Source organism: Nitrosomonadales bacterium, assembly GCA_016716325.1.
Lineage (GTDB): Bacteria > Pseudomonadota > Gammaproteobacteria > Burkholderiales > Gallionellaceae > Gallionella.
In genome coordinates this window covers 1206165-1431209 of the sequence record JADJWO010000001.1, presented here as the reverse complement: position 1 = coordinate 1431209, position 225045 = coordinate 1206165, and the positions used below count along the sequence as shown (strand labels likewise).

Sequence of the window (225045 nt, the reverse complement as noted above, 5' to 3'; positions counted from 1 at the left end):
ATGCGTCGCTACAAGCAAAAATGGTACACGGGCGATACCGTATCGGTGGGCATCGGGCAGGGCTACAGTCTGGTGACGCCGATGCAGCTGGCCTATGCCACCGCGACGCTGGCGAACAACGGGATCGCTTATCGTCCGCACCTGGTCAGGGAGGTGCGCAGATCGTCCGATGGCCAGAGCCGCCTGATCGTAAGCAAGCCGGAAACAGACCTGAAACTCAATCCGGCGCATCTTGATCTGGTCAAGCGCGCCATGGCGGCGGTCACGCAGCCGGGCGGTACAGCCGCACAAGCTGCCGCCGGCGCACCGTATCATATTGCCGGCAAGACCGGCACGGCACAGGTGGTCGGCATGAAACAGGGCGAGAAGTACGACGCCAGCAAGCTCGACGAACGGCACCGCGACCACGCATGGTTCATCGCGTTCGCGCCGGCCGAGCAGCCGAAGATCGCGCTGGTGGTGCTGGCCGAGAACGGCGGGCACGGCGGCGGCACGGCGGCGCCGATCGCGCGCAAGGTGATGGACTATTACCTGCTCGGCAAGGAGCCCGAGCCGTTGCCGGACAATGCCGGCGAGGAGGGCGAGAATGACTAGGCGACAGCTATGGCAGCGTTTCATCGCTCACATCGACCCGCCGCTGATGCTCGGCCTTGCGCTGTTGTTGATGGTCAGCCTGCTGGTGCTGTACAGCGCGGACAATGCCGGTTGGGGCAAGCCGCTGAGCCAGTTGTTCAACATCACGGTGGCGCTGGTTTGCATGTGGCTGGTCGCAAACCTGCCCTTGCACTACCTGATGCGTACCGCCGTGCCGATCTATATGCTCGGCATGGCGTTGCTGATCGGCGTGGCGCTGTTCGGCGAGATCAGCCACGGCGCGCGGCGCTGGCTGAACCTCGGCATCGGCACGATCCAGCCGTCCGAACTGATGAAGATCGGCGTGCCGCTGATGATGGCCTGGTATTTCGAGAAGCACGAAGCCACGCTGACGCTGAAGAATTACTTCGTCGCCGCGTTGCTGCTGCTGGTGCCGGTGGCCCTGATCGCGCGTCAGCCCGACCTGGGCACCGCGATCCTGATCTCTGCCAGCGGGTTCTACGTATTGTTCCTCGCCGGACTCAGCTGGAAGGTGATCGGCGGCCTGTTTGTCTCGGCGCTCGCCAGCGCGCCGGTGCTGTGGTCGATGCTGCACGATTACCAGAGGCATCGCATCCTGATGCTGTTCGACCCCTCGCAGGACGCGCTGGGCAAGGGTTACCACACCATCCAGGCGACCATCGCGGTCGGGTCGGGCGGCATACTCGGCAAGGGCTACCTGCAAGGCACGCAGACCCATCTCGACTTCCTGCCGGAGCGCACCACCGATTTCATCTTCGCCGTGTACTCGGAAGAGTTCGGCCTGGTGGGCAACCTGATCCTGCTGGCGATGTATTTCTTCGTGATCGGGCGTGGCTTCATCATCACCGCCAATGCCTCCACCTATTTCACGCGCCTGATGGCCGGCTCCATCACGCTGACCTTCGCCACCTACGCGTTCGTCAACATGGGCATGGTCAGCGGCATCCTGCCGGTGGTCGGCGTTCCCTTGCCATTGGTGAGTTACGGCGGCACGTCGATGCTGACCCTGCTGCTGGGTTTTGGTATGCTGATGAGCATCGAGACGCACAAGAAACTGGTAAAGACCTAGGAGATACGCATGATCAAGCAAACCGCAATCCTGACATTGGCAACTCTGGTGCTGGCTGCCTGCGGCAGTGTGCCGCAACGCGAGGCGGCCACGCGCAGCACCCCCGCGCCGGTCGAGTCGCGCACGGTGGGCGCTGCTCCATCGCCTGCCGCCCCGCCCGGGGGCGGTTATCTTGCCGGCGACGGCCCCGGTGCCGATATACCGGCCAACCTCGACGATATCCCCGATGCCGTGCCGCGCAACGAGCCGCTGCACCGTTATGCCAACCGTCCCTACGTCGCGCTGGGCAAGACCTACACGCCGAAGACCGTGGTCGGGAATTTCAGGGAACGTGGCATCGCCTCCTGGTATGGCAAGAAATTCCACGGCCAGCGCACCTCCAGCGGCGAGGTGTATGACATGTACGGCATGACGGCCGCCCATCCCATCCTGCCGATCCCCAGCTATGCGCGCGTGACCAACGTGGCGAACGGGAAATCGGTGGTGGTGCGTGTCAACGACCGTGGCCCGTTCCTGCATGAGCGCGTGATAGACCTTTCCTATACAGCCGCGCACAAGCTCGGTATCGTCGGCAACGGCAGCGCGGAAGTCGAAGTCGAAAGCCTGGGGCCGAACGCGATCGTCAATCACGTCGCCAGGGTGGATGCGGTCCAGACCCGGCCGCTGGAAAAGGCTGCGCCCGTCGGCAACACCTATCTGCAGCTCGGTGCATTCAAGTCGGAAGACGCGGCGGAGAGCTTCATGGCAAAGATGCGTGCCGAACTCGGCGACCTCGGCAATAAGCTTGGACTGTTCTCAAAGGGCGGTCTGGTGCGCGTGCATCTCGGTCCGTATGCCAGTGAGAGCGAGGCGCGCAGCAGTGCGGAGAGTCTGAAGGACAAACTGGGCTTCAAGCCGATACTGAGCTTGCGCTGACACCGCCCGATCGCCAGATCCGGCAGGCGCCTTCGTCGGATACCATGCAGGGACCGACCGGCGTGCGAGGCGTGCAGGCCTTGTCGTACAGCCTGCATTCGTTCGGATAGATCCTGCCCAGTACCACGCGCGCGCAGTCGCAGCCCGGCGGCATTTCGCCGACCCGCTTGCGTCCTTCCTTTTCGAGCGCGCCGAACAGTTTGCGCGCATCGTACTGTTCGAAACGCGGCGCAAGCGCATATCCAGACGCCGGAATGATGCCGATGCCGCGCCAGTTGGCATCGACCACTTGCAACGCCTGCGCCAGCAGCGCTTGCGCCGCAGGATTGCCGCCGGGACGTACCGCTTCCGGGTAACAGTTGTCCAGGAACCGCTTGCCCTCGATCAGCTGGCGCAGCACCGAATAGATCGCCGCCAGCAGCGATAGCGGTGTGAAGCCGGCGACCGCAGCGGGGAGGCCGTGTTTGTCCACCACGAACGACCATTCCTCCGGCCCCATCACGGTGGCAACGTGACCGGGCGCGATCAGCGCGTTGAACCCGGGCGTGCCGGAATCCAGCAGCATCGCCACGGCAGGCCAGGTCAGGCGGCACGACAGCAGCAACAGCAGATTGTCCGGTATGCCTTCGAGCAGCATCGCCGCGACCGGCGCAGTGGTGGTCTCGAATCCCGCCGCGAAGAACACCACCTGCCGTCCGGGATTCTCACGGGCGATCCTTACCGCTTCCTGCGGGCTGGAGATCGGGCGCACGTCGGCGCCGGCGGCCTTGGCCTGTTCCAGGGAACGGGGTTCCGATTTCGGCACGTTCACCGGCACGCGCAGCATGTCGCCGAACGCGACCAGGATCACGCCCGCCCGCAACGCCATCTGCATCGCCAGGTACACATCCTCCTCGGGGCACACGCACACCGGGCAACCGGGGCCGGGGATCAGTTCCACATTCTGCGGCAGCGCGCCGCGCAGGCCCGCCATCGTGATCGAGCGCTCATGCCCGCCGCACACGTTCATGATGCGTACGCGCCGGTCGAGCGGCAGCGCGCGTATCCTTTCCAGCCAGTCACGCGCGCCCGTCATCAGGATGCGGCCCCGGCGGCCAGCAGTTCGTCGAGCAATTCCCAGGTCGAATGCGCTTCCTGTTCGGTCAATTTCTGGATCGCGTAGCCGACATGCACGATGACGTAGTCGCCCACCGCCAGCGGCTCGTCCTGCAACAGGAACAGGCTGACTTCGCGCGTCACGCCCCGTGCTTCGCAGCGGGCGTTATAACCGTCGATGCTGGTGATCTGCATGGGGATGCCGAGGCACATGAAATAATCCCAAAGGTTGATTGAAGTGTTCACATTCTAATGCTAGATTGAACACGTCGCCTGCTCGCCATTCTTGACATCATGAGTGAACGCCGCAAGACACTGATTCTCGGCATCGGCAATTCCCTGTTGCAAGACGAGGGTGCGGGTGTCCATGCGGTACGGATGCTGGCCGAACGGATGGCGGGACGCGATGACATCGAACTGATGGACGGTGGCACGTTGAGCTTCACACTGGCCGGCGCGATCGAGGATGCCGCGCAACTGATCGTGATCGACGCCGCGCGATTCGACGGTGAACCCGGCGCGACCCGGGTGTTCGAGGGCGAGGAGATGGACGCGTTCATCGGCGGCAACCGCAGGTGCAGCGTGCACGAGGTCAGCCTGATCGACCTGCTGTCCATCGCCCGGCTCGCCGACCGACTGCCGTCGCGGCGCGCGCTGATCGGCATCCAGCCGCAGGACATCGAGTGGGGCGAGACACCGTCGCCCGCCGTTGCCACCGCGCTCCCCCGCGCATGCTCCCATGCGTTGCAACTGGTCGAGGCGTGGCAGACATGACCATTCCCATCCGGCCCGACGAAGACCATTCCATCGGCAACCTGCGCGCATTGCTGGCCGAGATCGCCGCGCATCTGGAGAGACTGGCGCACGACGGGACGACTGGCATCATCGACCTGAACAGCCTGCCGCTGGCTCCCGGCGAATACGAACAGTTGCGCCAGTGGCTGGGACAGGGCGAGGTGTCGATCCGCATCGAGGCGATCGGGCCGAGCGAGGTCGTCGAGACCGGCTATCCCGGCGTGTGGTGGGTGACGCATTACAACGTCGAGGGCGACATCGTCGCCGATACGCTGGAGGTCGCTGCCGTTCCGGAGATCGTCCGGAGCCAGCAGGAAGACATCGATGCCGGGCTGGAACGGTTGCGCGCCCGACTCAACGACGAGCAGCAGCCATGAACCTGAAAAACCCTGCTGTCCACGAAAGACACGAACAGCTCGAACAGATTCATGGCGAATACAACGGCCGGCATCCATCATCCGATTGGATGAGTCGCACCAACATGTGCGGCCAACTGGCTTGTTTGCGAGCTTTCGCCTGGCCCCATTTCGTGACTTTCGTGTTTTTCGTGGATGAAAAGAGGTTTTAAGATGAACGAACGTGAAACCTTGGGAGAACGACTCGCGCAGCAGGGCATCAGCCGCCGCGCCTTCCTGAAATTCTGCGCCGCGATGGCGACGATGATGGCCCTGCCGCCCGGCAGTGTGAGCGCCATCGCCGCCGCGCTGGCCAGCGCGAAGCGGCCGTCGGTGATCTGGCTGTCGTTCCAGGAATGCACCGGCTGCACCGAATCGCTGACGCGCTCACATTCGCCGACACTGGAGAGTCTGATCTTCGACATGATCTCGCTCGACTACCACCATACGCTGCAGGCCGCTTCCGGTCATGGCGCGGAAAAATCGCGAGAGGATGCGATGCGCGAATTCTTCGGCAGCTACCTGTTGCTGGTGGACGGCTCGATCCCGCTCAAGGACGGCGGCATCTATTCCACCATCGCCGGGCGCACCAACCTCGACCTGCTGGAAGAGGCGGCGAAAGGCGCGGCGGCCATCGTCGCGGTCGGCAGTTGCGCGGCGTTCGGCGGCCTGCCCAACGCGCAGCCGAATCCCACCGGCGCGGTCGCGGTGTCCGACATCATCAGGGATAAACCCATCGTCAACATCTCCGGCTGCCCGCCCATCCCCGCCGTCATCACCGGCGTGCTGGCGCATTACCTGACCTTCGGCGAGCTGCCCGTGCTCGACGATCTGGGACGGCCCAAGGCGTTCTACGGCGAGACCATCCACGACCGCTGTTATCGCCGCCCGTTCTATGAACAGGGCAAGTTCGCCAAGACGTTCGACGACGAGGGCGCGCGCAACGGCTGGTGCCTGTACGAACTCGGCTGCAAGGGGCCGACCACGCACAACGCCTGCGCGACGACCAAATGGAACGGCGGGGCGGGCTTCCCGATCGAAGCCGGCCACGGCTGCCTGGGTTGTTCCGAGCCGAAATTCTGGGATGCGGGCAGCTTCTATGCGCCGCTGCCATCGCCCACTGCCGATGTCGCCTCGGTCGCGCAGGCCGCAGCGGTCGTTGGTGCGGGCGCCGCCGTGGCATTGAGCGCGCTGGATCGCAACAAGCGAAAACGGGTGCAGCAGGCGCGCGAGAAGCTGACCGTCAAAGACCTGACCTGAGGAGCGCGAGAACATGGATCCGGAACTGTTGCTTTGGGTACGCGGGACCGGCTTGCAGATAGCCGCCGCCGTGTTCGTGCTGGGCATGAGCTACCGCATGCTGCACCTGCTGATGCTCGGCCGCAAAAGATCGCTGGCCGCCCCGCGCGGCTCCGAATGGTCGGGCGGTCTGCGCACCATGTGGAAGCGGACTTTCGTGTCCACCAAACTGAGCGCGCGCGGCAACTTCACCGTCGTCGCCGGCCTCGTCTTCCATATCGGCTTCTTGATGACCTTCTTCTTCCTCAGCCAGCACATCGACTTGATCCGCGCGGTACTCGGGTTGGGCTGGCCCGCGCTGCCGCGCGGCGTGATCGACATCGCCGCCGTGCTTTCCATCGGCGCGATGATCGCGCTGTTGGCGCACCGTTTCATCGACCCGGTGAAGCGCATGCTGTCCGACTTCCAGGACTACCTGACCTGGACGCTTTCCTTCCTGCCGCTGCTCACCGGTTTCATGCTGCTGCGCGAGATCGGCTTCGAATACATCACCTTGCTGACGCTGCATATCGCCAGCGTCGAACTGCTGCTGGTGATCGCGCCGTTCACCAAGCTGGCCCACATGTTCTCGACCTTCATCGCGCGCTGGTACAACGGCGCGGTGAACGGGTTCAAGGGCATCAATATATGAACAAAAATCTCTTTCATCCACGAAAGACACGAAAATCACGAACCTGAAGTATGGAGTTAAACGAAATAGGCTACCCACCCATCGGATGACAAGATTCACAGGGACATGCATTTGAACTTGTTCGTGTTTTTTTGTGTATTTCGTGGACGATTGCTTTTTCGATGAGAAAGGGAGGAACGAGATGAGCACATCACTCCAGCGCGGCATCGACACCCTGATCGGGCAGATCGACGCACCGATCGCCAGCTTCTTCACCTCCTGCGTGCATTGCGGGCTGTGCGCCGATGCCTGCCTGTTCTACACCGAGACCAACGACCCGAAGTACACGCCGATCCACAAGCTGGAGCCGATGCGCCGCCTGTGGCAGCAGGAATACACCTTCTGGGGCAAGCTGATGAAGCAGGTCGGCCTGTCCAAGCCCGTCACCGACGAAGAGCTGGCCGAGTGGGAGCCGCTGGTGTACGACAGCTGCACGCTGTGCGGTCGCTGTTCGCTGGTCTGTCCGGTCGGCAACGACATCGTCTACATGGTGCGCAAGATGCGCGAGGGCATGGTGGCGTCCGGCCATGCGCCGGAAGGATTGAAGGGCGCGACGCAGCGCGCCGTCGAGCTCGGCAGCCCGATGGGCGTGACCCTGAACACGCTGATGGCGCACATCCGGCACACCGAAAAGGAGACCGGCCTGACGGTGCCGCTGGACAAGGAGGGCGCGGACTACATGCTGGTGCTCTCTTCCGCCGAGGTCGCCGATTACAGCGAGATCGTGACCGCGGTGACGCGCATCTTCCATCAGGCCGGGGTGTCGTGGACCTTCGCCTCGGACGGTTTCGAGGGCACCAACAGCGGCATCCAGATCGGCTCTTCCGACCTCGCGGCCGAGCTGGTCGGGCGCATCGTGCGCGCCGCCGAACGGCTCAGGGTGAAATACGTCATCAGCCCGGAATGTGGCCATGCCTATACCGCATTGCGCTGGGAAGGTCCCAACCTGATCGGTCGCGCCTATCCGTTCGAGGTCATCCACATCATCGAGCTGCTCGACCAGTTGCGCAGCGAAGGACGCTTGCGCACGGACAGCGTGGACGAGACGCGCATGACCTTCCACGACCCGTGCCAGATGGTGCGGCGCGGTGGCGTGATCGAACAGCCGCGCAATCTGCTGAAGCAGGTCGCGCCCAACTTCGTCGAGATGCCGGAGGCGGGCGTGCAGAACTGGTGCTGCGGCGGGGGGGGCGGTGTGGCCGCGAACCCGCGCGCCGAACCGCTGCGCCTGCAGGTGTTCAGCCGCAAGAAGGCGCAGCTCGATGCGGTGAACGTGAAGACCATGGTCACCTCCTGCTCCAATTGCCGCACCATGCTGCTGGACGGGCTGGAACACAACCGCATGGATGTCGAGGTCATCGGACTGACCGAACTCGTCGCCGAGCATCTGGCCCCTGAGGAGAAGTCAAATGCGGATTGATGCGTTCTCATCTTCTCTGTTCCTTCCCCCTTGCAGGGGGAAGGCCAGGATGGGGGTAGAACAGTTGAATGCCAACATTTCTACCCTCACCCCAACCCTCTCCCTGCAAGGGAGAGGGCGCATTCCCTCAGCGCACACAAAATTAGCCATGGAAGGAAAGCAAACATGAGCAGAAGAGTCGTCGTCGACCCCATCACCCGCATCGAGGGCCACCTGCGAATCGAAGCCGAGACCGATGCCGAAGGGCGCATCACGCAGGCCTCCAGCGCCGGCACCATGGTGCGCGGCATCGAGATCATCCTGCGCGGCCGCGACCCGCGCGACGCATGGGCGTTCGCGCAGCGCATCTGCGGCGTGTGCACGCTGGTGCACGGCATCGCCTCGGTGCGCGCGGTCGAGGACGCGCTGAAATACGAGATCCCCGCCAACGCGCAACTGATCCGCAACCTGATGATAGGCGCGCAATACATCCACGACCACGTGATGCATTTCTACCACCTGCACGCGCTGGACTGGGTGGACGTGGTGTCCGCGCTGAAGGCCGATCCCGCCGCCACCTCGCGGCTGGCGCAGACGGTCAGTCCGTCCTATCCGCGTTCCTCGCCCGGCTATTTCGCCGACGTGCAGAAAAAGGTGAAGGGCTTTGTCGAAGGCGGCCAGCTCGGCATCTTCGCCAACGGTTACTGGGGACATCCGGCCTACAAGCTGCCGCCCGAGGCCAACCTGATGGCGGTCGCGCATTACCTCGATGCGCTCGCCTGGCAGCGCGACGTGGCCAAGTTGCACACCATCTTCGGCGGCAAGAACCCGCACCCCAACTTCCTCGTCGGCGGCGTGCCCTGCGCGATCAGCGTGCATCCGCAACACAAGGGTCACGGCAAGGGCCCGCACCATCGCGGCGGCGAGGGCGCCACCTCGCTCAACATGGTGGGGCTGGCCAACGTGCAGAACATCATCAACCAGATGCGCGAGTTCGTGGAACAGGTCTATGTGCCGGATACGCTGGCCATTGCAGGTTTCTACAAGGACTGGGGCGCGCAGGGTGAAGGCGTCGGCAACTTCCTCACTTATGGCGATTTCCCCGCCAAAGGCATCAACGACCCGGCCAGCAACCTGATCCCCGCCGGCGTCATCCTCAACCGCGACCTGTCCACCATCCATCCTGTCGACCTGCACGCCGAGAACGAGATCGAGGAATTCGTCGCGCATTCCTGGTACGACTACCGCGCAGGCAAGGACAAGGGGCTGCACCCGTACAACGGCGAGACCGCGCTGCACTACACCGGCCCCAAGCCGCCCTACGAGAACCTCGACACCGCCAAGGATTATTCCTGGCTCAAATCACCGCGCTGGAAAGGCAAGGCGATGGAGGTCGGCCCGCTGGCGCGTGTGCTGATGCTGTATGCCAGCGGCCACGAGCAGACCAGGGAACTGGTGAACATGACGCTGCGCACGCTCGACGTGCCGGTGGCCGCGCTCTATTCCACGCTGGGCCGCACTGCCGCGCGCACGCTGGAGACCAAGATCATCGCCGACGCGATGCAGGGCTGGTACGACCAGCTCATCGCCAACATCAAGTCGGGCGACGTGCGCACCTTCAACGAACAGAAATGGGACCCGTCCAACTGGCCTGCCACCGCAAAAGGTGCAGGCTTCACCGAAGCGCCGCGCGGCGCACTGGCGCACTGGGTGGTCATCAAGGATGGCAAGATAGACAACTACCAGGCGGTCGTCCCATCCACCTGGAACGCCGGACCGCGCGATGCGAACGGACAGGAAGGCCCTTACGAGGCCGCGCTGAAAGGCCACAAACTGCACGACCCCAAACAGCCCATCGAGATATTGCGCACCATCCACAGCTTCGACCCCTGCATCGCCTGCGCAGTGCACGTGACCGACCCGGACGGCGCAGAACTGGTCGAGGTCAAGGTCAGATGATGCCGGTTCTGTTTGCTTACTGCGCCAAAAAGGAATCGACTCCGGTACGTTTGGCCGTTGACTGGCTCAAGCCGGAATGCGCCCGAGCATGAATGGCAGGAAGACGGCGTACGACAATGCGGTGGCGGAGAGCTTCTTCTCCAACCTGAAGAACGAGTGGACTCATCATCATGACTTCATGACTCGGGAAGATGCGAAGCTGGCGATCTTCGATTACATCGAGTGTTTTTATAATCGCAACCGCATTCATCAGTCACTCGGCTACCGCACCCCGGATGAGGTGGAGAGGTTGTACTATGGTGCTTAATTTAACTGTCCGTGAAACAGGGGTTAGCTCAGAGTTGAATTGTTTTCGGCGCATGAGCCAAGGAGCACAGGATGCCGCGTCGTCCCCGCATCAACCTGACCGGTTGCCCGAATGAAACCCGTCGATAGACCGGCACTTCAGGCGCGCCGCTGGCTGATGGGCGGGATGGGGAATTTTTACAGAGCGTGGGTCTTGAGCCAATCCTGCAACGCGGCATCCATGCGGGTCTGCCAGCCGGTCCCCGTGGCGCGGAAAGTCGCCACCACCGTGGGCGAAAGCCGGATCGTGATGCGCTCCTTCGTGGGTGCAAGCTGTGCCCCGCGCGCGCGCCGCGCGAGTTTGGCCTGCAATGTTTTGGGCAACGCCGAAAAAGATTTGGCCTTGCGCGCCTCCACCGCCGTCCATTCCGGGTTGTCTGCGTCAATCAACTCGGGATCAAGTTTGCGTTTCATAAATGTTCACCTCTCGTTTATTCGCCTTGCGAAAACTGACTACCCGGATACCCTCGTGCGTTTCCACAAATACCAAAGCGTGCAACCGTCCATCCAGCCAGCCCAAGGCGCGAATGCGCGCCTCGCCATAGTCCCTCCGACGGTCTGGAGAAAAGAGCGCCGTTTCAAATTCGAAATCCCTCGCCCGCTCAAACGGCAAACCGCGCAACTCGATATTTCGGGTATTTTTGGCGGGGTCAAAGGTGATTTCCATGCATCAGATTGTACGCACAAAATAATTGACGGTCAAAACCGAAATTTATTTGCTTGCACGACGCGCTGTCGGGCGGTGAACGATGTGCGCTACGAAGGCGAAAGGCAGGTGGCGTGATGGGCTTCGTCATCATGGTGGTGATAGGAACTAAAGCAACTAAAGGGGTCAGCATCGCAATTAATTTCCAACCGCCGCGCCGTCCCCGCCTCAACCTGATTGGTTGCCCGAATGAAACCCGCCGATAGACCGGCACTTCAGGCGCGCCGCTGGCTGATGGGCGGGCGGGTGCAGGGCGTGGGGTATCGCGCCTTCGTGTTCAACCTGGCGGAACGTCATGGGTTGAGCGGCGTGGTGCAGAACCTCACCGGCGAGGTGCTGGTGGAGGCGCAGGGCGAACCGGCCGCGCTGGATGCCTTCGCCGCCGCGCTGGTTGCCGATGCGCCGCCGCTGGCGCGGCCCCGTGTGGTTTCCTGCCAGTCCATCCCGCTACGCGAGTCGAGCGGTTTTGCGATCCTCGCCAGCGCCGCATCCGCGCAGCACGACATCCGCATCCCGCCCGACCTGTACCTGTGCGACGACTGCCGTCGTGAGCTGCTCGATGCGGGTGATGCGCGTTACCGCTATCCGTTCATCAATTGCACGCAATGCGGGCCGCGCTACACGCTGATCACCGCGATGCCCTACGACCGGCCGCACACCACGATGGCGGATTTCCCGTTGTGTCCGCGCTGCCGCGCCGAATACGAAGACCCGCATAACCGCCGCTTCCACGCGCAGCCGCTGGCCTGTCCGGTGTGCGGGCCGCAGTTGAGTTTCGTCGCACCCCGCGAACGCGCCGCAGGCGAAGCGGCGCTGGCTGCCTGCATCGCGGCGTTGCGACGCGGCGAGACCGTCGCGGTGAAGGGCATCGGCGGCTATCACCTGATGTGTGATGCGCTCGATGCGACGGCCATCGCGCGGCTGCGCGCCAGCAAACACAGGCCGCACAAGCCGCTGGCGCTGATGTTCCCGTGGCAGGGCGGGGACGGCCTGCAGCGCGTGCGCGCGGAGTTGCAACTCGACGCGGCAACACAGGCCGCGCTGTGCGATGTCGCGCGCCCCATCGTGTTGATCCCGAAGCGGTCGGATTCGACGTTGCCGGATGCCATCGCGCCGGGGCTGCGCGAGGTCGGCGCGATGCTGCCCTACAGTCCGTTGCACCACTTGCTGCTGGAAAGTTTCGGCGGCCCGCTGGTCGCCACTTCCGGCAATGTCAGCGGCGAGCCGGTGTTGACCGACAACGCCGAGGCCGAGGCGCGGCTGGGCAAGGTGGCGCAGGCCTTCCTGCACCACGACCGTCCCATCGCGCGCCCGGCGGATGACAGCGTGCTGCGCGTCATCGCGGACGAACCGCGCCTGCTGCGTGCCGGTCGCGGCATCGCACCCTTGGAATTCGACCTGCCGTTTGCATTGCCGCAACCGCTGCTGGCGGTGGGTGGCCACATGAAGAACGCCATTGCGCTGGGATGGGGCAGGCGCGCGGTGTTGTCGCCGCACATCGGCGACCTCGATGCGCCGCGCAGCCTGGAGATATTCGAGCAGGTGATAGCGGACTTGCAGAATCTGTATGGTGTGGAAGCGCAAGCCATCGTCTGCGACGCGCATCCGGGTTATGCCAGCAGCCGTTGGGCGGCCAGGCAGGCGCTGCCGTTACGGCGCGTGCAGCACCACCACGCGCATGCTTCGGCGCTGGCTTTCGAGGGCGGCCTGATCCTGGAGAATCTTCTGAACAGTATGACCCCTCCCCCTTGCAGGGGGAGGGTCAGGGAGGGGGTAGAAACCTGGCCCTCATCTTTTTCTACCCCCATCCCATCCTTCCTCCTGCAAGGGGGAAGGAGCGAGGATGCCTCAAACGAATGGCTGGTTTTCACCTGGGATGGGGTGGGCTTGGGCGAGGACGGCACACTGTGGGGCGGCGAGGCGCTGCTCGGCAGACCGGGCGCATGGCGGCGCGTCGCCAGCCTCAAGCCGTTCCGCCTGCCCGGTGGCGAGCGAGCCGGACGCGAGCCGTGGCGCTCGGCGGCGGCGCTGTGCTGGGAAAGCGGCCTGGGCTGGCAGTCGGCTACGCACGATGCGGTGCTGCTCAAGAGCGCGTGGCAGCACGGCCTGAATACCCCGTCCACCACGGCGGCGGGGCGCTTGTTCGATGCGGCGGCCAGCCTGCTCGGGCTGTGCGATTCGGCAAGTTTCGAGGGACAGGGTCCGATGCTGCTGGAGGCAGTCGCGATGGATGAGGGGGCGACGGGCGAAGCCGGGACGATCGAGCTGCCGTTATACGAGGATGCTGCCGGTCTGCTGGTCGTCGACTGGACGCCATTGCTGCATGCGTTGCGCTGCGAAGGCGTGCCGGTGGCACAGCGCGCGATGCAGTTCCACCTGAGCCTGGCACGCTGCATCGTGGCGCAGGCGCAGCGCATCCATGCGCGCACGCCGTTCGACGCGGTGGGTTTGACCGGCGGCGTGTTCCAGAACAAACTGCTGGCCGAACTGGCGATGCAACAACTGGGCGCTGCCGGATTCGCGGCGTACCTGCCGCAGCAGGTCCCGTGCAACGATGGCGGGCTGGCGCTCGGTCAATTGATGGAGGCAAGCATCGGTCAGTAATGTCGTCATTCCGGGCTCGACCCGGAATCCAGTGTTCTTTTTGACTGGATTCCCGCTTTTGCGGGAATGACAAAGGCTGGTTTCTTTTTTGCAAAATCATGATGAATCAAAACGCATGGACATGGATGACACACATATAAGTCTGGCTCACGGCAACGGCGGGCGTTACATGCGCGAACTGATCGAGACGCTGTTCGCGCGCCATCTGGCCAATCCGCTGCTCGACGTGCAGTCGGACGCGGCGCGGCTGCCGGAGATGGACGGCGAACTGATGATGACCACCGACGGTTTCACCGTGCAGCCGCTGGAGTTTCCCGGCGGCACCATCGGCTCGCTGGCGGTGCACGGCACGGTCAACGACCTCGCGGTGTCGGGTGCGGTGCCGCATTGCCTGACGCTGAGCGCCTTCATCGAGGAAGGCTTCGAGGTCGCGCAACTGGAGCGCATCGTCGCCAGTCTGGCCGAAGCCGCGCGCGAGGCGAACGTCGCGGTGGTGGCGGGCGACACCAAGGTGGTGCGCCGGGGCGAGGGGGGCGGGCTGTATCTTGCCGTTGCCGGCATCGGCGTGCGCCGCAAGGGGCTGCGGCTCGGGCTGGACCAGATTCGGGAAGGCGACGCACTGCTGGTCAGCGGGCCGGTCGGCGACCACGGCATCGCGGTGATGCTGGCACGCGAACAGTTCGGCCTGAGCGGTGAGCTGCTGTCGGATGCGGCCAGCGTGCTGCCACTCACCCAGGCGTTGCTCGGACTCGACGGATTGCGTTTCATGCGCGACCCGACGCGCGGCGGACTGGCCACGGTGATGCATGAGATCGCGCGCGCCACCGGGTTGACGGTGCGCCTGCGCGAGCCGCATATCCCGGTGCGCGATCCGGTGCGCGCGGTGTGCGAGATGCTCGGTTACGACCCGCTGTTCCTCGCCTGCGAGGGGCGGGTGGTCGCGGTGGTGGATGCGGCACAGGCCGGCGCCGCGCTGGCACGCTGGCAGGCGCTGCCGCAGGGACGCGACGCCGCACTCATCGGCCATGCGGAATCCGGCCGCGCGCATGTGGTGCTGGAGACCGAACTCGGCGGCCAACGCCTGCTGGAGGAACTGGAAGACGAGCCGCTGCCGAGGATCTGCTGAACGCCCCGATCAGGGCTTCTTCTTTGCGCGCGGATGCGCCGCGTCGTAGATCTTGCTGAGGTACTGGAAATCGAGGTGGGTATAGACCTGCGTGGTGGAGATGCTGGCGTGTCCGAGCATCTCCTGCACCGCGCGCAGATCGCCGGAAGATTGCAGCACATGGGTGGCGAACGAGTGGCGCAACAAATGCGGATGCACGTTGCTGGCGATACCCTGTTTGATGCCCCATTGCTTCATGCGCAACTGCACCACGCGTGGCGTGATGCGTTTGCCGCGCGTGCCGACGAACAGCGCGGTCTCATCGGGGCTGGCGAGCTGGCTGCGCACCGCCAGCCAGGCCTGCAATGCGTCGATGGCATATTGGCCGAGCGGCACGATGCGCGTCTTGCTGCCCTTGCCGGTGACGCGCACTTCGCCCGCGGCCAGATCGGCACGCATGGCCTCGAGGTCGAGGCCGACCAGTTCCGCCAAGCGCAGGCCGGAAGAATAGAACAGCTCGAAGATCGCCTTGTCGCGCAATATCTCCGGCGTGTCGCCGGGCAGCTCGACCATGCGCGCCGCCTCGTCGGGCGACAGCGCCTGCGGCAGTGTCTTGGGTGACTTGGGCGCGCGCAACCCGGCGCAGGGATTGTCGGCAAAGCCATGGTCGCGCATCAGGTAGGCGTAGAAGCCGCGCCACGCCGACAGCATGCGCGCCAGCGAACGCCCGCCCAGCCCTTTGCCGTGCAGTTGCGCGATGAAGCGGCGGATATGGTGGACCTTCAGGTCGGCGAGCGGCGTATCGCCGGCCAGCGCGAACAGGTGCGCGAGGTCGCGCGCGTAATTCTCGGCGGTCAGCGCGGAATAGCGCTTCTCGTTGCGCAGCCACGCCAGATAGCCTTGCAGGTAGAGCAGGTTGGGCGTGGCGGTATCGGTCATCGCCTATGGTTAGGCATTCAGATGCGGGTGCAGCGCGCTACCCACCGCATCGGCGATGCGTTGCAGGAACACCGTGCCCATCTCGGGGTAGAAGCGCTGCCGGTCTTCGCTGGCCAGCACCAGCATGCCGATGGTCTCGCTGCCGGCATGCAGCGGCAAGTAGGCGTAGGAATGCAGTTGACCGGCCTGCTCGCCGAACCATGCGGAGGTATCCGGTGCGGCGTGATGCAGGCAGACCGGCTGCGCCTGCGCTTCGGCGAACGCCAGCGTTTCCGCGCTGGGCGGGGTGAGCTGCCACAGGCGCATAGCGACATGCGGTACCGCGAAGACGTCCCGCAGCAGGTGCGGGATCATTTCCTGCAGCGTTCCCAGGTCTTGCGCGGCGAACAGCGCCACGGTGAACTCGTGCACCTTGTGCTGCAGGGCCTCGTTCTCCTGCGCGAACGCGATCATTTCCTGCAGCTTCTTTTCCAGTTCCTTGTTCTTCTCGCGCAGCGCGAGCAGTTGCCGCTCGCTCAGCGAAACGGTGCGCCCGCCATGCGGGTGCGGCAGGGTGATCTGCACCAGCGTCTCGAGATGTTCCTCGAAGAATTGCGGATTGTCCTGCAGGAATTGTGCGACGTCTTCCGATCTCATTGCTGCTCCTATATGTTGATTTCGCCTTCGAAAACCGTGATGGCCGGGCCGGTCATCAGTACCGGGGTGCCGTCGCCGCCCCATGCGATGGACAGTGTGCCGCCGCGTGTCACCACGTTCACCGGGCTGTCCAGCAGGCCGCGCCGGATGCCGGCCACGACCGCCGCACAGGCGCCGGTGCCGCAGGACAAGGTCTCCCCGGAGCCGCGTTCGTACACGCGCAGTCGGATATGGTGGCGGTCGATCACCTGCATGAAGCCGGCATTGACGCGTCTGGGGAAGCGCGGATGCTGCTCGATGAGCGGCCCGAGCCGGGCCACGGGCGCGCTTTCGACATCCGCCACCACCTGGACCGCGTGCGGATTGCCCATCGATACCGCGCTTATTTGCAGTGTTTCGCCCGCCACCTCCAGCGCTTCGCTGGCCGCGCCGCTGCCGCCGTGGAACGGGATGAGCGCCGCCTCGAATACCGGCGCGCCCATGTTCACGGTGACGCGCCCGTCCTCTTCCAGACGCGGCGAGATCAGGCCGCTGTGCGTTTCCACCACGATCTCGCGCTTCGGGCTCAGCTTGCGGTCATGCACGAAGCGCACGAAGCAGCGCGCGCCGTTGCCGCACTGCTCCACTTCGCCGCCGTCGGCGTTGAAGATGCGGTAGCGGAAATCGGCTTCCTTGTGCTGCGCGGCTTTCTCGACCAGCAGGATCTGGTCGCAGCCCACGCCGAAATGCCGGTCGGCCAGCAGGCGCAACTGCTCCGGCGCCAGTTCGATGTGCTGGCGTATGCCGTCCAGCACGATGAAGTCGTTGCCTGCTCCGTGCATCTTGGTAAACTTCAAAAGCATCCTTATCCTTTGCTGCCGAGCAACTCGGCATGCCTGAAACAATTCGTCGTATGGTCGTTGACCATGCCGGTCGCCTGCATGAACGCGTAACAGATCGTCGAGCCGACGAACTTGAAACCGTGGTGCTTCAATTCCTTGCTCATCGCGTCCGACTCGATGGTGCTGGCGGGCACTTCGCCCATGCCGCGCCAATGGTTCTGCAAGGGTTTGCCGCCCACGAACTGCCAGACGAACGCATCGAAACTGCCATAGCTGTCCTGCACTTCCAGGAACTTCTGTGCGTTGGTCACGGCGGCCTGCACCTTCAACCGGTTGCGTACGATGCCGGGATCCTGCAACAACGATTCTATTTTATCCGCGTCGTAGCGGGCAATGCGCGTCGCGTCGAAACCGTCGAAGGCGGCGCGATAATTCTCGCGCTTGCGCAGGATGGTGATCCAGCTCAGCCCGGCCTGCGCGCCTTCCAGTATCAGCAGTTCGAACAGGCGCCGGTCGTCGTGCTGCGGCACGCCCCATTCGTGGTCGTGATAGTCGCGGTACAGCGCATCGTCGCCCGCCCAGGCGCAGCGGATCAGATCGGGTGCGGTCATGATTCTTCGCTCCCGCACAACTGTATGCAGTCGCGCCATATGCAGCGGTCCATCACCACGGTGATGCCCGCATCCCGGGCGCGCTGCGCGGCCTCCTCGTGGATGACGCCCTGCTGCAGCCACAGGTGGCGGATGCCGAGCCGGATGCAACTGTCCACGATGGCGGGCACATACTGCGGCGCGCGGAACACGTCCACGATGTCCGGCAGTTCCGGCAGGCTCTCCAGGTCGGGATAGGCCTTTTCGCCCAGCACCTCGCCGACCAGCGGCCGCACCGGGATGATGCGATAGCCCAGCGACTGCAATCCACGCGCGACCCCGAAGCTCGGACGCGCCTTGTTCGGCGACAGGCCGACCACTGCGACCGTGCGTACCCGGTGCAGCAATTGGCGGATTCCTTCGGTGTCGGGATTGGAGAAAACCATGAGCAGACCAGTCTATATTGGGCACCTGCCCGGCAAGATAGCACTTTTGCCGCCCGTGCGACACACCACAGGTGCCCGCGCCGCATTTCCGGCGAGGCGGGCGATGCGCACGAAAAAACGCTATACTGCGCGCCGTTCAAAGCGCTCGTAGCTCAGATGGATAGAGTATCGGTTTCCGAAGCCGAGGGTCGTGGGTTCGACTCCCGCCGAGCGCACCAGCTTCCTGTTTTATCCCGTCTAATGCAGTACACGAAACCCGCTTAAATCAATGGATTTGGCGGGTTTTTTGTTTCATGCCGTCTTTTCCTGTCTATTGCAATCAGGGGGTATGTGGGGGTATATTTTGGCACCAGATACCCCCAGAGCGAAATTTATACCCCCAGAGGTGCGCCATGAAGCTGACAGCAACAGCCATCGTAAAAGCCAAGCCTGAAGCAAAACCCTACAAGCTGGGGGATGGCGGCGGTTTGTTCCTGTTAGTACAGCCCAACGGCTCGAAGTATTGGCGGCTCAAATATCGCCATGCAGGCAAGGAGAAATTGCTTGCCTTGGGGGTATATCCAGACGTGAGCCTGAAAGATGCACGCGCCCGCCGTGATGATGCGCGCAAGCTTTTAGCCAATGGCAGTGATCCCAGCGCAGTTAAGCAGACGCAAAAGCGGCAAGCCCAAATAGCAGCGGCAAATTCATTCGAGGTCATTGCCCGCGAGTATCACGCGCTCAAAAAACCAATGTGGTCTGACCATCACGCAACGGACTGGATCAACACACTTGAGCGCGAAGTGTTCCCGAAGTTTGGGCATCGCTCACTGGCTGAGATTGAAACACCGGATGTGCTGGACATACTGCGCGCACTTGAAGCGCGGGGTACGTTTGAAATTCGGGCGCGGGTATTGCAGCGGGTGCGTGCCGTGTTTTCCTTTGCTATCGGCAGCGGGCGCGCACGACTCAACCCAGCGGCAGGCATCGGGCGCGAGGTATTAGCCCCCACCCCGAAGGTTAAACACATGCCCGCATTGGAAGCGAAGGAAATGCCCCAATTCCTGCGCGCCCTTGCTGAGTATCAGGAGCGCGCAAAATCCAGCCCTATCGTGTTTGCTGCCACACGTTTACTATTGTTGACCTTTGTCCGCACGGGTGAAGTTCGCGGTGCGCAGTGGTGCGAGTTTGATTTAGATGCAGCCCTTTGGACTATCCCCGCCGAGCGCATGAAAGCCCGCCAGCCGCACACCGTGCCATTGTCGCGGCAGGCGGTAGAGGTGATAAGGGCATTGCAGCCGCTTACAGGCCACCAGCCCGCGTTATTTCCAAACCGGAATGGTAACGGTGCGGTAATCAGCGAAAACACCGTGCTGAAGGTCATAGAGAATATCGGCTACAAAGGCCGCATGACCGGGCACGGCTTCCGCACGGTTGCTTCAACCTATCTCAACAATCTGGGCACGATCCGCCCCGACATGATCGAGGCGCAACTGGCACACGGTGACAAAGACCAAGTGCGCGCCGCGTACAATCGGGCGGACTACATGGAGTATCGCAAGGCCATGATGCAGTTCTGGGCGGACACGCTCGACAAAATGCAGCTCTTGGCGGACACGCCGGACAAGATGCAGCAGGGCGGCAAGCTGCCCAAGTGGGCGGACTATGAGCCACATACCGAAGGCTATCGGGCGGCGCAGGTAATCGCGCTGCGCGCATAATTTAACTTGATGATTTTTTCCAATAGGAGGCTGGCATGAAAAGGGTTATTGCGATTTTGGCGATTCTGTCCTTGGTGTTGTCTGGTTGTGGGCTGCAACGCATCAAAGAACAAAAGGCAAGATTTACGGAAGTAAATAATCAGCTTGTCGGTAAAACATACGATGATTTGATAAAGGAAAAAGGAGTACCAACTGGCGAGGCTAAACTATCCAATGGTGGCAGGGTCGTTGAGTATTTCAATTCCAGTACAGAGACATCGGGCGGCGGATCATATTCAACTCCGACCACAACGTATGTTCCTAATCCCAATGGCGGCGCAGGTGCATGGGTGCAAGGCCAGCAACAGCAACATATTCCAGTCAGATCAACAAATATGGTCTGCAAGCTGAACTTTGTTATTTCCCCGCAAAACATCATTGAAAGCTGGAAGGCTGTCGGCAATAAATGTTATTAGGCCAGCTAAACATCCTGCAATAGTGAGTTTCCACGCCTAGCCCGACGGGGCGAAAACGGACACCCTTATCCGCTGGCGTGGGTTTTATTTGAGGGGCGTGAAAGGGGCGTGTGATGGAAAAAGACGATCTCTCACCGAAGGCGTGGGAAAGGCTAAAACGTGAACAGGGTTATTTAATGCAAGCTCGTACCTTGTTTAAGCAAGCCGATGATGATTCATTACTCCAAATGGCCTTTGCTGAAAATACTGATCCTAACGATGCAGTAGATGTAATTAGGCAATTCTCGCTGTTGGTCAAAAAGGGCATTACCCCGCCCCCGCATATTCTGGCTGCCGTTGCGCAAGGTTTTGGAAAATACATTTCCGCATCGGGCGAACTTTCGCTTGATGAGGCATTCGGGCGGCGGAATGTTCAAGGAGTTAAACACCCGCTAAAACAACGCCTCAAAAAAGAAGAGCGTGTGCGCGTATATTGGTTTATCTGGTATCAGCGCAAACAAGCAGAAAATGAGGGCAGCGAGGTTTCAATTTATGCAGCCGCTGCAAAGGCAATTGAGGAATTTAATCTGTCTATATTAAATGGCACTTTGGAAAAAGAATATAGCGCTGCCAAAGTAGAGGCGATTTTTGAGCAGGCATATGAGGTTATGCAAGATCATGGATTTTGAAGGTAGAAAAAATCCCTCTTTATTTTCTACCATCCTATTGCTGATTTTAAAAAAGTAATCTCTATAGTGGGAACCAATGACGCGCTAGCACGGTGCTAGATGCGCATAAACCTCTATGGAGATTTACGTCATGGGCAACGCATCGCAACAAACCGCACCACACCCCGCGCAGTTCTACCGACTGCCACAATTGAAAGCCAAGCTGGAAGTGTCCGGTTCAAGTATCTGGGCATGGGTCAAGGCTGGTAAATTCCCGAAGCCGATCAAGCTCTCCGAAAACTGCACCGCATGGAGCGCAGCGGACGTTGAGGCGTGGGCGCAATCTCGCATCGCTGCTAGCAAGTAAGGGAGCGATCATGGACACCACAAATGACAAGGGCGCACCTCGAACGGTACGCCCTCAAAAACACCACGCGGCAATTCTAACAGCGCCCATGCGCAGCGGCAAAGGTTGCTGAAGTGGTTACAGGAACACGGGAACATAGACACCCTAACGGCTCGCAGCGAGTTGGATATTCTCTGCCCAGCGGCTCGCGTATTGGAATTGCGGCGGCGTGGCTATCCAATAGATACCGTCTGGATCGAGCGCCCAACCGATTGCGGAAAGCTGCATCGTGTCGCGCTGTATGTGTTGCAGTCGGGGAGCGTGTCCGATGAATAACCTAGACTGGCTGGAACGGCTGCAAAGCCTCTCTGTGCGGTTTTCGCATCTCGGTATAGGGGCTGATATTGCCGCACTGTCTGTAATCGAGGCATGGGGCGTGTATCGCTTCCTGTCGCGTTTGGCGGATGGCTAGGCGATGGCAAAAAGCCGATACAAAAATGCGGCAGATAAACGGGATGGCGGCGGGCATGTTGCCATTCCGTTTGCTGTGCTGAACGGTGCGGCCTATATCGGCTTGAGTGCCCATGCGCGCATGTTGCTGTTTGATCTTGCCGCGCAGTATCGCGGCGACAATAACGGCGATCTGTGCATGGCGTTCAAGCTGATGAAGCCGCGAGGCTGGAAGTCTGAGCCGACACTGAACAAGGCCAAGCGTGAATTGCTGGAAGCTGGCCTGATCGTGGAAGCGCGAAGAGGTGCGCGCCCGAACAAGTGCGCCCTGATTGCTTTGACGTGGTACGCGCTGGACGATTGCGGCGGCAAGCTGGACATAACCGCACGATCATTTCCGCGTGGCGCGTACAAGCTGAAAGACCGCCCGCCTGTGATGGTATCGAGTGGCAGAAAAAACGCATCACTTACTTCAGCAGGTGAAGTAGAGCGCGCAGGATAGCTACAGCAGGTGAAGTAAGGGAACCGAAAAAGCGGCCTTACTACTTCACTAGGTGAAGCTATGCGGGCAAGTTTTCTGCCCTCTCTACTACAGCAGGTGAAGTGCTCTATAGAATTACCATCTATCCCGGAGCATCTTGAGAGGTTGAACATGGCAGCAAGGAAATTGAAGGGCGCACCGAAAGAGGATAGTCCGCTAAACAAGTCTGTCCCGGTTATCAAGGGCGCAACCGAAAATGAAACCAACCGCAATTTTGCACGGCTGGCAACCTCGCCGGAGCTTGCGGCGTATCGTGCAATTAACGGGGTGGAAAATAAATCAGGCATTGGCGAGCATATTGACGTGCCCACTTTGCTGGATGAATTGCGCGGGCAAGCGGCAGCGGTCAATCGTGGCGAGTTGAATCATGTTGAGGCTATGCTGATGAATCAGGCAACGGCACTGCAAAGCCTGTTTTCGCGGCTTGCCGAGCGTGGCATGGGTTGCGAACATGCGCCAGCATTTGAGGCGAATATGCGCATTGCACTACGGGCACAATCGCAATGCAGGGCAACCCTCGAAACGCTGGCAGCGATCAAGAACCCGCCCGTGGTATTTGCCAAGCAAGCGAATATCAACCACGGCAGCGGCAACCAGCAAGTGAACAATGGCACACCTGCCCCTGATAATCGGAGCAGTACGCGCACAGGCGCGCACGCGGAGAGAAACCTAATTCAGCCAAACGAACTATTAGAGGTGCAGCATGGCGGCAAGACATTGGACAGTCGAACAACGGGCAGAGCAGGCGGCAAAAATCAGGCAATGGCAGCCGTGGGCTAGATCAACTGGCGCGCGGACACCTGAGGGCAAGGCCGCATCATCGCGCAATGCTTACAAGGGCGGGGTGCGTGCTATGCTGCGCGAAATGTCTGCGCTGTTGCGGGAGCAAAGGGAAGTTTTGAAGCTGATTTAGAGGTGATCCAAAGCCCCTACCCCTTACGTCTGGGGGTATAAATGGGGGTATATTCATAACTCACATTGCGCAAACCAAGCATTAGCGCGCCTTTCAACCGTAAATGTGACTCACGCCGAGCGCGCCATTCCAGGTTGAAAATGGGCACTTGATCATTCAAGCTGCCCATTTTTATTTCCTGCATCGTTTCCGCCAATGCCGCATGACTGCCCCGGATGATGGCGGTCTTGACCTGTACCACGATCTCGTCTGCGAGAAATTATTTAAGGATGCGCTGGGCAAGACGTCATTCCCGCGAAAGCGGGAATCCAGCTTGTTGATTTAACCGGGTTCCCGCTTCTGCGGGAACGACAAAACCATACTTGTTCAGCGCATCCTTAATGTGGAACTCAATGGCTGTGCAACTTTTCTTGTAGCCATACCTTGATCAGTGATTGATAAGGTACATCACGAGAATTTGCAGCTGCCTTAATCGAATCAAGAAGGTGCTGAGGCAGTCGCAAAGAAATTGTTTTTGTAGTCGGTTTCAAATTTGGAAAAACAACACGCTGAGCTTTGGTCCACTCGATATATTCTGTCGAATCATGTTTTTCCCAGAAAGCCTGTTCTGCGGCTTCGTTTGGGAATTTTGGAATTTTTTTAAGTGGCTTGTTCATAAATCGTGCGCTCCTTTCTGTGCATGTCCCTGGCGGAAATTACGCGAATCATTTCTCCGGCATTGCGAAGGGTGAAAGTTATATGCAGCTTTCGCCCATCATCTGTCTTGCCTAGTGCGTGAAATCGGGGCTCGCTTCCACTATGTTTCATATCGGCAATTAGCAGAAGCGGTTCGTTAAAAAAGACTTGTTCCGATTCAGCCATGGAAACGCCGTGTTTATCGTTCTTGCGGGCGTTCCCGTCGTCCCAATCGAATTCCGCAATCTTGGTTAAGTCAATCATGGCTTGTATATTATGATGGTATACATTGGAAAGCAACGTTGAGCTCAATGTGGCAAGCATGCCCGCATGCCCGTCTGCGCGGCGCGCGCGGGTTGCTCGGGGCGGCCTATATACTTCGGCATATGGTTATTTTCCGGATTTGGTGCTAGGTTTCGGGCTGATGTATTTGGGGCCCCCGTGTTATTTGGACGGGGGATAAAGAGCTGGGGCGAAATGAATGGGGCTCCGTCCCTATGTCACTCCCCGGACCTGCGCGAAAAGCCGCGCAGGCCTGTGATTTTGAACGTTAGGGCAATGAAAGTATGCACGTAGTATTCAAAGAGTTCATTGAATCATTGGAGCCCTCCTTCCAGAGACTAATGCGAATGGAGCCTGCCTCTGTTGCAGCGTTGCCACAAGAAATGCCAAATGCGGGAATCTACCTGTTCTCAGAAGGCAAAGAACACTTGTATGTTGGGCGCACTAACACAATCAGAAAGAGGCTTCAAAATCATTGTCGCCCCAGTTCAGGGCACAATTCAGCAACATTCGCATTCAGGCTTGCTCGTCAAATCACAGGCATGACTCAAGCAACATACGCTACTGAAGGTTCGCGGCTTCACTTGGAGTGCGACCCGAAATTCTCAGTAGTTTTCACCGCACAGAAACAACGTGTCAGAAACATGAATGTGCGGTTTGTGTCTGAGCCAGACCCAATGCGCCAAGCTCTCCTAGAAATGTACGTAGCAGTTAGTCTTGGGACACCACACAATGACTTTGATAACCACTAATTGCCCTAATGGACGACTGGGGGCGGAGCCCAATTAATGAATCACCTGGGTGTCGTAGATGCAGTTTGATCTAATTACATAGCCCGGTGAGTCTGGAAAGCAGCGCCATCCGGGTTATTCACTGTCCTTCCCGGATATGCTACAACGCACTGCCGGACTGTCGCGCATGGATTTTCTTGCGGTCGGGTATCCGGGCTGGAGAGAGTGCGCCGCATGTCCGATACATCCAAAATCATTCCTGTCCATTCCGCGAGGGCGCGAGCCGTGTCGGCTTGGCGTGCGCCGGCCATGCCGGGCGTTCATGGGGGAGCCATCGTCGACCGCATGCAGCGTCCGCTGCGTGACCTGCGCATCTCGGTCACCGACCGCTGCAATCTGCGCTGCACCTATTGCATGCCGCGCGAGGTATTCGGTGAACGCTATGCCTTCCTGCCGCGTGCCGAGTTGCTCAGCTTCGAGGAGATCGAGCGGCTGGCCCGGCCGTTCATCCGGCTGGGGGTGAAAAAGATACGCCTGACCGGCGGCGAGCCGCTGTTGCGGCGCGGCATCGAAAAACTGGTCGGGAAGCTTGCGTCATTGCGCGATCCGGAGGGGGTGCCCGTGGAGGTCGCGCTGACCACCAATGGGCTGCTGCTGTCGCAGAAAGCGCGATCGCTGAAGGATGCGGGACTGGCCCGCCTTACCGTCAGCCTGGACGGGCTGAGCGAGGCGACTTACAGGCGCATGAGCGATTCGGAGGTTCCGGTCGCTACCGTGCTGGAGGGGATAGAGGCCGCGCAACGGGCGGGATTTGACTTCATCAAGGTCAACATGGTGGTCCGGCGCGGTGCGAACGACCACGAGATCGTGCCGATGGCCGGGCATTTTCGCAACAGCGGCATCGTGCTGCGCTTCATCGAATACATGGACGTGGGTTCCACCAATGGCTGGCGCATGGACGATGTGGTCCCGGCGCGGGAGATGCTGGAGCGGGTCGCCGACCGATACCCGGTCCATCCGGTCGGCCCCAACTACCACGGAGAGGTGGCGGAGCGCTGGCGTTATCTGGATGGCGGGGGCGAGATCGGGTTGATCGCGTCGGTCACCCAGGCGTTCTGCGACGGGTGCACACGCGCCAGGTTGTCGACGGACGGCAGGCTCTATACCTGTCTGTTCGCGGTGGACGGGCTGGACCTGCGCGAACCGTTGCGCCACGGGGCGGCTGACCGGGCGCTGGACGACATGGTCGCCGGGTGCTGGGAACGGCGGGCGGACCGTTATTCGCAGTTGCGCCATACAGCGACGGCCGCGCAGGGAAAGAAGATCGAGATGTCATATATCGGCGGTTGAGTTATCGTGAACGGCAACGGTATTTACGGATGAAACAGTTGAACCATTTTTCGGATAGCGGCAGGGCGCGCATGGTGGATGTGTCCGGCAAGGAGGCCACGGTGCGCGTCGCCATCGCCAGCGGCATCATCCGCATGCAGCCGGACACCCTGCAGCGCATCCGCGACGGCAAGATAGGCAAGGGCGATGTGCTGGCGGTCGCGGACGTCGGCGCGGTGATGGCCGCCAAGCGCACGCCGGATATCATTCCCATGTGCCATGCCATCGCGCTCTCCGGGGTGCAGGTGGAATTCAGCGAAGTGACCGAAGCGGACGCGCAGGGCTGCGTCGGCCTGCAGGCCGTGGTCACCGCGAGTTGCGTCGGTCAGACCGGTGTCGAGATGGAGGCGCTGACCGCAGTCAACGTCGCGCTGCTCACTGTCTACGACATGTGCAAGGCCATCGACCGCGGCATGCGCATCGAGAACGTGCAGCTCGATGAGAAGCGCGGCGGGAAGAGTGGCGTGTGGAAACGAGAGGAAAGTTCGTGAAAAATTCTGCTGCGCTTGTCATCTCGGGGTTGCGCGGTGCTCGCCGTCCTCATGTACTGGCTGTACATTCCGGTGGCTGCGCGCCGGGCGTCCCCGACCTGTCGGCGCTCGCGACGAATTTTTTCACAAACTTGGGGGAGAAATGATCAATATCCTGTTCTTCGGCCCGGTCGCTGACCGCGTGCAGATGCGCGAGATGGAGATCGAATACACCGACGGCATGACCCTGCACGACGTTACCCGCAAGGTCGGCATGCAACACCCCGGCGCACTCAGCATCGTCAGCTTCATCGCCGTCAATCAGGAGCAGGTGCACGACAAGCAGACGGCACTGAAAGACAACGACGAGATCGCCTTTATGGCGAAATTTTCGGGGGGCTGAAATGCAGAAGATATTCCTGTCATCCCGTCATTCCCGCGAACGCGGGAATCCAGATGGTCAAACCAATCCCTGCGTAGCAGGCCGACTTCCGGGCTTGTCTGCTATGCAGGGCTTTAATACTTGCTGGATTCCCGCCTGCGCGGGAATGACAAAGGAGGGGGGATGAACGAATCTGTCCGCATCCAGCAAGAAGACTTCTCGCAAGACGCAGAGATCGCCGCGCTCAAGGCATCCTCCAGGCGCATCGGCGGCATTGCCACCTTCCTCGGCTGTGCGCGCGACTTCTCGGAAGGGCATGACGTCAGTCAGATCAGCTTCGAGGCCTACGGCAGCATGGCGCTGGCCGAGATGCGCAAATTGCGCGAAGTGGCCATCAGCAAGTTCAACCTGATCGACGCCCGTATCGTGCACCGCGTCACCACCGTCAAGGCGGGCGACAACATCGTGTTCATCGCCGCCGCCGCCGCCCATCGCGCCGCCGCCTTCGACGCCTGCCGCTGGATGATCGACGAACTCAAACAGCGCGTGCCGATCTGGAAGAAGGAGACCACGTTGGAAGGGGAAGCATGGGTCACGCCCCACCCGTGATCATTTTCTCGGGCCATTCCGGTTCGGGAAAAACCACCCTGGTCGAGAAGTTGATTCGCGAACTGGCGCAACGCGGCTTGCGCGTCGCCACGATCAAGCATGCGCATCACAGGGTGGAACTGGATACGCCGGGAAAGGACAGTTACCGCTACAAGGATGCCGGTGCGGTCATGAGCATGCTGCTCACCCGCGATGCGTTGCAACTTGTCGCGGACGCCAGGGAGCAGCGCGAACCGCAGCAACTGGCCGAACGCTTTCTGGGCGAGGCCGACCTTGTGCTGGCGGAAGGTTTCTCGCATGCGCCGGGCGCGAAGATCGAGGTGTTGCGGCGTGCATGTTCGGCGGTCCCGCGCTGTGCCGTCGAGGATGGCCTGATCGCGATGGTCACCGATGTCGCCGGGGCGCACCCGCAGTTGCCGCATTTCGCGCTGGACGACGTGGACGGCATCATCGACTTCATTCTGCAGCGGACCTGAGCATGATCGAAGACTGCACCGCGCTGATCCTCGCCGGTGGTGATTCCAGCCGCATGGGGCAGGACAAGGCGGCACTGGTGCTGGATGGTGCGACCTTGCTGGAGCGCGTGACGGACACGATGCGCGGATTGTTCCCCGGGGTGCTGGTCAGCGTGCGGCAGCCGCGCGCGGAAGTGGCGTTGCCGCAGGTGTGCGATGCCGAAGCGGATGGTGGCCCGCTGGCGGGGCTGGTAGCGGGTTTGGCGGAAGTGGATACCCCGTGGATGTTCGTGCTGGCGTGCGACATGCCGTTCATTCAGCCAGCCATCGTTGCGCGCATGGCTGAATTGCGCGGCGAACATCAGGCCGTGGTGCCACGGGTGGGCGGGCATCCGCAACCGCTGGCGGCGTTCTATGCGGTGCGCGCGCTGGAGACGATGCGCGCGCGTCTGGCGGGCGAAGATAGGAGCTTGCGCGGTGTGTTGCGGGAGCTGGATGTGCGCTATGTGGAAGAAGCGGAATTGCGCGAGTGGGATCCGCAACTGCGCGGTTTTTTCGATCTGGATACGCCGCAGGATTATCAAGCGGCACAGAAATGATTCGTCATTCCCGCGAAAGCGGGAATCCAGTTTCTGAAATGACTGGGTTCCCGCTTTCGCGGGAACGACAAGAATGGTGAGAATGTGATGGCAGATTTGACCGTAGCAGCGGCGCAGCGATGCGTCATCGAAGCGATGAAGAGATCGGGCACGGAGTCGGTGCCGTTGCAGCAGGCGCTGGGTCGTGTGCTGGCGGCCGACATCAAGGCCAATCGCGACCAGCCGCCGTATGACTTGTCGGCGATGGATGGTTACGCATTGCGCAGTGCCGATGTGGTGAGTGCCCCGGTGGTGCTTGAGATCATCGAGGACATCAAGGCCGGCGACATGCCGGGCAAGACCGTACAGGCCGGGCAGTGCGCGCGCATCATGACCGGTGCACCGGTGCCGCAGGGTGCCGATGCGGTGATCCGTGTGGAGGATACGCAGGCTGTGGCGGATGGCGGCCCTCTCCTCGATCCTCTCCCGCAAGCGGGCGAGGAGGCAATCGAGAAAAGCAATTTACGAAATTGGGTGCGCATCAACGTCGCGGTGAAGCCGCGCAACGATATCCGCGACCGTGGCGAGAACATGCGAACGGGCGAGGTGGTGCTGACGGCTGGTACGACGATCACGCCGGGCGTGGTCGGCATGCTGGCGATGGTGAAGGCGGTGAGTGTCGAAGTGTGGCGTTTGCCGCGCGTGGCGATCCTGTCCACCGGCGATGAACTGGAAGGGCTGGACGAGCCGTTCGATGCGAACAAGATCCCGGATGCGAACAGCTATGCGCTGATGGCGCAGGTGCAGGCGTTGGGTATACAGCCCGTGTTGCTCGGCATCGCGCGCGACGAGCCGCAACACTTGAATGAGATGCTGCAACGCGGCTTGCAGTTCGATGTGCTGCTGGTCTCCGGCGGCACCTCGGTCGGCGTGCACGACTACGTGCGTCCCACACTGGAAGCGCTCGGCGTGCAGATGAAGTTCTGGCGCGTGGCGATGAAGCCGGGACATCCGATGGCTTTCGGTGTCGCACCGCTGACCTGGGTGTTCGGGCTGCCGGGCAATCCGGTCTCCGGCATGGTCTGCTTCGAGGAGTTCGTCGGGCCCGCGCTGCGCTGCATCATGGGCCACTCCAGATTGTTCCGCAGTACAGTGACGGCCAGACTGACACGCGATGTGAAGCACAGGCACAGCCGCACCGAGTTCGTGCGCGTGATGCTGGGCAGGGAGGGCGGTGGTTTCATGGCGACGCCGACCGGCGACCAGGGCAGCGGCATCCTGCGTTCGATGGCGATGGCCGAGGGCTTGATGGTGGTGCCGGCAGAGAGCAAGGGCATCGCGGCAGGCGAACAGGTGACGGTACAACTGCTGGATGGCACGGGGTATCTGGATGAAGCTGGTGGAGCGTGGTGACGGGCCTGGAAAAGGCAGTTGTCCAGGAAATACACGAATGATCACGAACAAGAAACAAGAACTTTTGCAGCATGAAATGTAACCAGAAGGGAGTGGCACCAAGTGAATGTGATGCGTTATTTTTCGTGCCTTTCGTGTGTTTCGTGGACGAATTGAGGGTTGCAGAATGAAAGCACGCATCGGTTTCGTGACGGTATCCGACCGCGCCAGCCGCGGTGAATACGAGGACAAGGGCGGCCCGGCGATGCAGGCGTGGTTCACGCGCGTACTGAGCAGCGAATGGGAAGCCGTGGCGCGCGTGATCCCGGACGAGCAAGCATTCATCGAGCAGACGCTGATCGAGCTGTCCGACGGGGAAGGGTGCAGCCTGATCGTCACCACCGGAGGCACCGGCCCGGCACTGCGCGATGTGACGCCGGAAGCGACCGAGGCCGTGTGCGAGAAGATGATGCCGGGCTTCGGCGAACTGATGCGTGCCGAGTCGCTCAAGTTCGTGCCTACCGCAATATTGTCGCGCCAGACCGCCGGGATACGCGGCAAGAGCCTGATCGTGAACCTGCCGGGCAAACCATCTGCGATTGACGATTGTCTGAACGCGGTTTTCCCCGCCGTTCCCTACTGCATCGATCTCATCGGTGGTGCGTATCTGGAGGCCGATCCCGCGCAATGCAGGGTGTTCCGGCCCGCGCACGCGAAGAAGTAAGCCGCACGACTTTTCCGCAACAGCGGCCGGATCGGGAGATGTCAGGGGGACGGCTTGTCTGCGGTGTTCCGGTGCGTGCCGCGCGCGGCCAATATCAGCGCCGAAGAGATCAGCACCACCAGGATCACCGCCCCGTTGAAATGATCCGGCAGGGAGAAGTGTTCGCGTGTCTGCAGGAACAGCAGCACGGTGATCAGCCCGCGCGGGGCGATCCAGACCAGCGGTTTGGCCTCGGCGGGCGGCAGCAGCAGTCGCAATATGGCATGGCGGCTTGCGTAGATGACGGCCAGCATCAGCAGTGCGATCAGCCAGGCGTGGGGCGAGAACACGTCCGACAGATTGGTCCAGTAACCCAGCAGCACGAAGAAGAAACCGCGCACGACGAAGGTCAGTTCCGTGACCAGGATCTTGAATTGCGCAAGGGTCGTGGGATAGTCCTCGTTGATCCAGTGCTGGAAGGGTTTGTGGCGGGTGACGAGAGAAGGTTTGTTGAGCAGTATGCCGAGGAACAGCACCATGATGAGGGGCGACAGGCGCAGCAGCTCGCCGATGGAGTAGAGGGCGAACAGCCCGGCCAGCAGGGGTACGAAGCGGATATGCCCGTCCACGCGCATGAGCACGATCATCAGCGCCAGCGCGCACAGCAGGGAAAGCAGCAGGGACAGCAGGCCGCCGCCCAGCAGGGACAGCAGGGCGTTGGTGACGCTGCCTTCCGCGCCGAACAGCGAAAAGAACACCAGCACGCCGATGATGTCGGACATGGAGCTTTCATAGACCACGAAATTGCGCCCGTCGGGCGGCAGGAAGCCGCTGCTGGGGATCGCCACCGCGCTGCTGATGACGGCGAAGGGGGTGGCCAGCAACAGCGCATGCACCGGGTTGAGGTCCAGCACCAGATGCGCGGCGACAGCGAAGATCAGCAGGCATACGGCGAACCCGGACAGGGCGAGCGAGAAGGTCGAGCTGATGAGGTGGAGGCGCTCGCGTTTCAGTTCGATGTCCAGCGCGCCTTCCAGCACGATGAGTACAAGGCCGACCGTGCCGACGATGGGAACCAGCATGTCGGCCCAGTTCAGCCGTACGCCGATGGAGTCGAGGACGGGTTTTGCGATCAGGCCGCTCGCCACCAGGACAATGACGGAAGGCACGCCCCAGCGACGGCATACGCGCTCGACCGTAAAGACGACGAGCAGGAACAGCGATGCGCTGAGGATGGCCGAGTAGGTCATATTTCAAATTGTGCGAAAGGCATGGGGGGATGATAACAGCGAACCGCTTCCGGCCGCGCAATGCATACCGCCGGCCCTGGATGAAAAAGGCCTCCGGCTTTGCAACCGGAGGCCTGTCTGTTTCAGGTAACGGGTTACTTCAGCTTCTCGATGCCCAGCATTTTCATGATGCTGCCTTCGTAGAACGGCTCGGACGAACCTTTCTTCATCTTGCGGATGAAATATTTCTCGAACCCGACCTTGGCAAGATGCACCCACTTGCCTTCGGAGAACCAGTTGACGTTGCGCGGCGGGATCTGCGGGATCGCCACGAAGGCCACGCCGCTCTCGCCGAAATCGGCCAGGCATACCGCGTTCCAGGTGGCTTCGTGATCGGCCGGTTCACCGTTCAGATCGGCCTTGATGTTGCGCACGGTGGCGGTCACCATGGATTCGATCATGTAGCCGGTCTTGGGGGTGCCGACCGGGATGGGGGTCGCTTCTACCGGGGGAATGGCGACACAGACGCCGACCGCGAAGATGTTCCTGTATTTCGCGTTGCGCTGGTGCTTGTCCACGGTGATGAAGCCGCGCGGATTGGTCAGACCCTCGATGCCGAATACGGCATCGATGCCCTTGAAGGCGGGCAGCATCATGCTGTAGCTGAAAGGCAGTTCGTGCTTCTTTTTTTCCGCGCCCATGTCGTCGTGTTCGGTGACGTACATCTTGCCCGCTTCGACCTTGGTGACCTTGGCGTTGCAGATCCACTTGATGTGCTTGTCGCGCATGCCGGATTCGAGGATGCCCTTGGAATCGCCGACACCGCCCAGGCCGAGGTGGCCGATGTAGGGTTCGGACGTGACGAAGGTCATCGGGACCTTGTTGCGTATCTTGCGCTTGCGCAGATCGGTCTCCATGATGAAGGCGTATTCGTAGGCGGGGCCGAAACAGGATGCGCCCTGTACCGCGCCGACCACGATGGGGCCGGGGTTCTTGCAGAAGTTCTCCCATTCGTCATGCGATGTCATCGCGTGATCGACATGGCAGATGGAGTAGGTGTGTCCGCCGTGCGGACCCAGCCCTTCGACTTCTTCAAAGGCCAGCTTGGGCCCGGTGGCGATCACCAGGTAATCGTAGTCGAGCAGCTTGCCATCGTTGAGTTCGAGCTGGTTCTGTTCGGGATGCACGCGCTTGACGCCGGTGGAGAAGAAATCGATGCCCTTGCGCTCCAGATAGGCGCGCACCGGGAATTCGATCTGCTTGCGGGAACGCCATTTGACCGCCACCCAAGGGTTGGAAGGCGTGAAGTGGAAGTTTTCGCTGTCCGAGACGACGGTCACCTTGTGCTTCTTTTCAAGCACCTCCCTCATTTCATAAGCAGTCGGCATGCCGCCGATGCCCGCTCCCATGATGACGATGTGCGCCATGTTGTCTCCTCCCTGGATAAATGAAGTGTGCAGATGCTGCGCATGCCAGCATTCGGTGTCCTATTAGGCGCAATCCTCGCTCGGGGTGTCTATAGCCATATCGGGGTGGGGGGGATATAACCCCTTCGGGTTGTCTGGGGCGCATCCTGAAATGGGATGTCATGCCCGGGAGGAGGCTGCACGTTCAGCAGCTACGTGACGAATCGTCGTCGGCGGAACCCTGTTCTTTGGCAAACAAGACCGCCGCCTTGACCCTGGACGACAGGTTGAGCTTGTTCAGGATGTGGCGGACATGCTGCTTCACGGTGTCGTAACTGATCGACAGTGTCTGCGCGATCGCCTTGTTGCTTTCGCCGCGCGCCAGCAATTGCAGGATCTCGCGTTCGCGTTCGGTGAGTGACTTGATGGAATGTTTCTGTTCCTGTGCGGGCTGGTCGTTGCGCAGCATCTCGATCATCTTGACGGTCATGCTGGGGGCGACGACCAGTTCTCCCGCCGCGACCCGCCGGATGGCGTCGACCACATCTTCGGGCGCCATGTCCTTGAGCAGGTATCCCCTTACTCCGGCGCGGATCGCCTTGCCCAGATCCACTTCGGAGTCGCTCATGGTCAGCATGACGACCGGCGTCTCGCACCCCTCGTTGCGCAGCTGCTCCAGCATCGACAGGCCATCCATGGGCTTCATGCGCAGGTCGATGACCAGCAGATCGGGTTGTTGTTCCAGCAATGTGCGCAGACTTTCGATGGTGCCGACCGCACCGAGGACATTGAAACCGTAACAGTTCGAAAGCAGTTCGCTCAGGCCGTTCCGGCACAGACTCTGGTCGTCCACCAGCGCGATCTTCAGGGCATCAGTCATCGTTCGTTCTCCAGTTCGCTCCGGGTTCCGGGAAGAACAATTGTACGCATGTTCCCAGCCCCTTGATGCTTTCCACCTTTATTTCCCCACCGATGCGCTGGGCACGCTCCTGCATGATGATGATCCCGTAATGCCCTTCTATCGGAGAGAAAGTGCCGACGCCATTATCTTCCATCGTGAAGACGTAATAACCGAATAGCTGTTCGACGATCAGTCTGGCATGGCTTGCGCCGGAATGTTTGGCGATATTGGCGAGCGCTTCCTGCACGATATGGAATGCCTGTATCTCGTGTTCAAGCGGCAGGTCGAGGTCGGCGAGGCGGATCGAACAATCGAGCACGATGTCGTGCTGTTTGCGGAACTGTTCGCACAATGTGTGCAAGGCCTGCAGCAAGCCGGCCGGATCCATCTCGCAACGGAAATCGGTGATCAGTTCGCGCACCGCTTTCTGGCCCATTTCCAGGGCTTCATCGATGTCGCGGACGTATTTTGCCGTCATCATTTCATTCTTGTTGCGCACGGTCGAGTCCAGCAGGGCGGTGGTCATGCGCGCGTAGTTCACGGTCTGCGCCAATGAGTCATGGATCTCGTTGGCGATCGACTGGCGCTCCATCAGCAACTCGGCCCGTTTTGCCTCGCGGCTGGATTTGACATATTCGATCAGGGTGGCCAGCAGGTCGGCATAACTGGCCGCCATGGTTGCCGATTTTCCCGATGAGGATCGCGGGGTGTCGAAGAACAGGGTGAAGACGCCGAGCAGGACGCCGGGAGAGTTTCGGCTTTCCAGCGGGATGGAGATGACGGCGTTGAAATGTTTGTGCGACCAGGCATCGCGCCGGGTTTCACAGGTGTCGATGTCCGTCGCGCACATCCCGCGCCGGAAGGAGTCCTTGCCGCATTCCTCGCAGGTCAGTCCCGCAAGGTTCTCGGCACAGAGTGCTTCGCCATCCATCCCGAACGCGCTGATGACATTCAGGGTCTGGGCGTCGGGCAGCAGGACGCGCACCACGCCAGCCCGCGCATTAACGAAGCCGATCGCTGTTTCCAGGAAGGCGTTCAGCAAAGTCTTGAGGTCATTGGCCCGTGAACCGGCAAATTCCTGCGTGACGCACGCGTCCACGCCGCCATCCACGGCGGGAATCACGAATTCGGGATCGCGCGTCCAGCAGAACGCAGTGTCATCCTGTTCTTTTGCCAGTTTCATTTTCCATTCGCGGCATGCAATCAAAAATATTCCTTGGATCGGGCGGTCTATCTTTAGGCGATCACCCCCATCGACCTCCGAGCATGCGATCCGGAGGATGTCCGCTTTTGGTTAATATCAGCAAATCATGTTTTTATCAACCGCATCCTGGCCGGTTATTTCGCCAACCACCCATCAGGGCTACAGGATGACCTACCCGATGTGGGTATAGACGCGCATGGTGTGAATTTTGCCTAATGACGAGTATGGGTTTCTGTAAACGCGGATTTTTAGGGTCATGAAGATATGCATCGTTTCGGATAGCCATGACCGTTCCGCCTCTCTGTTTGCCGCAATCATGGCGGCAAACGCATTGGGGGCGCAAGCCATCATTCACTGCGGCGACCTGATCGGTGCCAATACCCTGCGCGCTTCGCTGGATCTCGGCATACCCATCCACGCAGTCCACGGCAATAACATCGGCGACGTTGCGGCGCTCCATCGCATGATGGCGAAAACGGATCGGCTGTTCACATATCATGGTGAAGAAGCGGTACTGGAGCTGGCTGGCAGAAGGATATTCGTTACCCACATGCCGCACCACGGCCAAGCCTTTGCCTGCACCGGGGATTACGACCTGGTCTGCCACGGCCACAGCCACACTGCGCATGTCGGCAAGCAGAGGCACGTCAAGGGTGGCGCGTGCTGGCTGGTCAATCCCGGCTCCGTGGCGGGTATCAATGCCCCAGGCGTGAAAGCCGTTCCAACATGGATACTGGGCGACCTTGCAACCATGGTTTTTGAAATCCGCAGACTTCCCGGGGTTTGATGAACGCTCCCATCCCAACCAATCAATCCCCCTCTGCGGTGCCGGGCGGGCAGGTTTGGAGGGGTATGTTTTCCAGCCGAAAAAACTGCTGGATATCGCCACAAGTGATGGCGCTATAATCTGTCCCTCGATAACGATCCACAGGGGGAGACCATGCAGCATCTGACACCCAAGGAAGCCTACGACTTCCTGCAAGCCAACCCGGAAGCGGTATTCATCGATGTGCGTAGCGAGATGGAATACATGTTTGTCGGCCATCCGCGCGGATCCATTCTCATCCCCTGGGTGGACGGACCGGACTGGGATGTCAACCCGATGTTCGTCGCCCATGTGCGCAAAGCCGCCAGCGTCAATCGTCCCGTCGTTCTCATCTGCCGTTCTGGCCGCCGCTCGGCGGATGCCGGTCTGGCCCTTGAGAATGCCGGGATAAAGGAAGTCTACAATGTCTCACATGGCTTTGAAGGCGACCTTGACGAAAGTCATCACCGCAATTCGCACAACGGCTGGCGCTTTGACGGGCTGCCCTGGGCACAGACCTGACGGATATCGCGGACTTTTCCGATAGCGAATAAACCTCGCTTCGACCATGCTGGAGCATGGCGATTTCGGGAATGCCGATCCGATAAAAAACAGCCGCGCGACCGTTCAGGCTCGCGCGGCTGTTCATTCTTTGCTGATCGAATCAGGGTGCCTTGGGAGTGGTGTAAGGCACTTCCTTCTGGTGCGGTTCCCAAGTGGTTTCATAACCAACAAAGAACTGTCCCGGTACGATCTCTTTCTGGCGGGTGGTTACGTGGAATGCGTGACCATCTGGAACCTTGGGGCGGCAAAAGGGCTTCTTTTCATCACTCATGATCCTATCTCCTTTGGTTGTAGAAAACGGGTGGCCGAAAGTGGAAGGAGTGGCATGCCGATCTCTCCCACTTTGCTCGTGAAATTATACTGGTTGTCAACGCGTGTAATGCCCCCTCTTTGGGATTACATGCCGTACTCCTCCCTGGGGATTCTCAACGTCCCCTTTGTAGCGGGGGATGATGTGGATATGCACATGGAAGATGCTTTGTCCGGCCGCCGGTCCCACGTTGACGCCGATGTTGTAACCGTCCGGATGGAACGCTTCATCCAGCAGTTTCTTTTCCTGCTGGATGAGTCCCATGCAGGCCGCGACTTCTTCCGGCGTCAGCTCGAAGAAGCTGGCGACATGCCGGCGCGGGATGACCAGTGTGTGTCCCGGACTCGTGGGGTAGGTGTCGCGTGCACTGTAAGCGAGTTCGTGTTGTAGCGACACGCCTCGCGGATCCTTGCAGAACAGGCAGGGATCGTTGGGATCGCGTTTCATTTCTTGTGTGGCCTCAGACGACAACTGAACACCTCTTTCGGTACGTTATACTCGGACGAATAAAATCATCGGCGAGGAAAATATCGTGGCATCGAACAAAGGACGGGCTTACTTTGCATTGCTTGGTTACCATTTCAACCCCGACGACATCACACGTTTACTCGGGATAGAGCCCACTACGGTCAATGCCGCGGGCGCATACAGCGGGCTGGATAAACCCGTGATCAGTTCCTGGGAGTTGTCCACGGAGACCGCTGCCGGAGAGGTGGATGTGTTCGCTTTGACCGACAGTCTCGTCAAGCAGTTGGACCCCCTCAAGGAAAAGATCGTTGCAGTCTGCAAGAGCCACAATCTGTCACCGCGCCTGGGCGTGGCGCTGACCTTGTCCATCGACAAGGGGGAGACTAGCCCTGAAGTCGGCTTCGGTGCGCGCACGATCCGCTTCCTTGCCGATACCGGCTCATTCATCGAGGTGGAGAACAGACTTTCCGAGCGGGTTTGAGCCATTCTTCACCCCGCGACCTGACTGCCTGAAGCGGTCTTCGCCAGCTTCATCTGTTCCTGACAATGCCGCAAGCACAGCGGCTGCAGCGCATGAGAGAAGCATTCGATGATCACTTCGAATTCATCCGCGATCTCTTCCGCGAGTGCGGCGTCGTTGGTCATCTGTGCCAGTACGTTCTGTGCGGTCGCCTTGTTCACGCGGCAGATGACGGATACATGGATGGGCAACTGCTGTTCCATGCCGACCGTCAATGCCTTCTCGTATGAATTGATCGCTTCTTTCACGCGGTCGGGGTTCGCTTCCGATTCGCCGAGATGATGCAAGGTGATGCCCCGGTTGTTATGGGCGGCAGTCAGTTCCAGTGCATGATCGTCCGCGTTGAGTGCAGCCAGTGCATTCTTGTAGGCGACCACGGACTTTTGCAGTTGACGGTTGCCTTTGAGCTGGATGCCGTGGGTGTACAAGGTCGCGCCGAGCTGGTGCATGGTCTGCATCCATTCTTCCGGATGCGCTTCCCGTGTCCAGACCAGCAAGGCGTTGGTATAGGCATCCACCGCGAGCTTCAGCGGGCTGGTCTCCTCTAGCAAGCGGCCCAGCGCCTGATTGGCGGTGCCGAGGTTGTATTGCGTGGCCGCCCATGCCAGCGGCGAGTCTTCCTGAGAAATTCCTTCCAATGCCCGGCTGAAGCACTGGATGGCTTGCTCGAATAAGGTCGCATCCCGGCGCTGCTGACCCAGTGCGGCGAGGATGTTGCCGAGCTTGTTCAGTGTCTCCGCGCGTGGAGAGGCAGCCAGCGATGCCTCCAGCGCTTCGCGCAGGCGCTCCAAGATGCGGGTGCTGTAGCGGTGCTGCTCATAATTTCCGCGCGTGTAGCGGAAGTTGTCCGCGACGGCGACTTGCGTATCCGGCATGGCCGCTGCGGCATCTTGCTCACTCAGCAGACAAAGTCCATCCGCAATGGCGCGTTCCAGTGCCTTGTTCGCGGGGTAGAGGAGGTACAGGGTTGATCGCTTCATTGTGCCCGTTCGAGTATCTCGTTCAATTCCGGATCGGCACCGACCGCTCCGCCCAGCTCGATCTCTTCCTCGGTGGCATCACGGATGGACAGCACTTCCAGCATGAAAGTGACCTCTCTGCCGCAAAGGGGGTTGTTGCCGTCCACGGTCAATGTCTTGTCGTCGAACCGGGTGACGATGAAGTCCTTCGGCTCACCCCTTTCGTTCTCCATGGTGATGGTCATGCCGATCTCGCGGTATTCCTCCGGGACGTTCTCGATGAGATCGGTGAATACCAGTGACTCGTCCCGCTCGCCATAGAGCAGACTGGTGTCGATCGGTACTTCGATGATGTCGCCGACCTTCTTGCCATACAGGGCCTTGGTCACTTCTTCAGACATCACGTCATTCACGCCGTGAACATAACCCAGCGGATAGTCCACGGTGACCAGGATGTCGCCGGTTTTGTTGTCGATGACCTTGTAATTCAGCTCAACGAATTTTTCGTCTTCAATGGTATCTGACATGTCGATTCTTTATATAAACCCAGTCTTAAAAAATGGTTGCGCCAAAGATCCTGACCTTGTCTTTTTCGAAACCCAGCACCAGCCTGCCCAGCCATTCGCCGGGTTTCGCCGTGCTGCGCTGCTTGTATAGCACGGTGACGTATTCGCCGCGACGGATGATGCCCAGATACTCGTAGTCCGGTGACAGGTTCTTTGCCAGTTCGCTTCTTGCAAACTGCCTGCCCATCTCGACCTCATTGGCACCCGCAATAAAGGTGCTGGAAAAGTTGCGCGTGAAAGCGCCGTAGTTACCCTCATTCGAGTATTTGACCAGATCCGCCCACATGGGATGTGCGATCTCCAGTATCTCTTCATCCGTCTTATCAATGATATTCATCAACCCAACTCCATTTTTGCGAAAGGGATAAAAAGAGGACCAACATAAAAATATGCCGGTCCTCTTTAATGTACTACCAAGTTATCGCAAATATCCTTGCGTAAGCCTGATTCTACAAAGCCGGTAAATCAAGCCCGCACTTGCCTAGTGGTGATCGACTGGCGGTGCTTTCTCCACATCGCCTACCAGATGGTAGAGCGGTGCCTTTTCCATCGTGTATTCACCCGTCTTGGGATCGCGACGCGACACGGTCAGTACATGCCAGTTCTGGTCATCCAGCTTCATTGCATCGCCGCGGTAGTAGTAGCCCGGCCAACGTGTCTCCTTGCGGAACAGCGTATGGTGGAATACGCTTTCGGATGTCAGGTAGCGGTGTTTCAGCTCCCATGCGCGTAGCAGTTCGTGGATGTCTGACGCAGCGACCTTTTCCAGGTCTTCACCCAGGATGGCCATCTTCTTCAGACCGATGTTCAGGAGTTTGTCGTTGGTCATGTAGTTGACGCCGAAACCGCCGCAATACTCATCCATCAGCTTCTGCAAACGATCCTGCCCCTGCTTGGGATTGATGAAGTTGGGATTGACGGTACCCGCGACCACTTCGTTGCTATAGACACGATACGTTTCCAGTGGCTTGAAGATCTGCTCCTTGCGACGCTCGATCTGTGCGGAAGAGACGCGGATGCCTTCGGCTTTGCCATCATCGATGTATTTGCAGGCAGCCTTGGCAGCCAGACGACCTTCGGTGAAAGAGCCGGAGGAGAAGGCGTGCGGCGTACCGCCGACCGCATCACCGGCACCGAACAGGCCTTCGATGGTCGTCATGCGGTTGTAGCCCCAGAAATACTCTGGCGGAGACAGGTCTGACGGACCCGAGCACCATGCGCCGCAACCGGTGGCATGCGAGCCCATCACATAAGGCTCGGAGGTGGTCAGTTCGGGGTTCTCGTACTTGGGGTCCACGTCGGTGGCGGCCCACAGCACGGCTTGGCCGACGGTCATGCCGAGGAAGTTGTGCCACCCGATCTCTTCCAGGTGAGGATCCTGGAAGGCTTCCATGGTGACCATGTGGATCGGACCGCGACCGGCATTCACCTCGGAGATGATCGCGTGGTTACGCAGGCAGGTCGGGATGGGGCGGTGCGTGCGGTGAGACACTTCCGGATCCAGGTATTCCTTGCCCACCATCTGCTGCAGGGCGGGGAACCACTTGGATTCGTACTCTTCACCATAGGCGTTCTGGGTGTAGGTCTTGAGGTGCAGGAAGTAGGCGCCGACCGGACCGTAGCCGTCCTTGAAGCGGGCCAGCACGATACGGTTCTCCATCTGGGTCATCTTGGCACCGGCTTCGATCATCAGCCCGTAGGCTGAACCCGAGGACCACGGTGCATACCAGACACGTCCCGCACCTTCACCGACGGAACGCGGCTTGAAGATGTTGGAAGCGCCACCAGCACCGCAGATCACGGTCTTGGACTTGAATACGTGGTAGTTGCCCGTGCGTACATTGAAACCCACTGCGCCGGCGACACGGTTCTCCTTGGATTCATCCATCAGCAGGTGAGTCAGACAGACACGGTTGAACACCTTGTCCGCAGACTTCTTGGCCGCTTCGGCGACGATAGGCTTGTAGGACTCTCCGTGGATCATGATCTGCCAGCGGCCTTCACGCAGGAACGAACCCTTCTTCTCGTTGCGCATGATGGGCAGGCCCCATTCCTCGAAGTTGTGCACGGTGGAGTCGACGTGACGTGCCATGTCGAACGCGAGGTCTTCGCGCACCATGCCCATCAGGTCGATACGTGCATAGCGCACATGGTCTTCGGGATTGTTCTCGCCGAAACGGGTGCCCATGTAGCAGTTGATCGCATACAGGCCCTGGGCGACCGCACCGGAGCGCATGATGTTGGCCTTTTCGGCGATGACGATCTTCTTGTTCTGGCCCCAATATCTCGCTTCGAACGCCGCGCCCGTGCCACCCAGGCCCGCGCCTGCGACCAGGATGTCGATATCGTCTTCAATGATAGTCTGGTAGCTCATCAGTATTGCACTCCCTCTTTGATTTCCAGGCCGTTGGATTCCAGTGTATGCAGCCCACCTTCATCCATGCGGATATATTTCGGCTCGTTGAACAGCAACTCGCTGTCGCGCATCTCCTTGCTGGGGGCCGGCACCTTGGCGAGATCCGGTGTTGCCGAGCCCCAGGGCTTGGTGGTGATGGGGGCCAGCAGTTCCATGTCCTTCTTGCCGTTGCGGAACTTGATGCGCCACGCGATGGTGCCTTTGTCTTCGTCACGGATCACGCGGACGCTGTGACCCAGCGGTGCAAAGTCGGCGTAGCCGCGCACGTCGATGGCATGGTGAGGGCAGGCTTTCACGCAGGAATAACATTCCCAGCACATGTTGGGTTCGATGTTGTAGGCACGTCGCAGTTTCTTGTCGATGTGCATGATGTCGGACGGGCAGATGTCAACGCATTCTCCACAACCATCACAACGCGTCATATATACAAAGGTTGGCATAATAAATCCCTCTATTTCTATAGAAAATTGTCTGGTCGGTATCAGTAGTGTTTTGCTCTTTCAGCCTTGATGCAAAGTCCCATTTTGGGCGGGTTCTTGCCCATGTACATCGGGATATCGGGAAACTTGCGCTGTACTTCAGGATCGGTCAGATCATAGTCAGGGGGCAGATTCTCCCGAGAACCATCAGCCTCGGTGATCTTCTTCTGGTGGGCCGCTGCAGGCTTGAAGAACATGTGGGCGAACTTGGACCAGTACACGCCGCCGAAGAGAACGGTGCTGGACAGGATGAACAAGGCGAAGGGGATGCCCAATCCGCCGCCGGTGAACGACCAGACCAACGCGAAAGTCGAGGTGGCGAGCAGCGAGACGATGAACAGGTCGGCACGCTCGAAGCGGAACCAGGGCAGACCTTCCGCAGCCACGTCAACACGGATGAAAAGCCAGAACCAGTATCCGCCTGCGGCCAGCATCAGTGCGCCGACATGCCAGAGTTGCGGCACCAGGGTGGAAGTGGACTCCGGTGAGAAGATCATGATCGCGGTGGTTACGACGAAGACGATGAAGCCGTACATCATCAGCAGGTGGGAAATCCTGCGTTGCGGATTGTTGAATTCGCCGGCAGCCATCACTTCGTTCGTCAGCACGGAAACAGCAAGCGCCACTTTTTCCCCGCCGCTCACGGACCGTTTTGCGCCCTTCTTCGCTTTCTTCGCATTCTCGAAAAAGTACTGCGCGCTTTTCTTGTGAATCATGTCAAGTATCGTCCCGCCCATGACCAGCAGAACCATAAGGACGATATACCCCTGCATCATTGCAGGCGAAATAACGTCAGAAAGCGTGACAAAAGGGTTGCTCGTGAACATCAGGTTCTCCTTAAAAAAATTAGTCACAAGTTATCAGTCAATCGACTGGTCGTCGAGTAAGGAAAATTCCAAATATCCCTCATGCCGCCAACCCGCCACCATTACCTTACTCAAGGGGTGTCTAACGCCCCGAATGTCCGCTCAGTTTCACTTCCACTTTTTCATGCTCGGCCAGTCCGGCATAGTATTCGCGCAAGATCGCCAGCACTTCCGGGCGGCTGAATTCAGCAGGGACTTCCGACCCTTCGGAGAGCATCTTGCGCAACTTGGTCCCGGATAGCAGCAGACGGTCTCCATCGCCGTGCGGGCAGGTGCGAGCCGAGGCCATGCCGCCGCATTTGTAGCACCAGAACGTCCAGTCGATCTTCAGCGCCTGGGTCTCCAGCGCGTCTTTCGGAATCTTGTCGAAGATGTGGTGCGCGTCGAACGGGCCGTAATAGTTGCCGACGCCGGCATGGTCGCGCCCCACGATCAGGTGCGAGCAACCGTAGTTCTGGCGGAACAGGGCATGCAGCAAGGCCTCGCGCGGTCCTGCGTAGCGCATGTCCAGTGGGTAGCCGGCCTGGGCGATGGTCTTGGGTACGAAGTAGTTCCTGGTCAGTTCGATGATGGCATGGGTGCGCACCTCGGCCGGGATGTCGCCCGGTTTGAGATTGCCGAGCAGGGAATGGATCAGCACGCCGTCGCATACCTCGATGGCGATCTTGGCCAGATATTCGTGCGAGCGATGCATCGGGTTGCGCGTCTGGAAAGCAGCGACCTTGCTCCAGCCCAGCTCGGTGAACAGTGCCCGGGTCTCTTTCGGCGTCATGAACAGCGGGCCGTATTTCTGCGGGAAGCCGCCTTGCGACAATACCTTCACCGGTCCGGCCAGATTCACTTCACCCTGCTCCATCACCATCTTCACGCCCGGGTGTTCAAGGTCGGTGGTGCCGAACACGGTGGCGCATTCGTGCGCCTTGTCTATGGAATACTTTTCGGTGACGCGCATCGTGGCGACAACACTGCCGTCGTCCGGATCGGTCAGCGCGATGTTGCTGCCGGTGGAGAGGGTATCGGCCATCTCCCTGGCGACGGAAAGTGTGATCGGGATCGGCCAGAACAGGCCATTGGTCAGGGTCATGCCATCGCAGACGCCTTGCCAGTCGGCGTGCGTCATGAAGCCGTCGAGCGGGGTGAAGCCGCCGATACCGAGCATGATCAGATCGCCCTTCTCGCGCGAGCTCACGGCTACTTTCGGGTAGGCATGAGCGCGTTGCATTTCGGCGATAAGGTCGTCTCCCTCCAGCAGCAGCGGGTTGAGGTTGCCGCCGCCATGCGGGTTCACCAGAGCCATCTTCTACTCCAATATCAAATTAGCGTACGCTGACTGCCGGGTTGTTCGATACCCGGTTCGAATGTCGGGCAATCCTAAGACTTTTGCCGAAAGACCACGATACCCCTAATGGGTTATATCCTGATAGCTCATCACGGTTATGGAGGCGAGGCCATCCATTGCGCATACTGACCCACCCTTTCGGAGAAGGTTGATTGCTCAATTCCGGGCGACCGGGATCGAAGCGTTAGACCGCAAAAGATATCGCATGAAAACCCGACATTTTGGTGACTCGTCCAGCACGATCTCCCCATTGCATGACCCGCTGGCGTCTCCGGCGCCGGGCGCGACGACCGAGGTGCGCAATACCACCTGCTACATGTGCGCGTGCCGCTGCGGTATCCGTGTGCATATCCGCAACGGCGAGGTACGTTACATCGATGGCAATCCGGATCATCCGCTGAACGGTGGTGTGATCTGTGCCAAGGGTTCTTCCGGCATCATGAAGCAGTATTCGCCGGCACGCCTGACCAAGCCGCTACGCCGCAAGCCGGGCAGTGAACGCGGGGCCGGGGAGTTCGAGGAGATCAGTTGGGAGGAGACTTTCTCCATCCTGGCCGAACGGTTGGGCAAGCTGCGTGCCACCGATCCGAAGAAGTTCGCGCTGTTCACCGGTCGCGACCAGATGCAGGCGCTGACCGGCATGTTCGCGCGCCAGTTCGGCACGCCCAATTACGCGGCGCATGGCGGTTTCTGCTCGGTCAACATGGCGGCCGGCATGATCTACACCATCGGCGGTTCGTTCTGGGAATTCGGCGGTCCCGATCTGGAACGCTCCAAGCTGTTCATCATGATCGGCACGGCCGAGGACCACCATTCCAACCCACTCAAGGTCGCGCTGTCCAAGTTCAAGCGCGAGGGCGGCCGCTTCATCTCGATCAATCCGGTGCGCACCGGCTACTCGGCCATCGCCGATGAGTGGGTGCCCATCCGTCCGGGTACCGACGGTGCGCTGCTCCTCGCCATCATTCACGAGATCATCGAGCTGGGACTGTATGACCGTGAGTTCCTGGTGCGCTATACCAACTCTGGGCAACTGGTGAACCTCGACGATAAACACGACGAGTTCGGCATGTTCGTGCGTACCGAGGTGCCCGAGGAAGAGGGTTGCTACGACCCGCAGAACAAGCTTTGGTGGGACCGGAATACCAACAAGCCGGTGGTGACGCACGCTGAAGGAGCCGATCCTTTCCTGCGCGGCGAGTTCAAGCTGAAGGATGGCGTACCGGTCAAACCGGCATTCCAGTTGTTGAAGGATCGTGTCGCAGATTACACGCCGGAATGGGCCGAGGGCATCACCGGCATACCGGCGGCGACCATCAAGCGTCTGGCGCACGAGATGGGCATCACCGCGCGCGACCAGAAGATCGAACTGCCCATCGCCTGGACCGACAGTTGGGGCAAGGAGCACCAGACCGTGGTCGGCAATCCGGTGTCCTTTCACGCCATGCGTGGTTTGGCCGCACACTCCAATGGCTTCCAGACCATACGTGCATTATCCATCCTGATGACGCTGCTGGGCACCATCGACCGTCCCGGCGGGTTCCGCCACAAGCCGCCGTTCCCGCGTCCCATCCCGCCCTGCGCGCGCACGCCGAACGATCCGCGTGCGGTGCAGCCGAACACGCCGCTGGATGGCATGCCGCTGGGCTGGCCGTCCGACCCGGACGACCTGTTCGTAGACGCCGAAGGCAAGCCGGTGCGCATCGACAAGGGCTTCTCCTGGGAATATCCGTTGTCGGCGCACGGCCTGATGCATAACGTCATCACCAACGCCTGGCGCGGCGACCCCTACAAGATCGATACCTTGCTGTTGTTCATGGCCAATATGGCATGGAACTCCAGCATGAACACCAGCGAAGTGCGCAAGATGCTCACCGACAAGGACGAGAACGGCGAGTACAAGATACCCAACATCGTGGTGTGCGACGCCTTCCATTCCGAGACCACTGCCTTTGCCGACCTCGTCCTGCCGGATACGACCTATCTGGAACGTCACGATGTGATGTCCATGCTGGACCGTCCGATCTCCGAGTTCGACGGCCCGGTGGATTCGGTGCGCATCCCGGTGATGCCGCCGACCGGCGAGTGCAAGCCGTTCCAGGAGGTGCTGATCGAACTGGGAACGCGACTGAAGCTGCCGGCCTTCGTCACACAGGACGGCGCACGCAAGTATCGCGACTATCCCGACTTCATCGTCAACTGGGAGACCGCACCGGGTTCCGGCATCGGCTTCCTGTCCGGCTGGCGCGGCAAGGGCGGCGAGAAGAGCATGCGCGGCGAGCCGAACCCGAACCAGTGGGAGATGTATGCCAAGAACGATTGTGTACACCACGAGGTGCTGCCGCGTTCCTACCAGTTCATGCGCAACTGGAACCAGGGTTATCTGGAGTGGTCGCAGCGCAACGGTATCACGCGCTATTCCGAGCCTATCCTCATCCACCTGTATTCCGAGGTGTTGCAGAAGTTCCGCCTGGCTGCACAGGGCAGGAGCATCTCGCGCCAGCCGCCGCAACACCTGCGCAAACGTGTGGAGACCTATTTCGATCCGCTGCCTTTCTATTACGAGCCGCTGGAGACGCAGGCCAGCGACAAGCAGAAATATCCGCTGTCCGCCGTGACGCAACGCCCGATGGCGATGTATCACTCGTGGGATTCGCAGAACGCCTGGTTGCGCCAGATCCATGCGCACAACTATCTGTATGTGAACGCGCTGACCGCGAAGAACGCCGGCATCGGCGACGGCGACTGGATATGGTGCGAATCGCAATGGGGCAAGGTGCGCTGCATGGCGCGCTACAGCGAATCGGTGGAGCCGGGCACGGTGTGGACCTGGAACGCCATCGGCAAGGCCGCCGGCGCCTGGAACCTGACCCCGCAGGCGAACGAATCGCAGCAGGGCTTCCTGCTGAACCATCTGATCTCGGAAGAATTGCCGAAGCAGCCGGACGGTCCGCGCTACTCCAACTCCGATCCGATCACCGGACAGGCGGCGTGGTATGACGTGCGCGTGCGCATCTACAAGGCGGAAGAGGGTGAACCGGAACAGACCTTCCCGCAGTTCGAACCCATGAAACGATATCCAGGCATGAAGGAAGCGCCGAACTGGCTGGCTTACTTCGGTGGTGGCAAGAAGAAGGGCGGTGTCAAATGACCTTGAAAAAGACCTCTGTCCACGAAAGACACGAAAAAACACGAACAAAAACCAATAAACCTGTTTCCATGACATTTGGCTTGATGGGCAGAACACCAACTTCACACGTTTGCGCCGAGCGATTCAATGTCTGCCCCACCCATTTCGTGCTTTTCATGGAAAATGGGTCGGAGGTTCCGTTATGACCCAACTCGCCCTTGTCATCGACCTGAACGTCTGCGTGGGCTGCAGCGCCTGCGTGACCAGTTGCAAGGAGTGGAACACGTCCGGTTCGGCCGGCCCGTTGGTGGATGAACGTCCGTACGGCGAGAACCCGACCGGCACGTTCTTCAACCGTGTACAGACCTACGAGATGGGCACGTTCCCGAACAGCGAGACGCTGCACTTCCCCAAATCATGCCTGCATTGCGAGGATCCGCCGTGCGTGCCGGTGTGTCCGACCGGCGCTTCGTACAAGCGCAAGGAAGACGGCATCGTGCTGGTGGACTACGACAAGTGCATCGGCTGCAAGTATTGCTCCTGGGCTTGTCCGTACGGCGTGCGCGAGTTCGACGAGCAGCAGAAGGTGATGAAGAAGTGCACCCTGTGCGTGGACCGCATCTACGACATGACCATGCCGGAAGCGGACCGCAAACCATCCTGTGTAAAGGCATGCCCGACCAGCGCACGGCTGTTCGGCGACATCCACGATCCGGAGTCGGAAGTGTCGCTGGCGATCCGTGAGGAGGGCGGTTATGCGCTGATGCCGGAATGGGGCACCCATCCCTCCAATCACTATCTGCCGCGCCGCAAGACCAAGATGAAGATCCATGCCGACGAACTGGAGCGCGCCGACAATCCGCTCAAGCTGGATCACCAGTTGCCCATGCCGGACAAGGATCAGTCCACGATGGATGATGCCTCCGCTTGGTAATTTGAAAGAAGCGTAAGAATATGAAACCAGCATTCTCTGTGATCTTTTTGACCACCCTGATCGGTGCGGGGCAGGGGCTGTTCCTGGCGCTGTTCACCCACCAGTCCTATGCCCTGTTCGGCCAGTTGCCGATGCAGTCCGATGCCTTCTATGGCTATGGCAGCGTCATCGTGCTGGTCTTGCTGGCGGCTGGGCTGGTCGCTTCGTTCTTCCATCTCGGTCGCCCGGAGCGCGCATGGCGTGCCGCCACGCAATGGCGCACTTCGTGGCTGTCGCGCGAGGTCATCGTGCTGCCCATCTTCATGGGGGTCGCCTTCCTGTTCGGCGTGTCGCATCTGGCCGGATTCCGCCCGGAGGTCGTGACGCTGCCCAGCGGTCTGGTGATCGATCTTTCCGTGTTGCTGGGGATGCTCGGGACGCTGCTGGCCTTTGCGCTGTTCGTCTGCACGGCGATGGTCTATGCCTGCCTGCGCTTCCTGCGTGAATGGAATTCGCCGCTGACGGTCATCAACTACATCCTGATGGGTGGTTCGTCCGGCTTCATACTGGCCGCCTTCTATGCCGCCTCGGCCTCCCCCGATCAGGCTGATTTCTTTGCAGGCTGGGCCATCATCATTACCGTGCTGGCGTTGTTGGGGCGTGTCGCTTCGCTGGTCAGGAATGCTCGCCTGAAACCGATATCGACCATCCAGACCGCCATCGGCGTCAAGCACCCCCACATCACCCAGCGCAACTACGGCGCGATGGGGGGGGCGTTCAATACGCGCGAGTTCTTCCACGGCAAGAGCGCGGCCTTCCTGCGCATGATCAAGCCCGCGTTCATGTTGCTAGCCTTTATCCTGCCGCTGGTGTTGCTGGCTGCGGGGCTGGTATCACCCGGTTTGCTCGCTCTTGCGTTTATACTGCAATACGTCGGGCTGCTGGCGGAGCGCTGGTTCTTCTTCGCGCAGGCCAACCACCCGCAGAACCTTTATTACCAGACCATAGGCTGATGCAAACCTGATGTCGCTCCGCCCTTGCAAAGACTGGCTGTGCCGGATGCTTCCATTCATGCAATGGAGGCATCTGGTAGACAAGCAATCCACCCGTGACGACCTGATCGCCGGTCTGACCGGCGCGATGATCGTGCTGCCGCAGGGCGTGGCATTCGCCACTATCGCCGGCATGCCGCCGGAATACGGCCTGTATGCCGCCATGGTGCCGGCCATCATCGCGGCCCTGTTCGGTTCGAGCTGGCATCTGGTCTCGGGCCCGACCACGGCCATCTCCATCGCGGTGTTCGCGGCCATCAGCCCTTTTGCCGAGCCGGGTTCGCCCGAGTTCATCAGCATGGTACTGACGCTGACCTTTATGGTCGGCGTGTTCCAGCTCATTCTTGGCCTGGCGCGCATGGGCGTGCTGGTCAACTTCATCTCGCATACCGTGGTGATCGGCTTCACGGCCGGGGCGGCATTGCTGATCGCCTTCAGTCAGGTGAAGCACTTCTTCGGCATCGACATTCCACGGGGCGCGCATTTCCATGTGGTGGTCGAACAACTGATCCTGCAAATAGACCACATCAATCTCTATGTGACCTTCGTCGGGGTGATGACGCTGGCTTCCGGGATATGGGCGAAGCGCTTCATTCCCAAGATGCCGTACATGATCGTCGCCATGGTGGTCGGCAGCGTCGTGGCTTGGCTGATGAATCTGGAGATCGGTGCCGAACATACGGCGATCAAGACCGTGGGCGCCCTGTCCGCGCAGCTGCCGCCATTCGTGCTCCCGGATTTCTCCTATTCCACGCTGCATCAGGTGATGTTCCCGGCACTGGTGGTGACCATGCTGGCGCTGACCGAGGCGGTCTCCATCTCGCGTTCCATCGCGGTGAAATCGGAACAGCGCATCGACGGCAACCAGGAATTCATCGGCCAGGGCTTGTCCAATCTGGTCGGCAGTTTCTTCTCCAGCTACGCATCCTGCGGTTCGTTCAACCGTAGCGGGGTGAACTATGCGGCAGGTGCGAGAACGCCGCTGGCCACGGTGTATGCCTCGATCTTTCTGGTGCTGATCCTGTTGCTGGTGGCACCGCTGGCGGCTTATCTGCCGACGGCAGCGATGGCGGGTATCCTGTTTCTGGTGGCGTGGGGGCTGATCGATTTCCACCATATCTCCGGCATCATGAAGACCAGCCGGGGTGAGACCGTCATCCTGTGGGTGACACTGATCGGCACCCTGATCGATCTGGAGAAGGGCATCTTCTTCGGCATCCTGCTGTCGCTGGCGATCTACCTGTACCGCGTTTCCAAGCCGGGCATGCTGCCGGTCGTGCCGGCCAAAGAAGAGGGCGCCTACCATTTTGTCGGCGCGGAAGATCACCCGCAATGTCCGCAGCTATCGATCATGCGGATCAACGGTGCGCTGTTTTTCGGTGCGGTTGATAATGTGCGCGACCGGCTGCAGCAGGTGGACATGGATAATCCGCAGCAGAAGTCGTTGCTGCTCACGGTGCGGGGATTGACCTTCGTGGACGTGGCCGGTGCCGATATGCTGGCGCAGGAGGCCCGCCGCCGCAAAAAGATGGGCGGCAGCCTGTACTTTTATTCGTGCAAGGAGCCGACCATCGATTTTCTGAGAAAATCCGGAGCGATGAAAGACATCGGCGAAGAGAACTTTTTCCCGGTGATGTCGAACTGGGTCGAGCCCATCTACCGCAACCTTGATCCGGATATCTGCCGGAACTGTACGGCACGTATCTTCGCGGAATGCCAGAATGAACTGCCAAATGGCGAATCGCGCCGGTAATTAAAAGGCCGCGGCAGGCATCCAAAAAACAAACCAAGGAGGTGTGGCATGTCCGATTCAAAAAGCGGATGGAGTAAGACGCTGCTGTGGGGAGGGGTCACAGGGGTGTGTTATGTGATCTTGTTCGAGTATGCAGAGGCATTGATCGAGCTGGCGCACACCACGGTCGATACCTGTGCGGCAACGGCAGGCGACAAGACCGTATATTTCAGGAAGCCGGAAGCGGCCCAGTGTGTGACCAAAGGCGGTGAAATGATTGAAGGGAATCCATGGCATGCGCTGGTGCCTATCGTCATCGCATTCATTTTTTCGTATTTCCACGGCGCATTCACCGGACATTTCTGGGAAACGCTGGGGCTGACAGCAGCCAAAAAGAAATAAGGGGTCCGAGAAATGGAAGTCATCGAATTCATCGACCTCAACCTGACCAATTCCATTCTGCTCATCCTGACCGGTTTTGTGGGGGGGATGGTGTCCGGCTTCATCGGCTCCGGCGGCGCTTTCGTATTGACTCCCGCCATGATGACCATGGGCGCGCCCGGTATTGTGGCGGTGGCCTCCAATATCTGCCACAAATTCCCCAAGGCTCTGGTGGGAGCCATCAAGCGCAATAAATACGGCCAGGTGGATGTCAAGCTGGGACTCGTGCTGGGCGCCTTTGCCGAGGGCGGCATGCTGTACGGCAAGCACATCATGACCGGCATCAAGAACACTTACGGAGCGACAGGCACCGACCTTTATGTATCGGCGATATTTGTCGTGGTGCTGGCCATCGTCGGCGGTTTTGTGTTGCGCGACTATTTCAAACTCAAGGCAGCGGGACAGGCAGCCGAACATAAGCTTACGCCTATCGCCAGGTGGATACATTCCGTGAACATCCCCGGCACCATGGTCTATTCACGAGGGGCCAATGCGAGCATTTCCGTTCTGTTCCTGGCGCCGGTCGGATTTGCGACCGGTATGCTGGCTGCAACCATCGCGGTAGGCGGATTCATCGGGGTACCTGCCATGATCTACCTGTTCGGCATTCCCGCCATCATGGCTTCGGCGACCGAACTGGTGATCGCTTTTGTCATGGGGCTAGGTGGCACCCTGTTCTATGGTTTGGAGGGTATGGTCGACATCCGTCTGGCGATGCTGATTCTGTTCGGCTCGCTATTCGGCATCCAGATCGGCGCCATCGGTACGACCTATGTCAAGGATCAGCAGGTCAAGCTGGTGATGGCGGTCATCATGCTGACCGTACTGCTCTCTCGGTTCTTTTATATTCCGGGATATTTGGGCAAGCTGGGCATGATCACCCCATTATCCGGGGAAACGCTCAAGGTACTTAAGGTGTTGGGCGATGGGGTGTTGGTGCTGGCATTGCTGCTGGGCGGATTCATCGTCCTCGCTTCTCTGTTCAAGGGCATGCGTGAACATCGCAGGCAGCACGAGATACTGTCCGATAAGGATGGATATGCGGATTGAGTATCATCGCTGGCAACGGAAAAGGTCACCGATCGGTCTCAACAATCGGGCGCGCCTTTCAGGTGCAGGACAACCCTCTATGACGACAGCCTTAATTCCCCCGGCCATCGACGGGATATGCCGGGGTATGGACGGAAGAAACGGCAAGCGACCGGACTCATGGGGTTGTCGTCGCAATTGAACATCTCGCAATATTTCCGCCCGCGCCTGATCGACGCGCTGCATGGTTACGACAGGTCGCGCCTGGGTACCGACATCACCGCCGGCATCACCGTCGGCATCGTCGCCCTTCCCCTCGCCATTGCCTTTGCAATCGCTTCCGGCGCGAAGCCCGAGGCCGGTATCTTTACCGCCATCATCGCCGGCTTCATCATCTCCGCGCTGGGCGGTTCGCGCGTCCAGATCGGCGGACCGACCGGCGCCTTCATCGTCATCGTGTATGGCATCGTCGCGCAATACGGCTACGCCAACCTGCTCATCTGCACCCTCATGGCGGGCGTGATGCTCATCCTGATGGGGGCCTTCAAGTTGGGCAGCCTGCTCAAGTATTTTCCGCGCCCGCTCATCATCGGCTTCACCAACGGCATCGCGGTGCTGATCGCGCTGTCCGAGATCAAGGATTTCCTCGGGTTGAAGATAGATGCCCTGCCTGCAGAGTTCTTCCACAAGATCGCCACGCTGGCGCAGGCGCTGCCCACCTTCGATCCGATCACCCTCCTGCTGGCCGCGCTCAGCGCGCTGTTCATCTGGTTCTACCCCAAACAGTGGGCACAACGCATGCCCTCACCCATCGTCGCGCTCGTGCTCGGCACCGCCGTCATAGCGCTATTCCATCTGCCGGTCGAGACCATAGGCTCGCGCTTTGGCGGAATCCCGCAGGGGCTGCCCGAGTTCATCGTCCCCGAGGTCACACTGGGCGATCTGCGCCATCTCATCATGCCTGCCTTCACCATCGCCCTGCTCGGCGCGATCGAATCGGTGTTGTCTGCCGCTGTTGCGGACGGGATGATCAACGACCGGCACGATCCGAACCAGGAACTGATGGCGCAGGGCATCGCCAACATCGTGGTGCCGTTCTTCGGTGGCATCCCTGCCACCGGCGCCATCGCGCGCACCGCCACCAACGTGCGCTCCGGCGCGACCAGCCCGGTCTCGGGTATGGTGCATGCGCTCACCTTGCTGCTCATCGTGCTGGTCGCCGCACCGCTGGCGCAATACATCCCGCTCGCATCACTGGCCGCGATCCTGATGATCGTGGCGATCAACATGGGCGAGTGGGACGTGTTCAAGCGGTTGAAGGGCTATCCGCGACAGGATGCGGCGGTGCTGCTGGTGACGTTTTCGTTCACAGTAGTCTTCGGCCTGACGGTGGCGGTGGAGGTCGGGCTGCTGCTTGCTGCCGTGTTCTTCATCCGTAACATGACCGAACTCTCGCATGTCCGACTCTCGGAAGAACATACGGCGATGCCGGACGACGGCGAGGCTACGCTGGCGCGCAAGATGGCGCCGCCGGGCGTGCTGATCTACCGGCTGTACGGCGCGTTGTTCTTCGGCATCGCCGACAAGCTGGAGGATGTGCTGCACCAGCAGCACACCGAGCCGGAGGTGTTGATACTGAACATGACCGAGGTCATCAGCATGGATGCCAGCGCGCTGCATGTGCTGGAGGATATGCATGCCAAGCTCAGGAAACGCGGCAAAAACCTCATCCTGTGCGGCCCCCATACCCAGCCGTTTGTGCTGATGAAGCAAGCAGGATTCATCGAGGCGGCGGGAAAGGCAAACGTGGTGGCGAACCTGGACGACGCGATATTGAGGGCGCGGGAGTTGCTCGCATCGCCATAGGAGGCGGAGCCGGCCCGGCCGTGTTCGCACTGACGTGCCGCACTGGCGCCCCCTCGTTCCTTATGCGTGTTGGCCGGTGGCATGAGCCTGCGGCTCAACGCGGGGCTGATGAGCCTGACCAGCCTGATCTATTGACCGGGCCGAGATGTTTCCGCTTGTGTTCGGCGGGTCGAGTAGTGCATGATTGCCGCATAACCCAAAAGGGTTATGGACTATCTGGCATCAAGTAATATCCAATCGCACGAGCTTTGATCCATTCATGGGAGGGGGCTGGATGCACGCAAGTTCAGAGATGGCGGATCTGCAGCGACGCAGTCTGTTGAAGACTGCGGGCGGTCTCGGCCTCGTTGGCCTGTTTGCGACACTGGGGTTGTTCCCCGCATCCGCCTCGGCCGAAGAGCTCAAGCGTACCGTGTTCGACACCAAGAATCTGGATGAAGCGCTGGATGCGCTTGGGGGGTTCCTCGCCGAGCAAAGCTCTCTGGTCGGTCTGACCGCGCCCGATGTGGCAGAGAATGGCGCGCTGGTTCCCGTCACCATCGAAACCTCGCTTGCCGGCGTCTCACAGATATCCATTCTGGTAGACAAGAATCCCACCATGCTGGTGGCGAATTTCACCATACCGTCTGGTACACCCGCCTTCCTGACCACCCGCATCCGCATGGCGCAGACTTCCAGCGTGATCGTTCTGGTCAAGGCAGGGGGCAAGTTCTACCGTGCCGGCAAGGAAGTCAAAGTGAATCAGGGGGGGTGCTGATGTCCAACCCGACCCGGATACGTGCCACCGCGAAGGACGGCCTTACCGAGGTCCGTTTGATGATGCAACACGAGATGGAGAATGGCCGTCGCAAGGACGAAGCCGGCAATCTCGTGCCCGCCTGGTATATCACCGACATGCAGGTCAAGCATCAGGGACGCACTGTCCTGTCTGGCCAGTTCGGCACGTCGGTCTCCAAGAATCCCTACCTGATCTTCCGCTTCCAGGGCGGAAACAAAGGGGAGAGGGTGTCTGTTGCCTGGACCGACAATCGGGGTGACAGTCGCGAGGATCAAACGGTCATCGACTGACCGTGGCAGGGCAATGCCGCCGAAAGGCGGAGGGGTGACGTGTATTCCATCATTATTAAAAGGGAGGGTCGCACAATGAAGTTATTTCGATTGCTGATTCTTGTCATCGGTCTGTCGCTGGGCGCGATGGCCCATGCCGATGCGGACAAACACTCGCGCAACATCGCCGCTTCCTGTTCCGCCTGTCATGGCACCGATGGATACAGCGAAGGGGGGATGCCGGTTCTGGCCGGCATGGACAAGGCGCTCTTCGTTGCGCAGATGAAGGATTTCAAATCCGGTGCACGTCCCGCCACGGTGATGCACCAGCACGCGAAGGGCTATTCGGATGAGGAGATCGGCATACTCGCCGATTTCTTCGCAGCCCAGAAGCGCCGCTAACCCATAACTAATCAGAGGAGCACATCATGACATTCAGTCGTCGGGATTTCATCAAGGCCAGCGCGGCAGGGATCGTGATCGGCGCATTCCCCGGGTTGGCGTTCGCATCGAGCGAACTTGTCAGAAAGAAGGGATTGCGCGTGGTCGTGGTCGGTGGCGGTTTCGGTGGTGCCACAGCCGCCAAGTACATCCGCAAGTGGAGCAACAACAAGATCGAAGTGGTGCTGGTCGAGCGCAATCCGCTGTTCATCTCCTGTCCAATGAGCAATACGGTACTGGGGGGTAGTCGCAAGATCGAGGATCTGACCCTGAGCTACGACACCTTGGAGAAGAAGTACGGCGTCAAGCTCATCAAGGGCGAAGTCAACGCCATCGATGTCGAGAAGCAGACGGTCATGCTGGAGAGGGGGCACCTGAAATATGACCGCCTTGTCATCGCTCCGGGCGTGGATTTCATGTTCGACAAGATCGAGGGGCTCGATGCCAAAGTGGCGGAAGAGAGTATCCCGCATGCATGGAAGGCCGGGGCGCAGACCGTCATGTTGCGCAAGCAACTGGAATCGATGCAGGACGGTGGCGTCGTGGCGATTTCCATTCCAAAAGGCCCCTATCGCTGCCCGCCGGGCCCTTATGAGCGTGCTTGCCAGATCGCTCACTACCTGAAGCAGAACAAGCCCAAGTCCAAGGTGCTGGTTCTGGACGCGAATCCGGATATCACCTCGAAGAAGGGCTTGTTCATGGCAGCCTGGAACGAGCTCTATCCGGGCATGGTGGAATATCGTCCGAACGCCATGGTCCTTGGCGTCGATGCGGCGACCAAAACAGCCAGGACCGAGTTCGAGGATGTGAAGGCGGATGTGCTGAACGTGATCCCGCCGATGCGTTCCGGCGTGCTGGCCGATATGGCCGGCGTAGCCAACGTGGATGCGCGCTGGTGCGGGGTGGACTTCCTGAGCTACACCTCCAGGGTGCATGGCAACATCCACGTCATTGGCGACGCGGTCTCTGCCGCGCTGCCCAAGTCGGGACATATGGCGACCTCGCAGGCCAAGATCTGCGCGGCGGCCATCATCGAACTGATGCAGGGCAAGCAGCCGGATCAACATCCGATCATCGCCAACACCTGCTACAGCATGGTGAGCGACATCGAAGCGATGCACGTGGCGAACGTCTATCACTTCAATGCCGAGAAGCAGGCTATGGTCTCTGCAGAAGGCGGTGGCGTGTCAGCCAAGCGGTCTGAATTGGAGGGGGCATTCGCCGCCTACTGGTTGAAGAACATCCTGAACGACGTTCTGCTGTGATCCACTACCAAGGCATCCCCCGGCAACGGGCGGATGCCTTGTTCATTTCTGACATGTGAGAAAAATCGACATGACACGCTTCCAGTTCCTCCTGTCCGTACTACTGCTTGTCTTTTCTTCCTGGGTATCCGCTCAGGACAAACTCTCCATCTCCACCATGAAAGTGCAGATCGCACGTATCCAGATACAGGATGCCGTCAGCTTCGAAGATGCGACCGAGTCGCTCAAGCTCAGGGCGAACCAGCACAACATCAAGTTCGTCGGGGCCAGCCCGCTCTACAAGGAGATCGAGGCGTTGACCGGAAAGCCGGCAAAACGCATGGAGATTTTCAGTTTCTGCGATGCCACGACTGCCTTGAAGATGATCGAGGCGGATCCGTCCACCATCGCCTTCATGCCTTGCCGCATCGCCCTGCTAGAAGACATGCAGGGAAAGCGCTGGGTGATCTCCATGTTCATGGATCCGGCGATGTTCAAGAGGCTGCCCGTCGCAACCCGCAAGGAAGCGGAACGCATCATGTCCCACCTCAAGGATATGATGCTGGCGGCCAGCAACGGTGATCTTTGAACGAGTGGATAGTGGATAACCCTAATGGGTTATTCAGGCACCCCTTCATGGTTATGGACGCTGATTGGCAGATTGTTCTTATAATGGCGGCAATTATGTTCGATTGCGCTTGACGAACCGTCGAGTGCGGTCTTTATGTTTTACCTAAAGGAGGCAACATGAATTTCGATAAAGAATATGACGCCAGCGGCCTGTCGTGCCCGCTGCCCATCCTGAAGACGAAAAAGGCGCTTGCCGAGATGACCTCGGGTCAAGTGCTCAAGATGATCTCCACCGATTGCGGCTCGATCAAGGACATGCAGGCGTTCGCCGACCAGACCGGCAACCCCCTGCTCGAACAGGCAGAAGAGGGCGGCAAGTATATTTTCTTCATGCAGAAGAAATGACCTGCATTTTTTGACCGGAACGACAACTCGCACGGAGATCTGATATGACAACCAAAAGAATGGCGATCATCGCCACCAAGGGCACGCTGGACATGGCGTATCCGCCGTTCATCCTGGCTTCGACCGCAGCGGCACTCGGTTACGAAGTGCAGGTGTTCTTCACTTTCTACGGCCTGCAGTTGCTGCGCAAGGATCTGTCCGACGTGAAGATCAGCCCGCTGGCAAACCCGGCCATGCCGATGCCGGTACCGATGCCGGTGATGGTGCAGATGCTGCCCGGCATGGAGTCCATGGCCACCATGATGATGAAGCAGAAACTGGCCAAACATGGCGTCGCATCGCTGGAGGAACTGCGCGACCTGTGCCTGGAGGCGGATGTGAAGTTCATCGCCTGCCAGATGACAGTCGATCTGTTCGAGTTCGACAAGAGCGAATTCATCGACAACGTGGAATACGGCGGCGCGACAACCTTCATGGGCTTTGCGGGCGAGACTGACATCTGCCTGTTTGTCTGACGCATTGTCTGTGACGCAAATTATTCCGATCGTGCAGTACAATGCCAAGTCTTAGCATCATTGGCCTTGTTTTTTTAAGTTGTTCATACAAACACCCAGGGAGAATCACATGAGAGTGAACAAGATTGTCGTTTCGCTGTTTGCTGCCGGCATAATGGCGTCGCCGTTGGCGAATGCGACCAACGGTATGTTTATGGAAGGTTATGGTCCTATTGCCACGGGCATGGGCGGCGCATCCATGGCGTACGACAACGGTAATGCGGCGATGGCGAACAACCCGGCAACACTGGGGTTGATGAAGGACGGCACCAACCGTCTGGATGTCGCATTGGGCGGCCTGCATCCGAGCATCACCTCAAAGATGCCAACCATGCCGGACGCCAAGTCCGGCGGTACTGGCTACTACATGCCGGCAGTCGGCTGGAGCAAGAAAGAAGGTGCGCTGGCCTATGGCGTGGGCATGTTCGCGGTGGGCGGCATGGGGACGGAATACACGGCCAACGACTGGGTGGGCGCCGGTTCCGGCAAACCGAGCCGTTCCGAAGTGAGCGTGGGCAATGTGATCGTGCCCCTTTCCTACGATGTGACTCCTGACCTGACTATTGCCGGGTCGCTGGATCTTGTCTGGGGCGGAATGGACCTGCAGATGGCGATGACTACCGCACAAATGGGCGCGCTGGCAGCCGGCGGCAACCTGACGGCAACGGGCGCTGCTGCAGCGGCACTGCCCCCATTCCTCGGCGGCGCGACCAACATCGGGTATTTCAACTTCACGGATGGCAGCGCGTTCACCGGCAAGGCCAACTCGACCGGCTGGGCGGGTAAGCTGGGCATGACCTACAAGGTCAGCGACCAGTTGACATTGGGTGCCACGTATCATTCCAAGACCAGCATCGGCGATATGACGACCGGTGGCGCGCAGATGCAGCTGATAGACAATGCGGGCTCCATCGGACCGGCCGGCACGACCTATACGCTGAACGGCAATATCAGTGTCGTCAATTTCCAGTTCCCGGAAAATTATGGTTTCGGGATGGCCTTGCAGGCGACCGATGATCTGTTGATCGCAGTCGATTACAAGCGGATCGGCTGGGCCAAGGTCATGAAGGACTTCCACATGACTTTCAGCAGCGCGGACATGGGCGGCATCAATATGGACATGAAGATGCCGCAGAACTGGAAGGATCAGGACGTGTTCAACATCGGCGTTGCATACAGGACTTCCGATGCGCTGATTTTGCGTGCCGGCACGAATCTGTCCAGCAATCCGGTGCCGGACAATACCGTCAACCCGTTGTTCCCAGCCACCATCAAGAACCACTATACCGTTGGTGCCGGCTATGCTTTCGACAAGGTGTCCGACCTGAACGTGTCGCTTTCCTATGCACCCAAGGTGACCGTGACAGCCCCGGCGGCAGCGGGCGGCTACACCATCGACCACAGCCAGCTGAACTGGCAGTTGATGTATAGCCATCGCTTCTAGGATCCACTTCACGGAAGAACCAAAACGGCCAGCTAGTCTGGCCGTTTTTATTTGTTGTGCACGCCGCGTTTACGGAGTGGCGATGCGATCGTAATAGCGGGCGCGGTACAGCAGGCGTGGATGGGCGGAATCGTCGCTGAACGCGGCACGGTCGTGCAGTACGTTGTTGCACAGCAGACCCATGCCGGGTCCGAGCCGGGCATGGAAGACATGCGGATTTTCCTCCGCCGCCAGCAGGCTTTCCAGTGCCGCGACGGCCGCCAGGGTTGCGGCATCCTGTTTCCATTCGATGCTGCGGGTGCGGGCGGTGTAGCGCATGTGCAGATTGCCGGAGCCATCCAGCGAGAACACCGGGCCGCTCTGCGCGGCGCGCACGCCGTCGGTCTCGTCCACCCGTTCCGGGATGGTCATCGCGTCCGCCTGCATCAGGGCGCGGACATGCGCGGGGTCTGCATCGCGCAACAGCAGGTAGGCCATCTCGTGGTCCATCAGGCGGTTGTCGCCGCCGTTCGCTGCGTCGTGTATGCAGTGCAGCACCATCGCGCGTATCGTGCGTTCCGGCGGATTGTAATAGCCGTCGGTGTGCCATTTGATCGGCTTGTCGGTATACGGGATGTAGTGCTTGCGCGTGCCGCCATCGAACACGCGTATCTCGGAAATGCCGTCCTCGCCGGCCAGCCAGTTGGCGTCGAGGCGTTCCAGGCCGAACTGCCTTCCAAGCAGGCGCGGTATCTGCGTGTCCGCATCATGCATCGGACTGGCGTAGATGGCCATGTTGCAGCGCCGGATGCGTTCCATCAGTGCGCCATGTTCGGACGGCAGGAGCGCGCGCGGGTCGCGCACTTCGACGATGAGTTCGTCAAGGGAGCGCGGCGCGACGACAAGCTTCCGTTCACGCCAGCGCAGATAGCTTTCGGTTTCGTGCAGGTCGAAGGCGTCGGGCATCTCAATCCCTGCCGGTAGCACGCCGGTGTCCCGGACGCGGTTCGGCGTCGGTCAGGTCGCGCAAGGTCTTTTCCACCATGCGCACCGCTTCCGGTGCCTCGATGCTGATCATCTGATCAGTAATCCAGATACGATCCGCATCGTTCATGGTCTCGCCGATGCACCAGGCGAGATAGCGGTAGAAGGCATAATCCGGGCCGTCCTCGTCATAGCCGAAACCGGAGTATTCATCGGCACGCAGGTTGAGCAGGTCGATGAAACGCTGTTTGCAGTGCTTCAGGTCGTCATCCAGCAGGCGGCTGCGGTTCTCGGCATAGATCTCGCCCACGCGGTTCGCAAGGTTGCCGGTGAAGGCGGTGCGATCCTCTGCGGAAAGTTCACGATACGCGATGCGATCCGCGACCAGGACCAAGAACAACAGGAACTCGGCAAGGAAGTCGAGATACTGCGCGCCGACCTCGATCTCGAAATCCGCCTTGCGGGTGTTCTTCAGTGCGTTGTCGGCGATGCGTGACACGACGAAGGCCAGTGCATCCGAGATCTCGCGCGGGGAACGTTCGCGACCGTCCTTGAACCAGTGGCTCTTGATGCGCATGACGGGGAAGCTCAGCCCTTTTGCAGGTAGAACTCGTATTCGCCTGCAGACACTTCGGTGGTTTCGAGGATCTTCACGCCAGTCATGCTGGCCCAGCCGGCGATGTCGGAATGGATGCCGGGACAATTGCTGATCAGCTTGAGCACCTCGCCCGAATGCATGCCGTTCAGCAGTTTCTTGGCTTCGACGATGGGCCCTGGGCAGGTCACGCCGCGGATGTCGAGCACCACGTTGGCCGTCCTCGTTTCGTCCTTGCCCCTGGTGATGTAATAGCCCGTGCCGCCGTCCGGCATCGATACGGTCTTCGATATCTGGTTGTGTGTCTGTTCAGCCCAGGCAAAAAGGTCGTCCTGGGTACCGGGGCAATCGGAAAGCAGCAGCATGACCTGCCCGTTCTTCAGGTCGTTTATCACGCGCTTGGCGCCCAGCAACGGTGCCGGGCAACTCAGGCCGCGCATATCCAGTGTCACGTTGGCGTGAAGATCTTGGTGGCTCATATTTTTGGACTCCCTGTTGTTTTCTGGCGCGCGGTTCTATCGTGCGCGCAACGGTTTCAATATCCGCCCTTGCCGTACGGCTGCGGCAGGCCGGCCACTTTTGCCCCTTGTTTCGCCGGGCCGGTCGGGAATAAATCATACAGCGCTTTGCTGTCAGCTTCCGGCCAGAATTCATTGATCCCCTTCAGCATGTTGCGAAAGTTCGGGGTGTGGCCGTGTTCGCGGTATTCGTTGCGCAGATAGTTGATGACCTCCCAGTGCTTGGGCGTCAGTTCGATGCCCTCGGCGGCGGCGATCACATGGACTGACTCCTCGCTATAGTCCGGTTCCAGCAGATAGCCGTCGCCATCGGTTTCAAGTTCATTGCCGGCAATCAGGTGTCCCATTGCATATCCTCCTCGCTAAAGATTGAAAGAACCATCCCCATCGTCATTCCAGATCCGAAATGACCTTGTGGGGCACGAAAAATCCGCAGCCGAAGCGGCGTGCCTCGCCCATGCCGGCAGACTGCACCCGCAACGAAGCATCCGGAGACAGGTCGTGCAGCACCAGGCTGTAGCCCTGTATCGTCTGTTGCAAGCCGGCAAGGGTGCGCCGCCTGCCGCAGATCATCTTTCCGGCGACGCCCATCCCGGCCAGTTGTGCCTGGATGCTGTCCATGAAGACTATTTCGTCGTCCGCGCATGCGACCAGTTGCGCATGCAGTGTCGGGTGTGGCTGGATCGCGCGCGCCTTGCAGTCGCCCAGCCGCAGGGTGGCTCCGGGGATGTCGAGTTGCTGCCCCGATAAGGCGCGCGCCACATCTGTCAGCGCTGTCGGCAATCTCAGCGACAGCCGGGACCGCCCGGTGAGCAACATCCCCTCGCTGCTTGCCGAAAGGTGCAGGGGCAGCACGCCGACATGTTCGTCTTCCGCCAGAGCGGGAAGTCGTGCAGCCAGTGCTGCCCACAGCGCGAAGGGGTAATCGCCGGAAAGCATCCCGCCTTCCAGCCCAAAAACCATGTCGATCATGTCGGGCGCGCTATGGGCCATCGTTCGTCCGTTCACGGGGGGTGGCCCAATGCTGCATCATGTCCGCCCATTGCTGTGCCGTGGCCGGATCGATATCGAAGATGGTGAAGCGCTTGCCTTCGCGGATGCGGATGCGCAGCAGACTCATACCGCCCTCGACGTGGTCGATCTGCTGCAGGTCGATCTCCTGTCCGCCCAGGGGAACCCTGATCTTTCCCAATGCAGTGATTTGCGCCATCATGCTCTCCAGTCGTTCGGGCAAAACGCACCATCCTGTCAGGCATCCTGACTTGATGATGCGGGACGCCAGTCTATCGCCAATGGCGAGTGAATTGGAATACTGCCAGTGGCAGCCGAGCCCCCACCCATAAGGGTTATTGAAGATAGCCGCTAAGGGTGATGGAATCGTCAGGGGATGCACCGTACCATGCGTCACCAATTTGAATAATCGGTGAGGTCGTTCTCCGGGTACGTTCTGGAGTCGGAACCGCTCACTACCGCCCGCTTCTGCCGGGCCATTGAATCGTTTGCCTGCAGTCTGAACCAGGGCGACGTGACTGAAAGGAAAATTATGGCTAAGAAAATGCATGATACCCCGAACCTCGACAAGCTCGAGGATGGCCCGTGGCCCAGTTTCGTGACCGGCCTGAAGGATCTGGCCAAGGATAAGGATTATGTGGTCGACCTGCTGGGGCAGCTGGAAGAATCCTACAAGACCAAAAAAGGGTACTGGAAGGGCGGCACGGTCGGCGTGTTCGGTTACGGCGGTGGTGTGATCCCGCGCTTCACCGAGCTGAAGAACGAGGACGGCACGCCCAAGTTCAAGGATGCCGCAGAATTCCACACGCTGCGCGTGATGCCGCCGCCCGGCATGCACTACGATACTGACACCCTGCGCAAGTTCTGCGACATCTGGGAAAAATACGGCTCGGGCCTGATCGCTTTCCACGGACAGTCCGGCGACATCATGTTCCAGGGCGCGACCACCGACAATGTGCAGAAGGCATTCGACGAGATCAACGAGATGGGTTTCGACCTCGGCGGAGCCGGTCCGGCAGTACGCACCTCGATGTCCTGCGTGGGCGCCGCACGTTGCGAACAGTCCTGCTACAACGAAGCCAAGGCGCACCGCGCGGTGCTGAACACCTTTCTTGACGACATCCACCGCCCTTCGCTGCCGTACAAGTTCAAGTTCAAGTTCTCCGGTTGCCCGAACGACTGCATGAATTCGGTGCAGCGCGCCGACATGGCCGTGATCGGCACCTGGCGCGACAACATCCGCACCGACGAGGGGCTGGCGAAGAAATGGTTCGCCAAGCACGGCATGGACGAACTGGTGAACGACGTGGTGGCGCGCTGCCCGACCAAGACCTTCCAGCTCAAGGAGATCGGCAAGGTCAGGAAGGGCGAGCACATCTCCAGCGTGGCGGTGAGCGACACCCATGCGGTCGAGATCGACAACCAGGATTGCGTGCGCTGCATGCACTGCATCAACGTGATGACCGGCGCGCTGGCGCCCGGCAAGGACAAGGGCGCGACCATCCTCGTCGGCGGCAAGAGCCACCTGAAGATCGGCGGTCTGATGGGCACCGTGCTGATCCCGTTCATGAAGCTGGATAGCGACGAGGATGTGGAGAAGCTGGTCGATTTCGCGCAGCGCACCATCGATTTCTTCGCCGAGAACGCGCTGGAGCACGAACGCACCGGCGAGATGATCGAGCGCATCGGTCTGGCCACTTTCCTCGATGCGATGGAGATCGACGCCGATCCCGCGATGATCAGTTCGCCGCGCATGAATCCCTATGTCCGCACCGACGGATGGGACGATGAGGTCGCCAAGATCAAAGCCAAGAAGCAAGCCGCCTAACGAGCAATAAATAGAATTATCTGACAATGAATCTCGCGATTGCTCGTTTCCCCCTCCTCAATCCTCCCCCGCAAGCGGGAGAGGAGGCAAACGAATCGCTATGCGAATTTTCTAACTCTGGAGAGAGAGAATGAATCAAGCCGTTCAAGCCGAGAAACCCGCCGCAAAGCGCAAGCCCAAAGAGACCGGCGTGCCGGAGAACACGCAGTACCTGCACCCTGCGTTGCTGAAGAACTATGGCAACTGGCGCTACCATGACCGTCCGCGTCCCGGTGTGCTGCACCATGTATCGCACAGTGGCGACGAAGTGTGGTCGGTGCGTGCCGGTACCCAGCGCCAGATGGATGTGTACACCATCCGCAAGCTGTGCGACATCGCCGACCAGTTCGCCGAAGGCCGCGTGCGTTTCACCATCCGTTCCAACATCGAGTACATCGTCTCGGACGAGAAGAAGGTCGATCCGCTGATCGCCGAACTGGAGAAGAGCGGCTTCCCGGTCGGCGGCACCGGCAATTCCGTGACCATGATCGCGCATACTCAGGGATGGCTGCATTGCGACATTCCCGGCACCGATGCCTCGGGCGTGGTGAAGGCGCTGATGGACGAGCTGTACGAGGAGTTCAAGCGCGAAGAGATGCCCAACCGCGTGCACCTGTCCACTTCCTGCTGCGAGATCAACTGCGGCGGACAGGCCGACCTGGCCATCATCGTGCAGCATACCAAGCCGCCGAAGATCAACCATGAACTGGTTGCCAACGTGTGCGAACGCCCTGCGGTGGTGGCGCGCTGCCCGGTCGCGGCGATCCGCCCCGCGATGGTCAATGGCAAGCCTTCACTGGAGATCGACGAGTCCAAATGTATGTGCTGCGGCGCTTGTTATCCCCCGTGCCCGCCGATGCAGATCAACGATCCGGAATATTCCAAGCTGGCGATCTGGGTGGGCGGCAAGAACTCCAATGCGCGCGGCAAGCCGACCTTCATGAAGATGGTCGCGTCCGGCCTGCCGAACAACGCGCCGCGCTGGCCCGAAGTGGCCGAGGTGGTGAAGAACATCCTGCACGTCTACAAGGAGGACGCCCGTCCATGGGAGCGCATGGCGGACTGGATCGACCGTATCGGTTGGCCGCGCTTCTTCGAGAAGACCGGACTGCCGTTCACCAAGTACCTGATCGACGATTGGCGCGGTTCGCGTGCCAACCTGAACGCTTCGACGCACATTCGTTTCTGAGCGAGGTGGCCGCATGAAATTCGGAATTGTCGTCAACGAGGGGCCGTACCAGCACCAAGCCAGCGATTCGGCCTATCTGTTCGCCAAGGCTGCCATCGCCGGGGGGCACGAGGTATGGCGCGTATTCTTCTATCACGACGGCGTCAACAACGCCTCCAAACTGACCGAGCCGCCGCAGGACGACCGCCATATCGTCAATCGCTGGGCCAAGCTGGCGGAAGAGCACAAAGTCGACCTGGTGGTGTGCGTGGCGGCTGCGCTGCGCCGCGGCATCAAGGAAGAGAATCTGGCTCAGGGTTTCCGCATCTCCGGTCTGGGCCAGCTGGTGGAAGCGGGCATCAAGTGTGACCGTCTGGTCACCTTCGGCGATTGAGGAGAACGGGATGAGTGAAATGAAAAAATTCATGTTCGTGAACCGCAAGGCGCCCTATGGCACGATCTACGCGCTGGAATCCCTGGAGGTGGTGCTGATCACTGCCGCGTTCGACCAGGATGTCTCGCTGGCTTTTCTGGACGATGGCGTGTACCAGTTGAAGAAGGGCCAGCAGACCAAGGGTATCGAGACCAAGAACTTCTCGCCGGCGTACCGTGCGCTGGAGGGCTACGACATCGAGAAGCTGTATGTCGAGAAGGAATCGCTCGAAGCGCGCGGGATCGTCGAGGAAGACCTGCTGGTGGATGTCACCGTGCTCACCCGGGCCGAGATGGGCGCGCTGATGGACGAACAGGACGTGGTCCTGAGTTTCTGAAGGGGAATGCCAATGCTACATATCGTCAACAAATCCCCGCTATCCAGCAATGCGCTGGACAGTTGCCTGCGGGTCGCACAATCGGGCGAGATATTGCTGATCGAGGACGCGGTCTATGGCGCGACGGGCGGCAGCGCGTACGAAGAAAAACTGCGCGAAGCGATGGGGAGATTCAAGGTTTATGTGCTGCAACCCGACCTGGAGGCGCGCGGCCTGGCCGACCGCCTGATGGACGGGGTGTCGCCGGTGGATTACAGCGGTTTCGTCGAGCTCGCCGCGAACAATAAGAGCTGCCAGTCCTGGCTGTAGGTCAGGGGCGCGCGGCGCGTATTTTGCACCCTTGTCCGTTTGCGGGCCGGGGGCGGGGAGCAGGGAAGACTTCCCTTAAGCAAGAAAGCAGTAGTTGTGTAACCAATTTTATAAGGAGAAATTACGATGGCTATCGAAGTGGGCGGCAAATCTTACGAAACCGATGAAGAAGGTTACCTGATCAATCTGGCCGACTGGAACAAGGAAGTGGCGGAATACATCGCGCAGACCGAGAGCATCGAGATGACCGACCAGCACTGGGAAGTGATCGACTTCCTGCGCGAATATTTCGAGGAATACCAGATCGCGCCGGCAGTGCGCGTGCTGACCAAGGCGATCGGCAAGAAGCTGGGTGCCGACAAGGGCAACAGCGAATATCTGTACGGTCTGTTCCCTTATGGTCCGGGCAAGCAGGCGTGCAAGATCGCCGGATTGCCGAAGCCGACCGGTTGCGTCTGATAAGGCAGGATCTGGGATCTGGGATTGAGGATTTTGCAGAGCCCGAATCCCAGAACCCGGATCCAAACCCCTGAATCCTAATCGTCCCGGTTCCTGAGCTATGAGCATCGTCTTCGCGATCCTGTTCTACCTTGCGACCCTGCTGTTCGTCGTCGGGCTGGCGCATCGCATCCGTATCTACATCGGCACGCCCGCGCCGTTGAAGATTCCCACGACACCCGCACCGATCTCGACCGGCGGCGTGGTGTTGCGGATGACGCGCGAAGTGGTGTTCTTCGAGAGCCTGTTCAAGGCGAACCTGTGGACGTGGGGACTGGGCTGGTTGTTCCATGCCAGCCTGGCGCTGGTTACGTTGCGCCACCTGCGCTATTTCACCGAACCGGTGTGGGGCTGGGTGGCGTTCATCCAGCCGTTCGGCATTTACGCGGGGATCACCATGCTGCTCGGACTGTGCGGGTTGTGGGGGCGGCGGTTGTTCGTCGAACGCATCCGCTATATCTCCACACCGTCCGATCATTTGATGTTGCTGTTGCTCATTGCGATCGCAGTGTCCGGCCTGCTGATGCAGTTCGTCGTGCATACCGATGTGGTCGCGGTGAAAGGCTTCTTCCGGGGATTGATGCATTTCAGCGTCCAGCCCCTGCCGACGGACGCGTTACTGCTCCTGCACCTGTTGTTGGTTGTGGCGCTCCTGGCGATCTTCCCCATCAGCAAACTGTTGCATGCGCCAGGAGTGTTTTTTTCGCCGACTCGCAACCAGAAAGACGATCCGCGCGAAAAGCGCCACATCTCGTCCTGGGCGAAGCAAATGGAATCGGAGAGCTAGAGCGTGCCAATACTGATTTCACATCTGCGTTGTTACGAGAAGGCTGTGGATGCAAGGCACAGACCGCAGCGAATGGTCGTTCCATTCGCAAGGTTTGAAACACCGCAGACGCGGTCTTCTCGCATCAACCCTTCGGGACGGGGGCGATTTGGGCGTCCTCCTTTGTCGCAAGCCGCTTGTAGTGGCTTGCACTACGTCACATCTTGCTTCGCGGATGGCATCCCAACACACCTCCGTCGCAGTTGTGTCATTAGCATGGGTACGCTCTAAATGGCGGACGTCACCGCACCCCCGTTCCGTGTCATCCCCATTGTTCCGGCATTGAAACCGGGTTCGATGGAAGGCAAGGGCCCGTACCTCGCCAACGAGAAGATGCAGGAGGCACTGGGCTATCCCGGCAAGCTGGTGGACGACTGGCACGACAAGGCCATCGCCAAGATGGGCGAACTGCTCGGCAAGTTCCGTTCGTTGCAGGTCTATATGGATGCCTGCGTCCATTGCGGAGCCTGTTCGGACAAGTGCCACTACTTCATCGGCACCCAGGATCCCAAGAACATGCCGGTCGCGCGCCAGGATCTGATGCGCAGCGTGTATCGCCGCTATTTCACTTTCGCCGGCAAATACTTCCCCAAACTGGTCGGCGCGCGCGACCTGACGCGCGAAGTGCTGGACGAGTGGTACAACTACTACCACCAGTGTTCCGAGTGCCGGCGTTGCTCGGTGTTCTGCCCGTATGGCATCGACACCGCCGAAATCACCATGGCGGCACGCGAGATACTCGCCACGGTCGGCATGGGACAGAAGTATTCCAACGAGATCATCGCCAAGGTCCACAAGATCGGCAACAACCTCGGCCTGCCCGAGCCGGCATTGCGCGACACGCTGGAAGGACTGGAAGAGGATGTCAAGGACGATACCGGCATCGACGTGCGCTTTCCGCTGGATGTGAAGGGTGCGGAAGTATTGCTCATCACGCCGTCAGCCGATTTCTTTGCCGAACCGCACATCGACAGCCTGATCGGTTATGCCAAGGTGTTCCATGCCTCGGGCACCAGCTGGACGCTTTCATCCATGGCATCGGAAGGCGCCAACTTCGGCATGTTCATCGGCAGCTACGAACAATTGCGCCAGGTCGCGTTGCGCATCCGCCAAGCTGCGCTGGAACTGGGGGTGAAACGTATCGTCGTCGGCGAGTGCGGCCACGCATGGCGCGTCGCCTACAGCTTCTGGAACACTTTGTCTGGTGTCGGCAGCGGTGCGGACGAAACCGACCGCTTTGCCCAGATGTTGCAGAAACAACTCGACCATCGTTACAGACAGCCGACCCACATCTGCGAATTCACCCTCGATCTGGTGGAGCGCAACGCGATCACGCTGGACAGGGAAGCGAACGACAAGCACATCATCACCTTCCACGATTCCTGCAACGTGGCACGCGGTTCCCGCATGGGAGATTTCGCGGGCGGCCAGTTCGAGATCCCGCGCAATCTGATCAAGGCGGCCGCGCACAACTTCGTCGAGATGGATCCGAACACCACGCGCGAGCGCACCTACTGTTGCGGTGGTGGCGGCGGTCTGCTGACGGACGACCTGATGGACCTGAGGGTGAAGGGCGCGCTGCCGCGTATGGAAGCCCTGAAACAGGTCGTCGATGATGAACAAGTGAATTTCCTGGCACTGATCTGTGCCATCTGCAAGACGCAATTTAGCAAAGTGGCTCCCGCTTATGGTTTCGACCGCAAAATGGTGGGGGGGATACATCAGCTGGTCAGCAACGCGATCAGACTGGGTGACAAATAGGAACTTACTGGAGGCAGGACGATATGTCAGCAATAACCGATACCCCGCAGAAGCTCACCTTCCGCCGCTACAAGGATGGCGACAGCAAGGTGCGCCGCCTGAACGAGAAGATCTTTCAGGCCAGCTATTCCTACAAATGCCCGACCTATATCCAGTCCACGCCGCCCTGCCAGGGCAGTTGTCCGGCGGGTGAGGACATCCGCGGTTACCTGGCTATCGTGCGCGGGACCGAGAAGGTACCCAATGGTGCGGACGGCAAACCCGTCATGCCGTGGCAGGAATACGCCTGGCGCCGGCTGACCGAGGCCAACCCGTTCCCGTCCGTGATGGGCCGCGTGTGCCCGGCCCCGTGCGAGACGGGTTGTAACCGCAACGAAGTGGAAGACCACGTCGGCATCAACTCGGTGGAACATTTCCTCGGCGAGTACGCCATCGCCAACAACCTGAAATATAACCAGGCTGCGCCGGCGACCGGCAAGAAGGTCGCCATCCTCGGCGGCGGTCCGGCGGGCCTGTCCTGCGCCTATCAACTGGCCATGAAGGGCCACGAAGTCACCATCTTCGACGAACATGAGCACCTGGGCGGCATGATGCGCTATGGCATCCCCGGTTTCCGTACCCCGCGTGACGTGCTGGACGCGGAGATCCGGCGCATCCTTGATCTGGGTGTGAAGACTCGTTTGAAGTGTCACGTCGGCAAGGACATCACCATGGAACAGATCCGCAAGGAGTTCGATGCGGTGTTCTTGGGCATGGGCGCACAGGCGGGCCGCGCGTTGCCGATCGCCGATGCCGAAGCGCCCAATGTCGTGACGGCGACGGCTTTCCTGAAGGCATTCAACGACGGACGCCTGCAGCATGTCGGCAAGCGCGTGGTGGTGGTCGGCGGCGGCGACACCTCCATCGACGTGGCGACCGTGGCGCGCCGTCTCGGCCATATCGAACACGCCAAACCGACCGATGCGGAACTGGCCATTGCCGGGCGCATGGCACACGACGTGGCGGATATCTCGGCCAAACAGGGCGCGGAAGTGACGCTGACCTCGGTATTCGACATCGACAAGATGCAGGCCAACAAGCACGAGATCGAGCAGGCGCTGGCGGAAGGCATCCACATCCGCGGCAGCCTCGTGCCGGTCGGCATCGTTCGCGACGCCGGAGGCCGTGCCACTGCGCTGCGCGTGATGCAGTGCGAGGCCAAATTCGCCGGCGGTCGCTTGGAGATCAAGAACGTCGAAGGCAGCGAGCAGGACATCGAGGCCGACCTGATCGTTTCGGCGATCGGCCAGGCGGTGGATTTCACCGGGCTGGAGGAGTTCAACAACGGCAAGGGCGCCGTATCGACAGACCGCAACTATGTGGTGGCGGGACAGCCGGGCGTGTTCGCCGGCGGCGACGTGATCCGTCCGCACCTGCTGACCACCGCCATCGGCCACGGCTCCATCGCTGCCGACGGCATCCACAACTTCCTGCTCGGCAGGGACCTGGAGAAGCGCCCGAAGATCGATGCGCACCAGTTCGACCTGATGCGCAAGATGATCGAGAAGGGCCTCAAGATCGAGGATGCCAAGGAGCCCCTGCGCGGCACCTGCGATACCAACGTCGCGGTGCACAATTTCGACAACCGTTCCGACCGTTACATCATTCCGCACGACAAGCTGTTCCTCGGGCATTTCGGCTACACGTCGCGCAACCAGCGCGAGATCGTCACGCTGGACAAGGAAAGCGCACTGGGCAATTTCGAGGAGCGTCTGGTTCCGCTCAACCAGGAACAGGCCGTCGCGGAAGCCAAGCGCTGCATGAGCTGCGGCATGTGTTTCGAGTGCGACAACTGCGTGGTGTATTGCCCTCAGACCGCCGTGTACCGCGTCAAGAAGAACGAGGCGACGCTCGGGCGCTACGTCGCGACCAACTATGACAGGTGCATCGGGTGCCATATTTGCGCCGATGTGTGTCCGACGGGATACATCCAGATGGGACTGGGCGAGTGATGAAACCTTGTGAAAGTGTCTGCGACGGCGCATCGCTGCGTTGTGCGATGCTCGCTTCCTCGACTACCTTCATGGTATGTCTCGGTCGCTGTGCGTCGTACGCCTTGCGCTGCATCCGTCTCGCCGACTTTTTCAAGGCTTCATCCAGATTGTTTTTTATCCTGCTGACGCTCTTTTTCTTTTCTCCTGCGCAGGCAGCTGAAACCACGCCGAAGCTGGACATCGGCAAGGGTGGGCAGTGCGTGAAAGAGACGCAGTGGATGCGCAAGAACCACATGCACCTGCTCAAGCACCAGCGCGATGAGACGTTGCGCAAGGGTGTGCGCGACGACAAGGTCAGCCTGAAGAACTGCATCGAGTGCCATGCCAGTCTCAAGGACGACAGCGTGATCGCGCGCGATGACAGCTTCTGTGTCGGTTGCCACAAATACGAGGCGGTGAAGCTCGATTGCTTCGAGTGCCACTCCGGCAAGCGCAAGAGTGCATGGCTGGCGCAAAGGAAGGCGAAATGAGCGATATCGATATCCAGCGCCGCAATTTCCTGAAGACCTCGGTCGGCGCGGCGGCGGTTGCGATCGCGCCGGGCATGTTGCTGTTCCAGGTGGCGCAGGGCAACACGGAAGGCGCGTCGGGCAAGGTGCGCTGGGGCATGCTGATCGACGTCAACCAGTGCAAGCCGGGTTGCAACGACTGCGTCACGGCCTGCAACCGCGAGAACGGCCTGTCCGGCGAGACCAAACCGACCGATTCGCAATGGATCCGCAAGATCGAGATCAAGGACGTCAGCACCGGGCGCGAGCTGTCGCTACCCATGATGTGCCAGCACTGCGCGAACCCTCCCTGCGTGGACGTGTGCCCGACCAATGCCTCGATGAAACGTGCCGACGGCATCGTGCTGGTGGACAAACACCGCTGCATCGGTTGCCGCTATTGCATGATGGCCTGCCCGTACAAGGCGCGTTCCTTCGTGCATGAGCCGCTGCACGACCAGAACCCGGATGTGCCGCGCGGCAAGGGTACGGTGGAGAGCTGCACGTTGTGTGTGCACCGCATCGACCAGGGGCAACAACCGGCCTGTGTCGAGGCTTGCACGAACAAGGCCATCCTGTTCGGTGATCTGAACGACGCAAACAGCGAAATTGCGCAGAAACTGCGCGGCGTCTCCACCACGCAGGTGCGTGCCGATCTGAATCTGAATACCGGCGTTCGTTACCAGGGGCTATAAATGTCCAGCTACACTTTGCCAAAACTGAGAAGCCCGCTTTATTACATCCTGCTCGCACTGGGTGCGCTGGTGGTCATGGTGGGGCTGTATGCCGTTTATCAGATGGAGCATCACGGCCACATCATCACCGGCATGAACAACCAGATCGTCTGGGGCATGCCGCATGTATTCGCCATCTTCCTGATCATCGCCGCATCCGGCGTACTCAACGTGTCCTCCGTCGGCTCGGTGTTCAACAAGCCTGCCTACAAGGCGCGCGCGCCGCTGGCCGGGCTGCTCTCCATCGCCATGCTGGCCGGCGGGCTGACGGTGCTGATGCTCGATCTGGGCAGGCCGGACCGCATCATCATTGCCGCGACGAACTACAACCTGAAATCGGTGTTCGCGTGGAATGTGCTGTTGTATTCCGGCATGTTTGCGGCGGTGGCGGTGTATCTGTGGGTCATGATGGAAAAACGCATGAACCCGTGGTCGAAACCGGCGGGACTGGCCGTGTTCGTCTGGCGTTTCGTGCTGACCACCGGTACCGGCCTGATCTTCTCCTTTCTTGTTGCGCGTCAGGCTTACGGTACCGCGATCCTGCCGCCGATGTTCATCGTCATCTCCTTTGCCTGGGGCATGGCGGTGTTCCACATCGTGCAATCTGCGATCTATTCGTGGAACGATCTCAGCCTGGATGAGTATGTGCAGAAACGCATGCGCAACCTGATGGGCGTATTCGTCTTCGCCTCGCTGTATTTTGTGGCGACCTATCATTTGACCAACCTCTATTTTGCACGCCAGATGGAGTTCGAGCGCTTCATCCTGCTGGACGGCGGCATCTATACGATGCTGTTCTGGGTCGGCTACGTCCTCATCGGCAATATCGTCCCGCTGGCGCTGATCTTCCTGCCGGCATTTGAGAGGTCCAAGCGCGTGCCTGTCGCATCGCTGCTCATTATCATCGGCGGGTTCTGCCTTCTGTACGTCTTCATCATCGGCGGACAGGCATTCCCTCTATCCATCTTCCCCGGTTTCGAGGTCAGCAGCACCTTTGGTGACGGCGAGATCGGCACCTATCATCCGTCGTGGCCCGAGATCCTGCTCGGCATGGGCGGCGTCGGGATCGCCTTCCTGATCACGGCCATCGGCATCCGCGTGCTGGATTTCGTACCGCACGAGACCCCGAAGAAATAGTTTTCCCTGTTTAACCACCAGTGAGGTTGCAACCATGGGCAACCGTTTCCTGATTTCGGCGGCGCACAAGTCGTCGGGCAAAACCACCGTCAGCATCGGGCTCTGTGCTGCGCTTGCCGCGCGCGGCCATGCCGTGCAGCCGTTCAAGAAAGGCCCGGACTACATCGACCCGATGTGGCTCAGCCTCGCCGCCGGACATCCCTGCCGCAATCTCGACCTGTACCTGATGGAAAACGACGACGTGATCGCGACCTTCGCGCGCCATGCGTCGGAAGTGAATCTGGTCGAGGGCAACAAGGGGCTGTACGACGGCCTCGCGCTGGACGGCAGCAACAGCAATGCCGCGCTGGCCAGGCTGCTCGACCTGCCGGTGGTGCTGGTGATCGACGCGCGCGGCATGACGCGCGGCATCGCGCCGCTGATCCTCGGTTACCAGGCGTTCGACAAGGACATCCGCATCGCCGGGGTGATCCTCAACAATCTGGGTGGCAAACGTCACGAATCGAAACTGCGCCAGGTGATCGAACATTACACCGACGTGCCGGTGGTCGGCGCGATCCAGCATGACGAACGCCTGTCCATCGTCGAACGTCATCTGGGCCTGATGCCTTCCAACGAATCCATCGCCGCCAACGCCAAGGTCAGGCAGATCGGCGAGATCGTCGCCGGGCAGGTCGATCTGGACAGACTGCTCGTCCTGTCGCGCAAGGAACCGCTGCCCATTCCCCACTCAAACCCTCTCCTCAATCCTCTCCCGCAAGCGGGCGAGGAGACGAACGCGAAAAACGTTCTTCAATTTCCTGCGATGGTGAGTCCGTTGCCCTGCGGCAACAAGGTGCGCATCGCCGTCGCGCGCGACCGATCCTTCGGCTTCTATTACGCGGACGATCTGGATGCGCTGGAGGCGGCGGGTGCGGAACTGGTGCCTTTCGATACGCTGAACGACACCCATCTGCCGCAGGTGGATGGCTTGTACATCGGCGGCGGCTTTCCCGAGGCATGCGCCGTCGAACTCGAAGCCAATGCCTCCCTGCGCAACGAGATCCGGCAGGCCATCGCCGGCGGCATGCCGGCCTACGCCGAATGCGGCGGCCTGATGTACCTGTCGCGCAGCCTTACCCATGAAGGCCGCACCTTCGAGATGGTCGGCGCCATCCCCGGCGAGGTGACCATGCATGCCAGGCCGATCGGCCGCGGTTATGTCCACCTGAAAGAAGACGCGGAACATCCGTGGCCGCGACCGAGAACGAACCCTCTCCCCAACCCTCTCCCGGAAATGCCCTCTCCTCAATCCTCTCCCGCAAGCGGGAGAGGGGGCAAACGAGAAGAGCAATTTTCAATTCCGGCGGGCGAGGGCGCGAACGTGAGAAACAATTGTTTGATTCGTGCGCACGAGTTCCATTACTCGAAGCTGGAGAACCTTCCGGCGGACAGCCGCTTCGCTTACCATGTCGAGCGCGGCTATGGCATCGACGGTGAACGCGACGGGCTGGTCGTCAACAATCTGCTCGCGTCATACACCCATCTTCGCACCATCGGCAGCTGCTACTGGGCGACCCGCTTCGTCGGATTCATCCGGCGCTGCAAGGGGGAAGTCCCGGACTCAACTTCACTGAAAGAGAAAACGCTATGAACTCCAGTCTGTACCAGGCCGCCATTGCGGCCTTTGACCAAGCCAATTCAGAAGACCCGAACAAGGAGGTCTTTGAGGGCAGGGAGTATCCCAAGGAGCTGCTCTACGCGCAGCGCATGACCGATATGCAGGAACGTTTTGCACCGGAAGCCTCCGAGGCGGTCAAGCTGGCCTGCCGTGCGCAGCATATCCAGCGCTGGAAGATCCCGCGCAGCGACTATCCGATGGACAAGAAGGGCTACATGCTGTGGCGCACCACGCTGTACAAGTTCCACGCCGAGACCGCAGGCAGGCTGATGCAGGAGGCGGGCTACGACGACAGGATGATCGCGCGCGTGAAGACCGTCGTCGGCAAAAAAGAACTCAAGAGCAATCCGGAGACGCAGATGATGGAAGATGTCGTCGACCTGGTGTTTCTCGAACACTACATGACCGGTTTTGCGGCGCAGCACCCGGAATACGACGAGGCGAAATGGATACTCATCATCCGCAAGACCTGGGACAAGATGTCGAAATATGCGCATGAGTTTGCGCTGTCCAGCAGGATCAAGCTGCCCGAGGCGCTGGTGCCGCTGATCCTGAAGGCGGTGAAGGAATAAATGTCCGTCCACGAAAAGCACGAAAGGCACGAAAGAATCACGCTTCCCCTTTCGCGCTTTTCGAGGGCAAGAGGGTTTCATTGGGTTGAAGCCAGACGAACGATCAATGCAACGGGTTGAATGAAGAATGGATTTTTTGCCGATTTTCGCAAACATTAAAAACAAACTCTGTCTGGTCGTGGGCGGCGGCAGCGTCGGTGCGCGCAAGGCAGGCGTGCTGCTCGAGGCCGGCGCCCGGGTGCGCGTGGTCGCTCCCGAGATCGGCGAAGAGCTGAAAGTACAGGACAACGTCGAGGCGATCCTTGCCCGTTTCGAAGCGCAACATCTGGAGGGCGTGACGCTGGTCATCGCCGCGACCGACGACCGTGCGGTGAACAGGCAGGTGTCCGAACTGGCGCAGGCGCGCAACATCCCGGTCAACGTGGTGGACGATCCCGAGCTGTGCAGCTTCATCATGCCGGCCATCCTCGACCGTTCGCCGCTGATGGTGGCGTTCTCCAGCGGTGGCGCCTCGCCGGTGCTGACGCGCATGATGCGCGGCAAACTGGAGACGGTCATCCCGCAGAACACCAGCAAACTTGCCGCGTTCGCCGAGCGCTTCCGCGAAGCGGTGAAGCAGTCGGTCACCAATCCCGCCAAGCGCCGCATCTTCTGGGAGAACGTGTTCGACGGCGTGGTCGCCGAAAAAGTGCTGACCGGCGACGAGGCTGCTGCCGAAGCCATGCTCCAACAGATGCTGGCCGACGAGGACAACATCGTGCGCGGAGAGGTGTATCTGGTCGGCGCCGGTCCCGGCGATCCGGACCTGCTCACTTTCCGCGCGCTGCGCCTGATGCAGAAGGCCGACGTGGTGGTGTACGACAACCTCGTGTCCAAGCCGATCGTGGACATGACGCGCCGTGATGCCGAGCGCATCTTCGTCGGCAAGAAGCGCAACGACCATACCCTGCAACAGGAAGAGATCAACGAGCTGCTGGTGCGGCTGGCCAAGCAAGGCAAGCGCGTGCTGCGCCTCAAGGGCGGCGACCCGTTCATCTTCGGGCGCGGCGGCGAGGAGATCGAGACCCTGGCGGCGGAAGGCATCCCGTTCCAGGTGGTGCCCGGCATCACGGCCGCCTCCGGCGTGGCGTCCTACGCTGGCATCCCGCTCACGCACCGCGACCATGCGCAGGCCTGCGTGTTCGTCACCGGCCACCTCAAGGACGGCACCATGAACCTCGACTGGGAGCAACTCGCCCGTCCGCGCCAGACCGTGGTGGTGTACATGGGCCTGCACGGGCTGGATATCCTGTGCGCCAAACTCATCGAACACGGCCTGCCGGAAACGACACCCATCGCCATCGTGCAGCATGGCACGCAGCCGACCCAGCGCGTCATCACCGGTACGCTGGCGACCCTGCCGGCCATCGCGGAAAAAGAGAAACCGCAGGCGCCGACGCTGATCATCGTCGGCGGCGTGGTCACGCTGCGCGACAAACTCGCGTGGTTCCATCCGCAACAAGATTGATCTGCTTCACTTCGCAGTCCAACTAAAAACAGGGAGAGACAAGATGGTGCAAGTCATGAATAAGATGTTGCTGTCCGCGATGTTGCTGTTTGCCGCAACGGGGGCGCAGGCCGCCGACGCATTGCTCAAGCCGTTCGTGCTGGCGTCGAAGGGCGCGGGAACGGTCGCCGAGAAATCCGCGCAGGTCAAGGCGGCGCTCACCGCCGCCGGCTTCACGGTGGCCGGCGAATATGCGCCGTATCCCGATGCCGACATCATCATCGTGACCAGTGACGCATTGAAGAAGAACGCGGCCGCTTCGGAACACGGCGGTTACGGCGCGGTGCAGCGCGTGTCGGTGACCGCTGCCGGCAAGGATGTCCAGGTCAGCTATACCAACCCGGTCTACATGTCCCATGTGTATCGCATGGAGGGCGACCTGTCCGGCGTGTCGGCGGATCTGGGGAAGGCACTGGGCCGGGTGGAGGAGTTCGGCGCGCGCGGCATGACCGCGAAGCAGGCGCGCAAGTACCACTACATGATCGGCATGGAATATTTCGACGAGCCGAGCAAGCTGGCCGAATACGGCAGTTATGAAGAAGCGGTGCAGGCGGTGGACGCGAAACTGTCCGCCAACCAGAACGGCGTCAGCAAGATCTATCGCGTCGATGTGCCCGGCAAGCAGGAGAGCGTGTTCGGCGTGGGCATGAAAGGCAGCGGCGACGGCAAGTACATGGACGACCAGTTCATCATGAAGGAGATCGATTTCCGCGACGTGAAATCCACCGCGCACCTGCCTTACGAAGTGCTGGTTTCCGGCAGCAAGGTGTATGCGCTGTATGCGCGCTTCCGCATCGCGATCAACTTCCCCGACCTGAGCATGATGGGCAGCAACAGCTTCATGAACATCATGAAGACACCCGAGGCGATCCGGGGAGCGTTGCAGAAGACCGTGCAGAAATAGGCAACGGGAAGGAGGAAACATGTCGGCAGGATTATTCGAGGCGGTACAGGCGGGTGACGCGGCGGCAGTGCGGCAGTCGCTCGCATCCGGCGCGGACGCCAACGCGCGCGACGAACAGGGCTGGCCGCCGCTGGCGCATGCCGTGTACAACCATGAACGCAAGTGCGGCTCCGCCGACGTGGTGCGGGCGCTGGTCGAGGCCGGCGCCGACGTCGAGGCGCCCATCGGCTACGGCGTGCGGCCGCTGATGCTGGCGGCCGGTTACGGCGAGGCCGACGTGGTTGCCGTGCTGTTGTGGGCGGGTGCGGACGTGCTGGCGCGCAACGAAGGCGGCTATACCGCGCTGATGATGGCGAAGCAGAAGCATTATGTGGACGTCATCAACCTGCTGCACGAGGCCGAACAGCTCGCCGGGGTCGGGGAGGGCAGTTGCGCCAGCAAGAATGCGCCCGGCTCCAACGTCATCACCTTCCTGAAGCACACGGAATAAGGCGGAGTCGCCATGCCCTATTACATCTATCGCATCACCGAGCGTCCGATCCGCATGCTGGAAAAGCTGGAACAGCACGAGGTCTACAAGGAAGCTTCCGCACGTGCCAAGGAACTGCGCAAGGCGGAAGCGTGGGGCGAGAACGGACAGATCAGGATGATCCACGCCGAGAACGAACTGCAGGCCGAAGACCTGCTGAACGAAGTGCGCGACCCGGCGCCGCAGCTGGGGGACGACTGAACTTGACGTCGTCAATCCACCATGCGACCGGATGACTTTGTTGCGCGGCGCCCGGAACCCCCATGTGCTTACAAGAACATGAGGGTCCCCGCGCCCCGTGCGCCTTGTCCTCCAGCCGCTCGTCAGGATCTCTGTCGTCATGGATGAGACCGCTTACCGGCAGAAATTCGCCGAGGTGGTGCAGCGTCCCTGCGTGTTCGAGAAAGCGCTGCTGTCGCGTTGCATCCCCTGCGCGCAGGAGCGGCGCATCCAGATCGCCGAACGGGAGGCAATCGCCTGCCGCGATGCGGCGAGCCATGCAAGATGCCGCGCGGCACACGGACAGTTGCGGCACGCTTTCTCGTTCGCGCTGGGCACGGCGCACGATGATACGGTGCTGCCGCACGCGCAGGAGCTACGCGTGCAGTGCGGTGGCCTGACGGGTTTGCGGCAGGCGCTGGACGGCGATGCGGCGGCAGGCGTGGACGAATTGACGGTAATGGCCTTGCGCCGGTGGAATGATTGGGACGGCGTGCCGTGGTCGGAAGTCGTGCATGCGGCGGCGCAATGCTATCAGGGCAGGCACACCTGAAGGTTGCCGTTCGCGAAGGGTGTCCAGCCGTTACAATGTCGACTGTTCAAGTGCGGGATATCATCCCGCAAGAATTTCAATCAGGAGTGAATGATGAGTTTTACCGAAGCAGATGTGCAGAATGCGTTGAAGAACCTGACCGACCCGAACACCAGAAAGGATTTCGTCAGCGGCAAATCCGTCAAGAACATCAAGGTCAGCGGCACTGACGTGACGCTGGACATATTGCTGGGCTACCCGGCGAAGAGCGTGTGGGAAGAGATCCGCGCGATGGTCGAGGCGCAGCTCCGCTCCGCGTTGCCGGGCGTCGGCAAGATAGTCGTCAACGTGTCCAGCAAGGTCGTGCCGCATGCCGTGCAGCGCGGCGTGAAGCTGGTGGACGGCGTGAAGAACATCGTCGCGGTCGCGAGCGGCAAGGGCGGCGTGGGCAAATCCACCACCGCGGTGAACCTGGCGCTGGCGCTGGCCGCCGAAGGCGCGCGCGTCGGCATCCTGGACGCGGACATCTACGGTCCCTCGCAACCGACGATGTTGGGAATCAGCGGGCAGCCGAGTTCGGAGGACGGCAAGATTCTGCAACCGATGACGAATCACGGCCTTCAAGCCATGTCGATCGGCTTTCTGGTGGAGGCGACCGACACGCCGATGATCTGGCGCGGCCCGATGGTGACCCAGGCGCTCGACCAGTTACTCCATCAAACCCGGTGGGACAGCCTCGATTATCTGATCATGGATCTGCCGCCCGGCACCGGCGACATCCAGCTCACGCTGGCGCAGAAAGTCCCGGTCACCGGCGCGGTGATCGTCACCACGCCGCAGGACATCGCGCTGCTGGACGCACGCAAGGGACTCAAGATGTTCGAGAAGGTCGGCATCAAGATCGTCGGCATCGTCGAGAACATGAGCACGCACATCTGCTCGAAGTGCGGCCATGAAGAGCACATCTTCGGCGCGGGTGGCGCTGAGAAGATGTGTGCCGACTACGATACCGAATTGCTCGGCGAACTGCCGCTGGACATCCGCATCCGCGAGCAGACCGACTCCGGCAACCCGACCGTCATCGCCGACCCGGATGGCGAGATCGCGCGCGTGTACCGGCAGATCGCGCGCCGTGTCGCGGTCAAGATCGCGGAGATGGCGCAGGATCACAGCGCGGTGTTTCCGAAGATCGTGGTGCAGAACACCTGAATTCAAAACTCATCAAGGATGCGCTGATCGAGTCGTCATTCCCGTAAAAGCGGGAATCCGGCTTGTTGATTTATCCGGGTTCCCGCTTTGCGAGCCGCCGCTACGCGGCTTGCCTGCTCACCCCCTTGCGCGGGAACGACAAAACCATACTTATTCAGCGCATCCTTGAGTTCGACCCCGCTCTCCCTTGCAGGGGGAAATCCAGCAGGCAAAGACATCCCCTCCCCCTTGCAGGGGGAGGGTTAGGGAGAGGGTAGAACCTTAACCTTCAGGCAGCTTGCCGCCGCTCACCCGCTCCAGTCCCGCCAGGTCGCGCGCCGAGAACGCCTCGCCAAAACCCGCTGCGCCGAGCAGATCGCGCACCCGCGCGGCCTGGTCGTAACCGTGCTCGAACAACAGCCAGCCGCCCGCATTGAGATGGTCTTTCGCCTGCGCGACGATGCGGCGGATGTCATCCAGACCATCCGCACCGGAGGCCAGCGCGCTGCGCGGTTCGAAACGCAGGTCGCCCTGCACCAGGTGCGCGTCGCCGTCGGCGACATAGGGCGGGTTCGAGACGATCAGATCGAAGCGCTCACCGGACAATGCAGAGAACCAGTCGCTGCGCAGCAAGCGCGCGTTGGCGATGTTCAAGCGTCGCGCATTCCCCCGTGCCACTTCCAAAGCCTCCGGCGACGCATCCACCGCCGTCACCACGACATCCGGCCGCGCATGCGCGATGGACAGCGCGATCGCACCGCTGCCGGTGCCGAGATCGAGCACACGGAATCCATACCCTCTCCCTCCGCTTCGCTCCTCCCTCTCCCGCAAGCGGGAGAGGGGTAGGGGAGAGGGCAATCTTTGCAACGCCAGCTCCACCAGCAACTCGGTATCCGGGCGCGGGATCAGCGTCGCCGGTGTGACCTTGAACATCAGCCCGAAGAACTCGCGCTCGCCAATCAGATAGGCAAGCGGCTCGCCACGCAGCCGCCGTTCCAGCAGCGCGGCGTAACGCGCCTGCTGCTCGCTATCCAGTGACTGTTCGGGATGGCTCAACAGGTACGCGCGGCTCACCTGCAACGCGGCCTGTAACAACATCTGCGCCTCGATGCGCGCGCCGCCAGCTTCCAGCCCGAGCGCGGCTTCCAGCGCGGCCTTGTCGCGGGTCAGCAGGGTCTGGATAGTGTGTGGCATGTGGTGGCGCAGGGAAGGCAGGAAGACGGGGGGATTTTACAAGTATTGTGATGCTGAGACCTTTAATTCGGCGGTGGGAGGCCGGCTAGATGATTTTCAGCATCGCAATATGCTTTCTCATCTCACTTATTCCTCTGATCGGGAAGCGCCAGAGTCGTCAAGTTTCCGGCTGCACCGCCTGCGCCCCCAGTTAAAAACCAACAGAGCGTTTCTGCATCCTTTTCTGCTGTGACACGTCTTCGCTGCCCTGTTCGGCGGCCTTGCCGATCCACTTCACCGCCTGCAGGTAATCGTAGTTCACGCCCTGCCCCTTGAGGTACATCATGCCGAGGTTGTATTGCGCCTTGACGTGGCCCTGTTCCGCGGCCTTGCGGTACCAGGACGCGGCCTCGGTGTAGTCCTGCGGCACGCCTTCGGCATTGGCATACATCAGCCCCAGGTTGTATTGCGCGTTGGCGTCGCCGCGACCAGCCGCCTTGCGGTATTGGGTGGCGGCTTCGCGGTAGTCCTGCGCCACGTCATGACGTTCTTCGCCCGCAGTGACGTGGGTCTGTTGCGCGGCTTCGCGCTTTGCCTTCAGCTTGGCCGCCTCGGCCCTGGCTAGTGCGGCTTCCTGTTCGGCCCTGCGTTGCGCTTCCTGCCGTTCCTGGCGGGCCCTGGCTTCTGCGCGCGCTTTTTCTTCGGCTTCGGCCCGGGCCTGTCTTTCGGCGGCGGCCTTTATTGCGGCCGCTTCACGTTCGGCGGTCGCGCGGGCTTCGCGTTCCGCCTTCAATGCGGCCTCGCGTTCCGCCCTTGTCTTTGCCGCTTCCGCGTCAGCCCTGGCTTGTGCCGCCGCGCGTTCTGCCTTGCGCTGTGCTTCCAGCGCTGCTGCTGCCTCGGCCCTGGCCTTTTGTTCCGCTTCGGCTTTCTTGAGGGCGTCGTCCCGTTCGGCAGCGATGCGGGCTGATTCCTCGATGCGCGCGGCCTTTGCGTCGGCTTCCGATCTCGGTGTGCCGTGCCCCGACTCGTTGAACGCTTCCGCAAGCTTGCGGCGCGCATCCATGGCTTCCTGTTCGGCGGCCCTGCGGTACCACGTCGCCGCTTCCTTGTAGTCCTGCGGCACGCCCTGGCCGATCTCGTGCATCGCGCCGAGATGGTATTGCGCCTTGGCGTATCCCTGTTCCGCCGCCTTGCGGTACCAGACGGCGGCTTCCTTGTAGTCCTGCGGCAGGCCCTGCCCGTTGGCGTACATCACGCCCAAGGTGAACTGCGCTTCCGCGTCGCCCTGATCGGCCGCCTTGCGGTACCACATCGCCGCTTCCGCGTAGTCCAGCGGCACGCCGCGTCCGTTGGCGTACATGAAGCCGAGGCTGGTCTGTGCGGCGATGTTGCCGCCGGAGGCGAGTTGGCGGAACTGCTTCAGCAGGACCTGATAATTGTCTTTTTCGCGGACGGAGGATTTTTGCTGCGCAGCGGCCTGCGCCGTTGCACCCGCCGCGAGGAACAACGCGGTCAGCGCCAGCGCGATGAGGTTTTTGATTGCCGTCCTGTTCATAAGCCTGTCCCCGGGAAAACCGAAACGGATGCGCGATGATGTCCGGCAGCCGCGTTCCATGGGCGGAAACTACCCCAGCCTTGCGGCAGGGTCAATAGACCGGAATATCTAGATATTTTCGTTCGCCATCGCGGCGAGCTGTTCGGCCTGGTGCTCGGCCATCAGCGCGCCGGTCAGTTCGGCGATGTCGCCGTCCATGATGGAGTCCATCTTGTACAGCGTGAGGTTGATGCGGTGATCGGTGACGCGGCCCTGCGGGAAGTTGTAGGTGCGGATGCGCTCGGAGCGGTCGCCGCTGCCGACCAGCGATTTGCGTTCGGCGGCGATCTTGGCGTTCTGTTCGCGCACTTGCGCGTCCATGATGCGTGCCGCCAGCACGCGCATCGCCTGCGCCTTGTTCTGGTGCTGCGAACGGCCGTCCTGGCATTCGACCACCACGCCGGTCGGCAGGTGGGTGATGCGCACCGCCGAGTCGGTCTTGTTGATGTGCTGGCCGCCCGCGCCGGAAGCGCGGAAGGTGTCGATGCGCAGGTCGGCGGGGTTCAGCGTGACTTCGTCGACATCGTCCACTTCCGGCAGGATCGCGACGGTGCAGGCCGAGGTATGCACCCGGCCCTGCGTTTCGGTGGCGGGCACGCGCTGCACGCGGTGTGCGCCGGATTCGAACTTGAGCACCGAGTACGCGCCCTGGCCGACGATGCGCGCGATGATCTCCTTGTAGCCGCCGACCTCGCCGGGACTTTCGGAGATGATCTCGACCTGCCAGCGCCTGCGTTCGGCGAAGCGCGCATACATGCGGAACAGGTCGCCGGCGAACAGGGCCGCCTCGTCGCCGCCAGTGCCGGCGCGCACTTCGAGGAACACGTTGCGTTCGTCGTTGGGGTCTTTCGGCAGCAGTTGCAGTTCCAGTTCGCGGTCGAGTTGCGCCAGGCGCTGTTCGCCCTGTTCGATCTCGGCTGCCGCGAATTCCTTCATCTCGGGGTCGGACGCCATCTCGCGCGCGGCCGCGATGTCCGCCTCGCAACTCTTGTAGGCATGGTACAGCGACACCACCGGCTCCAGTTCGGCGCGCTCGCGGCCGAGCTTGCGGAACGCGTCCATGTCCCGCGTGGCTTCCTCGCTGCTCAGCAGCTGGTCGACTTCATGCAGGCGGTCGCCCAACTGGGCGAGCCGGGTGGAGATGTTTGGTTTCATCGGGGATAATCCGTTAAGCGCACCGCCACGTCATTCCCGCGCAGGCGGGAATCCAGCAAAAAATACAGCTCGCGTAGCGGCCAGCATGGTGTTGTCCTGCTGCGCAGGAAATTATTGAATTATCTGGATTCCCGCCTGCGCGGGAATGACGGCCTGACAAACTAATAGGAATCATTCGTCGCTGTGGAGGTGATACAGGCGATGGATCACGTCGAGGAAATTGTCGCGCTCGTCGCCGTGCACATGGTTCAGCGTGTGCGTCGGCGCGTGCAGGAACTTGTTGGTCAGGCCGCTGCTCATCATTTCCAGCACTTTTTCCGGGTCCTCGCCCTTGGCCAGCAGGCGGACGGCCTTTTCCAGTTCGAGGCGGCGGTTGCGCTCGGCATGTTCGCGCAGCGCGCGGATGGTCGGCACCACTTCGCGCGACTCCATCCAGTGGACGAAATCGGATACGCCGGAATCGATGATCACCTCGGCTTCCTTCACCGCGCTCTGGCGCGCGTCGAGGCCGTCCTTCACCACTTCGGCGATGTCGTCCACGGTGTACAGGAACACGTCGTCCAGTTCGGCCACTTCCGCTTCCACGTCGCGCGGCACGGCCAGGTCGACGATGAACATCGGGCGGTGCTTGCGCGCCTTGAGCGCGCGTTCCACCATGCCCTTGCCGAGGATCGGCAACTGGCTGGCGGTACAGGTGACGATGATGTCGTGCTGCGCCAGCTGTTCGGGCAGGTCGGTCAGCGTGATGGCGTGGCCGTTGATGCGCCGCGCCAGCGTCTGCGCGCGTTCCAGCGTGCGGTTGGCGACGGTGATCTGTCTGGGGGTGCGCGCGGCGAAATGCACCGCGTTGAGCTCGATCATCTCGCCCGCGCCGATGAACAGCACCTTCTGTTCGGCGATGCTCGGGAAGATGCGCTCGGCGAGCTTGACCGCGGCGGCGGCCATCGACACCAGGTTCGCGCCGATCTCGGTCTGGGTGCGCACGTCCTTGGCGACCGAGAAGGTGCGCTGGAACAGCTTGTGCAGCAGGAAGCCGAGCGTGCCGGCCTGTTCGGCCTGGCGCACCGCCTGCTTCATCTGGCCGAGGATCTGCGGTTCGCCCAGCACCATCGAGTCCAGCCCGCTGGCGACGCGGAACGAATGCTTCACCGCCTGTTCGCGCGGCAGGGTGTACAGATAGGGGTCGATGTCCTTGCGCGGCAGCTGGTGGTATTGCGCCATCCAGTCGATGGCGTGGTCCGGTTTGGCGGCGTTGCAGTACAGTTCGGTGCGGTTGCAGGTGGACAGGATCGCGGCTTCCTTGGCCGCACCGTTCTCCACCAGGTCGCGCAGGGCGTTCTCCATCCCGTCGGCGTTGAACGCGACTTGTTCGCGCACGGCGAGCGGCGCGGTTTGATGGTTGATGCCAAAGGCGAATAGATGCATACGGTACCGGGTGGACGGCGAAGCCGGAAAAGTGGCTGCGGATTATAGTCGGAACGGCCTGTTAATGCCATCCGGCGGGAGCCGTGCTGTTAGAATGCGCGCCTTTACGAACCCGCGCCCGCGACACCCCCATGGCCATCAAATCGACCGTCTTCAAAGCCACGCTCCAGATCGCCGATATGGACCGCTATTACTATGCCGACCATGCGCTGACGCTGGCGCGCCACCCCTCGGAGACCGACGAACGCATGATGGTGCGCCTGCTGGCCTTCGCGCTGTATGCGGACGAGTCGCTGGCCTTCGGGCGCGGCCTCAGCAGCGACGACGAGCCCGACCTGTGGCGCAAGGATCTCACCGGTTCGGTCGAGCGCTGGATCGAGATCGGCCTGCCCGACGAGCGTGTCGTGCGCAAGGCTTGCGGACGCGCCGCCGAGGTCGTGGTGGTCAGTTACGGACGCGCCGCCGATATCTGGTGGAACGAGAACCGCGGCAAGCTGCAACAGCTGGACAAGCTCACCGTGCTGAAACTGCCGCCCGAACCCACCCAGGCGCTGGCGCAACTGGCCAGCCGCACCATGCAGTTGCAATGCACGATACAAGAGGGGCACGTGATGGTGACCTGCGATGCCGGCGTCGTGGAGATCGAGCCGGAAGTGCTGCACGGCGACTTCCGTCCGGCGCACGCATGAGCGACAAGCCGTCCCCATGCCCCTGCGGCGGCGCGGAGTACGCGGCCTGTTGCGGGCGCTACCACGGCGGCCTGCCCGCGCCGGATGCTGAAGCGCTGATGCGCTCGCGCTACAGTGCCTACGTGCTCCGGCGGGAAGATTACCTGCTGGCCACCTGGCACCCCGATACGCGTCCCGCGTCGCTTGATCTGGCGACGGAGAATACCAAGTGGCTGGGGCTGGAAGTGAAGGGACACTCACGCGAATCGCCCGAGCGCGCCACGGTCGAGTTCGTTGCGCGCTACCGGGTCGGCGGGCGCGGTCACCGCCTGCACGAGATCAGCCGCTTCGTGCACGAGGCGGGCGGGTGGTTCTACGTGGACGGCAGGTTCGTCGAATAGCTTCAACCGGCGCTGGCGTGCCAGTGCCGTTCCGGCAGGCCCCGCTCCAGGAACAATGGCTTGGCAGCCCGCACCTGTTCCGCCGTGCCGGACACATAGACATCGAAGCGGCCCAGGTCGGGATGGGCGCCGACGATGCCGGACAGGTCGGCTTCGATATCCCCGCTTTGCGCGTGCGGGAAGTAACGGAAGTTGTCCAGCGCGTCGGCCCACGAACGGCACAGGTTGTCCTGGTAATGCCCGGTCCCGTCCGCCAGCCAGTGCAGGTCGATGGACTCGGCGTGGTCCAGCGACAGGACATGCTGGATCAGGCTCTTCACCGGCGCGAACCCGGTGCCGAATGCGACGAACAGGACGGGACGCTCCGACTCGTCGTCCAGCACGAACTCGCCATAAGGTCCTTGCAGTTCGACGCTGTCGCCCGCCTTCAGTCCGTCGAACAGCAGCTCCGAGAACGCGTCGTCCGCGTTGCGCGCGACCTGTATCTCGATATGCCGTTCCTCGCACGGGCAGCTGGCCAGCGCATAGTGACCGCTCGCGCCGTGCGCCGACACCCTGATCGTCTGTCCCGCGAGATAACGCAGGCGCTGGCTGCGCGGCGCCAGCAGGTGCAGCGAGGCCGCGCCGGGATGGAACACCTCCACCGACTTGACCCTGGCCGACAACTGCTGCTCCACGATGTCCTTCGCGTCGGCGACGCCGGCTTCGATCACCACGTCATCCACCGCCGCGCAGGAGCACAGCAGGATCATGCCCGCGTCCTTGTCGGCCTGGCTCAGCACATAGTCGTGCGGGCGCACCTTGCGGACCGTGCCCGAAACCAGCCGCGCCTTGCAGTCGCCGCAATTGCCGTTGCTGCAACCGTATTCCAGCGAGATCCCGGCACGCAGCGCCGCCTCCAGCAGGGTGTCGTTGCCTTCGTTGAAGAATTCGTGGCCGCTGGGCCGTATCGTGACTTGTGCCGACATGATCCTGAGCATCCTTTCCTGTGCGATCAGCGCCTGTACCTTTTCGGCATTGGGCGGCACCTCTTCCAGATTGCGCGCCACAAAGGCACGCAATGCGCGCAATGCCTGCCGCGTCTCGTCGCTGCTGTCTTCCCCGAGTTCGCCGATCTTGCTGTCCAGCCAGGACAGCACGTTGCCGTAATGCATCAGCAGCGCCTTGGTGGCGGCGTATTCCTTCCCCAGTTCGGCCAGTCGCGCCGCCAGCACCTCCTTGTCGGGCAGCGCGCGCTCGAACACGCGCTTGCCAAAGGCCTTCTCCTTGATCTCGGTGATGCGGCGGTATTCCCCGTCGTCCTCCCATTGCGTATCGGGAAAGGCGCGCAACAGCTCGTTCAGCTCGACCATGCCGTCGAAGGTGTCCAGTCCGCCGTCGCGCATCATCTCCTGCAGCGTGTGGCGCGACACGCCGGCCAGCTTGGCGACGCGGAACAGTGGGAGGAAATGGCTCATGGCCGCATCTTAGGCGCGCACTACTTTTGTACGCAAGCGTTCATCACGCTGAACACGGCTTGCCCTTCTGTTAAAGTCAGCGCATGGGAAAACTGACTCTGGACCGTATCCTGCAATCGCAGGGCTTCGGCACACGCAAATGGTGTGCCGGACTGGTCGCCGATGGCGAGGTGGGCGTCAATGGCGCAACCGTCACCGACAGCCGCGCCGTCTTCGAGACCGGCGGACTGGCATTCACCGTCCATGGCGAAAGCTGGCTCTACCGCGAGCATGTCTACCTCGCGCTGAACAAGCCCGCCAATTTCGAATGCTCGCGCAAGGCCAGTCACCATCCCGGCGTGCTGACCCTGTTGCCGGAACAGTTCGACCGGCGCGACGTTCAGCCGGTCGGGCGGCTCGACCACGACACCACCGGGCTGTTGCTGATGTCCGACGACGGGCCGTTCATCCACCGGCAATCCTCGCCGAAACATCACGTTCCCAAGGTCTACGTCGCCACCACGCACGACCCGGTCACGCCGGAATTGGTGGAATTGCTGCTAAATGGCGTCAAGTTGCACGATGAACCTGCGCCGCTGGCCGCTACGCGTTGCGTGAAGATCGGCGAAAATCAGGTGGAGATCGTGCTGGAACAGGGAAAATACCATCAGGTTAAGCGCATGCTGGCAGCCGCGGGCAACCATTGTGTCGCGCTGTGCCGCTCGCAGATCGGCAGGTTGAGGCTCGACGGGCTGGAATTGGCGGAAGGCGAGTGGTGTTATCTGGACGAACGGCACCTGGAGATGCTGGTGCCGGACTGAAGCGGATCGGGATCAGGCTTTTCTATATGCCAACCGCGCCAGCCATAACCGTCCCCAGCGATGCAATGACAAACCGAGCAGGATGCACGCCGCCCCCAGCCAGACATTGAGCGATACCGGTTCATTATTCAGGATGTGCCCCAGCAGCAAGGCGGTGACAGGTGTGATCAGGTTGATCAACGCGACTCGCCCGGTCTCCATGTGCTTGATCATGTAGTAGTACAACAGGAATCCGACCACCGAACCCAGTACGCCCAGATAGACGATCGCCATCGCAGCGCGGCTTGGGATGGCCTGCGGCCAGGTGCCGTCGAACAGCCACCATGCCAGCAAGAACAGCGGCAGCGCCACACTCAGCGAGCCGAAGGTTGTCGCCAGCGGTGGACTGTCATCGCCGACTTTCTTGATCCACACCAGACCGAGCGATTGCATCACCACGGCGGCGAACAGCGCGAGGAATCCCAGCGCTGCACCCGCACCCAGTGACAAACCGCCCTTGAACACCAGTGCCAATCCGATCAATCCCAGCGACATGCCCGCCAGCTTGTTGGCTGTGAGCGACTCTTCCTTGAGCCATAGCGCCGCGCCCAGACTGGTGATGAGCGGAGACAGGCCGAACAGCACCGCGATCATTCCGGAGCTGATGTACTGCGAACACCAGTAAACCAGCACCATGGTGCCGAACATGCTCAGGCCGCTCGCCAGATAGCTGTGGATCGCTTTGGGGTGCAGCGGCGGGCGGATGCGCAACACGGCCAGCAACAGCACGCATACCGCCACGCTGATCGCCATGCGCGATAACACCGCAAAGCTGAATCCCGCGTCCAGCGCACTCCACTTGATCGCGAGCGGGGTGGTGGACCATATCAGGATGACCGAGATGAAGGCGGCCGAGAGAGGCATCGGGATTCTCCGAAACAGGCGCGAATGCGGCAGAGGATTGTGGTGCGGGCGCATGGAGGCGTCAACACACATTTTGTCCGTTCTGTGACTTGCCGGTGGGCAACGGTTAGAATCCGTCCTCGTTCAACAAGCATGGTCTTGCACTATGTCCATACAGTGGTTCCCCGGACACATGACCTCGGCGCGTCGCAAGGCGGCGGAGACCATGGAATTCATCGATGTCGTCATCGAGGTGCTGGACGCGCGCGCGCCGGAGGCGAGCTGCAACCCGATGATCCGCGAGCTGCGCGAACATCGCCAGCGTCCCTGCCTGAAGCTGCTCAACAAGGCCGACCTGGCCGACCCCGCCGTCACACAACAATGGCTGGATCATTACAACAGCCAGCCGGGCGTCAGGGCGGTCGCGCTGAGCTGCAAGGATGCCGCCGACGCCGCAAGGGTGCCGAAGCTGTGCCGGCCGCTGGCGCCGCACCGCGACAGCACGCACAAGCCGCTGCGCATGATGATCATGGGCATCCCCAACGTCGGCAAGTCCACGCTGATGAACATGCTGCTCAAGCGCCGCGTCGCGAACGTCGGCGACGAACCCGCTGTGACCAAGTCGCAGCAGTGCCACAAGCTCGACGAGCGCATGACGCTGACCGATTCGCCGGGGCTGATGTGGCCGAAGATCGCGCACGAATCGGACGGCTACATGCTGGCCGCGATCCACGCGATCGGACGCAACGCGGTGTATGAAGACGAGATCGCGATCTTCCTCGCATCCCTGCTGCTGGAACGCTACCCGGAACTGCTCGCCGCGCGTTTCGGACTGTCGCTGGACGGCATGGACGGCACGGCCGTGCTGGAAGCGGTCGCGAAGAAGCGCGGCTGCCTGCTGAAGGGGCGCGGCGCGGAACTCGACCTGGACAAGGCGGCGATGATCCTGCTGACCGAATATCGCGCCGGCAAGATCGGGCGCATCAGCCTGGAAAGCCCGGCATCGCGCGCGGCGATGCTGGAGCGATCGGTGCGGGATCCCGGCTGAGCCGGCCCGGCGCGCGCCGCCGGTCAGCCTGCCTTGTTGACGAAAAGCGTCTGCGACGGATAGGCGAACTCGATCTTTTCCTTTTCAAATGCATCGAAGATCGACAGGTTGATCGCCTGCTGGATATCCATGTACTTGTTGTAGTCCGCGCCGGTGACGTAATAGACGAACTCGAAGTTCAGGCTGAAGTCGCCATAGGATGAGAAATGTCCGCGATCATAGGTCGTATCATCCTGTGCCTCGATGGCGCGCTTCACGATCCCCGGGATGGCCTTCAATTTTTCGACCGATGTCTGGTAGATCACGCCCAGGTTGAAGACCACCCGGCGACGTTCCATCTTCTTGAAATTGTGGATGCGCGAATTCGTCAGGTCGGTATTGGAGAAGACCAGTTGTTCGCCGCTCAGCGCGCGTATCCGTGTGGTCTTGATGCCGACGTGTTCCACCACGCCCATCTTGTCGCCGATGACGATGAAGTCGCCCACCTGGAACGGCTTGTCGAAGAAGATGACGAAATAGCTGAACAGGTCGCCCAGCACGGCCTGCGCAGCCAGTGCGACGGCGATGCCGCCGATGCCCAGCCCGGCCACGACGGCCGATATCTTGACGCCGAGGTTGTCCAGCAGGAACACCAGCGCGATCGCCCAGATCAGGAAACTGATCAGGCCGCGTATCCCCCTGAGCTGCTTCTCGCTGCCGGTGGCATCCCCGGAATCGGACAGGTAAGAACGAAGCCCGTGGTTGGCCGCGGCCGTCACCATCCTGACGAAGAGGAACGTGAACAGGACGATCGCAGCGATCTTCACGCCGTGCGCAAAACGCTCGGAAAGCGTCAGCGTCTGCAGTGAGAAGTAAAAGACGCCGAAATAAAAGATCGGCAGCAGTGATTTTTCGACTGCGCCGACCAGCAGGTCGTCGATCGCGGTGTGCGTCGAGTCGGCCCATTTTTTCAATCGGGCCAGAACGTAGCGCTTGAACGCATGGACGACCGCCATGCCGACGACGAAGATGCCGAACGATGCCAGATAGTCGAGGATGGTATTGCCGAAAACGGCATGGTCAAAAATTTCCTGCATATTGCCTCCTTGGTTGAGTCAGCTTCGATGCGACCGCGACGGCAATGCCGCGCACATCCGCGTCGCATGATGGATGGATGACAGGTCGCAGATCGACCTGCATGTGGTTGCCGGCTTGTTGGTTCGTACCGAAGCTGCTTCGACTTCGCGATGATGAAAAAAACCGAAACGGCACTCGCGGTGTGCCGTCAGGGCTCAAGGATAAAGGTCTTCGCGCTACGGGGCAAGCTCGATGACGGTCTCCGCGGTCGCCTTGTCGATATCCAGTTGCACTTCACAGTACTCGTTGAGCTCGCTGGCGGGGGTGGGATCGTCCGCGCAACTGCACCCGGCGATCACGCTCTGGAAGAATATCCCGACGCGGATGCGCAGGCTGCCATCGCGTTCGGAGATGTTGTTGACCATCACGGTGACCGGCGTATCGAGCACATGGCTGCCGACCGACAGGCCGCGCTGCAACGGCAACTGCGCGACGCCGAGTTGCGCGACCTCGCGCTGGAGGACGGTTGCGAAATCCGCCGTTCCCCAGGCGTTCAACGCGTTTTCGAGTCGAATCATGAAACTTTACTCCCTTCGGGATCACCCATCATTTCCGGTTCATAATTCACGCGACAGTCAGTTTTCAGGAGATACATGCTCCGATACCCGAAATCATCGTTCAAACGAAGCGCCGTTGCAGGAGCCCGATTTATCGGGCGATCCCAAGATTGGCTATCGCCCGATAAATCGGGCTCCTGCACATGAGCATCGATCTTTTGCGGCTTTAATTTCTGACTGCCGAATGCGTCATTTCGCTTCCAACCGGTATAAACTTGGCGCATCGTTCCCGTGACTCCCAACTTACTTGCAGGAGGCCGACATGCCCAACACCCCCCTTAACCAGACTGCGCTCGACCTGTTGTTCCTCGAAGCGCATACGCATAACGCATGGCTGGACAAACCGGTGTCCGATGAACTGCTGCACCGGCTCTACGACACCTTGCGCATGGGGCCGACTGCGGCGAATTCCTGCCCGGTGCGCATCGTGTTCGTCAAATCGAAGGAGGCGAAAGAGCGGCTCGCGCCCGCGCTGATGGAAGGCAATCGCGCCAAGACGCTGGCTGCGCCCGTCACCGCCATTATCGGCCATGACCTGCGCTTCTACGAACAACTTGGCAAACTTTTTCCCAATGCGCCGGGCGCACGCAGCTGGTTCGACCAGGACGAACAGGTCGCCTACACCAACGCGTTCCGCGGCGGCACGCTGCAAGGTGCCTACCTGATCATCGCGGCGCGCGCACTCGGACTCGATTGCGGGCCGATGGGCGGCTTCGACAACGCAAAAGTGGACGAGCTGTTCTTCGCCGGCACCAGCGTGAAGTCGAACTTCCTGTGCAACCTCGGCTACGGCGACGCCAAAGGCGTCTATCCGCGCAACCCGAGACTGGATTTCGACGAGGCGTGCCGGATCGCCTAGGCGTCCGCCAGTTCCCGCAGGATCCCCTTCAGCAACGTCCAGCAGCGCGCGACGGATTCGATCTCGACGCGCTCCCCCGGCGCATGCGCGCCACGTATGTCCGGCCCGAACGAGATCATCTCCAGATGCGGATGGCTGGCGGCGAGCAGGCCGCATTCCAGCCCGGCGTGGATCACCTGCAATCCGGCGGCCTCGCCGAACTGTGCGGCGTACACGCGCCGGCACAGGTCGAGCAGGGGCGAGGCGGGGTCCGGCGTCCAGCCCGGATACGCGCCGCCCTTCCAGGCGCGCAGCCCGAAATTGTCCGCGCGCGCCACCAGCTTGTCGGCCAGCGCATCGGCGCGCGCATCCTGCAGCGAACGCACCTTGAACGTCGCATGGAACGCGCCGTTCTGCAGCGCGAACACGCCGAGGTTGCTCGATGTGTCGGTCACGCCGGGGAAATCGTCGCTGACGCGCTCGACGCCGTTCGCCGCGATGTCGAGGAACGCGAGCAGCCGGTCCTGGTCCGCGCGCGAAATGATCCGGGTGGGTACCGTGTCGTAATGCTCGCATGCGAACGACACGCCGGCATCCATATCCGCAAAGCGCGCCCGCCAGGAATCGATCCGGTGCTGCACCCACGCGTCGATGTTCGCCGCATGGGCGGCGGGCAACGCGCAGGTCGCGTACGCCTCGCGCGGGATCGCATTGCGCGCCGTGCCGCCTTTCAGCTCGACCAGGCGCAGGTCGGTGTGCGCCGACAGGTCGCGCAGCGCCTCCGCCAGCAGCTTGACCGCATTGCCGCGCCCGAGGTGGATGTCGATGCCGGAATGGCCGCCGCGCAACCCGGACACCCCGAACTGCACCAGCGCGAAATCCGGCGGCGCTGCACCCTGCGTGCAATCGTGGCGCACCTCCACGTCCACGCCGCCGGCGCAGCCGAGATAGAAATGCCCCCATTCCTCGGTATCGAGATTGATCAGCCGCCTGCCGTCCAGCGTGCCGGGCGCGAGTTCGCGCGCGCCGTCCATGCCGGACTCCTCGTTCACGGTGAGCAACACCTCCAGCGGCGGATGCCTCAGCCCCGGCTCTTCCAGCGCGGCCAGCGCCAGCGCCACGCCGATGCCGTTGTCCGCGCCCAGCGTGGTGTCGTCCGCCACCACCCAGCCGTCGCGCACCGACGTGCGGATCGCATCGCGTTCGAAGTCGTGCGTCGTCCCGGAATTGGCCTGGCACACCATATCGAGATGACCTTGCAGGATCACGCCCGGCGCGGATCCACAGCCGGGACTGGCCGGTTTTTTCAGGATCAGGTTGCCCGCCTTGTCGACGAAAGACTCGATGCCGCGCGCTTCGGCCCATCCGGCCAGATGGTCGCGCAGCGCCGCCTCCTGCAGAGACGGGCGCGGGATCGCGCACAGCGTGGCGAAATGCGACCATACGGCGCGCGGTTGCAGGGTGTCGAGATCGTCCGTCATCGGGGCAGGCAGGAAAGGGGGGTGGCGCGATCCTGTGCGGACTGGCGCAGTTGCCGCAACTCGGACAGGCTCAGGTGGATGAACGCCAGGCCGACATAGATGGGCGAGAAGAAATTGAGCAGCGGCACGAACTGCAACAGCCCGACCAGCGCGCCGAGCAGATAGAGCTTCACCGTGGCGCGTTCGACCACCTGCTCGTATTCCTCCCCGCTGGCGTGTTCGGCCAGCGCGTCATAGCGGAACAGGCGCTGGTTCAGGTAGGCCATCAGGATGATCGGCAACACCAGCGCGAACGGAGAGAACAGCCACAGCGGCAGGGTCAGCAGCCAGCCGATGCAATACACGACGATGGCGACCACCGCGTTGACGACGTTGCCGGTAACGGTACCGCCATGCCTTAATTCCAGTTCCGGATAGGATCGCTGCGCGACGTGGCCGACCATCATCGGCATCGCGAACACCGCGGTGAACATCAGCGCGGTCACGTAGATCGCCGGCAGCAACAGCATCACCAGGATGATGCCGATCAGGTAATGCGACACGACGGCCATGAAACCCTGCGCCACCCATTGTTCCAGCGGTGTCGCCTGTATCATGCCGGTCAGACTGGCAACCCAGCTCCCCCAGAAGAACAGCGCCGCACCCACCCACAACACCATCGCCGCCAGCATCGGCCACAGTATCAGTGCCAGCATCTTCGGATGGAGGAGAGTCTTGAATGCGGCGGTCAGCGCGGAGAGGACATCGTTCATGCGCGTCAGCTTACTGCCATCCCCGGCAACCGGCAATCCTCTGCCGCCTTACTCGGGTTCGCCCTGCCACAGCATGTCGTAACCGAGTTCCTTGCTGTCGGTGCACAGTGTGGCAAGCGCGTCGAATTTGTCCTTGAATGTCTGGTCTGCGTGTGATTTCTCGTGTTCTTCGAACGAGCGCCAGTAAGTGACGATCGCTATATGCGCTTCCGCATCCTTGGCGCTGTTCAGCGAACCCTCGTCCGAAACGAACCCCGAAAACTGGAAGACCTGCCCGGCGATGAATCCACCCTTGTCGCCGCCGTAAGTTTCCTTCACCACATTGCACATCTCGCCCAGCGCCAGTTCGACATCCTCCATGTTGACGCCGGGCCGGAGACTGAGCGTATTGAAAAGCATCTTCGAACCGAAAGGGATCGTGACAGGTGCGTACATGATTTGGCCCTCCATTTCATTGCTCGCTCTGCGGGAGCGAAGAGTGGAAACCATGCTCTCTGACAGAGCGGTTTTATTCTGACACGATTAGTCGGGTATTGCCAGAGTCCGGTCAGGGGGTGTACGGGATCACTTGAACAGGACGTCGAGCGGGTTCGCGCTTGCGGTCGCTTTGCCGGAGACGCGCTTCGCAGTGAACTCCTCCTCGATGTTGTCGCGGTAGTAGCTCCATGCCGAGCCGGAAGTACTCAGGCGGCGCCAGGCTTCCTCGCCGACGCCGCTGTATTGCAGCATGCTGTCGTCGTCGAGCTGCACCTGCAGCAGGTGGGCGCGCTTGTCGTAGCCGATGGCGCGTAATTTTCCCGAATTGATCTTCTTCATTTCCATGTTGTCATCCCGTCACTATTTCGAAATTGAACCTGCCGGCTCGCCCAATCCTTTTTCCAGCACCTCGAACACCAGTCCCTCCACCTTCGGCAGGCCGAAGCGCGGGTCGCCGTAGGGGAACGGCTTGCGCTCGCCGATGCGCCGGTAACCGCGCCGCCCGTACCAGGCGATCAGCTCGTGGCGCAGCATGATCACCTGCATCCGCACCCGCGCGGCGCCCCATTCATCGCGCACGAACCGTTCCGCCTCCGCCATCAGCAGACCGCCCAGCCCCTTGCCCTGCAACACCGGCCGGACCACCAGCATGCCCATATACGCCGTTGCCGCATCCTCGCGCGCCACATGCACCGAGCCGACGATCCCGTCCCCGCGCATGTACAGCAACATCGCCGAACCGTCCTGCGCGATCAGTCGCGCGATCTCATCCGTATCGGTGCGCTGCCCGCCGAGGAGATCCGCTTCGGTCGTCCATCCGGCGCGGCTCGAATCGCCGCGATAGGCCGAATTGACCAGCGCGACGATGTCCGCCGCATCGGCGGGTGCGGCGCGGCGGAAGGCGGTTCCGCAGAAGTCATCTTTGAACGGATCGGAAAGCGGCATGGAAAAACCGGAAAAACAAAATGTCATTCATGTGCGGGTGCCATGATAAGTCATGCGGCGATACAATATCGCATCGCTGGAGCCACACCATTATTCTGTTGCGCCAACCCGCCAACCCGCCAGCCCGTCAATACAACAAGAACCGAAAAGGACACAGCATGCACCGTACATATGTCAGATTACCGGCCCATTTCTATCGTGTCAGTCTGCATACCGACACCGATAGCATGACCATCGCGCTGGTTCCCGACGAGGAACATGCGAACATGATCGCGCATCTGCTGCAGGAACATTACGGCCTGCGCAAAGGGGAGAGCATCCGCGTCACCCCGACCGTGGTCCGGCTGGAAGAAGAACAATTCGACCTCCTGCCGCCCGCTACTCCCTGACCCGTCTGTCTGAACCCGCTTCCAGCGCCTGTAGCTCCCGTTCGCTGAATCCCGCCGCGCGGCGCGCTTCCAGGTTGAACGGCCCGCGCGGTTGCGGCGCGTCGTGCTCGGCCGCCAGCCGTGCATAGGTGGCGACCGGCTCCAGCCCGCGCTGACCGCACAGCCAGTTGAACCAGCGGTTGCCGATCGCGACATGGCCGATCTCGTCGCGCAGGATGATGTCCATGATCGGCCCCACCGCCGCGTCGCCCGCCTGCACCAGCTTCGCGCGCATCGCCGGCGTCACGTCCAGCCCGCGCGCCTCCATCGTGCGCGGCAACAGCGCCATGCGCGCCAGCACATCGTGCCGCGTCTTCTGCGCCATCTCCCACAGGCCGTTGTGCGCGGGGAAGTCGCCGTAGGCAAAACCCAGCGTGTCCAGATGGTCGGACAGCAGCGTGAAATGCAGCGCCTCCTCGTCCGCCACCCGCAGCCAGTCGGCGTAATACTCGCGCGGCATGTCCGCAAAGCGCCACAGCGCATCCAGCGCCAGGTTGATCGCGTTGAACTCGATATGCACCATCGCATGGACCATCGCCGCGCGGCCTTCCGGCGTGTTCATCGCACGGCGCGGCACGGAAAGAGGGGAGACCAGTCCGGGCCTGTCGGGATGGCCGGGGATGGGCAGCGTCGCACCCGGCACCGCGCCGGTATCGAGCACGATGCGCCCCGCTTGCCAGTCTGCGGACAGTCTCCGCACCCCCGCAGCTTTCTGCGACGCATCGCGCACGACCAGCCAGTGCAGCGCCGCGTGTCTCAGCTCGTCGGGGAAGGTCGGATCGAATGGCATCATGTCGGAACGTCCGGGTTGCGATGAAGGGAGCGGCTATGTCCGGCCGGCCAGTCGCGCGTGCTGGCGGAACAGCACGTAGCCGCCCCACACCAGCGCCGGCAGCATGACCAGCCCGCCGATGGCATGCACGAAAGCGCCCAGCGTCTGCGCGGACCCCAGGTGGCCCGTCATGCCCAGCAGGTAGATCCAGTCGTGCGGCCCGTTCTCCGCGCCGGTCGAACCGCCGATCAGCACCAGTTGCGGCTCCCACGCATCGTAGATGTAAGGTGACAGGTCGACCAGACTCGCCCCCGCCCACCACAGCAGGACGGACGCGCCGAAATTGTCGCGGTTCTTCACGATGAACGCGACGCCGATCGCCAGCGGCAACAATATCTGGAACAGGCTGCCGCCGAACATCGTCATGAACTCGCCGAACGGGCGGAACAGCACATGGCCCGCCTCGTGTATCGGCAGGATGATGTTGTGCATGAACGAACCGTTGATCTCGCCGTAGCGATAGTCATAGCCGAACAGGAACGGGCTCCATGCCGCCAGCAACAGCAGCGCGGCGCAACGGCCGTAGAACGACGCCTCGTTCATCGCATCCAGCGGCTCTAACAGGCGTGCGGCCCAGCCGGGCTCGCGTTCCGGCAGATCATCCTGCCCGGGCGCCTCATCCGTCGGTTGCGCCCCGCGCCCCGCAGCTTGCGCCCACTTGAACAGATAGATGCCGCATGCGGGACAGGCCTCGCTGTCCGGCAACGGCTGCGGGAAAGGGTGGCTGCATTTCGGGCATTGTGTATAAGTCTCGGGCAAGTCGATCGCTCCGAATGTAGATCCGGACGGCATCACCTCCCGGCGGCCGTCCGGCAAAACAAACCCCGGCGTGCTTGATTACATCAACGCCGGATCACTTCCCCGCCGGTACCGGCTTGGGTTGCGGTTTCTTGCCCTTGGATTCTTTCCGTTTGTCCTTGCTTCCCATGATGGCTTCCCCTTGTGATGGATGGATTGTGATTCACTGCAAACAACTGAACTGAGGTGCGTAGCTGCTCTATTTTGTGAAAAGAATGGGGCCGTCCCTATATCATTACGCAATGTCTTTGATATTCGATAGCGGGCTCATGCTGCGATCCTCCATACATTGCGGGTTGCATCATTTGCAGCGAATTCATGGGGACGAAAAATTCAAAAGGGTCAGCTTCGATTTTGCTTTCGTCTGCCACAATCAGCGAAAAATAATTCGAAGCTGACCCCTTTGATTCCAAACCGACCTCACACACAGAATTTCGGATACGCCCGTGGTCTGTCCCTTATTGTTCACCATTAGCTCTTAGAAAACTATTGCGATGCTGACCCCTTTAATTCTTCTTAATTCTTCTTTAATAACGTGTGGCTTATGTATCGGCTTATCTCCAATCAAAATTAATATTCTGTCACCTTGAGGGTCATCTTGATTATTATTTCGGTTGTTTTGAATATCTAGGAGTGGTGCAGTCGTAGCATAAAACCCCACATCATTTAACGCCTTCGTTACAACTTTTGCTGCTTTAATGCTTTTTTCATGAGGTGTAGACATAACAAGAATGCCGTCTGGAACAAAATGTGAGTTAGCATCATCCCCGCTTCTCATTTGTACTTTCCATCCACTCAAAGAAAATGGTGAAGCTAGATGTCTCATTAACCATTCATTTTCATTTGTGGATGGGTTTACATAAAAAGAGACTATATGGTTTTTATACCCTGAAATTTTTTCTTGTAATAAATTCTGTATTTCTTGAGTTACTTTTCTAGGCTCAGTTTCTTTCCTGAGTTTTTCTAATTCCAACATAGATTCTGCTGCACGTGCTTCAGCTGTTGCTGCGCGTTCATTGGTAGCAGCAATTTCTTTATTAGAATAATCCTCCTTAATTTTCCCCATCCAAACTATGACGCAAGTCGATAACACACCAACGACTAAACTAAGGATTAACAATGTGTTTGCAATATCGTACAGTCTGTTAGCGCTGCTTAACGTTATTGGTGTTCCCATCATTTCTCCGTTTTGAACTAATCGTGGATAAACCGCGCCTTTATTTCCTCGATTACTCTAAATTTATCGACTAATCGGCTTATACCGAATCCGCTTAGGCTTAGCGAGCATACAACGCTCGCTAAGTTCACCCGCAAGGGGCACGCCGTGGTTGTAAGGGGCTAAAGCCCCAACAACACACGCAGGCTGGTTATCACCCAGCCGCTTCTTCTTGTCCGCCTCACAACAGCATGGGGACGGAGTGAGCCTCATTCTTTTAAATCAATTGGGCTCCGTCCCCATATCATTCTGTTTTTTGACCCTATCGATTTCTTTACATCTTTGGTTTTTGCCTTAGTGCTGCTCTTTGAGCTTGATTTTCTCTGGCGATTTTTATCAAACCACCTACCGTTTCTTTAAATCTATTTGATGTCAGTGCTGCCGTAATCGTCTTCATATAGACTTCTTGATTCTCCAACTCCAGGGATCTTTCATCAGAAAAATTCGCCTTAGCCACACCCAACTCTTCACCAATATCATCTTCAAATATTATCTCTACCGGATATAGTGTAACTCCATAACCAAATCTAAATACTTCGAAAGAATACCCACTGAGTTCATCGCTAACTAAGACCAGTTTAAATTGAAACTCGCACGATATATGGCTTGTCATTTTGCTTACGCCATCTAACCGCACGAGTCTTAAGCTAGCCAGATTCTCAGCAACATCCTCAAAGGAAGAAATTAGATTTGCAAGCAACTTATGAGGAAATTCCACCTCTGGCTCTTTGAATTTTTCAGTCCAAATGTTCATGTTCGCTCCCTATAGTCCTATTTCACATGCTATTGGCAAATGGTCTGACAGTGATGGCTTTCCATTCCGGTTTGCAAATGAATAGTTTGTGGTATTTGAAATTAATTTTAATGCGTTGAAATCGAATTTATCTATCAACGAGGGCCTGATAATAACTTGATCGAGAAAATGCCAACTTATTACATCTTCACCAAGCCTTCTGTATTTGTGACTGCCCGGTCTTTCTGCATGTAAAGAGTAGAGAGACCACATCGGGTTATAAAACAGTCGTTTTGACTCATCTGCTCTAGTTACAACATCCTTACTAAAGCAATCCCTTGAATTAGTGGCGCTCAATCCAGAAAAGGAGATCATTGGCATTTCAAATGGATCTACATTGAAATCACCAATAATTAGGCTATCTATAACGCCATGTGTTCTCTCCTCCTCCTGTAATTGCATATGTAGCAACTCAGAAGCCCGCCTCACCTCATCCAACGAATGAGAATATTTGGATGGAAAATGTACGAAGCCAACAATCAACTCCTTTCCCGCACTACACAGCTTCATTAGTGAGAAATATTTGTGTTGATTAAGAAGAGAGACGACTTCGAACCCATCTTTTAGTACAACTCTAATCCTCTCACAGCCTGGAGTCGCTTGAAATAAATACGCTTTGTTATGTTGCGCCCCAAGAGCACTAACCGTAGCAAGCACAGTAGCATCAGTCGTCTCGCAGAATGCAGCAACATCGCAGTCTTCTTCAAGTATCAATTCAGTTAGTTCACTGACGAGAGGCTTATTCTGTGTATTCCAAAATAGAATTTTCACTTACTTAAACCTCGTAACATGTCCCTGTCGAGCTAAATATTGCAATGAGGGAAATCAGTACCGCAATATCCTCGATTGGCATTTAACGGCTAATCGGCTTATACCGAATCCGCTTAGGCTTTGCTCCTTCCTCGCCAAGACGTTTACGTTTATCAGCCTCATATTCCTGATAGTTGCCATCAAAGAACGTCCACTTCGAATCGCCTTCGCAGGCGAGGATGTGGGTGGCGATGCGGTCTAGGAACCAGCGGTCGTGGGAGATGACCGCGACGCAGCCGGCGAATTCGAGCAGTGCATCTTCGAGCGCGCGCAGGGTTTCCACGTCGAGGTCGTTGGAGGGTTCGTCGAGCAGCAGCACGTTGCCGCCGGAGATGAGGGTCTGCGCCAGGTGCAGGCGGCCGCGTTCGCCGCCGGAGAGCTGGCCGACGATCTTGCCCTGATCCGAACCCTTGAAGTTGAAGCGGCCGATGTAGGCGCGCGCCGGGGTTTCGTATTTGCCCACAGTCAAAATCTCGTTGCCGCCGGAGATGGCGTCGAACACGGTCTTGTCGTTCTCCAGCCCTTCGCGTGATTGGTCGACGAAGGCGATCTTGACGGTCTGGCCGATCTTCACTTCGCCGCTGTCCGGTTGTTCTTTGCCGGTGATCATGCGGAACAGGGTGGATTTACCCGCACCGTTGGGGCCGATGATGCCGACGATGGCGCCGGGCGGGATCTTGAAGCTGAGGTTGTCGATCAGCAGGCGGTCGCCATAGGCTTTGCTCACGCCGTCGAACTCGATGACTTCGTTACCCAGACGTTCGCCGACAGGGATGAAGATCTCCTGCGTTTCATTGCGGGCCTGGTGTTCCTGCGAATTGAGTTCTTCAAAGCGGGCGATACGCGCTTTGGATTTGGCCTGGCGCGCTTTGGGGTTCTGGCGTACCCATTCCAGTTCCTGCTTCATCGCTTTTGAATGCGCGTCGAGTTGCTTCTGCTCCTGCGCCAGACGTTCGCCCTTTTGCTCCAGCCAGCTTGAGTAGTTGCCCTTCCAAGGGATGCCGTGTCCACGGTCGAGCTCCAAGATCCATTCGGCGGCGTTGTCGAGGAAGTATCGATCGTGGGTGACAGCGACCACCGTGCCGGGGAAGCGCACGAGGAATTGCTCCAGCCATTCCACCGATTCGGCATCCAGGTGGTTGGTGGGTTCGTCCAGCAGCAGCATGTCGGGCTTTTCCAGCAGCAGCTTGCACAGCGCCACGCGGCGCTTCTCGCCGCCGGAAAGGTTCTTGATCACGGCATCCCATTCCGGCAGACGCAGCGCATCGGCGGCGATCTCCATCTGGTGCGAGGCATCGCTGCCGCTGGCGGCGATGATGTTTTCCAGACGGGCCTGCTCGGCGGCAAGCGCGTCGAAGTCGGCATCCGGCTCGGCATAGGCGGCGTACACCGCATCGAGCTTGGATTGCGCTTTCATCACTTCGCCCAGCGCGGACTCCACTTCCTGGCGCACGGTCTTGGTGGGGTCGAGCACGGGCTCCTGCGGCAGGTAGCCGATCTTCATGTTGGGCAGGTGCTGCACCTCGCCGTCGTATTCCTTGTCCTGCAACGCCATGATGCGCAGCACGGTGGATTTGCCCGAGCCGTTCAGACCCAGCAGGCCGATCTTGGCGCCGGGGAAGAAGCTGAGGGAGATATCCTTGATGATCTGACGCTTGGGGGGAACGATCTTGCTCACGCGGAGCATGGACATTACATATTGACCTTGTGCCATTTTGCGGGTTCTCTATTTGGGTCAGGAAACCACTGGTCAAGTCCGTTCGTGGTGAGTGTTCTCCGTTCGCTCTTTTTCTACTACGCGCTTCCCTCGATACACCGCTGCGCGGCACTCGGGACGAACGGTAGATGGGGCTCAAAGTGAACGAAATATGTATCGAACCATGCTGTCGGACTTGACCGGTGGTTTCCGGGTTGTTGTTCGGAGGTGCGTAGCTTACCGCAAAGCGGGCGCGACTTGAATCGCGTGTATGGCGGGATATCGACGAACCGCCTCCATTCGACTTCTCCACGGACGCATAGTACGCTACGGCGCCGCCACCGATATGGCGCGGCGCATCATTTTCAACCGGGACATTCCAGATTTGATCGCCTTCACGTTGACCAGACGCTTCACCCGTCGCGTACTGATTGCAGTTGCGCTGGGACTGGCGCTGTTCTTCGCCGCCATGGTGCTGTTGCCGCGAATACTGCCCAAACAGCCGCTGCTGGCCAGCACTCCTTCCTCCGTCGCGGTGTACGATGCGGACCGGAACCTGTTGCGCCTTACGCTTGCCAGCGACGAGCAGTACCGTCTGCTGTTGCCGCTTACCAAAGTGAGCCCGGAACTGGTTGAGGCGGTCTTGCTTTACGAGGATCGCGGATTCCGCTGGCATCCCGGCTTCAATCCTTGGTCGCTGTCACGCGCCGCATTTGCCACCGCTACCGGACAGCGCCGCATGGGCGGCTCGACCTTGACGATGCAACTGGCGCGCCGCATCTACCATCTGGATACGCATACCGTGCCGGGCAAGCTGCTGCAAATCCTGCGCGCCGTGCAACTGGAATTGCTTTACACCAAGGACGAAATACTCGAGGCCTACCTCAGCCTGGCGCCGTACGGCGGCAACGTGGAAGGCGTTGCCGCTGCCAGCCTGATTTATTTCGCCAAGCCCGCAGACAAGCTCACCCTGCCGGAAGCGCTAACTTTGGCGGTGATTCCGCAGAACCCGCTGCATCGCGCGCCCGACCAGCCCGGATTGTTGGCTGCCCGCGACCGCCTGTTTGCGCTGTGGTGCGCGCGTCATCCGGAAGCGGAACGTTTGGCCGACCTGCTGCATCTGCCGATCCAGGTGCGCAGCACGCGCAGCCTGCCGTTCCTAGTGCCGCATTTCGTCAGGGAGCGGCTCGCCGCGCGGCATGCCGAGCATGAGCTGATGACCACGATCGACCCACGCCTGCAACGCCTGCTGGAGCGCCGCCTACATGCCTATGTCGAACGGCAGAAGCGCCTCGGCGTGAATAACGCGTCGGCAATGCTGGTGGATATGCGAGACATGGGCGTGAAGGCGGCCGTCGGCTCGGCGGATTTTTTTGACGACGCCATCAGCGGGCAGGTGAGTGCGCTGACCGCCAGGCGTTCCCCGGGCTCCACCCTCAAACCGTTCATCTACGCATTGGCCATGGACCAGGGGCTGATCCATCCGATGACGGTGCTCAAGGACAGCGCGCAATCCTTCGGTGGCTATACGCCGGAAAATTTCGATGGCCGTTTCATCGGTCCGCTGACCGCGACGGATGCGCTTAACCACAGTCGCAATTTGCCCGCAATCGCACTGGCATCGCGGCTGGATAAACCCAGCCTGTACGAATTCCTGCAGGCGGCGGGCATCAGCCGCATGGCATCGGAAAGGCATTACGGGCTGGCGCTGGTGCTTGGCGGCGGAGAGATCAGCATGGAAGAACTGGTGCAGCTGTATGCCATGCTCGCCAACAAAGGGAAGTTGCGTCCGCTGCGCATGCTCGAACAGGACAGGCCGGTCGGGGGAACAAGCCTGCTGTCCGAGGAAGCTTCGTTCATGGTGCTCGATATGCTGCGCCAGAACCCGCGCCCCGATATGGCAGTTTCCAGCGGCATTCCTGCCGGGCTTCCGGTGCACTGGAAGACCGGCACCTCCAACGGTTTCCGCGATGCATGGACGGTCGGCATCTTCGGTCCCTACGTGCTTGCGGTCTGGCTCGGCAATTTCGACAACACGCCCAACCCGGCGCTGATCGGCATCCACATGGCGGCGCCGCTGTTCTTCGAATTGGTCGATTCCATCAATGCCGCACAGCCCGGCCTGTATTCGATGCTGCTGCAACAGCCGCCCAATCTCAGCCGGGTCGAAGTCTGCACCGCCTCCGGCGACCTGCCCAACGCGGATTGCCCGCAACGCTCGCAGACCTGGTTCATCCCGGGCAAGTCGCCGATCCGCGTCAGCACGCTGCACCGCAAACTGGTGATCGACAACGCCAGCGGTCTGGTCGCCTGCCCGCCCAACAAACCGGGACGTACCCGAAGCGAGGTGTTCGAATTCTGGACTTCCGACATGCTGGATATTTTCCGCCAGGCAGGACTGCCGCGCCGCCTACCGCCCGCACACGATCCACGCTGTGCGGACAACGGCGGCGGTACGCCGCCACAGATCACTTCACCGATGCGCGGGGTGACCTACACGATGCGCCTGTCCAAAGACGACGAGCAAACCATCTTGCTGCAGGCCACAATGGACGCAAGCGTCAGCGAAATCTACTGGTTCGCCGGGGAACAATACCTGGGCAAGGCAGCGCGTAACCGCCCCCTGACATGGCAACCCCGGGGCCCCGGCTACTATGTGCTGCGCGCGGTGGACGATGTCGGACGTTCGGATACGCGCGAGGTGACGGTCAGCATCGCGCAGTAAGCCTCACTTCGCTTCTACCGTGATCTTCCCGCCCAGCGCGCGCGCATGGATCCCACGGTCGTACATTCCTTCGGCATAGGTAGGCGGCACGAGGTACTGCCCGATGTTGGTCGCCTTGATCTTGTACACGAACAGATGGGCCGCGTTCTCCACGGTGCCGTACAACACCAGGCGATCCTCCCGCACATCGGCATAGCTGGGCCGCCAGTTCGATTTGTCGCTTCCGACTGGCGATACCCAGTCGCTGTACGAGGAGGTGTAATCACCGTCTCCTTCTTCGTCGTACGACTGGACGGTCTGCGGTTCGGCGCGTGATTCCGGAACGATCTCGAAGCCGCCGGGCAGCAGGTCGACAATGGCCACGTTCTGCAGGGTGCCATTGCCGATGGCGCGGATGCGCAGGCGCACTTCCACTTCATCGCCGAGCTTGATCTTGCTTGCCGGCTTGCCGTTGGCATCCGTGTATTCGCGGAACACTTCAATGCCCTGTTTGATTTCCTGCGCGGGCAACGCGCGGTCGAAGCCGGACTGATTGAGCAGCGTATAGGCGATGTAGTCGCTGTCCGACCCGAAGCGCAGCGCGGTGGCGGCAGTCGAATATTCAGTCTTGGGCATGAGTCCCGCCGGCAGTTTCAATTGCTGCTTGCTGCCATTGGCCAGCACTTCGGCGATGCTGAACTTGCCTGCCGCATCGTTGCCGATGGCCGTGGCATAGGCATCCAGCGCCAGCAGCGTGTATGCGGAAGACAGCGTGTTGTAGCGGTTCTCCCGGATCGGCTTGGCAATGGATTCCAGTGCGTCGGCGTCGAGCCGCTTCAGTTCATCCGGGAAATGCCGCGCCAGCAGGGAAACCAGTTGCGAGTTGCGGCTGAGGCCGTCGTAGTAGTCCTCCCATTTTCCGGCATCGTGCGTGAGCCTGATCCCGTGGATCAGGCCACTGGCCATTCTGCTCTGATGCATGAGCTGGTAGGCCGCCGCAAGATAGGCTGCCGTAATATCCTGCGGCCACACTTTGGCGTGATGTTCTTCCAGCCTGCGTTGCACGGCGGCAGCGTGCTGACCGACCACGATACCCTGCCGCGCCAGCAGGTAAATTGCATAAGCGCGTACCCGTTCGTCTGCAAGCGTGCTGCCCTCGCTCGAAGCCAACTGTTGCAGCCAGCTGTTCGCCGAAATCAGCATGTCCGCCGGAACGGCATGGCCGCGATCCCTCGCTTCCAGCAGGAAGTGCATCGCGTAGACGGACGTCCACGGCACGACATGGTGATTCGCCGCCCAAAGTCCGAACCCGCCTTCCGAGTTTTGGCGGCTGCGCAGGATGCCTATGATGCGGTCGAGGCTGGCTTCGGAGACGTTGCGCGTGACGCCGAATTCCGGGCGAGACTGCAGGATCACGGCGGGTAGCACCTGACTGACCAGTTGCTCGGTGCAACCGTAGGGGTTCTTGTCGAGGTAGGCGACCAGTCCGCGCCCCATGATCAGCGGCAGGTGCGAAATGCCCGCGCTGCGCGTGGCGAATTCGTCATACATCTTGCGGGTCACCGGTTGTTCCAGTGTTCCGTCTTTCAGGTTGCCGAAAGTCAGCTCGACCCGATACGGCACCGGCGGCCGTACGCTGGTATCGACGCTGGATTTCGCGCTATGGCCGTCGTGGGTTGCGGTGAAATGCAGGTTGCCGGAGCCCAGTTTGTCCATTGCGCGCACCCGGAAGGTCGCCACCTTCTCGTGCATCGCATCGATCTTCATGTCCTGCGTTCCGTTGCCGCCAAGCACCGCCAGATGCGGCGAGGTCTTGAGTTCGATATGCACCGGCGCACCTTTGCCGGAGGCGGGCAGGTTGTTGGACACGCCCAGGCTGACCTCGAATTCGTCGCCCGGCGCCACTTGTGTGGGTACGTTGGGCGTGAGCACAAAATCGCCGCGTACCAGTACGTTACTTTCGGTTACGCCGATGGATTCCGGCGAAACGGCTACCGCCATGATGCGCAGTGTGCCGTTGAAGTAATCAGGCACCGTATATGTCAGTTCGCGTTCCACGGGGCCGACATCGACAATGCCGGACCAATAGGCTACCGGCTTGTCGCGCTTGCGCTTGAACGGGTTGAGGTGCTTGCCCAGTGCGCTGTCGGCATCGCCGCCGGGTGCGGCGGATTCCATCAGGCGTTTGAACTCGGGCAGGATCAGGTCGAGAATCTGCGATGTCCTGGTTTCCAGTGCGCGCTTCTGGAAGAAATATCCCAGCGGGTCGGGCGTCTTGTATGCGGCGACCTGCAGGATGCCTTCATCAACGGCGAAGAGCACCAGTTTTGCGGATTTCGCCGCGCGGACTTTCATGCGCAGCGGCTCGCCCGGTTTGACCAGTTCCGGCGTGTTCACGCTAATCTTGTTCTTGCGCCGCTCCAGGCTGATTGAGAACGGTGCCACACCGTGCGACATCGGGCTCATGAAAATTTCCGGCGAATTGAAATCGCGCACGAAAGTGACGGCTACATATCCGTTTCCTTCCATGGCGGCAGGCACGCGGATCTTCTGCACGCTGTTGGTCGTGGTGACTTTGAACCATTGCCATGCATAGACCTTGTCGCGTTCGATGGTGATGAGGCCGTTACCGGTATACGGCGCGCGTATTTCCAGTTCGATATCCTGCCCCGGCGCCACGTCGGTTTTGGCGAGCTTGATCTGCAGTTCGGCGTTCTTTTCCAGTGAACGTGTCAGGTTGGCATGCCCTGCCACCGAATATTCGATCCGGTTCAGCTCCAGTCCCTGCGCATCACGGATCACCATCATGTAATCGCCGGGGTCTTTTGTCGGCAGGTCCAGTCGGGTGCCGCCCGCTGCAATCGCAAAGGATTTTTCTTCGAGCACGACATCCTTGCGCTTGGATTCGTATTTGAAGACGCCCGAATCCTGCTTGGTCAGCACCGACACATACTTGCGTTCGATGCGGATCAGCTTCAGGCCCGAAATCGCGGTCTGTTTCTCGCCGGGATTGATTGCGATCAGGCCGACGGAACGTCTGGCGTCCTTGTTGATGTAGCGCAGATTGCCGTCGGCCTTGAAGCCGACGAGGTAAGGCATGCTGGAAACCAGCACCGCACGCTCGGCAGAAACGCTGCGGCCCCCTGCGGCCTCGAAACCCTGGGCCACGAACAATACGCGATAAGTCGCGCGCGCAAACCGTTGCAGTCGCAAATCGAACTCGGCCTCGCCATTGTCATCGGTGATGCTGTCGGTGAGCCGGTCCTCGAAGCTTTGTTTCGCGCGCAGAGGATCGTAGAAACTGTAATCGCGGTATGACGGAAACGATGGGAAGGACGGATACAGTGTGATGGCCGCGCGCACCTTGCGCTGGGTTGCGGGTGTGCCGAACAGGTTCTGCAAGTTGATGCGCGCCTTCAGGTTCTCAGGCGATATCCAGCCTTCCGCTGCTTCGTCGGAGAAGCGTGCTTCCATTTTCATCCGGTCGGGCTGGAACTCCTGCACCTTGATCTCGGTTGAGCCGATCAGTCCGGCAGCATGGTCATCCTTGACGATATACAAACTGGCGTTCCATGTGCCTGTCGGTGAAGTGTCGAGCGTGGCATAGGCATTTTCCAGGAATCCAGATGCCGGCAATTTGACACGCTCCCGCTTCACGGTCAGCCCGCGCGCATCAGTGATGACCATTTCGAGCGGGATGCCGGCAAGATTGGTGGACCAGTCTGAAGCGCGCACGATCATGCCCAGTTTGAACGCTTGGCCGGGGCGGTAGATGCCCCGATCCGAAAACAGGTAGGCCTGCAACCTGTCGGACTGGATGCCATTGGATACGCCGCCGACATCGAAGCGCGACATGTCGAGCATGCGGTCGTTGCGGTCGTACGGCATGAAAGAGAGGTCGCTGCCTTTCCTGGCCAGATACAGTACCGGTGAACGTTCGCGGGTGAAGTCCTTAAGCGAGGGGAAACTTGCATGACCGTTGTTGTCCGTCTCCTGTGACAGTACCGGCAGCCCGTTCTTGCCGATCACCTGCACGCTGACGCCGCTCACTGGCTCTCCGCTATGGATGGATTGGACAAAGACTTCCTGGCTACCATCCATTCCTTTCTTGACCAGCAGTCCGAGGTCGGTGAGCACGATCAGGCGCGAATCCGGATTGCCTGCGGGCCGGTTGTTTTCCTGGTCGTAAGCCTGCACCTTGACCATGAACAGACCGCGTTTGCCTTCGCTCAGGTATTGGCTGAGGTCGAGCGACGTATATTGCGCCTTGCCTGGCGACAGTCCGGGAAGGTCGGATATCTCTTGGTAACGCTCGGTCAGGTTGTCGAAGTTAAAGTTGTAGTTGCTGAAACCGGGGGTGCCGAAATTACCATAGGTTTGGCTGACCAGATGCTGAATCTGGCCCGGCAACAGGCGGCCGATTTCATACTGCAACGCTTCCACGTCACGCGCCAGCACCGGAACCCTGTGCTCGCCCGACAGCGGCAACAGCGAGCCGGAATGCAGTATGCGCACTTCTTTCGGAAAAGGCTGGACGCGGATGATTCGGTCGAACGTGCCATCCATTTCATAACCGCCAAAGGACTTGAGGCCTTTGTTGACGCGAATATAAATGAATCTCTCTACGTCGGCCTCGAATTTGAAATTGTGTACGTCGGTGTATTCACGCTCGGCGGGGATTGCGGTAAGCGCAAGCCGGTCGGACTGGCCCAGTAGCGCATCGCCGATTTGCGCAAGATTGCCCCAGTAGTAGGGCCGTTTGCGCTGTTCCACCGGCGTTTCCGGATTAAAGACCGGCAATACCCACGCCTGGATCCGGTTTTTCATGTCGTTCTCGTGCACTGCCGCAGACGTTGTCAGTGTCAGTACCTGTTCCGGCTCATAGCGCTCATTGTTTACCAGTTGCATGTCGGCGGAATAAATGCCGAGACTGAATAACCCGGGCACAGGAACTTCCTGTTCAAGCGCGTCGGCGCCAGCGCCTTCTCCGTCTTGCGCGGTCGTACCCGCATCGACTTTTACTGTGAGCGTGGTGTCCTTCGGGGGAATCGGCAGTGGCGCTGAATGGATGAATGCGGCCAGTTTTTTCTTGTCGTAGGTCACGGTGAACGGCGTTGTTTCGCCACCCATACCCAGTACGCCGCTGCTCTGTCCCCGCATGCGCAGGGTGATGCGTTTCTCGAATGACTCCGGTGCAACGGGATGTGAGAAGCCGATGGAGACGATGGCTTTCTTCAGTTCGGAAATGGTTGGATCCTGGTAGAACTCGGAAGACTTGATTGTCATCTCGAAGGGGGCCGTTGCAAACTCAAACGCGTATCGTTCCACTCGTACCGATTGTGTCAGCAGATTGCGCTTGAAACTGACCTTTAATGTCTGTCCGACGGGCCAGTCTTTTGCCGGTTCGAATATCAGTGTCTGGTCGTCGCGCCAACTCCAGCGTCCTTCCAGTTCCGGGCTGATATGCAGCCCGCTTGCTTCCTTGCCTACCATATCCAGCGGTGCCGCCGAGGCCGAGAACTGGATGACCAGCGGTTCGGTCTTGGCATCGTCATTCTCCAACTGCGTGCGTGGTGGATCGATGACTTGCAGGGTGATGAGTTCTGGTTTTGGGATCAGGCTGTAGCCATACCAGGCTCCCCAGCCAGCCGCCAGCACGGAAATCGCTATGACGCTGAATTTTGCAAAGCGGCGGGGATTCAGTTTTATCCACTGTAGCGCCGCAAGCACACCCCGGTAGCAGAACTTGCCCCAGGACGGGCTTTGCCACTGCCAATGACCGAATAGCGCTACCAGCAACAGCTTGCATACCTTCCAGATCCAAAGTGCAAACTTGGAGATCACGCTTAACCCTCGAACCAGCGAAGAATGCATGGATTGCCCCTTAAAATTTTCTCAGCCATATCGAGTGGCAGCAATTTGAAAGATGACCGTAAAAATGAATTTCACTTAGCCCTGGCTATTCGCCGTCGGCGTCGCTCAACACAATTACTCCATGTTCATTCATTTACTGCGCCTCCGGGGAAGGCACGTTTGTTTGCGTGGAGCGGTTGTACCAAGCCATTCGTACTTTCCTGATTGTGTGCTGTTCCAAAAAAGTGCCGTAGCTTACCGCAAAGCGGACGCGACTTGAATCGCGTGTATGGCGGGATGTCCCCGGGCAGGGATCAGGACAGTTGCTGGCCGTGCTCGCGCGTCGCGTGGAATTGCACCTTGGGCCAGCGTTCCTGCGCGAGGCGCAGGTTGACGCCGGTGTCGGCGAGGTAGGCGTAGTTGCCGTCCACGTCCTTCGCCAGACGGCCCTGGTTGGCCTTGACGAATTCGTTGAGGTGGTTGGCGTCGGCGCAGGTGACCCAGCGCGCGGTGTGGATGCCGGCGCGCTCGAATACCGCGTCCACCCCGTATTCGGCCTTGAGGCGGTGTTCGACGACCTCGAACTGCAACTGGCCGACCGCGCCGATCAGCGGGGCGTTGTCCACCAGCGGCGAGAACACCTGCACCGCGCCTTCTTCGCCGAGCTGGCGCAATCCCTTTTCCAGTTGCTTGGCCTTCATCGGGTCGCGCAGGCGCGCGCGGCTGAACAGTTCCGGCGCGAAGTAGGGGATGCCCTTGAAGGTGAGCGCCTCGCCTTCGGTGAGCACGTCGCCGATCTGCAACTGGCCGTGGTTGTGCACGCCGATGATGTCGCCCGCGTAGGCTTCTTCCATGCGCGAGCGTTCGTTGGCCATGAAGGTGACCGCGTTGGCGATCTTCATGTCCTTGGCGGTGCGGCGATGTTTGACCTTCATGCCGGGGCTGTAGCGGCCGGAGCACACGCGCATGAACGCGATGCGGTCGCGGTGGTTCGGGTCCATGTTGGCCTGGATCTTGAACACGAAGCCGGTGAACGGCGTTTCGTCGGGCTGCACCATGCGCTTGTCGGTCTCGCGCGGCAGCGGGGAGGGCGCCCAGTCCACCAGCGCGCGCAGCACTTCGCGCACGCCGAAGTTGTTGATGCCGGAACCGAAGAACACCGGGGTCTGCTTGCCGCCGAGGAATTCGTGCAGGTCGAACGACGCGCCCGCGCCCATCACCAGTTCGGTCTCGTCGCGCATGGTCTGCATCTCGCTGGGGCATAGCTCCGCGAGCTTGGCTATCTGCGCGCCCTTGAGCACTTCGACGTCGCCGCCGGCCTTTTCCTCGCCGGGCGTGAAGCGCATCACCTCATCGTTCAGCAGGTGGTACACGCCCTGGAAGCGCTTGCCCATGCCGATCGGCCAGGTCACCGGCGCGCAGTGGATCTTCAGCACCGATTCGATCTCGTCCAGCACTTCCAGCGGCTCGCGCACCTCGCGGTCCATCTTGTTGATGAAGGTGATGATGGGCGTGTTGCGCAGGCGGCACACTTCGAGCAGCTTGATGGTCTGCGCTTCCACGCCCTTGGCGGCGTCCACGACCATCACGGCGGCGTCCACCGCGGTCAGCACGCGGTAGGTGTCCTCGGAGAAGTCCTGGTGGCCCGGCGTGTCGAGCAGGTTGATCACGCAGTCGTCGTAGGTGAATTGCATCACCGAACTGGCGACCGAGATGCCGCGTTGTTTTTCGATCTCCAGCCAGTCCGAGGTCGCGTGGCGGCCGCTCTTGCGCGCCTTGACCGTGCCGGCCATCTGGATCGCGCCGCCGAACAACAGCAGTTTTTCGGTCAGCGTGGTCTTGCCCGCGTCGGGGTGCGAGATGATCGCGAAGGTGCGGCGGCGCTTGACTTCGCGCGCAATGCCCCGATCGACAGCGGAGGTGCCCGATGCGATGTCTGGGGATGCGTTGTCGGATTGTTGTGTCATTGCCTGTTGCCGCCGTAAAAGACAAATGCCCGAACGGGTCGGGCATTTTCCTGCTGATATCTGGTGGTGGAACAAGTCCGCCACGAAAACCGAGATTCTAAGGCAAAAAGTGCGTTTTGGGAAGGGCTTGCAGCCAGTTCGGACTACAGAGGAAGCATATCCAACTCCTCCCAAGCGCTCTCAATCACCCCGCTCAAATAGCTTGAGTTTGGTTCCCGCAATCCACTCTCGAACTCCTGCCCCAAAAGTTACAAACAGATCGAGAGATTGATTTCGCCCCGAACTCGCTGGATTTGGATTCTCGCCAGCCGGTTGCCACCGTGTTTTTTTGGATTGGTGGATCTGCCCTCAACTTCTGCGCCATAGGCTGCCCGGAATCCTTGATTCATTGTGCGCACTTCTTCGTCGATGCGCGCCTGGTCACCCGTGATGTCTATTGAAATTAGCTGGCTCTCGATACCGAACGGTTCATCGTCCTGCGGTTCCTCATCAATTGGACTGTCAGGAATCTGCATGGCTGTTCCGACCCTTTCCTCCAAGGTGTCTTCATCGCCATCGGTCGAACCGCATTCTCGATTGCTTTCACACTCATCCACTGCAGCCCAATATTCCTCCAGCAATTCGGCGCTAACTTCGTCATCCTCATCCGAGAGCTTAGAGGGAGGGCAGCAATCCCAACACGAGCCGCAGTCTGCCGATTCAAGCTTCCGTTGGTAGCTCGCGATAGCTTCGTCGGCAATCTTGTGCGACTCAACCCAGTTGGCGGTGTCGGCTAATTTTCTGGCACCCAGGAAGATTTCAGGGTCGAATTGGGCGACATACCTTTTGGCTGCAATGTAGCCATCCCAGTAGCCTGCGCCCGAAGCTGGCTTGAATAGAACGATTCGGCCCAGCTTTGGAACGTCCCACATTTGCAGCTGAAATCCGTTCTGCTCAACCCAGTCTTGTCCGGTGATAGTTGCCATCGTGACCTCCACTAGAACGGAATCGTGTCGTCGACGACATATCGCGACGGCGTGAGTGATGGCATCTCTCGTGGCAAATCGCTGGGCACGGTCCCCTGATCCGATTTCTTGCCGAGCATCTTCATTTCATCGGCCTCGATTTCAGTCGTATATCGCTCGGCCCCATTCTTGTCGGTCCACTTGCGAGTACGCAGCCGACCCTCAACGTAGATGTGCGATCCCTTTTGCAGGTACTGGCCTGCGATTTCAGCCAGGCGCCGATATAGGACGACACGATGCCACTCGGTCGCTTCTTTCATGTCGCCAGTGTCTCTATCTCGCCATTTATCAGTAGTGGCCAGCCGGATGTTGCACACCGCCGTGCCGTCAGGGAAAGCGCGCGATTCTGGGTCAGCACCCAGGTTTCCAATAAGCATGACGCGGTTTAAAGATGACATGATGCCCTCCGTTACGCATTTGATGCGAATATATGATTGCATGATGTTACTGCAAACTTCCATCATGTCAACATATCGCATGCATCATGTCGTATAATCTGAACATGATGCGGGAGGAGCTATGGAACTTGTGATCACGTCGGAAGACTTTCGTCGGCTATCGCCGGCGACCCAAAAGGAACTCTTGGCGGTTCTGATGGGGGGCGATGGAGACGGCGATGCCATGCTTGGCCTAGATGACTACGACTCCATGCCGGCCAGTGGCTCACAGGTCGGAAGCGCCAGCACGGGCAAGCGCGTATTCCCGATAAATCCAGCGCAGGCCACGGAGCTACTCTCCAATCTCGCTGAGAAAAGCCAGCAGACGCTGCGCTTGTTCGCCGTGGGAGAGCGAGTCGCCGTTGACGATTTAGTTGGCGAGGACCGCCCGTACAAGGACATGAACGATCTCAAGCGAAGTTTTGTTGGCGCGGTCAATCGGCGCCTGCGAACGGTCGTCGGCAATCGATCTGCCGTACTTTTCAGTTCCGATCGCGATCGCCAGAAAATTCGCGTATTGCCAACAGCGGCGTCTGCACTCCGACAAGCGATGGGAATTCCCGAACCTGAAGGAATTGATTCATACGACGGTGCTGATTTCGATGGCGCGCTCGATGAAGAACAGGAAGTCTGACCCGGAAATCGGGCTTCAATCAATCCAACTAGCTAGGTTTTGCCTGGCTAGATGAGCAAAAAAACGCCCGGCATCCTGCGTTGGATGCGAGCCGTCTTCACGTGTAGTCCCGTTATCACGGCGCATCAATACTTCCATTCCGGTGCATTCTCGGATTGCTTCAACGATTCTCTTCCCAATGCCGCACCTCGTGTAACCAGGCACTTTGTCGAGATAAATGTTGGTTAGTAACGCCCCGTATTCGTCCTCACCGCCATGGCCGAGTATTGTGGGGTACTCGTTCCAGTCCATGTGCCCGATTAGTTTCCCGTTGTGCCAGGCCTCTGCATGACTAGCATCCTCATCGAGTCGAATATCAATGCACCTCCCTTGCTTGTCACGAAAATCAAATCTAATCATCAAAGCACTCATTCATCACAGAACCCCTCGGCCAGTTTCAGACTTCAGGAGTGCAGCCAACTGGGATCCCGACTTCAGTTTCTCGATGAAGGTGCAACCAGCGTTATGGGGCTGCCAGTAAGGACAAGCCAAGAAGTAGGCATCCAGTAGCCCAGTCGCGTTCTGTTTGCGTCGAAGCACCATGTTCTCGCCATGGACCGGGCACGTCGCCAATTCAACTCCGCGATGGCCTTTTGCAAGATCCGACTTCAGATCGCGCAGGCGCGTATCGATGACTTCTTCAGTCCCCTTGTCGGTCAGGATGATGCCGAACTCCTCAGCCGTCACTGAAAACTCCGGTGCGGTGGTATCCGTCATCAGTCCATAGTCATTGCGCTGAAGCTTCTCGGTATGGGTGCAGGCCTTCTTATCACCCTGCTGGATGTACCAACCTGTACAACCCCAATAGAAATCCTTTGGCCCAGCAACGGCAAGATCACGCTTCCACTGAAGTTTCATTGGTCGGTTGCAGATGCGACAGATTTTGCCAAGCGTGTCGGCGAAGGCGTTGTACTGAAGAACGTGCGTGGTTTCGAGATCGATCTCAACCTTGTCGATCACGCTCTCGGATTCGATAATCTTTTCAGCGGCGCGGACCTCCTTGCCTTGGTCGAGCTCGGAAAGAAGTTGTTCGCGCTCGGCTCGTAGATCGTCCCACCGCCGTCGCGCACGGTCGTTGAGACCACCACTGGACATGCGCTGGTTCCGCAGATGCATGATCTCGTCGTTAACTGAACGCAACCGGTCTTTCTTGCGGGTGAGTTCATTGACCACGCTCTCGCCAGTGGCCCCGCCCTGTCGCTTGTAGGCTTCGTAGCCACGCTTGATACCGGCAATAACCTGTACGGTGGTGTCGACGAGAACTCCGAGCAGCGTGCCCAGGCCATTGGCCAGTCGGTCAAGAAAACTCATAACACTTCCCCAGGAAGGAGTCGGCTTTGCTGCGCCAGCCGCATCGATAGCAATCGGTCCGTATCGGCGCGATAGGAGCTGAGGATGGCCTCATGGTTCCAGTAGTGGTCGAACAGCAGTCCGCCCGCGAACGCAGCAGGTATCGCGAACAAACCACCGCCGACCGCATAGACGGCCGCCCCGGCGAGTTTGGCCGCTACGATGCGCTGTCCCCGGCGAGCGATCGCCAGTTTGAACTGATCAAGTGACTGCTGACCCACCGACACTTTGTAACCTTCCCAGCCGGCGATTGCGACCAGCGGGAAGAGCGGACTGAAATAGTCGAGAAAACGGTCGGTCACGGAGTCGTCCATGACATCAATCGCCGACGATACATGATCGCGCAGGTCATCCTCGGTGATGCCGCTATCGAGCACAAGCCCGGAGTAAGCCACTTCGTGCGTCGCCAAAATCTCAATGTCGGGATACCGGTGCAACGCTTCCTTGATGTATCCAGCGCTGTCAGTCGCCTTTAGCTGAAGATAGTCGGCGGTGGCGCCGTCGGGCCCAACGATCCGCATATCCCATCCAGGCTGATTCAACGTGTCCGCCAACACGGCGTGGTAACCATCCGGTAAAAGCACTGGACCAACCTGCTCACCCGCATTTAAGCGATCGGCCACTAAATATTCGAAGTATTTACCTTTCGCCGTATTGATCGCGCCACGCAGTTCATCGTCACTCAGACCGAGGAAATGCTCATCAGTGAGTGAGGGATTTGTGACACGGATGGCCTCCACCAGTCGGGGATCCAAGTCGGATATGTCGTGGCCGAGAAACGCTTCTGCGGATGCAGCGGTCAAGGTCAGGTCAAACAACGATTCACGATTGGCCTTCAGATAGCGCTGAAACGCATCGTAGAACTGCTCGCCCCCGGGCCGATCACCAACCTGGCCATATTGCCGACTGAGCAAACTCAATTTGGAGTTTGGGACGAGGTTCATGGCTATTTGACCAAACTACGAATGGAGGCCACTTCCGCCTTGACCCGTTGCAAATCAGCAACCCAGCCGGAGGCGGAAATTCCCTCGGGTTCCAGCCCCAACCCCTCCTCGATTCGCGAAACTCGCTTCTCAAGTTGCTGGATGAAGGAGTCCATACCACCCAGAACCTCTTCCACCATCAGGAGGTGTTGCTCAATCTGCGAGCGCAAGTCGCTCTTTGTCAGCTCTTCGAACATATCGGCATGGCTCCCTGACTGCGTTTCTTGGTATGTATTTGGCAATTAGACGCCATAATCGTAATGCCGTACAGGCTCACCTGGTGCGCCCATGACGATAAACAATGGTGCCTCCTCGTCGAATTGAACAGGCACCATGGGCAGACTCCTGTCACCGCAAACGAATCGAAGCAACCAAGCGCATCCCCTCGGCATTCTTCTGTTGCCCGCATTTCCGTGTCATGATGCACCCTCTCGGGCTCATGGACTAAGCCCGTCTTTCTTCGCGATACCCTCGGAGATCGGCATGAGTGGGATGGAGCGCATCTATCAGATAGATCAGATTCTGGCCGGACGGAAGTTCGTCCCGCGCATGGAATTGCAAGAGCGTCTGGGCGTTTCTTGGGCGACATTGAAGCGGGATTTGGCCTACCTCAAGGATCGGCTCAACGCGCCAATCATCTTCGATCGCGATCTCGGTGGCTACCGATTCGAGACGGAAGGCAAACGCATTGGTCAGCAATATGAGTTGCCCGGGCTCTGGTTCTCGGCGGAGGAAATCCACGCCTTGCTGACCATGCAACACCTGCTGTCCAATCTTGACACAGGCGGCTTGCTCGGCCCGCAAATCAAACCACTGTTGGCCCGGCTAACTGGACTGCTTGGGACAGCTGACAACCCAGCGGAAGAAGTTCAGCGGCGAATTCGTATTGAGACCGTCGGCGCCCGGCAGTTCCATCTCGACCATTTCCAGGCCGTAGGTTCCGCGCTACTACGGCGCAAGCGGCTGGTGATCCGCTACCACGCCCGGGGCACAGATGAGGAGACTGAACGGGAGGTTTCCCCGCAGCGCCTAGTGCATTACCGAGACAACTGGTATCTGGACGGGTGGTGCCACCTGCGCGATGGGCTGCGTGCATTCTCAGTGGACGCCATCAAGCATGCTGAAATTCTCGACAAGCGTGCCAAGGATGTCGCAGACAAACGCCTAGACGAGGTCTTGGGGTCGGGATACGGGATTTTTTCCGGGGAAAACATCTCTTGGGCCACCTTGCGCTTTTCGCCGGAGCGTTCCCGCTGGGTATCCTCAGAGCGCTGGCACCCGAACCAACGCGCCAAAATCAGCAAGGATGGCTCATTTGAGCTCAAGGTTCCCTACGCCGACGATCGGGAATTGATTATGGACATCCTCAAGTACGGCGGGGACTGTCAGGTCGTTGAGCCCAAGGCGCTACGCGATCGCGTCGTCACCGAATTCAAGCGCGGACTATCGCAGTACGCGTAGGCGGTTACGTAGGCAGACTGAGCCCAGGATTTAAAATATCACGGCGTTGATGTTTGGGCGCATTCTGTGAGCCTCACCCCCCGTAGCATGGCACCTGTCATAACTGCCACCAGGGGACGAACCATGCTACCGATCACTCACCATGCTCAGACGCGCCTCCAGCAGCGAGGCATTCCGGCGGTCGTCGTTGAGCGCTTGCTCGACTTCGGACGTCAGACCCATGACCACCGGGGCGGGACGATTGTCTTTTTTGATCACCGGGCGCGCAACACGCTACGGCGTCAGATAGCCAGCGACTCCTACAAGCAGATCGAATCGCATCTCGACACCTATGCCGTGCTCGGCGCGGACGGCGTAGTGGTGACGGTGGGGCATCGGACGCAGCGGATCAACCGGCACTGACTTTACATAACTATCGGTTTTTTGATCCTAGAGAACCGTACCCTGAGTGATTTTCATCAGCGAAGGAATTCAATGACCACGACACAACTCCTCGATCGCAAGCCCCCCTTCGTGATCACCTGCCCGGAGTGCGGCAACCAAGACGTGAAGTTGCTTCGACACTGGAACGATCGACCGAGCAAGGCACCGGCCCCCACCTTCGACCCGACGCATCAGTGCGAGCGCTGTGGCTTTCGCTGGATCTACCGGTCTCCAAAGGACAAGATTCGCTCATTCCTGCTGGACAACTGAGGAGCAGACCATGATGCAGCCCAAAATCGTCAACGCTGAACGACTCGCTGTCTTTCACTTGCCTGCTGGCTATGCTGCCACGCTCCTGGGCAATGTGGAATCCGCCGGCATCATCGAGTACCACTACGTAATGGTTGTGTTTGGCCCGGACCAGCAGATCTGTATGTTCACCGGCTCGGAGTGGAGCAACCAAGATCCCTCCTACAAGAACGAACCGGTCTTCGGAATATTCGGCGAGGACGGCCATGCGGGGTGTGGAGGATCACCTGACTGGCTCGATCCTGCGCTTTTCGTGTTGCGATCGGTGGACGCGGTGAAGGAGCGCTTCTCGATCACAGACCCGGAGTTGTCCGAAGCTGAGGCTTGGGGATTGACCCAGATACTGAAGCGGATTCAGGAGTTACCCGGCGATCCCGACGCACCACAGAAGGCCCCACTGTGGGCTGCGCTCAGCAAGAACGACGCAAGACTAGTGGAGTACATGAAAAAGGGCATGGGCGACCCTTCCACCGAAGGCGCTGCTTTGGATGTACGACACTGAAAGGAAGAGTGAATGACAGCACAGATTGGAGAAAGGCTGATTTTCGAGGGTCGGGAAGTGTCCATGTGCTCCGAGCCGCTTGGCGACTATTTCGCATACGGTGGTAACAAGCCAGAATTTGATTTCAACTGTACCGCGCTATGGCGTGGCTATGTCGGCACATGGGAGTTCATCAATGATCGACTGTATGTGGTCGGCCTGACTGGCACACTCAAGGACGGCACGGAAGCGACGCTCGAAACTGTTTTCCCCGGCTACCCCGATCGGGTGTTCGCACATTGGTACTCGGGAACCCTGCGAATTCCAGAAGGGAAAATGCTCGAGTACATCCATATGGGCTATGGCAGCACCTACGAGCGTGACCGTATTCTCAAGATCGAAAAGGGTGTCGTGGTTGGCTGTCACGTTCGCCAAAACGGCGTGGCGGAGGAAAGCGATGGGCCAGAAGGGTACGGCATCGGTGCAATGACGGTATTTCCCCGGCGAACCGGCGATGAGGATGACAATCGATGACCTACTTGTACGGGTACCTCGGAATCGGCGCCGTTTTCCTGGCAGTCATCTTCATTTCCCACCAACTGACCAAATCAGCCGCCGATGACCGGATCGCTGATCTGTTGCTCGCTGCTGACCCGAGTAGTAATAAGTGGTGGTGGAAGCCACTCAATAAGGTCATCGTACCGATACTCGCTGCCATCATGATTCTGGCGGTATGGCCAGTCGCCATCTATTGGAAAGCCAAGGAGATGATCGATGCACGAAACGTGAAGGAAGCAGAGCCCCCCAAGGAGTTCGCCGTCACCCGGGACCATCTCTTGAAACGCTGGTCGGTGGCCGAGATCGAGATAGCCGAGATCGTCAGCGATCCATTGGGAGCGGCACCTCGACTACCATTTGGCCACCTCAACCCGGCATGGGAGACTTTCAAGCAATCGATCGGAGATGGGGATTTGCTGTGGTCGTTTTCCGCTCCGTGGACATCGGACTGGGGACGCAACGAGGTCCGCGATGGGTATGTCGTCTTGCGCGGTGAAGCTATCGGGCCACACTTCCTTACCCGCTGGGTAATTCTCGACAGAGAAAACGAAGAAGGGGAAAACTGATGCTGGGTGCGATCATCGGAGACATCGTCGGCTCCGTTTATGAATTCAACAACTATCGAGCCAAGGATTTTCAGCCATTCTTTCACCCGAAAGCATTCTTCACCGACGACACCGTGTGCACGGTCGCAGTCGCCGATGCACTGGTCAATGGTAAAGACCCCGCCGGCACGCTGCGCGAATGGGGACGTCGATATTGGGACAATGGCGGCTGGGGGCAACGATTCGCCCTGTGGATCGCCACCGACGATATGGGGCCCTACAACAGCTTCGGCAATGGTGCAGCGATGCGCGTCTCTGCCGCCGGACTCCTGGCCGACAGTGTCGAAGACGCCATTACGCTCTCCAACCGTGTCACTGAAGTCACCCACAATCATCCCGAAGGCCTGCGGGGCGGTGCTGCCACGGCGGTTGCGATTCACCTCGCCCGAACCGGCCAGACTGCCAGCGAAATTCGTCAGGCAATCACTCTGCAATTTGAATACGACCTGACGCAGACAGTCGACGGGATCCGCCCGACCTACCGTTACAACGAGCGTAGCCAGGACACTGTGCCGCAAGCTCTGATCTGCGCATTGGAAGCGACGAACTTTGAGGACGCCATTCGGAACGCGATCTCTATTGGTGGCGACAGCGATACGATTGCGGCGATTGCAGGCCCCGTTGCCGAAGCGCTTTTCGGAATTGATGATGAAATTGCCGCACGAGCCTGGGCCTATCTACCGAACGAAATGCGCGGCATTGTTCAGGCCTTGTACGCATCCGCCGGACAAAAAGACAGATTCTGAACGCGGTAGGATTAGCATGTCATGACCGACTGAAACTGAGGACCCACCCAATTGGTAAAAGCAAAAGTAAAACCCAAAGCCGTGCCTGCAGGTCTTGTATGGTGCACAGAATGCGCGACTCGGCTCCGCAAAGACAAGGCGGAAATCCGTGCGCACTACCTTAAGGACCACCGTATCGACCCAGGGTACAAGTTGTATCAGACGGTTCTCAATAACCACGAATGCATCAATGGGGAGATTCGGACTGGCGTTGTCCGAGCATCACCGACAGATGGCGTCGATGACTATGACCGCAAGCACTCGGGCAAGCTTCCCGGTCAGGTCTCTGCTGGCGCGTTCGGCATGAAGAGATAAATTTAGGCACCAATTTTGTCGGGCGCATTCCATGAGCCCCTGACCCCGTATCTTGTCATCCATGCGCCGGCAATTGTGCCGGACGAACAGGAGATGAGATGCAAAACAACAATACACCGCAAGTCCTGATCACCCCGCTCAAGCCTGCCCTGATTATGGGTATGGCCCAAAAACTCCCTGTGCTGGTGCGAGTGCAGGCACCTGACCCTGATCCGGCGCAAAAGAAGGACCGCAAACCTTACCACCTGTCCCTGGTCATTGATCGTTCCGGGTCTATGTCAGGCGAACCGCTGATGGAGGCCGTTCGCTGCGCCAAACACATTGTCGATCGCCTCGAATCAACCGATGTGGCTTCGTTGATCGTTTTCGATGATCGCGTCAAAACCCTGACTCCGGCCAAACCTGTCGGTGACCGCAAAGCCATCTATGCCGCCTTGGCCCACGTCCACTCGGGCGGATCGACCAATCTAAATGGTGGCTGGCAGGCGGGTGCGGCATCCATTCTCGATGACGCCAAGCAAGCCGCGTTGGCCAGGGTCATCCTGCTTTCCGACGGCAATGCCAATGTTGGCGACACCACGGATACCAACGAAATTGCCGCCTTCTGCGCAGATGCTGCCGAGAAGGGTGTCACGACATCAACCTACGGTCTCGGCCGAGACTTCAACGAGGAGTTGATGGTCGAGATGGGCAAGCGCGGTGGTGGCAATCACTACTATGGTGACACTGCCGCTGACCTCTTCGAGCCGTTCGCTGAGGAATTCGACTTCATCTCCAACTTGTACGCGCGGCAGGTTCGCCTGTCGTTGGCCGCACCGGAGGGCGTCAAAATCACTCTGCTCAATGACTACCAGGTTGAGCAGCGCGAAGGCTTTCCGTTGATTCGGCTGCCCGACATTCCCCTTGGCGCAGAAGCATGGGCGCTGGTCGAACTCGAGATTCCAGCAGGGATGGCCCTTGAGTCCGGTAACCAGCTCTTGCAGGCGGGGGTGACGGCGGTCAATCCCGATGGCGCCCCGCTTGCGTTCCCGGACGCAACATTGGCCCTGAAAGCTATGTCGCCCCAGGCATGGGAGGCCCTACTGCAAGATCCCTTGGTCGTGGCCAGGCAAACTGAACTGGAGGCCGGGAAATTCCTGGATCAAGCTCGTGCCGCCGCCGAGCATGGTGACTGGGACACGATTCAAAAAATGATCGTGGAAGGCCGCAAGCGCTTTGCTGACCATCCCTGGGTGATGGAAGTATTGGAAGGCATGGCTGAGATCGCCAAGGAAATGGACGGTGCCCGTTTCCGCAAGGAGGCCATGTATTCGAGCCGCAAGATGTCCTCGCGTGTTTCCGCCAAGGAAGAAATGCTCATGAGCATGGCGGCAGAGTCCGTTTCGCCCAGTTTCCTGCGGCGCAAGAAATCGCAGGGCAAGGCTCAATTCGAGCAACGGCCCGACGACACCAACAAGTAACTGAAGTGCTGGCGGGAGGCAATTTGCCTCCCGTTTTCGGCCATTTTGTTACGCGCCTGCCAAAAGCATCTCGAACGCGTTGTCATTTGTACTGGTTTGCACTATCTTGACGTCTTTTGCATCTGGCGACCGCTATGGCTACAAATTCCAGCGATGGCTCAATCCTGACGATTAAGGAGGTTGCGGACTATCTGAAGGTCAACGAGCGGACGGTGTACCGCCTCGCTGGCGCGAAAAAGATACCGGCCTTCAAGGTGGGGGGAACCTGGCGCTTCTTGCGATCGGACATCGACCAATGGATTAAGAACCAGACTACTGCTGGGTAAGGGGAGAACAATAACAATGCCGTATAGCCATCAACGGGCTTTAGAGCTGCTACGCATCGGCTCTGGCCATGCAAACGCCAACTTTCGGGATGGTCAGGAAGACGCCATTAGTCACGTCGTTGATGGCAAGGGGCGTCTGCTCGTTGTCCAAAAGACGGGATGGGGCAAGAGCTTCGTCTACTTCATCGCCACCAAGTTGCTTCGAGAAGGGGGTTCCGGCCCCGCATTGTTAATTTCCCCGCTGCTGGCGTTGATGCGAAACCAAATCGCAGCGGCCGAGCGAATGGGCGTGCGCGCAGCCACGATCAACTCAGACAACCAGGATGAGTGGACTGCAGTTGAAGCCAAACTCAGGCGGAACGAAGTCGACATCCTGCTTATTGCGCCAGAGAAGCTCGGTAACGACTGGTTCAACACACAGGTTTTAGCCGGTATCGCCGGGCAGATATCGCTCATGGTGATTGATGAAGCTCACTGCATATCTGACTGGGGACATGACTTCCGCCCGCACTACAGGTTATTGGAACGTATAGCTAGATCCCTCCCCGCCAATCTACGTCTGTTGGCCACGACTGCCACCGCTAACAACCGCGTCATGGAGGACCTCGTCGCTGTCCTCGGTCCCAATATGAAGGTGCTGCGGGGCGACCTGAACCGTAGCTCCCTTACTTTGCAAACCATGCGCTTGCCTAGTCAGGCTGTCCGCATGGCATGGATAGCACAACAACTCGATTCACTCGTAGGTCACGGAATCATCTACACGTTGACGATTCGAGATGCAAATCAGCTGGCGGATTGGCTGAAGACGCGAGGATTCTCCGTCGAGGCCTATACGGGAAAGACAGGTGATCGGCGGGAAGAGTTAGAACAGGCACTGCAAGAAAACCAGGTCAAGGCACTTGTCGCGACCACAGCCCTTGGCATGGGCTACGACAAGCCTGACTTGGCGTTTGTGATTCACTACCAAATGCCAGGTTCCGTGGTCGCCTATTACCAGCAAGTCGGACGAGCTGGACGAGCGCTGGAATCCGCTTACGGGATCCTCTTGAGTGGCGACGAAGAAGAGGGAATCACGGACTGGTTCATTCGGAGTGCCTTCCCCACCCCACAGGAAGTCGATGATGTTCTGGCTGCTTTGAATGATGCAGACGATGGCCTATCCATACCGGAGCTCATGACCTGCGTGAACATGAGTAAGAGCCGCATCGAAAAGACCATAACGGCACTCTCTCTCGAGTCGCCTGCACCGATTGCCAAACAGCAGACGAAATGGCAACTCACTGCAGCCAAACTGGGAGAAGGATTTTGGGCGCGGGCAGATAGGCTCACAAAGCTTAGGCGCGGCGAGCTTCAGCAGATGCAGATGTACGTTGGCTTGGAATTCGGTAAGCACATGGGCTTCCTGATTGACGCACTGGACGGTGACTCCAGCAATGTCAGCCCACCGTCGTTGCCACCGTTGTCTGAAGATGTAGATGAATTATTGGTGCGAGAAGCCGAGGCATTTCTCTGCCGAACAAACCTGCCAATCGAACCACGCAAAAAATGGCCCGTTGGCGGGATGCCAAAGTACGGAATCCGAAACGCATCGACCATTCCTTTCCAAGCCCAGCCTGGCATGGCGCTGTGTGTATGGGGTGATGCGGGTTGGGGAGGCCTGGTTAGGAGGGGCAAGTACCAAGACAACCACTTCTCAGATGAACTAGTCGATGCATGCGCAAAGATGGTCCGTGAATGGAGTCCCGAACCAGCACCCACCTGGGTAACCTGCGTTCCATCCCTGCGTCACCCCGACCTCGTACCGAATTTCGCTCAACGCTTGGCTAACGCGCTCGGACTACCGTTTCATGCAGTCATCGCAAAGACTGACGAACGACCGGCTCAAAAAGACATGGCCAATAGCACTCAGCAAGCCCGCAACATTGATGGTGCACTGGAAATTTCCAGCGACCATATTCCTCGCGGTCCGGTACTGCTTGTGGACGACATGGTCGACTCACGCTGGACACTCACGGTATCGGCCTGGCTTCTTCGCAAACATGGCAGTGGCCCTGTTTGGCCGCTTGCACTTTCACAAACAGGGCACGACGAATGATCCCCGCCCTTTCGGCAAACACTCAGGCAATTCTTTTGCTTACTGCTCCGCTAATCGCGGGTCGGGGCGCGGCATCGTCAGATCTACTTTCACTCGGCGAGTACAAACGGCTAGCCAGACATCTTCGTGATATCCAACATCAACCTGCCGACTTGATCTCCACCGATGCAGGTGATCTGCTTCAAGCTTGTCAGCCAGTTGTCGACAAAGCTCGCCTTGAGGGTTTGCTAAGTCGAGGCTTTCTGCTTAGCCAGGTGATTGAACGCTGGAAGTCACGTGCAATTTGGGTAGTCAGCCGTGCTGACCCCGAATATCCGAAGCGGATCAAGGGTCGTCTTAGAGAGGATGCCCCTGCCGTCCTCTATGGCTGCGGCGACATGAGTCTTCTCGAATGCGGAGGACTTGCCGTTGTCGGCTCACGCCATGTCGATGACGCATTGATCGACTACACAATGGACATTGGTCGTCTCGCTGCACGGTCGCGGCAAATGCTGGTGTCCGGTGGGGCCAAGGGCATCGACCAGGCCGCCATGCGTGGTGCCCTTGAAGCCGGTGGGCACTCTTGCGGTGTATTGGCCGATAGCCTCGAAAAAACAGCGATGAATCGTGAGCACCGAAACCTGCTTCTCGACGGGCAGCTCGTCCTGATATCACCGTATGACCCGAGTGCCGGATTCAACGTCGGCAACGCCATGCAGCGGAACAAGCTCATCTACGCTTTGGCCGATGCCGCGCTGGTCGTCAGCTCCGATGTCAACAAGGGTGGCACCTGGACCGGTGCGGTCGAACAACTCGACAAGCTGCACTTTGTTCCTGTCTACGTCAGATCGACTGGGCAAGCGACTCCCGGTTTGGACGCACTACGCGCTCGGGGCGCAAAGTCCTGGCCGAACCCAACAAGTCCGGCTGATCTGAACCTGGTGTTCAACGCCGAGCCGTTAGCCGGACCAGCTCCCGAACAAGGTGGCCTGTCGCTCTTCGAAGCTCCGAAGAAGCTTGAGCCTGAAATCGACATTAGCGAGAAATCAATTCAGCGAGAAGTTACCCCTGTTGTTACTGAAGTTCAGATACAGGACGAACCAGTACCAGCAGTCGTGGCGGCAGAAGAAACTACATCGGGGGATGCCCAGCCGTCATCGATTGCAATCGTGAGTGCGCCCGAAGAAGCTGCGCCTCCTGATGAGCCTGCGCCTATCGATCCATTATCTCCGGCTGAAGCTTTGTTTGAGGCCGTCCGAGAATTGCTGCGTCACCTCCTCGCCACGCCGATGAAAGACAGTGAAGTTGCTGTAGCACTAAATGTTTCCAGCACGCAGGCAAAGGTTTGGCTACAGCGGCTGGTCGAAGAAGACTTTATCGAGGAATCAAAGAAACCAAAAAAAGCAGCTGTGTATGTAATCAAGCAAGCCAGGCTGTTTGACTAGAGGGTGCAATGGATCTGACACAACAATCAAAACAACACGTCGAGCAAGTCGCCAGGGATGCACTTGATCAGTTCGATAAGGTCGCCACAGCCGCACAGACTGCGATTCGCAGTGCACCAAATCTCGGCACCGACGCTCTAGCGGCAGTCAATACACTGACTGGCGGTGCAGCGCTTCAACGACTCGGGCAGATCAGCCAGGAAAACCTCGAGAGCTACCAAATCCTGGCACGGGAGCCTGCGATCGCACGGGTTGCCGTGGTCGATGAAGATGGCCAGCAGCGGGTCTATTACATCTGCCGTACCACCCCGATCACTGGCGTAGCAAACCTCGCCAGTTACCGTGCGCCGGTTGGTCGGCTCGCTTCCCTGCCGGTTGGCTCCGAGTTTTCTCTGCCTAACGGCACCGTTGTCGAGGTCGTCGAGCGAGCCCAATTGCGCCCCTCTCACCTTGCTGAAGGTTGGGACTCTCACGACACGGTCATCGATGGGGAAAGCTTTGGCCCCATAACGATCGAATCACTTCGTTCTTTGCTCTACAAGGTCGTCGGCGAGGAAGTCACTGAAGATCTGCTCGATCAACTGCTCGCCGAGGAAAGTGAGACCGCCAACGTTATCGAGGGTGTCCGGCGGAGCGTTATCACCAAGATGGGACTTCGGGATCAGCCGATTCTCGACCAATACCAGGATGAGATCTTCCGGCTACCCCTGGACAAGCGTTTGCTGATCTTGGGGCCACCCGGAACCGGCAAGACCACCACGCTGATCCGTCGCCTCGGTCAGAAGCTGGATACCGCCTTCCTTGAGGAAGGCGAACTCCGCACGGTCGAGAGTGTTGGCGGTACCACCGGTGTATCGCACTCAAATAGTTGGGTGATGTTCACACCGACCGAGCTACTGAAGCAGTATTTGAAAGAGGCGTTTGCTCGTGAAGGGGTGCCTGCCCCAGACATACGGATCCGCACCTGGACTGACTATCGTCGGGAACTCGGTCGCAGCACGTTTGGTGTATTGCGTACCGCTACTGGTGGTGGCACCTTCGTCCTCAAGGAAGCGATCGAGACACTCGTCCCCGACGCCTCAGATACGCCGATCGCCTGGTTTGATGATTTCGAGGCCTGGCAGAAGACCAGTTTCATTGGCGATCTGCGACAGGCTGCACTCGGCCTAAGCGAAAACCCAACGTTGAATATTGCTGCCGTTGGGAAACGGCTGATGGATATCCTTGAGCGCGCAAGCGGCGCCAGCCTGACATCGACGTTCTCCTCGCTCGTCGGCGAGGTTGCCGGTATCCAAACCCTGGTGACCGGTCTCAAGGAAGTCACGGACAAGAAGATTCACGGCTCACTGAATCTTCAACTCAACCGGAACAAGGTATTCATCGACGAGTTGGCAAAATTCATCGATGGCCTGCAGCAAGCACCGGATATTGATTCGGATGATCCAGACGATCTGGACGCTGATGAAGAGGAAGCCGCCGCACCACGTACTGGACGTGCCGCCGCCGTAAATGCCTATATGCAGGCGGTCCGGGCACAAGCCAGAACTCAGGCAAAAAAACGCAGCCTTGGCAAAGGCACACGCAACGGCAAGATCATCGAGTGGCTCGGTGATCGAGGGCTCAGCGAATCCGACCGAACTGAAGTTGGTGCGAGCCTCCTGATTCAAGCCGCTGCCCGACGTTTCACTAACCCGGTAAAGCGCTATCTGGATGCGATTCCAAGGCGGTACCGCGCATTCCGCCGCTTGCGGCAAGAGGAAGGCAAGTGGTACCGGAAAGACGGCTATGCGCCGACAGATCTGCACCCGCTGGAGTTGGATGTCATCCTCCTGAGCATCCTGCGGGGTGCCAACGAGCTACTGAGCCGGGCAACGATCGCACGGGATGTCGATCAGCCGGCTTGGTCTGCGCTCAAGTCAGCATTTGATCTGCACAAAAACCAGGTGGTGGTCGATGAGGCCACGGACTTTTCACCGGTACAACTGGCTTGCATGGCAGCGCTGGCGAATCCGAAGATTCGCTCGTTCTTTGCGTGCGGTGACTTCAATCAGCGTCTGACCACTTGGGGCAGCCGGTCCATCGAAGATGTGAAATGGGTGTTTCCAGAAATCGATATCAAGGAAATCACCGTTTCCTATCGCCAGAGCCGGCGACTCAACGATCTAGCCAGGGCAATCATTGTGGCGGCGGGCGGTACTGATAGTGGGGTGACGCTTCCCGCGCATGTCGACAACGAAGGTGTTTCGCCGACGTTGCTGGAACATGCTCAGGACCAGAGTCAGATAGTCGATTGGTTGGCCCAACGCATTCGAGAAATCGAGCAATTTCTCGGACAGCTGCCATCAATCGCTATTTTTGTCGAAAGCGAAGCGGAGGTTCAGCCGGTTGCCGATGCACTCAACGAGGCGCTGGCAGCAGAAAACGCGCAGGTTATTGCTTGTCCGAAGGGACAAGTCATGGGCCAGGACAACGATGTCCGGGTTTTCGATGTTCAGCACATTAAGGGATTGGAATTCGAAGCGGTGTTCTTCATTGGGGTAGACCGATTGGCCTCGATTCACCCGCAGCTATTCGACAAGTATCTCTACGTTGGAACGACGCGTGCCGCGACTTACCTGGGCTGGACCTGCGACGGTGCCTTGCCAGACAAGATTTCCACGCTGCGCCCGATGTTTATTCCCAACTGGTAACAGCAATTTGAATTTGGACAGAATTGGACTTACAGCCACGTGAACGAAGAGAATAAGCACAACAAAAAACTTGAGCGCTACGGATTCAGTTACGAGCGTGGCGGTGTTCATACCGCCCGCACGATGATGCTGGTTGAGCTTCGGGCATTGCTTTCCTATGTCGAGAAGGCAGATGCGCCGAAGACCGAATATCTCGAAGCGATCCAGACCGCCAATTGTCTCGGCAAGCGCTCCGGCAAGACACGGACACTGACGTACCGGCATCTGGTCGACCTTTACGCGCTCGATCCAAGCCTCATGCTGTTTCGCGCCTTGCGCTTCTTCTGGCAGCGCGATGGCGATGGCCAGCCCCTGCTGGCAGCCTTGTGCGCCTATTCGCGCGATCCGATTTTTCGGGCGACGGCGCCTTATATCCTCGATTTCCAGGAAGGTGCCACCGTTGCCAGGGAAGCCCTCGAGGAGTTCATCGACAACCAGGAGCCTGGCCGATTCAGCAAGGCCACGCTCAAATCGACCGCACAAAACATCAACTCGTCCTGGACGCAGGCTGGGCATCTGACCGGTCGCGTCCGCAAGATGCGATCACGTGCCGTGGCAACGCCCGGCACTGTTTCATTCGCCCTACTGCTTGGCTACGTGTCGGGCCTACGCGGCGAATCACTGTTGAAGAGCGACTACACCCGAATACTGGATTGCTCCTTCGACAGGACGATTGAGCTGGCCGAAGACGCCTCGCGGCGCGGCTGGATTTCGCTGAAGCGTGTCGGCCAGGTCGTAGAAGTGCTTTTCCCAAATCTGATCTCTGCCCAGGAAATGGAGTGGTTACGTGAGCAGAATTAAGCGATTGACCCAGTCCTACGGCAAGTACATCGCTGTGCCGTGGCGCGACGATGCCGCAGCTGCCCAGCGTGTCATCTTCTGCGTCTACAACGAAACGGAAGAACTGCGGCTGCGAGCCAAGGTGGATGAATTCGAGATTGCCACCCGCGCGGCAGAACATGAGTGGGCATTATTCGACCTGACAGACACGTTCCCCGAATGGCTCGCCACTCAACGTTACGCCAAGAGCTACTTCCAGAAGCCCAATCTGTTGTCGACGCTGCTGCCGAAGTACCTCACCTACATCGAGACGGAATTCGCCGCATTCCTGCAACACAAGGGGGCTGGAGAAGACTTCGTCGTAGCGCTCAAGGGCGTGGGATCGCTGTTCGGCTTCCTGAAGGTAAAGGAAGTCGTGGATAAATTGGCCCCTATGGTTAAGGGGCGACTGCTGGTGTTTTTCCCTGGCAGCTACGAAGACAACAACTACCGCTTGCTGGACGGCTACGACGGCTGGAACTACCTGGCCGTACCGATCACCGCAGACAAAGAATTCTGATTAAGGGGAAGCACATGCTCAATCGCGACATCTACCAAAAAGACCCGTCGACCCGGAAGCTGGTCAACGAGGGCGTGGCCAGCGTCAATGATGAAAAAACCAACCAGGCCCTATCCGTCCTGCGTTACGAGTTGGATACCTTCGTCTGCGATGGCCAGTACGAAAAAGGCCTGGAGCACATCCTCGATACCTACCTGAAGAATATCGAGCAGGCCGAGCAACCTGCGGTCTGGGTCAGTGGTTTCTACGGCTCGGGGAAATCGCACCTGGTGAAGATGCTGCGCGCCCTGTGGGTGGATAGCGAATTTGACGACGGTGCCACTGCACGCGGCATCGCTGCGCTCCCACAAAACGTTAGCGACCACCTGAAGGAGCTTAGCACCCAGGCCAAGCGCCATGGTGGCCTTCATGCTGCGTCAGGCACCCTGGGCTCAAGCTCGCGCGACAAGTCCGTCCGCATGGCCTTGTTGGGCATCATCTTCAAATCGGTCGGCCTGCCGGAACAGTATCCGGTCGCACGCTTTGTGATGTGGCTACAGCATGAAGCCATCTACGACGCCGTGCGCGGCCATGTCGAGAAAGCTGGCTTTGACTGGAACGAGGAACTGGACAACTTCTACGTTGCCGAGGGCTTGCATGAGGCTCTGGTGAAAGCCAAGCCCAACCTCTTCTCCTCAGCCGCATCCTGCGTTGAAACCCTGAACAACCTTTATCCGTATGTGCAGGACGTTTCCAGTGGCGACATGCTCAAAGCCATCCGGCAGTCCCTCACCCGCGACGGCAAATTCCCGCTCACCTTGGTAGTGCTCGATGAGGTGCAGCAGTACATCGGCGAAGACAGCCAGCGCTCGATCGACGTGCAAGAGGTCGTCGAAGCCTGTTGCAAAAACATCGGTGCCAAGATGCTCTTCATCGGCACCGGCCAAACTGCCGTCACCGGCACGTCCAACCTGAAAAAACTCGAAGGTCGTTTCACCGTTCGCGTCGAGCTGTCCGATGCGGACGTCGATGCAGTCATTCGCAAAGTGATCCTGGCCAAGAAGCCTGAAGCCAAAGCCCCGGTCGAAAAAGTGATGCAAACCAACCTGGGCGAAATCTCGCGCCACCTGGCTGGCACCACCATCGGCCACCGTGCTGACGACATCCAGTATTTCCCGCAGGACTATCCGATCCTGCCGGTGCGCCGCCGCTTTTGGGAAAACACCCTGCGCGTGCTGGATCAGACGGGTACGGACAGCCAGTTACGCAACCAACTCTCGATGATCCACAAGGTCATTCAAACCAACGTCGACGCAGCAGTTGGCAGCGTGGTGCCGGCCGATTACCTCTACTTCGATGCCGCAGACAAGCTGCTGCAGTCCCGCATCCTGCCGCGCAAAGTGCATGAAAAAACGATGGTCTGGATCAAAGGCACGGACGACCAGAAGTTGATGGGGCGTGCCTGTGGCCTGGTGTTCTTGGTCAACAAACTCGCCAGCAGTAATAACGAAATCGGCATTCGTGCCACCATCGACACCCTGGCTGATCTGTTGGTAGAAGACCTGACCCAAGGCTCCAGCGCGCTGCGCAGCAAGCTGCCCGGCTTGCTCGACAAGTGCGAGTTGTTGATGAAGGTAGGTGACGAGTACCGCATTCAGACCGAAGAAAGCGCGGCCTGGAACGATGAGTTTCTCAGCCAGCGCAACAGCCTGGCCAACGAATCCCATCGCGTCGATGCGGAGCGTGACGACCGCATCCGGCGCAAGTTTGGCGAAATTGTGCGCAAGCTCTCGCTCACCCAGGGTACCTCCAAGGTCACGCGCGACATCTTCCCGGTGTTCGACGCCCAACTTCCCGCCGACGCCAACGAGAAGGTGTCTGTGTGGGTTCGCGATGGCTGGAGCATCGACGAAAACTCGGTTCGGGCCGATGCTCGCCAGGCCGGTAACCAGGCGCCGACGGTGTTTGTGTTCATTCCCAAGCGTTCTGCCGACGATCTGCGTCACTACCTGATCGACTACAAGGCGGCCAGCGCCACCCTCGATAAACGCGAGATCACCAATTCCGCTGAAGGCACCGAAGCGCGCTCGGCCATGGAAACGACCAAGCAGACCGCCGAAGGCAAGATCCGTGATCTCCTGCAGGAAGCCTTCTCCGGCGCACGCATTTTCCAGGGCGGCGGCAATGAAATCCTGGGGACTGACCTACAAGACATGACGCTGGAAGCGGCAACCAATGCCCTACAGCGGCTCTACCCGCAGTTCCACATTGCTGACCATGCTGGCTGGGGCAAGGTGTACGAGAAAGCCCAGAAAGGCGCTCCCGATGCACTCAAGAGCGTCGGCGACGAAGGCGAACCCGCCAAGAATCCCGTCTGCAAAGCCATTCTCGCCTTCATCGCTGGCGGCAAGAAGGGTATCGACATTCGCAAGTATTTCGAAGGCAAGGACTACGGTTGGCCGGGTGACGCCGTGGATGGCGGCTTGCAGGTGCTACTCGTCGCAGGACTGATTCGCGCCCAGGACGAAAAGGGGCAAACCATCGACCCGAAGGATCTGGAGCGCAAGAGCATCGGCAAGACGATGTTCAAGGTCGAATCCGCCACCGTCACCACCGCCCAGCGCATCCAGATTCGCAAGCTGCTGCAGAAGGTTGGCCTAACCGCCAAGCAAGGCGAAGAGCTGGCTTTCGTGCCGCAGTTCCTGGTCAATGCCCAAAACCTCGCCAACCGTGCTGGTGGAGACGCCCCACGGCCGGCGCGTCCGGACACGGCATCGCTGGATGAAATTCGCCTTACGGCAGGTAACGAACAATTGCTCGCGCTCTACAACCAGCGTGACCAACTCAGCGACGCGATCGATGCCTGGAACGATCTGGCCGAGCGCATTGAGAAGCGCTTGCCGTCCTGGAATACCCTTAAGCGTTTGCTCGCCCAGGTCAATGGATTGTCTGGCGCTGAAGTGTTGGTTGCCCAGGTCACGCATATCGAGCAGCAACGGCAATTGTTGGAGGAACCCGATGCGATTACGCCCCTGGTCGCCAGCCTCACGCAATTGCTGCGCGACGAACTGAACCGCTTGCACACCGACTACCAGGCACGCCACCAAAAAGGCATGGCGCGTCTGGATGCCGATACCAATTGGCAGCAACTCGAGCCTGAGCAGCGCAACAGCTTGCTCAGCACGCAGAAGCTGACATTGGCCGATGCCCCCAAGGTCCAGGTCGCCAACACGGACGAGGTGCTGACCACACTCGAACGCCTGTCGTTGTCGTCGTTCACTGATCGGGTGGCGGCGATCGATTCCCGTTTTGATGCCGTGCTGGTTTCCGCCGCCGAGTTGATGGAGCCCAAGGCGCAGTTCGTGAAATTGCCCAGCCGCACGATCAAGACCGACGAAGACATTGAGGCCTGGCTGCAGGACGCCAAGCAGACCATCGCACAGGCCCTGAAAAAAGGCCCGGTCATCCTTCACTGAGGCCTGATTCCCCATGACGCAATCACTCGACAAAAACCTGCGCGGCGCGCTGGAGAAAGCCGTCAAAGCGGCCCGCACGGTGGCCGAGACGGCTGCGAACGCGGCCGTGGACCAACTGGGTGTCGGCCACGACAAGCCCGAAGCGTTCCTGAGCGACACCGAGAAGGCGTTACGCAACCGCCTGCGCACCCACGGCAAGCAGCTCGGCGACGCACGCGACTCGAAGAGCACCAACCCGACCTATGGCAAACAAGAGGTGCAGCACCTGGTGCAAGAGGTGGCCTACCAGCACTGGCACCGCATGCTGTTCGCCCGCTTCCTGGCCGACAACAACCTGCTGATGTACGACGGCGTGGCCGTCACCATCGAGGAGTGCGATGAGCTGGCCCCTGACGAAGGAGCCAAGAGCGGCTGGGAGCTGGCCGGCAAGCTGGCCGCCCGCATGTTGCCGCAGATTTTCCGACCCGACTCCCCCGTTTATGAGCTAGGTCTGCCGCAGGAGCATCAGCATAAGTTGGAGATGTTAGTAGCCAACCTGCCGCAGGCCATCTTCGTAGCATCGGACTCACTAGGGTGGGTGTACCAATTCTGGCAGGCCAATAACAAAGACCAAATAAACAAGTCGGGGGTGAAGATCGGCGCGGATGAACTGCCGTCCGTGACGCAGTTGTTCACCGAGGATTACATGGTGGACTTCCTCTTGGACAACACCCTCGGCGCGTGGCACGCCGGCAAAGCCCTCGCAGCAAATCCCGAGCTGGCCGAAACCGCCCAGAGCGAAGACGACCTCCGCCAGGCCGTCGCGCTGCCGGGCTGTCCGTGGAAATATCTCCGCTTCATCCAAGCCAAGAATGGCCCGTGGACGCCCGCCGCTGGCACCTTCGACGGCTGGCCGAAAACGGCGAAGGAACTCAAGTGCCTCGACCCGTGCATGGGCAGCGGGCATTTCGTGGCGGCGATGTTCGAGCGGCTAGTGGCCTTGCGCCTGGCTGAAGAAAAGCTGGACGAAGCAGCGGCGGTAGCGGCGGTCATCCGCGACAACCTGTTCGGCTTGGAGATTGACCCGCGCTGCACGCAGATTGGCGCGTTCAACCTGGCGCTGGCCGCGTGGCGGCGCGTGGGCCACTGCAAGCTGCCGGGGATGAACCTAGCCTGCTCCGGCCTCGCGCCGAACACCCGCGAAGCTGACTGGCTGGCGATTGCCGGCGACAACGAGAAGCTCAGAAACGGCATGGAGCGGCTTTACCGCTTGTTCGAAAACGCCCCCGTGCTAGGTAGCCTGATCAACCCGTGCGCCGCCGGGGGCGATTTGCTCGAAGCCGGGTTTCATGAACTCCAGCCCCTGCTGGAAAAGGCGCTGGCGCAGGAAACCAAGGACGACACCGCGCATGAAATGGCCGTGACCGCGCGCGGCCTGGCCAAGGCGGCGGAAGTCCTCGCCGGCCAGTTCACGCTAATCGCCACAAACTTCCCTTACCTCAAACGGGCCAACCAAGTCGAAGAGCTAAAAACATTTGCCACCTTCCTTGATGAGCACTCGCATGCAGAACTTGCGACGACTTTTTTGGTTAAGACTCTTGGTGATTTGGAAATGAACGGCACACTCGCTGTCGTTACACCGCAAAGCCTCACCTACCAGCGATACTACGTTCGCTTGCGCAAAAGGATGCTCGAAGAAAATCGTCTAAGGTTCGTGGCGAAACTGGGGCCAGGAGCGTTCGAGACGATTTCGGGCGAGATCGTCCAACCAATTCTCTTGATTGTTGATAACAGAGAACCTGAAGAAACGCACAGTCTCGGATATGCGGATTTCGTCCGGGAAGCGCATTCGACCGGGAAAGCCAGCGCACTAAAAGACGGCAGCCTAGCTTTACTGCACCAAAAGACGCTCTTGGAAAGTAGAGAGCACAAGATTTCCTCCGCTGGCGCGAGTGATCTGCCAGACCTAGCGGAATACTGTGAATGCTACCAAGGCATCTGCACCGGTGATATTCCCCGGTTCGGAGCTTGTTTTTGGGAGATGCCTCGGGAGGAAAACGGCTGGGTCTTGCAACACTCGACTCCCGAGAATGGGTCTGAGGCTAGCGGTTGCACGCAAATCTTGTTTTGGCAAAAAGGAAATGGGGTTCTCTATGACCAGATAGTCGAACGCCTCGGCGAGGCGGGCGTCTCTTCATGGATACGAGGATTGGAAGCCTGGGGTTCTCAAGGAGTAGCAATTGCCCAGATGCAATCCTTGCGCTCCGGCCATTACACCGGGAAGTGTTTTGACAGTAATACGGCCGTTATTATTACCAAGAACCAAGAGAATCGAGCAGCCATCTTCGAGTATTGTCGTTCCGAAGAGTATCGAGACGCAGTTCTTGAGATTGACCAGTCAATAAAGATTTCGAACAAGACTTTGCTCAAAGTCCCCTTCGACCTGGCGCACTGGCAGATGGTGGCGGCGGAGAAATATCCGCACGGATTGCCGAAGCCGTTTTCCAGCGATCCGACCCAATGGCTGTTCAATGGCCACCCAACCGGTGCAGACCAGCCGTTGCAAGTGGCAGTAGCGCGATTGCTCGGTTACCAGTGGCCGCGTCAGACTGGTTCAAGTTTTCCCGATTGCCCGGCGCTTGGCCCGGATGGTCTGGAAGGCCAAGCCGACAAAGACGGCATCGTCTGCATTCCCCCGGTGGGCCTGGAGTCCGCTGCCAGCGATCGCCTTCTGAACTTGCTCGCCGCCGCTTACGGAAGCGCCTGGAAGAATGACACCCTGGCGCAGTTGCTCACAGCGGTTGATCACGCCGGTAAATCACTGGAAGCTTGGTTGCGCGATAAGTTCTTCATCCAGCACTGCAAGTTATTTCACAACCGGCCTTTTGTCTGGCATGTCTGGGACGGACTGCGTGACGGCTTTGCCGCGTTGGTGAACTATCACAAGCTCGACTACAAAACGCTAGAGTCTCTGATCTACACTTATCTTGGAGACTGGATCAGCCGACAGAAGCGTGACACTGACAACGGCGTAGACGGCGCCCAGGAAAAGCTGGCCGCTGCCGAGGTGTTGAAGAAGCGCCTGGAGCTGATTCTGACAGGCGAAGCACCCTACGATATCTTCGTGCGCTGGAAGCCAATCGAAGAGCAACCCATCGGCTGGAACCCCGATCTGAATGACGGGGTGCGCATGAACATCCGCCCCTTCCTCTCCGTGCCCGAAGTGGGCAAGCGCGGCGCAGGCGTGTTGCGCGATAAGCCGAATATCAAGTGGGAGAAGGATCGCGGCAGCAACGTCCCGTCGGCCCCTTGGTCCGAGCTTGGCCTGCATTACGGCGGCAAGGTGGGTGATCGCATCAACGACCACCACTTGAGCCTGGCCGACAAGCACAAGGCGCGGGAGACGGCAAAGTGATCAAGTCGGTCAACAACTACCCAGTCTCGCAACTCTTCGACATTGAAGCGGGCGTGGTCTATGCCATTCCGCGTTACCAGCGCGAATACACCTGGAGCAAGAGCCAGTGGGAAACGCTGTTTGACGACGTGCAGGAGAACGACCCCGGTTACTTCCTGGGCTCAATCATTTGCATCAACCAAACTACCGACACTCTGGCAGTTCAACGGCTGGAAGTGGTGGACGGTCAGCAGCGGTTGACGACGCTGTCTCTGCTTTTCGCGGCGCTATACCAGTCGTTCAAGCATCACGAGAAAGACCTGGACGACGACCAGCGCGGAGAGTTGCTAAACCTCAAGCGCAAGTTGGTGCTAAAAAAGGGCGACGACCAGTTGCGCGTTATCCCGCAGATTCAGAACAACAACCAAAATGACTATCGCGCCGTCCTGTCCGACGTCGGTGTCATCAGCACATTTGATACGCCAGCCTACGCGGGCAACCGCAAAATCTTCCGCTCCTTCCGCTATTTCCAATCACGTATCGAAGAGATGGTGGATGGCGAGAACGATCGTTTGGCATCGATCATGGCCTTCCTCGATAAGGTGAGCCAAGCTTGCCTGGTAAAGATTGAGGTCGCCAGCCATGCGGATGCCTATACGCTGTTCGAGTCGCTCAACAACCGTGGCATGCCGCTGACGGCCATCGATCTGATCAAGAACAAACTGCTGGCCCGGCTGGAGACTACCGAGCCGGGCAAGGTAGATCACTACTTTGATGTGTGGAACAAGCTGCTGGGCTACCTCGGCGACGATTACAGCATTCAGGAACGTTTCTTCCGGCACTACTACAACGCGTTCAAGGACGAGTTAAATGTCCCGTTCCGCAAGGATGGTGACAAGAAGAAGGATCCGCTCGGACCTGTCGCCACACGCTCTAACCTGATTCAGATTTTCGAGAAGCTGATCAACCAGGATGCCAAGAGCCACCTGCAAGACATTCGCGCTGCGGGCCAGTTGTATGCATTGATGTTGTCTCGCAATACCGATGATGCCTGGGCTGAATTGGACAAGCCACTCAAGGATTTGGACCGGATTCAGGGTGCACCGTCTTACCTGTTGATGCTGTACCTGCTAGTGCGGCGAGAGGCTCTGAAATTGACGGTCGCCCAACTGAGCGAGACTGCGGAATTGTTGGTTTGTTTCTTCGTGCGACGCAACCTGACCGACACCCCGCCTACGCGCGACCTGACCCGCTTGTTCATGGCCACCATCGACAAATTGTCGGCCCTGACGGGCGACGCGGTTGTTGACACGGTTCGTGATGAACTGCTGGCGGTTTCTGCCAGCGATACGAGTTTCCGCAGCAAGCTGGAAGGTGCAATTTATGAGGAAAACTCCGGGGTCACCCGCTTCATCCTCTGTGCCCTAGCGGAAAAGAGCATGACCAAAGAGACCTGGGTTGATTTGTGGAAGTTCGAGAACAAGCAGTTCGTATGGACCATCGAGCATATTTTTCCGCAAGGCGACAACATTCCTGAAGCCTGGGTGACGATGATCGCCGCTGGCGATGCAAAGAAGGCCAAGGAAGTTCAGCAAACGCATGTCCACAAGCTGGGCAACCTGACCATCTCGGGGTTCAACAGCGCCCTTGGCAACAAGAGCTTTGAAGAAAAGCGCGACCGTACTGATCGGCAAGGGCGCGCTGTCGGCTACAAAAATGGGCTCAAGCTGAATTCTGACTTGGCGACCGCCCAGGCATGGAGCGTGGCACAGATTGATGCGCGAACGACCACGTTGGTTGATCAGGTGGTGAGTGAGTTCGCCATGACGGAGACGAAGCCATGCGCGTGATCGAGCACTTGGTCAAAACCCTGCGCGACTCGGCAGTCTTTAACCCCGAGGTTCAGGTTGCTCCCGCGTGCATTTTGTGGCCGGACAAAGATCGGCAATGGGAAGCCGTGATTCCGCGTTTGCAGAGCGAATTGGCCGAGTTGTTGGTGCTTGGCGATTACGCCCCGGAAAACCGGATTGGCCCGGCCGTTTGGCTGCGTTGTGTAATCGCCGGTAAGGCGACAGATGTGACCTTGCCCGCTGACCGCGTGCCGGTGTTTTATCTGCCAGGCGTGAGCCGCCAGGATTTGCGGGCCATCGAAGCCTGCCCGGATCTGTTGAAGCCGTTGGCCGAATTGCAGTATCGCGGGGTGATTTGGTCACAGGTGAATGCCAAGGACTGGACCATCATGGCCTTTCTGAAATCAGACCAGGGCGGCATGGGTCTCGATGTGGCTCAGGACAACGACGCCAAGAATGCAATGCAGTTGGCGCTGTATCGTTTGCTCGATGAAGAACTCGAACTGCTCAAAGGCAAGCGGCTGGACAAGGACTATTTCAATACCTTGCTGACGGGCGGCGACCCGGTTCGTGATCTCTTGCAATGGTTGGACTTGGGAGATGCTTTCCAGACCACACGCGGCGAGAATGAATGGAAGGCGTTTGTCGAAGTCTGCAAATCGCAGATGGCGTTCAACCCGCAAAGCGATGGCGTACTGGCTGGGGCCAACAAACTGGCAAACCGCGACGGCCCCTGGCATTCGGTATGGGAGCGATACAGCGAAGCGCCCAAGCGCTACCCCAATATCCCAAGCCGAATTCGTCAGTGCAAACCACCGGATGTGGGCCTGTTTGAGTCGGCACAAGACAAGCTGGGTGGATGGCCGCAGTGGAACGAAGAGCAAGAAAAAGCGCTACGCGGCGATTTGCTCACGCTTGCCAACCTGCCCGCACATGAAGCCAGAAAGCGCGTCGTGGAACTTGGCAAGAGCCATGCGCAGCGTCGCGACCTAGTATGGGCAGAGCTGGGTGAGTCACCATTGGCGATGGCGATCAAGCATATGACGCTGGTCGCAGAGGTGAGCAAATCGAGTCTGGCGGCAGGTTCGGTTCAAGACCTACAAGCCAGCTATGCCAACCAAGGCTGGCGCGCAGATGATGCCGTGCTAGCCGCACTGGCCTGCGTAGACAAGCCGACCGATATGGACGCCGTGACGACTGCGATACGGGCAATCTACCTGCCCTGGCTGGAGGAATCGGCCAGGTATTTGCAAAAGCTGGTGGATGGGGCGAGCTACCCCGGTGGGACGATCGCCAGTGCCAAGGCATTTTCAGCCGCCAAGGGCGAGTGCGTGTTGTTTGTGGATGGCCTTCGATTTGATGCGGCTCGCCGACTCTCCGCCACTTTGGAGGAGCGCGGCTGCCAGGTAGCAGAAACCATGGGCTGGACAGCGTTGCCCAGCGTGACGGCAACAGGCAAGGCTGCTGCGTCGCCTGTGCGCAACAAGATCAGCGGAACCGATGACTGCGATGACTTCGAACCTTGTGTCGCCGCTACGGGTCAGTCCCTCAAGGGGGGTTACCACCTGAAGAAGCTGCTGAACGACAACCACTGGAAGATGCTGGACCGTACCGAAAACGGCGACGGTCAGGGCAACGCGTGGTGCGAATTCGGCGACATTGACAGCGAGGGACATGCGCGCGGCTGGAAGCTGGCCAAGCATATCGACCCGCTGCTCGCAGAAATTGCAGAACGCATCACCGCCTTGTTGGCTGCGGGTTGGAACAGCGTTAGGGTGGTGACTGACCACGGCTGGTTACTCATGCCGGGCAAGCTGCCAACAATTCAGATGTCCAAAGACCTTACTGACAACAAATGGGGACGCTGCGCCTCGATCAAGCCTGGCGCATCTACCAGCGAGCGCTTGTATCCCTGGTTCTGGAACCCGAGCCAGCAGTTCGCCTTGGCCGACGGCGTGAGCTGCTACGGCAAATCGGTGGACTACAACCATGGCGGATTGAGTTTGCAGGAGTGTCTGACTCTGGAATTGATGGTGACCAGGGGCGGCGCTACCACGGGCAAACCACTGGCGGAAGTGACGGACATTGCCTGGAAGGGGCTGCGCTGCACGGTTGCTGTTGATGGGCAGTTTGGCAACCTGTCTCTGGATATACGCACCCAAGCGGGCAACCCTGCGTCGAGCGTGGTAGTGAGTGTGAAGCCACTCAAAGAAAACGGTACAGCGTCAGTGGTGGTTGAGAACGAACGCCTGGAGGGTAACGACGCGTTTCTGGTCTTGCTCAGTGCGACAGGCGAGTTGGTGGCCGAAGCAAGCACCAAGATTGGTGGAGGATGATGAATGATTGAATTGGATCAGATTGATCGCAAGGCCGCTTCCGTACTGGAAGGGTATCTGGTCCGGAAAGACCTAGTCCGCACGTTTAGTCGGCAGTTTCCGGTCCCCACCTATGTTGTCGAGTTCATGCTCGGCCGTTATTGCGCCAGCACGGTACAAGAGGAAATCGACGAGGGTCTGGAGATTGTCCAGCGCCAGTTGAAGTCCCGGACAATCAAGGCGGGCGAGGAAGAGTTGTTCAAGGCCAGAGCGCTTGAAACGGGAGAAGTGAAAATCATCGACCTGATTACCGCTCGGGTCGATAACAAAGGCGAGTATGTGGCGAGTTTGCCGAGCTTGCGCCTGAACGATGTTCGCATCAGCAGCGACTTGGTGAATCAACACGAACGCATGCTGACTGGCGGCTTTTACGCCGAGCTAGGGGTGACCTTCGATGTGGCCATTGCCCAGGAGAGCAAGGGGCGTCCGTTTGGTATTACCTCCCTCCGCGAGATTCAGCTCTCGAAACGCGATGTCCTGGATACCCTGGCGAAGGCGCGTCGCGAATTCACCACCGAGGAGTGGAAAGAGTTTCTGCTACGCTCAATCGGCATTGAGGCGAGCGCTTTGAGTGCACGGCAGAAAAATGCACTGCTCCTGCGCATGGTCCCTTTTGTCGAGCGCAATTACAACCTTGTGGAGCTTGGCCCTCGCGGCACCGGCAAGAGCCATTTGTTCCAGCAGGTTTCGCCCTATGCCCATCTGATTTCTGGCGGCAAGGCCACGGTGGCAAAGATGTTCGTGGAGAACACTGCCAAGGGCCGCCGGGGCTTGGTCTGCCAATACGACGTGGTCTGCTTTGACGAGGTTTCCGGCATTTCCTTCGACCAGAAGGATGGTGTAAACATCATGAAGGGCTATATGGAGTCCGGCGAATTCAGCCGTGGCAAGGAAAGCATCCGCGCGGATGGCAGCATCGTCTTGGTAGGTAACTTTGATGTCGATGTTGAAAACCAGCAGCGCATCGGCCATTTGTTTGGCCCCTTGCCACCGGAAATGCGCAATGACACCGCGTTTATGGATCGCATCCACGCGTTCTTGCCTGGTTGGGATGTACCGAAGATCAACAAGGATCTGGTGACCGACCATTTCGGGCTGGTGAGCGATTTCCTCTCGGAATGCTGGACCCAACTACGGAATCAGAGCCGGGTCAGCGAATTGCAGAATCGCGTTTTCTTCGGTGGCGCACTTTCGGGCCGTGACACCAATGCCGTGAATAAGACGGTCAGCGGTCTGTTGAAACTGCTTCACCCAAGCGCCGAAGATACGGTGGCCGAGGAAGACCTCGAATGGGCAGTTCGCATTGCGATGGAAGTGCGACGCCGCGTGAAGGAGCAACAGAAGCGCGTCGGCGCTGCTGAGTTTCGCAACACGCATTTCAGCTACACCATGGGCACCGACGGTGTAGAGAAGTTTGTGTCCACGCCGGAACTGCAAAGCGACAACAGCATTGGCGGTGACCCGCTAGAGCCGGGTCAGGTCTGGAGCATCAGCCCCGGTGGCGTTGATGAGAACTCTGGTCTGTACCGAGTGGATGTCAATGAAGGGCCAGGCTCCGGGGTCAAGGTGCTCAACAAACCCATTCCTCAAGCTTTCCGCGAAAGCATGGGCTTCGCCGAGCAAAATCTGTACGCCCGATCTGTTCAGTTGGTCGGCGACAAGGATCCCAGGCAGCACGAATTCACGGTGCAACTTCGAGCGTTTGACGCGGCCAAGTCTGGCGCAAAGTTAGGTGTGGCTTCATTGGTTGCACTATGCACGTCGCTGCTGAAACGAAGCGTGCGCGGGGGGCTGATCATCGTGGGCGAAATCAATCTCGGCGGCTCGATTGAGCCCGTGCATAACGCGGTGACGATTGCCGAAATCGCCGTTGAAAAAGGTTCAACCGCGCTGCTGATGCCCGTAGCCTGCCGTCGCCAGCTGGTCGACTTATCCGACGACATGGCCACCAAAATCGACATCCAGTTCTATTCCGATGCCAAAGATGCGCTGCTGAAGGCCATGGCCGAGTGATTCGAAGGGGAAAACAACATGGCGCTTAATCTTGGCAAAGCAGTTCTCGACTTTCTCACGGCTCATCCAGACGAGAAGTTTTCTGCTCGACAGATTGCAGAGTGGATCTTCGCCACCTTCCCCGAAGAATGTCAGGCGAAGAAGGCGAACAGCCAGGCATTGGATACCGATACTGACTTGCTGCAACAGCTGGTCGCGGAAATCGGCTCGCGGCGTCCAGTTCTGCAGAAGAAGCATCCGGGACTAAAGATCACGGAAGGCAGGCCACGCAAGTATTACTTCTCTGAAAAGTCGGACAGTGCCGAAGTGGCTGCAGTTGAGAGCGGGAGTGGATCAACCACAACGGGTAAAGAGGATCCCAAGCTCGGGGAGCATGGCCTGTACCCGTTGCTGTCCACGTATTTGTGGGCGGAGTTCGGCGTCTATTCGAAACGCATCGATGAGAAGCGCTCGTCCAATAAGCGTGGCCCCAACGGCAACCGCTGGCTTTACCCAGACTTGGTTGGCATGGAAGACCTGGGGTCCGATTGGCACCAGGAAGTGAAGGACTGCGTCAATCAATACTCGGACAAGCGCACAAAGTTGTGGTCATTCGAGGTGAAGTTGCTGATCAATCGGTCGAACGTCCGCGAAGCGTTTTTCCAAGCGGTGTCCAACTCGTCCTGGTCTAACTTCGGCTATCTCGTAGCAGGCGAAATCGAAGGCCAGGAAACCCTCAAGGAACTGCGCATGCTGTTTGCGGCGCATGGCATCGGACTGATTAAGCTGGATGTTGAAAACCCGTCTGAAAGCCAGGTACTGATTCCGGCAAAAGAACGTGGCGAGATCGATTGGGACACAGCTAACCGACTGGCTACCGAGAACAAGGACTTCCTCGAGTACGTGAAGCTGGTGAAGCAGTTTTATCAGACGGGCGAGGCCCGCCTGGCGGATTGGGATGTACCGAAGGTGGCCGAATAGTCGCAGGACTATTCGAGGCAGCCGAACACAGTAAGTTGCTGATCGCCCTTGCTGAATTCGCCACGCCAGGTTTCGCGACCGTCAGCGCGTAGGCGGCTTACGATCAAATGAAAGCCTCCGCACCCATGTTGCGGGGCCGAGGCAAAGTCGGCCGTGTCGAATCTGGCTTCGCGTGCCAGGGTGGTTGCGATGGACTTCATCGCGTGCTCAAAGAGATCGAGCAGATTTGATTGAGTGGCGTCATCAATGCCGTGGCAGGAAATGTCCTCGATCACGGCTCGCTTGTATCGGTTGGTCATCATTAGCTCCTTCATTGCGGGAGATGACATGAACGCGCTGTTCGGCCCAGAAGCCAAGCTCTTCCGCGCGTTTCTGGATCATGCGTTGCGAAGTAGCCAAGCGGCCTCAGCCTCCCGTCGCGTGACAAGACCCGACAGCACTTTTCCGCCGCCGTAGATCCATCGGCGTAGCTCTTGGGCTGCGCTCGACCAATCTCGCTGGTTGATTCGTCGCCGCAGCGTCGAGGTCTGCAAACGCCCCGCACCAAGGTTGAACGTGAAATCCACGATAGCAGCGAGCCGCCCCTCGGGCTCAGTGGCCAGCACGGGGCAGTAGCGCAGCGTGGCGGCGAGTGACGATTGCAGGTCGCGCGCCAGATAGACCTCGGCTTCGGCCTCGGTGATTGGCGGATGCTTCGGGTCGCAGAGATGGCCGAAACCAATCGTCCAAAATCCGGCAGGACACACGTAAGGGATGGCGGTGATTTCTGTGCCGCGCTTCACCTTGCGTTCGAATCCTTCGAAACGCTTGGCCAGTTCGATGGCCAATTTCGGAACCTCGATCACGATCGCACTCGATCGAACACGCGCCCGAGAAACCAAAAGTTCAGCACACCGGCCCATAGCGCCTGATCGGCTTCCGTCCAGGCGTGCAGGACCGCCGTGCCCCAACCAGCGCCGGCAGTAATAGCAGCCACAAACGCGGCCGTCTTCGCCGCACAGTAGAGCAACATGAACCAGTAGGTAATCACCGGTCGCACACTGATCGATAAGGCATCGGCCCAGCGCACACCGGAGCGCTGCCCCTGGGTAGCGACCGCTTCCTTCAACGCATCGATCGCTCCGGTATTCCATGCCGCATCGGCGCTGGCACCGATCTCACCTATCCGCTGCGCACCGCGTAGTTTCTCGAACTCCAGCGCCTTGTCCTGCATCGCCAGTTCGTGAGTTCGCTCACCATTGCGGTCCATCCACTTCAGGATTTCCGGTGCGAGGCGGAAGGCCCCACCCAGCAGGCCGCCGAGTAGCGTCTCGATCATGGCTGGCCCCCGAACAACTTGATCTTGAGCACGGTGCCAGCCAGCAAGGCCAGCACCAGTCCGGTGACAATCATCTTGACCAGCGTGATGCCCGCCGTGCGCTTGGCCTCATTGAAGGCATCCAGCAGGTTTCTCAGTTCCCGAATGTCGTGAGCGGCATCCTCACCATCCAGGCCCACGCCATGCAATGCGGCGCGAGCTCCACGTTCGGCGGCGCGCTCCAGCATCGCCTCGAATTCTTCTTGTGGGATGGTCACCATCTTGCGGCGCTCCATTGGGGTTGCATCCATGATTTCGTCCTCCAGAAATGCGAAGCCCACCTCGTGGGTGGGCTCGTAGTGTTGATAAAGCAATGTCAGATCGCGATGCCGGCACTCCAGCCGGTGGCCTTGTAAGCCGAGAGCACAGCCTCGTCATCGATGTAGCAAAGCCAGCCGACCTTCGGCGTGTAGTACTCCCAGGCACTGGCCACGCGCACGGCGATCTGGTTGGTCCTGCCAGCCCACACACCGGTCGCAGCGGCCGGAATGATGTAGCGGTCGCCATCGACCGGACTGGCCGGCGGCGTGACCAGATCCCGATCCTTGACGGCGAGACCGACCACCGCACCGAGCCGCTTCAAGTTGCCGTCCATCGTCGTGTGCCACCCGGACTCGCCGAGGGTCCAGCCGTAGGTCAGTCCCAGGTTGGGATCAGTACTTGCCATCAGATGCCTCCATAGTATTTGCCGTAGTTCAGGCCGAAGCCCGCCCGCTCGAAACTCCGCGTTTGCTTTTGCCAGCTGACCTGCCCGTCGCGCACCGACTCGATCTCGACCTTGAGCCGGCCGTTGATCCGGCCCAGCCCGCTATCCGTGGCTTCGTCGGTGGTCGTATAGGTCAGGGACGTCGTGGTCAGTCCCGAGAGGGTTTTCTGGAGCCCAAGGTTCTCGTTGTAGATGCGAACCGTGGTGGTCACACCCGCCTCGGGACCGATGTTGCCTTCCGCCTGCGTCACCAGATAGACGGTCTGCTGCATGCGGTCGCGATGAGCCCAGGTCAGCGCCACCTGACCCAGAATCGCGGTGGGCCACATCACGTTATTGACGCGCACATTCCCTGGTGGGTACGGCCGGATCATCCTTTTTGCGAACGTGTAGCTGTCGGCTGTCGCCGCCGACTCCGCCAGGCGTCCCATGCCGGTCGACGGCAGCAGCTTGACCTGCAGCGACTCCCCGGACAGATACTGCTCGGTGATCAGGGCTTCCACACCATCGGCGAACCAGATCCGCGCGCCGGCCAGATGACTCACCGGAACGGTATCGAGAATGCCCCGTTCCACCGTGATCGTCCCGGCACCGAGATTCACCGCCTTGATGGCCACGATCTCATCGTCGAGATAGGCCAGCTTGTCGAGGCCGACCGACTCCAGATCCTGCCCGTTGCCGATTGCCAGCACAGTGGCAGCCGGGTCGATGTCGTTGATCAGCGTCGCGTTGGGCGTAAAACCCATCGCCTCAACCTCGGCAAAGGCGGCGCTGCCCTGGCGCGTCAGCACTTTCACGTTGAGGGAATCTCCGGAGGGCCGGCTCGCGCACACCACCAGCAGACCACCTTCGGGTTCAAGTTCAGCCCGGGCCGTCGCCGATTCGCCAACCACCCGTTTCACCACCGTCCACCAGGGTGCCTCACCCAGTTTCCTGAACGGCACCGGGGCCGGGGCGGTCAGTGGCGAGACCCAGGAGGTGGGCGTCGGTGAGACATAGGTGGCCGAGGGCAAGCCGAAGATGTCTTCGACACACTCGATGCGCACCCGCCCATCGGTCAGGGTGCCATAGCTGATGCGCACCACCCGCATCACCAATTGGGCGATGCCCAGTTCCGGCCAGGTCAGCTTGAAGACATCGCCGATATTGAGACTGGCCGCTTTGCGGTTGGCGACCAGCGTCGCCTTGGCCAGGGGAACGGACAGCTGCTTGAGGTCACCCAGCGCCACCTTCGAGGCCAGCGTGCCGTTGCTGATGCCCGGATAGTCCACCGTCACCGAGGACACCACGCCTCCGGCCAGTTCCAGGGCCGCCAGGTCATGCACGGTGATCGCCGCGTCCTTGTCAGTGCTGCGGTCCCGGTAGCGCACCGTGACCTGATTGATCAGTTCGGATTCGGCCGGACGCGAGAAGCTTTCCAGCGCGAGGATATTGGTGGCATCCAGCACCATGAGGCTGGGAAGGCTGTAATCCGCCCGGGCGAGTTTCAGTGTGTATTGCCCGGTACGGGGATGAACATACAAGGTGCCGTCGATGTGGCGCAGGACTTCACCGATAAACTCTTCGAGGGGCTGTTCGCGATCCCACAGCAGGGAGAGTCCGAACTGTTCGCTGCCCAGGGTGTAGGACGCCGTAGAGAAACTGCTGGCATCGATCTCGCTGGTGGCGTGCCCCAGACCCCAGGTCGCATTGTTGAGGCACTCGTAGATGATATGGGCCGGATTGGCGTCTCCGTTGATGTAGCCGCTGCCCAGGGCCACCGGTGCCGGAATCCGCCGTGCCTCGACGCTCCAGGGCTTGATGTAGGGGTTCATGGCTGACAACTGGCACTGCTGGACGATCAGCGACAGCACGCCGCGAAACGCCGGAATGATGCTGCCGAGCTTCTGCTGAAGGTAACCGGATACCGTTTCAGCCGGGCCGCCGAACTTCACCTCGACATAGCCCTGCACACCGCCTTCGCGCGAATCGCCGCCGAACAGCTGCGGGGCATTGATGTAGATCGTCTGGCTGCTCGTGATGCTGCCGCTCCAGGCGGTGCGCTCGCCGACGATGATGCGGGTGATGGCATCGACCGGCCCATGGCACAGGACCAGATGGAGCCCCGCGTAGTAGCGATGGCCGACGACATAGGAACTCGAGCCGCCACCACGTTTTCCGCCGCCGCCCACTTAGGCCACCTGCTCGCGTTGTTCGACCGCTTCGGCGAGGCGAATGGCCATGGCGTCACCACTGGCCCGGAGCCAGTCGGTCGTCACACCGTCCCGACGGAAGTCGTCGAAGCTGACTCCATCACGCGGGAACCATTTACGCAGTCCGGCATTGCAATAGCCCAATGCCTTCGCATCCTCATGTGTCACGATCATTTCTTGCCTCCACTGCCAGACGTCTGGCGAATTTCCGTGGTCTTGATGTCGCCATACCAGACGCAGTTGGCCTGGCGGATGACGCGCGTGCCGAACAGCACCGGGATGGGTTTGCCCTGTTCGGCCACTGGAACATCCACATTGCCGGGCGAGACGGAAGCCGGTTTGGGCGGCCGGGGGCTCAGCAAGGCACCGATGACTGTGGTCACCACCCAGATGAGAATTTGAGTCCACATGATTCAGATGATCGAGTCGCCGGCAAAGGGGTTCTTTGCCGGTATCCATGGGAATCCGCCAAAGTTCAGCGAATTGCCGAACTTGCTCTGGCAGGTCGAGAAACTGCGGTCGCAGCCGGCGAAGGCTTCGAAGGCACTGCCTACCGCCAGTCCGGGCAGGACGCTCGACAGGGTCACCGTATCGCCCGAGTGCTGGGTGATCATGCGCGGTACGCCGCCCACGCGAAGGTAACCGCCGGTCAGCCATCCGGTGCTCTGCGACAGGAAGGCCACCGACGTTGCCGTCAATCCAGAGACCGCGCTCAGCGTGCCGGCGATCTTGTAGGCCTGGTTGTTGATGCCACAGCCTGGGTCGTAGAGGGCATGGCGGCACCCGGTCTGGTAATGCGCCCGCAATCCCGGGCGCTTGAGGGCCGTGAAGATCGATTCGCAGCGGATCGTCGCGCCACTGCCGGCAAACACCACCGAAGCCACCCGGCCCTTCCATGCGGTGATGTATTCGCTATCGCCGTAGTGATTGCGAAACAGCGTCAGAGACACCACCCCGTTGGGCCGACTGGCGGCAAACAACTGGGCCACCGCAAAGTCGCGCGCACATTCCAGTTCGATGCCATTGCGCGAGAAATCCGGCGATTGCTCCAGTCCGGAACGACGCAGAACGGCCGGTTGGTAGGTGTCGGCCTGGTAGGTCACGACCTCGCGGCCGCTGGTCACCGCCCAGATCTGCTGGCCAAGGACGAAGCGATAGAGTTCCACCGGCAGGCCAGCGGCCACCGAGGTTTCCTGCGTGAGGTAGGACATGTTCAGCCTTTGATGCTCTTGATCGGCAGCGCCGATTCGACGATCCGGTCAGAGATCCAGTGCAATTCGATCTGGTCGCTGTCGAGCCGGCTTTTTTCGAGGAAGTAGATCGCGAGCCAGTCTTCGGGATTGGCATCGAAGCCGAAGGTCTGGTCCAGCGTCATCGTTTCCTCTTCACTGAGGGTCCCCGCGCCGAAGCTCAGGATCGTGCGGTAGTACCAAGTGCCGTTCTTGTGCAGGAAGGCGGCTTCGGTGCGTCCCGGCATCGGGTTGAAGTACAAGGCATAGCCACGCGCCGCCACGGTCATCACTGTCTGGTTCGACAGAATCTTGCGGGTCGGCACGATGGACGTTTCCAACCCCGGCTGCCAGAACGCCACCAGGCGACCGGCACGTGCCGCCAGCCAGCCCTTGAAGGCGGCAATCTCGGCACGACTGCTGAAGCGGAAATCGAAAGTACGACGAATGAACGGTCGCGCTCCCGAGTCATCTACCGCCGTGATGCCGGTCTCGTAGTCCAGGACCTCAGCGAGCCGCTGATACTCCACCTCCACATCGCGCTCCCGGTTCGATCGCGGAAAGGTCATCGGCCAGATCGGCACATTGCTCAGCTTGGTGGTGTTGTCCTGCTTGGTGATCGTGGTGGTTCCCGCGATATCGAACACCACCCGGGCCGTGACGATGGCTTCCGTGATCCGCGTTACCGGCTGGCTGATGCGCAGCCGTGCGGTGCGCGCAGGCGTTACGAAGGCACCTGCCGGCCAGGACTGGAGGATGGGTTGCTTGAGCGTTACGCCATTGCTGGCCACCGACAGCACTTCCGCAGCCTCGGTATTGCGACTGTCGGTACCGATCACCAGCAGGCCATCGGCCTCGTACTCAAGATGCGTCGTCGTCAGTGGAATGAAGGTGCTGCCCGCCACCAAGCTGCCCGCTAACTGCGTCTTGTCTGGCCAGATCGGCAAGGCATAGACCCGCGACTGCCAGGCCGACAGCAGTACATCCAGCAAGGCCGCATCGTCGCGCCCGAGCAGTATCGTGAATTCGAGCGAGCGGCGCGGATTGACGCGCAGGCTCACGCGCTGTTCCGTGCCATCCCGGGCGGTCAGCACATCGGTGGCCCAGGCCAGTCGTTCCAGCCAGGACTCTCCCCAGTGTGGCCGCAGGCCGAAGACCACGACCCGTCGACCCGAGATGCTCAGGCGCGGCGTCTCCCCTGGAAACTGGAAGGTGAAGGACGCCTCAATGACCGGGGGACCATCGAGACTGATGGATACCTCGTACAAGCGCGAGGAGAGCATCCCGAATGACGTCGGCGGATTACTGCTTCCCGACAGCACGATGCCACCATCGTTCTCGCCGACGATGGCCGACAGGGTCTTGGTGGCGAAATGCGCGTTCCACACTTCGATCTGCCGCATCTGCGTCGACAGTAGATTGCCCAGGATGATCTTGCCCGGCAGCAGATGAATCTGGTGATACCAGTGCTGCTCGAACTGGCGAATCGTGAAGCCGGCGAAGCCAACCGGCAGTTCGCTGACCGGCAGAAGGTTCGTTAGGAATCCGCCGCTGGAGAATCGCGCAATGGCCCCCTCATAAGGGCGAAACGGTGCCGGCAGGAATTTCTCCGGCAAGGCATAGGCCGGATCGCCCTTCACGCCCGAGGGCAACACACCTCCCACAAAGGTCGTCATTTCTTGAAGGCGTAGCCGCCATAGGACGTGCTGAACACCATCCACTCGTCGCTGCCAAGCGTGACGATGTCCTTGTTGGCGTACTGACCGTTCATGCGCAGCAGACGGACCTCGGGGATATAGCCCACCATCGAGTAATAGTAGGTCGGCGTCGTCCGTCCCACCTCGACGGTGATCGGATACAGCGGCGTCACCCCGTTGAAAGTGATCGGTGAATAGCTGTCGAGTTGCCGTGTCAGGCTGGTGTAGAACATCCGCGACGAGGTATTGCCGGAGCCGTTGGCGGTTTTCCAGGCATTGGTCGCACTGTCGATGTCGGCGCGCACGGCACCGCTGTAGCTGTCGGAAAGAAAAGCACCACCCGTGAAACTGCAGGTCTTGGTCATGGTGCCGAAGAGCAGCATGTTGTAGATGGTGCTGGTGTATTGCGTGACGCAATAGCAGTAGCCATCCCCGCCGAACAGGAAGTATTCGGCACTGCCGGACAGCAGGTTGGCCGAGATCGAGCCACCTGATACGGTTTGTGAGCCGTAGGCCAGGCCGCTGCTGAACGCAGTCGAGCCATAGGCCGCGAGGTAGCTGCTCCAGGAATGCAGATTGACGTATTGGCCGCTGCCCGCGTGCTGCAGGTGCAGCCGGTAGTAACCCGAGTCCGCCTGGTACATCAGCTGCGTGTAGCCGCAGTAGGTGGTGGCGAAGAGCCGGATCTTGTCGAGCAGGTCGTTCGGCGAGGTGGTGATGCCGGATTGGAATGCCATGATCTATTCGAGCTTCAGTGCCCAGTAGTCGTAGTACCCGGTGCGATACACGTCCTGCACCACAAGGTGATCCACGCCATTGGCGGTGATGATGTTCTCCACGGCATTGCCGTAGCCCGGCACGCTGTACATGCCATCCAGTTCGCCCAGGCCCTGCATCACGAAGGGCAGCAGCGGGTAGCTGCCATCCGGCGCTTCGCGCTGATTGCTGCCCCAGGTCCCCGGCCAGAAATACGGACTGCTGTTCCATGTGCCTGTGGGCGACCAGTACGCCCCGGAATAGCCGGCCGTGCGAGGCAGATGGTTGCGGTAGGGGTAAGCGTTGCTCCAGCGCGTCGAGCCGTTGTATGAGCCGCCCACCACCAGGGGATACGGATATTGGGCCGGCGTCGCATAGGGCAGGAACAGACCGAGATGCACACACTCGTAGTAGGTGCCGGTCTTGACCACCACCACGATGCGGCGGCCGTTGGCGACAAACCAGTATGGCATCGCCGACAGGGTCAGCAGCGCATAGTAGGTTTGACTGCTGTTGTACTGGGCATCAAACGCCACCCCGGGGTTGTAGGTGACATAGCCCCGTAGTTTCCAGTTGCCATAGTCCGACGAGGTTTCCGTCTGTATCGCGACATAGATTTCATCCGAGCCGGCCAGGCCGACGCCCTTGAGCACCAGTTCGGCCGGCGGTCCCGGCACCCAGCGCATGACTTGCCAGCGCTCGTTGGCCGGCAGCATCTGCTCGGTGACGAAGGCCTTGAGGCGCGTCAGCAGGTCGAGGTAGTCCGAAGCGGTACCGGATGTCCAAGCCATGGTAGTTCCTAACGCAGAATCTCGCGCACGGCCGAACCATTGCGCGAGAGGATGTTGAGAATCGACTTTTCCCCAGCGGGGGAAGTGAGGTAGTCGGCGGCAAGACTGGGATCGATCACATTGACGATACGCACCGCCTGACCTGCTCCGCTTCCTGAGGTTGCCGGGGCGGCTGGCGGTACCAGACCACCATCGGCGAAGGCCAGACGCACACCCTGCCAGCGGGGGATACTGAGTCCGCCGTTCAAGGCGTGGAGGAAATCCACACCGAGCCGGCGCACTGCAGCGGCCCGCAGGACATATTCCCCGGCCGACAGACGCGCCGGGATCGAGTCCGAGGTCGAAGTTCCCGGCCCGCTGACCAGGCCACCCGTGGCGAAGCCCTTGAACAGTCCGCTGATGAAGGCACCGAAGCCACCACTGCCGCCACCACCTCCCATCGCGCCAAACAGACTCTCGGCGAGTTTCTGCGAAGCGATCCGGTTGATCGAGGCCAGTACGCTGCGCGCAAAATCGGCGAAGGCATCCTTGGCCGACTTGGCACCCGAGCCGATCTGCTCGAACATCGTGGCAAAGGCGTTCTGGGTGTCACCATTGATGCGTACCGCCACCTCGTCCGTCACCGTCTTGAGGCTGGCAATCTCGATCTTCAGCCGCGCCACCCGATTGACCGCTTCCTCGGAGCCCGTCGATTGCGCGAGTTGCTCCATCTTGGGGATCAGTGCTTCGACCTCCCTTGCCGTCTCGGCCTGCAATCCCAGCAGCGTCTGCCGCATCTGGGTTTCGGTGATGAGGCCCGCCTCCTTTTGCACCTGGAGTTCCCGACCCCGCAGCGAGAGTCGCTCGGTCGCGGTCTGGTACTCGCGCTCGAAGCGGGTCAGTTCCGCCAGATCCGACTCAACATCGATCAGCCGCGCCACATCCTGCGTGCCGGCGGTATCCCCCATGCGTTGTAACTGCTCGATCAGGGGCTGATACTCGCGTTGCAAGCGGGCGCGAGTACTGTCACCACCCGCGCCTCCGCGCACCTCGGCGAGACGATCACGTACTCGCGCGAGTTCGTTGGCGAGTTGCCGTTCGGCGTTGGCCGCCGCATGGGCATTGGCCACCTCGATCTCACCGCGTTGTTGTGCCAGAACGGCTATCTCGCCATCGAGCTTCTTGACCTCGGCCATGGCCCGCAGCCGGGTGGCCTCGTCTTTCCCGCCACGAGCCATCTGTTGCTGGGCACTGCGTTCCTCGGTCTTGCGGGAAATGTCCTCGTCGATGGCCGCCTGCTCAAGACGGGTCTTTTGCGCGTAGTAGTCCCGAATCGATACCAGGCGATCATCCAGGGCCCGGTCGAGGGCGGCCTTCTGCTGATCCAGCCCGGTCTTGAGCAGACGGAATTCTGCGTCAGCCTGTGCCTTCAGGACGGCCAGGCGCGCTGCACTGTTGTCCTTGGCTTCCGCGCCTTTCTTGATGCAGCGTCCGCCACGCCATTCACCGCCCGAGAGCACGCAGGCCATGCGCTGCATGTCTTCTGTCGCCGCGCCCGTATTTCCCGCAGTCGGAGTGGTAGGAGCTGGCCCCGCCGGGCGTGCCTGGGGCGGATTGAGGATGCGTGCCGACAAGGCATCGACCTCGGCACGCGCCTTGGCCGCATCTTCACGCATGGCTTCGCCGATCGCCTTGAAACCCCGGATATCGAGGCGTGCCAGCGCGGTGAGTTGCGCGGCCATGCCACCGATCTCGGTGCCCATCGACTTGAAGACGTAGGCGACATTCACGCCGAGGACGAGAATCGCCTCCAGGGTGGTTTTTAGAGCACCGCCGAGAATGGCTGCGAAGCCGGTCGCTTCTCCCTGGCCTTCGCGGATGGCGTCGGTGACGACCCGCAAGGGGGCCAGCAACTCAGTGGCAAGCGTTATGCCCAATCCTGAAGTCGATGCCTTGAGCGCTGTCAGGTTGTCGTTGAAGGCTTCAGCCGCCTGAGCGGTTTCGGTCGACAACTTCAGGCCGAGCCGTTCGGCTTCCTGCATCAGTGCGCGGATTCCCGATGACCCCTGATTCAGGAACGGGATCATGTCCATTCCGCTCTTGCCGAAGAGCTTGACCGCCAGGGCCGTCTTGGTGGCACCGTCCTCGAAGCTGGCGAAGCGATCGGCAATCTCCAGCAGGATCGTGTCCGATGACTTGAGATTGCCTGCCGTATCCTCGACCGAGATGCCGAGCGCCTGGAACAGAGCGGCGCCTTCACCCAGTCCGGCGCGTGCTTCCGTCACGTTGGCGGACAGTCCTTTCAGACCAGTCTTTAAGGTATCAAGCCCGACATCCGACAACTGGGCGGCGAACTGCAGCGTCGACAGGGCATCGACCGAGATGCCGATCTTCTGCGAGAGTTTGTTCAGTTCATCGGCTGAATCGATCGCTCCCTTGACCAGTGCCGCGAACGCCCCCAGCGTGAGCGAGACACCCAAGCCTGCCAGCAATCCCTGCACACGACGGGTCTCGTCACCCAGACGCCCGAGGTTGTTCCGGATGCCGTCTAGGGCGGTCCGGGTCTGGTCGACGGCAGTGATGAGGATCTGTGCGCGATCGGAAGCCATGTCAGTTGCGGTTCAAGTAACGATTGATGGATTGGGCCAGTTGCGGCATGGCACGCCGCACCGTCCCGTCGAAGTCGAAGCGGCGTTTCAGGGTGACGCGCGGCACCAGGACGGCAATCGGGATCTCCTGGCCACGCTTGATCGATTTCGCCCCGGTGCGCTGTCGCTCGGCGCGCTTGAAGCGCGTCAGGGCCGAGGTGTTCTCTTTAATGTTCTCCGCCATCAGAATGACCTTGCCGTCCTTGCGAATGAACCAGGCATTGCCGGAACGCATCAGGGTGTCGATCACCCGGGCGAAGGCCTTGCGGCCCATCCGTCTCCCGGACTCGGTCAGCGGGATCAGCATCTTGCCGATCAGGGTCGCCCCTCGCACATGCACACCCAGCCAGGAAACCCGTGACCCCACCAGCAAGGCCGGTAACCGTGTCGAATCCCGATCCAGCACCTTGGCCCGCATCGAGCGCAAAAAGGCTGGCTTGCGGATCGCCAGATCGGACTGCATGCGAGTGCGCAGTGCATCCGTCAGGCTGCGGCTGCTGTCACGCATCCCCAAGGCGACCGCCTTATGGATCGCCTCGCGGCGTGAGCGGGTCCAGTCGGCCAGTTCGCGCTTGTCGAGCAGACCCGAGGTGGTCAGGGAGATTTTGAGCATGGTGCGGTAAGGCTCTGGATGGTCTTGCGGATGGCCTCGCCTGTCCCCTGGCTACCGGTGGCAATGACCGTCAGCAGATTGGCCAGTTGCCGCAGCTCCTGACGATCGATGGCGTCGAGCCATGCATCGACCTGCGCCAGGGTGTAGTGCCGGATGTCCCGCCAAGCATGGCCATGAGCAATCAGGCGCTGGCAGGCGTCGGCCCAGCCAGCTGACTGCCGATGCGAATCACTGCCTCGCCCAACTTCGGTACCACCCGCTGGATAAAAAAATCCGCATTCACCTCGAACAGGGCTTGCGCAAGGCAGATCGCCTCGTCCAGCGCCAGACCGGAAATCCATTCGCGGGGTTGGCGGCTGGCGATAGCCATGGCCTCGATCATGGCCTCGCCGTGAGTGCCCAGAAGCCGCAGCCAGTCCGGTTCGATGGCGAGATCCGCCGTGAATGGCTGAATGGCCTTGGCGAAAGCTGGCAGTTCGCCCAGCACGAGCGGCGCGAGTGCGACCGTCTGCTCCGCCACGCGGATCTCGACCGGGACGGGTGGCAGCACGGCCATGGGATCAGTAGGCTTTTTCACAGCAGGACGATCCGGCCGAATTGACCCAACTCACCACTGGCCGACTTGGTCAGATCGGCGAGCACCTGCCCGGACAACTCGAACTTGAGCAGGTCGCTGGTGATCACCGACAGTTCCTTGGCCGGATTGATGGCCACACGGTAGAGATCGATGACGACTTCTTTGTTGCCGTCGGCGGTATTGAGCCCCTCGAAGCGCACCCACCGCTCCGGCAAGGGCTGGGTGAACATCGCCGTCACGTTCGCCGCGCCATAGGAATAGCTGGCGGTGATGGCACCGGTTACGCCGGTGATGTCGGTGAATTGAAAGGAACCGTGCTTGGCATTCACGGTGTATTTCGTGTTGGCGACCGTGGTCGCCCCCGCCTTTACCACCAAGGACGACACGTTCTGCTTGGCGAGCAGGTACAACTTGTTTGCCTCGGCCGTCGTCGCAATGGCCTCGTCGGTAACGGTGCCGGTAGTCACGACCGTGGTGCTACCGTAGAGCGCCAGTTCGAGATTGCTCGGGATGAGTTCTTCCAGGGTGCAGGCAAACTCGCCTTTCTTGCCCTTGATGATCTGCAGATCGGTCAAACGCTGTCCGGACTGCGATTCCTGATGCTCGAGGGTCTCGACCGAAAGGGATACCTTGAGGTCGGGAACGTTGCCGACGAAGTTGAGGCCGGCAGGATTGCCGCCGCTGGTACGCGCACCGATGAATACGCGCCCCTGACCGGAAAAATAGGCCATATCGTTTACTCCTTAGATGGAAAGTTGTTCAGCCCTGGGCCGTCAGGTCATGGACCAGGGTGCGGTAGGTGATCTGGTAGCGCGCCGGAATTGCGGCGGCCGTGGCATCGGCATCCTCGATGTCCCAATCGCAATCCAGTTCCTGAAGACCAAGCGTGGTACCGCCCAGATTCGGATCAGAGAACAGCGCGGTGTGACAGGCCACCATCAACCGGTCGGCCATCACCTCTGCCGGTTCGGTGTTGGTGGCACGCGCCAGTGCCACGAGGCGGACGACCAGATGCCGCTCGATGCGGTCGTTGGCCCGCTGGGCGATGGACTCCGCCTCGGGAAAGATCAGCAGTGCCGGCGAAGCCTCGCGGGTGACTGCGGTGGTTGGTGAGCGCAGGATCTGGGCGCCTTCGCCCTGCGCGATGGGAGCCAGGCGGCTGGTCAGTGCCTGGAGAATGCGTTCACGGATTGAGTTCATAGTGGATTTCCTTCGAGCATGAATCAGATGCGCATCAGCGTTGCCCGGCACTCCGTGCCATCTCCCATCGCGCGAACCTCCCGTACCCGGTAGGTGACACCACCGATCACGAGTTCGTGACCGGTGTCGAGCACCACGTCTTCGGCGGGATAGCGGATGGCAAAGTCGGATGACAGTCCCAGGCCATCGAGCACCTCCACATCGGGCGCACGGAAGTCCACCAGCACTTCCGCGCCCCCGATCGTGGCGGGTGTCAGCAGACCGGCCCGACCTGCGGCGGCATAGAGATCACTGACCGAGACCATCAGGCCATCGTCAGCTTGACCAGCACACCCGGCCGATGGCACATCGGCAGCGGGTTGGACTGCGTGTGCAGATCGGTGCCGCGTTCAAACTTGCGCGAGTCCTGTTTGGCGTAGAGCGGCTGGCCGAGGGTATTGACGGTCTCGTTGAAGTCCGCCGGGGCCACGTAGGTACCGAAGGTGTCGATAGTGCCTACGGGGAAGGCATGCGCCTCGCCGGCCGCGATGAAGCGACGGGTTGCCCCATTGCCATCGGTCGCCTGGCCGCGATACTCCTCGAACACGATGCCACCAAAGGTGAAACCGGTGCGCACGTCGTCACGCAGGATCGCGCCCTGCTGGTAGTTCTCGTAAGCCTTCTCGACCTTGGGATGGGCGATCAGTTTCTCGAAGAACTCGGGAGAGCACAGGCAGCGAACGTTGGTCATGAATTCGCCGCGCAGGTTCTCCTCGATGTGCGCCAGGGTATCGACGCACTTCTGACGGACGTTGGTGCTGTCCGTGGCCAGCGCGAAGTTGATCGCCTTCGGCGCGATTCCGAACTCGTCGTAAAGGTTGTAGAGCGTCGAGCCGTCGGCATCGAGGATGATGCCTTTCAGGGCACCCATGCGAAGGTGTTCCAACGTGATGGCGTGCTTGTTGCGCATCGTCTCCAGATGGCGGGCCATGACACCAGCCACGGTTTCCAGTTCGGTTTCCGATCCGAAGGCGCGCAGCCCCTGGACTTCCTCGGGCAGCACCACATCATCGTGCGGGATGTGGGGCACGACGAAGGAGCGCATCTTGCGTTTGTCGCGTTGCCCCACGGTACCGGGACTGCCCACCGGCAGCGTCGGCAGGAGATTGAGCACGCCGTTCTTTTCCTCGATGAGGATTTGACGGAAGCGCACTGGCTTGACCGGGAACAGGTTGAGTGACTCCAGCCGGCCGTAGCGGTTCGGCAGGAGGTTGATGGCGGCCGTGAGATTGGCCATCGAGAAAGCGGGATTCGAGAACGGGTTCTGCATGAGAGGACTCCTTTAAACAGCGTGGCGAACGAGCACGCCGGCCGCCTTGAGTTGGGCGATGGCAGCAGCTTTGTCCAGGGGGGTGATACCGGCAGGCCAGGTCAGGGCGTGATCGGCGACCACGGCATGACGGGCGATCAGAATCCCGTCCTCGCGATCGATCAGGCTGGCGTCGACCGAGGTGGCGAGAACGCCGACGGCGACTTCGGTGCCATCCGTGGCGGCCGGATCGATCTGCTTGACCTTGGCCGTGGTGGCGTCGATGCCCACCACGGTGCCGAGCACGAGGTTCTGGCCGGCGGCAACCGTGACCTGGTCACGTGAATAGAGATTGGGGGCTTCGTACTTGAGCAGATCGCCCAGGTTGATACCTTCGGTGATGACGGGCATGACTTATTCCTTTCCGGTGAGTTTCTTGACGGCCGCCATCAAGGGATTGGCGGCAGATGGGGATTGCTGAGGGGCCGAGGCATCCGGTGCGATCGTGGAGCGGATTTCCGGGCTGTCGGCTCGGGAGGCCAGCAGCGCTTTGCGCACCTGAGCTTCGGAAACGCCTTCGGCGAGGAAGGCAGCGGTCAGTTCGGGATGACCGGCAAGTTGGCAGAGTTCGGCGATGGCCACCGCATCGGGGCGTGGCGCCTCGGGGGCGGGTGCTGCCGGTTCAGCCGCAGGACTCTCGTTTGTCGGCTCAGGGGCCGGGGATTCCGTTTCCGCAGGATGTTCTTGGATATCAGGGGTGGTCATGGGAGTGTTCTCCATCAGGGTTGAGGGGCTTGCTGCACTGGGGGTAACTAAGGGCGCGTGGAACCTGAAACCGCGTGGCCGCGCGCCCGGCGAGCCACCAGAAAGCTGCTGAATTCCGCGAGCACGGCATCGAGACTGCCGACCGCATCGGCCAGGCCACTGGCCACGGCGTCCTGGCCGAAATAGATGCCGGCTTCGGTCGCCCGCACCGCATCGGCGTCGAGCCGGCGCATGGCGGCAACGTGATCGACGAACAGGCCATACAGTCGATCAACCTCGGCCTGCAGACGGGCATGGGCGTCGGGGGTGAGTTTTTCGTGGGGAGAGAAGTCGTTCTTGTGATCCCCGGCCGTGATCGGCGTGTAGCGATAGCCCTGCTGGGCATCCCGGGCGGTCTGATCGACATGCATGGCAATTACGCCAATGGAACCGACGCCGCCGGTGCGGCTGACCATCAGGCGCGATGCCGAGCAGCCAATCGCATAGGCTGCCGAGAATGCGGAATCAGCGGATACCGCCCAGACCGGCTTGATGACATCGGCAGCACGGATCCGCTCGCCGAGTTCGAAGACACCGCCCGCTTCACCACCGGGCGAGTCGATATCGAGAACGATCCCCTCGACCGAGGCGTCGGCAAGAGCGGCATCGACCATGCCGGCAATCTCGGCATAGGAGGTGAAGCCGGAGGCCGGGTCCAGTCCCACAGTACGGCGCACCAGCGAGCCAACCACCGGAATTACGGCGATTCCGACCGGGGCATCGATCGACGGCCGCTTCTGAATGCTCGGCACGGCCAGATCTGACTCTGGCCAATTGACCCGATCTCCGAGCACGGAGAGGATCACATCCAACTTGGCACGGGCGAGCAGAAGCGGCGTCCCGTAGAGACGGGACGCAAGGTGAGGCAGATTCATGTCAGGGGTTCTCCGGGTTGTCGGGAGAGACAGGGACCGCTTGCGCAGTCCCCAGGTCATGGCGCGGATCGGACTCGAACACGAGGCCGAGGGCATCCGCCCGGGCGTTGTCGGCCGCGATTTCTCGATCGACATCCTCGGCGTCGTATCCAAAGGACGAGATCGCCTCGGAGCGCGACAACAGGCCGGCGCGCATCGCCGTGAGCATGGCGTTGAACTCCTTCTGCGGATCCACCCACTGCCAGCCCTGGGGAATCCACTTCACGGCCAGGTAGGCGCGCCGCTGGGCCTGGCCGCCACGGGCATAGCCCGGCAGCGACAGCGCCCCTTCGAGCACGGCCTGTTCAATGAAGACCTGCCAAATCGGCCGGCACAACTGATGGACGATCACGCCATGCTGGAGCGCTTCGCAGCGGCGGCGGAATTCGAGGAGCCCGGCACGGATCGAGGAGTAATTGACCTGGGTAAGATCCCCGGTCAGTTGCTCGTAGGTCACCCCCATGGCGGCAGCGACCGCCCGGAACTGCATGCGCAGGAACTCGGCATAGCTCGCGCCGACATCGGCCGGCTGCGAGAATTTCACGTCCTCACCGGGTTCCAGGATCTGCAAGGTGCCCGGTTCCAGCCCAGCCAGCGCCACCCCGTTGGGATCGGCCGAGCCTTCGCCCATCAGGTTGTCTTCGGGGGCCAGGCGGGTGATGAAGCCGGCAAACATGGCGGCGGTTTTCTTGCGCACCAGTTCGGCATCGTCGTACTGGTCGAGTTCGTTGAGCTTGACCAGGGCACGCGCGAGCCACGGTTCGCCCCGGATCTGGCCCGGGCGCAACGGGCGGAATAGATGCAGGATTTCGCTGGCATCGATTCGCGCGGTTTCCATGCCGCCATTGCCGGACATCGGGGCCAGGGCACCATCCTCGGGATGGGTGCGATAGAGGTGGTAGGCCACGCGCCGACCGAGGCGATCGAACTCGATGCCGGCGCGGATCACGTTGCCATTCTCCGCCGTGGTGTTGAGGGTCACCGGCAGATGCTCGGGCTCCAGCACCTGCAATTGCAGCGCTACGGCCAGACCATCCTCCTTGCGGCGGTAGCGGATGCGGATCAGCGCTTCGCCACCTTCGAGCATGGCCCGGCAGGCCAGCGCCTGCAGACCATAGAAGTCGGTCAGGCCCGCCGCATCGGCATCCAGGGTCCAGTCGCGCCACAAGGCCTGGATCCGCTCACGGATCGTCGGGTCCGCGACCAGCGACTGCGGCTTGATGCCGGTGCCGATGGCATTGGCGACATAGGATTCCAGAGCGGCATTGGCCCAGGCATTTCTCCTGACCAGGTCACGGCTCTTGGTGCGCAGTTCCGTCTGGGTTGCGGTCATTGCCGCGACGGCACCCGGATTGCTCGGCAGCCAGGCAAACGAACGCCGACCGGCACCAGCGGCCTCGTGCAGCGGGTTACCGCCGAACATGCGGCGCGAGATGCGTTTTATCCAGCCCATTCAGAACCCCTTCGCCGTGGTGATGCGGATCTGCCGGGCGGCACGCGGAATCAGTCCGGTCGTCACGGCATCCTTGTGCAACGCCACTTCGACCTCATGAATCGCGGCCGTAAGCTCATCGATCGAACGGTATTCGACGGTCTTGTCGCCGAAGGTCACGCGCTTCTCGCCCTTGGCCAGTGCATCGCGCAGGGCCTGCAGTTGCGCCTCGGTGTAGGTCGGCGTGCTCACCGGAATACCACCAGGCTGATCTCGGGGGAGTCGGCCAGCGACCCCGACGAGGACGTACAGACGATCTCCAGCCCGGCCTCCACCTTGTTGTCGGCAGTGCCGCGAGCAGCAGCGAAGCGAACGGTGCCGCTGTTCGTATTGCTGCGCCCGGTGGCCACCCAGCAGTACCCCGTATCGGGCATCGCGGTCTCAAAAGCGATGCGGTATCGGCCAGTGGCCAGACGGGTCACGGACGCCACGTTGTGGGCGGCACGTAGTTGCACCGATCCATTCGCGTAGCCGAAGTTGACCCAGGCACGCGCGAGTCCGGGGTGATCGGGACGGATCAGCCCCTTGATCTCGTTGCCGATGCGGCTGGCCAGCGCAGAGAGTTGCGATGCGAGGCTCATGCCTTACACCAGGGCGGCTTCGAAGATCGCGACAAAGTCGGTCGCGACGTCGCCAATATCAGTGGCAGCCACCGCACCGATGTTGGTCCTGGCCTGCTGCTGCTCCAGGACGGTGAGCGTCTGCGCAGCATCGAAGCGGACGCGCTTGTCGATAGCCGATGTCAGAGCGGCGATACCGGACTGATCGTTCTGCAAGGCCTGCTGGAGTTCCAGCAGCGTGTCGTAGGCCGGGTCGGCACCACCCAGGATGTCCGCCTTGAGGGCATCGAGCAAGGTGACCACCTTGTTCGACGAATAGGTCGTCGTGGTCGACACCTGCAGGTCATCGATCATGACCGCCGTGACAATCGCGGCCTTGAGTTCGTTGATGGCGGCGACAAGACTCGACTTGTCTGTCGTGGTCAGGGCCGTCAGGGTGCCGGTGCGGCCTTTGACGGTATTGAATTCCTCGGCAACGCGGAGGACAAAGCTATTGAGTTGGGTTTGCAAGCTCATGGGTTACTCCTGTTATGTCAGCCAGCGGCTGCGGATCAATTGACGGCCGGGTTTGCGGACGCCAGAAACAGCGAGGCCACCGCTATGGGTGGCCTCGACATCGGGTACATCGGACGATTCAGGGGGATCGGTCGTAACGATCCCGAGTTGCTTTTCCAGTTCTCGCCAGTGGCGATCCTCGAAGCGATCGAGGCCGGAGGCTGCGGCAGCGGCCCGGGCATAGACGTAACAGTCCAGTGCCTCGTTGCGCTCGCGCATCTTTTGCCACTCGCGGATGGCGAAGCCGTTCCGGTCGCGCCGGGTAATCAACTGCTCGGCGCACAGTTGCTGCAGGAACTCGGCATCCACCTTGGGCAGATGAACAAAGCCAGCCGGGTAGCGGATCTTCAGACCGTCCTCGGCCACCTCCGGCGATTTTCGGAGGTTGTTGTAGAACTCCAGCTTGGCGATGCCGCCGGCCACCGAGAACACCTTGATACCCCGGCGCAGTTTCTTACCGCCAGACGTGGCATCGACAGCGGTCGGCGTGCCGACCAGGGCAGCGCCCCGGGCTACACCCTTGACGGCCATCAGACGCGGGTCGCGCGCACCCCGGACAAACGCATAGGCTTCCTGCGTCGCGAAGCCGGTATCCAGTGCCAGACGACCCAGTCCAAGCTGGCAGCCGGTTTCATGCGTCCAAGTTTCCCGCAGCACGCTGGCCAGTGCTTTCCACACCTCGTCGCGGGCGGTGTCACCCATCAAAACGCGATGCTCGACCAGCCAGGACTCCTTGCCTCTGCCGAAGGCCCATATCGAGACTTCGATGCGATCCTTCTGGACGTCGGCACCGCCGGTCAGCAGCAGGCCACCGACCGGGATGGTCCCGATCCGGTAGTCCTCGCGGCGTTCCAGCAAGCGCTGCCAGTCGGGCGCTTCGCCTTCCTCGACCCAGGTTTCCCCGAGTTCGGTGTTCTTGAACGTCTTGATCGCGGCAGCGGATCCGGCCTCCTTACTGATGGCACTCTCCCAGGCTGCCGCGACCTCTTTCCAACTGCGCCAACCAATCGGGCTGTACAAACTTGACAGGTGGAACCCTGCAGTACGACTGGCTCCTTCAGCCATGGCCCGCCACTCGCCGTGCTCCAGCATCCAGGTCTTGTGGTGCTCAGGGATCGGCACCTCACAGGATTCGCACACATAGGCAGCGGTATCCGGGAAGTTGCCATCCTCACCACGCTCCCAGCGTAGTTGCTCGAAGCGCAGCCATTGCCGGTGCCCACAGTGCGGACACGGCACGAAGTAGCGGCGCTGGTCCGATGCCTCGTATTCCCGCTCGATGGTGCTGACACCGGCAATCGTCGGTGTCGATACGATGAAAATCTTGCGCCGAGAAAATGTCCGGGTACGGGCCTCGGCCAGCGCCACCGCATTGCCCTCGCCATCGACGTCGATGGGATAACCGTCGACCTCGTCGAGGAACAAGTAACGCACCGGCATCGAGCGCAAACCCACCGCGCTGTTCGCTCCGGTCATCACCAGGACGCCCCCGCGAAACTCCTTCGCCAGAATCGTGTTGCCCGAGTCGCGACTCCTGGCTGGCGCGATCAATTCACGCAGGATCGACGATTCATCGATCAGCGGATCGATCCGCTGCTTCGAGTTGCGCTTGGCCATTTCCACGGTCGGCCAGACCGCCATCATTGGACCCGGGGCGTGATGAATCACGTAGCCGATCCAGTTGCTGCCCATCTCGGTCGCACCCAGCTGGGCCGCTTTCATGAACACGACGCGCTCGACCGGCGAGGTCGGCGACAGGCAATCCATGATGGCCTTCAGATACGGCGTGCGGCTGGTGCGCCAGCGGCCCGGTTCTGACGATGCCTTGGAGGACAGCATGCGATGCCGGTCCGACCATTCGGATACCGACAGCAGCGGATCCGGGACAAGCCCCTCCCGCCAGGCACGCTCGATATCGAGGGCGCCTTCGTACTCTTCCTGTTCCATCAATCCACCCGAGGCCGCATGTCACCGAGTTCGATCAGGTGATCGCGCACGGCAGATTCCAGGGCGACATGCAATTCATGGGCGTCGACTTCCAGTTTTGCTGCCATCTCGGCCGAAATCCGGGCTGGCCAGTTGAGCCAGGCATCACGCTCCGTGCGGGCTAGGCGAAATACATGGGCGATGGCTTGTGACCGATCAACCAGGTCACCCTTGAGTTGGGCGAGGCGCACCTTGTTGGTCTGCGCCTTGACGACCTCGTTGACGGTCCTGGCCTGCAACAAGGAGGTGCCGCCAGCGGATAGCGGTGGTGCGACAGGTTCAACCGGAGCACTTGCCGGGCGAACCGGCCCCGCTGCCGGCGAAGCTGTTTTTGCAGCGGCTGGCTTGCCGGGCCGCCACGGTGTTCTGTGCCCATTCGAGATCGGCGCGATTGGGTTCAATCGTCCCATCTGCCTCCGGCGTAATGCGGCCAGTATCGATCGCCTTCTTGACTGCTACATGAGAGACGCCGCGATGGCGGGCGTAGGCGCGTATCGACAGACCCATGATGTACATCAAGCCGATCGCAGAAGCTTTTAAACGTCGCGATTCAGTGCTTGGCTTTCCTCCAGAACAGCGCGTTCATGCAATCACCATCACCACACACGAGGAAGACAGCATGAACAGCAAACAAACTATCGAGGCCAAAGTCATCGACACCAACCATCACCTGCGCGGCTGGATGGAGATCCAAGTCGAGTTTCACCAGGGCAAGCCGATCGAGGTCGTCCATGACGGCAAGACCTACACCTTCACGGGCAAGGACGGTGTCTGGATGTCCACCGGTCGCGAAACGCGCGAAATGGCCACCCTCGAAGATGCCCGCCTCTGGATCACGCTGGACGGGCGCATCGTCCTCGAAGACTGAACATCACCCCACTTACACGGAGATCAACATGACCACCACAAGCAAACTCACCGACACCCAGCACCAAGTTCTGACCCACGCGGCCGATCAACCGGATGGCCGCCTCACCTGGTTCCCCGAAGGGGTCAAGGGCGGGGCCCGGCAAAAAGTCATCGCCGGCTTGTTCAACAAAGCCTTGATCACCAGCAACGGTGGCCAGGACTGGTTTGTTGCTGCCGAGGGCTACGACGCCCTGGGGCGCCCACGACCGACGCCGGCGGCCATTCACCCCGACCCGGAGGTTGAGGCCGCCGTGTCGGCGGCTGAGGCCAACTGGGCGCAAGAAAAGCAGGACGCGGCAAAACGCCTGCTCAAGGTCGGCGTCGAGGGCAAACCCCGCACCCGCGAGAACAGCAAGCAGGCCACGGTGATCCAGATGTTGCAGCGTCCCGAGGGCGCCACCATCAGCCAGATCTGCGCGGCCACCGGCTGGCAGGCCCACACAGTACGCGGCACCTTTGCCGGTGCCTTCAAGAAAAAACTCGGGCTCAACCTTGCCTCCGAGAAGCCCGAAGGCGGCGAGCGCATCTACCGGATCGTCTGACCGGAACCGGGGTGGCGACACGCGCCGCCGCCCCCAAATAAAGATTCAGAATGCGCTTGGCTTCTCAATCAAACAGCGCGTTCATGTGGGTGTCGAAACAATCCACTGAATGGAGACCATCATGAGCACCAGCATCCGCGCACGCTTTACCCGCAAGCCCTGCAGCATCGACGAGGTTCATCACAACAGCGATCCAAGTGCACCGCCCGAGGTCATCACGATCGAGTTCCGCAAGGAGCTGACCGCAACCGAGTACGACGCCTTCGCCAACACTCTGTTGGAAGACCGCGATTGGCTGGCAGGACGTGGCGGCCATGCTGATGGTCACCGACGGGTGGTCGAAGTCAGTGCACCCGGCCGCACCACGCTCTACGTCGATCCATCCGGCAGCAGCTACGGGCGTTACGTCGGGGTAGCGATCGAGTCGCCGACACCCAGCAACGACCAGGCCAGCGCGATTCGCTGGATGCTCGACAATCGCCGGCCCGAAGTCAGCATCGACCAGGCGCTGCGCACCCTGCGCATCGCATTGTGCTGCGACGCCGGTGCCATGGAATTGCTCGACCAAATCGCCTCGGAAAAATGATTCAGATTTCTGCGATGAAGAGCTTGGCTTCTCAATCAAACAGCGCGTTCATACGGGTGTCGCAACGATCAACCCGAAGGAGACAACGATGACCACCCAGCAAACCATCCCCGCCACCCAGAACGAGACCTGGGGCTTTTTTGGCACGATGAACGACAACGCCGAAGCAGCCTGGCCAATCGCGATGGCCGCGATCTCGAACGCCACCTACCAGCCCCTCGAATCGGTCAGGCTGTTCCTCGACAGCCGCCACGGACGCCACTTTGCGGACGACGTCCTCAACGAGATGCTGCGGGGCCACGCGATCCAGCAGGCCATCGACGCCGCAGTAACGCGGTGGATGGGCTGGACGATTGGCCGCCAGACCAGCAAGGACTACGGCATCCCCAAGGGGCTGCCTTACCTCACCGGCTTCGTGATCCACTGCGAAGTGACCGACGAGTCCTTCGAAGCCGAAGCAGCGTAAGGAGATCGCCATGGCCGCCGTCGTCACCACCCCGCAACTCGAAGCCAACTACGACAAATTCATCGCCGAACTGACCAAGCTCACTCGCAAGTACGGCGTGGCAATCCAGTCAGTCGGCGGGGTCATCCTCGCCGATGACCCCGGTGAATTCGGCAACGTCACTTACTGCGCCGACATCACCAGCGGCGACCTCCTGCCGGAGTTCCCCACCGACTGACAGCGCGTCGAATGCCACGCCATCGGACAGCCTGATGGCCTTCGCCCCGGCATAGTCCTGCCAGCGGCGAACGATCACATCGACGTACTTCGGATCAAGTTCGATCAGCCGCGCCTTGCGGCCCGACTTATGCGCCGCGATCATCGTGGTGCCCGACCCACCGAATGGATCCAGCACCACGTCGCCCGGCCGGCTCGAATTGCGGATCGCCCGTTCCACCAGTTCCACCGGCTTCATGGTCGGGTGCAGATCGTTCTTCTGCGGCTTCTTGATCTGCCAGACATCGCCCTGGTCACGGTCGCCGCACCAGTGACGATCGGCGCCCTCGGGCCAGCCGTAGAGAATCGGTTCGTACTGACGCTGATAGTCGGCACGCCCCAGGGTGAAAGTATTCTTAGCCCAGATGACAAAGGTTGACCAGTGGCCGCCCGCCGCACGGAACGCTGCCTGCAATCGGTCGAGTTCGCTCGACGACATGGCCACGTAGATGCCGCCCTGGCAATGCGCCACGGTGGGTGTCAGTGCCGCCAGCAGGAAATCGTAGAACCCGTCGCCCAGGTTGTCGTTGAGGATCGCGCGATCCTTGCCGCGCATCTTGTCCTTGGCCGAGTTGGCGTAATTGACGTTGTACGGCGGATCCGTAAATACCATGTCGGCGATCTCGTCGCCCAGTAAAGCTGCGTAGGCATCGGCATCAGTCGAGTCCCCGCAGAGCACGCGGTGCTCCCCGCAGAGCCAGACATCGCCAGCCCTGGATACAACGGGGCCAGTGTCTTCCGGAACGGCATCCTCGTCGGTATCGCCTTCGGTGGTCGTTTCCTCACCGGCGAGCAGGTCGGCCAGGGCATCGGCATCGAAGCCGGTCAGGGACAGGTCGAAGTTGTCATCCTGCAGTGCGGCCAGTTCGACCTGGAGCATGGCATCGTCCCAGCCGGCGTTTTCGGCAATCCGGTTATCCGCGATTACTAGGGCGCGACGCTGCGTCGGTGTCAGGTGATCAAGGATCACAACTGGCACGACAGCGATGCCAAGTTTCTGGGCCGCAGCCAGACGGCCATGCCCGGCCACGATAATGCCATCGCCACCGGCCAGGATCGGATTGGTGAATCCGAACTCGGCAATCGACGCAGCGATCTGTGCCACTTGCGCATCCGAGTGCGTCCGGGCGTTGCGGGCATAGGGCACCAGCTTGGCCGTCGGCCACTGCTCGATCTTGTCGGCCAGCCAGGAAATCGTCATGCGGGTGCTCCCAATCGTTCTGCGGCAACTGCACCAAAGGTCTGCCCAGTGGTCACCAGCGTGACCGGCACCTCCGGGAAATTCTGCTGGAAACGTTTGATGGTCACATCAACATACTCGGGCGCAATCTCGGTGGCCCGCACTACGCGGCCAGTGCGTTGCGCAGCAAGCAGCGTGGTGCCTGATCCGCAGAATGGTTCGAACACGATGTCGCCATCGTCGGTGTAGGTTTCCAGAATGTGCTCTGGCAAGGCCACCGGGAATACCGCCGGGTGATCGATTTCCTGTCCGATCTTGCCCTTGTGCCGCATGATGCGAATCACGGAATCGGGAATCTTGGTGTCCTGCGTGGGCGTGCCGGCAGCTGTCCAGCCACCGATCGTTCCATCTTTTTTGCGCATGGCCGTGGAACTGCCGTCCTTGCGCAGATGGGTTTCCTGACCGGCGAACTTGCAGGGCATGATCTTGTTGGCCTGCCGTGCCTGGCGGTTGAAGTGGAAGACAAACTCGAACGAAGGTGCCAGCCGACCATTCCAGTCGCCGGGCAATCCCGGCCCCTGGTCCCAGACGTACCAGGCAAAACGTCGCCAGCCCTGGGTACGCATCCAGTCGAGCCAAGCATCCCAGTACAGGATGACCTCGTTGTCGCGGTGGATCAGCCCGAGATTGACCAGCACCTGGCCGTTCGGAGCCATCGGCAGGTTGGAGAAAACGCCGCGCATCAGGGCATCCCAATCAATGATGGTGTTGGTGTAGTCCCGTTGATTGCCATAGGGCGGAGAGGTGAAGCACAGCGCAGCCTTGTCGCCGGCCATCAAAGCAGCGATCACGGCGGCATCGGCGGCATCACCGCAGATCACGCGATGCGCACCCAGTTGCCAGACGTCGCCGGGACTCGATACCGGATTGACCGGCGTATCGGGTACCTCGTCGGCAGCATCGTCGGAATCAGCCGAGGACTCCTCGGCCGTTCCTTCCCCGCCATCCACCAGTAAGTCTTCAATTTCCTCGTTGGAGAATCCGGTCAGCATCAGGTCGTAACCCGCCTCGGACAACTCGGCCAGTTCCAGCGCCAGCATCTCTTCATCCCATCCCGCATCGAGTGCCAGGCGGTTGTCAGCGATCACGTAGGCGCGCTTCTGTGCCGGCGAAAGGTGACCGAGTTCGATGACCGGCACCTCGGACAGGCCGAGCTTGCGCGCAGCTGCCAGGCGACCGTGGCCGGCAATGATTCCGTGGCTACCATCCACCAGGACCGGGTTGGTCCAGCCAAACTCGACGATGCTGGCCGCTAGCTTGGCGATCTGCGCATCGGAATGCGTGCGCGGATTGCGGGCGAACGGGATCAGCGTCTCGACCTTCCGGTACTCGACGCGCAGGTTTTCGGTCATATGAATGCAAAAACCCGCCACAGTGGGCGGGTCGTAGATTGGGTGGTAACTCGGTTCAGGTGGTAACCGGGGTGGTAACTGGTAACCTTGTTTTGCGGTCTGACGCTATCGAAATGCCGGGCTGTCGCCTCCCGCATGGGTTTTTGACAGGAAGGACCCGTCGAATTTTCTGACTGAGAGCGATGTAGCTTCACACCCACACCGCTCGCCAGATCATAGCTGTCATGCTATCCAAAATCAGGGGTAGATGTTGCATGCCCAAAAACCGCTGATTGCCGTTGATTGCAGCGCTTACACGCCTATTGACGCCAAACCACGTCAAAACACTACCGCGCGATGAGCCTGCTCGTTGAGTCGTTCAGCAACGATCTGCAGTGCCCGTTGCCACCGTCTCCACGCCGTCGTCCGCTCACAACCAAAGCGACGACAGATGACTTTCCACTCGTATTGCTTGGCCCGCATCCAGACAAGGTGTCGCTGCTCCACCTCGAGCCATTGCACCCACTGCATCGTCTCCATCATTCGATCGATGGCCTGCGGGGTGGGCGGCAAGGGTCGGTAGACGTGCTCGTCATCGGGGCAGGACTCCCATACCTCCCGAGCGAAGGCAGGCCAGACATTGAAGTAGCCCTGCACCCTGACGCGAGGCAGTCGCCGTCCGGTCTCTGCCGCCTCGGAAAAGCGGGCTGCCACATCCTCCATTGTCCATTCAACCATGGCGTTTCCCTCCGTACAGGCGTTCACCGATCCGTCGCACGAACTCCCGCTCGACGAAGTCCAGACGGTCGTCCTGCTCGGACACCACGAGGATGTGCTGGTCACGCCAGCCGGTCTGCTTGATGGTTTCCAGGTCGGTGGTCTGCGGTTGCAGGCGACCGAGCGGGCAGCGGTATTGCTGTGCTGGGATCTTCACGTCACACCTCCTGCGTCTCGATGGCCCAGTGCAGCAATGCCAGGGCATCGGCTTCGTTGTCGTCCTTGGGATCGTGACCACGTGACAGTGCAGCTGCGATCATCTCGTCCTTGCCGGCATTGCCTTTGCCGGTCGCGTGCTTCTTGATCGTGCCGACTGGCACGCCTTGGTACGGGATGTTGTGATGCTCACACCAGGCGGTGAGGTGGCCCATGAAGCCACCGTAGGCGTGCGCGGCATCGACGCCTGCGTGACGCCGTACCTCTTCGAAGTACACCGCGTTGATGGAGTGGCTGGCCGACAGCAGTTCGTTGAGCCAGCGCTTGAATCTGAGGAAACGCATCCCGCCACCCTCGAAGCGCTGTGGCTTGAAGCATTGCGTGCCGCTGAGGATGCTGCCGTCCATGTGGTGCAGTGCCCACCCGGTATTCGTGCCCAGATCGAGGGCCAGGATCGTCGTATTCATGTGTTCAGTCCTTTCTTGCACTTGGTCTGACGCAGCCGACACGGTTTGTCGAAACATTCCATGAGGCGCGCACGCGCACACGTGTGGTGAGTTACGTGAAAGAGCGTCGGCTGCGTCAGACGGATGGTTTTTCATGAGCGTCAGTTATCTGCGTAAGGGGTGTAAGCGGGCGTGGGTGGGTTCTTGAGACCAATCCCCTGAAATCCCCGCACACCCATGCTGTTGCGCCATTTCTCAACTCCGCGTGTGATGAGCAGATCGGAAAAACGCCGCTGCGACCCGCTGAACTCGCCCGCCGCTTCCGACCATTGCTTCCAGTCGGTGAACAGTTCGGCGGTCAGCGACTTGGCGTTGGGCTCGCGCACGCAGCACTCATCCAGCCAGCGGCCCAGTGCATCCTCGGCTTCGAAGTACTCCTCGGTTGCCTCTACCACCCGCTGGGGAGGATCGAGCCGCCCCAGACGTTGCCAGTCGAGGCAGCCCTGCACCGCCCAGGCCAATATGCCGTCACGCTCGGCCAGCAATTTCTGCTGCAGATGCTTGTCGCGACGCTCGGGCGGCACGGTGATCGTGAACGGAATCAGATGCAGTCGCCGCTTCATCGCCTCGTCAATGTTGCGAATGGCCGGCTTGTGGTTGCCCGCCACGAACAACTTGAACTGCGGGAAAAACTCGAAGAAGTCCTGGCGCATAAAACGCGCGGAGATCTTGTCGCCCCCGGTCAGGTTCTTGACCTTCGATTCGGCCCAGCGTCGCCCCTGCTCGGTTTCGATGGCTGCCACGAAGCGTGCGCCGCGCAACCCGGCCATATCGGTCGGATGCCGGTCGGTGCGCGTCTCCATGAAGGTGTCCATCGGCGCGTTGGTCGCGTAGTCCCCAAGGATGGTGGCCAGCGTGTTCACGAACACCGACTTGCCGTTCGCGCCCGTGCCGTACAGAAAGAACAGCGCATGCTCTCGCGTCGAGCCGGTGAGGGCGTAACCGACCATTCGCTGCAAGTAGCTCTGCAACTCTTTGTCACCACCCGTGACCTCGTCGAGAAATTGACGCCAGATCGGGCAGTCACCCCCGGGCGTGGCCGTGGTGATTTTCGTCATCCGGTCAGCACGGTCGTGTGGACGCTGTCTGCCGGTCTTGAGATCGACCACACCGCCCGGGGTGTTGAGCAACCACGGGTCGGCATCCCATTCCTCGGTGGTGGCAGCATGTCTGCGGTCCGCGCGTGACAGCCGCTCGACGCCACCGACCGTACTTGCGCTGGCGAGCTTGGCCGCCACTTTGGGATTCTCGGCACGCACGGCGGCATGCCGGCAAACGCTGCGGATCAGATCGGTGGCAGCCAGCGTGTCCTCGGTGCGCCAGCGATTGCCGTCCCACACCAGCCAACGGCCCCAGGTCGCCACGTAGCGCCAGTCGCGGTGATAGCGCCGGGTGAAGGCCAGCGCCAGCGCATCCTCCGTACCCCAGACCGACTCGTCGCTGCTGGCCACAGGATCGGCATCCACGGTGATGTCGTGCATCTGCAGGCGCGGGCCATGCGCGAGAAATGCCGCAACGTCAAAGCCCTCGGCGATGGCGTCGGCCGCATCCCATCCTTCAGCCGCTTCCTCGGGCGGGTACAGGATGTGGCAGGTTTTCGCGCCCGCCGACAAGATGGCCTGCGCTGCCTGCGTCGCATAGTCCCAGCCCGGCTTGTCGCGGTCAGGCCAGATCAGCACCGACTTGCCGGCCAACGGCGACCAGTCGGTTTTCTCGACCGGGGCATTCGCACCGTGCATCGCCGTCGTGGCAGTGACCCCCGCGTCGATGAGCGCCTGGGCGCATTTCTCGCCTTCGACCAGCACGACCTGACTGGCCGAGGCCAGGCCCGGCTGGTTGTAAAGCGGACGCGGATCGGGCGGTGTCATCTTTCGGCGTTTGGCATCCCACGGACGAAACTCCTTCTTTCGTCCGGGCGGGTCGTAGCGGTAGACCACCGCGATCAGGTTGCCGGCTGCATCGTGGTAATCCCACTTTGCGGTGGCCGGGCCAAGGTCATCGACGGGTGGTTCCTTCTTCGCCTTGCGGGTGGGCGTCGGTGGTGCTTGCCCAAGCAGATCTGCCGCGTGCTGAAGTACACGCGGAAAATCTGTCTGCACATTGGCACCCAAGTGGGCCGCGATGAGATCGAAGATGTCACCGCCGTCACCGGTTGCACGATCGGTCCACAGCCCGGTCTTCTCACCATCGAGGACAACCTCGAGGCTATCGCCGGGGCTGCCAAGCACATCGCCGATGAGAAATTTCCCTTTGCGCTTCTTACCCGCAGGGAACAGTGTGGCCAGGACCGATTCCAATCGAGCGACGAGATCGGTCCGTAACGACTCACGGGTTACCCCACTGTCCTGTGGCAACTCAGCAGGGGCATCGTTGAAATCAAGCATTCGACGCGCCCCCCTGTGCCAGCATCCAGGCTTCCAGCTCCTGCAATTTGAAGCGCACGAGTTTGCCGACCCGGTAATGCGGTATGCCAAGCCGCTGACGCTCCTTGGGATGAGTGAGCAAGTACCTCGGCAGATTCAAGCAATGAGCCGCCTCGCTTGCATCAACTAAGCACTCACCCAGCACATCGGTGATGGATGAAGGGTTCATGGTGTATTCCTCCAGCACCGGTCCTGCCATGCGCACATCCGGCACTCAAAGTGGGTGGATTCGAGAAAGCTGCGTGGTAGCAACTCGCCGGCATCCGTGGCCGAAATCACCTTCAGCGCGCGGTCGGACATACGCTGGGCCAGTGCCGCATCGAACGGCACCAGCTCGGTGTAAATCTCCATGGTGTCGGCATTGATCGCCGTGAAGATTGCCGGCTGTTCATGCAACTCCAGATAGGCCTGGTAGATCGCTACCTGCGCGGCGTAGACTGGCTTGGCCACGGCCAGCCGGTTTTTTTCCAGGTCACGCCAGGACTTCGAGCCGAGGCACTTGCATTCCCAGAGAGCTGGGTAAGCAAAGCCCTCGGGGCCATCGACGATGACGCCATCGATGTGCCCCTGCAGGCGTCCGCCGACCGCCGAGAAACCGAACTGATCGCCACTGGGTTTACGGGTGCGCAGATCGAACCCGGCTGCCCGCAACCACTCGAGCATGCAGTCTTCCATTACATGGCCACGCTCGAAAATGCGTAACAAGCGCCCATCATGGTCACGGCCATGATCGACCGGCGCCTTGGCAAACTCGTACTGCAGGGCTCGTTCGCATGACGCTCCGAGACGTGAAGCACCCAGGTACTCACGCTGCGTCTCAGCGGATCGCACGCGCTGCATCCCGGCATCGACCAAGGCGGCGATCTGTCCAGAAATGCTGGAAGAGGAGTTGAAGTCCATCATGACTTGCCTCCCTTCCCGTCTTCCCAGGGCAGGTCATCCTCCAGATCGGCGAACGGACTCGCCAGCGGATCGGGTGTAGGCGGCATGCCCCGCACTGGTGGGAATTTTGTCGCCTCGTGGTGCACGACCATCGCATCGGTGTAGCAGGTCACGATGGCATCGATCACGCGCAGCGCCTCCGCTTCGGAGTAGTCGCCGAGCGGCTTGGTGAATCCGATCGCGCCTGCTGCCTCGCCGAACGCTTTGAGACAACTGCGCATGGCCGCCAACTCGACATCAGACGGATCGATCATGACGACCTCCCTGATGTCCTTGCCGCCATCCTTGACGCGCAGCCAGTTGCCATACAGTGCGTGAAACGCGTCCTGGCAGCGCCGGGAGCAGAACACCCAGTCGACGGGGTAGCGACGAGGGTTGCCGACGCGATGCTGGTTGTCGGAATAGCCGAAGCCCCTGGCCTGTCGTTTGCAGACCCAACACTTTCCGCTCATACATGACCGCCTCCCGGCTGCATTCCACGCCGGGCACGGACGACATGCTCAGCGCAGAAGGCATCCAACTCGACATAGTCGTTCCGAATAGTGGTCGTGCCGATACGCACACCTTTCGGATGGCGGCAGCGAGCGATACGCAAGCCGCCAATGTCGCTGGCACTGGTTGGATCGAGATGGTGGCAATTGCCACAACGTTTTCCGTTCATGCCCACGCTCCTACTGTGCCCAGGCTGGCTTGCCCGTGGCAGCCGGACGCTGAGGAGTCGCATGGGACGGAGTCGCCTGCGCTGACGCTGCGGAACTGCCGCCGGTCGGCACCTTGGGCGCCATTCCCATCAGCGCCGCGTAGTCCTTGTGATCGGGTTCGACGGCTAGCTTGACCACGTTGCGGTTCTCGCCCTTGGCGTCCTTCTCGACATCCACGCGGGCCAGAAACTCGATGCCATCCAAGTCGGCGAAGCCGTTGATGCGCCGGGCAGTGGCGGCTTGGGGTGAGTTGTCCTGAGGCGAGACATTGCGAGCGGAATTGAGGATGCCGCGAATCATGCTGCGGCCCATCTGACCCCAGGCTGGCCCTTTCCGGGATTGCAGGCCGATGTTCGACCACATCTTGCGTTTGGCAAACGGGCCTTCCAGCACGACGAATTCGCAGGCGAGGTAGACGCTGCCGGTGTCGAAGCTCTCGGTGGCATAACCCCCGGTCCAACCCTGGGCAGGATCGTCGTGACCGCCCGGCTTGATCGTCATGCGCACCTTGACGAGCGCGCCCTTGGGGATGAGATCGAAACCCTGTTGCTGTTCTGCATCGTTGAAGTCCTGCCATGTGTTCTGGTTCATGTGTTTCTCCTTGAATTGGGTAAATGCGATGGATTGGCCTGCGGCCTCAGTTGCTCTGGGTGCCGAGGCATTTCTGGATGAGCTTGCCGAGATCCGGCTCCTCGATAGCGTCGAGGCGGCCACTACGGTCCTTGCTCGGGTAGCCGAAGGTGTTGTCGGCTCGGGTGACAAACCCCCGGTAGGTCGTGCCGTCGTCGGCCTTGAGAATGGCCAGGGTCACGACCTCATCAAGGACACCCGGTAACTCCAGTGCGGTCTTGCTGCCTTCCAGTTGCAGCTGGTAGTAGCGCCGGTTGAAGTCATCGGTCTTCTCCTCGAGGATGGCGACGTAGATGACGTGTTTGTCCCGGACGTGTTGCAGGTGCGTGAGCGCCGTGATCATTTCCTGGCCCAGCAGGCCGTAAGCGCCACGACTATCCGGTTTGCCGTTCTTCTCGCTGAAGGCCTGCGGCTGGGTCTTGCACCAGGCGAAGCACAAGCGCGAGAGCACGGTCAGGCTGTCGACGAAATAGGTGTCGTATTTGGCCAGTTGTGCCGGGTCGCCATACCGGGTGCAGACATGCTCGAAGTGAGCCTGCGAAAACGCCTGTTCAGCGGTGGCGGTCGGCATGGGGCCGGCGAGGAACACCACAAGATCGCGGAACTCTTGCCAAGTGCGCGGCCGCACGGTGTCACCCGGCCAGTCGCGCACCGAGAGATCACCAGCCTCGAGATCAACGAACAGTGTGGAATCGGCCGGCAGGGTCTTGAGTTGGGTGGTCTTGCCGACGCCGGGAAAACCAACCAGGCCGACCTTGGCGCTATGCCGCTCGCGCATCCGTTCGTCGGCTGAAATGATGGGTAGAGACATTACGCGGCCTCCTTGAGCAGATCGGCGACTTCAGGCCGCCAGAGGATCTGGTAGCCGGAGTGCCCGTTGCGGGAGTACGGCAACGCTTCGCCCCATGCCTGGCCGGCATCGGTCAGTTCCCACTCATCTCGGTCGTTGCGACTCTGGAAACCCAGAGCCGACAGCCTGAGGTTGACCGCCCTGGCAGAAAGACCGATTTGCTCACCGAGCTTTGTCGGGTTCACTGCCGCCAGTGGATCGTTGCAGGCAGGCAATGCACGGCGCATGGTCTCCACCGACAGACCTGTGTTCTCCTGGATGCAGGTGAGCGTTGCCGCCATGGCGATGCCTTGCTTGACACCGGGCACCTTGGCCACCGCCTCGCCGATCATCAGGATGGCGGTGACGCGGTCCTGGGTGGGCGCCGGCAATGCAGCCACGGAGCCAGGCACGGCATAGGAACCAGTCTTGCGGATTGAGGGCAGCACCTCATGGGTCACCCAGCGCTTGAAGCGCTTGGCTTCGGGCTTACGGCTGCCGAGCACCAGGTTGAAGAGACCGGACTCGTTGACCACGGTCATTTCCTGCTGCCCGCCAGGGGTGTGAATTGAACTCACATCCTTCTCGTCGTCGTCCAGGCGCTCAAGCGCCTTGCGATCGAGGTTCAGAGTGGACAGCAGGTCGGCAGCGACGAACCTCGGCTCGCCGTCCTGGCCAATGACAACACGCACATCATGCGACTCGAAGTCGAAAGCGACGATCTGGTTCATTTCGTCACCTCCACCGCGACTGCGCCCACCGTGTCAGAGCCGAGACAGCCATTCTCACGGGCCATTGTGTAGAGGCTGTCGAGCGCACTGCGGCGGCGGTGGATGCTCGCGCTCTCGGCATTGAGGGTCTGGATGGCGAAGGCCACTTCATCGAGAGTGGCGTCGAGCAGGGGCTTCTCCACCAAATTGCCGTAGCGATCCTGATAGCGAATCGTGGCGGTCAGGTGTTCGCCGGTATAGGCGCCGAGCTTGGCTTGCAGGGATTGATGCAGGGTTGGGGTTTTCATTCGTGATCCTCCTGGACTAAGGCAATTCGGTAGCTGGTTTTGCCGGGTTTGACGGTGCGGGCCTTGGCGAACGTCTCCTTGAGGGTCGAAGGCCAAGCGTTGAAGCGGGTCTCGGAAATCGAGTAGTCGGTGTCGATGTAGTCGCCGACCTTGTCGCCGGCAGCGGCGATACGCTGTGCGATCTCGGCCAGTTGCGACTGATCCCAGACGACCTTTTTGGGCACGTCGACCGTGATGCGCAGCGGCCCATCAGAGAGATGGCAAACGCCGAAGTCCTTGCCGGATGCCTGTCTCACTGCCACGGCCTGCTCGGCGTAGCGCTGGTCGAGCGCAGCATGGAAGCGATCGAGCACACCCTTGACCAAGGACTGCAGGGTCAGCAGATTGGTGTGTGCCTCTTGCATCTGTGCTGGCGGCAGCGCGGCGATCTGAGCAACGCTCATTTCGGCCAACGGCATGGCCTGCTCGATGTCGACAGGGGAAGTGTTGGAAGTCATCATGCTTGCCCTCCTGACTTCGCCACGCGCTCGGAGGTCGAGTCGTGCAGCGCGCTATATTCGAAGTCGATGACGGCTTCGAGGGGATAGCTGACTCTTTTCGACAACTTGAGGTAGCGAGGTCCGCGACCTTCGCTGCGCCAGCGCTGCAAAGTTTTGGGGCTGAGACCCCAACGCTGTGCAAGCTCGTTTTCGTTCAGGACCCGGCGGTCGCCAGGTGCCAGGCTGTTGATCGCCGGGTGGGACGACCGAGGGATGTTGCTTGCCGGTGTCGGCATATAAACCTCCAATGACGTTGTTGAGGAAGAGATGTCATTGGAAAATTTCGGTGGCGAACATAAGAGGGACGGAATGGCGAACCACGAGGAAACTTCTGGTTCGCCATTGCCCGGGGCACAGAAGCAAAAACGGCGAGCGCAGGGCTCGCCGTCGAGGCAGGTGTCTCGGCATCAGTGGTTCAGTTCGCGAACCCCAGCGCTTTGCGTTGCTCGCCCCAATCACGTGGCAGTTGGTCACGGCGACCACGCAAGGTGTGAAGATTCAGGTCACGTGGCTGGCGGCCGTCAAGGACGGACTCGATGATGTCCGGTGCCAGCGTGGTCAAGCGCAAAACTTCCGCCACCCAACCAGGCTCGAGCTTCAACGATCGGGCCAAGTCATTCGCGGTGGGATAGCGCCCCTCATCGAGCAATCGCTGCCAGTAGAAGGCTTTGCCCAACATCCTGATCATCGGCAGATCGTGGCCACCGGCACCCAGCACCGAGTCATCACCGGTCGGCGGAATCATGACCTTGCGATTCTGCTTGCGGCGGATGGTGAGCGGCACCACCGTCACCCGCTGTTGGCCAGTGGTGTAGTTGCGGGCATCGCCGCCGATGTCGATACGGACGCTGCGCAGTCGGGGATTGTCAGCTCTCATGGTTGGTTTGGCCGTAGTTCTCATGCGTAAGACTCCTCCGGGGATTCCTTCATTTCCTCGACCAGAGGATGCCGTGCAATGTCCGCCCCCAGGCCGATCCACCCATCCTCGCGCCAAAGGATGTCCAACCCTTGCCCGTGCACTTGGATGCGCTCGATCAAAAGCTGCGTGATACGTTGCTGCTCAATCGGGAAAAGTTGCTCCCACACTGCGCCGATTCGCTGCATCGCGATCAGCACATGCGCTTCGTCAAGATCTGCGCCGGCAGGATGCCTCTGGCAAGCACGCCAGGTGGCGACGAGCATCTCCGGCGAGCGGAGCGCCAGGTGAATTTGTTCGAGGACTGCAGTCTCGATCTCGGCAGCTGGGAGGGCCCCGATATCTTCCGTACCGGGCTGCAATGTGGCCCCGGCATTGCGCCGCTTGTGCAGGTAGGGCACGTAATAGCGGTAGAGCCGTCCGTTTTTCTTCTTGGTGAAATGGTGAATCATGCGCTGCCCATCGGGTGCAAACAGCAGACCAGCCAGCAATGCTGGGTGTTCGGTGCGATGCTCGCGCGGGCCCTGCTTCCGCCGTTCGATGAAAGCGTGGACGGCATTCCAGAGCTCTGAAGAAACGATCGCTTGGTGCTGCCCCGGATAACTCTCGCCCTTGTGCACCATCTCGCCAAGGTAGATGCGGTTGCGCAGCATGGCGAACAAGTATTGCTGATCGATCGGGCGACCAGGGCGATGCAGGCCACCCTGCGTGACCCAGGACTTCGTGGTCTGGCCTTCGATGGCAAGCTCACGGACAAGCTGCGCCGCAGAACCATGCTCGGCATATCGGCAGAAGATGCCGCGCACCAGCTCGGCTTCGGCGGCATTGACGATCAGCTTTCGCTCGACGACGTCGTAGCCGAGTGGTGGCATACCGCCCATCCACATGCCTCTGGCCTTGCTCGCGGCGATCTTGTCGCGGATGCGCTCGCCGGTGACCTCGCGCTCGAACTGCGCGAAGGACAGCAGGATGTTGAGTGTGAGCCGCCCCATGGAGGTGGTGGTATTGAACTGCTGGGTGACAGAGACGAACGACACCCCGTTGCGGTCGAACACGTCGACCAGTTTGGCAAAGTCTGACAAGGCTCGGGTTAAGCGATCGATTTTGTACACCACGACAATATCGACCTCGCCGGCCTCGATATCGGCCATGAGGCGTTTGAGGCCGGGACGATCCAAGTTGCCGCCGGAGTAGCCACCGTCGTCATAGCCATCACCAACAGCAACCCATCCTTCGTGACGCTGGCTGGCGACAAATGCCAAGCCGGCATCCCGCTGCGCTTCCAGGCTGTTGTACTCCTGGTCCAGTCCTTCGTCGGTGGATTTGCGCGTATAGATGGCGCAGCGTTTTTTGGGGACGATAGGCTGCGAAGGCGTCGCCATGGTGCGGTTCGCTCTCATGGTGCCTCCTGCTTACTGCGCGTCTTGAGTCCGAAAAACAGCGGACCTGACCATGGGCATCCGGTGATCACCTTGGCCACCGCCGTCAGGCTCGTGAAACGCTGCCCCCGGTATTCGAAGTCGCGCACGCCGCGCACCAGAACATGGTGTTCGACATCATCATAGATGCGCGTCAGGATGGTGCCCGGCAGGAGGCGATCGGCTTCGCGCTGAAGATTCTTGGGCAGCACTCCGGTCTCGCCGATGCTCTCCAGCTTGCGCCGTACCGATACCTTGAGACCGCCGAAGATCCGCTCCTGGAGCTTGTAAGCCAGTCGGCTCTCCAGCCAGGTACGGTGATGGTGATTCGGTCGCTGATCGAAATGCTCGTCCCACAATGCCCAAATGCTGTCCATGGGCAACAGGGAAAGTTGTGCGATGCGGGCCGAGACTGTTGCTGTATCGGGCAGCGGTGCGTGTGTCGTCATGGGCGAACTCCTTCTTGCTGATTGGGGTTCGCATTCACGCGCTGTGGGTGGGAGAAGCCAAGACAAACCGGCTCTCTATGACCAGATTTATCTGGATCGTCTGACGATGAATTTCTGGCGCGCAGTCGCAGCAATGCTGCAGAGAGCAAGTCGGCGATTTCTTCGTGCGCGTGTCGGGGGATTGGTTTGCCCCTGTCGATGGAGATGAGTTCGATGTCGTGCATGATGGCAAGCGTTCCATAAGGTAACGCTGCTCATGCTATGTACGAGTGCCACTCCGGGTAACGCGTTTTAGCGGGAGTGCGCGGAACAATGCACCAGGGAACCGCGAACAAGCCCTTGGCTAGGCCTTCTTGGATCGATACCAGGCAGCACGCTGACCATCTACTTCGCGATACCGAAGATCAAAAAGACGAGACTCGTGCACCACCTGCCGCCAACTGCTGCATCCATACTTTGGGGGAAGTTGTTCGGGGTGGCGCTCGACGATCCACCTTCCAGCCATGGCGACTGGGGTCCATCCCTCAACAGCTAATTCACTCGCTGCTTCCCGAAGCGCTCGCACAATGCCGGAAGCAGGCCAATCTACTGAGCCATCCGGGGCGATGCCATTAACCACAAGATCGTGAAATACGTCTGACTGGACGAACTCCGCCGCCAACTGCCGTGCCTGATCCATGTGCTCCGCCCAGCCACGAAGTTGCTCGAAGTGCTGGTCGATGCGGCTGTAGGCAACTATCAACGCGTCGTGCGCTCCACGGCACCCGTCAAGACTCCAAAGGTCGTGCTGATCGATGAAGTGGTGCACCAGGTTGTTTCGCAGCAAAACCAGTTCCTTCAGATCGTTCTCTGTCCGCACATAATCTTCGGCGGAAAGACTCAGATGCATTCGCATCCCAAATGAAATGACGTCCTCGGGCGCATCTGCCGAGACTTCGGCAGGAGTGTCGCCTTCATCGGTGACGACATACGATCCGATAAGTTGGCCAACCAGTGTGCCAAGCGTTTTGCTGGCGGTGTCGGCGATGCGCGCCGCGCGGATTGACTCCAGGGCATGGGCGGGCCCTGCGATCTCGTGGTGCGCGACGATGGCCTTGATCAGGCGCTCGTATTGTTGCAGCCGAAGCAGACAGCGGCCCAACAATCGCTGAACTTCATGCTGCAGCGTCGGCAGTGTGCCGTCTGTGGGTAGCGTCGTCATGTCATCGATCAGTCACGTTTTACCGAACCGGCAACTGGCCGTTCGAGACGAACTGGTCGTAACTGTCGAAGCTATCGCCATCCTGCCATGATTTATCCCACGGTCGTGGCTCAGCCGATTCCAGCAGCAACAAGCTGAGCACCCGATCGCGCTCGCTGTAGGTATGCTTGAACTCCGTCAGCTTCATGTACGGCGCCTCCTCAGCACACCAGACGGCAGCCGACAAAGTGATGCCTTCCCATTCCTGTGCCACCGAGGTATCGGCAGCCACGGTATTCGGTAACGGCTCCTGCGGGTCGTCTGTTCTCCGAACTCTCGCACGCGTCATGACCGCCGCCCTGCTGCGCGACTCGTAGTCCAGATAACCGTTGTCCCAACAAACCAGGATTGCGCGCTGACTCGTGTGCTGGATAAAGCGGATGCACAAGGCTTCGAACGACACGTCGAATTGCTTCGCCAGACCACTCAGCAGATGCAGGTCGACATGCGAGCCATTGATGCATTTGCCGAACACGTCTCCCGGCATCAGGAGATTGCTGGCAAAGACGTTGGCCTCGCGTTCGATCACCGCCATGGTGTCCGAGCCGGAGTAGACGCTGGATTTGTCGCAGTTGAAGCCGCCTTCGGGCGGTTGAGCGCGATGCAGCACGAAATGCCCAAGCTCGTGGGCGATGGTAAAGCGCCGTCGCTCCTGCCTGGCAGAACCGTTGTAGAAAATGCCCCACTCGGCAGCATCGTCTGGATTACGAACCAGCGCACCCTCGCAGCCAGACCACGGCGCAGGCGCCGGCGGCTTTATCTCCTTGACGCCCTTGCCATAGGGCGTTGAGGGAAGCATCTGCCTGATCAAGTCGAGATCGGTAACCAGAGGCATCTCACCGCCAAGGTAGGCGCGCATCCATTTGATGATGTTGTACGCGGCCTTGGGCGGCGTGAGTACCTCCGCAGTCACTTCTTGTCTCCGTCCTTGCGCGAGCCGAACATCACTTCCAGCGCCTGCCGGTAACGCCGCTTCTCCTCCTCCGGCATGCCGACATACTCGCGGAAGAAAACGACGTCATCGGGCGTGGCATCAGGTGCTTCATCAACGGGCTCTCCCATGAGATCACCCATCGTTACGCCCAATATCTTCGCAATGGCCTGGATCCGTTCGGCGGACGGCCGCTGCCCCGGTTTTTTCTCCAGTTCCCAGATATAGGCCTTAGTACAGCCGACCGCGTCGGCCACCTGCTGCAAGGTCAGTCCTTTGGCCTCGCGCAGGCTTCGCAGGCGTATTCCGAACGCCGAACCCATAGCGATGCTCCTGTCTCGTCAATAAATCCTGATAGGACTGAAAGTATAGCTCTGTGATACATAAAAGCGCCAGATGTTCCTTGCTTGTTGACAAGCGTAATCGGGAGGAACAGAATTGCGCTGTATCACGCTACTTTACTATTGCGCGATATAAGTTTAGTAATCATAGTCGCCGGCCAGCGCTTCGAATTCCTCGTTCGCAAACCTCCGACGCCATTTCGGAAAGGACTACGAAGATGAAAAAGACTTGGGTCGAAGTGCTGCTCGAACTGCCGGTGGACGCCGGGCTGCGCGACTTTTTGACGGACAATGGGCTGACCATGCCCGCTGGGTTTACCTGGACCGATGCGCCAGAAACCTCGCAGGCGCTGGTGGAAGCCTTGCTCACTTGCCCTGATGTTACCGTGCGCGATCGGGTGGCGGCGAAACTCCGTGCCAGTGTTGAGTTGGGCGACGCCGCCGGCAAACAGGCGATGTTCCAGGTATCGACGGGCAATGCGGCTGCACTATCGGGATTGGTGGCATGCCAAAGCGACATGCACCGTTCGTTCTGGCTCTACGCGAAACACCCAGACTTGTTCGATCGCGCTGGCGACGTCGATCATTTCGAGCGTCACGGCGGGCAGGCCCAGCAGCACGATCTCGGCGTATGCCGCCGACCCAACACCTCAGAGCCGGCCATGACCGGGTTGCGCCAGGCCGTGTCGGCGTTCTATCAGCGCGAGATGCAATGCGGCGACCGGAGCAAAGCGTATGTCGTGGAACGCAGCCCTGGGGTTTTCTTGCTGAGCGTCCACGTCAAGGATCTGGCGATGCTGCAATTGGAGTTCGAGGGTGACGACCTCAAGCGGCGAGTCGGCAATCCGAACATCCACTCGGTGCTGGAGTATTCGATGGCCACGGGTGTGACTCGGACCCTGGTGCGGGGCGGCGTGAAATACCATCAGATGCTGCTCGATGCGTTCGCCGAGCATCTGCTGGGCGTAAAGGTCGATGCCCAGCGGATCAAACCGCCGACGCTGGACTTGTCCGTGTTGCGCCTCGGCTTCAACGTACCGGCCGCCCAGGCAGACGGATTTGATGTTCTGCAGGTGAAGTCGATCACCGTCCTCAGTCCTAGCTCGGCACTGAAGTTGGATTGCACGGCAATGGCCTCCAGCGAACAGCGTTGCGTGACGGATCTGCTGCAGGACGAGTTTCCCAACGAGAACCCGCTGAGCCGGGGCTGGTTGGTGACGGCCGCGCACATCAATCTCTACTATCCGCCCGAGCCTGGAAAGATGCGCCCCAAGGTCGTGACCATCGAGGTCACCCGCAAGGGACGGCTGAACCTCCACAAGTTCGATGCCGAGATGCAGGGACAGCTGGAAGGCTATCTGGTCACGTTGGGCATCCTGCAGCCGGGCCAGACGCTCTCAGCCCACGAGGCACCGCCGGACGTCGAGACCGCGAATCAGCAGCCGGTGTACGAGGAATAATCAGTGGCGAGCCACGATGCATGGGCGCTGGTGTGCCGTCTGTTTTCCGGCGGCACACCCTTGTCACACAGCACGTTATCACCCAGCGAGATTGCCGCATCCAGCACCCTAGGCAAGGCAGTGAAACCGGCAGTCCTGAATCAGACCCATACGCTATGCCCCTACTGCCAGCTGCATCGATGTCAGATATGGGGCGACGGGAAAGGTGGTCGCATTTGCCATTGTCCGGAGTGTGGCCAAGTCTCGGTACAAGCTGATGACCTGGCCGCACTGGAACTCGATCAAGAGTGGTTTCGGGCGAAGTTGCGGCTGGCCATGGATATCAATAGCCGGGATGGGATCATCGATCTCGGGGCCGACGTTTGGCATCTGGGTGACGCACGAAGCGCTCCGGTAGTGCTGGCGCGCAGCCTGATGAAGATCTGGCGCGAGCCGACGATCCTGGACCGGGTTCGGGTGAAGGATGGAAACATCCGCGTCATTGCACCTCGGCACAGGGAAGCGCGGGGAGAGCCACTTGGGCATGGCGTGCAGTGGTTGTCGCTGGAGGAAAGATTTGCTTTCTATGGGGGCGGGATCACCTACACCCCGGTGGCCGAGACAGCCGGCATGTCAGTGGTGGCTGACCCGACGACACCTGTCTTTGGTCCGTTCTCGGCAGATTTCCGGTGGGTCACGTTGGATAGCTGGTCGGATGGAGCCATCCACTGCACGCCGGGCCAGGCTGCCGTATTCAAGGCGCTATGGGAATTCAAGGGTGAATGGCGTCGAGGGGAGCAGGTAATGCTGCGCGCCAAACTCAACAGCACGAAGCCGAGTGACGTCTTCAAGGCGGCGCGATACGAGGGGCCTCGTCACGCCTACCAAACTCTCGTGGATACGCAGGAACGCGAAGGGCTGTATGCAATGCCGTGTGCGGCCAAGCGGTGAAGGGTATTCGTGACATGCACCGCCTATCCAAGTCAGCCGGAAAACCTTGTAAGCTGGCACGCACATAAGCTATTGCAACAAAGGTCAATGTGCGTGTGCCACGGCGAAAGAGTTGGTGGAGATTTTGAGAGAACAGAGGGCAAAAGAGAGTCGAACCGACTGCTCTGCGGCCCAGACCGTGCATACCCATGGCACACGCAGAATGGGCGCGAACCGCGCGTGGTTTGCGGGAAGTAGAAATGGAAACGCCCAACTGAGAACAGTTGGGCGCTAAATACTGGTGGCTCGGGGCGGAATCGAACCACCGACACGCGGATTTTCAATCCGCTGCTCTACCAACTGAGCTACCGAGCCATTTGCGCTCCGCCAACCATGATGCCGATGCAGCATGATTCGCGAAGCGGCGCATTATACCGATACCGCGCCAAATGACAAACCCCGCCGAAGCGGGGTTTGTCGATTTGCTGCAAAAACGGTCGATGATTTACATCATACCGTCCATGCCACCCATGCCGCCCATACCGCCGCCCGGCATCGCCGGCTTGTCTTCCGGCATCTCGGCGACCATGCAGTCGGTCGTCAGCATCAGGCCGGCGATGGAGGCCGCGTTCTGCAACGCGGTGCGGGTCACCTTGGTCGGATCGACCACGCCCATTGCCAGCATGTCGCCATACTCGCCGCTCGCGGCGTTGTAGCCGTAGCTGCCCTTGCCTTCGAGCACCTTGTTGACCACCACGGACGGTTCGTCGCCGGCGTTGTCAACGATGGAGCGCAGCGGCGATTCCATCGCGCGCAGCACGATGGTGATGCCGGCGTCCTGGTCGGTGTTGTCGCCCTTCAGCTTGGCAACCGCAGCCTTGGCACGCAGCAATGCCACGCCGCCGCCGGGAACGATGCCTTCTTCAACGGCTGCACGGGTCGCGTGCAATGCGTCTTCCACGCGTGCCTTCTTTTCCTTCATTTCGACTTCCGTCGCGGCGCCGACCTTGATCACCGCAACACCGCCGGCCAGCTTGGCCTTGCGCTCCTGCAGTTTCTCCTTGTCGTAGTCGCTGGAGGATTCGTCGATCTGCTTGTTGATCTGGGCGATACGGCCCTTGATCGCGTCTTCCTGTCCGGCGCCGTCGATGATGGTGGTGTTGTCTTTCGCCACTTCGATGCGCTTGGCCTGGCCCAGTTCTGCCAGAGTGACTTTTTCCAGTGTCAGGCCGACTTCTTCGGCGATCACAGTGCCACCGGTCAGGATGGCGATGTCTTCCAGCATGGCCTTGCGACGGTCACCGAAGCCGGGCGCCTTGACCGCAACGGTCTTCAGGATGCCGCGGATGTTGTTGACCACCAGCGTGGCCAGTGCTTCGCCTTCCACGTCTTCGGCAACGATCAGCAGCGGACGGCCTGCTTTGGCGACTTGTTCCAGTACCGGCAGCAGGTCGCGGATGTTGGAGATCTTCTTGTCGTGCAGCAGGATGTAGGGATTCTCCATCAGCGCCAGTTGGCGATCCTGGTTGTTGATGAAGTACGGGGACAGGTAACCGCGGTCGAACTGCATGCCCTCGACCACGTCCAGTTCGTCCTGCAGACCGGAGCCGTCCTCGATGGTGATGACGCCTTCCTTGCCGACCTTGTCCATCGCTTCGGCGATCTTCTCGCCGACGGTGGTGTCGGAGTTGGCGGAGATGGAACCGACCTGGGCGATCTCCTTGCTGGTGGTGCAGGGCTTGGAGATGTTCTTCAGTTCTTCGACCGCAGCGATCACTGCCTTGTCGATGCCGCGCTTCAGGTCCATCGGGTTCATGCCGGCGGCCACGAACTTCATGCCTTCCATCACGATGGATTGTGCCAGCACGGTTGCGGTGGTGGTGCCGTCACCGGCCACGTCGGAGGTCTTGGAAGCGACTTCCTTGACCATCTGCGCGCCCATGTTCTCGAATTTGTCCTTCAGTTCGATCTCTTTAGCGACAGATACGCCGTCTTTAGTGATGGTTGGCGATCCATAAGAGCGATCCAGCACTACGTTGCGGCCTTTCGGGCCCAATGTCACCTTGACCGCATCTGCCAGGATATTTACGCCAATTACCATCTTGTTGCGTGCTGCATCGTGGAATTTTACGTCTTTTGCTGCCATGTCTGTTCTCCTGAGTATCTCGTGTTATTAGGCTTCGACTACGCCGATGATGTCGTCTTCGCGCATGGTCATGTATTCCTGGCCGTCCATCTTGAAGTTCTGGCCGGCGTATTTGCCGAACAACACCTTGTCGCCGACCTTGACGCTCATCGGGCGCAACTTGCCGTCGTCGCCGATCTTGCCGTTGCCCACGGCGATGATTTCGCCCTGGTCAGGTTTTTCGGTGGCGGCATCGGGAATCACGATGCCGGATGCGGTCTTGCGCTCTTCTTCCATGCGCTTGACGATGACGCGATCGCTCAAAGGACGAATTTTCATACTTGATATCTCCTGAATCAGTAAGTTGAATGAAAGCGGGATACGGAGGTTTTGTGTGTCTGACCAGCCCATCGGCCGGTTTTGGCACTCTCCGCCTGCGACTGCTAATAATAGGGGCGACCCTGCCCGATTTCAAGAGCAGGGGGGATTTATTTTTGCGGGGGAAGGGCGACCTTGTTGTCGGTGCTGAACTGGTAGTCCTTGAAAATGTGCTCGGCGCTCAGTATCTGATAGGTGCCGTCGGCATTGCGGTGCGTCGTGTCCTTGAGGCGGTAGGTGTAATGGCCGCAGGTCCAGCAATTGTAATTGCGCATGTGGGTGCACAGGCAGGTCTTGTCCTTGACCGAGATCTTCTTCTCGCCGGGGTGCGCTTCCACTTCGCGGTAATACGCGTCGATGTAGGCGCAGTGGCCGTTGGCATCGAGCAGATAACCGTACGCCTCGCAATTCGGGCGGATGCCGGCGCCGATCGCCGGGCAACTCTTGATCATGCGCATCGGGTAGCCGGTCGGCGACAGCATGTTGACTTCGATGTCGTCCTCGCTGGCCTTGAAATATTCCTGCTGGACATCTTCCGGGATGCCACACTCCTGTGCGACGGTGAAACGGGTCGCCACCTGAATGGCGGCAGAGCCGGTTTCCAGATAACTGACCGCATCGCTGCCGGTGAAGATGCCGCCGGCCGGGATGACCGGGATGTCGAGATGCTCGTCCTTCAGGTATTGCTGGATCTCGACCGTGATGGTGCGCAGGTCGTATTGCGCCCAGTCCATGCCGAAACCCAGGTGGCCGCCGGCCAGCGGGCCTTCGACCACGATGTAATCGGGCAGGCGACCGAGCTTGGAATTCTTGCGCAGGAACAATTGCAGCGCGCGCACGGAGGAGACGATGATGCCGAGTTGCGCATCGCGGAAGCGCGGATGGTCTTCCATCAGCGCGAACGAGCCCAGATGCAGGCCGGCCGCCAGCGTGATGCCGTCGATCCCGGCATCCAGCGCGCCGCACAGGCGCACGCGCAGGGTCTCGCGCGGGGAGTTCATGGTGAGTTTTTCCATGCAGTTGATGAAGATCATGCCGTCGCCGCGCTTGGCTTCCATGGCGCGGCTGACATGCAGGCGGGTGGCCTCGGCAACCTGCCCGAGGTCGAATTGCACGACCGCCTTGTCGGTGTTCGCGACGTTGAATTTGTAATGTTTCTGTTTGTCCTTGACGAAGGAGGTCTTGTAGTGGCGGTCCGTCACGGTCGGCAGCATCGCGTCGGAGATGTGTCCGACCCCGCCCAGGCGTGCGGCTTCCAGAGCCAGTTCTGCGGTGGAGATGTCCACGCCCATGCCGCCGATCATGATCGGCACCAGCTCGCGCTTGCCAAGGCGCAGACGGAAATCGTCAACACGTTTCATTGCTACTGTTCCTCCTGCCGCTCTCTCGAAGGTGTTCAGGAAAGTCGGAAATTATCGTTATGCGGACATGCGAGGTGCGAAGGATGCCACAGATTGGGGGGATACGGAAAGCAACGCCGGAGGACAGGCAGGGAAATCAGCAGGTTGAAAGAAGCGTTGCATTGCGGGTCGAGGCATCTTCATTTGCCCAGCACGTCGTTCAGCGCATCGCGCAGATCGGCGAAGGCGAAGGGGTGGCGCGCTTCCAGCATCCGTGCCGGCAACACCCGCTGACCCTCCAGGATCAGGCAGGCGCGTTCGCCCATGCCCATCCTGACCAGCGAGGCCGGCGCGGCGAACGGCGCGGGGCGGTGCAGCGCCGCAGCCAGTGTCGCGGTGAACCCGGCGTTGGTGACCGGGTGCGGTGAGGTCATGTTGTACGGCCCGCCGGCATGCGGATCGTGCAGCAGACGCAGCAGCATCGCGACGTAGTCGTCGATGTGCACCCAGCTCATCCATTGCCGCCCGTCCCCGAGCCGCGCGCCCATGCCGAGCCTGAACGGCGGCAGGATGCGCGTCAGCAGGCCGCCGTCCTTGCTCAGGACCAGGCCGGTGCGCAACAGGCAGACGCGTACGCCGTAATCTTCCGCCGCGCGCGCGGCGGCTTCCCATGCGACGCACAGCCGGGCGGGAAAGTCGTCGCCTGCCATTTCGTTTTCATCCAGCCGGTCATCGCCGCGATTGCCGTAATAGCCGATCGCCGAACCGCTCAACAGCACGGCCGGTTTCCGTTCGGCGGTTGCGATATGGCGCGCCAGTGTCTCGGTGAGGGCGACGCGGCTGTCCCGCAGCACCTGCTTGCGCTGTGCCGTCCAGGAGGCATCCACGATGGGCTCGCCGGCCAGGTTGATGACGGCATCGAATGTCTGTCCGGGCTGCCATTCGTCCAGCGATCCGAGCGCATGGACGGAGCTGCCGCATTTCGCCGCGACCGTCTCCGGGCGGCGGCTCAGCACAGTCAGCTCATGGCCTTCCGCGAGGAGTGCAGGGCAAAGGCGGCGTCCGATCAGGCCTGTCCCGCCGGTGATCAAGATACGCATGGCAACCTCCTGTAAACGATTCCGATTCGTATATGTTACGCCGCAGACACTTGGTCGGCATTACCCAAACTCCGTTATGATTCTACGTATGACGGTCACCACCAATCCCGAACTCCTTGCACGCAGCCTGTCCGCCGTGTGGCATCCCTGTTCGCAGATGAAGCACTATGAAAGTTTTCCGCTGATTCCGGTCGCGCGCGGCGCGGGTGTGTGGCTGTACGATTTCGACGGCAGGCGCTACCTGGATGCGGTCAGTTCCTGGTGGGTGAACCTGTTCGGGCATTGCAACCCGCGTATCAATGCGGCCATCGCCGACCAACTCGGCAAGCTGGAACACGTGATGCTGGCCGGTTTCACCCACGAACCGGTGGTGCAGCTTTCGGAACGCTTGCGCGAACTGGCCCCGGCCGGACTGGGTCATTGCTTCTATGGTTCGGATGGCGCGTCGGCCACCGAGATCGCGTTGAAAATGAGCGCCCACTATTGGCGCAACAGCGGCCAGCCCGGCAAGACTAAATTCATCAGCCTGCAGAACAGCTACCACGGCGAGACGCTGGGCGCGTTGTCGGTGACCGATGTCGCGCTGTTCCGTGATGCCTACGGCGCACTGATCGCGCAACAGGCGACGGTGGCCAGCCCGGACTGGCGCAATGCGGAACCGGGCGAGACTGCGGAGCAGTTCGCGCTGCGCTGTGCCGACCTGCTGGAGGCGCATCTGCGGCGACATCACGCGCAGCTGGCCGCCTTCATCGTCGAACCGCTGGTGCAGGGCGCGGCCGGTATGGCGATGTATCACCCCGTTTATTTGAAGAGGGCGCGCGAACTGTGCTCGCAATACGGTGTGCACCTGATCGCCGACGAGATCGCGGTCGGCATGGGCAGGACGGGAACCATGTTCGCGTGCGAACAGGCAACCCTCTCCCCCAGCCCCTCTCCCGCAAGCGGGAGAGGGGGGGTGCGCGCTAGCGCCGGAGCGAGCGCGAAATCTGGCATCACGCCGGACTTCCTGCTGCTGTCCAAGGGCATCACCGGGGGTTACCTGCCGCTGTCCATCGTGATGACGAGCGACGACATCTATCAGGCGTTCTATGCCGACGAGACCGCGCGCGGCTTCCTGCATTCGCATTCCTATACCGGCAATCCGCTGGCCTGCCGCGCCGCGCTGGCGACGCTGGACATCTTCGCGCAGGACGAGGTGCTGGTCTCGAACCGTCACAAGGCGGAATATCTGAACAGCATCTCCCAACCGCTGCGCGAGCATCGCGCGGTGCGCAACTGGCGCAACACCGGCATGATCTGGGCGTTCGAGGTGGAGAACGGTCATCCCGATTTTGCGCGGCGCTGCTTCGCGCTTGGACTGCAGCACGAGCTGTTGTTGCGTCCGATGGGCGATACGGTCTACTTCATGCCGCCTTATGTCATCGATGAGACGGAGATGCAGTTGCTGGTGGAGCGCACGCTGAAGATCGTGGAGGCGCTGGCATGAGGCGACTGTTGCTGGCGTTGGTATTGTCGTTGCTGGTGTCGGGTGCGTGGGCGGCCTCGTTGCCGCGCGAAGTCCGCATGGAACTGAAGCGGGCGGGCATTCCGCCGGATGCGGTGGCGGTCGAGGTTCGCGAAGCGGGCAAAATGGCGCCGCTTGTCAGCGTCAATGCGCGGCGCGCGATGAATCCCGCTTCGACGATGAAGTTGCTCACCACCTTTGCCGCGCTCGACCTGCTCGGCCCGGCCTATACATGGAAGACCGAGGCGTGGCTGGACGGCGACCTGAAAGACGGCGTGCTGCGCGGCGACCTGATCCTGAAAGGGTACGGCGAGCCGAAGTTCACGATAGAGCAGTTCTGGCTGTGGCTCGCCGAACTGCGCGCGCGCGGACTGCGCGAGATACGCGGCGACCTGGTGCTGGACCGCAGTTATTTCGACCTGCCGCCGCATGATCCGGCGGAATTTGACAACGATCCGGTGCGCGCCTACAACGTCGGTCCGGATGCGCTGCTGCTCAATTTCAACACGCTGCGGCTGCGTTATCTGCCCGACGGCGACAAACTGAACGTGATCACCGAGCCGCCGCTGGACGGCATCCTTCTGGACAACCGGCTGGCGCCGCAACCGGCAGGGCGGTGCAGCGACTGGGATGACGGCATCCGGGTCCAGCCGGACGGCGACAGCGTGGTGTTCCAGGGCGGCTATCCGGGCGATTGCGGCGAGCGCGAGCACAACCTCAGCGTGATGCCGCACACGCGCTATGTCGAGGCGGTGTTCCGCGCGCTGTGGAAAGAGCTGGGGGGTACGCTGAAAGGCGGAATGCGCGAAGGCGTGGCCGGAGAGCGCGCGCGGCTGTTCTCCACGCACGACTCCGAGCCGCTGGGTTCGGTCATCCGCGACATCAACAAATTCAGCAACAACGTGATGGCGCGCCAGTTGTTCCTGACGCTGGGGGCGAGCGTTTCTCTTCCCTCTCCCTCACAGGGGGTGGATGGGGGCAAGGAAGATGAAAAATCTCCCGCATCCATAACCGCCGAACCGCAACCGATGTCCATCGCGCGCAGCACGCAGGCCTTGAACGACTGGCTGCAGAAACAGCATCTCGATTTTCCGGAACTGGTGCTGGAGAACGGCGCGGGACTGTCGCGCAAGGCGCGCATCAGCGCCGCCCACCTCGCTCAGTTTCTGCAGCTTGCGTTACGGCATCCGCTGAGCGCGGAACTGCAGGCATCGCTGCCGATACTCGGCGTGGACGGTACGGTCAGGAAACGCCTGAGGGAAAGCGAAGCGACCAGCCATGCGCACCTCAAGACCGGCACGCTGAGCGGCGTGAAGACCATCGCCGGCTATGTGCGTTCAAAGAGCGGCAAGGAATGGATCGTGGTGTTTTTCATCAATCATCCCAACGCCGGGCGCGGGCAGGATGCGCAGGACGCGCTGATCGAGTGGGTGCAGCGGCATTAAAGCCCCAGCTCGCTCCACATCGCATCCACCTTCGCTTTCACCGCCTCGTCCATCACGATGGGCGTACCCCATTCGCGCTGCGTCTCCCCCGGCCATTTGTTGGTTGCGTCCAGCCCCATCTTGCCGCCGAGACCGCTCACCGGCGAGGCGAAGTCCAGATAGTCGATGGGCGTGTTCTCCACCAGCAGGGTGTCGCGCACCGGGTCCATACGGGTGGTGATCGCCCAGATCACCTCTTTCCAGTCGCGCACGTCGATGTCGTCGTCCACCACCACGATGAACTTGGTATACATGAACTGGCGCAGGAAACTCCAGATACCGAACATCACGCGCTTGGCGTGGCCGGCGTATTGCTTCTTGATGCTCACCACTGCCATGCGGTAGCTGCATCCTTCCGGCGGCAGGTAGAAATCCGAAATCTCGGGGAACTGCTTCTGCAGCAGCGGCACGAACACTTCGTTCAATGCCACGCCCAGCATCGCCGGTTCGTCGGGCGGCTTGCCGGTGTAGGTGGAGTGGTAGATCGGATCGCGCCGCATGGTGATGCGCTCAATGGTGAACACCGGGAACTTGTCCTGCTCGTTGTAGTAGCCGGTGTGGTCGCCATACGGCCCCTCGAGCGCGGTCTCATCCGGATGGATCACGCCCTCCAGCACGATCTCGGCGGAGGCGGGTACCTGCAGGTCGCTGCCGATGCATTGGACGACTTCGGTCTTGCTGCCGCGCAACAACCCGGCGAACTGGTATTCGGACAGGGAATCCGGCACCGGCGTCACCGCACCGAGTATGGTCGCCGGATCGGCGCCGATCACCACCGCGACCGGGAACGGCTGCCCCGGGTTCTTTTCGCAATGGTCGCGAAAATCCAGCGCGCCGCCGCGATGCGCCAGCCAGCGCATGATGACCTTGTTCGGCCCCAGCACCTGCTGGCGGTAGATGCCCAGATTCTGCCGCGTCTTGTTCGGGCCGCGCGTGACCACCAATCCCCAAGTGATCAGCGGCGCGACATCGCCCGGCCAGCAATGCTGGATGGGGAGCTTGCCCAGATCCACATCCGCACCTTCCCACACCACCTCCTGACACGGTGCGCTTGAGAGCACCTTGGGCGACATGGTCATCACTTGCTTGAGGATAGGCCATTTCTCCCAGGCATCCTTCAGCCCCTTGGGCGGCTCCGGTTCCTTCAGGTACGCGAGCAACTTGCCGACCTCGCGCAACGCGGCCATGTTTTCCTCACCCATGCCCAGCGCCACGCGGCGCGGCGTGCCGAACAGGTTGGCCAGCACCGGGGTTTCGTGTCCGACGACATTTTCGAACAGCAGCGCCGGCCCTTGCGCACGCAGCACGCGGTCGGCGATCTCGGTCATCTCCAGGCGGGCGGAGACCGGCGCGGTGATGCGCTTGAGTTCGCCGATGCTTTCCAGTTGTGCGATGAAGTCGCGCAGGTCTTTATATTTCATCCTGAATTCCTTTTTTGCACCACGAAGCGCACGAAGCACGCGAAGAGAAACCGGGTGTTATTTCGCATTCCAATCTTTGGGGTGACACTTTAACAATACCTGACAGCGTCTCGAATAAGCTTCGTGATCTTCGTGCGCTTCGTGGTGAATAGAGTCTTGCAAGGTTCATTGGTAGAAACCCTCTTCGCCTTCGGGGCGGTTCTTGAACCGCTTATGCAGCCAGAAATATTGTTCCGGCATCTCCAGCACGCGCTGCTCGAGGAACTCGTTCATGCGCCGCGTATCGGCGATGTCGTCCCCGCTGGGATAATTCTCCCAGGCGGGATAGAAGGTCAGCACATAACCCTGTCCGCCGGGCAGCACGCGCGTGATGCTCGGCACCACTTTCGCGCCGGTCATCCTGGCGATGCGCGGTACCGAAGTCATGGTCGCCGCAGGCACGCCGAAGAACGGGATGAACGCGCCGTCCTTGACGCCCTGGTCCTGGTCGGGCGGATAGATGAACGGCATGCCGGCACGCATCCCCCTGATGATCGGGCGCAGGCCTTCCTGGCGCGCATACAGGTGCTGGTTGCGGAAGCGCGCCCGTTTCTTCAGGAGCAGTTCGGTCAGGTAGCGGTTCTTCTGCCTCGCGTACATGCAGACCGTGTCGGTATGCTGCGCGATCCATTGGCCGCCGATGTCCATGCCGACGAAGTGCGGTGTCAGCAGGATGGCGGGCTGGCCATGGATCGCCTCGAAATGTTCCACGCCTTCGACGCGGATCAGGCTGCGGATGCGTTCCGCGCTGCTCCACCACAGGATCCCGCGCTCCAGGAAGCTGCGCGCAAATGCGCGGAAATGACTTCTGGCCAGCATCTCGCGCTGTGTTTCATCCATCTCCGGAAAGCAGAGCCGCAGGTTGATGTCGACCACGCGGCGGCGTTCCCTGCCCAGCGCGTACAGCAGCATGCCCGCGCCTTCGCCGATGCGAGCCAGCACCTGCAACGGCAGGAAATGCAACAACCACAGGAGGAAGACTGCCAGTCGCGCCATCATGTCGCAGGCGAGGGGAGTGGTGGGGCGGGCGGCGGAGCGGATACACCCGGCGGGATCTTGTAGCGGTTGTAGCTCCACAGGTATTGCGCAGGGCAGGCGCGTATCACCCGTTCCAGCGCGACATTGATCTGTTGCGGGACCGGCAGCGCAAAATCCAGCGGCAGCGGTTCGACGCGGATCGCATAGCCCTGCCCGCGCGGCAGGCGTTCCGAATAGGCGATCAGTACGGCCGCGCCGCTGTTTTCCGCCAGACGCCCGACCAGCGTCATCGTGTAAGCGGGCTGGCCGAAGAAGTCCGCCCATTCGCCCTCGCCACGGCTGGGCACCTGGTCGGGCAGCAATCCGATGGCTTCGCCGCGCTTGAGCGCCTTGAACAACAGTCGCACCCCGCTGATGTCGGCCCTGGCCAGCCTGGCCTGTCCGCGTTCGCGACCGCCGCGCATCACACCTTCCAGCCAGCGCAACTTGGGCGGGCGGTACAGCACGGTGATCGGCATGCGTTGTGCCGCATACAACGCGGAGACCTCGAAACAGCCGAGATGGGGCGTGAGGAAGACGATGCCCTTGCCGCGCGCCTGCGCCGCTTCGATATGTTCCAGCCCGGTACATTCCCTGACCGTATCGACGACCTCGGCATAAGGTCGTCCCCAGATCCAGGCCAGTTCGGTGATGCTCTTGCCGGTCTCGGCTATGGCTGCGTGCAACATGCTCCGGTATTCGGATTCGCCGGCCGTCAGGCCGGCCTGGCGCAGGTTGGTCCGTGCGCGTTCGGCGTAGGGCGCGGAAACCGCATACGTCAGCCATCCGAGCAAGGCGCCCAACCTGTGCAGAACGCACAGCGGCAATATCGCGAGCAGGCGGAACAGGAGTTGGAAGGGGGTTATCGACATGGTGTGGGAAATATGACCGGGTTTGCTATAATGCGCGCCTTTTTATTGATCGAGGTTTCAGCGGAAAGCCATGAGCGAATACTTCTTTACATCCGAATCCGTATCCGAGGGCCATCCTGACAAGGTGGCAGACCAGATCTCCGACGCCATCGTGGATGCGATTCTAGCGCAGGATGCGCATTCCCGCATCGCGGCCGAGACACTGTGCAATACCGGGCTGGTGGTGCTGGCAGGCGAGATCACGACTTCCGCCAACGTCGACTACATCCAGGTCGCGCGCGATACCATCAAGCGCATCGGCTACGACAACACCGAGTACGGCATCGACTACAAGGGCTGTGCCGTGCTGGTCGCCTATGACAAGCAGAGTCCGGACATCGCGCAGGGCGTGAACAGGGCTTATGACGACGGTCTGGATCAGGGTGCCGGAGACCAGGGGCTGATGTTCGGCTATGCCTGTACCGAGACCGATACGCTGATGCCGCTGCCGATCTACCTGTCGCACCGTATCGTCGAGCGCCAGGCCATGCTGCGCAAGGACGGTCGCCTGCCCTGGTTGCGTCCGGATGCGAAATCGCAAGTCACCGTCAAGTATGTCGACGGCAAGCCTTATTGCATCGACACCGTGGTGTTGTCCACCCAGCACGCGCCCGAGATGACGCTGGAGCAGATCCGCGAAGCCGCCATTGAGGAGATCATCAAGCCGATCCTGCCGAAGGAGCTGGTCAAGGGTGACATCAAGTACCTGGTCAACCCGACCGGACGTTTCGTGGTCGGCGGCCCGCAAGGCGATTGCGGTCTGACCGGTCGCAAGATCATCGTCGACACCTACGGTGGTGCAGCCCCGCACGGCGGCGGCGCGTTCTCCGGCAAGGATCCTTCCAAGGTCGACCGTTCGGCCGCTTATGCCGGTCGTTACGTGGCGAAGAACATCGTGGCTGCCGGTCTGGCCGACAAATGCCAGATCCAGATCTCCTACGCGATCGGCGTGGCACAGCCGACCAGCGTGATGGTCACGACATATGGCACCGGCAAGGTCTCCGACGAGACGATCGCGGAACTGGTTAAGAAACATTTCGACCTGCGCCCGAAGGGTATCGTGCAGATGCTCGACCTGCTGCGCCCGATCTATTTGAAGACAGCCGCCTACGGCCACTTTGGTCGTGAAGAGCCGGAATTCAAGTGGGAAAGTACTGACAAAGCAGCCGCGCTCCGCGCGGATGCGGGGCTGTAAGCCCACCCCGCAGGGGTTTGTCAGGACTTCGGCGAAAGCTAACATCGCATGCGATGTTAAGGTGCGAAGCACCGGCCGTAACCAAAATACTGACAAGGCAGTAATAAAAGTATTCGTATCACCCATCCCGCCGAGGGGCGCTGCAGCAGTCACCGCAAGGTGAACCTGTCAGGCTCGGCGAAGGACGGTTCAATATGTAGCAACGGCGCCCATTCATTAACTTGCCAAATGAATGGAGTGCTTTATGTCTACATCTGACTATGTCATCGCCGACATCAAACTGGCCGATTGGGGCCGCAAAGAGATCAAGATCGCCGAGCACGAGATGCCCGGCCTGATGGCCATCCGCGAAGAGTTCGCCAGGACGCAACCGCTGAAAGGCGCGCGCATCACCGGCTCGCTGCACATGACCATCCAGACCGCGGTGCTGATCGAGACGCTGACCGCGCTCGGCGCCGAAGTGCGCTGGGCTTCGTGCAACATCTTCTCCACGCAGGACCACGCGGCAGCAGCCATCGCGGCCGCCGGCGTGCCGGTGTTCGCCGTCAAGGGCGAGACGCTGACCGAATACTGGGATTACACCCACCGCATCTTCGAATGGGCGGACGGTGGTTATTCCAACATGATCCTGGACGATGGCGGCGATGCAACCTTGCTGCTGCATCTGGGCGCACGCGCCGAAAAGGACGCCTCGCTGATCAGCAAGCCGGGTTCGGAAGAAGAGACCTGTCTGTTCGCCGCGATCAAGGCCAAGCTGGCCGTCGATCCGACCTGGTATTCCACCCGTCTGGCGCAGGTCAGGGGCGTGACCGAAGAGACCACCACCGGCGTGCACCGCTTGTACCAGATGCACCAGCGCGGCGAACTGAAGTTCCCCGGCATCAACGTGAATGATAGCGTCACCAAGTCCAAGTTCGACAACCTGTACGGCTGCCGCGAGTCGCTGGTGGACGGCGTCAAGCGCGCCACCGATGTGATGATCGCCGGCAAGATCGCGGTGATCTGTGGCTACGGCGATGTGGGCAAGGGCTCTGCCCAGGCGATGCGCGCGCTGTCGGCGCAGGTATGGGTCACCGAGATCGACCCGATCTGCGCATTGCAGGCCGCGATGGAAGGCTACCGCGTGGTGACCATGGAATATGCCGCCGACAAGGCCGACATCTTCGTGACGACCACCGGCAACTTCCACGTCATCACCCACGACCACATGGCCGCGATGAAGAACAACGCCATCGTCTGCAACATCGGCCACTTCGACAACGAGATCGACGTCGCCTCGCTGGAGCAATACCAGTGGGAAGAGATCAAGCCGCAGGTCGACCACGTGATCTTCCCCGACGGCAAGCGCATCATCCTGCTGGCCCAGGGTCGTCTGGTGAATCTGGGTTGCGGCACCGGCCATCCGTCCTACGTGATGAGCTCTTCATTCGCGAACCAGACCATCGCCCAGATCGAGCTGTGGACCGAACGCGACTCCGGCAAATACCCGGTTGGCGTGTACACGCTGCCCAAGCATCTGGACGAGAAGGTCGCCCGTCTGCAACTGAAGACGCTGAACGCGCAGTTGACCGAGCTGACCGACCAACAGGCTGCCTACATCAACGTGCCGAAGGAAGGTCCGTACAAGACCGACCACTACCGCTACTAAAAGCTGAAGGGGAGATGAGAAACGGGAAATGACGGGGGTGGCGCTTCGCTCTTGTGTTTCCCGTTTCCCAAGCCGCCCGGCGGCATCCCGTTTTCCTTTGAAGGGGACGCCATGAGATTGTTGCTGGTCTGGATATTGAACGCGCTGGCCTTGCTGGCGGTGGCGAACTTTGTGCCCGGGATACGCGTGGACGGCTTTACCGCAGCGCTGATCGCCGCCTTCTTCCTCGGTCTGGTCAATACGCTCATTCGCCCGTTGCTGCTGTTGCTGACGCTTCCGGTCACGCTGTTGACGCTGGGTCTGTTCATCTTCGTCATCAACGGGTTGCTGTTCTGGTTCGTCGGTTCTGTGCTGCGCGGTTTCACGGTGGACGGTTTCTGGCATGGCGTGCTCGGCGCCGTTCTGTATAGTATCTTTACCTGGGCGCTCTCGGCGGCGACCCAACAATTACTGGGGAAAAAATGAACAGACCTGCCATCAGTTTCGAATTCTTTCCGCCGCAGACGCCGGAAGGCGTCGAAAAATTGACTGCCGCGCGCCTGCGACTGGCGGAACTCAAGCCGGAATTCTTTTCCTGCACCTTCGGTGCCGGCGGCTCCACGCAGGAGCGCACGCTGGACACCGTGCTGCAGATCAAGGGTGAAGGCCATCAGGCCGCTCCTCACCTGTCCTGCGTCGGCAGCACGCGCGACAACATCCGCGTGTTGCTGAACACCTATAAAGACATGGGCATCAAGCGCATCGTTGCGTTGCGCGGCGACCTGCCTTCCGGCATGCACAGCATCGGCGAGTTCCAGTATGCCAACGAACTGGTATCGTTTATCCGCAGTGAGACCGGCGATCACTTCCAGATCGAGGTTGCCGCTTATCCCGAGTTCCATCCGCAGGCCAGGTCCGCCCGCGACGACATGCTCAACTTCAAGCGCAAGATCGATGCCGGCGCGAACTCGGCCATCACGCAGTATTTCTACAATGCTGATGCCTACTTCCGCTTTGTTGACGAGGTTCGCAAACTCGGTGTCGGTGCGCCCGTCATACCGGGCATCATGCCCATCATGCGCTATTCGCAACTGGCGCGCTTCTCCGATATGTGCGGCGCCGAGATCCCGCGCTGGATGCGCAAGATCATGGAAGGCTATGGCGACGACATAAAATCGGTTCAGGCCTTTGGTCTCGATGTGGTTACCAAGCTGTGCGAAAGACTCATCGCCGGCGGTGCGCCGGGGCTGCATTTCTACACCTTGAATCAGGCCAACGCCTCCATTGAGATCCTGCAACGCCTGGGCTACCGCTCATAGCCGGGAAGTTTCAGCGTACAAGCAGGATACTGTTGTACCGAATTGTCGTATCATTGCGCAGGGTGGCGTTATGCCATGAATATAAACGGGACTTCGCATGTCGCTTTCTCTGACCGGAAAATTTGAAGCGTTCACTGGAAAGTTCGAGTCGCCCCAACTGGCGATGCTCCGCAGCATCTCGTTGTTCAGCCAGATTGCCACTCACGAATTGCGCGCCATACGCGGCTTGCTACACCGCCGAACCTACCTGAAGGATGAGATTATTTTTGACGAGGGCGAAAAGGGCCAGGCCGTCTATTTCATTCTGGAAGGCAAGGTGCTCATTTGCCGCCAGGGCCGGCCGGCGGATGGCGGAATTGCGGAGCTGGAAGCGGGGCAGTGTTTCGGCGAGATGGCGCTGCTGGACAACTCCCCGAGAATGGCCCAGGTCCGGGCCGCAGAAAATTGCACGCTGGACGTATTGTTCCGGGAAGATTTTCTCGGCCTGCTGCATACCCATTCACATATCGCATCCAAGCTTTCGCTTGAGCTTGCGCGCATGATGGGCGAGCGTCTGCGTCAAACGGTTAACCGGTACGTGCTGTAAGATGCATCGCAAGCCATCCCGTATTGGATTGATCACATGGTGCGGGATCATCGGCAGCACCTGCCTCCTGATCTTCCTTTTCCAGAAAATCCTGTGGCTGGTCGTCCCCTTTCTGCTGGCGTTGCTGCTCTACTACCTGCTGTACCCGCTCAACAAAAAACTGATCATGTCCGGCTTGAGCAGCGATTCCGCCGCAGCAACGCTGAGCGGCGCTTTTTTGCTTGCGGTGATCGGCGGACTGTTGCTGATCTATCCCGTGGTCATCGCCAACGCCGGGGAATGGCAGCATACCCTGATGCGCTACCTGGAAGGGGGCTTGCGCGTAATTGAGACCCTGATCTACAGCATGCAGCAGAAATTCTCGTTTCTGCGCCATAGCGACATCAGCGTGGCGGTGCGCGACAACATTCTCAACTTCGCCGGGCATTTTTCGGACAAGCATCTGAGCGGAGCCGCGCTTACCGCTATCGCATGGCTGCCGTCTTTGATATTGGCGCCGATCATTGCCTACTTCCTGCTCAAGGACGGCGCACAATTACGCAAATTCATCGGCGAAACCATACCCAATGCCTATTTTGAAAAAACGCTGTACATGATGTACGCGCTGGATCGTACTGCGCGTCTGTATTTTGTCGGGATGCTGAAACTGGCGGTGATCGATGCTGTATTCCTGGTCACCGGGCTTTGGCTGTTTGGCGTCCCGTCGCCGCTGATGCTCGGTTTGATTGCCGCTGTATTGGGCTGGATCCCGTATATCGGCCCGATCATAGGTTGCGTGCTGGCAGTCATGGTGACGGCAACGGACTTTCCGGGTGACATGTCGCTTGTTTATGCCGTTATCGGGCTCTTTGCGCTGCTCCGGGTGCTGGATGACTTTGTGTTTGCTCCCTACGTTATAGGCAAGAACATGAGCATCCATCCCTTGCTTACCCTGTTGATGTTCTTTATCGGGGAGGCGATTGCGGGAATAGCCGGTCTGATGCTGGTCATTCCCATACTGGGAATAGTCATGGTCATCGGCGAGACACTGGAGATTATCTTGCGCGATACGCGTTTGAAGGCGCGCCATGCCTATGCGCGAGAATTGCACAAGTTGGCGGCCAATCGCGACCTCAAGCTCTACCTGGACTGAACTCCTATTCAGTTCGGTCAATTGCAACGGTTATCGCAGCGTTTTGATATCCCCGAGAAATTCGGCATAGATGTTCCTCAATCCGGCTTCGCACGCCATGACGTACGCATGCTGGCTATCGCCTCCCGTCATGATCTCCGCGCTATAACTGCGCTCCAGCAACGGTGCAGACGATTTTCTTTTTTGCAGCGCAAGACGCAGGGAAACCACTGCGCGCGCAGTGCTTCCGGTGCCGATCTTTTCCAGGCGCAATATCCGTGCATTCAAAAGAAATCCTATTCCGCTTCCCGAGGGAATATCCGTTACATGCGGCGCAACAACCATGGCTTCCAGGCTGGCCCGCATGTGCTGCTGCAACAGTATCGCTGGCGACTCGCTCCAATGCTGATAGTGGTACTGCTGCAAGGCGCGCGGCTGATCTTCCGCCGCATATAACATGGCGCGCTCGGCGTACGGGCCATCAGCCCGCAACGGCGCAATATAGAGCGTTTCGTCCAACACGGGAGTCGCGGGTGCGGCATTGCCCCGAACCGCTTCCAAACGGTAATACCTGTCGGTCGGGACCGGCGGCGCAGACTGGCATCCTGCCAATGCAAGAATCACAATACAGACCGGGAGTTTGATCATAGGGCTCATTTCTTTTCTTCCGAAGGTTCAACGGGTGCGGGACTGCTGAATATCGCCGAGGGGCTTTCATGTAACCGGCGCGACAACTCGTTCATGTGAAGGCTTGCCCGCTCGAGGTTGGACAGAATGGTATGGGTTTGCTGCATGGCATAGCGGATATCGTCCTGCGTCTGCTCGAAATCGATCATGGTCTGGTCGCCGTTTTTCAGGATGCTGCTCATATGCTGCCGATTTTCGGCGTTCAACAGTTGTCCGAAATTCTCGGCGGCGGTATTCATGCGTATCAGCGCGGCGCTGGCCTGGTCAAGTGTTGTCCCCCCCTTGTGTTCCAGCATGTTGCCCAGGCTGTCGACCCGATGATTCAAGCTTTGCAGGGCGGGGCGCATATCATCGCGCGCGATGCTGCGCAGATCGCTGGCCAAGCCGCTCCATGCGGCGATCAATGGTGTATTGCTTACGACCGCAATGTCATCCCCGGGCTTCAGGAAAGACGGCTGCTTGCCCTGCTGTACATCGACAAGCTGGCCGGACAGCAACCCGGCAGAACCGATTGTGGCAGTACTGTCTGTTGGAATTTTCCAGTCATGTTTGAACAGCATCTTTACCCGATAATGGATGCGCCCGTCCCGGGTAACCGGCGCAATGGCCTGCACATTTCCCACCTGGTAGCCATCGTAAGTGACCGGCGAGCCGTCGGCGATGCCGGCTACATTGGGAAAGGTCGCGTAATACACGTCGTGTTTTTCGCCGTGTCCGCTCAGGCGCGCCAGCGCGTAGATCAGCAAGGCCATTGTGACCAGCACGAACGTGCCGACCAGTGTGTAATTGATGTTGTTGCGCTTCATGGTTCCATCCTATACAAGTTCGCGGGTCAAACGTTGCAAGTACGCGTCGGCATCAACTTCATCCTGGCGCGGTTTGCGGTGCAGCAGGCTGATGATGCGCGGGTGATCCGAGTTGCGCACTTCCTCCACCGTTCCCACCATCAGAATGCTGCCCTGGTCGAGTACCGTGATACGGTCTGCAATCTTGAATGCGCTTTCCAGTTCATGCGTTACCACCACGATGCTCATTCCCATCGCTTCCTGCAAATTCAGAATCAGCTCGTCCAGTTCGACCGATGCCACCGGGTCGAGCCCCGCCGATGGCTCATCGAAAAACAGCAAACTCGGGTCAAGCGCAATGGCGCGTGCCAGTGCGGCCCGTTTCAGCATGCCGCCTGACAGCTCGCCCGGCATCAGATCCTCGAAGCCGTTCAGGTTGACCACTTCAAGCTTCATGCGTGCCATGATCCGTATGGTGTTGTCGTCCAGCCTGGTATGTTCGCGCAACGGCAGCGCCACATTGTCTCCCACGCTCATCGAATTGAACAATGCCCCGCCCTGGAACGACACGCCGATCTGCCTGCGCAAGGCAAACATTTGTCGTGCGGAGATGCGCGTGATGTCGTTTCCGAGCAGTTTGATTACCCCGGACGTCGGCTGATTCAAGCCCAGCAAATGACGCAGCAATGTGCTCTTGCCGGAGCCGCTGCCGCCCATGATGACCATGATTTCGCCCTGCGCCACGGTCATGTCTATGCCGTGCAATATCTCGCGATCGCCATAGTGCGAAACCAGTTTGCTCACCTCGATGGCTGGAATGTCTGGAGGTAACATATCAGCGGCTCAGGAATCCGGTGAACAACATGTCGGCAAGAATGATGGAGACGATGCACAACACCACCGAACGCGTCGTCGCACGCCCCACCCCTTCCGCGCCACTCGTGACCTGGAAGCCGTTTGTCGCGCCGATGATTGCGATCAGCATGGCGAATGCGATGCTCTTGTAGAGCCCCCCCACCACATCGTCTGTGGTCAATACCACAAAGCTGCGGTCAAAAAATATCTCCAGCGGCATGCCCAGCGCGGCCAGACAATACAGGGCACCACCCAGCATGGCGACCAGATTGGCCAGTACCGTCAGGCAGGGCAGGGTGAACATCAGCGCAACCAGCAACGGCGCGACCAGATAGCGCACCGGATTGATCCCGATGACGCGCAACGCGTCGATTTCCTGCGACACCATCATCGTGCCGATGCGCGCCGCCACGGCGGAGCCGGAACGCCCCGCAACAAAAATGCCGGTGATCAACGGTGCAAACTCGCGGCTCACCGAATAGGCGATTCCCATTACGACCTGGGATTCGGCACCGAATTGCCGGAGTGTGTGGATACCCTGCATCGCAAGCATCGTTCCAGTGGCGAAACAGGCGATGGATACGATGGGAATGGCGCGGACGCCGACCTCGACCGCCTCCTTGAATACCGCCGCAACCCGCACCGGCTGATTGCGCCAGTGACCCAGCAGCAACCAGTACAGGCTTTCGAACAGCAGCGCGCTGGCATAGCCGGCCTCGTCGCCCAGTTTGACCGTCTGCCGGCCGGCCCATTCAAGGGCGGCCAGTGGTGCTCGCAACAGGCTATTCGGCAAGATCGTCGCACTCCCCCGCGCTGGCGGCTATACGGAACACCTTGTCCAGTCTGGCCAGCTTGATGACGCCCAGCACACTGCCTGTCGGAGCGAGCAGCACGAAGCCCTGCCCCAGTTTCTTTGCATTCTGCAAACCTTCCACCAGTGTGGCGACACCAGAGCTATCCATGTATTTCACCGCAGAGAGATCGATCGCCACGGGCGAATTGGTCTTGACCAGATCGAGGATTACCTGTCTGGCTGCGGGGGATGCATGCATGTCTATTTCGCCGGAAAGGGCGAGAATCTTCAGTTTGCCGCGAGTCGTAACAGTGTGAGTCATGAGGCCCCCCAAATAACCTGCTTGTCAAGGCTGACGCTCATATAGAGCAGGTTGCCGTAACCTTCCGGCGGGGTGCGGAATTCCATTTCATCCATCAGTTGCTGGATGAAATAGACACCCAACCCGCCGGGGCGGATATCCTCCAATGACCGCGATTTGATTTTTGTCCTGTCCGCCGGCGGTGCGTGGTCGAGCAGTTCGAAAATCATCGCGTGCCTGTTTTTATTGTGTATGACCCGCAGCTCGTAGTCCCCCCGGGTGTTACCACCATAACCATGCTGGATCACATTCATGCATGCTTCGTTGAGGGCGACCTCGATCGCTTCGGTCAGTTCTGCTGTTGCGCCGACGGACGTAACCATATCACGTATCCGGCGGCGCATTTCCGATAATGTGGCCGGATCGGAGGGGAATTTGAGCGTTTCGACAGGATGCGTCCTGGCGGGCTCGATGACCAGCAACGTGATGTCGTCATGTAAAGTCTGGCTGCGTGAAGAAAGTTGCCCGACGATGCCGCGCAAGCGTTGCATGGGCGGATACGGAGCGAATTCGTCCAGCATCGCTTTCAATCCCTCCTCCCCCACATCCTCGCCGCCGGCTTCAGTTACGCCGTCGCTGTACAGATACAGGCTGCCGTCCTGCAGGCGCAACGTCTCGTCCTGAAACTCGATGCCGGCCATTATGCCCAGCGGCGGCATACCGGCCTCGAAGCTCGTGAACTCCCCATGGATGTTGCGCAAGACGGGCGGCAGGTGTCCGGCATTGGCAAACACAACCTTTTGGGTGGATGGTTCGTAGATGCCCACGATCATGGTGACGAACATGCCATGCGAACTGGTTGCCGCCACTTCATCGTTGATTGCGGCCAGCAATCCGGCCGGTTGCGGCATGGTCTTGCACAGGCATTGAAACAGACTGATGGTCTTGGACATCAGCATCGAAGCGCGGATGCCCTTGCCGGATACATCGCCCAGGCTGAAAGCAATGCGCCCGTCGGCCAATTCCACATGCGAATAGAAATCCCCCGAAATTTCGTATGCGGGCAGATTGATGCCGAATATCGGAAAGGTGGGATCCGGATCCTTGGGCAACAAGCTGCGTTGAATTTCTCCCGCCAGACGAATTTCCTGGCGCAACGCCTCTTGTGCAACCTTCTCTTCGGTCATGCGCGCATGATGGATGGCAAAAGCCGACAATGACGCCAGCGCCGAAAGCAGCCGGCCGTCCTTGACGGTAAACAAGGGATTGGAACCGGTTTTATTGATGATTTCGATAGCGCCGAAAGGTTTGCCTTTCATTGACAGTGGAGCGCACAGGATGGAGCGTGTCACGAAGCTGGTTTTTTCATCAACCTTGCTGTTGAAATCCTTGTCGCCACAGACATCCAGTACCGTTTCCAGCGTGTTGTTCATCACCGCGCGTCCCAATATCCCCTTGCCAAACGGCACAACCAAACCGGTGATATCCACGGCGCCCGCACAAAAACGGCAGATCAAATGCGTCCCTTCCGGATCCAGCAGAAATACCGAGGCTGCCTCGGCATCCAGATGTTCCATCACGCGCAGCGTGGTGTTGCGCAAGGTCTCGTCCAGCTCGACAGATTCAGTGAATTCGGCGCCGATCGAAGCAACCAGTTCGATTTCCTGCATGACATCACTATCCGGATCGGTCATCTGCGCTGCCTTTCATGTGGGCGAATGGCTGGCCTCTATGGCCAACCGTTTGAATTCTCGCCGAATAATAGATTTTCTGGCAAGTGGCACTTGGTGGTGGGGCGCGGAAGCCATAAACCACTACGTTATAATGCCCCGATGAAACCACCCGAACTCTTACTCCCCGCCGCTTCGCTGGATAAGATGCGCGCCGCCTACGCCTACGGCGCGGACGCGGTCTATGCCGGACAGCCGCGCTACAGCCTGCGTGTGCGCAACAACGAATTCAAGCTGGAACAGCTCGCGCAGGGTATCACGGAGGCGCACGGGCTGAGCAAGCAGTTCTACGTCGCCAGCAACCTGATGCCGCACAATGCCAAGGTGAAGACCTACATGGCCGACATGGAACCCGTCATCGCGATGAAGCCCGACGCGCTGATCATGGCCGACACCGGCCTGATCGCCATGGTGCGCGAACGCTGGCCGGAGCAGGTCATCCATCTCTCCGTGCAAGCCAACACTGTCAACTTCGCGGCGGTGAAGTTCTGGAAGTCCATCGGCCTGTCGCGCGTCATCCTGTCGCGCGAACTGTCGCTGGACGAGATCGAGGAGATCCGCCAGCAATGCCCGGACATGGAGCTGGAAGTGTTCGTGCACGGCGCGCTGTGCATCGCCTACTCCGGCCGCTGCCTGCTGTCCGGCTACTTCAACCACCGTGACGCCAACCAGGGTACATGCACCAACTCCTGTCGCTGGGACTACAAAGTGGAGAATGCTGCCGAAGACGGCACCGGGCACATCGAAAAGGCAAACCCTCTCTCCAACTCTGATGGAACAACTAGCCATTCGATTAAGCCCGCAAGCGGGCAAGTCGCTGGTTATTTCCCTGAGGGAGAGAGGGCAAATGTTCCCTCTCCCGCTTGCGGGAGAGGGCTAGGGAGAGGGTTGGCAGAAGACAGCCAACCTGAAAAGCTGGACTTCGATTTCGACAAGGCGCTGGGTGAAAGTGCGCTGTCCGATTGCGGTTCGCAGCCGCGTCATCCGCTGGCCGACCGCGTGTACATGATCTCGCGCCCGGACCATCCGGAAGAACTGATGCCGGTTCTGGAAGACGAACACGGCACCTACATCATGAACTCCAAGGACCTGCGCGCCGTAGAACATGTCGAGCGACTGGTGAAGATCGGTATCGATTCGCTGAAGGTGGAAGGCCGCACCAAGTCCATCTACTACGTGGCGCGCACCGCGCAGGTGTATCGCCAGGCCATCGACGACGCCTTAAAGGGACGCTCCTTCGATCTGAAACTGCTGGGCGCACTGGATGCACTGGCCAGCCGCGGTTACACCGACGGCTTCTACGAACGTCACCACACGCATGAGCAACAGAACTATATGAGAGGGCACTCAGAGAGCTTCCGCCAGCAGTATGTCGGCGACATCGTCGCTTGCGCGGATGGCATGGCCGAGATTGCCGTGAAGAACAAGTTCTCGGTCGGCGACAAACTGGAGATCATCCATCCTTCCGGCAATTCCATCGTCGAGCTGAAGGAAATGACGAGTCTGGAAGGTGAGGCGCTCTCCGTTGCACCCGGCAGTGGCCATCATGTGCGCATCCCGTTGCAGGGAGGACTGGCACAAGGCATGGTGGCGAGATTCATCTGATTGGGGGAACGGCGTAGCATGAACCTACGTGTCGCGGGCATCTCCTTCATCTGGCTGGTACTGGCAGGCGGCCTGTTCTATTTCTTCGACCGGCAATATCACCCAAATACCGCCGGCAAACTCGGCGAAGCAAAAGAGGTCATCCTGACTAGGGACCTTACCGGCCATTACCGCGCCGAAGCTTTCATCAATGATGTGAAGGCTTCCGTCATGGTCGATACCGGTGCCACGGATGTGGCCATCTCGCAACGGCTGGCCGACCGTCTGGGTATCACGAGCACCCGCGCCATCAGGACGCAGACAGCCAACGGTGATGCCGTCGCCTACATGACCCGCCTGTCCAGCGTAAAACTGGGTGGAATCGTGGCGAACGACGTGGCGGCAATCGTCACTCCTAACCTTCAGGGGGATGTGCTGCTGGGTATGTCGTTCCTGAACCGGATGGACGTGCGCTTGTATAAAGGCACCATGACCATCAAGCCAGTCAACGAGTAATCAACCAGGACACCCACCATGATTCTCTCCGCCCTCCCACAATCCTCCCGCTATACCGCGCTGCACCCGCTGTTCCCGCTCGCGTTCGACTATATCCGCGATACTGACTTCTTCGCGCTGGCACCGGGTCGCTACCCCATCGTAGGCGACGACCTGTTCGCCATCGTGGAGCAGGTGCCCGCGAAGGCGAGGGAGATGGCGAAGCTGGAGGCGCATCGTCGTTACATCGACATCCAGTTGGTGCTGGAAGGCGACGAAACGATGGGATGGAAGCCGTTGGCGGATTGCCTGAATCCGGTCAGCGAGCACAGCATGGAAAAGGATATCCGCTTCTTCCACGATGCACCGGCATCATGGGTGCCGGTGCCGCCGGATCATTTCTGCATTTTTTTCCCGGAGGATGCCCACGCGCCGCTGGTGGGCGGCGGCACGATACGCAAGGTGATCTTCAAGGTCGCGGTGCATCCCTCCACCTGATCGCGACCGGTTCCCGCCGGCGCCCGCTGTCGCCTGTTCAATGCCTGCCGCTGATCTCGCGCATCAAGTCTACCGTTTCCTGATTGGTCATTTCGCGCTCCTTGTCCTTTCTGAACAGCAGCCACAGCACCGCGCCATTGAACAGCACGAAGAACACTTCCAGATACAGTATCGGCGTCACGATGGCGAACATCGGGTCTGCCGAGAAAATGAAGTAGAACCCCTGGAAGGTCGGCAGCAGCGCATGGGTGATTGCATAAAAATATTCGAATGGAGGGAACAGCAGGATCACTGTCAGGTTGACGGCAACCACCAGCAGGATGGCGTTCTGGTAATTGAAATGCCGCTTGGAGCCCAAGGCATTCGTCGTATCGCGCAGCAGCAGCCAGGCGATGCCGACGTTTACCAGCAGCACGACGTTTTCGAGGAACAACAGATCGGTATTGACGATTTCATTGTTGCTGCCCGAGAACACGAAATGGAAGCCCGAGAAAATCAGCGACTTGGTGTCGGTGAACGAGAAGGAATCAAAGGGAGGGAACAATAGAAGCAGGGCGAGGTTGAACAGGCCCACCCATAATGCGATCTTCTGTTTGCGATTCATGCCGCATCCCTTTTCGGCAACAGATGCTGGCAATGCTACTGTGAATCTGCTGGGCGGACAATCGGAAGCTATGTTTCGCTGTTATCGAAGGCGATATCCCCATCATCCACGGCATCGCCCGGCTTCAACGATTTGAAGTCAAATAGTGCCGCATCCAGCAGATGCGAGGGCTTGACGTTCTGCATCGCGGTGAAGATGGTCTGCGAACGACCGGGATACTGACGCTCCCAGTCCTGCAACATCTGTTTGATGTTCTGGCGTTGCAGGTTCTCCTGCGAGCCGCACAGGTTGCACGGAATGATGGGGAATGCCATGCCGCGCGCGTAGCGGGCGATGTCCTTCTCGGCGCAATAGGCCAGCGGGCGGATCACGATGTGGTCGCCCTTGTCGGTCACCAGCTTGGGCGGCATCGCCTTCAGCTTGCCACCGAAGAACATGTTGAGGAACAGCGTCTCGATCATGTCGTCGCGGTGGTGGCCCAGCGCGATCTTGTTCGCGCCCAGCTCGCCGGCCACCTTGTAGATGATGCCACGGCGCAGCCGCGAGCACAGCGAGCAGGTGGTCTTGCCCTCGGGGATCTTCTCCTTGACGATCGAGTAGGTGTCCTGCGCCTCGATATGGAAGTCGACACCGGTGCTCTTCAGATAGTTGGGCAGCACATCGGCGGGGAAGCCCGGCTGCTTCTGGTCGAGGTTCATCGCCACGATCTTGAAGTCGATCGGCGCGCGTTTCTGCAGGGTGCGCAGAATGTCGAGCAGGGTGTAGGAGTCCTTGCCGCCGGAGAGGCACACCATCACGGTGTCGCCATCCTCGATCATGTTGAAGTCGCCGATGGCCTTGCCGACCGAACTTTCCAGCCGCCCCTTGAGGCGATTGAAGTTGGTGGATTGATGCTCGAATTGTATGGGTTGTATGGTGTCGTTCATCTGTTAGTCAAAAAAACAAATCGTCCATGAAAAGCACGAAAGACTCGAACAATGCGAAGCGGGTGTTCATTTCGTGCCTTTTGTGTATTTCGTGGACTGGTTCAAAGATTGATGCTTCTGCCGCCATCCACCGCGATCACCTGTCCGGTGATGTAGGGCGCATCGGCAAGCAGGAACTGCACGGCCTTCGCAATATCCTCGGGGCTGCCCTCGCGCTTGAGCAGCGTGTGTGCCACGATCTTGCGGCGCTGCTCTTCATTCTGCCAGGCCTCGCCTTCCGGCCAGATGATGACGCCGGGCGCGACCGCGTTCACCCGAACCTGGGGCGCCAGTTCCTGCGCCAGTCCTTTGGTCAGGGCGACCAGCCCGGCCTTGGCCACGCTGTATAACAGGTGTCCGTGCATGGGACGTTCCGCATGGATATCCACGATATTGACGATGCAGCCGTGACGGCGGCGCAGTTCCGGGAGCGCGGCCTGTGCCAGGAACAGCGGGGCTTTCAGGTTGGTGCCGAGCAAGTCATGCCAGTCGCGCTCGCCGGTGTCGGCCAGAGACAGGGCATAGAAACTGGAGGCGTTGTTCACCAGCGCATCCAGCCGCCCGAACTGTTGCACCGCCGCTTCCACCAGTGGCGGCAGGGCGGTCATGTCCAGCAGGTCTGCCGGTATGCAGCAGACGGAACCGGCGCGCGCTGCATTCAGTTCGTCGCGCAGGGTCTCCGCTTCGGCAGTGGAGGAACGGTAGTGGATGGCAACATTCGCACCGGCGGCATGCAGACGCCGGCAAATCGCCGCGCCGACGCGTTTTGCGCCGCCCGTCACCAGTACTGTTTTGCCTTGCATCGAGTTCATTCGCGCCATTCACGTTCAAGCTGTTAAACTTCGGTCATCGCTGCGAATTATAACTGACGATGCCTGCCAATCTGCCTGCTCCCTCCGACGAAGCGCTCGCCCACAGCATCAGGCTATGCGACCTGATCCGCAATGACATCCGAAATCGGGAAGGCTGGATATCCTTTGCGCGTTACATGGAACTGGCGCTGTACGCGCCCGGCCTGGGCTATTACACGGCGGGCGCGCACAAATTCGGCGAAGCGGGTGATTTCGTCACGGCCCCGGAGTTGTCGCCGCTGTTCGGGCGCACGCTGGCCAGGCAGGTGACGGAGATCATGGCGCATAGTGCGGCGCATATCCTGGAACTGGGCGCGGGCAGCGGGAAGCTGGCCGCAGACATGCTCACAGAACTGGAACAGCTCGGCAGCCTTCCGGAAAGCTACACGATCCTGGAGGTGAGCGCCGACTTGCGCGACCGGCAGCAGGTTTTGCTGGGCACGCGCCTGCCGCACCTTGCGGATCGGGTGCATTGGCTGGATGCGTTGCCGGAGAGTTTTTCCGGCGCGATCGTCGCCAATGAAGTGCTCGATGCGCTGCCAGTTCACCTGCTGCATCTGCGCGACAGTGCGTTTGCCGAGCGCGGAGTGGCAGTCGGGGAAGACGGTGGTTTCGTCTGGCGGGAACGTGCGGTCAACGATCCGCAACTGTTGCAGGAAGCGTTGCGGATCAATGTGCCGGACAACTATGTCACGGAAGTCTGTCCCGCCGCACGCGGGCTGATTGGTAGCCTTGCGCAATGCCTGGAGCAGGGGGCGATGTTGTTCATCGACTATGGCTTCGGCTCACGGGAGTATTACCATCCGCAGCGTAGCAGCGGCACGCTGATGTGCCACTACCGCCACCATGCGCACGATGATCCGTTCTTCCTGCCCGGTTTGCAGGACATCACCGCGCATGTCAATTTCACGGATATTGCGGAGAGCGGCATCGATGCGGGCATGGATCTGATGGGCTATACCTCGCAGGCGTTCTTCCTGATCAACTGCGGCATCACCGACCTGCTCCGGGACGCCGAGCCGGAGAACTTGCGCGATTACCTGCCGTTGTCGGCGCAGCTGCAGAAACTCACCAGCCCGGCCGAGATGGGTGAGCTGTTCAAGGTGATGGCATTCGGCAAAAAGCTGTCATACCCGCTGTCCGGATTCATGCGCGGCGATTTGACGCGCATGCTATAGCCTTATTGCCGTACGGTGGCGGCCGAATCTCCCCCATTCCCGTTGCCGGTCTTGCCGCGCAGGTAATCGGAGATCTCCTTGATGACCAGTTGCTCGTCGTGATTGCCGTCGATCTCGTCGAAGCGTGCGTCCAGGTTGGGCAGGGCTTTGGCCTCCTGGCGGGACAACATGCCGTTCTTGTCCTTGTCGGCTTTTTCCAAGCGCTGGCTGAATTCATGGCGCTTCTTGTTCAGGGCGGCGTTGAAGGCTTTGATCTCTTTCTTGCTTAGCGCGTCGTCGTGATTGGCATCGATCGCGTCGAAGTTCTCTGCCATGGCAGGCGCTCCCGCTATAGCTTCATCCCTGGATATCTTGCCATTCGCGTCGGTATCCACGCCCTTGAACAACTGGTTGAATTTTGCGTTGATACCAGATGTTTCGGCTGCGCAGGCGATGTAAGGCGTCGAAGCCAGGATGATACCGAGTATCCATTTATTCATTGCGATCCCTCTTTTTGCTGTCATCCAGCATGGGTTTGTACGAGTCCGATTGTTCTATTGCAGCGATACGGGCGCGCTGTACCCGTGCGGCGATTGTAACGCTATCGTGGCATTGCCGCGAAATCTCACCGGCATTCACCGCCCGTGCGACTGCCAGCATGCGCAACAGGTATTCCGCCTGCGGGTAAGCGTCGTGTTCGTGGCCGGTGCGGCCATGTGCATCGGAAGAACAGGTTTGCAGCAATTGCGCGAAACGTTCCGGCCTGCGCCAGGCGTCCGCAGACTGGAACAGTTTGACGATGGTTTCCGCGCGCAGGCCGGCGGCGCGATGGATGTCGCTGTGGAAGCGTGCGGCCAGCAGGGCGAGGTCGCGGCAGTCGGCCGGTGCGCGCAGCCGTTGCGACATCTTCTTCACGAGTTCCACGCTGCGCAGTTCGTGGCCGATATGTCGCGGCAGGATGTCCCTGGGGGTGGTGGCCTTGCCAAGGTCGTGGGTCAGCGCGGCGTAGCGTACTTCCAGCGCGTAACCGTGCCGTGCCGCATCGTCCACTACCAGCATGGTATGGATGCCGCAGTCGATTTCGGGATGGTAATGTGCCGGCTGCGGTACACCGAACAGCGCGTCCACTTCGGGAAAGATTCTGGCCAGCGCGCCGCAGTCGCGCAAGGTCTCGAAGAAGCGCGACGGTTCATTCTCCATCAGGCCGCGTGCAAGTTCCTGCCAGACGCGTTCGGCGACCAGCGCGTCCACTTCGCCGTTGCCCACCATCCCGCACATCAACTGCCGTGTTTCCGGTGCGATGCGGAAACCGAAACGTGCCGCGAAGCGCGCTGCGCGCAGGATGCGCACCGGATCCTCGGAAAAAGCATCGCTTACGTGGCGCAGCACGCCCGCCTCCAGGTCTGCCTGTCCGCCGTAAGGGTCGATCAGGTGGCCATGTTGGTCTTCGGCAATGGCGTTGATCGTGAAATCGCGGCGCAACAGATCCTGCTCCAGCGTGACATCGGGAGCGGCATAGACCGAGAATCCCTTGTAGCCGCGCGCGGTCTTGCGCTCGGTGCGTGCCAGCGCGTATTCCTCATGGGTCTCGGGGTGCAGGAATACCGGGAAGTCTGCGCCGACCGGCCTGAAGCCGAGCGCGGCCATCTCTTCCGGCGTGCTGCCGACCACCACCCAATCGCGATCCTGCACAGGCAGTCCGAGCAGCCGGTCGCGTACCGCGCCGCCTACGCAGTAGAGTTTTGCGTTACTTTTCATCGGGGATCGCCTGCTGGTTTTCCGCCGTTTTGCCCGCAACGATCCCCATGCGCTGTTTCAACGAGCGCGGCGGGTCGCCGAACAGTCTGGCGTAATACATGGTGTTGCTCATCACTTTTTTCACATAGTCGCGCGTTTCGTCGAACGGGATGGTTTCCGCATAGATGGCCCCTTCCATCGGGGCGTCGCCACGCCACTGGCGCGCCCGTCCCGGCCCTGCATTGTAGGCTGCCGAGGCCAGCACCGGGCTGCCGTCGAACCATGACAGCACGGTCTTCATATAATAAGTGCCGAGACGCAGATTGGTGTCGAGCTGGTGGATCAGCGACGGACGATAGCTTTTGAGCCCCATTTTGCGCGCCACCCAGCGTGCTGTCGAAGGCATGATCTGCATCAATCCCGCCGCGCCGGCACTGGATCGGGCGGCGGTGACGAATCGGCTTTCCTGGCGCATCAATCCATATACCCACGCCTCCTCCAGATTGTTCTCGCGGATGTGCGCCTGCAATGCATCACGATAGGGCGCAAGATAACGCAAGCCGAAGTCGTGCACGTTCACCGTCAGATTGGCGGCACCGATGGCGCGGTCGTACATTTTGTTGCGTCGCGCGATCTCCGCTGCGGTCAATAGTTCATGGTCGTTGAAGTTGCGCAATGTCCAGCTCCATTCCTTCAGTGCCTCGCTGCGCAGCTCCATGCGATACAGTGCCAAGGTGCGCTGTATCCCCGGCAAGGCCAGCATCGCCGCGATATCCCGCTTGCCGGGTTTGTAGGCGGGCGCTGCCTGATTCGTCCCGTGCCCGGCCAAAGAGGGCGGGTTCTGCGATTCCGCCAGCTCCTCTCCGGCCAACTGCCCGTAGTAATTGTGATCGCCGCTGAGCGATGCGAACAATTTGCGTGCCTCATCGGGCTTGCCCGCTGCCTGCAGCGCGCGCGCTTTCCAGTATTGCCAGGTCGTGTCACGTTGCTGGCGCTCGTCCATGCCGTCGATGCCGGCCAGCACCGCAGGCCAATCCCGGGCGCGCAATGCCGCGCGCACGCGCCATGCCGATTGTCGTTCGTTGAGCGGGGTGCCTGCCGCCGCCTTGAACCATTGCAGCGCGCGCGTATCGAGCTTGCGTGCCGCCTCATAACCCAGCCAGCCGTAAAAATAATGCTGTTCCGCATCGGTAAAGTAGACGGCGATTTTCGTCCAGCGCGCTTCGGCGAGTTCCGGGGATTGCTTTGCCAGACGTTGCAGGGCGAATAATGCGACGATGCGCTGCCCCTCGGTCTTACCGTCAAGCTTCGCGTTCTCCAGATAGCGATCTGCATCCGCTGCAGCCAAATCCAGCGCGGCGGCGGTGATCGCCAGTTTGCCGGAAAGCCGCTCGGCCAGCTTCTTGGCGAGTGAAACGTTGCCCGTTTCCAGCGCCAGACGCAGGCGCCGGCTGACATCCTGTTCGCTGATGATGCCTGCGGATAATGCCGTTTCGAACAAGGCACCGCAGTTATCCGGCAATCCTTTGCCGTTGAACCACATTTCGCGTGCCTCGCTCAATACGGTCGGCTCATGGATGCGGCTGCGCGATTGCAGGGCGTAGCAGGCAAGTTCCGTATCTTCCTTGATCAGGCGCGGGTATTCCGCATCGAACAGATCCCATTGCCGGTTCTTGCCGAGCAGTTTGAGCCACTCGCCGCGCAACTGGTCGACCAGCGGCGTGTCTTCCGGGCGCGCAAGAAAATCGGCGACCTTGCCCGCGACCGATCCCGGGTACTGTCTTGCGCCTGCATCGTCCAGGTCCAGGCGCAATTGATAATAGCTTGCGTAAATCTCCAGTGGCGACTTCTTCAGGCGTTTTGCGTAGTACCCGAGTTTGTCGGCATTCCCTGCGCGAAATGCATCGCGTGCTGCAAGAAAATCGCTGTCGTTCGTGCCACGGGATGCGATGGTTGGAGCAGGGTCGCGATGCGTCGCCTTTGCGGCATTGGCCGCCGGTGCGTATGTAATGAACAACAATAAGCAGAATATGAATCTCATTGCAAAACGATGGGAATGACAGTCGCATTGAGCATAGCACACCGCAGACAGCTCGATTTTTCGACGAGACGTAATGAATGATTGGCAAAAATCAGGATTTTTGTGTTGTAAAAAAACAACATGACAAGTTATTCATCAGATTGGGGTGTGTTTCGCCAGAATGAGTGAATGTTGTTTAAAAACAATGCACTGGAATTGTGTGTTCGTATCACGATAAAGTCGTGGAGATTTCCATGATCGCGAAATCATAACGAATTCCGGAAATGCTGCTTGCTCCCCATTTGCGGGTATGGATAATCCCGCCCTGAAACGCTTCTGGGGTGCTTCCGGTTTATTGGGACGTCGCACGACCGCACAATTCAAAACAATCAGTTGGTTGTATTTATTTTTAAGGAGTATCACATGCAAAAGAAAATCATCGCGCTGGCGATTGCCGCCATGGTTTCTGC

241 protein-coding genes, 2 tRNA genes, 4 pseudogenes and 1 riboswitch (2 of these 248 running past the window's edge) are annotated in these 225045 nt (G+C 60.1%); of the genes and pseudogenes, 118 read left to right on the top strand and 129 right to left on the bottom strand.

The genetic code is table 11. The features are described 5' to 3' along the window. The 3 genes in view from mrdA to IPM27_06895 are tightly spaced (at most 9 nt apart) and all read left to right on the top strand, a layout consistent with a single transcriptional unit that may run on beyond the window. Positions 1 to 594, top strand: the 3' portion of a protein-coding gene (mrdA, locus tag IPM27_06905) for a penicillin-binding protein 2 (GenBank protein ID MBK9161278.1). 1305 nt of this gene lie to the left of the window's left edge; the window shows 594 of its 1899 coding nt (coding positions 1306-1899); the start codon falls outside the window, past its left edge; the stop codon is at positions 592 to 594. Then, positions 587 to 1684 (top strand): rod shape-determining protein RodA, encoded by a 1098-nt coding sequence (gene rodA, locus IPM27_06900; protein ID MBK9161277.1) that lies wholly within the window; start codon positions 587 to 589, stop codon positions 1682 to 1684. The genes mrdA and rodA overlap by 8 nt, the downstream gene beginning before the upstream one ends. Before the next feature lie 9 nt (positions 1685 to 1693). Further along, positions 1694 to 2599 (top strand): septal ring lytic transglycosylase RlpA family protein, encoded by a 906-nt coding sequence (locus IPM27_06895; protein ID MBK9161276.1) that lies wholly within the window; start codon positions 1694 to 1696, stop codon positions 2597 to 2599. On the opposite strand, the gene hypD is transcribed toward IPM27_06895, so the two are convergent. Next, the gene (gene hypD, locus IPM27_06890) at positions 2574 to 3674 is read right to left on the bottom strand and encodes a hydrogenase formation protein HypD (GenBank protein ID MBK9161275.1); all 1101 of its coding nucleotides are present in this window, start codon (positions 3672 to 3674) and stop codon (positions 2574 to 2576) included. The two genes, IPM27_06895 and hypD, sit on opposite strands and share 26 nt — an antisense overlap. Then, positions 3674 to 3907, bottom strand: a complete 234-nt coding sequence (locus IPM27_06885) for a HypC/HybG/HupF family hydrogenase formation chaperone (protein ID MBK9161274.1) — start codon at positions 3905 to 3907, stop codon at positions 3674 to 3676. The genes hypD and IPM27_06885 overlap by 1 nt, the downstream gene beginning before the upstream one ends. A gap of 81 nt (positions 3908 to 3988) precedes the next feature. Here IPM27_06885 and IPM27_06880 point away from each other — a divergent pair, with 81 nt between their 5' ends. The 8 genes from IPM27_06880 (at position 3989) to IPM27_06845 (ending at position 10518) form a co-directional block, all read left to right on the top strand. Further along, on the top strand, positions 3989 to 4468 hold the full coding sequence (locus tag IPM27_06880) for a HyaD/HybD family hydrogenase maturation endopeptidase (protein MBK9161273.1): 480 nt from the start codon (positions 3989 to 3991) through the stop codon (positions 4466 to 4468). Then, on the top strand, positions 4465 to 4866 hold the full coding sequence (locus IPM27_06875) for a hydrogenase expression/formation protein (GenBank protein ID MBK9161272.1): 402 nt from the start codon (positions 4465 to 4467) through the stop codon (positions 4864 to 4866). Before IPM27_06880 ends, IPM27_06875 begins: the two co-directional genes overlap by 4 nt. Continuing rightward, positions 4863 to 5057, top strand: a complete 195-nt coding sequence (locus tag IPM27_06870) for a hypothetical protein (protein ID MBK9161271.1) — start codon at positions 4863 to 4865, stop codon at positions 5055 to 5057. The genes IPM27_06875 and IPM27_06870 overlap by 4 nt, the downstream gene beginning before the upstream one ends. A 1-nt stretch (position 5058) precedes the next feature. Then, positions 5059 to 6144 (top strand): hydrogenase small subunit, encoded by a 1086-nt coding sequence (locus tag IPM27_06865; GenBank protein ID MBK9161270.1) that lies wholly within the window; start codon positions 5059 to 5061, stop codon positions 6142 to 6144. Between the two features lie 13 nt (positions 6145 to 6157). Beyond that, the gene (locus IPM27_06860; GenBank protein MBK9161269.1) at positions 6158 to 6814 is read left to right on the top strand and encodes a hypothetical protein; all 657 of its coding nucleotides are present in this window, start codon (positions 6158 to 6160) and stop codon (positions 6812 to 6814) included. Positions 6815 to 6995: 181 nt separating this feature from the next. Next, the gene (locus tag IPM27_06855; protein ID MBK9161268.1) at positions 6996 to 8273 is read left to right on the top strand and encodes a (Fe-S)-binding protein; all 1278 of its coding nucleotides are present in this window, start codon (positions 6996 to 6998) and stop codon (positions 8271 to 8273) included. 165 nt (positions 8274 to 8438) lie between these two features. Further along, positions 8439 to 10211, top strand: coding sequence for a nickel-dependent hydrogenase large subunit (locus IPM27_06850; GenBank protein ID MBK9161267.1), 1773 nt, complete (start codon positions 8439 to 8441; stop codon positions 10209 to 10211). 88 nt (positions 10212 to 10299) lie between these two features. Further along, complete coding sequence (locus tag IPM27_06845; protein ID MBK9161266.1) at positions 10300 to 10518, top strand: transposase; 219 nt, start codon at positions 10300 to 10302, stop codon at positions 10516 to 10518. Between the two features lie 176 nt (positions 10519 to 10694). Here IPM27_06845 and IPM27_06840 read toward each other — a convergent pair whose 3' ends face one another. Next, entirely contained in the window at positions 10695 to 10970 is a 276-nt protein-coding gene (locus IPM27_06840) for a BrnA antitoxin family protein (GenBank protein MBK9161265.1), read from the bottom strand. Then, positions 10954 to 11223 carry a BrnT family toxin gene (locus IPM27_06835; protein MBK9161264.1) on the bottom strand — a complete coding sequence of 90 codons (270 nt, stop codon included), beginning with the start codon at positions 11221 to 11223 and terminating at the stop codon, positions 10954 to 10956. The genes IPM27_06840 and IPM27_06835 overlap by 17 nt, the downstream gene beginning before the upstream one ends. 228 nt (positions 11224 to 11451) lie before the next feature. Here IPM27_06835 and hypF point away from each other — a divergent pair. After that, positions 11452 to 12963, top strand: a pseudogene (gene hypF, locus IPM27_06830) (carbamoyltransferase HypF). Positions 12964 to 13987: 1024 nt separating this feature from the next. Then, on the top strand, positions 13988 to 14992 hold the full coding sequence (gene hypE / locus IPM27_06825; GenBank protein ID MBK9161263.1) for a hydrogenase expression/formation protein HypE: 1005 nt from the start codon (positions 13988 to 13990) through the stop codon (positions 14990 to 14992). 9 nt (positions 14993 to 15001) lie between these two features. On the opposite strand, the gene xerC is transcribed toward hypE, so the two are convergent. Genes xerC through IPM27_06800 form a run of 5 tightly spaced genes read right to left on the bottom strand, consistent with a single transcriptional unit; the run spans position 15002 to position 18403 of the window. Continuing rightward, positions 15002 to 15910, bottom strand: a complete 909-nt coding sequence (gene xerC / locus IPM27_06820; protein MBK9161262.1) for a tyrosine recombinase XerC — start codon at positions 15908 to 15910, stop codon at positions 15002 to 15004. Between the two features lie 9 nt (positions 15911 to 15919). Further along, complete coding sequence (locus IPM27_06815) at positions 15920 to 16546, bottom strand: DUF484 family protein (GenBank protein ID MBK9161261.1); 627 nt, start codon at positions 16544 to 16546, stop codon at positions 15920 to 15922. Positions 16547 to 16554: 8 nt separating this feature from the next. Continuing rightward, the gene (gene dapF, locus IPM27_06810; protein MBK9161260.1) at positions 16555 to 17388 is read right to left on the bottom strand and encodes a diaminopimelate epimerase; all 834 of its coding nucleotides are present in this window, start codon (positions 17386 to 17388) and stop codon (positions 16555 to 16557) included. A 2-nt stretch (positions 17389 to 17390) separates the two neighbouring features. Continuing rightward, on the bottom strand, positions 17391 to 17978 hold the full coding sequence (locus IPM27_06805) for a DNA-3-methyladenine glycosylase I (GenBank protein MBK9161259.1): 588 nt from the start codon (positions 17976 to 17978) through the stop codon (positions 17391 to 17393). Continuing rightward, on the bottom strand, positions 17975 to 18403 hold the full coding sequence (locus tag IPM27_06800; protein ID MBK9161258.1) for a CoA-binding protein: 429 nt from the start codon (positions 18401 to 18403) through the stop codon (positions 17975 to 17977). The genes IPM27_06805 and IPM27_06800 overlap by 4 nt, the downstream gene beginning before the upstream one ends. A gap of 141 nt (positions 18404 to 18544) precedes the next feature. Between IPM27_06800 and IPM27_06795 the strand changes: the two genes are divergently transcribed. The 10 genes from IPM27_06795 to IPM27_06750 all read left to right on the top strand — a co-directional run bounded on the left by IPM27_06795 (position 18545) and on the right by IPM27_06750 (position 23780). After that, positions 18545 to 18621: transfer RNA gene (locus tag IPM27_06795), tRNA-Arg, on the top strand. A gap of 174 nt (positions 18622 to 18795) precedes the next feature. Further along, positions 18796 to 20103 (top strand): integrase arm-type DNA-binding domain-containing protein, encoded by a 1308-nt coding sequence (locus IPM27_06790; GenBank protein MBK9161257.1) that lies wholly within the window; start codon positions 18796 to 18798, stop codon positions 20101 to 20103. 35 nt (positions 20104 to 20138) lie between these two features. Beyond that, the gene (locus IPM27_06785) at positions 20139 to 20558 is read left to right on the top strand and encodes a hypothetical protein (protein ID MBK9161256.1); all 420 of its coding nucleotides are present in this window, start codon (positions 20139 to 20141) and stop codon (positions 20556 to 20558) included. Positions 20559 to 20671: 113 nt separating this feature from the next. Next, complete coding sequence (locus IPM27_06780; GenBank protein MBK9161255.1) at positions 20672 to 21226, top strand: hypothetical protein; 555 nt, start codon at positions 20672 to 20674, stop codon at positions 21224 to 21226. A 130-nt stretch (positions 21227 to 21356) separates the two neighbouring features. Next, on the top strand, positions 21357 to 21572 hold the full coding sequence (locus IPM27_06775) for an AlpA family phage regulatory protein (GenBank protein ID MBK9161254.1): 216 nt from the start codon (positions 21357 to 21359) through the stop codon (positions 21570 to 21572). Positions 21573 to 21677: 105 nt separating this feature from the next. Beyond that, on the top strand, positions 21678 to 21887 hold the full coding sequence (locus tag IPM27_06770) for a helix-turn-helix domain-containing protein (GenBank protein MBK9161253.1): 210 nt from the start codon (positions 21678 to 21680) through the stop codon (positions 21885 to 21887). After that, the gene (locus IPM27_06765) at positions 21880 to 22023 is read left to right on the top strand and encodes a hypothetical protein (GenBank protein ID MBK9161252.1); all 144 of its coding nucleotides are present in this window, start codon (positions 21880 to 21882) and stop codon (positions 22021 to 22023) included. The genes IPM27_06770 and IPM27_06765 overlap by 8 nt, the downstream gene beginning before the upstream one ends. A gap of 3 nt (positions 22024 to 22026) precedes the next feature. Then, positions 22027 to 22503, top strand: coding sequence for a hypothetical protein (locus tag IPM27_06760; GenBank protein MBK9161251.1), 477 nt, complete (start codon positions 22027 to 22029; stop codon positions 22501 to 22503). 150 nt (positions 22504 to 22653) lie between these two features. Beyond that, positions 22654 to 23322: a hypothetical protein gene (locus IPM27_06755; GenBank protein ID MBK9161250.1), complete on the top strand. Its 669-nt coding sequence runs from the start codon at positions 22654 to 22656 to the stop codon at positions 23320 to 23322. 281 nt (positions 23323 to 23603) lie between these two features. Next, positions 23604 to 23780 carry a hypothetical protein gene (locus tag IPM27_06750; protein ID MBK9161249.1) on the top strand — a complete coding sequence of 59 codons (177 nt, stop codon included), beginning with the start codon at positions 23604 to 23606 and terminating at the stop codon, positions 23778 to 23780. Positions 23781 to 23844: 64 nt separating this feature from the next. On the opposite strand, the gene IPM27_06745 is transcribed toward IPM27_06750, so the two are convergent. Both IPM27_06745 and IPM27_06740 read right to left on the bottom strand, forming a co-directional pair. Beyond that, positions 23845 to 24111: a BrnA antitoxin family protein gene (locus IPM27_06745; protein ID MBK9161248.1), complete on the bottom strand. Its 267-nt coding sequence runs from the start codon at positions 24109 to 24111 to the stop codon at positions 23845 to 23847. Then, positions 24095 to 24394 carry a BrnT family toxin gene (locus IPM27_06740; protein MBK9161247.1) on the bottom strand — a complete coding sequence of 100 codons (300 nt, stop codon included), beginning with the start codon at positions 24392 to 24394 and terminating at the stop codon, positions 24095 to 24097. Before IPM27_06740 ends, IPM27_06745 begins: the two co-directional genes overlap by 17 nt. 302 nt (positions 24395 to 24696) lie before the next feature. Between IPM27_06740 and IPM27_06735 the strand changes: the two genes are divergently transcribed. The 9 genes from IPM27_06735 (at position 24697) to mog (ending at position 31142) form a co-directional block, all read left to right on the top strand. Further along, positions 24697 to 25164 (top strand): GIY-YIG nuclease family protein, encoded by a 468-nt coding sequence (locus IPM27_06735; protein ID MBK9161246.1) that lies wholly within the window; start codon positions 24697 to 24699, stop codon positions 25162 to 25164. A gap of 213 nt (positions 25165 to 25377) precedes the next feature. After that, entirely contained in the window at positions 25378 to 26493 is a 1116-nt protein-coding gene (moaA, locus tag IPM27_06730; GenBank protein ID MBK9161245.1) for a GTP 3',8-cyclase MoaA, read from the top strand. Positions 26494 to 26522: 29 nt separating this feature from the next. Further along, positions 26523 to 27023, top strand: a complete 501-nt coding sequence (gene moaC, locus IPM27_06725) for a cyclic pyranopterin monophosphate synthase MoaC (protein MBK9161244.1) — start codon at positions 26523 to 26525, stop codon at positions 27021 to 27023. 142 nt (positions 27024 to 27165) lie between these two features. Beyond that, the gene (locus tag IPM27_06720; protein MBK9161243.1) at positions 27166 to 27405 is read left to right on the top strand and encodes a MoaD/ThiS family protein; all 240 of its coding nucleotides are present in this window, start codon (positions 27166 to 27168) and stop codon (positions 27403 to 27405) included. 162 nt (positions 27406 to 27567) lie between these two features. Next, positions 27568 to 27993: a molybdenum cofactor biosynthesis protein MoaE gene (locus IPM27_06715; protein MBK9161242.1), complete on the top strand. Its 426-nt coding sequence runs from the start codon at positions 27568 to 27570 to the stop codon at positions 27991 to 27993. Then, a complete protein-coding gene (gene mobB, locus IPM27_06710) occupies positions 27972 to 28469 on the top strand; it encodes a molybdopterin-guanine dinucleotide biosynthesis protein B (GenBank protein MBK9161241.1) in 498 nt (165 codons plus the stop codon). The genes IPM27_06715 and mobB overlap by 22 nt, the downstream gene beginning before the upstream one ends. A 2-nt stretch (positions 28470 to 28471) precedes the next feature. Continuing rightward, on the top strand, positions 28472 to 29047 hold the full coding sequence (locus IPM27_06705; GenBank protein MBK9161240.1) for a molybdenum cofactor guanylyltransferase: 576 nt from the start codon (positions 28472 to 28474) through the stop codon (positions 29045 to 29047). Between the two features lie 87 nt (positions 29048 to 29134). Next, a complete protein-coding gene (locus tag IPM27_06700) occupies positions 29135 to 30439 on the top strand; it encodes a molybdopterin molybdotransferase MoeA (protein ID MBK9161239.1) in 1305 nt (434 codons plus the stop codon). Positions 30440 to 30605: 166 nt separating this feature from the next. Next, on the top strand, positions 30606 to 31142 hold the full coding sequence (gene mog / locus IPM27_06695) for a molybdopterin adenylyltransferase (protein MBK9161238.1): 537 nt from the start codon (positions 30606 to 30608) through the stop codon (positions 31140 to 31142). 41 nt (positions 31143 to 31183) lie between these two features. Here mog and IPM27_06690 read toward each other — a convergent pair whose 3' ends face one another. The 4 genes from IPM27_06690 to IPM27_06675 all read right to left on the bottom strand — a co-directional run bounded on the left by IPM27_06690 (position 31184) and on the right by IPM27_06675 (position 35840). Next, positions 31184 to 32371, bottom strand: a complete 1188-nt coding sequence (locus IPM27_06690; protein ID MBK9161237.1) for a cation:proton antiporter — start codon at positions 32369 to 32371, stop codon at positions 31184 to 31186. 134 nt (positions 32372 to 32505) lie between these two features. Beyond that, positions 32506 to 33777, bottom strand: coding sequence for an NAD(P)/FAD-dependent oxidoreductase (locus tag IPM27_06685; GenBank protein MBK9161236.1), 1272 nt, complete (start codon positions 33775 to 33777; stop codon positions 32506 to 32508). 184 nt (positions 33778 to 33961) lie between these two features. Next, positions 33962 to 34636, bottom strand: a complete 675-nt coding sequence (locus IPM27_06680; GenBank protein MBK9161235.1) for a response regulator — start codon at positions 34634 to 34636, stop codon at positions 33962 to 33964. Then, positions 34629 to 35840, bottom strand: coding sequence for a hypothetical protein (locus IPM27_06675; GenBank protein ID MBK9161234.1), 1212 nt, complete (start codon positions 35838 to 35840; stop codon positions 34629 to 34631). Before IPM27_06675 ends, IPM27_06680 begins: the two co-directional genes overlap by 8 nt. 277 nt (positions 35841 to 36117) lie before the next feature. On the opposite strand from IPM27_06675, the gene IPM27_06670 reads away from it, so the two are divergent. Together IPM27_06670 and IPM27_06665 are read left to right on the top strand one after the other, a co-directional pair. Beyond that, positions 36118 to 36648 carry a metallophosphoesterase family protein gene (locus IPM27_06670; protein ID MBK9161233.1) on the top strand — a complete coding sequence of 177 codons (531 nt, stop codon included), beginning with the start codon at positions 36118 to 36120 and terminating at the stop codon, positions 36646 to 36648. Positions 36649 to 36801: 153 nt separating this feature from the next. Further along, on the top strand, positions 36802 to 37188 hold the full coding sequence (locus tag IPM27_06665; GenBank protein MBK9161232.1) for a rhodanese-like domain-containing protein: 387 nt from the start codon (positions 36802 to 36804) through the stop codon (positions 37186 to 37188). Between the two features lie 142 nt (positions 37189 to 37330). Here the strand turns inward: IPM27_06665 and IPM27_06660 are convergent, their stop codons facing one another. Together IPM27_06660 and IPM27_06655 are read right to left on the bottom strand one after the other, a co-directional pair. Beyond that, positions 37331 to 37501 carry a hypothetical protein gene (locus IPM27_06660; GenBank protein MBK9161231.1) on the bottom strand — a complete coding sequence of 57 codons (171 nt, stop codon included), beginning with the start codon at positions 37499 to 37501 and terminating at the stop codon, positions 37331 to 37333. 96 nt (positions 37502 to 37597) lie between these two features. Then, entirely contained in the window at positions 37598 to 37987 is a 390-nt protein-coding gene (locus tag IPM27_06655) for an HIT family protein (GenBank protein MBK9161230.1), read from the bottom strand. A gap of 85 nt (positions 37988 to 38072) precedes the next feature. On the opposite strand from IPM27_06655, the gene IPM27_06650 reads away from it, so the two are divergent. Then, a complete protein-coding gene (locus IPM27_06650) occupies positions 38073 to 38489 on the top strand; it encodes a DUF4279 domain-containing protein (protein MBK9161229.1) in 417 nt (138 codons plus the stop codon). Positions 38490 to 38497: 8 nt separating this feature from the next. Here the strand turns inward: IPM27_06650 and IPM27_06645 are convergent, their stop codons facing one another. The 7 genes from IPM27_06645 to sat form a co-directional block, all read right to left on the bottom strand. Next, a complete protein-coding gene (locus tag IPM27_06645; GenBank protein ID MBK9161228.1) occupies positions 38498 to 39508 on the bottom strand; it encodes a tetratricopeptide repeat protein in 1011 nt (336 codons plus the stop codon). After that, complete coding sequence (locus IPM27_06640; GenBank protein MBK9161227.1) at positions 39505 to 40014, bottom strand: peptidylprolyl isomerase; 510 nt, start codon at positions 40012 to 40014, stop codon at positions 39505 to 39507. Before IPM27_06640 ends, IPM27_06645 begins: the two co-directional genes overlap by 4 nt. A 25-nt stretch (positions 40015 to 40039) precedes the next feature. Further along, the gene (locus IPM27_06635; GenBank protein MBK9161226.1) at positions 40040 to 40390 is read right to left on the bottom strand and encodes a hypothetical protein; all 351 of its coding nucleotides are present in this window, start codon (positions 40388 to 40390) and stop codon (positions 40040 to 40042) included. 144 nt (positions 40391 to 40534) lie between these two features. Then, complete coding sequence (locus tag IPM27_06630) at positions 40535 to 42427, bottom strand: adenylyl-sulfate reductase subunit alpha (protein MBK9161225.1); 1893 nt, start codon at positions 42425 to 42427, stop codon at positions 40535 to 40537. Further along, positions 42427 to 42909 carry an adenylyl-sulfate reductase subunit beta gene (gene aprB, locus IPM27_06625; protein MBK9161224.1) on the bottom strand — a complete coding sequence of 161 codons (483 nt, stop codon included), beginning with the start codon at positions 42907 to 42909 and terminating at the stop codon, positions 42427 to 42429. The genes IPM27_06630 and aprB overlap by 1 nt, the downstream gene beginning before the upstream one ends. 41 nt (positions 42910 to 42950) lie before the next feature. After that, a complete protein-coding gene (locus IPM27_06620) occupies positions 42951 to 43775 on the bottom strand; it encodes an adenylyl-sulfate reductase (protein MBK9161223.1) in 825 nt (274 codons plus the stop codon). Between the two features lie 121 nt (positions 43776 to 43896). After that, the gene (gene sat / locus IPM27_06615) at positions 43897 to 45111 is read right to left on the bottom strand and encodes a sulfate adenylyltransferase (protein ID MBK9161222.1); all 1215 of its coding nucleotides are present in this window, start codon (positions 45109 to 45111) and stop codon (positions 43897 to 43899) included. Positions 45112 to 45403: 292 nt separating this feature from the next. Between sat and IPM27_06610 the strand changes: the two genes are divergently transcribed. The 15 genes from IPM27_06610 to IPM27_06540 all read left to right on the top strand — a co-directional run bounded on the left by IPM27_06610 (position 45404) and on the right by IPM27_06540 (position 61021). Then, positions 45404 to 48304, top strand: coding sequence for a molybdopterin oxidoreductase family protein (locus tag IPM27_06610; protein ID MBK9161221.1), 2901 nt, complete (start codon positions 45404 to 45406; stop codon positions 48302 to 48304). Between the two features lie 181 nt (positions 48305 to 48485). Beyond that, positions 48486 to 49217: a 4Fe-4S dicluster domain-containing protein gene (locus IPM27_06605; GenBank protein MBK9161220.1), complete on the top strand. Its 732-nt coding sequence runs from the start codon at positions 48486 to 48488 to the stop codon at positions 49215 to 49217. 20 nt (positions 49218 to 49237) lie between these two features. Continuing rightward, on the top strand, positions 49238 to 50209 hold the full coding sequence (locus IPM27_06600; GenBank protein ID MBK9161219.1) for a dimethyl sulfoxide reductase anchor subunit: 972 nt from the start codon (positions 49238 to 49240) through the stop codon (positions 50207 to 50209). A gap of 46 nt (positions 50210 to 50255) precedes the next feature. Continuing rightward, positions 50256 to 52001 (top strand): SulP family inorganic anion transporter, encoded by a 1746-nt coding sequence (locus tag IPM27_06595; GenBank protein MBK9161218.1) that lies wholly within the window; start codon positions 50256 to 50258, stop codon positions 51999 to 52001. A 48-nt stretch (positions 52002 to 52049) separates the two neighbouring features. Continuing rightward, positions 52050 to 52382, top strand: a complete 333-nt coding sequence (locus tag IPM27_06590; GenBank protein MBK9161217.1) for a hypothetical protein — start codon at positions 52050 to 52052, stop codon at positions 52380 to 52382. 12 nt (positions 52383 to 52394) lie between these two features. Next, complete coding sequence (locus IPM27_06585) at positions 52395 to 53471, top strand: sulfite exporter TauE/SafE family protein (GenBank protein MBK9161216.1); 1077 nt, start codon at positions 52395 to 52397, stop codon at positions 53469 to 53471. Positions 53472 to 53654: 183 nt separating this feature from the next. Next, positions 53655 to 55316: a sulfate permease gene (gene sulP, locus IPM27_06580; GenBank protein ID MBK9161215.1), complete on the top strand. Its 1662-nt coding sequence runs from the start codon at positions 53655 to 53657 to the stop codon at positions 55314 to 55316. 274 nt (positions 55317 to 55590) lie between these two features. After that, positions 55591 to 56073, top strand: coding sequence for a thiosulfate oxidation carrier protein SoxY (gene soxY, locus IPM27_06575; GenBank protein MBK9161214.1), 483 nt, complete (start codon positions 55591 to 55593; stop codon positions 56071 to 56073). Continuing rightward, a complete protein-coding gene (gene soxZ / locus IPM27_06570; GenBank protein MBK9161213.1) occupies positions 56073 to 56384 on the top strand; it encodes a thiosulfate oxidation carrier complex protein SoxZ in 312 nt (103 codons plus the stop codon). Before soxY ends, soxZ begins: the two co-directional genes overlap by 1 nt. A 75-nt stretch (positions 56385 to 56459) precedes the next feature. Next, entirely contained in the window at positions 56460 to 56765 is a 306-nt protein-coding gene (locus IPM27_06565) for a class I cytochrome c (GenBank protein MBK9161212.1), read from the top strand. Between the two features lie 26 nt (positions 56766 to 56791). Beyond that, on the top strand, positions 56792 to 58069 hold the full coding sequence (locus IPM27_06560) for an FAD-dependent oxidoreductase (GenBank protein MBK9161211.1): 1278 nt from the start codon (positions 56792 to 56794) through the stop codon (positions 58067 to 58069). 70 nt (positions 58070 to 58139) lie between these two features. Then, positions 58140 to 58637, top strand: coding sequence for a DUF302 domain-containing protein (locus tag IPM27_06555; GenBank protein MBK9161210.1), 498 nt, complete (start codon positions 58140 to 58142; stop codon positions 58635 to 58637). A gap of 158 nt (positions 58638 to 58795) precedes the next feature. Beyond that, the gene (locus tag IPM27_06550) at positions 58796 to 59023 is read left to right on the top strand and encodes a sulfurtransferase TusA family protein (protein ID MBK9161209.1); all 228 of its coding nucleotides are present in this window, start codon (positions 58796 to 58798) and stop codon (positions 59021 to 59023) included. Between the two features lie 44 nt (positions 59024 to 59067). Continuing rightward, entirely contained in the window at positions 59068 to 59538 is a 471-nt protein-coding gene (locus IPM27_06545; GenBank protein ID MBK9161208.1) for a DsrE/DsrF/DrsH-like family protein, read from the top strand. A gap of 109 nt (positions 59539 to 59647) precedes the next feature. Beyond that, positions 59648 to 61021 (top strand): outer membrane protein transport protein, encoded by a 1374-nt coding sequence (locus tag IPM27_06540; protein MBK9161207.1) that lies wholly within the window; start codon positions 59648 to 59650, stop codon positions 61019 to 61021. 69 nt (positions 61022 to 61090) lie between these two features. Here the strand turns inward: IPM27_06540 and IPM27_06535 are convergent, their stop codons facing one another. From IPM27_06535 to IPM27_06510, 6 genes are read right to left on the bottom strand one after another with little or no spacing between them, the layout of a single operon-like run. Further along, on the bottom strand, positions 61091 to 61966 hold the full coding sequence (locus IPM27_06535; GenBank protein MBK9161206.1) for a TauD/TfdA family dioxygenase: 876 nt from the start codon (positions 61964 to 61966) through the stop codon (positions 61091 to 61093). A gap of 1 nt (position 61967) precedes the next feature. Beyond that, complete coding sequence (locus IPM27_06530; protein MBK9161205.1) at positions 61968 to 62561, bottom strand: hypothetical protein; 594 nt, start codon at positions 62559 to 62561, stop codon at positions 61968 to 61970. Between the two features lie 11 nt (positions 62562 to 62572). Continuing rightward, on the bottom strand, positions 62573 to 63058 hold the full coding sequence (locus IPM27_06525) for a sulfurtransferase TusA family protein (protein MBK9161204.1): 486 nt from the start codon (positions 63056 to 63058) through the stop codon (positions 62573 to 62575). A 56-nt stretch (positions 63059 to 63114) separates the two neighbouring features. Continuing rightward, the gene (locus IPM27_06520; GenBank protein MBK9161203.1) at positions 63115 to 63444 is read right to left on the bottom strand and encodes a TusE/DsrC/DsvC family sulfur relay protein; all 330 of its coding nucleotides are present in this window, start codon (positions 63442 to 63444) and stop codon (positions 63115 to 63117) included. A gap of 43 nt (positions 63445 to 63487) precedes the next feature. Continuing rightward, the gene (cas6, locus tag IPM27_06515) at positions 63488 to 64090 is read right to left on the bottom strand and encodes a type I-MYXAN CRISPR-associated protein Cas6/Cmx6 (GenBank protein ID MBK9161202.1); all 603 of its coding nucleotides are present in this window, start codon (positions 64088 to 64090) and stop codon (positions 63488 to 63490) included. Further along, positions 64080 to 64307: a hypothetical protein gene (locus IPM27_06510; protein ID MBK9161201.1), complete on the bottom strand. Its 228-nt coding sequence runs from the start codon at positions 64305 to 64307 to the stop codon at positions 64080 to 64082. The genes cas6 and IPM27_06510 overlap by 11 nt, the downstream gene beginning before the upstream one ends. A gap of 333 nt (positions 64308 to 64640) precedes the next feature. Between IPM27_06510 and dsrA the strand changes: the two genes are divergently transcribed. The 20 genes from dsrA to apbC all read left to right on the top strand — a co-directional run bounded on the left by dsrA (position 64641) and on the right by apbC (position 82870). Then, the gene (gene dsrA / locus IPM27_06505; protein MBK9161200.1) at positions 64641 to 65936 is read left to right on the top strand and encodes a dissimilatory-type sulfite reductase subunit alpha; all 1296 of its coding nucleotides are present in this window, start codon (positions 64641 to 64643) and stop codon (positions 65934 to 65936) included. 130 nt (positions 65937 to 66066) lie between these two features. Beyond that, positions 66067 to 67164, top strand: a complete 1098-nt coding sequence (gene dsrB, locus IPM27_06500; GenBank protein ID MBK9161199.1) for a dissimilatory-type sulfite reductase subunit beta — start codon at positions 66067 to 66069, stop codon at positions 67162 to 67164. Between the two features lie 13 nt (positions 67165 to 67177). Beyond that, positions 67178 to 67537 carry a sulfurtransferase complex subunit TusD gene (gene tusD / locus IPM27_06495; GenBank protein ID MBK9161198.1) on the top strand — a complete coding sequence of 120 codons (360 nt, stop codon included), beginning with the start codon at positions 67178 to 67180 and terminating at the stop codon, positions 67535 to 67537. A gap of 10 nt (positions 67538 to 67547) precedes the next feature. Continuing rightward, entirely contained in the window at positions 67548 to 67913 is a 366-nt protein-coding gene (gene tusC, locus IPM27_06490) for a sulfurtransferase complex subunit TusC (protein ID MBK9161197.1), read from the top strand. 12 nt (positions 67914 to 67925) lie between these two features. Next, on the top strand, positions 67926 to 68222 hold the full coding sequence (dsrH, locus tag IPM27_06485) for a sulfurtransferase complex subunit TusB (protein MBK9161196.1): 297 nt from the start codon (positions 67926 to 67928) through the stop codon (positions 68220 to 68222). 126 nt (positions 68223 to 68348) lie between these two features. Further along, positions 68349 to 68681: a TusE/DsrC/DsvC family sulfur relay protein gene (locus IPM27_06480; GenBank protein MBK9161195.1), complete on the top strand. Its 333-nt coding sequence runs from the start codon at positions 68349 to 68351 to the stop codon at positions 68679 to 68681. Positions 68682 to 68781: 100 nt separating this feature from the next. Next, positions 68782 to 69507, top strand: coding sequence for a respiratory nitrate reductase subunit gamma (locus IPM27_06475; protein ID MBK9161194.1), 726 nt, complete (start codon positions 68782 to 68784; stop codon positions 69505 to 69507). Between the two features lie 270 nt (positions 69508 to 69777). Further along, positions 69778 to 71307 carry a (Fe-S)-binding protein gene (locus IPM27_06470; GenBank protein MBK9161193.1) on the top strand — a complete coding sequence of 510 codons (1530 nt, stop codon included), beginning with the start codon at positions 69778 to 69780 and terminating at the stop codon, positions 71305 to 71307. Positions 71308 to 71330: 23 nt separating this feature from the next. Then, a complete protein-coding gene (locus tag IPM27_06465) occupies positions 71331 to 73298 on the top strand; it encodes an NAD(P)-binding protein (GenBank protein MBK9161192.1) in 1968 nt (655 codons plus the stop codon). Next, positions 73298 to 73810 carry a hypothetical protein gene (locus IPM27_06460; GenBank protein MBK9161191.1) on the top strand — a complete coding sequence of 171 codons (513 nt, stop codon included), beginning with the start codon at positions 73298 to 73300 and terminating at the stop codon, positions 73808 to 73810. Before IPM27_06465 ends, IPM27_06460 begins: the two co-directional genes overlap by 1 nt. After that, on the top strand, positions 73807 to 74523 hold the full coding sequence (locus IPM27_06455; GenBank protein ID MBK9161190.1) for a 4Fe-4S dicluster domain-containing protein: 717 nt from the start codon (positions 73807 to 73809) through the stop codon (positions 74521 to 74523). The genes IPM27_06460 and IPM27_06455 overlap by 4 nt, the downstream gene beginning before the upstream one ends. Then, entirely contained in the window at positions 74524 to 75699 is a 1176-nt protein-coding gene (nrfD, locus tag IPM27_06450) for a polysulfide reductase NrfD (GenBank protein MBK9161189.1), read from the top strand. It abuts the gene before it with no gap. A gap of 34 nt (positions 75700 to 75733) precedes the next feature. After that, complete coding sequence (locus IPM27_06445; GenBank protein MBK9161188.1) at positions 75734 to 77332, top strand: cobyrinate a,c-diamide synthase; 1599 nt, start codon at positions 75734 to 75736, stop codon at positions 77330 to 77332. After that, positions 77329 to 77931, top strand: coding sequence for a DUF4202 domain-containing protein (locus tag IPM27_06440; protein MBK9161187.1), 603 nt, complete (start codon positions 77329 to 77331; stop codon positions 77929 to 77931). Before IPM27_06445 ends, IPM27_06440 begins: the two co-directional genes overlap by 4 nt. A gap of 127 nt (positions 77932 to 78058) precedes the next feature. Continuing rightward, complete coding sequence (gene cobA / locus IPM27_06435) at positions 78059 to 79438, top strand: uroporphyrinogen-III C-methyltransferase (protein ID MBK9161186.1); 1380 nt, start codon at positions 78059 to 78061, stop codon at positions 79436 to 79438. Positions 79439 to 79481: 43 nt separating this feature from the next. Next, the gene (locus tag IPM27_06430; GenBank protein MBK9161185.1) at positions 79482 to 80381 is read left to right on the top strand and encodes a hypothetical protein; all 900 of its coding nucleotides are present in this window, start codon (positions 79482 to 79484) and stop codon (positions 80379 to 80381) included. Between the two features lie 19 nt (positions 80382 to 80400). Then, positions 80401 to 80871, top strand: coding sequence for an ankyrin repeat domain-containing protein (locus tag IPM27_06425; GenBank protein MBK9161184.1), 471 nt, complete (start codon positions 80401 to 80403; stop codon positions 80869 to 80871). 12 nt (positions 80872 to 80883) lie between these two features. Then, positions 80884 to 81111: a hypothetical protein gene (locus tag IPM27_06420; protein MBK9161183.1), complete on the top strand. Its 228-nt coding sequence runs from the start codon at positions 80884 to 80886 to the stop codon at positions 81109 to 81111. 139 nt (positions 81112 to 81250) lie between these two features. Then, positions 81251 to 81682, top strand: a complete 432-nt coding sequence (locus IPM27_06415; GenBank protein MBK9161182.1) for a hypothetical protein — start codon at positions 81251 to 81253, stop codon at positions 81680 to 81682. Positions 81683 to 81775: 93 nt separating this feature from the next. Then, on the top strand, positions 81776 to 82870 hold the full coding sequence (gene apbC, locus IPM27_06410) for an iron-sulfur cluster carrier protein ApbC (protein MBK9161181.1): 1095 nt from the start codon (positions 81776 to 81778) through the stop codon (positions 82868 to 82870). 261 nt (positions 82871 to 83131) lie between these two features. On the opposite strand, the gene prmC is transcribed toward apbC, so the two are convergent. From prmC to IPM27_06390, 4 genes are all read right to left on the bottom strand, one after another. Further along, entirely contained in the window at positions 83132 to 84043 is a 912-nt protein-coding gene (prmC, locus tag IPM27_06405) for a peptide chain release factor N(5)-glutamine methyltransferase (protein ID MBK9161180.1), read from the bottom strand. 190 nt (positions 84044 to 84233) lie between these two features. Continuing rightward, on the bottom strand, positions 84234 to 85577 hold the full coding sequence (locus IPM27_06400; protein ID MBK9161179.1) for a sel1 repeat family protein: 1344 nt from the start codon (positions 85575 to 85577) through the stop codon (positions 84234 to 84236). A gap of 108 nt (positions 85578 to 85685) precedes the next feature. Next, the gene (gene prfA / locus IPM27_06395) at positions 85686 to 86771 is read right to left on the bottom strand and encodes a peptide chain release factor 1 (GenBank protein MBK9161178.1); all 1086 of its coding nucleotides are present in this window, start codon (positions 86769 to 86771) and stop codon (positions 85686 to 85688) included. Positions 86772 to 86942: 171 nt separating this feature from the next. Further along, complete coding sequence (locus IPM27_06390; GenBank protein ID MBK9161177.1) at positions 86943 to 88196, bottom strand: glutamyl-tRNA reductase; 1254 nt, start codon at positions 88194 to 88196, stop codon at positions 86943 to 86945. A gap of 131 nt (positions 88197 to 88327) precedes the next feature. Here IPM27_06390 and IPM27_06385 point away from each other — a divergent pair, with 131 nt between their 5' ends. Both IPM27_06385 and IPM27_06380 read left to right on the top strand, forming a co-directional pair. Beyond that, positions 88328 to 88885, top strand: coding sequence for a YaeQ family protein (locus IPM27_06385; protein ID MBK9161176.1), 558 nt, complete (start codon positions 88328 to 88330; stop codon positions 88883 to 88885). Next, positions 88882 to 89265 carry a hypothetical protein gene (locus IPM27_06380; protein MBK9161175.1) on the top strand — a complete coding sequence of 128 codons (384 nt, stop codon included), beginning with the start codon at positions 88882 to 88884 and terminating at the stop codon, positions 89263 to 89265. The genes IPM27_06385 and IPM27_06380 overlap by 4 nt, the downstream gene beginning before the upstream one ends. A 2-nt stretch (positions 89266 to 89267) precedes the next feature. Here IPM27_06380 and IPM27_06375 read toward each other — a convergent pair whose 3' ends face one another. Further along, on the bottom strand, positions 89268 to 90722 hold the full coding sequence (locus IPM27_06375) for a 2Fe-2S iron-sulfur cluster binding domain-containing protein (GenBank protein MBK9161174.1): 1455 nt from the start codon (positions 90720 to 90722) through the stop codon (positions 89268 to 89270). An 83-nt stretch (positions 90723 to 90805) separates the two neighbouring features. Here IPM27_06375 and IPM27_06370 point away from each other — a divergent pair, with 83 nt between their 5' ends. Further along, positions 90806 to 91522 (top strand): pseudouridine synthase, encoded by a 717-nt coding sequence (locus IPM27_06370; protein MBK9161173.1) that lies wholly within the window; start codon positions 90806 to 90808, stop codon positions 91520 to 91522. Between the two features lie 12 nt (positions 91523 to 91534). On the opposite strand, the gene IPM27_06365 is transcribed toward IPM27_06370, so the two are convergent. Beyond that, complete coding sequence (locus tag IPM27_06365; protein MBK9161172.1) at positions 91535 to 92425, bottom strand: DMT family transporter; 891 nt, start codon at positions 92423 to 92425, stop codon at positions 91535 to 91537. A gap of 145 nt (positions 92426 to 92570) precedes the next feature. Here IPM27_06365 and ylqF point away from each other — a divergent pair, with 145 nt between their 5' ends. Next, positions 92571 to 93452, top strand: a complete 882-nt coding sequence (gene ylqF / locus IPM27_06360) for a ribosome biogenesis GTPase YlqF (GenBank protein MBK9161171.1) — start codon at positions 92571 to 92573, stop codon at positions 93450 to 93452. Positions 93453 to 93475: 23 nt separating this feature from the next. On the opposite strand, the gene IPM27_06355 is transcribed toward ylqF, so the two are convergent. The 3 genes from IPM27_06355 to IPM27_06345 all read right to left on the bottom strand — a co-directional run bounded on the left by IPM27_06355 (position 93476) and on the right by IPM27_06345 (position 95349). Beyond that, positions 93476 to 94528 (bottom strand): mechanosensitive ion channel family protein, encoded by a 1053-nt coding sequence (locus IPM27_06355; protein MBK9161170.1) that lies wholly within the window; start codon positions 94526 to 94528, stop codon positions 93476 to 93478. A 216-nt stretch (positions 94529 to 94744) separates the two neighbouring features. Continuing rightward, complete coding sequence (locus IPM27_06350) at positions 94745 to 95086, bottom strand: hypothetical protein (protein MBK9161169.1); 342 nt, start codon at positions 95084 to 95086, stop codon at positions 94745 to 94747. Then, entirely contained in the window at positions 95083 to 95349 is a 267-nt protein-coding gene (locus tag IPM27_06345; protein MBK9161168.1) for a hypothetical protein, read from the bottom strand. The genes IPM27_06350 and IPM27_06345 overlap by 4 nt, the downstream gene beginning before the upstream one ends. Before the next feature lie 38 nt (positions 95350 to 95387). Between IPM27_06345 and IPM27_06340 the strand changes: the two genes are divergently transcribed. Next, positions 95388 to 95984 (top strand): malonic semialdehyde reductase, encoded by a 597-nt coding sequence (locus IPM27_06340; GenBank protein ID MBK9161167.1) that lies wholly within the window; start codon positions 95388 to 95390, stop codon positions 95982 to 95984. Here the strand turns inward: IPM27_06340 and IPM27_06335 are convergent. The 5 genes from IPM27_06335 to IPM27_06315 all read right to left on the bottom strand — a co-directional run bounded on the left by IPM27_06335 (position 95981) and on the right by IPM27_06315 (position 99618). After that, positions 95981 to 97444, bottom strand: a complete 1464-nt coding sequence (locus IPM27_06335; GenBank protein MBK9161166.1) for an aminoacyl-histidine dipeptidase — start codon at positions 97442 to 97444, stop codon at positions 95981 to 95983. The genes IPM27_06340 and IPM27_06335 overlap by 4 nt on opposite strands. Beyond that, positions 97441 to 98196 (bottom strand): EI24 domain-containing protein, encoded by a 756-nt coding sequence (locus tag IPM27_06330; protein ID MBK9161165.1) that lies wholly within the window; start codon positions 98194 to 98196, stop codon positions 97441 to 97443. The genes IPM27_06335 and IPM27_06330 overlap by 4 nt, the downstream gene beginning before the upstream one ends. A 48-nt stretch (positions 98197 to 98244) precedes the next feature. Beyond that, positions 98245 to 98631, bottom strand: coding sequence for a hypothetical protein (locus IPM27_06325; protein MBK9161164.1), 387 nt, complete (start codon positions 98629 to 98631; stop codon positions 98245 to 98247). 129 nt (positions 98632 to 98760) lie between these two features. Continuing rightward, the gene (locus IPM27_06320) at positions 98761 to 99018 is read right to left on the bottom strand and encodes a KTSC domain-containing protein (protein MBK9161163.1); all 258 of its coding nucleotides are present in this window, start codon (positions 99016 to 99018) and stop codon (positions 98761 to 98763) included. Positions 99019 to 99033: 15 nt separating this feature from the next. Further along, on the bottom strand, positions 99034 to 99618 hold the full coding sequence (locus IPM27_06315) for a GNAT family N-acetyltransferase (protein ID MBK9161162.1): 585 nt from the start codon (positions 99616 to 99618) through the stop codon (positions 99034 to 99036). 158 nt (positions 99619 to 99776) lie between these two features. Between IPM27_06315 and IPM27_06310 the strand changes: the two genes are divergently transcribed. After that, a complete protein-coding gene (locus IPM27_06310) occupies positions 99777 to 100007 on the top strand; it encodes a hypothetical protein (GenBank protein ID MBK9161161.1) in 231 nt (76 codons plus the stop codon). Here the strand turns inward: IPM27_06310 and IPM27_06305 are convergent. The 6 genes from IPM27_06305 to ettA all read right to left on the bottom strand — a co-directional run bounded on the left by IPM27_06305 (position 99997) and on the right by ettA (position 106188). Then, on the bottom strand, positions 99997 to 100836 hold the full coding sequence (locus tag IPM27_06305; protein ID MBK9161160.1) for a ferritin-like domain-containing protein: 840 nt from the start codon (positions 100834 to 100836) through the stop codon (positions 99997 to 99999). The two genes, IPM27_06310 and IPM27_06305, sit on opposite strands and share 11 nt — an antisense overlap. A gap of 36 nt (positions 100837 to 100872) precedes the next feature. Next, entirely contained in the window at positions 100873 to 101637 is a 765-nt protein-coding gene (locus IPM27_06300; GenBank protein ID MBK9161159.1) for a zinc ribbon domain-containing protein, read from the bottom strand. Between the two features lie 517 nt (positions 101638 to 102154). After that, the gene (locus IPM27_06295; GenBank protein MBK9161158.1) at positions 102155 to 102856 is read right to left on the bottom strand and encodes a hypothetical protein; all 702 of its coding nucleotides are present in this window, start codon (positions 102854 to 102856) and stop codon (positions 102155 to 102157) included. A 310-nt stretch (positions 102857 to 103166) separates the two neighbouring features. Continuing rightward, complete coding sequence (locus IPM27_06290; protein MBK9161157.1) at positions 103167 to 103646, bottom strand: hypothetical protein; 480 nt, start codon at positions 103644 to 103646, stop codon at positions 103167 to 103169. Positions 103647 to 103655: 9 nt separating this feature from the next. Beyond that, positions 103656 to 104456, bottom strand: coding sequence for an endonuclease/exonuclease/phosphatase family protein (locus IPM27_06285; GenBank protein MBK9161156.1), 801 nt, complete (start codon positions 104454 to 104456; stop codon positions 103656 to 103658). 82 nt (positions 104457 to 104538) lie between these two features. Beyond that, positions 104539 to 106188, bottom strand: coding sequence for an energy-dependent translational throttle protein EttA (ettA, locus tag IPM27_06280; GenBank protein MBK9161155.1), 1650 nt, complete (start codon positions 106186 to 106188; stop codon positions 104539 to 104541). 349 nt (positions 106189 to 106537) lie between these two features. Here ettA and pbpC point away from each other — a divergent pair, with 349 nt between their 5' ends. After that, on the top strand, positions 106538 to 108916 hold the full coding sequence (pbpC, locus tag IPM27_06275) for a penicillin-binding protein 1C (protein ID MBK9161154.1): 2379 nt from the start codon (positions 106538 to 106540) through the stop codon (positions 108914 to 108916). A 3-nt stretch (positions 108917 to 108919) separates the two neighbouring features. Here the strand turns inward: pbpC and IPM27_06270 are convergent, their stop codons facing one another. From IPM27_06270 to ssb, 4 genes are all read right to left on the bottom strand, one after another. Next, on the bottom strand, positions 108920 to 114769 hold the full coding sequence (locus tag IPM27_06270) for an alpha-2-macroglobulin (GenBank protein ID MBK9161153.1): 5850 nt from the start codon (positions 114767 to 114769) through the stop codon (positions 108920 to 108922). A 293-nt stretch (positions 114770 to 115062) separates the two neighbouring features. Then, positions 115063 to 116649: a peptide chain release factor 3 gene (locus tag IPM27_06265; protein ID MBK9161152.1), complete on the bottom strand. Its 1587-nt coding sequence runs from the start codon at positions 116647 to 116649 to the stop codon at positions 115063 to 115065. A gap of 314 nt (positions 116650 to 116963) precedes the next feature. Beyond that, positions 116964 to 117680: a hypothetical protein gene (locus IPM27_06260; protein ID MBK9161151.1), complete on the bottom strand. Its 717-nt coding sequence runs from the start codon at positions 117678 to 117680 to the stop codon at positions 116964 to 116966. A gap of 11 nt (positions 117681 to 117691) precedes the next feature. Next, positions 117692 to 118117 carry a single-stranded DNA-binding protein gene (gene ssb, locus IPM27_06255; GenBank protein ID MBK9161150.1) on the bottom strand — a complete coding sequence of 142 codons (426 nt, stop codon included), beginning with the start codon at positions 118115 to 118117 and terminating at the stop codon, positions 117692 to 117694. A 121-nt stretch (positions 118118 to 118238) separates the two neighbouring features. Here ssb and IPM27_06250 point away from each other — a divergent pair, with 121 nt between their 5' ends. Next, a complete protein-coding gene (locus IPM27_06250) occupies positions 118239 to 118790 on the top strand; it encodes a hypothetical protein (GenBank protein ID MBK9161149.1) in 552 nt (183 codons plus the stop codon). 15 nt (positions 118791 to 118805) lie between these two features. On the opposite strand, the gene IPM27_06245 is transcribed toward IPM27_06250, so the two are convergent. From IPM27_06245 to IPM27_06230, 4 genes are read right to left on the bottom strand one after another with little or no spacing between them, the layout of a single operon-like run. Then, the gene (locus tag IPM27_06245; protein ID MBK9161148.1) at positions 118806 to 119201 is read right to left on the bottom strand and encodes a hypothetical protein; all 396 of its coding nucleotides are present in this window, start codon (positions 119199 to 119201) and stop codon (positions 118806 to 118808) included. A gap of 3 nt (positions 119202 to 119204) precedes the next feature. After that, the gene (locus IPM27_06240) at positions 119205 to 120140 is read right to left on the bottom strand and encodes a hypothetical protein (GenBank protein ID MBK9161147.1); all 936 of its coding nucleotides are present in this window, start codon (positions 120138 to 120140) and stop codon (positions 119205 to 119207) included. Then, on the bottom strand, positions 120137 to 121123 hold the full coding sequence (locus IPM27_06235) for a hypothetical protein (protein MBK9161146.1): 987 nt from the start codon (positions 121121 to 121123) through the stop codon (positions 120137 to 120139). Before IPM27_06235 ends, IPM27_06240 begins: the two co-directional genes overlap by 4 nt. 2 nt (positions 121124 to 121125) lie before the next feature. Beyond that, complete coding sequence (locus IPM27_06230) at positions 121126 to 121359, bottom strand: hypothetical protein (protein MBK9161145.1); 234 nt, start codon at positions 121357 to 121359, stop codon at positions 121126 to 121128. A 286-nt stretch (positions 121360 to 121645) separates the two neighbouring features. Between IPM27_06230 and IPM27_06225 the strand changes: the two genes are divergently transcribed. The 20 genes from IPM27_06225 (at position 121646) to IPM27_06130 (ending at position 149498) form a co-directional block, all read left to right on the top strand. Further along, entirely contained in the window at positions 121646 to 122623 is a 978-nt protein-coding gene (locus tag IPM27_06225) for a YafY family transcriptional regulator (protein ID MBK9161144.1), read from the top strand. A 123-nt stretch (positions 122624 to 122746) separates the two neighbouring features. Continuing rightward, complete coding sequence (locus IPM27_06220) at positions 122747 to 123025, top strand: hypothetical protein (GenBank protein MBK9161143.1); 279 nt, start codon at positions 122747 to 122749, stop codon at positions 123023 to 123025. A gap of 72 nt (positions 123026 to 123097) precedes the next feature. Further along, a complete protein-coding gene (locus IPM27_06215) occupies positions 123098 to 123316 on the top strand; it encodes a hypothetical protein (protein MBK9161142.1) in 219 nt (72 codons plus the stop codon). A gap of 10 nt (positions 123317 to 123326) precedes the next feature. After that, positions 123327 to 123857, top strand: a complete 531-nt coding sequence (locus tag IPM27_06210) for a hypothetical protein (GenBank protein ID MBK9161141.1) — start codon at positions 123327 to 123329, stop codon at positions 123855 to 123857. Positions 123858 to 123869: 12 nt separating this feature from the next. After that, a complete protein-coding gene (locus tag IPM27_06205) occupies positions 123870 to 124370 on the top strand; it encodes a hypothetical protein (protein ID MBK9161140.1) in 501 nt (166 codons plus the stop codon). Beyond that, positions 124367 to 124960, top strand: a complete 594-nt coding sequence (locus IPM27_06200; protein ID MBK9161139.1) for a hypothetical protein — start codon at positions 124367 to 124369, stop codon at positions 124958 to 124960. The genes IPM27_06205 and IPM27_06200 overlap by 4 nt, the downstream gene beginning before the upstream one ends. Next, on the top strand, positions 124960 to 125745 hold the full coding sequence (locus IPM27_06195; GenBank protein MBK9161138.1) for an ADP-ribosylglycohydrolase family protein: 786 nt from the start codon (positions 124960 to 124962) through the stop codon (positions 125743 to 125745). Before IPM27_06200 ends, IPM27_06195 begins: the two co-directional genes overlap by 1 nt. Positions 125746 to 126197: 452 nt before the next feature. Next, positions 126198 to 127559: a VWA domain-containing protein gene (locus IPM27_06190; GenBank protein MBK9161137.1), complete on the top strand. Its 1362-nt coding sequence runs from the start codon at positions 126198 to 126200 to the stop codon at positions 127557 to 127559. A 134-nt stretch (positions 127560 to 127693) separates the two neighbouring features. Continuing rightward, positions 127694 to 127885, top strand: coding sequence for a helix-turn-helix domain-containing protein (locus IPM27_06185; GenBank protein ID MBK9161136.1), 192 nt, complete (start codon positions 127694 to 127696; stop codon positions 127883 to 127885). Positions 127886 to 127901: 16 nt separating this feature from the next. After that, the gene (locus IPM27_06180; GenBank protein ID MBK9161135.1) at positions 127902 to 129980 is read left to right on the top strand and encodes a RecQ family ATP-dependent DNA helicase; all 2079 of its coding nucleotides are present in this window, start codon (positions 127902 to 127904) and stop codon (positions 129978 to 129980) included. Continuing rightward, a complete protein-coding gene (locus tag IPM27_06175; GenBank protein MBK9161134.1) occupies positions 129977 to 131404 on the top strand; it encodes a DNA-processing protein DprA in 1428 nt (475 codons plus the stop codon). Before IPM27_06180 ends, IPM27_06175 begins: the two co-directional genes overlap by 4 nt. 8 nt (positions 131405 to 131412) lie before the next feature. Further along, entirely contained in the window at positions 131413 to 134094 is a 2682-nt protein-coding gene (locus IPM27_06170; GenBank protein MBK9161133.1) for an ATP-binding domain-containing protein, read from the top strand. A gap of 39 nt (positions 134095 to 134133) precedes the next feature. Further along, positions 134134 to 134934, top strand: coding sequence for a hypothetical protein (locus tag IPM27_06165; GenBank protein ID MBK9161132.1), 801 nt, complete (start codon positions 134134 to 134136; stop codon positions 134932 to 134934). Further along, entirely contained in the window at positions 134921 to 135472 is a 552-nt protein-coding gene (locus IPM27_06160) for a DUF1788 domain-containing protein (GenBank protein MBK9161131.1), read from the top strand. The genes IPM27_06165 and IPM27_06160 overlap by 14 nt, the downstream gene beginning before the upstream one ends. Positions 135473 to 135486: 14 nt before the next feature. Beyond that, positions 135487 to 138927, top strand: a complete 3441-nt coding sequence (gene brxC / locus IPM27_06155) for a BREX system P-loop protein BrxC (GenBank protein ID MBK9161130.1) — start codon at positions 135487 to 135489, stop codon at positions 138925 to 138927. Between the two features lie 13 nt (positions 138928 to 138940). Further along, positions 138941 to 142321: an N-6 DNA methylase gene (locus IPM27_06150; protein ID MBK9161129.1), complete on the top strand. Its 3381-nt coding sequence runs from the start codon at positions 138941 to 138943 to the stop codon at positions 142319 to 142321. After that, entirely contained in the window at positions 142318 to 144150 is a 1833-nt protein-coding gene (locus IPM27_06145; protein MBK9161128.1) for a DUF262 domain-containing protein, read from the top strand. The genes IPM27_06150 and IPM27_06145 overlap by 4 nt, the downstream gene beginning before the upstream one ends. Next, entirely contained in the window at positions 144141 to 146486 is a 2346-nt protein-coding gene (gene pglZ, locus IPM27_06140) for a BREX-1 system phosphatase PglZ type B (GenBank protein MBK9161127.1), read from the top strand. Before IPM27_06145 ends, pglZ begins: the two co-directional genes overlap by 10 nt. Positions 146487 to 146489: 3 nt before the next feature. Next, positions 146490 to 148538, top strand: a complete 2049-nt coding sequence (gene brxL, locus IPM27_06135) for a BREX system Lon protease-like protein BrxL (GenBank protein ID MBK9161126.1) — start codon at positions 146490 to 146492, stop codon at positions 148536 to 148538. Positions 148539 to 148556: 18 nt separating this feature from the next. After that, positions 148557 to 149498 carry an HrgA protein gene (locus IPM27_06130; GenBank protein ID MBK9161125.1) on the top strand — a complete coding sequence of 314 codons (942 nt, stop codon included), beginning with the start codon at positions 148557 to 148559 and terminating at the stop codon, positions 149496 to 149498. An 8-nt stretch (positions 149499 to 149506) separates the two neighbouring features. Here the strand turns inward: IPM27_06130 and IPM27_06125 are convergent, their stop codons facing one another. From IPM27_06125 to IPM27_05990, 28 genes and pseudogenes are all read right to left on the bottom strand, one after another. Next, positions 149507 to 149797 carry a hypothetical protein gene (locus IPM27_06125; protein MBK9161124.1) on the bottom strand — a complete coding sequence of 97 codons (291 nt, stop codon included), beginning with the start codon at positions 149795 to 149797 and terminating at the stop codon, positions 149507 to 149509. A 78-nt stretch (positions 149798 to 149875) separates the two neighbouring features. Then, positions 149876 to 150343: a lysozyme gene (locus IPM27_06120; protein MBK9161123.1), complete on the bottom strand. Its 468-nt coding sequence runs from the start codon at positions 150341 to 150343 to the stop codon at positions 149876 to 149878. Further along, positions 150340 to 150816 carry a hypothetical protein gene (locus tag IPM27_06115; protein MBK9161122.1) on the bottom strand — a complete coding sequence of 159 codons (477 nt, stop codon included), beginning with the start codon at positions 150814 to 150816 and terminating at the stop codon, positions 150340 to 150342. The genes IPM27_06120 and IPM27_06115 overlap by 4 nt, the downstream gene beginning before the upstream one ends. Beyond that, complete coding sequence (locus IPM27_06110) at positions 150813 to 151106, bottom strand: hypothetical protein (protein ID MBK9161121.1); 294 nt, start codon at positions 151104 to 151106, stop codon at positions 150813 to 150815. Before IPM27_06110 ends, IPM27_06115 begins: the two co-directional genes overlap by 4 nt. Before the next feature lie 65 nt (positions 151107 to 151171). After that, positions 151172 to 151522: a DUF2793 domain-containing protein gene (locus IPM27_06105; protein ID MBK9161120.1), complete on the bottom strand. Its 351-nt coding sequence runs from the start codon at positions 151520 to 151522 to the stop codon at positions 151172 to 151174. Next, positions 151522 to 153732, bottom strand: coding sequence for a hypothetical protein (locus IPM27_06100; GenBank protein MBK9161119.1), 2211 nt, complete (start codon positions 153730 to 153732; stop codon positions 151522 to 151524). Before IPM27_06100 ends, IPM27_06105 begins: the two co-directional genes overlap by 1 nt. Next, positions 153733 to 153927: a hypothetical protein gene (locus IPM27_06095; GenBank protein MBK9161118.1), complete on the bottom strand. Its 195-nt coding sequence runs from the start codon at positions 153925 to 153927 to the stop codon at positions 153733 to 153735. Further along, positions 153924 to 154163: a hypothetical protein gene (locus tag IPM27_06090; GenBank protein MBK9161117.1), complete on the bottom strand. Its 240-nt coding sequence runs from the start codon at positions 154161 to 154163 to the stop codon at positions 153924 to 153926. Before IPM27_06090 ends, IPM27_06095 begins: the two co-directional genes overlap by 4 nt. Positions 154164 to 154166: 3 nt before the next feature. After that, positions 154167 to 154964 carry a phage BR0599 family protein gene (locus tag IPM27_06085; GenBank protein ID MBK9161116.1) on the bottom strand — a complete coding sequence of 266 codons (798 nt, stop codon included), beginning with the start codon at positions 154962 to 154964 and terminating at the stop codon, positions 154167 to 154169. 2 nt (positions 154965 to 154966) lie between these two features. Continuing rightward, entirely contained in the window at positions 154967 to 156658 is a 1692-nt protein-coding gene (locus IPM27_06080) for a hypothetical protein (protein MBK9161115.1), read from the bottom strand. Further along, a complete protein-coding gene (locus IPM27_06075; protein MBK9161114.1) occupies positions 156655 to 157416 on the bottom strand; it encodes a hypothetical protein in 762 nt (253 codons plus the stop codon). The genes IPM27_06080 and IPM27_06075 overlap by 4 nt, the downstream gene beginning before the upstream one ends. A 3-nt stretch (positions 157417 to 157419) precedes the next feature. Further along, positions 157420 to 158226 (bottom strand): hypothetical protein, encoded by an 807-nt coding sequence (locus IPM27_06070; GenBank protein MBK9161113.1) that lies wholly within the window; start codon positions 158224 to 158226, stop codon positions 157420 to 157422. A gap of 8 nt (positions 158227 to 158234) precedes the next feature. Beyond that, complete coding sequence (locus tag IPM27_06065) at positions 158235 to 160814, bottom strand: phage tail protein (GenBank protein ID MBK9161112.1); 2580 nt, start codon at positions 160812 to 160814, stop codon at positions 158235 to 158237. Between the two features lies 1 nt (position 160815). Beyond that, positions 160816 to 161466: a hypothetical protein gene (locus tag IPM27_06060; protein ID MBK9161111.1), complete on the bottom strand. Its 651-nt coding sequence runs from the start codon at positions 161464 to 161466 to the stop codon at positions 160816 to 160818. 181 nt (positions 161467 to 161647) lie between these two features. Beyond that, positions 161648 to 162022, bottom strand: coding sequence for a hypothetical protein (locus IPM27_06055; protein MBK9161110.1), 375 nt, complete (start codon positions 162020 to 162022; stop codon positions 161648 to 161650). A 17-nt stretch (positions 162023 to 162039) separates the two neighbouring features. Continuing rightward, positions 162040 to 162774, bottom strand: a complete 735-nt coding sequence (locus IPM27_06050; protein ID MBK9161109.1) for a hypothetical protein — start codon at positions 162772 to 162774, stop codon at positions 162040 to 162042. Positions 162775 to 162802: 28 nt separating this feature from the next. Then, positions 162803 to 163243, bottom strand: a complete 441-nt coding sequence (locus tag IPM27_06045) for a hypothetical protein (GenBank protein MBK9161108.1) — start codon at positions 163241 to 163243, stop codon at positions 162803 to 162805. Between the two features lie 23 nt (positions 163244 to 163266). Next, entirely contained in the window at positions 163267 to 163548 is a 282-nt protein-coding gene (locus tag IPM27_06040) for a hypothetical protein (protein ID MBK9161107.1), read from the bottom strand. Then, positions 163548 to 164552, bottom strand: a complete 1005-nt coding sequence (locus IPM27_06035) for a major capsid protein (protein ID MBK9161106.1) — start codon at positions 164550 to 164552, stop codon at positions 163548 to 163550. Before IPM27_06035 ends, IPM27_06040 begins: the two co-directional genes overlap by 1 nt. Positions 164553 to 164564: 12 nt before the next feature. Beyond that, the gene (locus IPM27_06030) at positions 164565 to 164942 is read right to left on the bottom strand and encodes a head decoration protein (GenBank protein MBK9161105.1); all 378 of its coding nucleotides are present in this window, start codon (positions 164940 to 164942) and stop codon (positions 164565 to 164567) included. Between the two features lie 3 nt (positions 164943 to 164945). Continuing rightward, positions 164946 to 165296 (bottom strand): hypothetical protein, encoded by a 351-nt coding sequence (locus tag IPM27_06025; protein ID MBK9161104.1) that lies wholly within the window; start codon positions 165294 to 165296, stop codon positions 164946 to 164948. 47 nt (positions 165297 to 165343) lie between these two features. Continuing rightward, entirely contained in the window at positions 165344 to 166210 is an 867-nt protein-coding gene (locus tag IPM27_06020; GenBank protein MBK9161103.1) for a S49 family peptidase, read from the bottom strand. Position 166211: 1 nt separating this feature from the next. Next, the gene (locus tag IPM27_06015) at positions 166212 to 167702 is read right to left on the bottom strand and encodes a phage portal protein (protein ID MBK9161102.1); all 1491 of its coding nucleotides are present in this window, start codon (positions 167700 to 167702) and stop codon (positions 166212 to 166214) included. Then, the gene (locus tag IPM27_06010; GenBank protein MBK9161101.1) at positions 167703 to 167933 is read right to left on the bottom strand and encodes a hypothetical protein; all 231 of its coding nucleotides are present in this window, start codon (positions 167931 to 167933) and stop codon (positions 167703 to 167705) included. After that, a complete protein-coding gene (locus IPM27_06005) occupies positions 167930 to 168322 on the bottom strand; it encodes a hypothetical protein (GenBank protein MBK9161100.1) in 393 nt (130 codons plus the stop codon). The genes IPM27_06010 and IPM27_06005 overlap by 4 nt, the downstream gene beginning before the upstream one ends. Before the next feature lie 3 nt (positions 168323 to 168325). Next, positions 168326 to 168817: a hypothetical protein gene (locus tag IPM27_06000; protein ID MBK9161099.1), complete on the bottom strand. Its 492-nt coding sequence runs from the start codon at positions 168815 to 168817 to the stop codon at positions 168326 to 168328. Between the two features lie 12 nt (positions 168818 to 168829). Further along, positions 168830 to 170803 (bottom strand): phage terminase large subunit family protein, encoded by a 1974-nt coding sequence (locus IPM27_05995; GenBank protein MBK9161098.1) that lies wholly within the window; start codon positions 170801 to 170803, stop codon positions 168830 to 168832. Beyond that, a pseudogene (locus tag IPM27_05990) lies at positions 170803 to 171349 on the bottom strand (elements of external origin). Before IPM27_05990 ends, IPM27_05995 begins: the two are co-directional and overlap by 1 nt. A gap of 112 nt (positions 171350 to 171461) precedes the next feature. On the opposite strand from IPM27_05990, the gene IPM27_05985 reads away from it, so the two are divergent. From IPM27_05985 to IPM27_05970, 4 genes are all read left to right on the top strand, one after another. Then, entirely contained in the window at positions 171462 to 171710 is a 249-nt protein-coding gene (locus IPM27_05985) for a hypothetical protein (GenBank protein ID MBK9161097.1), read from the top strand. Positions 171711 to 171738: 28 nt separating this feature from the next. Beyond that, on the top strand, positions 171739 to 172293 hold the full coding sequence (locus IPM27_05980) for a DUF3489 domain-containing protein (protein ID MBK9161096.1): 555 nt from the start codon (positions 171739 to 171741) through the stop codon (positions 172291 to 172293). A gap of 121 nt (positions 172294 to 172414) precedes the next feature. Next, positions 172415 to 172879 (top strand): hypothetical protein, encoded by a 465-nt coding sequence (locus IPM27_05975; protein MBK9161095.1) that lies wholly within the window; start codon positions 172415 to 172417, stop codon positions 172877 to 172879. Between the two features lie 88 nt (positions 172880 to 172967). Next, positions 172968 to 173345: a hypothetical protein gene (locus IPM27_05970; GenBank protein ID MBK9161094.1), complete on the top strand. Its 378-nt coding sequence runs from the start codon at positions 172968 to 172970 to the stop codon at positions 173343 to 173345. A gap of 109 nt (positions 173346 to 173454) precedes the next feature. Here the strand turns inward: IPM27_05970 and IPM27_05965 are convergent, their stop codons facing one another. From IPM27_05965 to IPM27_05855, 23 genes are all read right to left on the bottom strand, one after another. Further along, positions 173455 to 174801 carry a site-specific DNA-methyltransferase gene (locus tag IPM27_05965; GenBank protein MBK9161093.1) on the bottom strand — a complete coding sequence of 449 codons (1347 nt, stop codon included), beginning with the start codon at positions 174799 to 174801 and terminating at the stop codon, positions 173455 to 173457. Then, positions 174798 to 176192, bottom strand: a complete 1395-nt coding sequence (locus IPM27_05960) for a site-specific DNA-methyltransferase (protein MBK9161092.1) — start codon at positions 176190 to 176192, stop codon at positions 174798 to 174800. Before IPM27_05960 ends, IPM27_05965 begins: the two co-directional genes overlap by 4 nt. A 318-nt stretch (positions 176193 to 176510) precedes the next feature. Continuing rightward, complete coding sequence (locus tag IPM27_05955; GenBank protein MBK9161091.1) at positions 176511 to 176909, bottom strand: helix-turn-helix domain-containing protein; 399 nt, start codon at positions 176907 to 176909, stop codon at positions 176511 to 176513. Then, positions 176902 to 177105, bottom strand: coding sequence for a hypothetical protein (locus IPM27_05950; protein MBK9161090.1), 204 nt, complete (start codon positions 177103 to 177105; stop codon positions 176902 to 176904). Before IPM27_05950 ends, IPM27_05955 begins: the two co-directional genes overlap by 8 nt. Before the next feature lies 1 nt (position 177106). Next, on the bottom strand, positions 177107 to 177571 hold the full coding sequence (locus IPM27_05945) for a hypothetical protein (protein MBK9161089.1): 465 nt from the start codon (positions 177569 to 177571) through the stop codon (positions 177107 to 177109). 140 nt (positions 177572 to 177711) lie between these two features. Next, positions 177712 to 179994, bottom strand: coding sequence for a hypothetical protein (locus IPM27_05940; GenBank protein MBK9161088.1), 2283 nt, complete (start codon positions 179992 to 179994; stop codon positions 177712 to 177714). Continuing rightward, positions 179987 to 180202 (bottom strand): DNA-binding protein, encoded by a 216-nt coding sequence (locus IPM27_05935; GenBank protein ID MBK9161087.1) that lies wholly within the window; start codon positions 180200 to 180202, stop codon positions 179987 to 179989. Before IPM27_05935 ends, IPM27_05940 begins: the two co-directional genes overlap by 8 nt. Continuing rightward, positions 180199 to 180936, bottom strand: coding sequence for a hypothetical protein (locus tag IPM27_05930; protein MBK9161086.1), 738 nt, complete (start codon positions 180934 to 180936; stop codon positions 180199 to 180201). Before IPM27_05930 ends, IPM27_05935 begins: the two co-directional genes overlap by 4 nt. Continuing rightward, positions 180933 to 181427 carry a hypothetical protein gene (locus tag IPM27_05925; GenBank protein ID MBK9161085.1) on the bottom strand — a complete coding sequence of 165 codons (495 nt, stop codon included), beginning with the start codon at positions 181425 to 181427 and terminating at the stop codon, positions 180933 to 180935. The genes IPM27_05930 and IPM27_05925 overlap by 4 nt, the downstream gene beginning before the upstream one ends. Next, a complete protein-coding gene (locus IPM27_05920) occupies positions 181424 to 181636 on the bottom strand; it encodes a hypothetical protein (GenBank protein MBK9161084.1) in 213 nt (70 codons plus the stop codon). Before IPM27_05920 ends, IPM27_05925 begins: the two co-directional genes overlap by 4 nt. A 10-nt stretch (positions 181637 to 181646) precedes the next feature. Next, complete coding sequence (locus tag IPM27_05915; GenBank protein ID MBK9161083.1) at positions 181647 to 182267, bottom strand: hypothetical protein; 621 nt, start codon at positions 182265 to 182267, stop codon at positions 181647 to 181649. Between the two features lie 46 nt (positions 182268 to 182313). Beyond that, the gene (locus IPM27_05910) at positions 182314 to 183117 is read right to left on the bottom strand and encodes an ATP-binding protein (protein MBK9161082.1); all 804 of its coding nucleotides are present in this window, start codon (positions 183115 to 183117) and stop codon (positions 182314 to 182316) included. Beyond that, positions 183117 to 183866 (bottom strand): hypothetical protein, encoded by a 750-nt coding sequence (locus IPM27_05905; protein MBK9161081.1) that lies wholly within the window; start codon positions 183864 to 183866, stop codon positions 183117 to 183119. The genes IPM27_05910 and IPM27_05905 overlap by 1 nt, the downstream gene beginning before the upstream one ends. Beyond that, a complete protein-coding gene (locus tag IPM27_05900; protein MBK9161080.1) occupies positions 183863 to 184153 on the bottom strand; it encodes a hypothetical protein in 291 nt (96 codons plus the stop codon). The genes IPM27_05905 and IPM27_05900 overlap by 4 nt, the downstream gene beginning before the upstream one ends. After that, positions 184150 to 184611 carry a hypothetical protein gene (locus tag IPM27_05895; GenBank protein ID MBK9161079.1) on the bottom strand — a complete coding sequence of 154 codons (462 nt, stop codon included), beginning with the start codon at positions 184609 to 184611 and terminating at the stop codon, positions 184150 to 184152. Before IPM27_05895 ends, IPM27_05900 begins: the two co-directional genes overlap by 4 nt. Positions 184612 to 184649: 38 nt before the next feature. After that, positions 184650 to 184928, bottom strand: a complete 279-nt coding sequence (locus IPM27_05890; GenBank protein MBK9161078.1) for a helix-turn-helix domain-containing protein — start codon at positions 184926 to 184928, stop codon at positions 184650 to 184652. Between the two features lie 179 nt (positions 184929 to 185107). Next, the gene (locus IPM27_05885) at positions 185108 to 185569 is read right to left on the bottom strand and encodes a hypothetical protein (GenBank protein MBK9161077.1); all 462 of its coding nucleotides are present in this window, start codon (positions 185567 to 185569) and stop codon (positions 185108 to 185110) included. Positions 185570 to 185589: 20 nt separating this feature from the next. Then, a complete protein-coding gene (locus IPM27_05880; protein MBK9161076.1) occupies positions 185590 to 187008 on the bottom strand; it encodes a recombinase family protein in 1419 nt (472 codons plus the stop codon). Beyond that, positions 187005 to 187475 (bottom strand): DUF2924 domain-containing protein, encoded by a 471-nt coding sequence (locus tag IPM27_05875; protein MBK9161075.1) that lies wholly within the window; start codon positions 187473 to 187475, stop codon positions 187005 to 187007. Before IPM27_05875 ends, IPM27_05880 begins: the two co-directional genes overlap by 4 nt. Then, positions 187472 to 187699, bottom strand: coding sequence for a hypothetical protein (locus IPM27_05870; GenBank protein MBK9161074.1), 228 nt, complete (start codon positions 187697 to 187699; stop codon positions 187472 to 187474). Before IPM27_05870 ends, IPM27_05875 begins: the two co-directional genes overlap by 4 nt. 119 nt (positions 187700 to 187818) lie before the next feature. After that, complete coding sequence (locus IPM27_05865) at positions 187819 to 188574, bottom strand: OST-HTH/LOTUS domain-containing protein (protein MBK9161073.1); 756 nt, start codon at positions 188572 to 188574, stop codon at positions 187819 to 187821. 121 nt (positions 188575 to 188695) lie between these two features. Continuing rightward, positions 188696 to 189550 (bottom strand): ImmA/IrrE family metallo-endopeptidase, encoded by an 855-nt coding sequence (locus IPM27_05860; GenBank protein ID MBK9161072.1) that lies wholly within the window; start codon positions 189548 to 189550, stop codon positions 188696 to 188698. Between the two features lie 74 nt (positions 189551 to 189624). Further along, the gene (locus IPM27_05855) at positions 189625 to 189969 is read right to left on the bottom strand and encodes a helix-turn-helix transcriptional regulator (GenBank protein MBK9161071.1); all 345 of its coding nucleotides are present in this window, start codon (positions 189967 to 189969) and stop codon (positions 189625 to 189627) included. 236 nt (positions 189970 to 190205) lie between these two features. On the opposite strand from IPM27_05855, the gene IPM27_05850 reads away from it, so the two are divergent. After that, a complete protein-coding gene (locus IPM27_05850; GenBank protein ID MBK9161070.1) occupies positions 190206 to 191447 on the top strand; it encodes a hypothetical protein in 1242 nt (413 codons plus the stop codon). A 3-nt stretch (positions 191448 to 191450) separates the two neighbouring features. Continuing rightward, positions 191451 to 192377, top strand: coding sequence for a hypothetical protein (locus IPM27_05845; GenBank protein MBK9161069.1), 927 nt, complete (start codon positions 191451 to 191453; stop codon positions 192375 to 192377). Positions 192378 to 192655: 278 nt separating this feature from the next. On the opposite strand, the gene IPM27_05840 is transcribed toward IPM27_05845, so the two are convergent. From IPM27_05840 to IPM27_05820, 5 genes are all read right to left on the bottom strand, one after another. Next, positions 192656 to 192731: transfer RNA gene (locus IPM27_05840), tRNA-Phe, on the bottom strand. A gap of 130 nt (positions 192732 to 192861) precedes the next feature. After that, positions 192862 to 194502: a chaperonin GroEL gene (groL, locus tag IPM27_05835; GenBank protein MBK9161068.1), complete on the bottom strand. Its 1641-nt coding sequence runs from the start codon at positions 194500 to 194502 to the stop codon at positions 192862 to 192864. A gap of 27 nt (positions 194503 to 194529) precedes the next feature. Continuing rightward, positions 194530 to 194820 (bottom strand): co-chaperone GroES, encoded by a 291-nt coding sequence (groES, locus tag IPM27_05830; protein ID MBK9161067.1) that lies wholly within the window; start codon positions 194818 to 194820, stop codon positions 194530 to 194532. Positions 194821 to 194969: 149 nt separating this feature from the next. After that, entirely contained in the window at positions 194970 to 196220 is a 1251-nt protein-coding gene (locus tag IPM27_05825) for a nitronate monooxygenase (protein ID MBK9161066.1), read from the bottom strand. Between the two features lie 179 nt (positions 196221 to 196399). Further along, a complete protein-coding gene (locus tag IPM27_05820) occupies positions 196400 to 197299 on the bottom strand; it encodes a TIGR01777 family protein (protein ID MBK9161065.1) in 900 nt (299 codons plus the stop codon). An 88-nt stretch (positions 197300 to 197387) separates the two neighbouring features. On the opposite strand from IPM27_05820, the gene IPM27_05815 reads away from it, so the two are divergent. Both IPM27_05815 and dacB read left to right on the top strand, forming a co-directional pair. After that, the gene (locus IPM27_05815) at positions 197388 to 198785 is read left to right on the top strand and encodes an adenosylmethionine--8-amino-7-oxononanoate transaminase (protein MBK9161064.1); all 1398 of its coding nucleotides are present in this window, start codon (positions 197388 to 197390) and stop codon (positions 198783 to 198785) included. Beyond that, positions 198782 to 200248: a D-alanyl-D-alanine carboxypeptidase/D-alanyl-D-alanine-endopeptidase gene (gene dacB, locus IPM27_05810; protein ID MBK9161063.1), complete on the top strand. Its 1467-nt coding sequence runs from the start codon at positions 198782 to 198784 to the stop codon at positions 200246 to 200248. Before IPM27_05815 ends, dacB begins: the two co-directional genes overlap by 4 nt. Here the strand turns inward: dacB and ubiD are convergent. The 3 genes from ubiD to IPM27_05795 all read right to left on the bottom strand — a co-directional run bounded on the left by ubiD (position 200245) and on the right by IPM27_05795 (position 203636). Then, entirely contained in the window at positions 200245 to 201708 is a 1464-nt protein-coding gene (gene ubiD, locus IPM27_05805) for a 4-hydroxy-3-polyprenylbenzoate decarboxylase (GenBank protein MBK9161062.1), read from the bottom strand. The genes dacB and ubiD overlap by 4 nt on opposite strands. A gap of 165 nt (positions 201709 to 201873) precedes the next feature. Then, positions 201874 to 202743 (bottom strand): lipid A biosynthesis acyltransferase, encoded by an 870-nt coding sequence (locus tag IPM27_05800; protein ID MBK9161061.1) that lies wholly within the window; start codon positions 202741 to 202743, stop codon positions 201874 to 201876. Continuing rightward, entirely contained in the window at positions 202743 to 203636 is an 894-nt protein-coding gene (locus IPM27_05795; protein ID MBK9161060.1) for a lysophospholipid acyltransferase family protein, read from the bottom strand. The genes IPM27_05800 and IPM27_05795 overlap by 1 nt, the downstream gene beginning before the upstream one ends. Before the next feature lie 70 nt (positions 203637 to 203706). On the opposite strand from IPM27_05795, the gene IPM27_05790 reads away from it, so the two are divergent. The 6 genes from IPM27_05790 (at position 203707) to IPM27_05765 (ending at position 209534) form a co-directional block, all read left to right on the top strand. After that, on the top strand, positions 203707 to 204870 hold the full coding sequence (locus IPM27_05790) for a methionine adenosyltransferase (protein MBK9161059.1): 1164 nt from the start codon (positions 203707 to 203709) through the stop codon (positions 204868 to 204870). Between the two features lie 126 nt (positions 204871 to 204996). Continuing rightward, positions 204997 to 205088: riboswitch (S-adenosyl-L-homocysteine riboswitch) on the top strand. A gap of 14 nt (positions 205089 to 205102) precedes the next feature. After that, positions 205103 to 206518: an adenosylhomocysteinase gene (locus IPM27_05785; GenBank protein MBK9161058.1), complete on the top strand. Its 1416-nt coding sequence runs from the start codon at positions 205103 to 205105 to the stop codon at positions 206516 to 206518. A gap of 111 nt (positions 206519 to 206629) precedes the next feature. Further along, positions 206630 to 206983, top strand: coding sequence for a phage holin family protein (locus IPM27_05780; protein ID MBK9161057.1), 354 nt, complete (start codon positions 206630 to 206632; stop codon positions 206981 to 206983). After that, a complete protein-coding gene (metF, locus tag IPM27_05775) occupies positions 206980 to 207816 on the top strand; it encodes a methylenetetrahydrofolate reductase [NAD(P)H] (GenBank protein ID MBK9161056.1) in 837 nt (278 codons plus the stop codon). The genes IPM27_05780 and metF overlap by 4 nt, the downstream gene beginning before the upstream one ends. A 97-nt stretch (positions 207817 to 207913) precedes the next feature. Further along, a complete protein-coding gene (locus IPM27_05770) occupies positions 207914 to 208402 on the top strand; it encodes a cyclic nucleotide-binding domain-containing protein (GenBank protein MBK9161055.1) in 489 nt (162 codons plus the stop codon). Position 208403: 1 nt separating this feature from the next. Continuing rightward, positions 208404 to 209534: an AI-2E family transporter gene (locus IPM27_05765; GenBank protein MBK9161054.1), complete on the top strand. Its 1131-nt coding sequence runs from the start codon at positions 208404 to 208406 to the stop codon at positions 209532 to 209534. A 30-nt stretch (positions 209535 to 209564) separates the two neighbouring features. Here the strand turns inward: IPM27_05765 and IPM27_05760 are convergent, their stop codons facing one another. The 6 genes from IPM27_05760 to IPM27_05735 are packed head-to-tail and all read right to left on the bottom strand — an operon-like array spanning position 209565 to position 214628. Beyond that, complete coding sequence (locus IPM27_05760) at positions 209565 to 210170, bottom strand: membrane integrity-associated transporter subunit PqiC (protein ID MBK9161053.1); 606 nt, start codon at positions 210168 to 210170, stop codon at positions 209565 to 209567. Beyond that, positions 210167 to 211006, bottom strand: a complete 840-nt coding sequence (locus IPM27_05755; protein ID MBK9161052.1) for an MCE family protein — start codon at positions 211004 to 211006, stop codon at positions 210167 to 210169. Before IPM27_05755 ends, IPM27_05760 begins: the two co-directional genes overlap by 4 nt. A gap of 9 nt (positions 211007 to 211015) precedes the next feature. Beyond that, positions 211016 to 211819: an ATP-binding cassette domain-containing protein gene (locus IPM27_05750; protein ID MBK9161051.1), complete on the bottom strand. Its 804-nt coding sequence runs from the start codon at positions 211817 to 211819 to the stop codon at positions 211016 to 211018. A gap of 1 nt (position 211820) precedes the next feature. Next, positions 211821 to 212636, bottom strand: coding sequence for an ABC transporter permease (locus IPM27_05745; protein ID MBK9161050.1), 816 nt, complete (start codon positions 212634 to 212636; stop codon positions 211821 to 211823). Beyond that, on the bottom strand, positions 212623 to 212955 hold the full coding sequence (locus IPM27_05740) for an STAS domain-containing protein (GenBank protein MBK9161049.1): 333 nt from the start codon (positions 212953 to 212955) through the stop codon (positions 212623 to 212625). The genes IPM27_05745 and IPM27_05740 overlap by 14 nt, the downstream gene beginning before the upstream one ends. Continuing rightward, positions 212952 to 214628 (bottom strand): SpoIIE family protein phosphatase, encoded by a 1677-nt coding sequence (locus IPM27_05735; protein ID MBK9161048.1) that lies wholly within the window; start codon positions 214626 to 214628, stop codon positions 212952 to 212954. The genes IPM27_05740 and IPM27_05735 overlap by 4 nt, the downstream gene beginning before the upstream one ends. Positions 214629 to 214766: 138 nt before the next feature. On the opposite strand from IPM27_05735, the pseudogene IPM27_05730 reads away from it, so the two are divergent. The 4 genes and pseudogenes from IPM27_05730 to IPM27_05715 all read left to right on the top strand — a co-directional run bounded on the left by IPM27_05730 (position 214767) and on the right by IPM27_05715 (position 217241). Continuing rightward, positions 214767 to 215411 (top strand): annotated as a pseudogene (locus IPM27_05730) (U32 family peptidase). Between the two features lie 165 nt (positions 215412 to 215576). Continuing rightward, positions 215577 to 216269: pseudogene (locus IPM27_05725) on the top strand (U32 family peptidase C-terminal domain-containing protein). Positions 216270 to 216287: 18 nt separating this feature from the next. After that, a complete protein-coding gene (locus IPM27_05720) occupies positions 216288 to 216764 on the top strand; it encodes a retroviral-like aspartic protease family protein (GenBank protein MBK9161047.1) in 477 nt (158 codons plus the stop codon). A gap of 18 nt (positions 216765 to 216782) precedes the next feature. Beyond that, on the top strand, positions 216783 to 217241 hold the full coding sequence (locus tag IPM27_05715; GenBank protein MBK9161046.1) for a YhcH/YjgK/YiaL family protein: 459 nt from the start codon (positions 216783 to 216785) through the stop codon (positions 217239 to 217241). 37 nt (positions 217242 to 217278) lie between these two features. On the opposite strand, the gene IPM27_05710 is transcribed toward IPM27_05715, so the two are convergent. From IPM27_05710 to IPM27_05700, 3 genes are all read right to left on the bottom strand, one after another. Then, positions 217279 to 217845, bottom strand: coding sequence for a hypothetical protein (locus IPM27_05710; GenBank protein MBK9161045.1), 567 nt, complete (start codon positions 217843 to 217845; stop codon positions 217279 to 217281). A 68-nt stretch (positions 217846 to 217913) separates the two neighbouring features. Continuing rightward, complete coding sequence (gene ttcA / locus IPM27_05705; GenBank protein MBK9161044.1) at positions 217914 to 218771, bottom strand: tRNA 2-thiocytidine(32) synthetase TtcA; 858 nt, start codon at positions 218769 to 218771, stop codon at positions 217914 to 217916. A gap of 101 nt (positions 218772 to 218872) precedes the next feature. Beyond that, positions 218873 to 219613: a pteridine reductase gene (locus tag IPM27_05700; GenBank protein MBK9161043.1), complete on the bottom strand. Its 741-nt coding sequence runs from the start codon at positions 219611 to 219613 to the stop codon at positions 218873 to 218875. Between the two features lie 68 nt (positions 219614 to 219681). Between IPM27_05700 and IPM27_05695 the strand changes: the two genes are divergently transcribed. Then, on the top strand, positions 219682 to 220839 hold the full coding sequence (locus tag IPM27_05695) for a class I SAM-dependent methyltransferase (GenBank protein ID MBK9161042.1): 1158 nt from the start codon (positions 219682 to 219684) through the stop codon (positions 220837 to 220839). 2 nt (positions 220840 to 220841) lie between these two features. On the opposite strand, the gene IPM27_05690 is transcribed toward IPM27_05695, so the two are convergent. From IPM27_05690 to IPM27_05680, 3 genes are read right to left on the bottom strand one after another with little or no spacing between them, the layout of a single operon-like run. Next, a complete protein-coding gene (locus IPM27_05690) occupies positions 220842 to 221318 on the bottom strand; it encodes a hypothetical protein (GenBank protein ID MBK9161041.1) in 477 nt (158 codons plus the stop codon). Beyond that, a complete protein-coding gene (locus IPM27_05685) occupies positions 221311 to 222576 on the bottom strand; it encodes a multifunctional CCA addition/repair protein (protein ID MBK9161040.1) in 1266 nt (421 codons plus the stop codon). Before IPM27_05685 ends, IPM27_05690 begins: the two co-directional genes overlap by 8 nt. Further along, positions 222566 to 224596, bottom strand: a complete 2031-nt coding sequence (locus tag IPM27_05680) for a lytic transglycosylase domain-containing protein (GenBank protein MBK9161039.1) — start codon at positions 224594 to 224596, stop codon at positions 222566 to 222568. The genes IPM27_05685 and IPM27_05680 overlap by 11 nt, the downstream gene beginning before the upstream one ends. 402 nt (positions 224597 to 224998) lie before the next feature. Between IPM27_05680 and IPM27_05675 the strand changes: the two genes are divergently transcribed. Further along, positions 224999 to 225045, top strand: the 5' portion of a protein-coding gene (locus tag IPM27_05675; GenBank protein ID MBK9161038.1) for a porin. It continues 1027 nt past the right edge of the window; only the first 47 of its 1074 coding nucleotides appear in the window; it begins with the start codon at positions 224999 to 225001; its stop codon lies beyond the right edge, outside the window.

Excerpts from the sequence above, each read along its gene's own strand:
- rodA (MBK9161277.1), top strand. The coding sequence starts at position 587 with ATGACTAGGCGACAGCTATGGCAGCGTTTCATCGCTCACATCGACCCG.
- IPM27_06895 (MBK9161276.1), top strand. The coding sequence starts at position 1,694 with ATGATCAAGCAAACCGCAATCCTGACATTGGCAACTCTGGTGCTGGCT.
- hypD (MBK9161275.1), bottom strand. The coding sequence starts at position 3,674 with ATGACGGGCGCGCGTGACTGGCTGGAAAGGATACGCGCGCTGCCGCTC.
- IPM27_06885 (MBK9161274.1), bottom strand. The coding sequence starts at position 3,907 with ATGTGCCTCGGCATCCCCATGCAGATCACCAGCATCGACGGTTATAAC.
- IPM27_06880 (MBK9161273.1), top strand. The coding sequence starts at position 3,989 with ATGAGTGAACGCCGCAAGACACTGATTCTCGGCATCGGCAATTCCCTG.
- IPM27_06875 (MBK9161272.1), top strand. The coding sequence starts at position 4,465 with ATGACCATTCCCATCCGGCCCGACGAAGACCATTCCATCGGCAACCTG.
- IPM27_06870 (MBK9161271.1), top strand. The coding sequence starts at position 4,863 with ATGAACCTGAAAAACCCTGCTGTCCACGAAAGACACGAACAGCTCGAA.
- IPM27_06865 (MBK9161270.1), top strand. The coding sequence starts at position 5,059 with ATGAACGAACGTGAAACCTTGGGAGAACGACTCGCGCAGCAGGGCATC.
- IPM27_06860 (MBK9161269.1), top strand. The coding sequence starts at position 6,158 with ATGGATCCGGAACTGTTGCTTTGGGTACGCGGGACCGGCTTGCAGATA.
- IPM27_06855 (MBK9161268.1), top strand. The coding sequence starts at position 6,996 with ATGAGCACATCACTCCAGCGCGGCATCGACACCCTGATCGGGCAGATC.
- IPM27_06850 (MBK9161267.1), top strand. The coding sequence starts at position 8,439 with ATGAGCAGAAGAGTCGTCGTCGACCCCATCACCCGCATCGAGGGCCAC.
- IPM27_06845 (MBK9161266.1), top strand. The coding sequence starts at position 10,300 with ATGAATGGCAGGAAGACGGCGTACGACAATGCGGTGGCGGAGAGCTTC.
- IPM27_06840 (MBK9161265.1), bottom strand. The coding sequence starts at position 10,970 with ATGAAACGCAAACTTGATCCCGAGTTGATTGACGCAGACAACCCGGAA.
- IPM27_06835 (MBK9161264.1), bottom strand. The coding sequence starts at position 11,223 with ATGGAAATCACCTTTGACCCCGCCAAAAATACCCGAAATATCGAGTTG.
- hypE (MBK9161263.1), top strand. The coding sequence starts at position 13,988 with ATGGATGACACACATATAAGTCTGGCTCACGGCAACGGCGGGCGTTAC.
- xerC (MBK9161262.1), bottom strand. The coding sequence starts at position 15,910 with ATGACCGATACCGCCACGCCCAACCTGCTCTACCTGCAAGGCTATCTG.
- IPM27_06815 (MBK9161261.1), bottom strand. The coding sequence starts at position 16,546 with ATGAGATCGGAAGACGTCGCACAATTCCTGCAGGACAATCCGCAATTC.
- dapF (MBK9161260.1), bottom strand. The coding sequence starts at position 17,388 with ATGCTTTTGAAGTTTACCAAGATGCACGGAGCAGGCAACGACTTCATC.
- IPM27_06805 (MBK9161259.1), bottom strand. The coding sequence starts at position 17,978 with ATGACCGCACCCGATCTGATCCGCTGCGCCTGGGCGGGCGACGATGCG.
- IPM27_06800 (MBK9161258.1), bottom strand. The coding sequence starts at position 18,403 with ATGGTTTTCTCCAATCCCGACACCGAAGGAATCCGCCAATTGCTGCAC.
- IPM27_06790 (MBK9161257.1), top strand. The coding sequence starts at position 18,796 with ATGAAGCTGACAGCAACAGCCATCGTAAAAGCCAAGCCTGAAGCAAAA.
- IPM27_06785 (MBK9161256.1), top strand. The coding sequence starts at position 20,139 with ATGAAAAGGGTTATTGCGATTTTGGCGATTCTGTCCTTGGTGTTGTCT.
- IPM27_06780 (MBK9161255.1), top strand. The coding sequence starts at position 20,672 with ATGGAAAAAGACGATCTCTCACCGAAGGCGTGGGAAAGGCTAAAACGT.
- IPM27_06775 (MBK9161254.1), top strand. The coding sequence starts at position 21,357 with ATGGGCAACGCATCGCAACAAACCGCACCACACCCCGCGCAGTTCTAC.
- IPM27_06765 (MBK9161252.1), top strand. The coding sequence starts at position 21,880 with ATGAATAACCTAGACTGGCTGGAACGGCTGCAAAGCCTCTCTGTGCGG.
- IPM27_06760 (MBK9161251.1), top strand. The coding sequence starts at position 22,027 with ATGGCAAAAAGCCGATACAAAAATGCGGCAGATAAACGGGATGGCGGC.
- IPM27_06755 (MBK9161250.1), top strand. The coding sequence starts at position 22,654 with ATGGCAGCAAGGAAATTGAAGGGCGCACCGAAAGAGGATAGTCCGCTA.
- IPM27_06745 (MBK9161248.1), bottom strand. The coding sequence starts at position 24,111 with ATGAACAAGCCACTTAAAAAAATTCCAAAATTCCCAAACGAAGCCGCA.
- IPM27_06740 (MBK9161247.1), bottom strand. The coding sequence starts at position 24,394 with ATGATTGACTTAACCAAGATTGCGGAATTCGATTGGGACGACGGGAAC.
- IPM27_06735 (MBK9161246.1), top strand. The coding sequence starts at position 24,697 with ATGCACGTAGTATTCAAAGAGTTCATTGAATCATTGGAGCCCTCCTTC.
- moaA (MBK9161245.1), top strand. The coding sequence starts at position 25,378 with ATGTCCGATACATCCAAAATCATTCCTGTCCATTCCGCGAGGGCGCGA.
- moaC (MBK9161244.1), top strand. The coding sequence starts at position 26,523 with ATGAAACAGTTGAACCATTTTTCGGATAGCGGCAGGGCGCGCATGGTG.
- IPM27_06720 (MBK9161243.1), top strand. The coding sequence starts at position 27,166 with ATGATCAATATCCTGTTCTTCGGCCCGGTCGCTGACCGCGTGCAGATG.
- IPM27_06715 (MBK9161242.1), top strand. The coding sequence starts at position 27,568 with ATGAACGAATCTGTCCGCATCCAGCAAGAAGACTTCTCGCAAGACGCA.
- mobB (MBK9161241.1), top strand. The coding sequence starts at position 27,972 with ATGGGTCACGCCCCACCCGTGATCATTTTCTCGGGCCATTCCGGTTCG.
- IPM27_06705 (MBK9161240.1), top strand. The coding sequence starts at position 28,472 with ATGATCGAAGACTGCACCGCGCTGATCCTCGCCGGTGGTGATTCCAGC.
- IPM27_06700 (MBK9161239.1), top strand. The coding sequence starts at position 29,135 with ATGGCAGATTTGACCGTAGCAGCGGCGCAGCGATGCGTCATCGAAGCG.
- mog (MBK9161238.1), top strand. The coding sequence starts at position 30,606 with ATGAAAGCACGCATCGGTTTCGTGACGGTATCCGACCGCGCCAGCCGC.
- IPM27_06690 (MBK9161237.1), bottom strand. The coding sequence starts at position 32,371 with ATGACCTACTCGGCCATCCTCAGCGCATCGCTGTTCCTGCTCGTCGTC.
- IPM27_06685 (MBK9161236.1), bottom strand. The coding sequence starts at position 33,777 with ATGGCGCACATCGTCATCATGGGAGCGGGCATCGGCGGCATGCCGACT.
- IPM27_06680 (MBK9161235.1), bottom strand. The coding sequence starts at position 34,636 with ATGACTGATGCCCTGAAGATCGCGCTGGTGGACGACCAGAGTCTGTGC.
- IPM27_06675 (MBK9161234.1), bottom strand. The coding sequence starts at position 35,840 with ATGAAACTGGCAAAAGAACAGGATGACACTGCGTTCTGCTGGACGCGC.
- IPM27_06670 (MBK9161233.1), top strand. The coding sequence starts at position 36,118 with ATGAAGATATGCATCGTTTCGGATAGCCATGACCGTTCCGCCTCTCTG.
- IPM27_06665 (MBK9161232.1), top strand. The coding sequence starts at position 36,802 with ATGCAGCATCTGACACCCAAGGAAGCCTACGACTTCCTGCAAGCCAAC.
- IPM27_06660 (MBK9161231.1), bottom strand. The coding sequence starts at position 37,501 with ATGAGTGATGAAAAGAAGCCCTTTTGCCGCCCCAAGGTTCCAGATGGT.
- IPM27_06655 (MBK9161230.1), bottom strand. The coding sequence starts at position 37,987 with ATGAAACGCGATCCCAACGATCCCTGCCTGTTCTGCAAGGATCCGCGA.
- IPM27_06645 (MBK9161228.1), bottom strand. The coding sequence starts at position 39,508 with ATGAAGCGATCAACCCTGTACCTCCTCTACCCCGCGAACAAGGCACTG.
- IPM27_06640 (MBK9161227.1), bottom strand. The coding sequence starts at position 40,014 with ATGTCAGATACCATTGAAGACGAAAAATTCGTTGAGCTGAATTACAAG.
- IPM27_06635 (MBK9161226.1), bottom strand. The coding sequence starts at position 40,390 with ATGAATATCATTGATAAGACGGATGAAGAGATACTGGAGATCGCACAT.
- IPM27_06630 (MBK9161225.1), bottom strand. The coding sequence starts at position 42,427 with ATGAGCTACCAGACTATCATTGAAGACGATATCGACATCCTGGTCGCA.
- aprB (MBK9161224.1), bottom strand. The coding sequence starts at position 42,909 with ATGCCAACCTTTGTATATATGACGCGTTGTGATGGTTGTGGAGAATGC.
- IPM27_06620 (MBK9161223.1), bottom strand. The coding sequence starts at position 43,775 with ATGTTCACGAGCAACCCTTTTGTCACGCTTTCTGACGTTATTTCGCCT.
- sat (MBK9161222.1), bottom strand. The coding sequence starts at position 45,111 with ATGGCTCTGGTGAACCCGCATGGCGGCGGCAACCTCAACCCGCTGCTG.
- IPM27_06605 (MBK9161220.1), top strand. The coding sequence starts at position 48,486 with ATGACCCAACTCGCCCTTGTCATCGACCTGAACGTCTGCGTGGGCTGC.
- IPM27_06600 (MBK9161219.1), top strand. The coding sequence starts at position 49,238 with ATGAAACCAGCATTCTCTGTGATCTTTTTGACCACCCTGATCGGTGCG.
- IPM27_06595 (MBK9161218.1), top strand. The coding sequence starts at position 50,256 with ATGCTTCCATTCATGCAATGGAGGCATCTGGTAGACAAGCAATCCACC.
- IPM27_06590 (MBK9161217.1), top strand. The coding sequence starts at position 52,050 with ATGTCCGATTCAAAAAGCGGATGGAGTAAGACGCTGCTGTGGGGAGGG.
- IPM27_06585 (MBK9161216.1), top strand. The coding sequence starts at position 52,395 with ATGGAAGTCATCGAATTCATCGACCTCAACCTGACCAATTCCATTCTG.
- soxY (MBK9161214.1), top strand. The coding sequence starts at position 55,591 with ATGCACGCAAGTTCAGAGATGGCGGATCTGCAGCGACGCAGTCTGTTG.
- soxZ (MBK9161213.1), top strand. The coding sequence starts at position 56,073 with ATGTCCAACCCGACCCGGATACGTGCCACCGCGAAGGACGGCCTTACC.
- IPM27_06565 (MBK9161212.1), top strand. The coding sequence starts at position 56,460 with ATGAAGTTATTTCGATTGCTGATTCTTGTCATCGGTCTGTCGCTGGGC.
- IPM27_06560 (MBK9161211.1), top strand. The coding sequence starts at position 56,792 with ATGACATTCAGTCGTCGGGATTTCATCAAGGCCAGCGCGGCAGGGATC.
- IPM27_06555 (MBK9161210.1), top strand. The coding sequence starts at position 58,140 with ATGACACGCTTCCAGTTCCTCCTGTCCGTACTACTGCTTGTCTTTTCT.
- IPM27_06550 (MBK9161209.1), top strand. The coding sequence starts at position 58,796 with ATGAATTTCGATAAAGAATATGACGCCAGCGGCCTGTCGTGCCCGCTG.
- IPM27_06545 (MBK9161208.1), top strand. The coding sequence starts at position 59,068 with ATGACAACCAAAAGAATGGCGATCATCGCCACCAAGGGCACGCTGGAC.
- IPM27_06540 (MBK9161207.1), top strand. The coding sequence starts at position 59,648 with ATGAGAGTGAACAAGATTGTCGTTTCGCTGTTTGCTGCCGGCATAATG.
- IPM27_06535 (MBK9161206.1), bottom strand. The coding sequence starts at position 61,966 with ATGCCCGACGCCTTCGACCTGCACGAAACCGAAAGCTATCTGCGCTGG.
- IPM27_06530 (MBK9161205.1), bottom strand. The coding sequence starts at position 62,561 with ATGCGCATCAAGAGCCACTGGTTCAAGGACGGTCGCGAACGTTCCCCG.
- IPM27_06525 (MBK9161204.1), bottom strand. The coding sequence starts at position 63,058 with ATGAGCCACCAAGATCTTCACGCCAACGTGACACTGGATATGCGCGGC.
- IPM27_06520 (MBK9161203.1), bottom strand. The coding sequence starts at position 63,444 with ATGGGACACCTGATTGCCGGCAATGAACTTGAAACCGATGGCGACGGC.
- cas6 (MBK9161202.1), bottom strand. The coding sequence starts at position 64,090 with ATGGCCCATAGCGCGCCCGACATGATCGACATGGTTTTTGGGCTGGAA.
- IPM27_06510 (MBK9161201.1), bottom strand. The coding sequence starts at position 64,307 with ATGGCGCAAATCACTGCATTGGGAAAGATCAGGGTTCCCCTGGGCGGA.
- dsrA (MBK9161200.1), top strand. The coding sequence starts at position 64,641 with ATGGCTAAGAAAATGCATGATACCCCGAACCTCGACAAGCTCGAGGAT.
- dsrB (MBK9161199.1), top strand. The coding sequence starts at position 66,067 with ATGAATCAAGCCGTTCAAGCCGAGAAACCCGCCGCAAAGCGCAAGCCC.
- tusD (MBK9161198.1), top strand. The coding sequence starts at position 67,178 with ATGAAATTCGGAATTGTCGTCAACGAGGGGCCGTACCAGCACCAAGCC.
- tusC (MBK9161197.1), top strand. The coding sequence starts at position 67,548 with ATGAGTGAAATGAAAAAATTCATGTTCGTGAACCGCAAGGCGCCCTAT.
- dsrH (MBK9161196.1), top strand. The coding sequence starts at position 67,926 with ATGCTACATATCGTCAACAAATCCCCGCTATCCAGCAATGCGCTGGAC.
- IPM27_06480 (MBK9161195.1), top strand. The coding sequence starts at position 68,349 with ATGGCTATCGAAGTGGGCGGCAAATCTTACGAAACCGATGAAGAAGGT.
- IPM27_06475 (MBK9161194.1), top strand. The coding sequence starts at position 68,782 with ATGAGCATCGTCTTCGCGATCCTGTTCTACCTTGCGACCCTGCTGTTC.
- IPM27_06470 (MBK9161193.1), top strand. The coding sequence starts at position 69,778 with ATGGCGGACGTCACCGCACCCCCGTTCCGTGTCATCCCCATTGTTCCG.
- IPM27_06465 (MBK9161192.1), top strand. The coding sequence starts at position 71,331 with ATGTCAGCAATAACCGATACCCCGCAGAAGCTCACCTTCCGCCGCTAC.
- IPM27_06460 (MBK9161191.1), top strand. The coding sequence starts at position 73,298 with ATGAAACCTTGTGAAAGTGTCTGCGACGGCGCATCGCTGCGTTGTGCG.
- IPM27_06455 (MBK9161190.1), top strand. The coding sequence starts at position 73,807 with ATGAGCGATATCGATATCCAGCGCCGCAATTTCCTGAAGACCTCGGTC.
- nrfD (MBK9161189.1), top strand. The coding sequence starts at position 74,524 with ATGTCCAGCTACACTTTGCCAAAACTGAGAAGCCCGCTTTATTACATC.
- IPM27_06445 (MBK9161188.1), top strand. The coding sequence starts at position 75,734 with ATGGGCAACCGTTTCCTGATTTCGGCGGCGCACAAGTCGTCGGGCAAA.
- IPM27_06440 (MBK9161187.1), top strand. The coding sequence starts at position 77,329 with ATGAACTCCAGTCTGTACCAGGCCGCCATTGCGGCCTTTGACCAAGCC.
- cobA (MBK9161186.1), top strand. The coding sequence starts at position 78,059 with ATGGATTTTTTGCCGATTTTCGCAAACATTAAAAACAAACTCTGTCTG.
- IPM27_06430 (MBK9161185.1), top strand. The coding sequence starts at position 79,482 with ATGGTGCAAGTCATGAATAAGATGTTGCTGTCCGCGATGTTGCTGTTT.
- IPM27_06425 (MBK9161184.1), top strand. The coding sequence starts at position 80,401 with ATGTCGGCAGGATTATTCGAGGCGGTACAGGCGGGTGACGCGGCGGCA.
- IPM27_06420 (MBK9161183.1), top strand. The coding sequence starts at position 80,884 with ATGCCCTATTACATCTATCGCATCACCGAGCGTCCGATCCGCATGCTG.
- IPM27_06415 (MBK9161182.1), top strand. The coding sequence starts at position 81,251 with ATGGATGAGACCGCTTACCGGCAGAAATTCGCCGAGGTGGTGCAGCGT.
- apbC (MBK9161181.1), top strand. The coding sequence starts at position 81,776 with ATGAGTTTTACCGAAGCAGATGTGCAGAATGCGTTGAAGAACCTGACC.
- prmC (MBK9161180.1), bottom strand. The coding sequence starts at position 84,043 with ATGCCACACACTATCCAGACCCTGCTGACCCGCGACAAGGCCGCGCTG.
- IPM27_06400 (MBK9161179.1), bottom strand. The coding sequence starts at position 85,577 with ATGAACAGGACGGCAATCAAAAACCTCATCGCGCTGGCGCTGACCGCG.
- prfA (MBK9161178.1), bottom strand. The coding sequence starts at position 86,771 with ATGAAACCAAACATCTCCACCCGGCTCGCCCAGTTGGGCGACCGCCTG.
- IPM27_06390 (MBK9161177.1), bottom strand. The coding sequence starts at position 88,196 with ATGCATCTATTCGCCTTTGGCATCAACCATCAAACCGCGCCGCTCGCC.
- IPM27_06385 (MBK9161176.1), top strand. The coding sequence starts at position 88,328 with ATGGCCATCAAATCGACCGTCTTCAAAGCCACGCTCCAGATCGCCGAT.
- IPM27_06380 (MBK9161175.1), top strand. The coding sequence starts at position 88,882 with ATGAGCGACAAGCCGTCCCCATGCCCCTGCGGCGGCGCGGAGTACGCG.
- IPM27_06375 (MBK9161174.1), bottom strand. The coding sequence starts at position 90,722 with ATGAGCCATTTCCTCCCACTGTTCCGCGTCGCCAAGCTGGCCGGCGTG.
- IPM27_06370 (MBK9161173.1), top strand. The coding sequence starts at position 90,806 with ATGGGAAAACTGACTCTGGACCGTATCCTGCAATCGCAGGGCTTCGGC.
- IPM27_06365 (MBK9161172.1), bottom strand. The coding sequence starts at position 92,425 with ATGCCTCTCTCGGCCGCCTTCATCTCGGTCATCCTGATATGGTCCACC.
- ylqF (MBK9161171.1), top strand. The coding sequence starts at position 92,571 with ATGTCCATACAGTGGTTCCCCGGACACATGACCTCGGCGCGTCGCAAG.
- IPM27_06355 (MBK9161170.1), bottom strand. The coding sequence starts at position 94,528 with ATGCAGGAAATTTTTGACCATGCCGTTTTCGGCAATACCATCCTCGAC.
- IPM27_06350 (MBK9161169.1), bottom strand. The coding sequence starts at position 95,086 with ATGATTCGACTCGAAAACGCGTTGAACGCCTGGGGAACGGCGGATTTC.
- IPM27_06345 (MBK9161168.1), bottom strand. The coding sequence starts at position 95,349 with ATGCGCCAAGTTTATACCGGTTGGAAGCGAAATGACGCATTCGGCAGT.
- IPM27_06340 (MBK9161167.1), top strand. The coding sequence starts at position 95,388 with ATGCCCAACACCCCCCTTAACCAGACTGCGCTCGACCTGTTGTTCCTC.
- IPM27_06335 (MBK9161166.1), bottom strand. The coding sequence starts at position 97,444 with ATGACGGACGATCTCGACACCCTGCAACCGCGCGCCGTATGGTCGCAT.
- IPM27_06330 (MBK9161165.1), bottom strand. The coding sequence starts at position 98,196 with ATGAACGATGTCCTCTCCGCGCTGACCGCCGCATTCAAGACTCTCCTC.
- IPM27_06325 (MBK9161164.1), bottom strand. The coding sequence starts at position 98,631 with ATGTACGCACCTGTCACGATCCCTTTCGGTTCGAAGATGCTTTTCAAT.
- IPM27_06320 (MBK9161163.1), bottom strand. The coding sequence starts at position 99,018 with ATGGAAATGAAGAAGATCAATTCGGGAAAATTACGCGCCATCGGCTAC.
- IPM27_06315 (MBK9161162.1), bottom strand. The coding sequence starts at position 99,618 with ATGCCGCTTTCCGATCCGTTCAAAGATGACTTCTGCGGAACCGCCTTC.
- IPM27_06310 (MBK9161161.1), top strand. The coding sequence starts at position 99,777 with ATGCACCGTACATATGTCAGATTACCGGCCCATTTCTATCGTGTCAGT.
- IPM27_06305 (MBK9161160.1), bottom strand. The coding sequence starts at position 100,836 with ATGCCATTCGATCCGACCTTCCCCGACGAGCTGAGACACGCGGCGCTG.
- IPM27_06295 (MBK9161158.1), bottom strand. The coding sequence starts at position 102,856 with ATGATGGGAACACCAATAACGTTAAGCAGCGCTAACAGACTGTACGAT.
- IPM27_06290 (MBK9161157.1), bottom strand. The coding sequence starts at position 103,646 with ATGAACATTTGGACTGAAAAATTCAAAGAGCCAGAGGTGGAATTTCCT.
- ettA (MBK9161155.1), bottom strand. The coding sequence starts at position 106,188 with ATGTCCATGCTCCGCGTGAGCAAGATCGTTCCCCCCAAGCGTCAGATC.
- pbpC (MBK9161154.1), top strand. The coding sequence starts at position 106,538 with ATGGCGCGGCGCATCATTTTCAACCGGGACATTCCAGATTTGATCGCC.
- IPM27_06270 (MBK9161153.1), bottom strand. The coding sequence starts at position 114,769 with ATGCATTCTTCGCTGGTTCGAGGGTTAAGCGTGATCTCCAAGTTTGCA.
- IPM27_06260 (MBK9161151.1), bottom strand. The coding sequence starts at position 117,680 with ATGGCAACTATCACCGGACAAGACTGGGTTGAGCAGAACGGATTTCAG.
- ssb (MBK9161150.1), bottom strand. The coding sequence starts at position 118,117 with ATGTCATCTTTAAACCGCGTCATGCTTATTGGAAACCTGGGTGCTGAC.
- IPM27_06250 (MBK9161149.1), top strand. The coding sequence starts at position 118,239 with ATGGAACTTGTGATCACGTCGGAAGACTTTCGTCGGCTATCGCCGGCG.
- IPM27_06245 (MBK9161148.1), bottom strand. The coding sequence starts at position 119,201 with ATGAGTGCTTTGATGATTAGATTTGATTTTCGTGACAAGCAAGGGAGG.
- IPM27_06240 (MBK9161147.1), bottom strand. The coding sequence starts at position 120,140 with ATGAGTTTTCTTGACCGACTGGCCAATGGCCTGGGCACGCTGCTCGGA.
- IPM27_06235 (MBK9161146.1), bottom strand. The coding sequence starts at position 121,123 with ATGAACCTCGTCCCAAACTCCAAATTGAGTTTGCTCAGTCGGCAATAT.
- IPM27_06230 (MBK9161145.1), bottom strand. The coding sequence starts at position 121,359 with ATGTTCGAAGAGCTGACAAAGAGCGACTTGCGCTCGCAGATTGAGCAA.
- IPM27_06225 (MBK9161144.1), top strand. The coding sequence starts at position 121,646 with ATGAGTGGGATGGAGCGCATCTATCAGATAGATCAGATTCTGGCCGGA.
- IPM27_06220 (MBK9161143.1), top strand. The coding sequence starts at position 122,747 with ATGCTACCGATCACTCACCATGCTCAGACGCGCCTCCAGCAGCGAGGC.
- IPM27_06215 (MBK9161142.1), top strand. The coding sequence starts at position 123,098 with ATGACCACGACACAACTCCTCGATCGCAAGCCCCCCTTCGTGATCACC.
- IPM27_06210 (MBK9161141.1), top strand. The coding sequence starts at position 123,327 with ATGATGCAGCCCAAAATCGTCAACGCTGAACGACTCGCTGTCTTTCAC.
- IPM27_06205 (MBK9161140.1), top strand. The coding sequence starts at position 123,870 with ATGACAGCACAGATTGGAGAAAGGCTGATTTTCGAGGGTCGGGAAGTG.
- IPM27_06200 (MBK9161139.1), top strand. The coding sequence starts at position 124,367 with ATGACCTACTTGTACGGGTACCTCGGAATCGGCGCCGTTTTCCTGGCA.
- IPM27_06195 (MBK9161138.1), top strand. The coding sequence starts at position 124,960 with ATGCTGGGTGCGATCATCGGAGACATCGTCGGCTCCGTTTATGAATTC.
- IPM27_06190 (MBK9161137.1), top strand. The coding sequence starts at position 126,198 with ATGCAAAACAACAATACACCGCAAGTCCTGATCACCCCGCTCAAGCCT.
- IPM27_06185 (MBK9161136.1), top strand. The coding sequence starts at position 127,694 with ATGGCTACAAATTCCAGCGATGGCTCAATCCTGACGATTAAGGAGGTT.
- IPM27_06180 (MBK9161135.1), top strand. The coding sequence starts at position 127,902 with ATGCCGTATAGCCATCAACGGGCTTTAGAGCTGCTACGCATCGGCTCT.
- IPM27_06175 (MBK9161134.1), top strand. The coding sequence starts at position 129,977 with ATGATCCCCGCCCTTTCGGCAAACACTCAGGCAATTCTTTTGCTTACT.
- IPM27_06170 (MBK9161133.1), top strand. The coding sequence starts at position 131,413 with ATGGATCTGACACAACAATCAAAACAACACGTCGAGCAAGTCGCCAGG.
- brxC (MBK9161130.1), top strand. The coding sequence starts at position 135,487 with ATGCTCAATCGCGACATCTACCAAAAAGACCCGTCGACCCGGAAGCTG.
- IPM27_06150 (MBK9161129.1), top strand. The coding sequence starts at position 138,941 with ATGACGCAATCACTCGACAAAAACCTGCGCGGCGCGCTGGAGAAAGCC.
- pglZ (MBK9161127.1), top strand. The coding sequence starts at position 144,141 with ATGCGCGTGATCGAGCACTTGGTCAAAACCCTGCGCGACTCGGCAGTC.
- brxL (MBK9161126.1), top strand. The coding sequence starts at position 146,490 with ATGATTGAATTGGATCAGATTGATCGCAAGGCCGCTTCCGTACTGGAA.
- IPM27_06130 (MBK9161125.1), top strand. The coding sequence starts at position 148,557 with ATGGCGCTTAATCTTGGCAAAGCAGTTCTCGACTTTCTCACGGCTCAT.
- IPM27_06125 (MBK9161124.1), bottom strand. The coding sequence starts at position 149,797 with ATGACCAACCGATACAAGCGAGCCGTGATCGAGGACATTTCCTGCCAC.
- IPM27_06115 (MBK9161122.1), bottom strand. The coding sequence starts at position 150,816 with ATGATCGAGACGCTACTCGGCGGCCTGCTGGGTGGGGCCTTCCGCCTC.
- IPM27_06110 (MBK9161121.1), bottom strand. The coding sequence starts at position 151,106 with ATGGATGCAACCCCAATGGAGCGCCGCAAGATGGTGACCATCCCACAA.
- IPM27_06105 (MBK9161120.1), bottom strand. The coding sequence starts at position 151,522 with ATGGCAAGTACTGATCCCAACCTGGGACTGACCTACGGCTGGACCCTC.
- IPM27_06095 (MBK9161118.1), bottom strand. The coding sequence starts at position 153,927 with ATGATCGTGACACATGAGGATGCGAAGGCATTGGGCTATTGCAATGCC.
- IPM27_06090 (MBK9161117.1), bottom strand. The coding sequence starts at position 154,163 with ATGTGGACTCAAATTCTCATCTGGGTGGTGACCACAGTCATCGGTGCC.
- IPM27_06085 (MBK9161116.1), bottom strand. The coding sequence starts at position 154,964 with ATGTCCTACCTCACGCAGGAAACCTCGGTGGCCGCTGGCCTGCCGGTG.
- IPM27_06080 (MBK9161115.1), bottom strand. The coding sequence starts at position 156,658 with ATGACGACCTTTGTGGGAGGTGTGTTGCCCTCGGGCGTGAAGGGCGAT.
- IPM27_06075 (MBK9161114.1), bottom strand. The coding sequence starts at position 157,416 with ATGGCATTCCAATCCGGCATCACCACCTCGCCGAACGACCTGCTCGAC.
- IPM27_06070 (MBK9161113.1), bottom strand. The coding sequence starts at position 158,226 with ATGGCTTGGACATCCGGTACCGCTTCGGACTACCTCGACCTGCTGACG.
- IPM27_06065 (MBK9161112.1), bottom strand. The coding sequence starts at position 160,814 with ATGGCTTCCGATCGCGCACAGATCCTCATCACTGCCGTCGACCAGACC.
- IPM27_06060 (MBK9161111.1), bottom strand. The coding sequence starts at position 161,466 with ATGCTCAAAATCTCCCTGACCACCTCGGGTCTGCTCGACAAGCGCGAA.
- IPM27_06055 (MBK9161110.1), bottom strand. The coding sequence starts at position 162,022 with ATGGCCGTGCTGCCACCCGTCCCGGTCGAGATCCGCGTGGCGGAGCAG.
- IPM27_06050 (MBK9161109.1), bottom strand. The coding sequence starts at position 162,774 with ATGGCCTATTTTTCCGGTCAGGGGCGCGTATTCATCGGTGCGCGTACC.
- IPM27_06045 (MBK9161108.1), bottom strand. The coding sequence starts at position 163,243 with ATGAACTCAATCCGTGAACGCATTCTCCAGGCACTGACCAGCCGCCTG.
- IPM27_06040 (MBK9161107.1), bottom strand. The coding sequence starts at position 163,548 with ATGGTCTCGGTCAGTGATCTCTATGCCGCCGCAGGTCGGGCCGGTCTG.
- IPM27_06035 (MBK9161106.1), bottom strand. The coding sequence starts at position 164,552 with ATGCAGAACCCGTTCTCGAATCCCGCTTTCTCGATGGCCAATCTCACG.
- IPM27_06030 (MBK9161105.1), bottom strand. The coding sequence starts at position 164,942 with ATGCCCGTCATCACCGAAGGTATCAACCTGGGCGATCTGCTCAAGTAC.
- IPM27_06025 (MBK9161104.1), bottom strand. The coding sequence starts at position 165,296 with ATGACCACCCCTGATATCCAAGAACATCCTGCGGAAACGGAATCCCCG.
- IPM27_06020 (MBK9161103.1), bottom strand. The coding sequence starts at position 166,210 with ATGAATCTGCCTCACCTTGCGTCCCGTCTCTACGGGACGCCGCTTCTG.
- IPM27_06015 (MBK9161102.1), bottom strand. The coding sequence starts at position 167,702 with ATGGGCTGGATAAAACGCATCTCGCGCCGCATGTTCGGCGGTAACCCG.
- IPM27_06005 (MBK9161100.1), bottom strand. The coding sequence starts at position 168,322 with ATGAGCCTCGCATCGCAACTCTCTGCGCTGGCCAGCCGCATCGGCAAC.
- IPM27_06000 (MBK9161099.1), bottom strand. The coding sequence starts at position 168,817 with ATGAGCTTGCAAACCCAACTCAATAGCTTTGTCCTCCGCGTTGCCGAG.
- IPM27_05995 (MBK9161098.1), bottom strand. The coding sequence starts at position 170,803 with ATGGAACAGGAAGAGTACGAAGGCGCCCTCGATATCGAGCGTGCCTGG.
- IPM27_05985 (MBK9161097.1), top strand. The coding sequence starts at position 171,462 with ATGAACAGCAAACAAACTATCGAGGCCAAAGTCATCGACACCAACCAT.
- IPM27_05980 (MBK9161096.1), top strand. The coding sequence starts at position 171,739 with ATGACCACCACAAGCAAACTCACCGACACCCAGCACCAAGTTCTGACC.
- IPM27_05975 (MBK9161095.1), top strand. The coding sequence starts at position 172,415 with ATGAGCACCAGCATCCGCGCACGCTTTACCCGCAAGCCCTGCAGCATC.
- IPM27_05970 (MBK9161094.1), top strand. The coding sequence starts at position 172,968 with ATGACCACCCAGCAAACCATCCCCGCCACCCAGAACGAGACCTGGGGC.
- IPM27_05965 (MBK9161093.1), bottom strand. The coding sequence starts at position 174,801 with ATGACGATTTCCTGGCTGGCCGACAAGATCGAGCAGTGGCCGACGGCC.
- IPM27_05960 (MBK9161092.1), bottom strand. The coding sequence starts at position 176,192 with ATGACCGAAAACCTGCGCGTCGAGTACCGGAAGGTCGAGACGCTGATC.
- IPM27_05955 (MBK9161091.1), bottom strand. The coding sequence starts at position 176,909 with ATGGTTGAATGGACAATGGAGGATGTGGCAGCCCGCTTTTCCGAGGCG.
- IPM27_05945 (MBK9161089.1), bottom strand. The coding sequence starts at position 177,571 with ATGAATACGACGATCCTGGCCCTCGATCTGGGCACGAATACCGGGTGG.
- IPM27_05940 (MBK9161088.1), bottom strand. The coding sequence starts at position 179,994 with ATGCTTGATTTCAACGATGCCCCTGCTGAGTTGCCACAGGACAGTGGG.
- IPM27_05935 (MBK9161087.1), bottom strand. The coding sequence starts at position 180,202 with ATGAACCCTTCATCCATCACCGATGTGCTGGGTGAGTGCTTAGTTGAT.
- IPM27_05930 (MBK9161086.1), bottom strand. The coding sequence starts at position 180,936 with ATGATGGACTTCAACTCCTCTTCCAGCATTTCTGGACAGATCGCCGCC.
- IPM27_05925 (MBK9161085.1), bottom strand. The coding sequence starts at position 181,427 with ATGAGCGGAAAGTGTTGGGTCTGCAAACGACAGGCCAGGGGCTTCGGC.
- IPM27_05920 (MBK9161084.1), bottom strand. The coding sequence starts at position 181,636 with ATGAACGGAAAACGTTGTGGCAATTGCCACCATCTCGATCCAACCAGT.
- IPM27_05915 (MBK9161083.1), bottom strand. The coding sequence starts at position 182,267 with ATGAACCAGAACACATGGCAGGACTTCAACGATGCAGAACAGCAACAG.
- IPM27_05910 (MBK9161082.1), bottom strand. The coding sequence starts at position 183,117 with ATGTCTCTACCCATCATTTCAGCCGACGAACGGATGCGCGAGCGGCAT.
- IPM27_05905 (MBK9161081.1), bottom strand. The coding sequence starts at position 183,866 with ATGAACCAGATCGTCGCTTTCGACTTCGAGTCGCATGATGTGCGTGTT.
- IPM27_05900 (MBK9161080.1), bottom strand. The coding sequence starts at position 184,153 with ATGAAAACCCCAACCCTGCATCAATCCCTGCAAGCCAAGCTCGGCGCC.
- IPM27_05895 (MBK9161079.1), bottom strand. The coding sequence starts at position 184,611 with ATGCCGTTGGCCGAAATGAGCGTTGCTCAGATCGCCGCGCTGCCGCCA.
- IPM27_05890 (MBK9161078.1), bottom strand. The coding sequence starts at position 184,928 with ATGCCGACACCGGCAAGCAACATCCCTCGGTCGTCCCACCCGGCGATC.
- IPM27_05885 (MBK9161077.1), bottom strand. The coding sequence starts at position 185,569 with ATGAGAGCTGACAATCCCCGACTGCGCAGCGTCCGTATCGACATCGGC.
- IPM27_05880 (MBK9161076.1), bottom strand. The coding sequence starts at position 187,008 with ATGAGAGCGAACCGCACCATGGCGACGCCTTCGCAGCCTATCGTCCCC.
- IPM27_05875 (MBK9161075.1), bottom strand. The coding sequence starts at position 187,475 with ATGACGACACACGCACCGCTGCCCGATACAGCAACAGTCTCGGCCCGC.
- IPM27_05870 (MBK9161074.1), bottom strand. The coding sequence starts at position 187,699 with ATGCACGACATCGAACTCATCTCCATCGACAGGGGCAAACCAATCCCC.
- IPM27_05860 (MBK9161072.1), bottom strand. The coding sequence starts at position 189,550 with ATGCCTCTGGTTACCGATCTCGACTTGATCAGGCAGATGCTTCCCTCA.
- IPM27_05855 (MBK9161071.1), bottom strand. The coding sequence starts at position 189,969 with ATGGGTTCGGCGTTCGGAATACGCCTGCGAAGCCTGCGCGAGGCCAAA.
- IPM27_05850 (MBK9161070.1), top strand. The coding sequence starts at position 190,206 with ATGAAAAAGACTTGGGTCGAAGTGCTGCTCGAACTGCCGGTGGACGCC.
- groL (MBK9161068.1), bottom strand. The coding sequence starts at position 194,502 with ATGGCAGCAAAAGACGTAAAATTCCACGATGCAGCACGCAACAAGATG.
- groES (MBK9161067.1), bottom strand. The coding sequence starts at position 194,820 with ATGAAAATTCGTCCTTTGAGCGATCGCGTCATCGTCAAGCGCATGGAA.
- IPM27_05825 (MBK9161066.1), bottom strand. The coding sequence starts at position 196,220 with ATGAAACGTGTTGACGATTTCCGTCTGCGCCTTGGCAAGCGCGAGCTG.
- IPM27_05820 (MBK9161065.1), bottom strand. The coding sequence starts at position 197,299 with ATGCGTATCTTGATCACCGGCGGGACAGGCCTGATCGGACGCCGCCTT.
- IPM27_05815 (MBK9161064.1), top strand. The coding sequence starts at position 197,388 with ATGACGGTCACCACCAATCCCGAACTCCTTGCACGCAGCCTGTCCGCC.
- dacB (MBK9161063.1), top strand. The coding sequence starts at position 198,782 with ATGAGGCGACTGTTGCTGGCGTTGGTATTGTCGTTGCTGGTGTCGGGT.
- ubiD (MBK9161062.1), bottom strand. The coding sequence starts at position 201,708 with ATGAAATATAAAGACCTGCGCGACTTCATCGCACAACTGGAAAGCATC.
- IPM27_05800 (MBK9161061.1), bottom strand. The coding sequence starts at position 202,743 with ATGGCGCGACTGGCAGTCTTCCTCCTGTGGTTGTTGCATTTCCTGCCG.
- IPM27_05795 (MBK9161060.1), bottom strand. The coding sequence starts at position 203,636 with ATGTCGATAACCCCCTTCCAACTCCTGTTCCGCCTGCTCGCGATATTG.
- IPM27_05790 (MBK9161059.1), top strand. The coding sequence starts at position 203,707 with ATGAGCGAATACTTCTTTACATCCGAATCCGTATCCGAGGGCCATCCT.
- IPM27_05785 (MBK9161058.1), top strand. The coding sequence starts at position 205,103 with ATGGAGTGCTTTATGTCTACATCTGACTATGTCATCGCCGACATCAAA.
- IPM27_05780 (MBK9161057.1), top strand. The coding sequence starts at position 206,630 with ATGAGATTGTTGCTGGTCTGGATATTGAACGCGCTGGCCTTGCTGGCG.
- metF (MBK9161056.1), top strand. The coding sequence starts at position 206,980 with ATGAACAGACCTGCCATCAGTTTCGAATTCTTTCCGCCGCAGACGCCG.
- IPM27_05770 (MBK9161055.1), top strand. The coding sequence starts at position 207,914 with ATGTCGCTTTCTCTGACCGGAAAATTTGAAGCGTTCACTGGAAAGTTC.
- IPM27_05765 (MBK9161054.1), top strand. The coding sequence starts at position 208,404 with ATGCATCGCAAGCCATCCCGTATTGGATTGATCACATGGTGCGGGATC.
- IPM27_05760 (MBK9161053.1), bottom strand. The coding sequence starts at position 210,170 with ATGAGCCCTATGATCAAACTCCCGGTCTGTATTGTGATTCTTGCATTG.
- IPM27_05755 (MBK9161052.1), bottom strand. The coding sequence starts at position 211,006 with ATGAAGCGCAACAACATCAATTACACACTGGTCGGCACGTTCGTGCTG.
- IPM27_05750 (MBK9161051.1), bottom strand. The coding sequence starts at position 211,819 with ATGTTACCTCCAGACATTCCAGCCATCGAGGTGAGCAAACTGGTTTCG.
- IPM27_05740 (MBK9161049.1), bottom strand. The coding sequence starts at position 212,955 with ATGACTCACACTGTTACGACTCGCGGCAAACTGAAGATTCTCGCCCTT.
- IPM27_05735 (MBK9161048.1), bottom strand. The coding sequence starts at position 214,628 with ATGACCGATCCGGATAGTGATGTCATGCAGGAAATCGAACTGGTTGCT.
- IPM27_05720 (MBK9161047.1), top strand. The coding sequence starts at position 216,288 with ATGAACCTACGTGTCGCGGGCATCTCCTTCATCTGGCTGGTACTGGCA.
- IPM27_05715 (MBK9161046.1), top strand. The coding sequence starts at position 216,783 with ATGATTCTCTCCGCCCTCCCACAATCCTCCCGCTATACCGCGCTGCAC.
- IPM27_05710 (MBK9161045.1), bottom strand. The coding sequence starts at position 217,845 with ATGAATCGCAAACAGAAGATCGCATTATGGGTGGGCCTGTTCAACCTC.
- ttcA (MBK9161044.1), bottom strand. The coding sequence starts at position 218,771 with ATGAACGACACCATACAACCCATACAATTCGAGCATCAATCCACCAAC.
- IPM27_05700 (MBK9161043.1), bottom strand. The coding sequence starts at position 219,613 with ATGCAAGGCAAAACAGTACTGGTGACGGGCGGCGCAAAACGCGTCGGC.
- IPM27_05695 (MBK9161042.1), top strand. The coding sequence starts at position 219,682 with ATGCCTGCCAATCTGCCTGCTCCCTCCGACGAAGCGCTCGCCCACAGC.
- IPM27_05690 (MBK9161041.1), bottom strand. The coding sequence starts at position 221,318 with ATGAATAAATGGATACTCGGTATCATCCTGGCTTCGACGCCTTACATC.
- IPM27_05685 (MBK9161040.1), bottom strand. The coding sequence starts at position 222,576 with ATGAAAAGTAACGCAAAACTCTACTGCGTAGGCGGCGCGGTACGCGAC.
- IPM27_05680 (MBK9161039.1), bottom strand. The coding sequence starts at position 224,596 with ATGAGATTCATATTCTGCTTATTGTTGTTCATTACATACGCACCGGCG.